At 67.8% G+C, this 230686-nt stretch carries 211 protein-coding genes and 2 pseudogenes (2 of these 213 cut by a window edge); 100 read left to right on the top strand and 113 right to left on the bottom strand.

Translation table 11 applies throughout. The features are described from left to right. The 3 genes in view from LMA02_RS18745 to LMA02_RS18735 are tightly spaced (at most 23 nt apart) and all read right to left on the bottom strand, a layout consistent with a single transcriptional unit that may run on beyond the window. A protein-coding gene (locus tag LMA02_RS18745; protein WP_228909278.1) for an OmpA/MotB family protein crosses the window boundary here: on the bottom strand, positions 1-134 show its beginning. 553 nt of this gene lie to the left of the window's left edge; only the first 134 of its 687 coding nucleotides appear in the window; its start codon is at positions 132-134; its stop codon lies off the left edge, out of view. An 18-nt stretch (positions 135-152) separates the two neighbouring features. Next, entirely contained in the window at positions 153-917 is a 765-nt protein-coding gene (locus tag LMA02_RS18740) for a flagellar motor protein (protein WP_006752608.1), read from the bottom strand. A gap of 23 nt (positions 918-940) precedes the next feature. Continuing rightward, positions 941-2176, bottom strand: coding sequence for a Crp/Fnr family transcriptional regulator (locus LMA02_RS18735; RefSeq protein ID WP_228909276.1), 1236 nt, complete (start codon positions 2174-2176; stop codon positions 941-943). A gap of 533 nt (positions 2177-2709) precedes the next feature. Between LMA02_RS18735 and LMA02_RS18730 the strand changes: the two genes are divergently transcribed. Beyond that, complete coding sequence (locus LMA02_RS18730) at positions 2710-3612, top strand: hypothetical protein (RefSeq protein WP_228910051.1); 903 nt, start codon at positions 2710-2712, stop codon at positions 3610-3612. Positions 3613-3653: 41 nt separating this feature from the next. On the opposite strand, the gene LMA02_RS18725 is transcribed toward LMA02_RS18730, so the two are convergent. Together LMA02_RS18725 and LMA02_RS18720 are read right to left on the bottom strand one after the other, a co-directional pair. Next, a complete protein-coding gene (locus LMA02_RS18725; RefSeq protein WP_228909274.1) occupies positions 3654-5348 on the bottom strand; it encodes an NfrA family protein in 1695 nt (564 codons plus the stop codon). Beyond that, a complete protein-coding gene (locus LMA02_RS18720; RefSeq protein ID WP_416378713.1) occupies positions 5345-7303 on the bottom strand; it encodes a glycosyl transferase family protein in 1959 nt (652 codons plus the stop codon). The genes LMA02_RS18725 and LMA02_RS18720 overlap by 4 nt, the downstream gene beginning before the upstream one ends. A gap of 964 nt (positions 7304-8267) precedes the next feature. Here LMA02_RS18720 and LMA02_RS18715 point away from each other — a divergent pair. From LMA02_RS18715 to LMA02_RS18705, 3 genes are all read left to right on the top strand, one after another. Next, positions 8268-8573 carry a hypothetical protein gene (locus LMA02_RS18715; RefSeq protein ID WP_228909271.1) on the top strand — a complete coding sequence of 102 codons (306 nt, stop codon included), beginning with the start codon at positions 8268-8270 and terminating at the stop codon, positions 8571-8573. Between the two features lie 12 nt (positions 8574-8585). Next, positions 8586-10229: a DUF2334 domain-containing protein gene (locus LMA02_RS18710; RefSeq protein ID WP_228909269.1), complete on the top strand. Its 1644-nt coding sequence runs from the start codon at positions 8586-8588 to the stop codon at positions 10227-10229. Positions 10230-10338: 109 nt separating this feature from the next. Continuing rightward, entirely contained in the window at positions 10339-11298 is a 960-nt protein-coding gene (locus LMA02_RS18705) for a hypothetical protein (RefSeq protein WP_228909267.1), read from the top strand. Positions 11299-11438: 140 nt separating this feature from the next. Here LMA02_RS18705 and LMA02_RS18700 read toward each other — a convergent pair whose 3' ends face one another. The 6 genes from LMA02_RS18700 to LMA02_RS18675 all read right to left on the bottom strand — a co-directional run bounded on the left by LMA02_RS18700 (position 11439) and on the right by LMA02_RS18675 (position 15481). After that, positions 11439-11903: a hypothetical protein gene (locus LMA02_RS18700; RefSeq protein ID WP_228909265.1), complete on the bottom strand. Its 465-nt coding sequence runs from the start codon at positions 11901-11903 to the stop codon at positions 11439-11441. A gap of 61 nt (positions 11904-11964) precedes the next feature. Beyond that, the gene (locus tag LMA02_RS18695) at positions 11965-12102 is read right to left on the bottom strand and encodes an HHHH-motif protein (protein ID WP_166725685.1); all 138 of its coding nucleotides are present in this window, start codon (positions 12100-12102) and stop codon (positions 11965-11967) included. 357 nt (positions 12103-12459) lie between these two features. Further along, positions 12460-13227 carry an ABC transporter ATP-binding protein gene (locus LMA02_RS18690; protein WP_228909264.1) on the bottom strand — a complete coding sequence of 256 codons (768 nt, stop codon included), beginning with the start codon at positions 13225-13227 and terminating at the stop codon, positions 12460-12462. Positions 13228-13245: 18 nt separating this feature from the next. After that, a complete protein-coding gene (locus tag LMA02_RS18685; protein WP_166725683.1) occupies positions 13246-13959 on the bottom strand; it encodes an ABC transporter permease in 714 nt (237 codons plus the stop codon). After that, positions 13956-14645, bottom strand: coding sequence for an ABC transporter permease (locus LMA02_RS18680; RefSeq protein WP_166725682.1), 690 nt, complete (start codon positions 14643-14645; stop codon positions 13956-13958). Before LMA02_RS18680 ends, LMA02_RS18685 begins: the two co-directional genes overlap by 4 nt. A 62-nt stretch (positions 14646-14707) precedes the next feature. Continuing rightward, complete coding sequence (locus LMA02_RS18675) at positions 14708-15481, bottom strand: ABC transporter substrate-binding protein (protein WP_228909261.1); 774 nt, start codon at positions 15479-15481, stop codon at positions 14708-14710. A gap of 496 nt (positions 15482-15977) precedes the next feature. Here LMA02_RS18675 and hutC point away from each other — a divergent pair, with 496 nt between their 5' ends. Continuing rightward, positions 15978-16673 (top strand): histidine utilization repressor, encoded by a 696-nt coding sequence (gene hutC, locus LMA02_RS18670; protein WP_006750813.1) that lies wholly within the window; start codon positions 15978-15980, stop codon positions 16671-16673. A gap of 16 nt (positions 16674-16689) precedes the next feature. Here the strand turns inward: hutC and LMA02_RS18665 are convergent, their stop codons facing one another. Next, a complete protein-coding gene (locus LMA02_RS18665) occupies positions 16690-17931 on the bottom strand; it encodes a glycosyltransferase (protein WP_228909259.1) in 1242 nt (413 codons plus the stop codon). A gap of 95 nt (positions 17932-18026) precedes the next feature. Here LMA02_RS18665 and LMA02_RS18660 point away from each other — a divergent pair, with 95 nt between their 5' ends. Together LMA02_RS18660 and LMA02_RS18655 are read left to right on the top strand one after the other, a co-directional pair. Then, a complete protein-coding gene (locus LMA02_RS18660; RefSeq protein WP_228909257.1) occupies positions 18027-18647 on the top strand; it encodes a TetR/AcrR family transcriptional regulator in 621 nt (206 codons plus the stop codon). A 419-nt stretch (positions 18648-19066) separates the two neighbouring features. Next, entirely contained in the window at positions 19067-19420 is a 354-nt protein-coding gene (locus tag LMA02_RS18655; RefSeq protein ID WP_006750810.1) for a hypothetical protein, read from the top strand. Positions 19421-19462: 42 nt separating this feature from the next. Here LMA02_RS18655 and LMA02_RS18650 read toward each other — a convergent pair whose 3' ends face one another. From LMA02_RS18650 to LMA02_RS18630, 5 genes are all read right to left on the bottom strand, one after another. After that, positions 19463-20305 carry an alpha/beta fold hydrolase gene (locus LMA02_RS18650; protein WP_228909255.1) on the bottom strand — a complete coding sequence of 281 codons (843 nt, stop codon included), beginning with the start codon at positions 20303-20305 and terminating at the stop codon, positions 19463-19465. Positions 20306-20419: 114 nt separating this feature from the next. After that, on the bottom strand, positions 20420-21337 hold the full coding sequence (locus LMA02_RS18645) for a LysR family transcriptional regulator (protein WP_228909253.1): 918 nt from the start codon (positions 21335-21337) through the stop codon (positions 20420-20422). Positions 21338-21707: 370 nt separating this feature from the next. After that, complete coding sequence (locus LMA02_RS18640) at positions 21708-21953, bottom strand: DUF3717 domain-containing protein (RefSeq protein ID WP_006761486.1); 246 nt, start codon at positions 21951-21953, stop codon at positions 21708-21710. Between the two features lie 261 nt (positions 21954-22214). Beyond that, positions 22215-23750, bottom strand: coding sequence for an amino acid permease (locus tag LMA02_RS18635; RefSeq protein WP_228909252.1), 1536 nt, complete (start codon positions 23748-23750; stop codon positions 22215-22217). A gap of 303 nt (positions 23751-24053) precedes the next feature. Beyond that, entirely contained in the window at positions 24054-24245 is a 192-nt protein-coding gene (locus LMA02_RS18630; protein ID WP_228909251.1) for a hypothetical protein, read from the bottom strand. A 115-nt stretch (positions 24246-24360) separates the two neighbouring features. Here LMA02_RS18630 and LMA02_RS18625 point away from each other — a divergent pair, with 115 nt between their 5' ends. The 4 genes from LMA02_RS18625 (at position 24361) to LMA02_RS18610 (ending at position 29575) form a co-directional block, all read left to right on the top strand. Then, the gene (locus tag LMA02_RS18625; protein WP_228909250.1) at positions 24361-25893 is read left to right on the top strand and encodes a sensor domain-containing diguanylate cyclase; all 1533 of its coding nucleotides are present in this window, start codon (positions 24361-24363) and stop codon (positions 25891-25893) included. A gap of 198 nt (positions 25894-26091) precedes the next feature. After that, the gene (locus LMA02_RS18620; protein WP_228909245.1) at positions 26092-27159 is read left to right on the top strand and encodes an FUSC family protein; all 1068 of its coding nucleotides are present in this window, start codon (positions 26092-26094) and stop codon (positions 27157-27159) included. A 337-nt stretch (positions 27160-27496) separates the two neighbouring features. Then, positions 27497-28831, top strand: coding sequence for an argininosuccinate synthase (argG, locus tag LMA02_RS18615; protein ID WP_228909244.1), 1335 nt, complete (start codon positions 27497-27499; stop codon positions 28829-28831). Between the two features lie 216 nt (positions 28832-29047). Further along, on the top strand, positions 29048-29575 hold the full coding sequence (locus LMA02_RS18610; RefSeq protein ID WP_228909243.1) for an AAA family ATPase: 528 nt from the start codon (positions 29048-29050) through the stop codon (positions 29573-29575). A gap of 61 nt (positions 29576-29636) precedes the next feature. Here LMA02_RS18610 and LMA02_RS18605 read toward each other — a convergent pair whose 3' ends face one another. Then, entirely contained in the window at positions 29637-30947 is a 1311-nt protein-coding gene (locus tag LMA02_RS18605; protein ID WP_228909238.1) for an MFS transporter, read from the bottom strand. A 193-nt stretch (positions 30948-31140) separates the two neighbouring features. Further along, the gene (locus LMA02_RS18600) at positions 31141-32223 is read right to left on the bottom strand and encodes a tartrate dehydrogenase (protein WP_228909235.1); all 1083 of its coding nucleotides are present in this window, start codon (positions 32221-32223) and stop codon (positions 31141-31143) included. 108 nt (positions 32224-32331) lie between these two features. Here LMA02_RS18600 and LMA02_RS18595 point away from each other — a divergent pair, with 108 nt between their 5' ends. From LMA02_RS18595 to LMA02_RS18555, 9 genes are all read left to right on the top strand, one after another. Then, entirely contained in the window at positions 32332-33240 is a 909-nt protein-coding gene (locus LMA02_RS18595; RefSeq protein WP_228909230.1) for a LysR substrate-binding domain-containing protein, read from the top strand. Positions 33241-33491: 251 nt separating this feature from the next. After that, on the top strand, positions 33492-33998 hold the full coding sequence (locus tag LMA02_RS18590; protein WP_228909229.1) for a helix-turn-helix domain-containing protein: 507 nt from the start codon (positions 33492-33494) through the stop codon (positions 33996-33998). Continuing rightward, positions 33995-35266 carry a type II toxin-antitoxin system HipA family toxin gene (locus LMA02_RS18585; protein ID WP_228909228.1) on the top strand — a complete coding sequence of 424 codons (1272 nt, stop codon included), beginning with the start codon at positions 33995-33997 and terminating at the stop codon, positions 35264-35266. Before LMA02_RS18590 ends, LMA02_RS18585 begins: the two co-directional genes overlap by 4 nt. A gap of 90 nt (positions 35267-35356) precedes the next feature. Next, positions 35357-35983, top strand: coding sequence for a LysE family translocator (locus tag LMA02_RS18580; protein WP_228909227.1), 627 nt, complete (start codon positions 35357-35359; stop codon positions 35981-35983). A 14-nt stretch (positions 35984-35997) separates the two neighbouring features. Then, positions 35998-36759 (top strand): class I SAM-dependent methyltransferase, encoded by a 762-nt coding sequence (locus LMA02_RS18575; protein ID WP_228909226.1) that lies wholly within the window; start codon positions 35998-36000, stop codon positions 36757-36759. A gap of 306 nt (positions 36760-37065) precedes the next feature. Next, positions 37066-38289, top strand: coding sequence for an RtcB family protein (locus tag LMA02_RS18570; protein ID WP_228909224.1), 1224 nt, complete (start codon positions 37066-37068; stop codon positions 38287-38289). Between the two features lie 13 nt (positions 38290-38302). Beyond that, on the top strand, positions 38303-38461 hold the full coding sequence (locus LMA02_RS35585) for a hypothetical protein (RefSeq protein ID WP_416378671.1): 159 nt from the start codon (positions 38303-38305) through the stop codon (positions 38459-38461). 95 nt (positions 38462-38556) lie between these two features. Then, on the top strand, positions 38557-39711 hold the full coding sequence (locus LMA02_RS18560; protein WP_228909222.1) for a DUF1176 domain-containing protein: 1155 nt from the start codon (positions 38557-38559) through the stop codon (positions 39709-39711). A 58-nt stretch (positions 39712-39769) separates the two neighbouring features. Next, positions 39770-41053 (top strand): XAC2610-related protein, encoded by a 1284-nt coding sequence (locus LMA02_RS18555; protein ID WP_228909219.1) that lies wholly within the window; start codon positions 39770-39772, stop codon positions 41051-41053. 37 nt (positions 41054-41090) lie between these two features. Here LMA02_RS18555 and LMA02_RS18550 read toward each other — a convergent pair whose 3' ends face one another. After that, positions 41091-41759 carry an O-methyltransferase gene (locus LMA02_RS18550; RefSeq protein ID WP_228909218.1) on the bottom strand — a complete coding sequence of 223 codons (669 nt, stop codon included), beginning with the start codon at positions 41757-41759 and terminating at the stop codon, positions 41091-41093. A gap of 132 nt (positions 41760-41891) precedes the next feature. Here LMA02_RS18550 and LMA02_RS18545 point away from each other — a divergent pair, with 132 nt between their 5' ends. From LMA02_RS18545 to LMA02_RS18530, 4 genes are all read left to right on the top strand, one after another. After that, the gene (locus tag LMA02_RS18545; RefSeq protein ID WP_228909215.1) at positions 41892-43187 is read left to right on the top strand and encodes an O-acetylhomoserine aminocarboxypropyltransferase/cysteine synthase family protein; all 1296 of its coding nucleotides are present in this window, start codon (positions 41892-41894) and stop codon (positions 43185-43187) included. 435 nt (positions 43188-43622) lie between these two features. After that, the gene (locus tag LMA02_RS18540; RefSeq protein WP_228909213.1) at positions 43623-44102 is read left to right on the top strand and encodes a hypothetical protein; all 480 of its coding nucleotides are present in this window, start codon (positions 43623-43625) and stop codon (positions 44100-44102) included. A gap of 167 nt (positions 44103-44269) precedes the next feature. Continuing rightward, positions 44270-44716 (top strand): hypothetical protein, encoded by a 447-nt coding sequence (locus LMA02_RS18535; RefSeq protein WP_228909211.1) that lies wholly within the window; start codon positions 44270-44272, stop codon positions 44714-44716. A gap of 221 nt (positions 44717-44937) precedes the next feature. Continuing rightward, positions 44938-45369 (top strand): DUF6678 family protein, encoded by a 432-nt coding sequence (locus LMA02_RS18530; protein WP_011660341.1) that lies wholly within the window; start codon positions 44938-44940, stop codon positions 45367-45369. Positions 45370-45667: 298 nt separating this feature from the next. Here the strand turns inward: LMA02_RS18530 and LMA02_RS18525 are convergent, their stop codons facing one another. After that, positions 45668-45805 (bottom strand): hypothetical protein, encoded by a 138-nt coding sequence (locus LMA02_RS18525; protein WP_228909207.1) that lies wholly within the window; start codon positions 45803-45805, stop codon positions 45668-45670. Positions 45806-46226: 421 nt separating this feature from the next. On the opposite strand from LMA02_RS18525, the gene LMA02_RS18520 reads away from it, so the two are divergent. Continuing rightward, positions 46227-46511 (top strand): DUF4148 domain-containing protein, encoded by a 285-nt coding sequence (locus LMA02_RS18520; protein ID WP_228909206.1) that lies wholly within the window; start codon positions 46227-46229, stop codon positions 46509-46511. 172 nt (positions 46512-46683) lie between these two features. On the opposite strand, the gene LMA02_RS18515 is transcribed toward LMA02_RS18520, so the two are convergent. The 6 genes from LMA02_RS18515 to LMA02_RS18490 form a co-directional block, all read right to left on the bottom strand. Next, a complete protein-coding gene (locus LMA02_RS18515; protein ID WP_228909204.1) occupies positions 46684-47874 on the bottom strand; it encodes a phosphotransferase enzyme family protein in 1191 nt (396 codons plus the stop codon). Between the two features lie 36 nt (positions 47875-47910). Beyond that, positions 47911-48522, bottom strand: a complete 612-nt coding sequence (pnuC, locus tag LMA02_RS18510; RefSeq protein WP_228909202.1) for a nicotinamide riboside transporter PnuC — start codon at positions 48520-48522, stop codon at positions 47911-47913. A 59-nt stretch (positions 48523-48581) separates the two neighbouring features. After that, positions 48582-50813 carry a TonB-dependent siderophore receptor gene (locus tag LMA02_RS18505; protein WP_228909201.1) on the bottom strand — a complete coding sequence of 744 codons (2232 nt, stop codon included), beginning with the start codon at positions 50811-50813 and terminating at the stop codon, positions 48582-48584. 486 nt (positions 50814-51299) lie between these two features. Then, on the bottom strand, positions 51300-51503 hold the full coding sequence (locus LMA02_RS18500) for a DUF2970 domain-containing protein (RefSeq protein ID WP_006750787.1): 204 nt from the start codon (positions 51501-51503) through the stop codon (positions 51300-51302). Positions 51504-51625: 122 nt separating this feature from the next. Continuing rightward, the gene (locus tag LMA02_RS18495) at positions 51626-53668 is read right to left on the bottom strand and encodes a pyridoxamine 5'-phosphate oxidase family protein (protein ID WP_228909199.1); all 2043 of its coding nucleotides are present in this window, start codon (positions 53666-53668) and stop codon (positions 51626-51628) included. Between the two features lie 39 nt (positions 53669-53707). Beyond that, entirely contained in the window at positions 53708-54352 is a 645-nt protein-coding gene (locus LMA02_RS18490; protein WP_228909197.1) for a glutathione S-transferase family protein, read from the bottom strand. Between the two features lie 127 nt (positions 54353-54479). On the opposite strand from LMA02_RS18490, the gene LMA02_RS18485 reads away from it, so the two are divergent. Further along, a complete protein-coding gene (locus LMA02_RS18485; protein WP_228909195.1) occupies positions 54480-55418 on the top strand; it encodes a LysR family transcriptional regulator in 939 nt (312 codons plus the stop codon). 134 nt (positions 55419-55552) lie between these two features. Then, positions 55553-55816, top strand: a complete 264-nt coding sequence (locus tag LMA02_RS18480; protein WP_228909193.1) for a fucose-binding lectin protein — start codon at positions 55553-55555, stop codon at positions 55814-55816. A 309-nt stretch (positions 55817-56125) separates the two neighbouring features. Here LMA02_RS18480 and LMA02_RS18475 read toward each other — a convergent pair whose 3' ends face one another. Then, complete coding sequence (locus LMA02_RS18475) at positions 56126-56782, bottom strand: TetR/AcrR family transcriptional regulator (protein WP_228909192.1); 657 nt, start codon at positions 56780-56782, stop codon at positions 56126-56128. A gap of 88 nt (positions 56783-56870) precedes the next feature. Between LMA02_RS18475 and LMA02_RS18470 the strand changes: the two genes are divergently transcribed. Genes LMA02_RS18470 through LMA02_RS18460 form a run of 3 tightly spaced genes read left to right on the top strand, consistent with a single transcriptional unit; the run spans position 56871 to position 60350 of the window. Next, positions 56871-57797 (top strand): SDR family NAD(P)-dependent oxidoreductase, encoded by a 927-nt coding sequence (locus LMA02_RS18470; RefSeq protein WP_228909190.1) that lies wholly within the window; start codon positions 56871-56873, stop codon positions 57795-57797. Then, positions 57794-59356, top strand: coding sequence for a flavin-containing monooxygenase (locus LMA02_RS18465; protein WP_228909188.1), 1563 nt, complete (start codon positions 57794-57796; stop codon positions 59354-59356). Before LMA02_RS18470 ends, LMA02_RS18465 begins: the two co-directional genes overlap by 4 nt. Positions 59357-59363: 7 nt before the next feature. Continuing rightward, complete coding sequence (locus tag LMA02_RS18460; RefSeq protein WP_228909186.1) at positions 59364-60350, top strand: alpha/beta fold hydrolase; 987 nt, start codon at positions 59364-59366, stop codon at positions 60348-60350. 83 nt (positions 60351-60433) lie between these two features. Here the strand turns inward: LMA02_RS18460 and LMA02_RS18455 are convergent, their stop codons facing one another. Then, positions 60434-60832 (bottom strand): carboxymuconolactone decarboxylase family protein, encoded by a 399-nt coding sequence (locus LMA02_RS18455; protein ID WP_166723677.1) that lies wholly within the window; start codon positions 60830-60832, stop codon positions 60434-60436. A gap of 362 nt (positions 60833-61194) precedes the next feature. On the opposite strand from LMA02_RS18455, the gene LMA02_RS35580 reads away from it, so the two are divergent. The 4 genes from LMA02_RS35580 to LMA02_RS18435 all read left to right on the top strand — a co-directional run bounded on the left by LMA02_RS35580 (position 61195) and on the right by LMA02_RS18435 (position 66720). After that, entirely contained in the window at positions 61195-63411 is a 2217-nt protein-coding gene (locus LMA02_RS35580) for a collagen-like triple helix repeat-containing protein (RefSeq protein WP_228909185.1), read from the top strand. Positions 63412-63531: 120 nt separating this feature from the next. Next, positions 63532-64815, top strand: a complete 1284-nt coding sequence (locus LMA02_RS18445) for an isoprenylcysteine carboxylmethyltransferase family protein (protein WP_228909184.1) — start codon at positions 63532-63534, stop codon at positions 64813-64815. 591 nt (positions 64816-65406) lie between these two features. After that, the gene (locus LMA02_RS18440; protein ID WP_228909183.1) at positions 65407-66093 is read left to right on the top strand and encodes a histone acetyltransferase; all 687 of its coding nucleotides are present in this window, start codon (positions 65407-65409) and stop codon (positions 66091-66093) included. A 54-nt stretch (positions 66094-66147) separates the two neighbouring features. Next, positions 66148-66720, top strand: a complete 573-nt coding sequence (locus LMA02_RS18435; RefSeq protein ID WP_228909182.1) for an NADPH-dependent FMN reductase — start codon at positions 66148-66150, stop codon at positions 66718-66720. Positions 66721-66749: 29 nt separating this feature from the next. On the opposite strand, the gene LMA02_RS18430 is transcribed toward LMA02_RS18435, so the two are convergent. The 4 genes from LMA02_RS18430 to LMA02_RS18415 are packed head-to-tail and all read right to left on the bottom strand — an operon-like array spanning position 66750 to position 71828. Then, positions 66750-67376 carry a DUF2894 domain-containing protein gene (locus tag LMA02_RS18430; protein WP_228909180.1) on the bottom strand — a complete coding sequence of 209 codons (627 nt, stop codon included), beginning with the start codon at positions 67374-67376 and terminating at the stop codon, positions 66750-66752. After that, positions 67373-68017 carry an OmpA family protein gene (locus LMA02_RS18425; RefSeq protein ID WP_166723671.1) on the bottom strand — a complete coding sequence of 215 codons (645 nt, stop codon included), beginning with the start codon at positions 68015-68017 and terminating at the stop codon, positions 67373-67375. Before LMA02_RS18425 ends, LMA02_RS18430 begins: the two co-directional genes overlap by 4 nt. 3 nt (positions 68018-68020) lie before the next feature. Beyond that, a complete protein-coding gene (locus LMA02_RS18420) occupies positions 68021-71068 on the bottom strand; it encodes a DUF802 domain-containing protein (RefSeq protein WP_228909179.1) in 3048 nt (1015 codons plus the stop codon). 10 nt (positions 71069-71078) lie between these two features. Next, positions 71079-71828 (bottom strand): DUF3348 domain-containing protein, encoded by a 750-nt coding sequence (locus LMA02_RS18415; protein ID WP_228909177.1) that lies wholly within the window; start codon positions 71826-71828, stop codon positions 71079-71081. Between the two features lie 487 nt (positions 71829-72315). Between LMA02_RS18415 and LMA02_RS18410 the strand changes: the two genes are divergently transcribed. Beyond that, positions 72316-73527, top strand: a complete 1212-nt coding sequence (locus tag LMA02_RS18410; RefSeq protein ID WP_228909174.1) for a hypothetical protein — start codon at positions 72316-72318, stop codon at positions 73525-73527. Positions 73528-73642: 115 nt separating this feature from the next. On the opposite strand, the gene LMA02_RS18405 is transcribed toward LMA02_RS18410, so the two are convergent. Continuing rightward, a complete protein-coding gene (locus LMA02_RS18405) occupies positions 73643-74281 on the bottom strand; it encodes a LysE family translocator (RefSeq protein WP_228909173.1) in 639 nt (212 codons plus the stop codon). Positions 74282-74444: 163 nt separating this feature from the next. Here LMA02_RS18405 and LMA02_RS18400 point away from each other — a divergent pair. Both LMA02_RS18400 and LMA02_RS18395 read left to right on the top strand, forming a co-directional pair. Further along, a pseudogene (locus LMA02_RS18400) lies at positions 74445-74567 on the top strand (GNAT family N-acetyltransferase); the annotation flags it as partial. An 8-nt stretch (positions 74568-74575) separates the two neighbouring features. Then, positions 74576-75169 (top strand): hypothetical protein, encoded by a 594-nt coding sequence (locus tag LMA02_RS18395; protein ID WP_228909171.1) that lies wholly within the window; start codon positions 74576-74578, stop codon positions 75167-75169. Between the two features lie 66 nt (positions 75170-75235). On the opposite strand, the gene dctA is transcribed toward LMA02_RS18395, so the two are convergent. Both dctA and LMA02_RS18385 read right to left on the bottom strand, forming a co-directional pair. Continuing rightward, positions 75236-76603, bottom strand: coding sequence for a C4-dicarboxylate transporter DctA (dctA, locus tag LMA02_RS18390; RefSeq protein WP_228909169.1), 1368 nt, complete (start codon positions 76601-76603; stop codon positions 75236-75238). A 162-nt stretch (positions 76604-76765) separates the two neighbouring features. Further along, positions 76766-77932, bottom strand: coding sequence for a mandelate racemase/muconate lactonizing enzyme family protein (locus LMA02_RS18385; RefSeq protein ID WP_175726891.1), 1167 nt, complete (start codon positions 77930-77932; stop codon positions 76766-76768). Positions 77933-78061: 129 nt separating this feature from the next. On the opposite strand from LMA02_RS18385, the gene LMA02_RS18380 reads away from it, so the two are divergent. Together LMA02_RS18380 and LMA02_RS18375 are read left to right on the top strand one after the other, a co-directional pair. After that, on the top strand, positions 78062-79021 hold the full coding sequence (locus LMA02_RS18380) for a LysR family transcriptional regulator (protein WP_228910050.1): 960 nt from the start codon (positions 78062-78064) through the stop codon (positions 79019-79021). Positions 79022-79278: 257 nt separating this feature from the next. Beyond that, positions 79279-80655 (top strand): FAD-containing oxidoreductase, encoded by a 1377-nt coding sequence (locus tag LMA02_RS18375; protein ID WP_228909164.1) that lies wholly within the window; start codon positions 79279-79281, stop codon positions 80653-80655. Between the two features lie 17 nt (positions 80656-80672). Here the strand turns inward: LMA02_RS18375 and LMA02_RS18370 are convergent, their stop codons facing one another. After that, positions 80673-81566, bottom strand: coding sequence for an SDR family oxidoreductase (locus LMA02_RS18370; protein WP_228909162.1), 894 nt, complete (start codon positions 81564-81566; stop codon positions 80673-80675). A 95-nt stretch (positions 81567-81661) separates the two neighbouring features. On the opposite strand from LMA02_RS18370, the gene LMA02_RS18365 reads away from it, so the two are divergent. Together LMA02_RS18365 and LMA02_RS18360 are read left to right on the top strand one after the other, a co-directional pair. Continuing rightward, the gene (locus LMA02_RS18365; RefSeq protein ID WP_228909160.1) at positions 81662-82519 is read left to right on the top strand and encodes a helix-turn-helix transcriptional regulator; all 858 of its coding nucleotides are present in this window, start codon (positions 81662-81664) and stop codon (positions 82517-82519) included. 222 nt (positions 82520-82741) lie between these two features. Then, a complete protein-coding gene (locus LMA02_RS18360) occupies positions 82742-83971 on the top strand; it encodes a cyanate transporter (protein WP_228909158.1) in 1230 nt (409 codons plus the stop codon). A gap of 225 nt (positions 83972-84196) precedes the next feature. Here the strand turns inward: LMA02_RS18360 and LMA02_RS18355 are convergent, their stop codons facing one another. After that, positions 84197-84580, bottom strand: coding sequence for a hypothetical protein (locus LMA02_RS18355; RefSeq protein ID WP_228909156.1), 384 nt, complete (start codon positions 84578-84580; stop codon positions 84197-84199). A gap of 593 nt (positions 84581-85173) precedes the next feature. On the opposite strand from LMA02_RS18355, the gene LMA02_RS18350 reads away from it, so the two are divergent. Together LMA02_RS18350 and LMA02_RS18345 are read left to right on the top strand one after the other, a co-directional pair. Continuing rightward, positions 85174-86646 carry an alkaline phosphatase family protein gene (locus LMA02_RS18350; protein WP_228909153.1) on the top strand — a complete coding sequence of 491 codons (1473 nt, stop codon included), beginning with the start codon at positions 85174-85176 and terminating at the stop codon, positions 86644-86646. Between the two features lie 294 nt (positions 86647-86940). Beyond that, positions 86941-88503 carry a methyl-accepting chemotaxis protein gene (locus LMA02_RS18345; protein WP_228909152.1) on the top strand — a complete coding sequence of 521 codons (1563 nt, stop codon included), beginning with the start codon at positions 86941-86943 and terminating at the stop codon, positions 88501-88503. Positions 88504-88791: 288 nt separating this feature from the next. On the opposite strand, the gene LMA02_RS18340 is transcribed toward LMA02_RS18345, so the two are convergent. After that, positions 88792-89679, bottom strand: a complete 888-nt coding sequence (locus LMA02_RS18340) for an IclR family transcriptional regulator (RefSeq protein WP_228909150.1) — start codon at positions 89677-89679, stop codon at positions 88792-88794. A 292-nt stretch (positions 89680-89971) separates the two neighbouring features. Here LMA02_RS18340 and LMA02_RS18335 point away from each other — a divergent pair, with 292 nt between their 5' ends. The 8 genes from LMA02_RS18335 (at position 89972) to LMA02_RS18300 (ending at position 98324) form a co-directional block, all read left to right on the top strand. Next, on the top strand, positions 89972-91054 hold the full coding sequence (locus tag LMA02_RS18335) for an ABC transporter ATP-binding protein (RefSeq protein ID WP_228909148.1): 1083 nt from the start codon (positions 89972-89974) through the stop codon (positions 91052-91054). Further along, a complete protein-coding gene (locus LMA02_RS18330) occupies positions 91055-92035 on the top strand; it encodes an ABC transporter permease (RefSeq protein ID WP_228909146.1) in 981 nt (326 codons plus the stop codon). After that, positions 92032-92826, top strand: coding sequence for an ABC transporter permease (locus LMA02_RS18325; RefSeq protein ID WP_228909145.1), 795 nt, complete (start codon positions 92032-92034; stop codon positions 92824-92826). Before LMA02_RS18330 ends, LMA02_RS18325 begins: the two co-directional genes overlap by 4 nt. 2 nt (positions 92827-92828) lie before the next feature. Beyond that, complete coding sequence (locus tag LMA02_RS18320) at positions 92829-93173, top strand: (2Fe-2S)-binding protein (RefSeq protein WP_228909143.1); 345 nt, start codon at positions 92829-92831, stop codon at positions 93171-93173. After that, the gene (locus tag LMA02_RS18315; protein ID WP_228909142.1) at positions 93170-94612 is read left to right on the top strand and encodes an NAD(P)/FAD-dependent oxidoreductase; all 1443 of its coding nucleotides are present in this window, start codon (positions 93170-93172) and stop codon (positions 94610-94612) included. Before LMA02_RS18320 ends, LMA02_RS18315 begins: the two co-directional genes overlap by 4 nt. Further along, positions 94605-95753, top strand: coding sequence for an NAD(P)/FAD-dependent oxidoreductase (locus tag LMA02_RS18310; protein ID WP_228909141.1), 1149 nt, complete (start codon positions 94605-94607; stop codon positions 95751-95753). The genes LMA02_RS18315 and LMA02_RS18310 overlap by 8 nt, the downstream gene beginning before the upstream one ends. Beyond that, positions 95750-96796, top strand: coding sequence for an ABC transporter substrate-binding protein (locus tag LMA02_RS18305; protein WP_228909140.1), 1047 nt, complete (start codon positions 95750-95752; stop codon positions 96794-96796). The genes LMA02_RS18310 and LMA02_RS18305 overlap by 4 nt, the downstream gene beginning before the upstream one ends. 175 nt (positions 96797-96971) lie before the next feature. Then, a complete protein-coding gene (locus tag LMA02_RS18300; protein WP_228909139.1) occupies positions 96972-98324 on the top strand; it encodes an MFS transporter in 1353 nt (450 codons plus the stop codon). 26 nt (positions 98325-98350) lie between these two features. Here LMA02_RS18300 and LMA02_RS18295 read toward each other — a convergent pair whose 3' ends face one another. Together LMA02_RS18295 and LMA02_RS18290 are read right to left on the bottom strand one after the other, a co-directional pair. Beyond that, positions 98351-99361 carry a 3-hydroxybutyryl-CoA dehydrogenase gene (locus LMA02_RS18295; protein ID WP_228909137.1) on the bottom strand — a complete coding sequence of 337 codons (1011 nt, stop codon included), beginning with the start codon at positions 99359-99361 and terminating at the stop codon, positions 98351-98353. Further along, positions 99358-100464, bottom strand: coding sequence for an NAD/NADP-dependent octopine/nopaline dehydrogenase family protein (locus LMA02_RS18290; RefSeq protein WP_228909135.1), 1107 nt, complete (start codon positions 100462-100464; stop codon positions 99358-99360). Before LMA02_RS18290 ends, LMA02_RS18295 begins: the two co-directional genes overlap by 4 nt. 149 nt (positions 100465-100613) lie before the next feature. On the opposite strand from LMA02_RS18290, the gene LMA02_RS18285 reads away from it, so the two are divergent. Both LMA02_RS18285 and LMA02_RS18280 read left to right on the top strand, forming a co-directional pair. Beyond that, on the top strand, positions 100614-101588 hold the full coding sequence (locus tag LMA02_RS18285; protein ID WP_228909133.1) for an AraC family transcriptional regulator: 975 nt from the start codon (positions 100614-100616) through the stop codon (positions 101586-101588). After that, a complete protein-coding gene (locus LMA02_RS18280; RefSeq protein WP_228909131.1) occupies positions 101585-102622 on the top strand; it encodes a LysR family transcriptional regulator in 1038 nt (345 codons plus the stop codon). The genes LMA02_RS18285 and LMA02_RS18280 overlap by 4 nt, the downstream gene beginning before the upstream one ends. A gap of 32 nt (positions 102623-102654) precedes the next feature. Here LMA02_RS18280 and LMA02_RS18275 read toward each other — a convergent pair whose 3' ends face one another. Next, complete coding sequence (locus tag LMA02_RS18275; protein ID WP_228909129.1) at positions 102655-103785, bottom strand: porin; 1131 nt, start codon at positions 103783-103785, stop codon at positions 102655-102657. Positions 103786-104196: 411 nt separating this feature from the next. Here LMA02_RS18275 and LMA02_RS18270 point away from each other — a divergent pair, with 411 nt between their 5' ends. Together LMA02_RS18270 and LMA02_RS18265 are read left to right on the top strand one after the other, a co-directional pair. After that, complete coding sequence (locus LMA02_RS18270) at positions 104197-105603, top strand: spinster family MFS transporter (protein WP_228909127.1); 1407 nt, start codon at positions 104197-104199, stop codon at positions 105601-105603. Positions 105604-105757: 154 nt separating this feature from the next. Next, the gene (locus LMA02_RS18265) at positions 105758-106738 is read left to right on the top strand and encodes a PDR/VanB family oxidoreductase (protein ID WP_228909126.1); all 981 of its coding nucleotides are present in this window, start codon (positions 105758-105760) and stop codon (positions 106736-106738) included. Between the two features lie 67 nt (positions 106739-106805). On the opposite strand, the gene LMA02_RS18260 is transcribed toward LMA02_RS18265, so the two are convergent. After that, the gene (locus tag LMA02_RS18260) at positions 106806-107726 is read right to left on the bottom strand and encodes a LysR family transcriptional regulator (RefSeq protein WP_228909124.1); all 921 of its coding nucleotides are present in this window, start codon (positions 107724-107726) and stop codon (positions 106806-106808) included. Between the two features lie 139 nt (positions 107727-107865). Here LMA02_RS18260 and LMA02_RS18255 point away from each other — a divergent pair, with 139 nt between their 5' ends. The 3 genes from LMA02_RS18255 (at position 107866) to LMA02_RS18245 (ending at position 110101) form a co-directional block, all read left to right on the top strand. Next, positions 107866-109149 carry an aromatic ring-hydroxylating oxygenase subunit alpha gene (locus LMA02_RS18255; protein WP_228909122.1) on the top strand — a complete coding sequence of 428 codons (1284 nt, stop codon included), beginning with the start codon at positions 107866-107868 and terminating at the stop codon, positions 109147-109149. Continuing rightward, a complete protein-coding gene (locus LMA02_RS18250; protein WP_228909120.1) occupies positions 109146-109649 on the top strand; it encodes an aromatic-ring-hydroxylating dioxygenase subunit beta in 504 nt (167 codons plus the stop codon). The genes LMA02_RS18255 and LMA02_RS18250 overlap by 4 nt, the downstream gene beginning before the upstream one ends. 65 nt (positions 109650-109714) lie before the next feature. Beyond that, positions 109715-110101 (top strand): tautomerase family protein, encoded by a 387-nt coding sequence (locus tag LMA02_RS18245; RefSeq protein WP_228909118.1) that lies wholly within the window; start codon positions 109715-109717, stop codon positions 110099-110101. 71 nt (positions 110102-110172) lie between these two features. Here LMA02_RS18245 and LMA02_RS18240 read toward each other — a convergent pair whose 3' ends face one another. Beyond that, on the bottom strand, positions 110173-111726 hold the full coding sequence (locus LMA02_RS18240) for an ATP-binding protein (protein ID WP_228909116.1): 1554 nt from the start codon (positions 111724-111726) through the stop codon (positions 110173-110175). Between the two features lie 141 nt (positions 111727-111867). Between LMA02_RS18240 and LMA02_RS18235 the strand changes: the two genes are divergently transcribed. The 5 genes from LMA02_RS18235 to LMA02_RS18215 are packed head-to-tail and all read left to right on the top strand — an operon-like array spanning position 111868 to position 116009. Then, a complete protein-coding gene (locus tag LMA02_RS18235; RefSeq protein ID WP_228909112.1) occupies positions 111868-113061 on the top strand; it encodes an acyl-CoA dehydrogenase family protein in 1194 nt (397 codons plus the stop codon). 53 nt (positions 113062-113114) lie between these two features. Next, positions 113115-113492 carry a hypothetical protein gene (locus LMA02_RS18230; protein WP_011660268.1) on the top strand — a complete coding sequence of 126 codons (378 nt, stop codon included), beginning with the start codon at positions 113115-113117 and terminating at the stop codon, positions 113490-113492. A gap of 8 nt (positions 113493-113500) precedes the next feature. Continuing rightward, positions 113501-114052, top strand: a complete 552-nt coding sequence (locus LMA02_RS18225; protein WP_228909111.1) for a nuclear transport factor 2 family protein — start codon at positions 113501-113503, stop codon at positions 114050-114052. A gap of 32 nt (positions 114053-114084) precedes the next feature. Then, on the top strand, positions 114085-115209 hold the full coding sequence (locus LMA02_RS18220) for an amidase (protein ID WP_228909109.1): 1125 nt from the start codon (positions 114085-114087) through the stop codon (positions 115207-115209). 56 nt (positions 115210-115265) lie between these two features. Continuing rightward, positions 115266-116009, top strand: coding sequence for an SDR family NAD(P)-dependent oxidoreductase (locus tag LMA02_RS18215; protein ID WP_228909108.1), 744 nt, complete (start codon positions 115266-115268; stop codon positions 116007-116009). Positions 116010-116052: 43 nt separating this feature from the next. Here LMA02_RS18215 and LMA02_RS18210 read toward each other — a convergent pair whose 3' ends face one another. Continuing rightward, on the bottom strand, positions 116053-116685 hold the full coding sequence (locus tag LMA02_RS18210) for a response regulator transcription factor (RefSeq protein ID WP_011660264.1): 633 nt from the start codon (positions 116683-116685) through the stop codon (positions 116053-116055). A gap of 333 nt (positions 116686-117018) precedes the next feature. On the opposite strand from LMA02_RS18210, the gene hpaC reads away from it, so the two are divergent. Next, positions 117019-117564 carry a 4-hydroxyphenylacetate 3-monooxygenase, reductase component gene (gene hpaC, locus LMA02_RS18205; RefSeq protein ID WP_228909107.1) on the top strand — a complete coding sequence of 182 codons (546 nt, stop codon included), beginning with the start codon at positions 117019-117021 and terminating at the stop codon, positions 117562-117564. 58 nt (positions 117565-117622) lie between these two features. On the opposite strand, the gene LMA02_RS18200 is transcribed toward hpaC, so the two are convergent. After that, positions 117623-118870, bottom strand: a complete 1248-nt coding sequence (locus tag LMA02_RS18200; RefSeq protein ID WP_228909105.1) for a YbfB/YjiJ family MFS transporter — start codon at positions 118868-118870, stop codon at positions 117623-117625. 614 nt (positions 118871-119484) lie between these two features. Between LMA02_RS18200 and LMA02_RS35295 the strand changes: the two genes are divergently transcribed. Next, entirely contained in the window at positions 119485-119607 is a 123-nt protein-coding gene (locus LMA02_RS35295; protein ID WP_006752127.1) for a hypothetical protein, read from the top strand. A gap of 58 nt (positions 119608-119665) precedes the next feature. Further along, on the top strand, positions 119666-120619 hold the full coding sequence (locus LMA02_RS18195; protein WP_006760145.1) for a hypothetical protein: 954 nt from the start codon (positions 119666-119668) through the stop codon (positions 120617-120619). A gap of 8 nt (positions 120620-120627) precedes the next feature. Here the strand turns inward: LMA02_RS18195 and LMA02_RS18190 are convergent, their stop codons facing one another. Beyond that, a complete protein-coding gene (locus tag LMA02_RS18190; RefSeq protein WP_228909102.1) occupies positions 120628-121137 on the bottom strand; it encodes a GNAT family N-acetyltransferase in 510 nt (169 codons plus the stop codon). Between the two features lie 41 nt (positions 121138-121178). Then, positions 121179-122237 (bottom strand): AraC family transcriptional regulator, encoded by a 1059-nt coding sequence (locus tag LMA02_RS18185; RefSeq protein ID WP_228909099.1) that lies wholly within the window; start codon positions 122235-122237, stop codon positions 121179-121181. Positions 122238-122385: 148 nt separating this feature from the next. Between LMA02_RS18185 and LMA02_RS18180 the strand changes: the two genes are divergently transcribed. The 5 genes from LMA02_RS18180 (at position 122386) to LMA02_RS18160 (ending at position 129231) form a co-directional block, all read left to right on the top strand. Then, positions 122386-123807: a coniferyl aldehyde dehydrogenase gene (locus LMA02_RS18180; RefSeq protein WP_228909098.1), complete on the top strand. Its 1422-nt coding sequence runs from the start codon at positions 122386-122388 to the stop codon at positions 123805-123807. A 25-nt stretch (positions 123808-123832) separates the two neighbouring features. Continuing rightward, entirely contained in the window at positions 123833-125560 is a 1728-nt protein-coding gene (locus LMA02_RS18175) for a GMC family oxidoreductase (RefSeq protein ID WP_228909096.1), read from the top strand. After that, a complete protein-coding gene (locus tag LMA02_RS18170) occupies positions 125547-127997 on the top strand; it encodes an alpha/beta hydrolase fold domain-containing protein (RefSeq protein ID WP_228909094.1) in 2451 nt (816 codons plus the stop codon). Before LMA02_RS18175 ends, LMA02_RS18170 begins: the two co-directional genes overlap by 14 nt. Positions 127998-128572: 575 nt before the next feature. Next, a complete protein-coding gene (locus LMA02_RS18165) occupies positions 128573-128905 on the top strand; it encodes a type II toxin-antitoxin system RelE/ParE family toxin (RefSeq protein WP_228909092.1) in 333 nt (110 codons plus the stop codon). Next, entirely contained in the window at positions 128902-129231 is a 330-nt protein-coding gene (locus LMA02_RS18160) for an addiction module antidote protein (RefSeq protein WP_006752118.1), read from the top strand. The genes LMA02_RS18165 and LMA02_RS18160 overlap by 4 nt, the downstream gene beginning before the upstream one ends. A gap of 15 nt (positions 129232-129246) precedes the next feature. Here LMA02_RS18160 and LMA02_RS18155 read toward each other — a convergent pair whose 3' ends face one another. Beyond that, positions 129247-131265: an LssY C-terminal domain-containing protein gene (locus tag LMA02_RS18155; protein WP_228909087.1), complete on the bottom strand. Its 2019-nt coding sequence runs from the start codon at positions 131263-131265 to the stop codon at positions 129247-129249. Positions 131266-131452: 187 nt separating this feature from the next. On the opposite strand from LMA02_RS18155, the gene LMA02_RS18150 reads away from it, so the two are divergent. Beyond that, positions 131453-132505 (top strand): RNA-guided endonuclease InsQ/TnpB family protein, encoded by a 1053-nt coding sequence (locus LMA02_RS18150; RefSeq protein WP_228909085.1) that lies wholly within the window; start codon positions 131453-131455, stop codon positions 132503-132505. Between the two features lie 51 nt (positions 132506-132556). On the opposite strand, the gene LMA02_RS18145 is transcribed toward LMA02_RS18150, so the two are convergent. After that, complete coding sequence (locus LMA02_RS18145) at positions 132557-133009, bottom strand: hypothetical protein (RefSeq protein ID WP_228909083.1); 453 nt, start codon at positions 133007-133009, stop codon at positions 132557-132559. A gap of 306 nt (positions 133010-133315) precedes the next feature. On the opposite strand from LMA02_RS18145, the gene LMA02_RS18140 reads away from it, so the two are divergent. Together LMA02_RS18140 and LMA02_RS18135 are read left to right on the top strand one after the other, a co-directional pair. Next, on the top strand, positions 133316-133975 hold the full coding sequence (locus tag LMA02_RS18140) for a response regulator transcription factor (protein WP_228909077.1): 660 nt from the start codon (positions 133316-133318) through the stop codon (positions 133973-133975). Beyond that, positions 133972-135768, top strand: a complete 1797-nt coding sequence (locus tag LMA02_RS18135) for a sensor histidine kinase (RefSeq protein WP_228909076.1) — start codon at positions 133972-133974, stop codon at positions 135766-135768. Before LMA02_RS18140 ends, LMA02_RS18135 begins: the two co-directional genes overlap by 4 nt. Before the next feature lie 125 nt (positions 135769-135893). Here LMA02_RS18135 and LMA02_RS18130 read toward each other — a convergent pair whose 3' ends face one another. The 3 genes from LMA02_RS18130 to LMA02_RS18120 all read right to left on the bottom strand — a co-directional run bounded on the left by LMA02_RS18130 (position 135894) and on the right by LMA02_RS18120 (position 138640). Continuing rightward, positions 135894-136169: a YlcI/YnfO family protein gene (locus LMA02_RS18130; protein ID WP_228909074.1), complete on the bottom strand. Its 276-nt coding sequence runs from the start codon at positions 136167-136169 to the stop codon at positions 135894-135896. Positions 136170-136209: 40 nt separating this feature from the next. After that, a complete protein-coding gene (locus LMA02_RS18125; protein ID WP_228909072.1) occupies positions 136210-137520 on the bottom strand; it encodes an MFS transporter in 1311 nt (436 codons plus the stop codon). 103 nt (positions 137521-137623) lie between these two features. Further along, positions 137624-138640, bottom strand: a complete 1017-nt coding sequence (locus LMA02_RS18120; RefSeq protein ID WP_228909071.1) for an ABC transporter substrate-binding protein — start codon at positions 138638-138640, stop codon at positions 137624-137626. 235 nt (positions 138641-138875) lie between these two features. On the opposite strand from LMA02_RS18120, the gene LMA02_RS18115 reads away from it, so the two are divergent. Then, entirely contained in the window at positions 138876-139541 is a 666-nt protein-coding gene (locus LMA02_RS18115) for a response regulator transcription factor (RefSeq protein WP_228909069.1), read from the top strand. Further along, positions 139528-140949 (top strand): sensor histidine kinase, encoded by a 1422-nt coding sequence (locus LMA02_RS18110; protein WP_228909067.1) that lies wholly within the window; start codon positions 139528-139530, stop codon positions 140947-140949. The genes LMA02_RS18115 and LMA02_RS18110 overlap by 14 nt, the downstream gene beginning before the upstream one ends. A gap of 37 nt (positions 140950-140986) precedes the next feature. Here LMA02_RS18110 and LMA02_RS18105 read toward each other — a convergent pair whose 3' ends face one another. The 5 genes from LMA02_RS18105 to LMA02_RS18085 form a co-directional block, all read right to left on the bottom strand. Next, positions 140987-141439, bottom strand: a complete 453-nt coding sequence (locus LMA02_RS18105; protein WP_228910049.1) for a hypothetical protein — start codon at positions 141437-141439, stop codon at positions 140987-140989. Between the two features lie 116 nt (positions 141440-141555). Next, positions 141556-142320, bottom strand: coding sequence for an ABC transporter ATP-binding protein (locus tag LMA02_RS18100; protein ID WP_228909065.1), 765 nt, complete (start codon positions 142318-142320; stop codon positions 141556-141558). Beyond that, entirely contained in the window at positions 142317-143174 is an 858-nt protein-coding gene (locus LMA02_RS18095; RefSeq protein ID WP_228909064.1) for an ABC transporter ATP-binding protein, read from the bottom strand. Before LMA02_RS18095 ends, LMA02_RS18100 begins: the two co-directional genes overlap by 4 nt. 11 nt (positions 143175-143185) lie before the next feature. After that, entirely contained in the window at positions 143186-144997 is a 1812-nt protein-coding gene (locus tag LMA02_RS18090; RefSeq protein ID WP_228909062.1) for an ABC transporter permease, read from the bottom strand. Positions 144998-145037: 40 nt separating this feature from the next. Then, positions 145038-146231, bottom strand: coding sequence for an ABC transporter substrate-binding protein (locus LMA02_RS18085; protein ID WP_228909060.1), 1194 nt, complete (start codon positions 146229-146231; stop codon positions 145038-145040). Between the two features lie 355 nt (positions 146232-146586). Here LMA02_RS18085 and LMA02_RS18080 point away from each other — a divergent pair, with 355 nt between their 5' ends. From LMA02_RS18080 to LMA02_RS18065, 4 genes are read left to right on the top strand one after another with little or no spacing between them, the layout of a single operon-like run. Then, positions 146587-147600 (top strand): LysR family transcriptional regulator, encoded by a 1014-nt coding sequence (locus tag LMA02_RS18080; protein WP_228909058.1) that lies wholly within the window; start codon positions 146587-146589, stop codon positions 147598-147600. After that, positions 147597-149021 carry an NAD(P)-binding domain-containing protein gene (locus LMA02_RS18075; protein WP_228909057.1) on the top strand — a complete coding sequence of 475 codons (1425 nt, stop codon included), beginning with the start codon at positions 147597-147599 and terminating at the stop codon, positions 149019-149021. Before LMA02_RS18080 ends, LMA02_RS18075 begins: the two co-directional genes overlap by 4 nt. Before the next feature lie 45 nt (positions 149022-149066). After that, positions 149067-149597, top strand: a complete 531-nt coding sequence (locus LMA02_RS18070) for a CMD domain-containing protein (protein ID WP_228909054.1) — start codon at positions 149067-149069, stop codon at positions 149595-149597. After that, entirely contained in the window at positions 149594-150187 is a 594-nt protein-coding gene (locus LMA02_RS18065; protein WP_228909052.1) for a peroxidase-related enzyme, read from the top strand. Before LMA02_RS18070 ends, LMA02_RS18065 begins: the two co-directional genes overlap by 4 nt. Before the next feature lie 54 nt (positions 150188-150241). Here LMA02_RS18065 and LMA02_RS18060 read toward each other — a convergent pair whose 3' ends face one another. Beyond that, complete coding sequence (locus LMA02_RS18060; RefSeq protein ID WP_006753967.1) at positions 150242-150673, bottom strand: Lrp/AsnC family transcriptional regulator; 432 nt, start codon at positions 150671-150673, stop codon at positions 150242-150244. Positions 150674-150977: 304 nt separating this feature from the next. On the opposite strand from LMA02_RS18060, the gene LMA02_RS18055 reads away from it, so the two are divergent. Together LMA02_RS18055 and ctlX are read left to right on the top strand one after the other, a co-directional pair. Further along, positions 150978-152057 carry an ornithine cyclodeaminase gene (locus LMA02_RS18055; RefSeq protein WP_228909040.1) on the top strand — a complete coding sequence of 360 codons (1080 nt, stop codon included), beginning with the start codon at positions 150978-150980 and terminating at the stop codon, positions 152055-152057. 59 nt (positions 152058-152116) lie between these two features. Beyond that, positions 152117-153118, top strand: coding sequence for a citrulline utilization hydrolase CtlX (gene ctlX, locus LMA02_RS18050; RefSeq protein ID WP_228909038.1), 1002 nt, complete (start codon positions 152117-152119; stop codon positions 153116-153118). 87 nt (positions 153119-153205) lie between these two features. Here ctlX and LMA02_RS18045 read toward each other — a convergent pair whose 3' ends face one another. The 4 genes from LMA02_RS18045 to LMA02_RS18030 all read right to left on the bottom strand — a co-directional run bounded on the left by LMA02_RS18045 (position 153206) and on the right by LMA02_RS18030 (position 159090). Continuing rightward, complete coding sequence (locus tag LMA02_RS18045) at positions 153206-155956, bottom strand: Hsp70 family protein (RefSeq protein ID WP_228909037.1); 2751 nt, start codon at positions 155954-155956, stop codon at positions 153206-153208. A gap of 5 nt (positions 155957-155961) precedes the next feature. Then, entirely contained in the window at positions 155962-157803 is a 1842-nt protein-coding gene (locus LMA02_RS18040; RefSeq protein ID WP_165752484.1) for an Hsp70 family protein, read from the bottom strand. Further along, complete coding sequence (locus LMA02_RS18035) at positions 157800-158390, bottom strand: DUF2760 domain-containing protein (RefSeq protein ID WP_012365375.1); 591 nt, start codon at positions 158388-158390, stop codon at positions 157800-157802. The genes LMA02_RS18040 and LMA02_RS18035 overlap by 4 nt, the downstream gene beginning before the upstream one ends. A 259-nt stretch (positions 158391-158649) precedes the next feature. Then, positions 158650-159090: an Rrf2 family transcriptional regulator gene (locus tag LMA02_RS18030; RefSeq protein WP_228909035.1), complete on the bottom strand. Its 441-nt coding sequence runs from the start codon at positions 159088-159090 to the stop codon at positions 158650-158652. A 141-nt stretch (positions 159091-159231) separates the two neighbouring features. Here LMA02_RS18030 and LMA02_RS18025 point away from each other — a divergent pair, with 141 nt between their 5' ends. From LMA02_RS18025 to LMA02_RS18005, 5 genes are all read left to right on the top strand, one after another. Beyond that, positions 159232-160146, top strand: a complete 915-nt coding sequence (locus LMA02_RS18025) for an NAD(P)/FAD-dependent oxidoreductase (protein WP_228909034.1) — start codon at positions 159232-159234, stop codon at positions 160144-160146. A 99-nt stretch (positions 160147-160245) separates the two neighbouring features. Further along, positions 160246-161172, top strand: coding sequence for a LysR family transcriptional regulator (locus tag LMA02_RS18020; protein WP_228909033.1), 927 nt, complete (start codon positions 160246-160248; stop codon positions 161170-161172). Positions 161173-161285: 113 nt separating this feature from the next. Further along, entirely contained in the window at positions 161286-162416 is a 1131-nt protein-coding gene (locus tag LMA02_RS18015; RefSeq protein ID WP_228909027.1) for a DSD1 family PLP-dependent enzyme, read from the top strand. A gap of 131 nt (positions 162417-162547) precedes the next feature. After that, the gene (locus LMA02_RS18010) at positions 162548-163519 is read left to right on the top strand and encodes an ornithine cyclodeaminase family protein (protein WP_228909025.1); all 972 of its coding nucleotides are present in this window, start codon (positions 162548-162550) and stop codon (positions 163517-163519) included. Positions 163520-163548: 29 nt separating this feature from the next. Then, positions 163549-164271 carry an HAD family hydrolase gene (locus LMA02_RS18005; protein WP_228910048.1) on the top strand — a complete coding sequence of 241 codons (723 nt, stop codon included), beginning with the start codon at positions 163549-163551 and terminating at the stop codon, positions 164269-164271. Between the two features lie 48 nt (positions 164272-164319). Here the strand turns inward: LMA02_RS18005 and LMA02_RS18000 are convergent, their stop codons facing one another. Next, positions 164320-164937, bottom strand: a complete 618-nt coding sequence (locus tag LMA02_RS18000) for a glutathione S-transferase family protein (protein ID WP_228909024.1) — start codon at positions 164935-164937, stop codon at positions 164320-164322. Positions 164938-165033: 96 nt separating this feature from the next. Further along, positions 165034-165402, bottom strand: coding sequence for a hypothetical protein (locus LMA02_RS17995; RefSeq protein WP_228909021.1), 369 nt, complete (start codon positions 165400-165402; stop codon positions 165034-165036). An 82-nt stretch (positions 165403-165484) separates the two neighbouring features. Here LMA02_RS17995 and LMA02_RS17990 point away from each other — a divergent pair, with 82 nt between their 5' ends. Further along, positions 165485-165952 (top strand): MarR family winged helix-turn-helix transcriptional regulator, encoded by a 468-nt coding sequence (locus LMA02_RS17990; RefSeq protein WP_228909019.1) that lies wholly within the window; start codon positions 165485-165487, stop codon positions 165950-165952. A 30-nt stretch (positions 165953-165982) separates the two neighbouring features. Here the strand turns inward: LMA02_RS17990 and LMA02_RS17985 are convergent, their stop codons facing one another. Then, positions 165983-166576 carry a TetR/AcrR family transcriptional regulator gene (locus LMA02_RS17985; protein WP_105831634.1) on the bottom strand — a complete coding sequence of 198 codons (594 nt, stop codon included), beginning with the start codon at positions 166574-166576 and terminating at the stop codon, positions 165983-165985. A gap of 119 nt (positions 166577-166695) precedes the next feature. Here LMA02_RS17985 and LMA02_RS17980 point away from each other — a divergent pair, with 119 nt between their 5' ends. Next, positions 166696-167751 (top strand): saccharopine dehydrogenase family protein, encoded by a 1056-nt coding sequence (locus LMA02_RS17980; protein ID WP_228909017.1) that lies wholly within the window; start codon positions 166696-166698, stop codon positions 167749-167751. Beyond that, entirely contained in the window at positions 167738-168505 is a 768-nt protein-coding gene (locus LMA02_RS17975; protein ID WP_228909016.1) for an isocitrate lyase/PEP mutase family protein, read from the top strand. Before LMA02_RS17980 ends, LMA02_RS17975 begins: the two co-directional genes overlap by 14 nt. A 143-nt stretch (positions 168506-168648) precedes the next feature. On the opposite strand, the gene LMA02_RS17970 is transcribed toward LMA02_RS17975, so the two are convergent. Then, positions 168649-169860 (bottom strand): MFS transporter, encoded by a 1212-nt coding sequence (locus LMA02_RS17970; RefSeq protein ID WP_228909015.1) that lies wholly within the window; start codon positions 169858-169860, stop codon positions 168649-168651. A 70-nt stretch (positions 169861-169930) separates the two neighbouring features. On the opposite strand from LMA02_RS17970, the gene LMA02_RS17965 reads away from it, so the two are divergent. Further along, on the top strand, positions 169931-170965 hold the full coding sequence (locus LMA02_RS17965; RefSeq protein ID WP_228909014.1) for an AraC family transcriptional regulator: 1035 nt from the start codon (positions 169931-169933) through the stop codon (positions 170963-170965). Between the two features lie 86 nt (positions 170966-171051). On the opposite strand, the gene LMA02_RS17960 is transcribed toward LMA02_RS17965, so the two are convergent. Next, positions 171052-171219: a hypothetical protein gene (locus tag LMA02_RS17960; RefSeq protein WP_165752471.1), complete on the bottom strand. Its 168-nt coding sequence runs from the start codon at positions 171217-171219 to the stop codon at positions 171052-171054. Positions 171220-171295: 76 nt separating this feature from the next. Continuing rightward, the gene (locus LMA02_RS17955; protein WP_228909013.1) at positions 171296-173200 is read right to left on the bottom strand and encodes a DUF3857 domain-containing transglutaminase family protein; all 1905 of its coding nucleotides are present in this window, start codon (positions 173198-173200) and stop codon (positions 171296-171298) included. A 330-nt stretch (positions 173201-173530) separates the two neighbouring features. On the opposite strand from LMA02_RS17955, the gene LMA02_RS17950 reads away from it, so the two are divergent. Further along, positions 173531-173716: a hypothetical protein gene (locus tag LMA02_RS17950; protein ID WP_006749647.1), complete on the top strand. Its 186-nt coding sequence runs from the start codon at positions 173531-173533 to the stop codon at positions 173714-173716. Positions 173717-174141: 425 nt separating this feature from the next. Next, positions 174142-174300: a hypothetical protein gene (locus tag LMA02_RS17945; protein ID WP_228909011.1), complete on the top strand. Its 159-nt coding sequence runs from the start codon at positions 174142-174144 to the stop codon at positions 174298-174300. Between the two features lie 114 nt (positions 174301-174414). On the opposite strand, the gene LMA02_RS17940 is transcribed toward LMA02_RS17945, so the two are convergent. Beyond that, positions 174415-174735, bottom strand: a complete 321-nt coding sequence (locus tag LMA02_RS17940) for a DUF1840 domain-containing protein (protein WP_228910047.1) — start codon at positions 174733-174735, stop codon at positions 174415-174417. A 304-nt stretch (positions 174736-175039) separates the two neighbouring features. Next, the gene (locus LMA02_RS17935) at positions 175040-175180 is read right to left on the bottom strand and encodes a hypothetical protein (protein ID WP_228909008.1); all 141 of its coding nucleotides are present in this window, start codon (positions 175178-175180) and stop codon (positions 175040-175042) included. Positions 175181-175642: 462 nt separating this feature from the next. On the opposite strand from LMA02_RS17935, the gene LMA02_RS17930 reads away from it, so the two are divergent. Continuing rightward, the gene (locus LMA02_RS17930; RefSeq protein ID WP_012365354.1) at positions 175643-176506 is read left to right on the top strand and encodes a crotonase/enoyl-CoA hydratase family protein; all 864 of its coding nucleotides are present in this window, start codon (positions 175643-175645) and stop codon (positions 176504-176506) included. A gap of 57 nt (positions 176507-176563) precedes the next feature. Here the strand turns inward: LMA02_RS17930 and pdeR are convergent, their stop codons facing one another. The 4 genes from pdeR to LMA02_RS17910 all read right to left on the bottom strand — a co-directional run bounded on the left by pdeR (position 176564) and on the right by LMA02_RS17910 (position 185280). Continuing rightward, entirely contained in the window at positions 176564-178567 is a 2004-nt protein-coding gene (gene pdeR, locus LMA02_RS17925) for a cyclic di-GMP phosphodiesterase (protein ID WP_228909006.1), read from the bottom strand. 672 nt (positions 178568-179239) lie between these two features. Then, positions 179240-182878, bottom strand: coding sequence for a hydantoinase B/oxoprolinase family protein (locus LMA02_RS17920; RefSeq protein WP_228909004.1), 3639 nt, complete (start codon positions 182876-182878; stop codon positions 179240-179242). 118 nt (positions 182879-182996) lie between these two features. Beyond that, complete coding sequence (locus LMA02_RS17915) at positions 182997-184301, bottom strand: MFS transporter (RefSeq protein ID WP_228909002.1); 1305 nt, start codon at positions 184299-184301, stop codon at positions 182997-182999. Positions 184302-184506: 205 nt separating this feature from the next. Then, on the bottom strand, positions 184507-185280 hold the full coding sequence (locus LMA02_RS17910; RefSeq protein ID WP_006749638.1) for a putative hydro-lyase: 774 nt from the start codon (positions 185278-185280) through the stop codon (positions 184507-184509). Between the two features lie 205 nt (positions 185281-185485). Here LMA02_RS17910 and LMA02_RS17905 point away from each other — a divergent pair, with 205 nt between their 5' ends. After that, on the top strand, positions 185486-186418 hold the full coding sequence (locus LMA02_RS17905; protein WP_228909000.1) for a LysR family transcriptional regulator: 933 nt from the start codon (positions 185486-185488) through the stop codon (positions 186416-186418). Between the two features lie 46 nt (positions 186419-186464). Here LMA02_RS17905 and LMA02_RS17900 read toward each other — a convergent pair whose 3' ends face one another. From LMA02_RS17900 to LMA02_RS17855, 10 genes are all read right to left on the bottom strand, one after another. Continuing rightward, complete coding sequence (locus tag LMA02_RS17900) at positions 186465-186791, bottom strand: antibiotic biosynthesis monooxygenase family protein (RefSeq protein WP_228908987.1); 327 nt, start codon at positions 186789-186791, stop codon at positions 186465-186467. 65 nt (positions 186792-186856) lie between these two features. Beyond that, the gene (locus LMA02_RS17895) at positions 186857-187861 is read right to left on the bottom strand and encodes a YkgJ family cysteine cluster protein (RefSeq protein ID WP_228908986.1); all 1005 of its coding nucleotides are present in this window, start codon (positions 187859-187861) and stop codon (positions 186857-186859) included. After that, positions 187855-188664, bottom strand: a complete 810-nt coding sequence (locus LMA02_RS17890) for a MetQ/NlpA family lipoprotein (RefSeq protein ID WP_228908984.1) — start codon at positions 188662-188664, stop codon at positions 187855-187857. Before LMA02_RS17890 ends, LMA02_RS17895 begins: the two co-directional genes overlap by 7 nt. Beyond that, positions 188661-189710, bottom strand: a complete 1050-nt coding sequence (locus LMA02_RS17885) for a formylglycine-generating enzyme family protein (protein WP_228908982.1) — start codon at positions 189708-189710, stop codon at positions 188661-188663. The genes LMA02_RS17890 and LMA02_RS17885 overlap by 4 nt, the downstream gene beginning before the upstream one ends. Before the next feature lie 10 nt (positions 189711-189720). After that, positions 189721-191670, bottom strand: coding sequence for an arylsulfatase (locus LMA02_RS17880; protein WP_228908979.1), 1950 nt, complete (start codon positions 191668-191670; stop codon positions 189721-189723). 164 nt (positions 191671-191834) lie between these two features. Beyond that, positions 191835-192554 (bottom strand): SDR family oxidoreductase, encoded by a 720-nt coding sequence (locus LMA02_RS17875; protein WP_165752460.1) that lies wholly within the window; start codon positions 192552-192554, stop codon positions 191835-191837. Positions 192555-192832: 278 nt separating this feature from the next. Further along, the gene (locus tag LMA02_RS17870) at positions 192833-193144 is read right to left on the bottom strand and encodes a hypothetical protein (RefSeq protein ID WP_228908976.1); all 312 of its coding nucleotides are present in this window, start codon (positions 193142-193144) and stop codon (positions 192833-192835) included. 20 nt (positions 193145-193164) lie between these two features. Next, the gene (locus LMA02_RS17865; RefSeq protein ID WP_228908974.1) at positions 193165-193446 is read right to left on the bottom strand and encodes a hypothetical protein; all 282 of its coding nucleotides are present in this window, start codon (positions 193444-193446) and stop codon (positions 193165-193167) included. After that, complete coding sequence (locus LMA02_RS17860) at positions 193447-194160, bottom strand: hypothetical protein (RefSeq protein WP_228908973.1); 714 nt, start codon at positions 194158-194160, stop codon at positions 193447-193449. It lies immediately after the preceding gene. 264 nt (positions 194161-194424) lie between these two features. Next, entirely contained in the window at positions 194425-195318 is an 894-nt protein-coding gene (locus tag LMA02_RS17855; RefSeq protein WP_228908967.1) for a DMT family transporter, read from the bottom strand. 198 nt (positions 195319-195516) lie between these two features. Between LMA02_RS17855 and LMA02_RS17850 the strand changes: the two genes are divergently transcribed. From LMA02_RS17850 to LMA02_RS17840, 3 genes are all read left to right on the top strand, one after another. Further along, positions 195517-195807 (top strand): co-chaperone GroES, encoded by a 291-nt coding sequence (locus tag LMA02_RS17850; RefSeq protein WP_006749630.1) that lies wholly within the window; start codon positions 195517-195519, stop codon positions 195805-195807. Between the two features lie 12 nt (positions 195808-195819). Continuing rightward, positions 195820-197460 (top strand): chaperonin GroEL, encoded by a 1641-nt coding sequence (groL, locus tag LMA02_RS17845; RefSeq protein WP_228908965.1) that lies wholly within the window; start codon positions 195820-195822, stop codon positions 197458-197460. A gap of 177 nt (positions 197461-197637) precedes the next feature. Next, positions 197638-198252, top strand: a complete 615-nt coding sequence (locus LMA02_RS17840) for a LysE family translocator (protein WP_228908964.1) — start codon at positions 197638-197640, stop codon at positions 198250-198252. A gap of 94 nt (positions 198253-198346) precedes the next feature. Here LMA02_RS17840 and LMA02_RS17835 read toward each other — a convergent pair whose 3' ends face one another. The 8 genes from LMA02_RS17835 to LMA02_RS17800 all read right to left on the bottom strand — a co-directional run bounded on the left by LMA02_RS17835 (position 198347) and on the right by LMA02_RS17800 (position 206247). Further along, positions 198347-200377 carry a family 2A encapsulin nanocompartment cargo protein cysteine desulfurase gene (locus LMA02_RS17835; RefSeq protein ID WP_228908963.1) on the bottom strand — a complete coding sequence of 677 codons (2031 nt, stop codon included), beginning with the start codon at positions 200375-200377 and terminating at the stop codon, positions 198347-198349. Further along, positions 200352-201284, bottom strand: coding sequence for a family 2A encapsulin nanocompartment shell protein (locus tag LMA02_RS17830; protein ID WP_228908962.1), 933 nt, complete (start codon positions 201282-201284; stop codon positions 200352-200354). The genes LMA02_RS17835 and LMA02_RS17830 overlap by 26 nt, the downstream gene beginning before the upstream one ends. A gap of 135 nt (positions 201285-201419) precedes the next feature. Beyond that, positions 201420-201641: a helix-turn-helix domain-containing protein gene (locus LMA02_RS17825; RefSeq protein WP_228908961.1), complete on the bottom strand. Its 222-nt coding sequence runs from the start codon at positions 201639-201641 to the stop codon at positions 201420-201422. Continuing rightward, the gene (gene epsC / locus LMA02_RS17820) at positions 201638-202588 is read right to left on the bottom strand and encodes a serine O-acetyltransferase EpsC (RefSeq protein WP_228908960.1); all 951 of its coding nucleotides are present in this window, start codon (positions 202586-202588) and stop codon (positions 201638-201640) included. Before epsC ends, LMA02_RS17825 begins: the two co-directional genes overlap by 4 nt. A 28-nt stretch (positions 202589-202616) precedes the next feature. Continuing rightward, positions 202617-203087 carry a rhodanese-like domain-containing protein gene (locus LMA02_RS17815; protein WP_228908959.1) on the bottom strand — a complete coding sequence of 157 codons (471 nt, stop codon included), beginning with the start codon at positions 203085-203087 and terminating at the stop codon, positions 202617-202619. Between the two features lie 416 nt (positions 203088-203503). Beyond that, positions 203504-204907 carry an amidase family protein gene (locus LMA02_RS17810; protein WP_228908958.1) on the bottom strand — a complete coding sequence of 468 codons (1404 nt, stop codon included), beginning with the start codon at positions 204905-204907 and terminating at the stop codon, positions 203504-203506. Between the two features lie 109 nt (positions 204908-205016). Beyond that, positions 205017-205808, bottom strand: a complete 792-nt coding sequence (locus LMA02_RS17805; protein ID WP_228908957.1) for an alpha/beta fold hydrolase — start codon at positions 205806-205808, stop codon at positions 205017-205019. Positions 205809-205890: 82 nt separating this feature from the next. Beyond that, on the bottom strand, positions 205891-206247 hold the full coding sequence (locus LMA02_RS17800; RefSeq protein WP_212084122.1) for a DUF4148 domain-containing protein: 357 nt from the start codon (positions 206245-206247) through the stop codon (positions 205891-205893). Between the two features lie 562 nt (positions 206248-206809). On the opposite strand from LMA02_RS17800, the gene LMA02_RS17795 reads away from it, so the two are divergent. After that, positions 206810-209122 (top strand): hypothetical protein, encoded by a 2313-nt coding sequence (locus tag LMA02_RS17795; RefSeq protein WP_228908956.1) that lies wholly within the window; start codon positions 206810-206812, stop codon positions 209120-209122. A gap of 134 nt (positions 209123-209256) precedes the next feature. Next, positions 209257-210595 (top strand): annotated as a pseudogene (locus LMA02_RS17790) (virulence factor). Positions 210596-210779: 184 nt separating this feature from the next. Here the strand turns inward: LMA02_RS17790 and LMA02_RS17785 are convergent. The 20 genes from LMA02_RS17785 to LMA02_RS17690 all read right to left on the bottom strand — a co-directional run. After that, positions 210780-211316 carry a cytochrome P460 family protein gene (locus LMA02_RS17785; protein WP_228908955.1) on the bottom strand — a complete coding sequence of 179 codons (537 nt, stop codon included), beginning with the start codon at positions 211314-211316 and terminating at the stop codon, positions 210780-210782. Next, the gene (locus LMA02_RS17780; protein WP_228908954.1) at positions 211316-212356 is read right to left on the bottom strand and encodes an alpha/beta fold hydrolase; all 1041 of its coding nucleotides are present in this window, start codon (positions 212354-212356) and stop codon (positions 211316-211318) included. Before LMA02_RS17780 ends, LMA02_RS17785 begins: the two co-directional genes overlap by 1 nt. Before the next feature lie 312 nt (positions 212357-212668). Then, positions 212669-213946, bottom strand: a complete 1278-nt coding sequence (locus tag LMA02_RS17775; RefSeq protein WP_228908953.1) for an epoxide hydrolase family protein — start codon at positions 213944-213946, stop codon at positions 212669-212671. A 173-nt stretch (positions 213947-214119) separates the two neighbouring features. Further along, the gene (locus LMA02_RS17770) at positions 214120-214716 is read right to left on the bottom strand and encodes a pyridoxamine 5'-phosphate oxidase family protein (RefSeq protein ID WP_228908952.1); all 597 of its coding nucleotides are present in this window, start codon (positions 214714-214716) and stop codon (positions 214120-214122) included. 106 nt (positions 214717-214822) lie between these two features. Continuing rightward, a complete protein-coding gene (locus LMA02_RS17765) occupies positions 214823-215011 on the bottom strand; it encodes a hypothetical protein (RefSeq protein ID WP_228908951.1) in 189 nt (62 codons plus the stop codon). Positions 215012-215023: 12 nt separating this feature from the next. Beyond that, positions 215024-216223 carry a PLP-dependent aminotransferase family protein gene (locus tag LMA02_RS17760; RefSeq protein ID WP_228908950.1) on the bottom strand — a complete coding sequence of 400 codons (1200 nt, stop codon included), beginning with the start codon at positions 216221-216223 and terminating at the stop codon, positions 215024-215026. 408 nt (positions 216224-216631) lie between these two features. Further along, a complete protein-coding gene (locus LMA02_RS17755) occupies positions 216632-216820 on the bottom strand; it encodes a hypothetical protein (RefSeq protein ID WP_228908949.1) in 189 nt (62 codons plus the stop codon). 61 nt (positions 216821-216881) lie between these two features. Next, entirely contained in the window at positions 216882-218066 is a 1185-nt protein-coding gene (locus tag LMA02_RS17750) for a thiolase family protein (protein ID WP_228908948.1), read from the bottom strand. Positions 218067-218231: 165 nt separating this feature from the next. Next, positions 218232-218417 (bottom strand): rubredoxin, encoded by a 186-nt coding sequence (locus tag LMA02_RS17745; protein WP_006749607.1) that lies wholly within the window; start codon positions 218415-218417, stop codon positions 218232-218234. Further along, entirely contained in the window at positions 218414-219337 is a 924-nt protein-coding gene (locus tag LMA02_RS17740; RefSeq protein ID WP_228908947.1) for an alpha/beta fold hydrolase, read from the bottom strand. Before LMA02_RS17740 ends, LMA02_RS17745 begins: the two co-directional genes overlap by 4 nt. Next, positions 219337-220434, bottom strand: a complete 1098-nt coding sequence (locus LMA02_RS17735; RefSeq protein WP_006749605.1) for a fatty acid desaturase — start codon at positions 220432-220434, stop codon at positions 219337-219339. Before LMA02_RS17735 ends, LMA02_RS17740 begins: the two co-directional genes overlap by 1 nt. A gap of 12 nt (positions 220435-220446) precedes the next feature. Next, positions 220447-220767: an acyl carrier protein gene (locus LMA02_RS17730; protein ID WP_228908946.1), complete on the bottom strand. Its 321-nt coding sequence runs from the start codon at positions 220765-220767 to the stop codon at positions 220447-220449. Positions 220768-220822: 55 nt separating this feature from the next. Continuing rightward, the gene (locus LMA02_RS17725) at positions 220823-221806 is read right to left on the bottom strand and encodes an acyl-CoA desaturase (RefSeq protein WP_228908945.1); all 984 of its coding nucleotides are present in this window, start codon (positions 221804-221806) and stop codon (positions 220823-220825) included. A gap of 26 nt (positions 221807-221832) precedes the next feature. Next, a complete protein-coding gene (locus tag LMA02_RS17720) occupies positions 221833-222792 on the bottom strand; it encodes an acyl-CoA desaturase (protein ID WP_228908944.1) in 960 nt (319 codons plus the stop codon). Positions 222793-222852: 60 nt separating this feature from the next. Then, positions 222853-224607: a fatty acyl-AMP ligase gene (locus tag LMA02_RS17715; protein WP_228908943.1), complete on the bottom strand. Its 1755-nt coding sequence runs from the start codon at positions 224605-224607 to the stop codon at positions 222853-222855. A gap of 123 nt (positions 224608-224730) precedes the next feature. Beyond that, positions 224731-226149, bottom strand: coding sequence for an MFS transporter (locus LMA02_RS17710; RefSeq protein WP_228908942.1), 1419 nt, complete (start codon positions 226147-226149; stop codon positions 224731-224733). A gap of 4 nt (positions 226150-226153) precedes the next feature. After that, positions 226154-226981, bottom strand: a complete 828-nt coding sequence (locus LMA02_RS17705; protein WP_228908941.1) for a hypothetical protein — start codon at positions 226979-226981, stop codon at positions 226154-226156. A 44-nt stretch (positions 226982-227025) separates the two neighbouring features. Beyond that, positions 227026-228069 (bottom strand): aromatic ring-hydroxylating dioxygenase subunit alpha, encoded by a 1044-nt coding sequence (locus LMA02_RS17700; protein ID WP_228908940.1) that lies wholly within the window; start codon positions 228067-228069, stop codon positions 227026-227028. 41 nt (positions 228070-228110) lie between these two features. Then, positions 228111-229193 carry a fatty acid desaturase family protein gene (locus LMA02_RS17695; protein ID WP_228908939.1) on the bottom strand — a complete coding sequence of 361 codons (1083 nt, stop codon included), beginning with the start codon at positions 229191-229193 and terminating at the stop codon, positions 228111-228113. 112 nt (positions 229194-229305) lie between these two features. Next, on the bottom strand, positions 229306-230686 hold the 3' portion of the coding sequence (locus LMA02_RS17690) for an NAD(P)/FAD-dependent oxidoreductase (RefSeq protein ID WP_228908938.1). The gene runs 5 nt beyond the window's last position; only the last 1381 of its 1386 coding nucleotides appear in the window; the start codon falls outside the window, past its right edge; its stop codon occupies positions 229306-229308.

Genomic DNA, 230686 nt, shown 5'->3' with positions numbered 1-230686 from the left:
AACAGCACCATCAGCGTCGTGATGAGGTCCGCGTAGGAAATCAGCCAGCGTCCGGACTGCGTGCCTTCCGCTTCATCGTCGTCGCGGTCGGCCGCGGCCGAGGCCGCACGCGCGCCGTCAGTTCGAGCCGTCATGTCGAAGCTCCCGGTGCGTCATGCGAGCGACTCCGCCGCGCGGCCGCGCACGTCGCCGGTCAGCCGCGTTTCGATCGTATGCGGCGACTCCTTGCGCGAGATCGCGAGCAAGCCGTCGAGATACAGCTTGCGAAAACGCAGCTCGCTGTCGATCTGCGCGCGCAGCTTGCCGTAGAGCGGCAGGAACACGAGGTTCGCGAACGCGAGGCCATAGAGCGTCGCGATGAACGCGACCGCGATGCCCGGTCCGAGCTGCGCCGGTTCGAGAATGTGGCTCGTCACCTGGACCAGCCCGAGCACCGAGCCGAGAATGCCAAACGTCGGCGCATAGCCGCCGGCCTGCTGCCACACGCGCGCGGCCGCGAGCCGGCTGCGCTCGTAGGCGTCGAGCTCGCGGTGCAGCGCGTCCTCGAGCACGGCGGTCGACACGCCGTTCGCGAGCAGTTCCAGCCCGCGCCGCGCGAACGGATGAATCCCGCTCACGTCCATCGATTCGAACGCGAGCAAGCCGTCGAGCTTCGCGCGATCGCCCCACTCCAGCAGGTCGGTCAGGTGCTTGCGATCGACTTCCTGCGCGCGCACGAACGCGAGCCGCAACTGCTTCACCGCATCGAAGAAGCGCGCCCACGTGTTCTGGATCATCACCGCGCCGAGTGTACCGCCGAGCACGATGACGAGCGCTTCGAACTGGAACAGCATCGAGAAGTGGCCGCCTTCCAGCGCGAAGCCGAATACGATGGCCGCGCCGCCGAGTACCACGCCGGCCAGGGTCAACAGGTCCATATGCGTCTCCGTCGGGTCGGGTGTTACGCGTCGGATGCAGCCAAGGGCGCGGACGGCGCCGGCGCCTTGGCCACACGCACGGCATCGAGCACGCGCTGCCCGATCTCCTCGATCTCGATCGGATCGAGCTTGAGCTCGCGACGCATCACCCACGACACTTCGTTGCGCCGCGCCTCCGTCATCACGGAGAACAGCTTGTCGGCCACCGCGCGATCGTCGAGGCTCGCGATCAGCTTCGCGAGATCGTACGTGTCGAATGCGCTGATCACGTCGAACAGCGTGCGCTGATCGACCCACACGATGTCCTCGAGCGCGCGCACGTCGCCGCCGGCGCGTGGGCTGCGGCGCGAGAAATACGCGACGCCTTTCTGTTCGACGTAGCCGAGCACCTTCGACTTGCGGAACGCGAACACCTCGTCGGCGATTTCGCCGTGCGACAGCTTGTTGAGCAGCAGCTTCCGGTCGACGCCGATCAGCGCCTCGAGATCGGCCAGCTCGATCAGCTCCAGCTCGCTGTTGATCGACAGGTCGAGATCGTGATCGGCGACCTGCTGCGCGCGATCGATCACGCGCGCGGCATCGAACGTGACGACCTGGCGCGCATCCGACGAACCCGCGTAATCGGCCGCGCCGGCATGGTCGGCCTGCGCGGCTTCGATCGTGACGAGATTGAGCTTCTCCATGCGGTGCAGCATCGCGAGCACGTGCGGGCGCGAATGGCCGGCGATCGCGCGACAGCGGCGGATCACGTCCGCGAGCGGCACCGACGTTTCCGCCGCATGCGCCTGCATCGGCCGGCGCGACCACGCGTCGTCCGTGGCGCGCGTGTCGGCGCCCGCCATCAGCGACAGCACGTGCGCATACGACAGCACGCCCGGCATGAAATCGGCGTGCGTATAGGTCGCGAGCTGGTCGTCCTTGCGCTTCACGCGCCGGATCATCGTGCGCACGACATGACGCAGCAGCGCGGACACGTGCTCGATCTCTTCGTCGAGCACCGCGGCCGGCACGACCGTGAGCTGACAGAACGACAGCGCCTTGGCGGTATGCGCGCGAGGCTCGGCCGCGAGCAGCGCCGATTCGCCGAAGAACTCGCCGCGCCCGAGCGTCGCGACGACGACGCGCTTGTCTTCGCAGCGCGTCGACAGCTCGACCTTGCCGTCGGCGATCAGAAAGATGACGGGCTCGCCGGCGAAGCCCTCCGAGTAGATGATCTCGCCGGGCGCGGCTGTGCGCGTCCATGATTGCTGACGGTTCAAGTCGATTCCCCTGCTGCGCTGGTTATTGCGGACTGCACGTCGCATGTCGCATGCATGCCATCGACAGTCATCCCCGTGCCCGTTTTAACGTCATCGGGCCGCGCGTCCTTTAGCGAATTCCTGCTCGTTTTTGCTGAAAATCAAGGTGAAACGTTTGCGAACGAATGCGCATCGTCGAACGAATGCGCATCGTCGGAAGATTCCTCGATGCATCCGCCTGCCGTACGCCCGGCCGACCGACCGACAACGCGACGATGCGTGGGACGCGCAACGGTACAACGACGGAATTCGCCGTTCGGTCGGCCCGTCAGGATCGCTTCGGGATGCTGCCTTTATCTCGCGACAGCCCCGCTCGGGCGACTGCTGCAGCGCGGCATTCGGCCCCTTTACTTCGCCTATTGTCAGATAATTACCTTTTATTTTCGTCTAAAATCGCGCTTCTTCTTACCTTAGGATGGAATGAAGTTTTGATTAAACTGACGAAAACTATCTCGCGCACGGCCGTTGCCGCATGCGTGGCGTATGCGGGGCTGATGCCCCTGTCCCAAACGGCCAGCGCCCAGGTCGAACCGCTGAAGAATCCGGTCTACGGCGTCACGCTCGACGACCTGACGAAGCTCGATGCGATCGTCGCGTCGCTCCAGAACCTGCCGTACCGACCGACCGTGCGTGTCGTGTTTGATCCGGGCACGTCGGCCGCCGACTACTACGCACCGCTGCTGCGCCTGCACGCGGTCGCGTATGTGATGGGCGAGGTCTACGATTCGTACTATTTCCCGACGGATCTCGCGACGTACAAGGCGCGAACGCAGGAACTGGTGTCGCAGTTGAAGAACACCGTCGACGTGTGGGAAATCGCCAACGAAATCAACGGCGAATGGTTGCGCAACGACCCGAGCGGCACGAATACCGTGGTCAATTCGCAAGAGCAGCAGATCGGCCAGATGGTCGCCGCGGCCAACACGATCGTCAAATCGAACGGCGGCAAGACCGCGATCACGCTGTACTACAACGACGACAGCAAGGGTAACAACTGTTGGGAGAAACCCCAGGATTACTGGAAGACCTGGCCAACGGCCTTCCTGCCGGCAACGGTGCGCCAGCAGGCGGACTACGCGCTGTTCAGCTACTACCCGTATCAGGATTGCACGGGGCTGAATCCCTCGTGGAATAGCGATTTCGCGGCGCTCGAAAACATCTTCCCGAATGCCAAGGTCGGCTTCGGCGAAATCGGCACGTCGCAAATTTCCGCGCCGGCGTCGGTGCAGCAGAACCTGATCAAGACGTATTATCCGATGGTCAACAGCATGAACGATCCGCGTTTCATCGGCGGATTCTTCTGGTGGAACTACGCCGAACAGATGCTCCCGTATTCGACGAGCTCGTACTTCCAGTTGTTGCGCCAAACCATCATCCCGCTGAAGTCGCCCAACTGATCGGGCTCATCCGCGAGCCGTTCCAACGTCAGCGCAGTCGCTCAGAACCACAATGTCGCGCGTACGACGAGACCACGTGCGCGTGCCGCTGACGTCAACGGGAAACGGTATTGCACCGTCACGTCGAGATAGCTTGCCGGCGCGGTATACCTGCCTTCGCGAAACCAGTACCTGAACTGGATGCCGGGCCCCACACCGATTGCCGTCCTGTTCGGCTCACGATTGTCGTGATCGCCTGCCACCGCGACGTGGGGGTAGACGGTCAGCCGGTCGCTGAGCGCCGGCAAACGCCACGTGTGCCCGTAACGCAGCTCCGAATAAATGATGTAGCGGCCCGCCTTGATGAAATACGCACCTTCGACGTAAGCCTGCCAGCTCCGCCAGCTCGGTTCGGTGACCCGCAGGTCGGTGCCCCCCTCCGATGAATAGCCCACGCGCATCAGCCAGTCCGTCATCGACAGGCTGCCGACATGGAACAACCGCTCGGCGGTCAACACCACGTTCTGGTCGGGTATCGGCTTGTAGCGCGCGCCCACCGACCCTTGCACGGTCGGCATCCCGGTCACGTTGCCCGAGCCGTCGTAGGCCGTGCCGTATCCGCGCACGAAGAACTGGAAGATGCGACCGTTCTGATAGCCGATCTTCGGCGGCTGCCAGTACGCCTCGATACCCGGCTGAAGCACGCTGATGGTGCCTTGCGGGCCGAACGCGGCCGACTGGTATGGCGCGCTCAGCACGAAACCCCAAGTGCGCTCCAGCTGTTCCACTTCCCGCCGATAGCCGAACTTGCGCTGCGCATCGAACGCGTGTTCGTTTTCGTCGGCGTCGAGGCTGTGTTCGAACAGCTGGACGGACTGCTCGTTCAATCCGATCCGCTTCGCGGCATAGCCGGCGTCCGCGTAGTTCATCGCGTTGCCGGCGCCACCGGCGAAGCCTTCCCGAAATGCGTCCAGCGCGGCGCGATCGTCGTGTTCGCGCAGGAGGTCATAGGCGTGCTGCAGCTTCTGCTGCGCGCTATCGTCGACCGCCGCCTGCGGCGGCGCGTCGACTTGCCGCGCCTGCGCCGCGATCGACGCGGCCATGTTGCGTTCCGCATCCGTCGATGCGTCGCTGGCCGCCAGCTCCGCCATGCGGATGGCGCTTTCGCGATCACCGGCCTGCAGGCTCAGTTGTGCGATACGCACCTGAACCACGGCCGATTTTTCATCGGCCAGCGGCGCCAGTGCAATGCCGGCTTCATGCGGGCGATTATCCGCGAGCGCGCTGTCGGACCATGCGAGACGCAGGTTGCGCTGCTGCTCGTGGCTCCATTTTCCGGTCGCGACGGCGGCCGAGAAATCGCGGCACGCAACGTCGTAGCGCATCTGCCGCTGCGCCAGGTAGCCATGCTGCGCCAGCACCGCCGCGCTCTTCGGAAAACGCACGCTCAGCGATTCCAGCAGCGCGTCCGCTTCGTCGACCTTTCCTTCGCGCCGGTACACATCCGCAAGCAGCAGCGCGAGCTGCTCGCTCCCCGGCTGAATCTTGACGGCACGCGACGCATACTCGTCCGCGCGCGGCAGGTCGCCGGCGTTGATCGCCTTGTATGCGCCGTCGGCGAGCCGGTAGGCCTTCGCAGTGAGCGGCTGGGCCGCGGATGCCGGCGCCTGCCACGCAAGCGACACGGCGAGCGCCAGCGCGCTCAACCGTGCGCAACGCTTGAGGCCGGCCGCGATGGGTCGTGTCGCGCGCTTCATGCCTGTTCTCCCGACGGCCTTTTTGCCGCAGATGCCTGCGGCGTCGCGTCATCGCCGTCGCGCAGCCGCGCGATATCGACGAAGCGCGAGTGCCGCGCGAGTTCGGTGGCAATCTCGGCATCGCAGGCGATGAAATAGGCGACGTTCGATCTGGCGCCGCGCCGCACGACGTCCTGTTCGTCCGGCGTGAGCGGGCGCCCGACCGCGATATTGAGCGTCCCGTCGTCCGCGGTCGAAAACGGGACCGCGCGATACGCGTACTGCAGTTCGAATGCCAGCGAATCCGCGAAGTGACCGACCGCGACGTTGCCCAGGCTCACGCGCGGCAACTCCGCCTGCTCGGCGATCGCATCAGCCAGCGATTCGGTGGACAGCTCGGTGCATTCGAGCAACAGTTCACCGAGCCGCTTGCCGCATGTCAGTTGTTTCTCGAGCCCCGCCTGCAGCTGCTCCAGGGAGACGACGCCCCAGCTGACCAGGATCTCGCCGACCTTGCGCCGCGCTTTCCCGAGTTCTTCGTTCGACAGGTAGGTGTGACTGGTCTTGTCCCACGCGATCGGCCTGCCGTTCACGAGGTGGCCGACATAGATGCGCCACGCGCGACTCACCGCGCAGAAATTGATCAGGTTGTTCACGAACATCCGGGGGATCGACAGCAGCCCCTGGAGTGGGCCGTTCAGCTTGCTGACGAAGTGGTAGCGCTGCCCGGCGCGGGCAAACAGCATGGCGGTGTTGACCCACAGCAGCGGCGCCACCCATGCACCGCCCATCACGACATGAGCGCCGGCGGGGATGATGCCGCCGCTTTTCTGAAGAAAGGCAAGCAACACGAAGTTGAGCAGCACGCCATAGGCCACCACCGAAAACAGCGACGTCACGATGCCCTTGCGATCGTGGAAGAACATATAGCGGGTGAGGAGGTCGCCCTTCCAGCCGAGCTGCTCCCAGCCCTGGAAGGCGATACCGAGGATCCAGCGCGTGCGCTGCCGGTAGGCGGTGCGAAACGTCTTCGGGAAGTACTCGCGCGTGGCCAGCAGGTTTCGATTGCCGGCGCCGGCCTCCGCACGCTCTTGGCCGGCATCGTGCACGGCGTCCGAAAGCGCGAAGCGGGCAAACGTTTCCTTCATGCCGAGATCCTTCAACCGGAAGCTGAAGTCGTAGTCTTCGGTCAGCGAACTCGTGTTGAACGGAGAACCGTCGCGCGCCTTCATCGCCGCCTCGATCGAACGGCGGCTGTAGCATGATGCAACGCCCGCGCCCGGCACGACGCCGGTCAGGCGGGCTCGTACCGGCACGTCCTTCTGGTGCGTTTCGCTGAAATCGTCGAGATAGCAGCCGGCGACGAACTCGTTCCATTTTCGCGGCAACGACAGGACCGGGAGCTGAACCAGGTCGCTTTCCGCTACCGCATGATTGAGGTACTTGAGTTCGACCGGATGAATGACGTCTTCGCAGTCGTGCATGACGACGCCTGCGAATCGAATATGATGGACTTCCTCGTAGCGCAGGATCGCTTCGATGATCCAGTTCAGGCAATCCGCCTTGCAGGTCGGCCCGTCGTTCCTGACCGTTGCGCGCGTCACCCTGCCCGGATACCGGCGCACCATCCGTTCGACTTCCGACGTGGTTTCGGCGTCGTTGCGATAGGTGCCGACGAAGATGACATAGCGCTCGTACTCGAGGGTCGCCAGGGTGTTCTCGATCATTTTGGCGATCACGTCATACTCTTTCCACGCCGGCACCATGAGTGCCAGATGGCGCTCTTCCAGCGCGCGCAGCATGCCGATATCGACGGTCTGCGCTTTCTCGCGACGCAAGATCCGCCCGAGTTCGAACCACCAGTAACAGGCGTCCAGCGTGAGGTCATCCAGCGTGCTGACCAGGATGACGATGGCGGTCACAATGGCGACGATATTGATCGCATATAGATACGTACTCCATATCATATTATCCATGACCCCTTCCGCGTTCTTCGATCGTTCGCCTTCGCTTCCTCTCCGCCGAACCAACGCAAGACGAATCTCTCCCCGTCCCCGTCGCCCCCGTCATGTCCACCCCGATGCGGCGCCGCACCCGCACCCGCCGCTCTCGACAGACCCGGATCACGCGTCGAGCGCTATCGATACGGCCACGTAACATCCTCAAAAACGCAACGTGTTCAGTGGATGACTTTCGACAGCCGATTTCCCGCTGCTTGCCGCCGCCCCGCATTCGCCGATGCTTGCAGCCGTGTTGCGATCTGGCGCCTCGCAGTGCGCCCCGGGCACCGTCTTCTCCGCGCACTGCTGTTCTAGCAAGTCGTGCGCCATCGCCGCGCCGCCCTTGGCATGCCGAGCCCCCGGGGGTGACGTCACACGATTGCCGGCTCGAATCCGGCCCAAACGTTTCAGCGCTGCAACACTACGTGAGCGATCCGCTGAAAGCAGCCTGACAGGTCGGCGCCGCGCGCCGTTCGACGCGATCGGAGCATCGCCACGCGGTTCGGCTATCTACCGGGGCAGGAAGGATCGGCGTCTCACGAAAAATCCCGTATCCGAACGGATATCGCACGTGCGCGCCGATCGACTCGATTGCCTTGTTCCAGGTGCGACGTTCAGCGCGCAACCGGCTTTTCCCGAATCGTCCGACCACGCCGGATGCACGCTTGCCGGACTGGATTCGAAAAAAACGCGTGCGTTGCAGGCATGAAACGTTTATCGAAAGCAATTTGGGACTGTCGCGACGTGCCGGTTTCGACGTCTCGCCCCGACGCCCATTAGCGGCAGATGGTATGGAACTAGCTTGGAAGCAACGGTATCCGGTTTCGTTTTTTTATCGGGTAGAAGCGCGCAAAAACTCACGACATAACGACCCGATTTAAATCGGCAATTCAACGCGCTCGTTTCGTTAAGGGGAAAAACTTAATTTGCATATCAAAGGATGAAAATCATGCCTTCGCATCGCTACCAATCTTTTCGAATCGGGTTGAGCACCGCCGGGCTGGTCCTGACGTTGGTTCCCGCGCTCGTCGTCATCGGCACGGCGCCGGAGGCGAGTGCGCAGCAGACGAACCAGTCGTCTCACGGCAAGATCAAGGCCCCTCCCTTACCCAACGGCTCGGCCAACACCATCGTGAAGCCAGGCATGTCCGAGGAGGATTGGGACAAGGCATACAAGGAGACCGGGCGCCCGAAGTTCAACAGGAGCCTCGTGAAGAGAAACGGCGGCAACGTCGAACGCGAATAGGGAGAAACGGCCATGAAAAAGATCTTGATCGTCATAGCCCTGCTTGCCGGACTCGCGCAACTGACCTTGCCGGTCACCGCGCATGCGCAGGTCACTACCGCACACACGCTCGTGCTGTACGACAACCCGGCCAACGACCCGTACTCGAAGCTCGGGCTGATGTACAGCATCATGTTGAGGAACCTGCTCGGCCACTTCAATACGACCGTCGACCTGGTCCCGATACAGAACTACACGGCCGGCATGATCGGCAGCCACGATGCCACGTTCTATGTCGGCGACTACTACAACAATCCGATTCCGGCGGCGTTCATGAGCGACGTGATGACCGCGACGAAAACCGTGGTCTGGTTCAAGTACAACTTGTGGCAGCTCGCATGGAACACGGCCTACACGTTCAACCAGACCTTCGGGTTCAGCTTCACGGGCCTTGCCGGGATGAACGCGTCGCCTTCGTCGAGCAATCCGAATCCAGGCTTCTACGATACGATCACGTACAAGAACCTGCCGATGGTCAAGTATTACGCATATGACGCGTCGTCGGGTGCCATCAGTGCGGATCCCGATGTCGGATTAACCCAGGTCCTCGACGCCACCAAGGCCCAAGTGCTCGTCACCATCAAGAACAGCAAGAGCGGCGCCACCACGCCTTACGTCGTTCGCTCGGGCAAGCTCTGGTATTTCGCGGACATGCCGTTCTCGTACATCGGCCCGACGGATCGCTATCTCGTGATCTGCGACATCCTGCACGACATCCTGCAGACCAATGCACCGGTGAATCACCGTGCGCTCGTTCGTCTCGAGGATCTTGACGCATACACGACGACGAGTTCGATGAGACAGCTGACGGACTACCTGTACTCGAAGAGGATCAAGTTCACGATGGCGACCATTCCGCTGTATACCGATCCGAATGGGTATTACACCGGCGGCCGTCCGGAGACGATTCACCTCGCGCAGGCAACGGGCCTCAAGAGCGCGCTGAACTATGCGCTCCTGCGCGGCGGCTCGATCGTGATGCACGGCTACACGCACCAGTACGACTCGACACCTAACCTTCTGACCGCAGTCAGCGGCAGCGACTACGAGTTCTGGTACGCGGTGCAGAATCGTCCGGTCGTAGAGGACTCCGTGCAGTGGGCGAAAGGCAGAATGGCCGACGGCATGCTCGAGTTCACGCTCAACGGCTACCACATCGTCGGCTGGGCCGCGCCGCAGTACCAGATGTCGCCGAACGCGTCGGCGGCCACGGCGCAGACGTTCCCGACCACGTTCCAGCGGGCCGTCTACTACACGTCGACCAATCCGCAAATCGGTACAGGCGCAGCCAACCAGGACTTTTCGGCCGGGCAGTTTTTCCCGTACATCATCAACTCCGATTACTACGGGCAGCGGATCATCCCGGAAAACCTGGGCAGCATCCAGTACAACATCTGCAACATCGACCCGTTCTCGTGCATCACGTACACGTGGCAGCAACTCGTCACCAACGCCCAGTACGGCCTGGCGGTGCGGGACGGCTTTGCGTCGTTCTTCTTCCATCCTTACTGGCTCGAACCCGATCTCGGCTTGCCGGCTTACCAGGACTTCCAGAGCGTCGTGACCGGCATCACGAACCTGGGCTACACGTGGGTGGACGGCACGACGGCCAAGTGACGCTCGCCGGCGAAAGCCCCGTGCGTGCGACCCGCTGCGGCAACGCGGGTCGCACGCCTGCATTTGATCGGCTACGATGACGCGTAAGAGTGGTTCCGGGGAGGCAGCGATGATCAAGTACGCCATCCCGGCCTTGCGCACGATTCGACAGCGTATGGGCCGGTTCCGGCACGCAGGGCGGCCGCGCCGGCGCGCGCGCGCGCCGCGCACGACGACGCTCGCGGCGATCGGCGCGTCGCTCGCCATGGCCGCGTGTAGCTGGACGGCGCACGACGTGCATGCCGACGGAATCGTATGGCAACTGGACAACGCGACGACGAATCCCGTCGGGAACTGGCAGATGCTGGGCGTGCACGATCTGCTGATCCAGTGGAGCGTCGTCGACGATACCGCGTACGTGCCGAACACCGGCATCCGTACCGCGGCGCACCTTCCCGACTGGGAGCGCATCGGTCGCGAACCGTGGGCCAGGAACGTCATTCTGGGCCTGGCCGGCTACCAGGACGAAAGGCGTGCACGCACCCATCTGGCGACGCTTGCGAACCAGTCCGCGGAGGTGGCGCGCGCACACGTCCCGCTGCATGTGACTGGTTACTACTTCCCCGTCGAAATCGATCCGACCTGGCAGGACGCGCCGAAACTCGCCGAGATCCTGAAGCGCTTGCCGCGTCCGCTGTGGGTCAGCGTCTACGACCAGACCAATATCGGCGGTAAGGCGCTGGCCGACTGGCTCGCATCGTGGCTGCCCGCGGACATCGGCGTGTTCTTCCAGGACGGTTGCGGCGTCTATGCGCGCGAACCGTACGTCGCCCGCGTCTACCTCGACGAGCTGGCCGCGCGCCTCGGAAAGCAACGCGTGCGGATGATCGCGGAAGCCTTCCGGCCCGCCGAGCACGGTGGCTTTCGTGCGGCCAGCGCAGAGGAACTGAGCAAACAGCTGGCGACGTATCGCGGCTATCCGGTCTATCTGTTCGATGGCCCGCACTATGTGTCGGACAACCTCACGCGTGAACTCGTCACGCGGCCGACCAATCCGCCTCCAGCCAAGCCCGCCGGAACGATTCCGTGATCCTGACGCACCCGGCCGCCATGCGAACGGCAAGCTTCAGACTGTCCGCCAAGTAAAAAAACGCCCCGCCGAAACGGCGGGGCGTGATGCCCGACAGCCAACACGCGGGCAATGCGCAAGCCGACGCTCGCGCGGCCGGCTTACGAGCAGGCCTTGCCGTGCGACGGATGGAAGCCCTTTGTCTTCGCATCCGCTTCCGACATGTAGCTGCCGTGCTTCGTCTTGCCGTAGTACTTGTCGGTCGAGCAGTGATAGACCTTCGTGCTGTCGTTGACCCACACCTTGCCCGCGCCGCCGCCCGGCGCAGCCGCGGTCGTCGCCGGCGCGCTCTTCGCGGGCGCGGCGGCCGATGCCGGAGCAGCGGATGCCGCCATCGCGGGCGCCGCGGCCGGTGCGCTGGCCGCCGCAGCAGCCGATGCGCCGTACCAGGTCTTCACCCCCTTGTGACCCGCGCATGCGCCCTTCTTCGACGCGCCCGAATAGAACGACCCGTCCTTGCACAGACCGGTCGTGCCCGCCGGCGCGCTGGCCGGAACTTGCGCGAACGCACCGGTCGACAGCCCCACGCCGGCAGCAAGCGCGGCGATCAACATCATCTTTTTCATGGTCCTCTCCTGATTTGCCTGAATCGTGAAAGCGTCCCGGGCAGCGCCGGGACAACCCTGCTTACCGCACCCAGCGGCACTCGCGATGGTGGTGGTGATCGAAATGGCACACGCGGTGCGAGTGCGCTTCGGCAAGGGCCGGCACGAGAACGGCGCAAGCCAGTGCGGTGGCCGTCAGGATCTTCGCGATGCGGTACATGGAACTCTCCCGGATAGGTCAGCCGGTCATCCGGCTGGTACCTGCTTAACGCCGGTCCCCCGATCTCCGTGTACCGCACCTGCACACAATTGACGATCTTTGACATCGGCCACTCGACGGCGGCGAAGCTGGCGGCTGCGCACCCACATGCTTTCGATGCTTTCAGCAGCACAACGGTCTGGAGTTCGAATGAAGCGGCGCCGCCGGAACGGGCGAACGTGCGCGAGAGAAGGGGACAGGAAGAGCAACGGCGCGATGACCGATCGCGCCGACAAGCAATGAGAAAGGATACGAAAAGCCAGCGCGTGCCGGACGGGCGCCTCCAGCGCGCCCATCCGCGGCACGCGATCTGGCGACTTACTTCAACCGCCCCGACAGGAATTGGCCGAGCCGCTCGCTCTTCGGATTGACGAGAATCTCCTGCGGATCGCCCTCTTCCTCGATCTTCCCCTGATGCAGGAAGATCACGTGGTTCGATACGTTGCGCGCGAAGCCCATCTCGTGCGTGACGACGACCATCGTGCGGCCCTCCTCGGCCAGCTTCTGCATCACCTTCAGCACTTCACCGACGAGTTCCGGATCGAGCGCCGATGTCGGCTCGTCGAACAGCATCACCTCGGGCTCCATCGCGAGCGCACGCGCGATCGCGACACGCTGCTGCTGGCCGCCCGACAGGTGCGACGGATACATGCCTTCGACGCGCGGCGCGAGACCGACCTTCTCCAGATACGTGCGTGCGCGCTCGACCGCTTCGTCCTTGCCGATTCCGAGCACCGCCATCGGCGCCTCGATCACGTTCTCCAGCACCGTCATGTGCGACCACAGGTTGAAGTGCTGGAACACCATCGCGAGCTTCGTGCGCATCCGCTGCAACTGCTTCTGGTCGGCCACGCGCAGCGAGCCGTTGCGGTCGCGCGCGGTCTGGGTCGGCTCGCTGCCGATCGTGATCTGCCCCGAGCACGGCTGCTCGAGGAAGTTGATGCAGCGCAGGAACGTGCTCTTGCCGGAGCCGCTCGAGCCGATGATGCTGATCACGTCGCCGGCCTTCGCCTTCATCGACACGCCCTTCAACACCTCGTTGTCGCCGAACTTCTTGTGGAGGTTATCAACGGTGAGCTTGTACATGCTTGGTCCTTCCTTGCATTAATGGCCGCGCGGCGAGAGGTACGCGAGCCAGCGCGTCTCGAGCTTGCGGAACGCCCAGATGAGCGTGAACACGACGATGGCGTACAGCACGGCCGCGATGCCGTAGGCCTGGAACGACATGTACGTCGCGGAGTTGACGTCCCGCGTGACCTTCAGGATGTCGGGCACGGTCGCGGTAAACGCGAGCGTCGTCGCGTGCAGCATCAGGATCACTTCGTTGCTGTAGCTGGGCAGCGAGCGGCGCAGCGCGGACGGCAGGATGATGCGCGTATAGAGCTTGAAGCGCGACATCCCGTACGCCATCCCGGCCTCGATCTCGCCGGCCGACGTGGCCTTGATCGCGCCCGCGAAGATCTCGGTCGCATACGCGCATTCGTTCAGCACGAACGCGAGCAGCGTGCAGTTCATCGCGTTGCGGAAGAACGTGTCGAGCAGCACGTGGTTGTGCACGACCTGCAGGCTGTAGATGCCGGTGTAGCACATCAGCAACTGCACGTAGAGCGGCGTGCCGCGGAACACGTACGTATAGAGCCACACGGGGCCGGAAATCCAGCGGTTCGACGACGCGCGCGCGATTGCGAGCGGCACGGCCAGCGCGAAGCCGAACGCGATCGACACGACCAGCAGCCACAGCGTGATCGCGAGGCCGCTGAAGCGGTAGCCGTCGGTGTAGAGATAGTTTTGCCAGTACTGGCTGATGAGTTCGATCACAGTGCGAGCCTCCGGACGCCGACGGAATAACGCTTCTCGAGGTGGTGCAGCACGACGTTCGACACCGTCGTGATCGCGAGGTAGATCGCGCCCGCCGCGAGCGTGAAGAAGAAGAAATCGAGCGTGCTCTTGCCGGCATCCTGCGACGCCTTCACGACATCGGCGAGACCGATGATCGATACCAGCGCGGTGGCCTTCACGAGCACCTGCCAGTTGTTGCCGATGCCCGGCAGCGCGAAGCGCATCATCTGCGGGAACAGGATCCGGTGGAACACGCGCCAGCCGCTCATCCCGTACGCGAAGCCGGCTTCGAGCTGGCCGCGCGGCACCGCGAGAAACGCGCCGCGGAACGTCTCGGTGAAGTACGCGCCGTAGATGAAGCCGAGCGTGATGACGCCCGCGACGAATGGATCGATGTCGATCTGATCCCAGCCGAGCGCGTCGGTCGCCATGTTCAGCAGGATCTGGATCCCGTAGAACAGCAGCAGCATCAGCACGAGATCGGGCACCGCGCGGATCAGCGTCGTATAGAACGTGCCGATCCACCTGAGCACGCGGTTGGTCGACAGTTTCGCGGCCGCGCCCGCGAGGCCCAGTATCAGCGCCGCGGCGAGCGACAGCACCGCGAGCTTCACGGTCTCGACCGTGCCGGCCCACAACAGCGGGCCAAATCCTTGGAAGATCATGTCAGCATTTCCAGAAAGACCGGCGGCGCAGCGCGGCATGCGCCGCGTGCGCCGCGAAGGCGTCAGCCGCCGTAGACGTCGAATGCGAAGTACTTCTTCTCGAGCTTCTTGTACGTGCCGTCCTTGATGATGTCGGCGATCGCGTGGTCGATCTTCGCCTTCAGGTCGGCGTCGTCCTTGCGCAGGCCGATGCCCGCGCCGTTGCCGAGCGTCTTCGGATCGTCGATGTCCTTGCCGGCGAATTCGAAGTTCGCGCCGCGCGGCGTCTTCAGGAAGCCGAGGTCGGCCTGCACCGCATCCTGCAGCGCGGCATCGAGGCGGCCGGCCATCAGGTCCTGGTACACGCCGTCCTGGTTCTGGTAAGACACGATCTGCACGCCCTTCGGCGCCCAGTAGGCCTTCGCATAGGTTTCCTGGATCGTGCCCTGCTCGACGCCGACCGACTTGCCCTTCAGCGATTCGGCCGTCGGCTGCAGGTGCGCGCCCTTCTTCGAGACGAGACGCGTCGGCGTGTTGAACAGCTTGTCGGAGAACGCGATCTGCTCGGCGCGCGCCGGCGTCATCGACATCGACGACAGCACGCCGTCGAACTTCTTCGCCTTCAGCGCCGGGATCATCCCGTCGAAGTCGTTCTCGATCCATACGCATTTCGCCTTCAGGCGCGCGCAGATCTCGTTGCCGAGATCGACGTCGAAGCCGACGACCGTGCCGCTTGCGTCCTTCGATTCGAACGGCGGATAGCTGGCGTCGACGCCGAACCGGATCGTCGACCAATCCTTGGCGTGGGCACCCACCGCGATACACGCGAGGGCAATACTGAGGGCGAGTTTCTTCATGGCGTTCCTGTCATAGGCGAACTGGGCACGGGCCCGTCGGGCGTCGCCGCCGCGAACCCTTCCAACCCGGAAGCCGTCATCTAGACGGCGCCCCAAGTTGTACATACAACTTTGCCTTTTTCGGGATACCGCCAGCAATCCGTGTTTATCTCTAGTTGCCGAACAATCGTCGTATCGGCTCGGGATTTCCTTATATTTCAATCCACTGCGTCTTACATTTTGCTGTAACCGCGCTTTAATAAGACAATTGTGACCATCTCGGCCATGCGATCGTTTGTCTATACTTTTCCGCTCGCGATGCGTGCGCGCCTCGTGCGCGACGTTCGCCGGAACCACGCCTCTGCGCGATTTCCCGTGTGGATATGTGCCGAAATAATGGGGATCATGCGTCGATGGCCGGGCGGATGCCGCATCGAACCCGGTACACTCCGCCCGGCCCCCGCACGAAGGCCGGACTGCGACGGCACGCGGCCGCCGTCACTTGAACAGCAATGCAATGACCACACCGATCTATCAGGAAATCAAGGACTTCATCCTCGCGCGCATCCATGCGGGCGAGTGGGCGGAAGGCGACCAGGTGCCGTCGGAGAACGAGCTCGCGCGCGAATTCAACGTCGCGCGGATGACGGTCAACCGCGCGCTGCGCGAGCTGACGGCCGAGCAGGTGCTCACGCGCACGCGCGGCTCCGGCACCTACGTCGCGTCGCCGAAATACGAATCGACGCTGGTCGCGATCCGCAGCATCTCGGATGAAGTCGCCGCGCGCGGCCATGCGTATCGGGCGCAGGTGCTGGAGGTCGGCGCTGCCATCGCCGACGCGCAGCTCGCCGACGAACTGCGGCTCGACACGGGCAACCCGATCTTCCATTCGCGCGTGCTGCACTTCGAGAACGACACACCCGTGCAGCTCGAGGAACGCTGGGTCAATCCGGCCTGCGCGCCGGAATACGCATTGCAGGACTTCACGACGACGACGCCGAACCAGTACCTGACGCGTGTCGCGCCGCTTCAGCGTGTCGAATACCGGATCGAGGCCGCGATGCCCGATGCGCCGACGCGCCGCCACCTGACGATGGACGAACGCGAGCCCTGCCTGCTGCTGCATCGGCGCACGTGGTCGCAGGGAATGGTCGCGTCGGTCGCGAATCTATGGCACCCGGGCAGCCGCTACCGGTTCACCGGGCATTTCTGACGCGCGGCTGGCGCGTTCATTGCGCGCCGGGGCGCCCCCAACGCTCGATCGCGTCGACCGCGACACGCAACCCGTCCTCCTGCCCGAGCCGCGCACCGAGTGCGGCGGCCCGCGCCTGCGTGTCGGCACGCGCCGCGAATGCGATCGCGCGGGCGAACGCGGCGGCGTCCACGCGGCGCCCGGCCACCGGCGCATCGGCCACACCGAGCCGCTGCAGCCGGTTCGCCCAGAAGAACTGATCGCCCGCGAACGGCACGACGACCGACGCAATGCCCGCCCGCGCGGCCGAATGCGTGGTGCCCGACCCGCCGTGGTGGATCGCCATCGATACATGCGCAAACAACCAATCGTGCGGCGCCTCGCCGATCACGCACACGTGCGCGGGCAGCATCGACGCGTCGATGCCGCTCCAGCCCGGCTGGAACAGCGCACGCCGGCCGTCGAGCGCCCGCACCAGCGCGTCGACCATCGCGGCCCGGTCGAACCCGGCCATGCTGCCGAAGCCGATATACACGGGCGGATCGCCCGCTTTGAGAAAGGCCGAGAGTGCGGGCGGCGGCGTCCACGCCGGCGTGTCGATACGCCACTGACCGCATGCCAGCACATTCGGCGGCCAGTCGGCCGGATCGGACAGCAGCACGGGCGACACGCCGTACACCATCGGATGATCGGTCCACACGCGCCGGCGCGGCGGCAGTCCGCACACGCTGGCGCGCGCCGCATTGGTCGCCTTCCTGAACGCCTGCCACAGCAGCGCGTTCACGAACCGGTGGCTGGCGCGATTCAGCCAGCGCGGCGCCTTGCCGGGCGGCAGGAACGGCGACGCGAACGCCGCGGTTGGCGTGATCGGGATCATCCCCGCGCCGATCGCCGGCACGCCGCGATACTCGGCGACCGACAGCCCGACGAACGACGCCAGCCCCGACACGAGGATCGCATCGCAACCGGCCGACGCATCCGCGACTTCGCGCATCCACGCAGCGGTGTTCGCATTCGCGATCGCCGCGAGCGCCTTCGACGTGTCGTTGAAGCCGCCGCGACCGCGCACCGCATCGGACAACGCGCCATCCGGCGCCACCGCCGCACGGATATCGCCGGACAACGGCGCGCACGGCACGCCGAGCGCGGCGGCCGAACCGAGCGTCGCGGCGTCGGCCAGCAACCGGACCTCATGGCCGGCCGCCATCAGCGCGCGACCCAGCGCCGCGAGCGGGCGCGTGTCACCTTCGGTGCCGTAGGTGGCAATGACGAGCTTCATGCGTGACTCCTCGCACACGGCGAGAACGAGTGGATTCACAAAAGTGCACGTCGTATACTAATGCAATTCGTACACTTTCCGTCAATCCCCGAGCCATGCCGATGACGACCGACGATCCGGGCCGCCGCGCGCGCAAGCGCATCCAGATGCTCGCGCACCTCGCCGCCACCGGCGCACGCCTGTTCGATGCGCACGGCTACGACGCCGTCACGATGGAGCAGATCGCCGCGCAGGCCGACGTCGCGAAACGTACGCTGTACAACCACTTCCCGACGAAGGAAGCCGTGCTCGCGCACTGGCTCGAAGGCGAACTCGCGCGCGACCTCGCCCATCTTGAGCGCGACGTCGCGCGACGGAAAAGCTTCGCGTCGCGGATCGCCTGCGTGCTCGATGCGTCGGCCGCGTGGTGCGAACAGCATCCGGTGTACCTGCTCGCGTACCTGCGGTATCGGTTCCTGAGCATCGGCGCGATGCCAGCGGAAGGCGGGACGGAGAACGGCAGCGACATCGCGCTCGTGTGGCAGCAGCTGATCGCGGCCGGTCAGCAGGCCGGCGAGCTGAACCCGGCGCTGGCCGCCGGCCAGCTCGCAACCTGGTTCCATCACCTGTATCTCGCGGCGATGCTGCGCTGGCTGACCGTGCCGGGGTTGTCGCTGAAACGGGAATTCCAGTCGGTCGCGAAGCTGTTCGTCGAAGGCGCGCAAGCGAAGCCGTGAGCGGCCGCCGCGGTCCGATACCGAACGCGTGCCACATGCGCGCGCCGCGCCGATTGCCGCGCGACATGCGCTCACGGCGCGCAGGCGACGCTCGGGCAGGAAGGTGCGTGCGCATCGAATGTGCACTACGCCGCGCGCGCTGGCCGGCGATCTGCTGCGCCACCGGAATGGCTGCTGTCCGGTACGACGGGCGACACGCAACCGGCCAGCGCGTCGCCCGAGGCACGTGAGGACCGCTGATTGGGTCGCGCGACGCGCAGGGATTTTTACAACGAATGATCAGACGGGATGCCAAATTTCCCGCGCGGCAGTATGCTGGTGTCGTACGGCCGCGCACGATGCATCGGGCAATCCCCTAGTCCGCACGTCGTCGCGCTGCCGTCGCGCCCGCAATCATGCGTTGCAAGGAGGGCTTCGTGATGGCTACGACACATCAGCACTTCCACCTCGAGCTACGGCACGCCACCGCGCCGACGTATTTCATCAGCTACCTGTTTCCCGCCTTGCTGTTCGTGTACGAACTGCTGCGCGTCGGCCAGTGGATCCGCGATCACGGGATGCAATTCGCCGCGTTCAAGCAGATGGGTTACGAGTATCTGCTGATGCTGCTGTTCGTCGGGCTGCAGATCGTCGTCGAGGCGATCTTCCTGCTCGGCGCCGCGATGCGCAGCGATCATCGCGATTTCGAGCACCGCCTGCCGAACGTGGTCCTCGGCATCGGCTGCTCGATCGCGCTGCTCGCGATCGATCTCGCGATCCAGCTGGCGTTCTGAGCACCGGCGGGTTCGGCCCGCCGGTCGCATAGGTTGGCAGGTTCAGGCGGGCGCGTCGCGGAGCAACGTCGCCACCGCCGCGAGTACGTCGTCGGTCCGCTCGCGATGCGGCATGTGCCCGCATCCGTCGAGCAGCAGGAACGTCGACGGGCCCGCGACGCGCGCGGCGATCCGCTTCGGATGCACGTCCGACCCGTATTCGTCCTGCTCGCCGTGAATCGCGAGCGTCGCGCAGCGCACGCGCGGCAATTCGTCGTCGAGACTCCAGCCGCGAAACGCCGGCGACAGCCACGTGTCGACCCACGCACGCAGCACCCATTCGGCCTTGTCGCCGTGATAGCGCGCGAGCCGATCGAGCTGGCCGGGCGCGTCGAACTGCTGCGCCGCGTCGCGAATGCCGTCACGCGTGCGATCCTCGACGAACGCCTGCGCGGCGACCGTCACCAGCGCGCGGCAACGCGCCGGATACGCGGCCGCGCACCCGACCGCCATCCCGCCGCCGACGCTGTGCCCGAACGCGACGAACGCATCGATGCCGAACCGTTCGAGCAGCGCATGGAATCCGTGATCGGCCTCGTCGCGCACGAACATCGCGGCGAGCTGCCCCGGATGACGATCGGACCGGCCGAAGCCCAGCCGGTCGTACGCGATTACGTCGCGGCCGGTGGCGAGCGCGAGCCGGGCGGGGAAGTCGCGCCATAGTTCGACGCAGCCGAGCGAGTCGTGCAGCAGCACGATTGGCGCGGCCGGCGTAGGTGCGGCCGGCTTAGGTGCGGCCGGCTCAGGTGCGGCAATTTCCCCTGCAGGCGCACCGCGCCAGCGCTTCGCGAAGAGACGCCCTTGCGGCGTCTCGACCCAGGTCTCCTCGGTCACGATGTCAGTCATGTGTGTGTCGTCGTCTGCATGAAGGCGGCCGCACGCGGGCGTACCGTATCGAATGCCGACGATGGTGGCCCGGCGACGCGCGCGACGTCAAGCAAGCCCCCACCGCCCGCACGCTCATTCGGGTTGCGGCGGCAGATACTCCATCTGCGACTCGTCGTAGAGCCGGTAGATCAGCGCCTGCATCGCGCGGATGTCCTCCGATTCATCGAGCATCCGCATGCTCATGATGATCGGCGACACGAGGTTCGGATCGTCGAGCGGCTTGTAGCTGATGTCGTCGCGCTTCAGCCCGTACACGCTGTGCGGCACGACCGACACGCCCTCGCCCATCGCGACGAGCCCGAGCGCGATCTGCAATTCGCGCGTCTCGTAGATGCGCCGCGGCTGCAGCGCGCGATCGTGGAATGCCGCGAGCACCTGGTCCGCATAGCTCGGCCGCGGCGCCTTCGGGAAGATGATCAGCGTGTCGTTCACTAGATCGTGCAGCGACAGCACGGGCTTCGCTCCGTCGAGCACGTGACCGACGGGCAGCGCGACGATCATCCGTTCCTCGCGCAGCACGACGCGCCGCACGCTCGGATCCTCGTGACGGATGCGCCCGAACCCGACGTCGATGCGCCCTTCCTTCAGCGCCTTGATCTGGTCCATCGTCGACATCTCGTGCAGGCTCAGCTCGACGGCCGGATACTCGCTGCGAAAGCGCCGGATGATCTTCGGCAGCATCCCGTACAGCGTCGAGCCGACGAAACCGACCGACATGCTGCGCTCGATCTTGCCGACCCGCTTGGTCATCGATTCGAGCTCGGTCGTCTGCGCGAGCAACTGCACCGCGTGCGAATAGAAGAACCGCCCCGCGTCGGTCAGCTTCAGCGGCCGCGCGGTGCGCTCGAACAGCGGCACGCCGAGCGCCTCCTCGAGCTGCTGGATCTGCCGGCTGAGCGGCGGCTGCGCGATGTGCAGGCGCTCGGCCGCACGCGTGAAATTCCGCTCCTCGGCAACCGCGACGAAGTAGCGGAGGTGTCTCAACTCCATGTTCGAACCCTCCCGGACAGGCCACGGACGTTCATTCGGCCCCGCGCGGATGCGTCCCGCGCCGGTCGCCCACGCTGGTCGCCCACGCCGGTCGCCCACGCCGGTCGCCCACGCCGGTCGCCCACGCCGGTCGCCCACGCCGGTCGCCCACGCCGGTCGCCCACGCCGGTCGCCCACGCCGGTCGCCCACGCCGGTCGCCCCGTGATCGCCTGATCCCGATGCCATGACGATACCTCACGGCGCGCCGATACCGGCGCGAGCAGCGTCGCGCTCGCACGCGCGTTGCGCACCGCGCAAAGCAAAACGGGAAGCCGCCAGGCTTCCCGTTCGTTCATCGACGCCGCGTCGCGGCATCGTCCCGGCCGCGCGTCACGCCTCGGTTGCGTACAGCGCATCGCGCTGGGCGTCGCTCAGCGAATCGAGCGGCACGTCCGGCAGCCGATAGCAGATCATCGCGCCGTACAGCTCGGCCAGGCAGTTGCTGCCGGCGTCGAGCGCGTAGCCGTCCTCGCCGTCCGGCGCCGGCGGATACACTTCGCGCCACGCGTTGATCGCGGCTTCGATTCGCACGATGGAAACGGGTCCGGCCTTCCGCTCGGCGGGTGATGCGCTCATGAATTCCTCTGGGTTGCCGCTCCGCGGGCCGTGCCGGCCGCGGTGGAACGATTGAAACGCCGGGCGCCGCCGGCCGCCGCAACAGGCGCGCGCCGGATGCCCGATCCGCGCCGCGCTCGTCGCGCCGGCCGGGCCGTGGCCCGGTAGGGTCGGGAAATATAACCGGCTTTGACCCCGTGCAGGGGAAAGCCGACAAAAAAAACGGGAAGCGCGCGGCTTCCCGTTTCATCGCATCTCGCGCGGCCATGTGCCGCACCAACATCAGCCCGCAGTTTCGCGGTTCGCCACACGCTCCACCTGCGCGCCGCGGTTCGCGGCCACCCACGGCGCGATTTCCATATCTTCGTAGCGCACGAAGTGGCTCTTGTTCAGGAACCGGTAGCCGAGCCAGACGACCAGGAACAGCGGGATGCCGACGTAGGTCGCGGCCACGCCCGCCCAGTCGATCCGGTTCGCGAGGAACGCCTGATAGTCCTGCCCCAGCGCGATCACGAGACACAGCACGAATGCGAACAGCGGGCCGAACGGGAACCACTTCGACTGGTACGGCAGCTGGTCGACCGCGTAGCCCTGCTTCACGTAGCCCTTGCGGAACCGGTAGTGGCTGATCGCGATGCCGAGCCACGCGATGAAACCGGTCATGCCCGACGTGTTCAACAGCCACAGGTACACCGTCTTGTCGCCGTACAGCGACGTGAAGAAACACAGCGCGCCGACGGCCGTCGTCGCGTACAGCGCATTGCGCGGCACGCCGCCCGGCGACAGCTTCGCGAACAGCTTCGGCGCGCGGCCTTCCGTCGCGAGGTTGTAGAGCATCCGCGTCGACGCGTACATGCCCGAGTTGCCGGCCGACAGCACGGCCGTCAGGATCACCGCGTTCATCACGCCGGCCGCGAAGGCGAGGCCCGCGTGGCGGAACACGAGCGTGAACGGGCTCACGCCGATGTCGGTCACGTCGCTCTTCAGCAGGCTCGGGTCGGTATAGGGAATCAGCACGCCGATCACGAAGATCGCGAGCACGTAGAACAGCAGGATCCGCCAGAACACCTGGCGCACCGCGCGCGGGATCGTGGTGCGCGGGTTCTCCGATTCGCCGGCCGCGACGCCAATCAGCTCGGTGCCCTGGAACGAGAAGCCCGCGATCATCGCGACGCCCATCAGCGCCGGCAGGCCGCCGGCGAACGGCGCGTCGCCGATCGTCAGGTTGCCCCAGCCGTTGCCCGGCGCGCCCTTCAGAATGCCGAAGATCATCAGCAGGCCGACGCCGATGAACGCGACCACCGTGACGACCTTGATCAGCGCGAACCAGTATTCGGCTTCGCCAAAACCGCGAACGGTCAGTGCGTTGAGCAGGAACATCACGGCGAGGAACGCGGCGCTCCACCAGACGCCCGGCACATCCGGGAACCAGTAGTGCATCACGAGCTGCGCGGCGACGAGTTCGACCGCGATCGTCACGGCCCAGTTGTACCAGTAGTTCCAGCCGAGCGCGAAGCCGAAGCCTTCGTCGACGTATTTCGCGCCGTAGGTCGCGAACGAGCCCGACACCGGCATGAATGCGGCCATTTCGCCGAGGCTCGTCATCAGGAAGTAGACCATCAGGCCGATCAGCATGTACGCGACCATCGCGCCGCCGGGGCCGGCCTGGGAAATCGACGCGCCGGACGCGACGAACAGGCCCGTGCCGATCGAACCGCCGATGGCGATCATCGTCAGATGGCGCGCCTTCAGCGCGCGATGAAGCTTGGGTGGGTTCGCGGGAGAACCGGGTTGGTCGGAATTCGGAATTGCGGACATAAACGAGACGAACGTTGAGCGGGCCGGCATCCGGAGCCGGCGCATGCGGAATCGGGGCGCGGCGCGCCGCCTGCGATGCATTCGATGCGGCCCCGATACGCATTGCGCGCCGGGCGCCTGCGGCGAAGCGCGGATTCTACCTGATTCGTCATCAGGATCGCGCGGGTCCGAACGCCCGCGCCGCCGCGGGCAGGACCCCGCGGAATCAACGGGTTGGATGCGGCACGCACGGCAACACGCCGCTCGCGGCCGCGTGCGCGTGCACGTGCGCGTCGAAAGCCATATTCGCCGACCGGTTATCCGTCATGCCGATCCGCCCCCTGCGCAATCGACTTCAACACCCATTGCCGATGCCGCATTAAAGCGACAAATCGATCGACATACACGCCAATAATCAGACAAAATGCCCGACACCGACAATTGATTCAAATCAAAATCAACCGAGCGGCACGCGGTGATGATGCGTAGCCGCCGCGAATCGACATTTTTGCGCATGCATGTTTTGCATCGCGCGGCGGGTTTTAAAAATTCGCGACATAATACGGGTTAATTCGAAATATTCAGCGCGCGGAACCCTCGACGCACACCTATCCGCCGCGCCGCCCCGAGGATGAACCCACACCTGCTGCCCGCTACGCTGCGCCGCCATACCGCGTCGGTCGTGGCCCGCATTCTGTCGCCGCGCGGCGTACTCGTCGCGGGCATCGTGCTGCTGCTGTTCAGCTGGGGACTCTCGACGTCGCTTTTAATCGAGGCACGCCACGATGCGTATGATCATGCGGTCGAAAATGCGCGCAACCTGATGCTGCTGATCGAGCGCGATATTTCCCGCAATATCGAACTGTATGATCTGTCACTGCAAAACGTCGTCGACGGTCTCGCCGATCCGGAACTGATGGCATTGCCGCCGCGCCAGCGTCACCGGCTGCTGTTCGACCGCGCCGCGACCGGCGCCTATCTCGGCGCCATTTTCGTGATGGACCCGCACGGCAATATCGTGATCGATTCGGCCACGTCGCCGCCGCGGCAAGGAAATTTCGCCGATCGTGAATATTTCATCGTGCATCGCGACCGGCTTGCGCAGGACCTCTACATCAGCCGGCCCTATGCGTCCCGGCTGCGCGGCGGCGCGCTGACGATCGCGCTCAGCCGCCGGATCATCCAGGCCGACGGCACGTTCGGCGGGATCGTCGTCGGCACGCTGAACATCGACTACTTCCGCGCGCTGCTCGACGGTCTCGCGGTCGGCAAACACGGCAGCGCCGCGGTCATCGAGGACAACGGCGCGCTCGTGTCCCGCCTGCCGTACGATGCGCGCGTGGTCGGCCTCGATCTGCACAACTCCCCGCTCTTCATCGAGGCCCAGCGCCGCAGCGAAGGCGTGCTCACGGGTGTCGGCGCGATCGACGGCGTGCGCCGCATCTATGTTTACAAGCATCTCGCGAATCTGCCGCTGGTCGTCGACGTCGCGCCCGCCGAGACCGACATCTACGCACCGTGGCGCCATCGCGCGATCTGGACCGCCGTGCTGATGGGCCTGTTTACCGCGTTCATCGCGTGGGGCTCGCTCGCGCTGTCGCGAGAACTCAAGCGCCGGCAGATCGCCGAGTCGAAGCTGTACCGGCTCGCGCACACCGATTCGCTGACCGGCCTCGACAACCGCGGCACCTTCGACGCGGTGCTCGCGAAGGAAGCGCAGCGCGCATCGCGCAGCGGCCGCCCGCTGTCGGTGCTGTTCGTCGACGTCGATCATTTCAAGGCGTTCAACGACTACTACGGCCACCTTGCCGGCGACGACGTGCTGCGCCGCGTCGCGCAATCCGCGTCGCGCTGCCTGCGTCGCGACAGCGACCATGTCGCGCGCTACGGCGGCGAGGAATTCGTCGTCACGCTGCCCGACACCGATGCGCGCGGCGCGGCGACCGTCGCCGAGGCGATTCGCCGCGCGATCGCCGGGCTCGACATCGCGCACGGCCGCAGCCCGTACGGGCACGTCACGACGAGCATCGGCACCGCGACCGCCACCGGCGGGCGCGTGAACGCCGCGGCGCTGCTGCGGCTGGCCGACGAAGCGCTGTACCGCGCGAAGTCCGGCGGCCGCAATCGCGTGTCGGACGCCGAGGCGAGCACGGTCGACGCGTGACACGACGGCCGCCCACGCCGCGCCGCCTCGCCGTGGACAGCCCGCGCGCGTTCGGCTAGCGTTACGTCAGCTGCGCGTGCGGCGCGGCGCCGGCCCGCGCAGGCCGCCCGCGCGTATTGCGGCCACCCCGGCGGCCACCCCACCGGCCACCCCACCGGCCACCCCACCGGCCACCCCACCGGCCACCCCCACTCCGTCATGACTGCCCAGCTCCCTGCCCGACTACCGCCGCTCCTGCGCCACGCGCTCCGTCCTCTGCTGGACCCGTACCGCCGCTACCGGCACGCGAAGCTGATCCATGCGGCGCGCGTCGCGCTCGCGATCCTCGTGTCGATCGGCTTGTCCACCGGCCTGCGCGTGCCGCACGGCGAATGGTCGACGATCACCGTGCTGATCGTCGTCGGCGGGCTGCAACACCACGGCAACATTCGCAAGAAGGCGGCCGAGCGCGCGCTCGGCACGTCGATCGGCGCGCTCGCGGGGCTCGGGCTGATCGTGCTGTATTCCGTCCTGCACGCGCCGCTCGCGATCTACCTGCTGATGTCGATCGCGTGCGGGCTCTGCGCGTATCACGCGATCGGCAAGGCCGGCTACATCGCGCTGCTGTCGGCGATCACGATGGTGATCGTCGCCGGACACGGCGACAACGAGATCGTCGACGGCCTGTGGCGCGCGGTGAACGTGCTGGTCGGCATCGCGATCGCGCTGGCGTTCTCGTTCGCGCTGCCGCTCTATGCGACCTACTCGTGGCGCTACAAGCTCGCCGACGCGCTGCGCGCATGCGCGGCCGTGCACGCACGGCTCGCCGGCGACCGCCCCGTGAGCGATGACGCGCACCTGAAGGAAATGGCCGCGCTGAGCGCGCTGCTGGTGCAGCTGCGTTCGCTGATGCCGTCGGTGTCGAAGGAGTGCGAGATCTCGGTCACGCACCTCGAGGCGATCCAGCGCAGCCTGCGCCTGTGCATCGGCTACCTGGAGATCCTGTCGAGCGCCGTGCCGGCCCGCGACGACCTCGCCGCCCGCGAATACATGCGAACCGGGATGAAGGCCGTGAACCGGCGCATCCGCGACACGCTCGTCGGCGCGAGCCGCGCGCTCAAGTTCGGCACGCCGAGCCGGCTCGCGCCGCGCCGCCGGCCGGCCGATCCGCTGCACGACGCGCCGCCGCAGTTGTTGGGCTACGTATCGATCACGGCCAAGCTGGCCGCCGAAGTGGATCAGTTGCGCGAGAAGCTGCTCGATACCGCGCAGGCATGGAATATCTGAAGGTCTGAAGCTCGACGGATTCCGGCAGACGGCAGGAAAACTTTCACACACCTTTCATTAGGCCGAGATTGCATCCTGACGACATCGGCCGCCCTTTTCGGTCGATCCGGCCCCGGCAACAGCGCGTGCGTACCAGCGCGTTCCCGCCGGTTTCGGCCGCCTTTCGGGGCCGCTTCGCGGCGGATTCTCCGGGCGGTTAACCGGCCGCCAGGCCCGCCGCGACAGGCCCGACGACGCATTGGCGCGAAAATCAGGTCTTGCCCCAACTTCCCGGACAGCCGATACTCGCATATTCCGCGAAATACGATCCCACCGGCTTCAATCCACGGTAATTCCTATGAGCACGATTCTCGAAAGCCTCCCGACCGGCCAGAAGGTCGGTATCGCCTTCTCCGGCGGCCTGGACACCAGCGCCGCGCTGCACTGGATGAAACTGAAGGGCGCCGTCCCGTACGCATACACGGCGAACCTCGGCCAGCCCGACGAAGACGATTACGACGCGATCCCGAAACGCGCGATCGAATACGGCGCAGCCGGCGCCCGCCTGATCGACTGCCGCGCGCAGCTCGTCGCCGAAGGCATCGCCGCGCTGCAAAGCGGCGCGTTCCACATCACGACGGCCGGCGTCACGTACTTCAACACGACGCCGATCGGCCGCGCCGTGACGGGCACGATGCTCGTCGCCGCGATGAAGGAAGACGGCGTCAACATCTGGGGTGACGGCAGCACGTACAAGGGCAACGACATCGAGCGTTTCTACCGCTACGGCCTGCTCGTGAACCCGGATCTGAAGATCTACAAGCCGTGGCTCGACCAGACGTTCATCGACGAACTCGGCGGCCGCGCCGAAATGTCCGAATTCATGAACCAGGCCGGCTTCGCGTACAAGATGTCGGCCGAGAAGGCGTATTCGACCGACTCGAACCTGCTCGGCGCGACGCACGAGGCGAAGGACCTGGAAAGCCTCGAAAGCGGCATCAAGATCGTGAACCCGATCATGGGCGTCGCGTTCTGGCGCGACGACGTGAAGATCGCCGCCGAGGAAGTGACGGTGCGCTTCGAAGCCGGCCAGCCGGTCGCGCTGAACGGCGTCGAGTTCAAGGACCCGGTCGAGCTGCTGCTCGAAGCGAACCGCATCGGCGGCCGCCACGGCCTCGGCATGAGCGACCAGATCGAGAACCGCATCATCGAGGCGAAGAGCCGCGGCATCTACGAAGCCCCGGGCCTCGCGCTGCTGTACATCGCCTACGAGCGCCTCGTCACCGGCATCCACAACGAAGACACGATCGAGCAGTACCGCGAGAACGGCCGCCGTCTCGGCCGCCTGCTGTACCAGGGCCGCTGGTTCGACCCGCAGGCGATCATGCTGCGCGAAACGGCGCAGCGCTGGGTTGCACGCGCGATCACCGGTGAAGTGAAGGTCGAACTGCGCCGCGGCAACGACTACTCGATCCTGAGCACGAAGTCGCCGAACCTCACGTACCAGCCGGAACGCCTATCGATGGAGAAGGTTGCATCGACGTTCTCGCCGCGCGACCGGATCGGCCAGCTGACGATGCGCAACCTCGACATCACCGATACGCGCGACAAGCTGCGCGTGTATTCGCAAGTCGGCCTGCTGACGCCGGGTGAGACGTCGGCGTTGCCGCAGATCAAGGGCGACGACAAGTAAGTCGCTTCGCGCGACGCCGTGCCGCATCGCTGGATGCGGCACGGTCGGGCGGGCTGCGTGTGTGGCGCATCATCACGCACACGGCCTGCCGCTTCCCCCCTCCCCGCCTTTCCGCTTTCCCTCTGCATTCGCACCACGCCGCGTGACGCACCTACGGCACTGCACCGTCGCGCCAGTCATGGCAAGCTGCGAGTCGTCCGATTCCTGCGTCGACTCATGACCACGCTCACCGTCATCCACTTGAACGGCCCGATCAACAGCGGCAAGACGACGATCGGTCTCGCGCTCGCGCGCATGCTGCCCGGCGCGCGTTTCATCGACGGCGACGATCACGATGCGCCCGAGGACGCGCCGTTCGACGTGCAATGGACGATCGCGCTCGAGCGTCTCGTCACGCAGATCGCGCACGCGCGCGAGCGCTATCTGGTGATTGCCTATCCGATCGGCGAAGCGGAATTCGAGCGGCTGAGCGCGGCCTGCGACGCACGCGCTGCGCGGTTGTTCGTCGTCACGCTCGCGCCGCCCGAAGCGATCGCGTCGTCGAATCGCGGCGCGCGCGCACTGACGGACTGGGAGCGGCAACGGATCGCCGAGATGTATCGGGAAGGATATGCGGCACGCGCGTTCAGCGATTGCTTCGTCGATACGTCGAAAGCATCGGCCGATACGTGCGCGCTGGAAATTGCGCGCGGCGTCGCGGCACCAGGCACCCGCCAACGCTGCAGCAAAGATCGACGCGACTGACGCGTCATGCCGGCGCCGCCGTGCGCGAAGCGCTGCACGAATGCGCCGACGCGCGCAGCCTTCAATGATGCTGCTGCGCCCCCGTCACGACGTGCGCCCTCGCCTCCTTGCGACTGAGCATCAACGTAACGACCGCCGACACTGCGAGCGTGCCCGCCACCACGTACAGCCCGGCCGCATACCCGCCCGTCACATGCTTGAGCCAGCCGATCGCGAACGGCCCGACGAAGCCGCCGAGGTTGCCGATCGAGTTGATCATCGCGATCCCCGCGGCCGCGCCCGCGCCTGACAGGAACGCGCTCGGCATCGCCCACAGCGGCGCCTTCGCGGCGCTGATCCCGATGTTGACGACGACCAGCGCGAGCACGGTCAGGAGCGCGGTGCTCGCCTGCCCCGCGAACACGAAGCCGATGCAGGCCAGCACGCACGGAATCACGACGTGCCACGTGCGCTCGCCGGTGCGATCCGAATGCCGCGCCCAGACGATCATCGCGACGACCGCGGCGATGCTCGGGATCCCGGTGAGCAAGCCCGTCTGCAACGCGGTGAAGCCGAACTGCTTGACCATCAGCGGCGCCCACAGGCCGAGCGTGTAGAGCCCTGCCGACGTGCCGAAATAGATCAGCGCGAGCGCCAGCACGCGTGGATCGCGCAGCGCCTGCCACGCGCCGGCCGTATGCCCGGCGTGCGTGTGGCGCGCGTCGGCTTCGGCTTTCAGCTTCGCGATCAGCCAGTCGCGCTCGTCCGGCTGAAGCCACGCGGCCTTCGACGGCGAATCGGTCAGGCACTTCAGCACGACGAAGCCGAGCAAGACCGCCGGCAGCGCTTCGATGACGTACAGCATCTGCCAGTCGGCGAGCCCGAACATCGGCGGCATCTGCATGATCGCGCCCGACAGCGGCGAGCCGATCGCGGTGGAGATCGGCGCGGCCGCCATGAACCACGCGGCGGCCACCGCGCGCTGCTTCGCGGGAAACCACAGGCTCAGGTACAGGATGATGCCGGGGAAGAATCCGGCTTCCGCCATGCCGAGCAGGAAGCGCAGCACGTAGAAGCTCGTCGGTCCGACCGCGAACGCGGACACCGCGGACACGATGCCCCACGTGATCATCACGCGCGCGATCCAGATGCGTGCGCCGACGCGATGGAGAATCAGATTGCTTGGCACTTCGAACAGAAAGTAGCCGATGAAGAACAGGCCGCCGCCGAATCCGAACGCGGTCGGCGACAGGCCGATCGCCTTGTTCATCGTCATCGCCGCGAAGCCGACGTTGACGCGATCGAGAAAGCTGACGAAATAAAGCAGCATCACGAACGGAATGATGCGCCACATCAGTTTCCGCGCGACACGGGTTTCAAGATCCGCTTGCATGTGTCTCCTCCTTGGAGGTCGAGCCGTGCGCAGTGCGCGCGTGCCCGGTGGGTGCCGGCCGGTGCCACGACGACGCGCGCACACCGGCGCCCGGCTCGCGTCGAATGCGCGAGTCGCGGGCAGAAAATCCAGGGGCGGTGAATCGACGACGAACGGCTGCGCACGCGCGCGGCCGTTACCGTCCTCGTTGACGTCAGGCGGCGACCGCCGCGCTCGCGACGCGCTCGCAGACGGCCGCCGTCACCTGCGCGGTGCTCGCGCTGCCGCCGAGGTCGCGCGTATGCAGCGACGGGTCCGCCGTGACGGCCTCGATCGCCTGCATCACGCGCGCGGCGGCGTCCGTCTCGCCGAGATGCTCGAGCAGCATCACGACCGACCAGAACGTGCCGACCGGATTCGCGAGGCCCTTGCCCATGATGTCGAACGCGGAGCCGTGGATCGGCTCGAACATCGACGGATAGCGGCGCTCGGGATCGATGTTGCCGGTCGGCGCGATGCCGAGGCTGCCGGCGAGCGCGGCGGCGAGATCGCTGAGGATGTCCGCGTGCAGGTTCGTCGCGACGATCGTGTCGAGCGACGCCGGGCGGTTCACCATGCGCGCGGTCGCGGCGTCGACGAGTTCCTTGTCCCACGTGACGTCGGGGAATTCCTGCGCGACCTGCTTCGCGATCTCGTCCCACATCACCATCGCGTGACGCTGCGCGTTGCTCTTCGTGATGACGGTCAGCAGCTTGCGCGGACGCGACTGCGCGAGCCGGAACGCGAAGCGCATGATGCGTTCGACGCCGGCGCGCGTGAGGATCGACACGTCGGTCGCGGCCTCGATCGGATGCCCCTGGTGCACGCGGCCGCCAACGCCCGCGTATTCGCCCTCCGAGTTCTCGCGCACGATCACCCAGTTCAGGTCGTCCGGCCCGCAGCGCTTCAGCGGCGCGTCGATGCCGGGCAGGATGCGCGTCGGGCGCACGTTCGCGTACTGGTCGAAGCCCTGGCAAATCTTCAGGCGCAGGCCCCACAGCGTCACGTGGTCGGGCACGTCGGGGTCGCCCGCCGAGCCGAACAGGATCGCATCCTTGCCGCGCAGCGCGTCGAGGCCGTCGGCCGGCATCATCGCGCCGTGCTGGCGGTAGTAATCGGCGCCCCAGTCGAAATCCTCGAACTCGAACGCAAAGCGGTCGCTGCCGCGGGCCAGCGCTTCCAGCACCTGCTTGCCGGCCGGCACCACTTCCTTGCCGATGCCGTCGCCGGGAATGGTCGCGATACGGTAGGTCTTCATGCTGACATCCTCGATTGATCGTAAGCGTGAATGCACTTTACCGAACCGGCAGTACGGGAACCGGCGCTAGACTCAAAGCATCTTTAACTTTGATTCACGAATCCCGTCATGGCAGATACCGTCCAGCCGGCCGATCTCGGCTTCTTCTCGACGCTGGCCGCGTCGGGCAGCCTGAGCGCGGCCGCGCGCGAACTCGGGCTGACCGCGGCGGCCGTCAGCAAGCGGCTCACGCAGATGGAGCGCCGCGCCGGCGTGACGCTCGTCAACCGCACGACACGGCGCATGATGCTGACGCCCGAGGGCGACGTGTATCTCGACTACGCACGCCGGATCCTCGATCAAATGGACGAACTGGGTGAACTGCTCGGCAGCGCGAAACAGCGGCCGAAGGGGCTGCTGCGCGTGAACGCGACGCTCGGCTTCGGGCGCAGCCACGTCGGCCCGGCGATCTCGCGCTTCGTCGCGCGCTATCCGGAAGTGTCGGTGCAGTTGCAGCTGTCGGTGACGCCGCCGCCGCTGACGGACGACGCGTTCGACGTGTGCATTCGCTTCGGCGAGCCGCCCGACACGCGCGTCATCGCGCGGCGGCTCGCGCCGAACCGGCGGCTGCTGTGCGCGGCACCCGCGTATCTCGCTCGGCACGGGACACCGGGCACCCCGCACGAGCTGACGCGGCACAACTGCATCGGCATCCGGCAAGGCGACGAAGGCTACGGGATCTGGCGGCTGACGGGCGGACGCGGCGCGGCGCGCAACACGGAGGCCGTGCGGATCAACGGCAACCTGACGACGAACGACGGCGAGATCGCGGTGAAGTGGGCGCTCGACGGACACGGGATCCTGATGCGCGCGGAATGGGATATCCGCGACTACCTGGCCGACGGGCGCCTCATCGTCGTGTTGCCGGACTACGAGACGCCGGCCGCGGATATTTACGCGGTGTATGCGCAACGGCATCAGATGTCCGCGCGGATACGCGCGTTCGTGGACTATCTGGCGGGGGAGTTGGGTGGGTGATGGCGGGCGGGCGGACGAGCCCCAGTGCGTCCTGCATGGCGAAGTGACACCGAGCGTCCCGGTATAAACCGCGTCCGGCGCTGGCTCGCGCGATCGAGAAAATGTCAATATTTCGGTGTTTTTTCACATAAAAAGCCAAAATATTTACATTTCCTCTTGCGCAACCGGATCAAACCACCGCTTGCGGCCGGTCAAAGTGCTATTATTTTGGCGTTTATCACGTAAAAAGTGCTGAAATAATAGCTCTCACCATGGCCAAGAAAACCGCCCCGCTCTTGCCGGCATCCAGTCGGCTGCTCGCCGATCTCGGTGAGCGGCTGAAGTTGGCACGTCTGCGCCGAAAACTGACGGCCAAGCAGGTCGCGGAGCGCGCCGGCATGTCGCCGATGACGCTTCGCTCCCTCGAAGCAGGTAGTTCGGGGGTGACGATGGGAGCCTATCTTTCCGTCATGCAGACGCTCGGGCTCCAGGGCGATCTGGAACAGCTGGCCGCCACGGATCCGCTCGGCCGCCAGCTTCAGGACACCCGCCTCGCGTCGCCGCGGCGCCCGAAGCGCGTCGCGCCCCCGGCGACTGCCGCAGCGTCGCGCACACCCGACAGGCGCGCGCGCGTCTCATCCACGTCCCAAGCCAAGGAAACAGCAACCCCGGCATCCGATCGCGCAGTGCCTGACAACAATCGCGGCACGACCGCAGCGGAGCTGGCCGCATTGCTGAAACCCGTCGGCAAGCGACACGGGGAGACGACCAAGAAATGACGACCATCTCCGTCTATGCGGACTGGAGCAGTCTGCCCGCCCCCCTGAAGCTCGGCCTTCTGCACGGTCGACAGACACGTGCCAGCGAACGGTTCGAATTCCGGTACGACGCGGCTGCGCTGGCTTCGCCCGAGCTTGCCGGCGTGCAGCTCGACCCCGGAATCGGCCTCTTCGAAGGGCCGCAATATCCACTTCCGCCACGGAACGCGTTCGGCGCGTTCGCCGATTCGAGCCCCGATCGGTGGGGCCGCATGCTGATGGATCGCCGGCTGGAGCGCGACATTCGTGCAGGTCTTCGACCGAAGGGCACGCGACTCCATGAGTCGGACTACCTGCTCGGCGTCCATGATCTCTATCGGGTCGGTGCATTGCGCTACAAGCTCGACGACGCTGGGGAATTTCTCGATGACCGTATCGATCTCGCCGCACCACCGTTTGCCGAAATTCACGAACTGGAGCAAGCCAGTCGGGCACTGGAGGAAGACGTCGACAACATCGCCCCGGACGGTCGCGATTGGCTATCGATGCTCATCGCGCCCGGAGGCTCGCTCGGTGGCGCAAGACCGAAAGCCAGCGTGGCCGACGATCGCGGGCATCTGTATATCGCGAAGTTCCCGAGCGCGCGAGACGACTACGACGTAGGCGGCTGGGAAATGGTCGTCAATGCACTGGCGGTCGGCTGCGGCCTGAACGTCGCCCACGCCGAAGCGCGAAAATTCGCCAGCGACTATCACTGCTTCCTGGTGCGACGCTTCGATCGGACTCCCGATGGTGGCCGGCTGCATTTTGCATCGGCCATGACGATGACCGGCCATGTCGACGGCGATGATGCATCCACCGGCGTCAGCTACCTGGAACTGGCGGAAGTCCTCATGCGACACGGCGCGCAACCGAATGCCGACCTGCGCGAACTATGGACCCGGATCGTCTTCAACCTTCTCGTCTCGAATACAGACGATCATCTTCGCAATCACGGATTCATTCTCGAACCCGGTACGGGCTGGCGACTCTCCGCAGCCTACGACATGAATCCCGTTGCCATAGCCGAGGGCCTCAAGCTCAACATCACGGAAGCCGACAACGCGCTGAACCTCGAACTCGCCCGCGAGGTATGTGAATATTTTCGGCTGAGCCTGAAGGATGCGGACGAGATCATCGACGACTTCCGCGACGTCGTCGGCCAATGGCGCACGCTCGCGACACGACTCGCGCTGTCTGCGCGGGAACAGGAGCGCATGGCCGACGCGTTTCGCCTCGCGGGCATCTGACAGGGTTCCGCGCCGCCGGCAGCTGCGCGGCGAACCGAATACAATGCGTCGATCCTCCCCCGCCGCTGCGCCCACCTTGCTGGAGCCGCCATGTTCGACCTGACCACGCTGACCACCTTCACGGCCGTCGTTCTGGGCCTGTTCCTGATCCCGGGCCCCGCCGTGCTGCTCGTGCTGAGCCGCACCGTGCAGGGCGGCCGCAAGACCGGCATCCTGACCGGTCTCGGCGTCGCGAGCGGCGATTTCGTGCATACGCTGTTCGCGGCCGTCGGGCTGTCGGCGCTGCTGATGACGTCGGCGCTCGCGTTCAACGTCGTGAAGCTGGTCGGCGCCGCGTACCTGATCTACCTCGGCGTGCGTGCGCTGCTCGACCGCCCGTCGGATCCGTCGCTGCCGAAGGTGTCGGCCGTCACGCCGCTGAAGGCGTACCTGCAGGCGATTCCCGCCGAAATGCTGAACCCGAAGACCGCGCTGTTCTTTCTCGCGTTCATGCCGCAGTTCGTGCATCCGGAACGCGGCTCGACGTTCGTGCAGTTCGCGGTGCTCGGGCTGATCTTCGTCGTCCTGAGCTCGCTCTACACGACGCTGATCGCGTGCTCGATCCGCCCGCTCGGGCGCGTCGTGAAGCGGCTCGCATGGCTCACGCGCTGGCAGGGGAAGATCATCGGCTCGATCTTCATCGCGCTCGGGCTGCGGGTCGCGGTGCAGCAGCGCTGACCCGCGCGTTTCGCATGACGTCCGGCGCCGCGCCTGCCGGCGAACGCCTCTATACCGACCCGCGCCTCGTCGCGGTCTACGACCGGTTCAACGCCGGTGATCGCGACTTCGCGTTCTATGCCTCGCGCATCGGCGCCGCGCGGCAACGGATCCTCGATCTCGGCTGCGGCACCGGCACGTTCGCGCGGCGGCTTGCGTCGGCCGGACACGACGTCGTCGCGATCGATCCTGCGCCCGCGATGATCGGCCATGCGCGACGCCAGCCGGGCGCCGACGCCGTGCGCTGGTTCGCGTGCGGCCTCGACAGCCTGCCGCGCGGCGCGCCATTCGACGCCGTCGTGATGACCGGGCACGCGTTCCAGTGCCTGCTGACCGACGCGGACATCGACGCGACGCTGCGCGGCGTGCGGCGCGTGCTGGCCGACGGTGGCCGCTTCCTGTTCGAAACCCGCAACCCGCGTGTCGAGCCGTGGCGTGCGTGGACACCGCAGGCGTCCGTATCCCGTATCGATTCGCCCGAATTCGGCATCGTGGAGCTGCACCACGCGGTGACCGCGGTCGACGGGCCGATCCTGTCGTTCGACACGGTCTACCGCTTTCACCGTGACGACACGCAGGTGAACAACGCGAGCCGGCTGCGCTTCATCGCGCAAAGCGAACTCCAGGCGCGGGTCGCGGCCGCCGGTTTCTCGTCGGCGGACTGGTGCGGCGACTGGCACGGCGCGCCGTTCGACGACGCGGCCAGCGCGGAGATCATCGCGATCTGCCGCGTGTGAGCGGTCGAATATCGGGCCGGCTCGACCGGACGGCACGCCGCACGACAACGCGATGCAGGATGCGTCACAGCGTGCGGCCGCGCCGAATCCACGCGCCGCCCACCCGATCGCGTCGGACCCCGATCCGTGCGATGTGTGTCGCCCGGCGGCCGTTGAAGAAAAAGACAAGAATATGGGGAAGCGCTGAACACCGCGAAGGTGATGGAAGATGACCCGACCGCGCTGCGGCTCAAGGAGCTGGAAACGCTCGGGCGCGTCGCGGAACGGATCGACCAAGCCGCGCCGGACGAATGAAGGGTGATGCAAATGAGTAACGACGATTTTCAGGTGATGGAACTGGCGAACGGCAAGCCGGTGAAGATGTGGACACAAGGCGTCGCGGTCGAGGACGACGCGCGCGCACAATTGCGCAACACCGCGCAGATGCCGTTCATTTTCAGGCACGTCGCGGTAATGCCGGACGTCCACCTCGGCAAGGGCTCGACGATCGGCAGCGTGATCCCGACGAAGGGCGCGATCATCCCGGCCGCGGTCGGCGTCGACATCGGCTGCGGGATGATGGCCGCGCGCACGACGCTCACCGCCGCGGACCTGCCGGACTCGCTCGGCGGGCTGCGCAGCGCGATCGAACGCGCGGTGCCGCACGGTCGCGCGCCGGGCCGTCGCGATCCGGGGGCATGGGGCGACCGCACGCCGGCCGCCGTGACCGAGTCGTGGAAGTCACTGCTGCCGGGTTTCAAGCGCATCGTCGATAAATATCCGAAGCTGGAAAAGACGAACCACTACGCACATCTGGGCACGCTCGGCACGGGCAACCACTTCATCGAGGTGTGCATCGACGAAGCGGATCACGTGTGGTTCATGCTGCACAGCGGCTCGCGCGGCGTCGGCAACGCGATCGGCAGCCTGTTCATCGAACTCGCGCAGGCCGACATGCGGCAGCACATCGCGAACCTGCCGGATCGCAACCTCGCGTATTTCACCGAGGGCAGCCGGCACTTCGACGATTACGTCGAAGCGGTCGGCTGGGCGCAGGACTACGCACGCCGCAACCGGCAGGCCATGATGGATGCGGTGATCGGCGCGGCGCGCGGCGTGATCGCGAAGCCGTTCTCGGTCGACGAACACGCGGTGAACTGCCACCACAACTACGTGCAGCGCGAACGCCACTTCGGCGAGGACGTGCTCGTGACCCGCAAGGGCGCGGTGTCCGCGCAGAAGGGGCAGCTCGGGATCATTCCGGGCTCGATGGGCGCGAAGAGCTTCATCGTGCGCGGGCTCGGCAATCCGGAAAGCTTCTGTTCGTGCAGCCACGGCGCCGGCCGCGCGATGAGCCGGACCGAGGCGAAGCGCCGCTTCACGGTCGACGACCAGGTGAAGGCGACGCGCGGCGTCGAATGCCGGAAGGACGCGGGCGTCGTCGACGAAATTCCGATGGCCTACAAGGACATCGATGCGGTGATGGCCGCACAGCGCAGCCTCGTCGAAGTGGTGCACACGCTGCGTCAGGTGGTGTGCGTGAAGGGATAGCGCGGCGCGCGTGATGACGGAGCTGGAGGACGTCGAGCGACGCCATCACGTGAGCATGCCGTTCGCCTGCGAATCGCGCAGCCGCGGCCGGGGCTTCGCGTCACCGCCCCGCGATCCACGCGCTCTTCGACAACCGTCACACGAATCGTCATCGTTGCGGCGGTATACTTGATGCCGTCCGCCCGCGCCCGATCCGCATCGCGCACTCGCGATGCACGTGCAACCGGACATCCGTCCTTCGCCCCGTCACCGCCGATACGAACCGTCATGTTTCGTCATCTCCCGCTTGCCGTCGTCGTCACCCTGCTCACCGCGTCGCTCTCCGCCGCCGCGCGCGATCCCGCGCAGCATTCGGTCGCGCGCGACTTCAAGAACTGGTCAGTCGTTTGCGACAACGCGAACCGCTGTGTCGCCGAAGGCGGCAACGACGACATCGACGACACGCGCACCAGCATGATCGTGCGACTCACGCGCGATGCCGGCGCCGATGCGCGAGCGTCGCTGGAAATCTTCGCATCGGCACCGCTCGACCTGCGCACCGCACGCGCGGACGGCCAGCCGTTCGACGCGATGCCGGCCGAGTGGCACGCCGTCGCCAGGACGGGCAACGAAGATGGCGACGTCTATCCGTTCCGTATCCACACCAGCGACCCGACGACCGTCGACGCATGGTTGACCATGTCGCACAACGCGCAGATGGTCAGTTTCGGCGACCCGGCCGCCGCGCGCACACCGCGCGTCTCGCTGTCGGGGCTCAACGCCGCCCTGCTGCTGATCGACGACACGCAGGGCCGCATCGGCACGGTCACCGCGCTGCTGCGCAAGGGCACGCGGCCCGCGTCGTCGGTGCCCGCCGCGCCGGCGTTGCCGCCCGCGCCCGTTCCCGCACCGCGTGTGGCCGACCTCACGGCCGCCGAACAACGCCCGCTCGTCGACGCCGTGTTCGACAAATTCAGCGGCAACGTGAAGCGTTGCGTGGCCGATGCCGGCGACGAAATGTCGGCGCAAGAGCGCCGCAAGATGGCGTCGGCCATCGCGATCTCGGCCACCGACGCGATCGTGTCGATCCCGTGCCAGACGAGCAGCGCGTACAACCATACGGACCTCTGGTATCGCGTGCATCGCAGCGCGCCGTACGCGCCGACGCCGCTGGATTTCGGCGAGCACGCGAGCGCGGGGCTCGATCCGGCGTCATCCACGAATCAGCTGACCGAAGCAAGCTACGATCCCGCGCGTGCGATGCTGTCGAGCCTCGACCGCGTGCGCAGTGCCGGCGATTGCGGATCGAGCGCGTCGTGGGTGTTCGACGGCCGGCGCTTCGTGCTGAACGACGTCGCGATGCACGGCGCCTGCAACGGGTTGTTCCAGGATCAGTGGCCACGGCTGTATCGCACGGCCGGTTCGACGAATACACGCCCTTGACGCCAACGCGTCGCGGCATCCAGGCCGGCAATCAACAACAATCCCGAGGCTTCGAGCCATGCAACCGTCCTCCCTCGCGCCGGTGCGTCGACGCGTCGACGCGATTTTGCTCGCGTCCGTCTCCATCCTGTTGGCGTGCCCGCCCGCAAGCGCCGCGACCGCATCGACGGCTGCGCGCGCCGAGTCCACGGTCGAATTCCCGGTGTGGTCCGATGCGTGGGCCGGCACGCTCGGCAACCGGCATATCGAGGTTGCACTGTCGCGTGTGGCCGACACGCTGACAGGCACGTACTGCTATGCGCCGTGCGCGGCGGACACACGCTATCGCCTGTCGCTGAAGGGATCGTTCGGCCCGCAGGGAGCGTCGCTGTCGGAGCGCGACATCGGCGCCGTATCAGATCCCGATCGCGTCACGGGTACGTGGAAGATGGACCGCTTCGTCGAGACGGCATCGGGCACGTGGACCTCGCCGGACGGCAAACGCACGCTTCCCGTGTCGCTCGCCAGAAAGCACGATGGCAAGCGATTCCCTTATGACGTCCGCCTCGTCGCCAATGCACTGCCGGGCGATGGGTCGTGCGACGACACCCCGCACGTCACGGCGATTCGGCTCTACGATCACGCTCGCCTCGTGCAAACGCTCGAGACCGATTCACAAGGCACCTGCGGCATTTTCACGCCCGAATCCGACGACGTGAACTTCGACGGCTGGCCCGACCTGATGCTCGCGCAGTCGATGGGCGCCGGCCCGAACATTCCGTACCAGACGTGGATTTTCAACCCGAAGACGCGGCGCTTCGTCGATGCACCGCCTAAACTGCAGGCGATCACCTCACCGTCGTTCGATCCCGTACACCGGATCATCTGGGCGAGTTGGCGCGCGAGTGCCGCCGAGCACGGCGTGACGACCTACCGCTGGCAGGGCAACGATGTGAAGGAAATCGACTCGGCCACCAGCTATCTGCTGCCTGTGCTCGATGGGAACACGCGTCGCTATTGCTATATGGTGCCCGACTACGGAGACGGCTTCATCGCATTCCCGCAACGCATCGAGCGAACCGCTTCCGGCATCCTGCGCTCCACTCTGCCCGCTCCGAAGGACTGCGAAGCTGACGATTCACCGTTCCTCGCGCGCACGTACATCGATATCTGGAAGGCGGCTCCTGCCGGTCACGCACCGACGCGCGTCCGCACGGAAGCTGTCAAATGGAAGCCGGCGCAAACGCGGGCGGGCCGGAAGTTCTGCCCGGAAGTGCCGTTCTACGATCACGGCACGATCCGCCGGATCCTGCTGCGCGACGATCCCGACCAGTGCAGCGATACGGATCCGGCCAAGGGCTAGCGGAGTGCATGCCCTTGCGACGTCACGCAGCACCACATCACCCGCCGACGATCGAGATCGAGAACCCGTCCCACCCCTTCTGCCCGACCGTCTGCACGGCCGTCGTCGTGAGGTTCGGGTCGGCCACGAGACGCGCGAACCCGTCGCGCACGCCGACCACGTCGGGCTCGCGATTGTCCGGATCGGCCACGCGCCCGCCGCGCACGACGTTGTCGACGACGATCACCGTGCCGGGCCGCGACAGCTTCAGCGCCGCGTCGAGATAGACCGGGTTGCTGTCCTTGTCGGCATCGATGAAGATGAAATCGAACGGCGCTTCACCCGCATCGACGAGCCGCGCGAGGCTGTCCTTCGCGCTGCCGACCACCACCGTCACGACTTCCGCGAACCCGGCACGCGCGATGTTCCGCGTCGCAACCTTCGCATGCTCGGGGTTCAGTTCGAGCGTCACGAGCGTGCCGCCCGGCGGCAACGCGCGCGCGAGCCAGATCGTGCTGTAGCCGCCGAGCGTGCCGATCTCGAGAATCCGGCGCGCGCCGCGGATCGTCGCGAGCAGTTGCAGCAGCTTGCCCTGGTTCGGCGCGACGTTGATCGCGGGCAGCCCGGCCGCGTCGCTCGCCGCGAGCGCGGCGTCGAGCACGTCGTCGGACGGCACGAGCGTCGCGGAAAAATACGCATCCACCTGGTTCCAACGGTCCTGATTCATCGCGCACCCCTTGTTTGCGGAAAAGGCATTTTATGCACCGCGTCGCCATAAGCAACAAACCATTCGTTCTAAGGGTAGCCGCGCACGTCCTCCTATAATCGCTCGACCACCACAACAACAGATGGAGCACCCATGACCGATCAGGCCTCTTCGAACTGGCGCCTCGAAACCATCGCCGTGCACGGCGGCTATCGCCCCGACCCGACCACGCGCGCGGTCGCGGTGCCGATCTACCAGACCGTTGCGTACGCATTCGACGACACGCAGCACGGCGCGGACCTGTTCGACCTGAAGGTCCAGGGCAACATCTACACGCGCATCATGAACCCGACGACGGACGTGCTCGAGCAGCGGATCGCCGCGCTCGAGGGCGGCATCGGCGCACTCGCGCTCGCGTCGGGCCAGGCGGCCGTCACGTACGCGATCCAGACGATCGCGGAAGCCGGCGACAACATCGTGTCCGCCAGTTCGCTGTACGGCGGCACCTACAACCTGTTCGCGCATACGCTGCCGCAATACGGGATCACGACGCGCTTCGCCGATCCGCGCGACCCCGCATCGTTCGAGCCGCTGATCGACGCGCGCACGAAGGCGATCTTCGCGGAATCGGTCGGCAACCCGCTGGGCAACGTGACCGACATCGCCGCGCTCGCCGACATCGCACATCGCCACGGGATCCCGCTGATCGTCGACAACACGGTGCCGTCGCCGTACCTGCTGCGCCCGTTCGAACATGGCGCGGACATCGTCGTGCACTCGCTGACGAAGTATCTCGGCGGCCACGGCACGAGCCTTGGCGGCGCGATCGTCGATTCGGGCAAGTTCCCGTGGACGCAGCATGCGGACCGCTTCAAGCGGCTCAACGAGCCCGACGTCAGCTATCACGGCGTCGTCTATACGGAAGCGTTCGGGCCGGCTGCCTATATCGGCCGCGCGCGCGTCGTGCCGCTGCGCAACATGGGCGCGGCGATCTCGCCGTTCAACGCGTTCCAGATCCTGCAGGGCATCGAGACGCTCGCGCTGCGCGTCGAGCGCATCAGCGACAACGCGCTGAAGATCGCGCAGCATCTCGCAAGCCATGAACACGTCGAATGGGTGAACTACGCGGGACTGCCCGATCACCCCGACCATCCGCTCGTCGCGCGCTACCTGTCGGGCCGCGCGCCCGGCATCCTGACCTTCGGCGTGAAGGGCGGCCGTGACGGCGGCGCGAAGTTCCAGGACGCGCTGAAGCTGTTCACGCGGCTCGTCAACATCGGCGACACGAAGTCGCTCGCAACGCACCCGGCCTCGACGACGCACCGCCAGCTATCGCCCGCCGAACTCGCGAAGGCCGGCGTGAAGGAGGAAACCGTGCGTCTGTCGATCGGCATCGAGCATATCGACGACCTGCTCGCCGACCTCGACCAGGCGCTCGCGCAGGTGTGACCCGACGCGGGCGTGCGGACACGCCCGCTTTGTCTTGAACGCGCAGCGGCTTCAAGGTGTTCGAGCCCGAACCGCTGCCGCATGGCGCGCGCCCGTGAGAGCATGATTGTGCGACGACGGTTGCGTCACCGGTCGAAGACGAATCGCGCGAGTCGCACCGCGACGCATTCGCCCCTGCATGACAAAAATTTCATGTTCCGATCAGCTTCGCGATGGGTCGCTTCGATACGATCGACAACGTGACGGGCAATGCCCGTTACACCCACGCAAGCGATTCGCTGCCGCACGGCACGAACACGCGTTAGGCCCGGACACGTGAAGTGCCGGGCTTCTTTTTGGTTCATCGCGGATTACGGAGGAACGCTGGGGAGGAACGTCGGCGTTCGGCCAAGAAAGGGCGCTCGATACCTTCATTAGAGGCGTCAACAATCAACTATGATGGACGCTGCGCAAAGCAGTCCCCCCTTGCAACTAGGCTGCGATCGACCAACGTTTTATTTAGCTATCACCATGGCGAAGCCCATATTGACAGTATTGCTGAAGAGGCCGTTTCCGGACGCTTTTCGCTTTATCGAGGCGATGCTTCAGCCTCTAGGATTTCTGCTTCTCAATCCCGAAAGCAGACAAATTACGCACTGGAGCGACGAGGGCGAACAGATCCCGATTCCCCTCGACAAGATCAGCGATGAAGCATCTACGGGAACGATTAAGAACGTTCAGTTTTGGAAAACCGGCTGCGATGATCTATTCATGTCTTGGGTTGATACGTCATCGGGGTGGAGCTTTTCCTTTCATCTTGACGGCGTCGCCCCGGAACTGAAATTTGCGTTGGCGACCGCACTCTTGAATTCAGTTCTGATCGATCTCAAACAGCAGTACGAAGACGAGTGTGCTTTTAGAATCGATTTCGACTAACGCCACACCCAACGACCGCTTTCAAGTGAATCGAGAGGCCGCTCCGGTCGAGCCATGTAAGGACGGAAGGCTGGCGCGTCATCATCGCCGATACGCCACACGACATTCGATATTTTTTAACCGGGACTAGAGTTTGTCGACGGTAATCGTGTCGCTACGGGACGCCTATGAATCAGGTACTATTGGACAAAATTTCAGAAGAGCTTTGGGGCGGTGGTTTGAATTACTGTGTGTTTCTTAAGGCGTACACGGTTGCGGCCGCCAATCTTCATCAATCTGCCGAGTTAATCTCGACTGCGCTTGGTGAAGGAGCAATCGTAGTTGATGTCGTGGAGGTAGGTGTTGAGTCGGTCGTCGATACAGTAAAATTCAGTCTTCTCTATGCCGGCGACAATTCGGCAGGACCGTCAAAAGAAGCTCTCGAATCGGAGGTTCTAGCGGGAATGCTGGGCGAGCTTTTGTTGGAATTGCGTCTTTTGATGGCGAAGGCAACAAGTGTCGAAGCGTTCGCACTTAAGGCAGGGCATCCGTTCTATCCAGTCTTTTGGGACTTTTCCTTTATATTCCGAAGTGCTTCGAATGCCACGATTTTCATCGGTGCAAGTTCAGATTGAGCGAGAGTCGCAATTGTTACCGACGTACGTCCGCTATCGGGTTCCCCGGAAGACCGCTTCGGGTCGGCAGGCGCCCGACTACATCGGGCGGCAAGCAGGCCGGCTACGGCCTCCGCTTTGGGCCACCTGCCGGCAAGTTTCGGCCACTCGACCCAGTGCTTCGGTAGTCGATAATCGTGAGAAAGCGTATCGCATCCCGGGCGATTGACACAGGTGAGTAAATGCAATCAGAGCTTCCTATGGCTGATGCCGTGCCACGTGGCATCAACAAGGCAAAAATTCTATCCCAGGTGCGCAACAAGTTTGCAGGGGCGCTGAGCAATGACACAAAGTGGAACGAGCTGATTTCTTTCATGCGCGGTCTGGACGGATGGCGACCTTCCTACCGTTCAAAGTGGGTCAATGGCCATGTATCGAGATGGGATGTCGAGTGGTTCTACCACCTGCCGTTTCCATTCGTGGGAGTTGAGTGGATTGATATCGGATTGCATGAGCCGGCTTCGGTCAGGCACGAGCCCATCGATCACTCAGCGCTTGTTTTGAGTAAGCTCGCGGAAATAGGTTTCGAATTTGAGGCGAGAGGCGGCGTCGCCAGAGTCTGGGGCTATGCCCCGAAGTCTTATGAAGATTTTCCGCCAGACGCATCGCTCTGACCAACACGGCGCCAGTCGGAATCGAGGCAGATCGGTGTGCGGGAGTTTTCGGTGGCTCAGCTTACTCCCCCGACTTGGCGAAACTTTCTCGGGCAAGACTGTGCCTGGGGACTTGAGGATTTTGTCCCGATGGGCGCAGGTGGTCGTGTCCCTACGGATACCACACCACATCCCGAAACCGTGGCGAGTGGCCGCTACCGACAAATCCGACGGGCCGCTCCGGGTCGGCAAGCAACGTCTACGGAAATCCACGAAGAACTTTTTTGCATGGTCTTTCACGAGGCCGAGGCCACGCTATTCAGCGCGCGACGTCGCGCTGCGGAAACAGGCACGGATGCGTCTTCACGTACAGGTTCGGATTGCCGCAGCGATGCCCCGAGTAGTCGATCTGCTCGCCCGGCATCAACTCGGCGGCAACGGGCTTTGCTTTTGCCACGCCGGTCGATGCGGCCGGCCCGGTGCCTGGGCGCACGGATGCGCAGCCTGCGAGAAGCGAGACGAGAAGCGGGATGACCAGCATGACGAGGCGCGACGAGCGGACAGACAGGCGATTCATTTGGCGAACGAATGGAAGCGTCGTGACAGGCTCGTCCGCTGTCGAGACTCTCGCGGCGAACGATGCGCATGCCAGCGGCCGGATCGCCTATCGGTGGCAATGCGCCCGACATGTCCACCGCTGGTTGACTGCATGTTCCGCTTTGCTCCCGTCGCATGCATGACCCGAACATGACGATTGCGTCACACGCGCCATCGCGCAATCTGACGCACTTTTCATCTTCCGATCACGGTCACGCCCGGCTGCTTTCGCATACTGAATGCATGGATCGCCACCCGGCGGCCTCATCAAGGAGAGCTCCATGAAAACGACAAGACTCACGGCCCTGTTCGTCACCGCCATGCTGTCGCTCGGCATCACCACGCAAGCCGCGTTCGCACAAACGCAAACGCAGGGCAAGACCCGCACGGAAGTCATCAACGAACTGAAGCAGGCGCAACACGACGGTGTGGTGCCGACGAGCAAGACGCAGTACCCGCCGACCAGCGAGATGATCGCGCGCAACAAGGAACTCCACGTGATTTCGATGCATGCCGGCGAGAAGACGCCGCAGGCCGACAATCACGACAGCCTCGCGACCCGCTGATGCCGGTCAGGTACGTGCGCTGGTGCGGCGATCCCGGGCAGCGTCCTGCGAAAACAGCGTCCCGCGCCGGCGGTCAGGCAGGTTCAGTGAAGGTGCGACGCGACCGCCGCACGGCAGGAAGATGAAGTTCGGGCAGTCGACACGCGTGCCCTGGAGAGGTCCGGCACGCGCGTTACACGCTGCCCCGCTTCGCACGCCGGCGTTGCACCAGCCAGTCGAGCAATTGCCGCCCGTCGCGTTCACCGAACCAGCGCGCGTGTCCGATCAGATAACCGTCGTACGCGACATCGACGATCGCCGGGGCGTCGATGATGCACCCGAAATACGCGACCTCCGACAGCGCGAACTCCGTATGCACGATCGGCAGCATCGCGACCAGCGCCGCATACGCGTCGTCGCTCAACGGTTCGAGCGATTCGTAGCCGTCGAGCAGCGCATCGATGTGCGCGTATTCGATGCGACGCGCATCGGGTGGCGCCATCCAGTCGACCGTGTTGCGCTCGATCGCAAGCGCGACGTCCATCACCGCGCAGGTGCGATCGGACAGGCCGAAGTCGAGCACGGTGCGCACCTGCGCGCCGGGGCCGGCGCCGGTCCACAGCAGGTTCGACGCATGCCAGTCGCCGTGCGTCCACAGCGGCGGCAGCGCGGGCAGCAGCGGCACGAGGCGCGCGTGATACGGGCCGATCGCATCCGCGACATCGCCGCGCCAGTCGCGCGTGCCGAGCGCGCGCACCAGCAGCGGCTGCGCGTCGACCCAGCGTTCGAGCGCGCCCGCCAGATCGCTGGACAACAGCACGCGGAAACTCGACAGCAGCGTGCGCACGGGCCGCACCGGCGCGTCGTAACCGGCCGACGCGCGATGCAGCTCGGCCAGCGCGCGGCCGGCCGCGTAAGCGTGCGAGGAATGCGTGAACGGCTGCCACGACATCACGCCGCGATACGCGTCGACGCCGGGCGCGACCACATGCACCTCGTACGTCCAGTCGCCGCACGCAAAGGCCGTCGCGCCGTTGCGATCGGCCAGCACGTCCACCACCGGCATCCCGCGCGCGCGCAGATGCGCAATGAAACGATGCTCTTCCTCGAGCCCCGCGACGTCGCGCAGGCTCACGTGATGACGCTTGACGAACAGTGCGCGCCCGTCCGTCATCCGCACCAGCGTGGCCGCCGCGAACTGCCGCGGACTGTGCCAGGTCAGCCGCGCCGGTTCGCCGGCGCCGTCGATGCGCGCGAGCAGCGCCGCAACCTCGTCGTGCGTCATCAGCGGCCAGTCGCGTTCGGCCTGCTCGCCGTCGACACCGAACTGCGGCGGTGCGACGTCCGGCGATAGCGGCCCGTCCGGCTCGAGTGGAAATGACATGAACGACGTAGCTCCGTAGTTGAATCGGCCTGCGAATCAGCCCGCCGGGTTCGCGCTCGCGCGCAGCGCGTCGGCCGTGCGGCTCCAGTCGCGCCAGCCGATGACGGCGAGCGCGATGAACAGCGCGTAGAGTCCGGCCGTCAGATACAGTTCCTTGAACACGAACATCCCGACGTACACGACGTTCACGACGATCCACAGCCCCCACGACGCGATGTAGCGCCGCGCGGTCCAGTATTGCGCGACGAGGCTGAACGCGGTCAGCGACGCATCGACGAACGGCAGCGCCGCGTCGGTCCAGCGCGCCATCATCCCGCCGAGCAGCGCGCTGCCGACGACGGCCGCCATCAGGTCGGGCAGCATCTGCCGTGGCCGCACGCCGGCGACGGGCGCGACGTCGCCTGCCGGCGCCGCGCCGCCGTTCGCCTCCAGCGTACGCTGCGCGATCCAGCGGCGCCAGCCGTACACCTGCAGCACGGCGAACGCGCCCTGCAGCAGCATGTCGGAATACAGCTTCGCATCGAAGAAGATCCAGCCGTACAGCGCGACCGACGCGAGCCCGACCGGCCAGCACAGCATGCGCCGCTTCGCGGTCAGCCAGATCGCGAGCGCGCTGACGATCACGCCGGCGATTTCGAGTGGGGACATCGTCCGTGCTCTCCTGGTTAGCTGCCGGGGCCGCGTGTCACGCAGCCGGATCCGGTCGATCAGAAATCATAGGTCAGCGACACGCGCGCGGTGCGCGGCGCGCCCGGGAACAGGTACGCGTCGCCCTGCTGCTCGCCCGCGTCGCGCCAGTAGAACTTGTTGAACAGGTTGTCCACCGATACGCGCAGCACCGTGCGATGGCCGCCGATCTTCGTCGTATAGCGCGCGCCGAGATTGAACACGAACCACGACGGCACGCGCGCGGTGCCCTCTTCGTTCGCGTTGCGGCCCCCGCTGTACTCGACGCCGCCCAGCATGTTCAGGCCCGCGACGCCCGGCACCGCGTAATCGGCGTACAGCGACGCGCGCAGCGCCGGCACGTTGATGATCTGGTGCCCTTCGTACGCCGGCGAACCCGAATCGTACGCGCGCGCACGAATCGCCGCGACGCTGGCCGTCAGCGACAGCCGCTCGGTGAGCCGCCCGGCCGCGCCGAGCTCGATCCCCTGGTGGCGCTGCGTGCCGCGCTGCACGAAGGTGTAGCTCGTGCCGGACGCATCGGGATCGGCGAACTGGAACGGCTTGCTGATCGAGAACACGGCGGCCGTCAGGCTGAGCCGGTCGAGCCAGTCGTATTTCGCGCCGAGCTCGAACTGGTGCGATTCGACCGGCGGCAGGAACGCATACGCGTTGGTCGCGCGCACCGGTGCCTGGTCGCCGAGCGACAACGCCTTGCTGTACGACGCGTACAGCGACAGCACGTTCACCGGCTTGTAGACGAGCGCGACCTGCGGCAGGAACACCGAACGGTCGGTGTGCGTCGCGTCGCCGTCGAGGCTGTCCCAGCTGCGCTGGCGCAGCAGCACTTCCTTGCCGCCCGCGAGCACCTGCCAATGCTCGCCGATGCTGATGCGGTCGAGCCCGAACACGCCGTACTGCCACGAATCGAGCTGCGGATACGACGGCCCGGCCGTGTTCGGCGACGGCGCGAACGCGACGTCGGGCCCGTAGATGTTCTCGCTGCCGACGTAGTCGTACACGGCGTTCGCCATGTGCACGACGCGGCGCTGCACGCTCACGCCGAGCGTCAGCTCGTGGCGCAGCGGGCCCGTCGCGAACTTGCCCGTCGTCACCGCGCGCAGGTCGTCGTTGCGGCGGTATTCGCCGGGGCTGCGGAAGTCGTACACGTCGTAGTCGCCGTTCGCACCGAAGAAGAACGGCGACGTCGCGCCGGCCGCGCAGCTCGGCGCGTAATAGCAGCCGTACGCGAACGCGCTGTTGTCGTCGATCATCGTGCGGCTGCGGCCCGCGGCGATGTAGGCATTCCAGTCGTCGTTGAACCGGTAGTCGAAGCGCGCGTTCAGGTTCAGCGCCTCGGTCGTCACCGGCTTCGCCCACGGCTGCGTGCCGAGCGCCTTCGACGTCGTGTTGACGGACGGCACGACGGTGCCGCCGAGCAACTGGTAACCGGGTGCGGAACGCTGGATCCACTGCTGGAATTCCGCGTTGAGCTGCAGGCTCGCGCGCGGGCTGATGTCCCAGTCGGCGGCGATCGAGCCGAACGTGCGCCGTCCGTTCGTGCCGTCGATGTACGAGTGCATGTTCTCCTTCGCGGCATTGATCCGGAAGCCGAACTGATGGTCGGGGCCGAAGCGGCGGCCGAGATCGACGGCCGCCGAGGTCGAGCCGCGGCTGTCGACGCCGGTCGTCACGCTCGCGACGTTCGCCGAGCGCTTCGTCACGAAGTTGATCACGCCGCCCGGCGCGACCACGCCGCTGTCGATGCCGGCCAGCCCCTTCAGGATCTCGACGCGCTCCTTGTTCTCGAGCGGCACGTTCTGCTCGCCGGACACCGTCAGCCCGTCGATCCGGATCGCGCTCGCGAGATCCACCGGGAAACCGCGAATCGCGAAGCCTTCGAAGTAGCCGACGGGCGCGTAGTCGTTGACGACCGACGCATCGTTGCGCACCACGTCGCTCAGGCGCTTTGCCTGCTGGTCGTCGAGCTGCGCGCGCGTGACGACGCTGACGGAGGCCGGCGTGTCACGCAGCGGCGCGTCGTCGAGCCCCGCGACCGACGCTTCGCGCGCGCGAAACGCGCCGCCGCGCTCGCCGCTGACCGCGATCGCCGGCAGCGTCGCGCTGGCGGCCGCATCGGCTTCGGGAGCCGGCGCGTCGCCCTGTGCCGCGGCGGCCTGCGCCGCGAAAAGCGTGATGCCGAGACCGACGCCCACGCCGACCTTCGCGCGCCGCCGCCGTGCGGGCGACGCTGTTGTTCTATTCACCGTCATTGTTCTGGATGGAAAACTCGCCACTCGACCCTGTCGAAACACGTTATGCCGCCGCGAAGCGCAGCCTCGCGCATGACCCCGCGACGGTCCCGGCGAGTCGCCGGGCACGACATTCATCGGACGAATCTGACGAATCTCACGATTCGGCCGCTTGCGTGCCGATCGATCGGGAATGCGCAGGATGGGACATCGGATGCCGGTGACGCGCCAGGCGCCGACGCGGACGCCGATCCGGGGATCGGGTGCGTGTCGGGCGGCCGGCTGCGTCGCGCGGTGTTGTCATGCAGGGGACGCTTCGAACGCCCCGGTGCGTGCGCCGGGCATTTGCGTGCGCCGTTCGTCGGAACGGCGGAATGCCCGTCGCACGCGACATCGCGGCGTGGCGCGCATTTTACCCCGGGCGGGGCTGACGGCCGGAGAATCGGCCGAAGTGGGCGGCGACAGGCGGGAACGCGGGCACGGCGGCCCGCGTGATTCGGCGAGCGCTCAGAACCCCTGCATCGTCACCGTCGGATCGACGACCAGATGGACGACGCCGTAGATCACCGCGCCGACCAGCACCGCGAGCACGATCGCGACGAACGGCAGCAGCGTGAAGTTGACGTTCGCGAGATCGGACGCGTGCGCCTTGCTGTTGCGTACGCCGAAGAAACTCCACAGAACCAGCCGGATCATGCTGAACAGTTTCATGATGTTGCTCCTTTTCCTCTATCGGTTGACGCTATCGTCGATCCGACAGGCCTCCTGAAAAAGAAGCAGTTGCGAGCGTTTTTTGCGCAGCACGCGCTGTGCGACCGCATGCCGCACGCACGTCAGCGGTCGAGCACCAGCGGCTCCGTGGCCCCTTCGGCAGGCTGAGCGACGCACAGCAGCGCGCAGCCGGGCTCGACCGGCGCATCGTGCGACTGCACGTAATCGACCGCCCCGGACAGCACGCGCGTCGCACACGTGCCGCATGAACCCGACCGGCATTCGGACGGCACCGCCACGCCCTGACCTTCCGCGAATTCGAGCAGCGTGCCATCGGCAGGCGTCCAGGCGGCGTCGCGCGCGGAACGGCGGAACACGACGGGCACGCTCGCCATCGACGGCGCTCCCGCCGCGCGGGTCGCACTGCGCACGACACTCGACGGCCCGAACGCCTCGAAGCGGATACGCTCGTCCGGCACGTTCAGCGCACGCAATCCATCGTACAAATCGCGCATGAACGCGGACGGCCCGCACAGGTAGAAATCGTAGTCGTCGAACGGCAGGATGCGCTTCAGTTGCGCGACGTCGATGCGGCCCGGCCGCGCCGCGCCGTCGCGCTGCGGCCGGCTGTCGAACCAGTGCAGCGACACGCGTGCGTCGGCGTCCGCGATGCGCGTCAGCTCCGCCGCGAACGGCCGGTCGGCCGTATCGCGCGCGCCGTGCACGAACACGACGCGGCGCGACGGCGTGTCGTCCGCCAGCGCGCGTCGCAGCATCGCGAACATCGGCGTGATGCCGATGCCGGCGGACACCAGCACCGCCGGACGCGGGCTCGCGACGTCGAACGTGAAGCGGCCGCGCGGCATCTGCGCATCGAGCGTCATCCCGGCATGCGCGTGGTCGTGCAGCCATGCCGACATGCGTCCTTCGCGCTTCACGGTGATCCGGTAATGCGATGCGTCGGGTGCATCGGAGAGCGTATAGCTGCGGATCGTCGGCGCCTCGCTGTCCGGCAGCGCGATGCGCAGCGTCAGATGCTGCCCGGCTTCATGGGCCGGCAGCGCGCCACCGTCCGCCGGTTCGAAATGAAACGAGCGAATCGCGCGCGCTTCGTCGACGATCTTCGCGATGCGCAGCGGGCGCCAGCTGGAGGGCGATGCGGATGCCGCCTGCGCACCCGCGATCGCCGAACCCTCAGCCATCGCCGCAAACTGCGGCGCCCGCTCGGGCGCCGACCACCGGAACGGCAACACGCCCCGCGTGCGCCGCACTTCGCGCACATGAAACCGCACGACCCGCTGCGCGCCGTCGAACGACGCGACGAGCGGCCCGTCCCACACGATCTCCGCCCGCGCGGCGACATACAGCACGTCGCCGCTGTCGAAATCGATGAACAGCAGCCCCGCGCGCGGATCGTGCTGCAGGTTGCCGAGCGTGTTGAAGAAGCGGTTGCCGCTGAAATCCGGCGTCGTCAGCGTGCACGCGTCGTCGACGCGCACGAAGCCCGGCATGCCGCCGCGATGCGACACGTCCGCGCCGCGCGCGGCGCCCGCATCGGCCGACGTGTTCGCACTCGCGACGAAGAACGTATCGGCCTGCGCGAGCAGCGCGCGATCCGCGTCGCTCAAGCGGTCCGACACGTCGGCCTCGCCGGACGCATCGCCTTCACGCGCCGCGAACGTGGGTTTGCGACCCTGGATGTACTTCGCGCAGTTGCCGAAGCTCTGCTCGACCGCGATCGTCAGCGCACCGCCGTCGACCGCACGCACGACGCCGTTCACGCGATTGCGCCGGCGCGTGTCGAACTCGATGCCAAGCCCGCCGAGCGGCACACCCGGCTGCCACGCACCGGCCAGCGGATCGCCGGGCAGCGCATCGCCGTCGATGTGCAGCGTGCGCGCGTCCGGCGCCGTCACGAAGCCGGGCATCCCGACCCGCAGCGCCGCCCACGGCTGGCCGTGCGCGTCGACCCCGCCGAGCACGAAGAACGGCAGCTGCGCAAAAAACGCCCGGTGCTGCTCCGGCATGAAGCGCCGGATCCCGCGCCGGCCGGCCGCCCCCGCAGCCTCCGTCACGCCCGCGCGCTGCTGCACGGCGAGCTCGCCCGCATGAAAAGGCGCAACGTCAAGTTCCCAGCCCGGTACGGCGGCGGTCGGCGCGGTCATCGCGTTTCTCCCGGTAAAGACGTGTCGTGGCGCTTCGCGTCAGGCGGCGAGCAGGCCGGCACGGGTCGTCGGCATGCCGACGAAGCCCGGCAGCGCCTCGACGCGCGCGAGCCACGCCCGCACGTGCGGATACGGTTCGAGCGACACGCCGCCTTCCGGTGCGTGCGCGATGTACGTGTAGGCGGCGATGTCGGCGATCGTCGGCTGCGCGCCCGCGGCGAACGGCTTGCCGGCGAGCTCGCCGTCGATCACGGCGAGTATCTTCGCGGCGGTGCGCTTGGCCGCGTCGTGATCGAGCGGCGCGTTGAACACGGTGACGAGCCGCGCGGCCGCCGGCCCCGATGCGATCGGCCCGGCCGCATACGACAGCCAGCGCTGCACGGTCGCCGCGCCTGCCGCATCGTTGGGCAGCCAGTGCGCGTCGCCGTAGCGCTTCGCGAGATAGACGAGGATCGCGTTCGAATCGGCGAGCACGGTGCCGTCGTCGTCCATCACCGGCACCTGGCCGAGCGGATTGAGTGCGAGGAACGCGGGTTCGCGCTGCGCGCCGGCCGCGAGGTCGACGTCGACGATGTCGGACGGCAGCCCGAGCAGCGACAGGAACAGCCGGATGCGGTGCGCATGCCCGGACAGCGGGAACGAATAGACACGAACCGGACGGGCGGGCTTGCTGGCGGCTGGCATGGAAAGGCTCCTGGATCTCGCGCCGCCGGGAATCGGCGACGACCAGCCCGCAGCGTAGCGCTCGCCGTTCACATCCAGAAGGCGGATAATCGCTGAAACATTATCCCTTCCCATAGGACAATCAACGATGGCCGATCTGCGCGACGTGAACTTGAACCGGCTGGCGATCTTCGTCGCGGTGGTCGATGCCGGCTCGCTGACGGCCGCAGCCGAGCGGCTCGGCCTCGCGAAGACGGTCGTCAGCACGCACATGCAGCGCCTCGAATCCGAAGTCGGCGCGAACCTGCTGGTCCGCACCACGCGGCGGCTGAGCGTGACCGATGCGGGGCGCGCGTTCTACGACGCGTGCCGCGACATCGTGCGCGCGACCGAAAGCGCGCTCGACGCGGTGTCGTCCGACGCGGGACCGTTGCGCGGTACGCTGCGCGTGAGCGTGCCGATCGACTACGGCGCGCTGGTCGTCGCGCCGGCGATCGTCGCGCTGCGCGATGCGCATCCGGGGCTCGACGTCGAACAGATCGCGAACGACCGCGTCGTCGATCTGGTCGCGGACAACCTCGACGTCGCGATCCGCCTCGGCCGCCTCGCGGATTCGAACTATCGCGCGGTGCAGCTCGGTCAATACGAGAAATGGGTGGTGGCGAGCCCCGCGTTCGTCGCACGGCATGGCCTGCCGCGCGATCCGGACGCGCTCGCCGCGCTGCCGTTCGTGATGCTGTCGACGCCGTCACGCCCGCATACGCTCGAACTCGACGATACGAGCGGCGGCCACGCGTCGGTGCGCTGCACCGCGCCGGTCGTGTCGAACACCGCGACGGCCTGCCGCGCGATCGCGCTCGCGGGCGGCGGCTTCGGGTTCCTGACGGATTTCTCGATCGCGGAGGACATCGCGGCCGGCCGGCTCGTCCGGCTGCTGCCCGCCTGGCGCTCGGCGCGGGCGGGGATTCATGCGGTGTATCCGTCGACGCGGTTGCCGTCGCAAAAGGTGCGCGCGTTCATCGACGCGATGAAGGCGCGGATCGCGGAAACCGCGCCGGCGGCCGCGGATTTTCTCGCGCCGAATTAATCGCGCCATTTATTCACAAAAAATCCCATATTGATTTTAGAGATTTTCACCTAACCTTATTCCCGGTAATACGCCGAACCGCGTTTACCGAACCGCTTCAATTCTCCGCCTTATTCCAATCAAGGAGTTTGAACATGCAAACCGCCGCAATTTCCTGGGGAAGCACGCCGTCGATTCGCGTCTACACGGCCAACGGCAACAAGATCACCGAGCGCTGCTACGACGGTTCGAACTGGTACACCGGTGCGTTCAATCAGGCCGGCGACAACGTGTCGGCGACGTGCTGGCTGGCCGGCAGCGCCGTGCACATCCGCGTGTACGCGACCAGCGGGGGTGCGACCACCGAATGGTGCTGGGATGGTGACGGCTGGACCCGGGGCGCATACACGGGCTCGTAATCTCGCATTTCGCGAGCGCGACACGTTTCACGCGCAGTGCCGGCGCGACGTCAATTTTCATTGGCGTTGCGCCGGCTATTTTCATTTAAATTCGATTATTGATATTTACAAACCGACAAATCAAAAAATGAATATAGCCAATGACGATTCCGTGAAATTCTGCGCCTTGTTAATATCGATCCCCACCCGATAATTATCGATACGGATTGCACAAGCATTCACCAAGGCGAAACACGAATCGAATCACCCCATGCGCGCAGTCGGCTTCGACCCTTCATTCCGGGCGCCGCCAGGCGCTTGGCCCCGGCGCTACCCCTCTTCCCGCAACGTGCCCAGCAGCACTTTCCTGCAACTCGCCACCATCTGCGCCTCGGGATCGCGATACTCGGTGAGCAGCCAGGCGGCGCCGACGTTCGTCATCGCGCCGACCAGCGCGAGCCCGACGAGCCGCTGCTCGGTGCGCTCGGCGGGCGTCACGGCTTCGCGCGCCGCGCCGATCGCCATGATCAGCTTGCCGAAGTCGATCAGCATCCGCTGGTAGGTCATGTCGGTATCCGCGCTCACGCCCATCACCTCGAGCAGCAGCACGCGCGCCGCGCACGGGTCGCGCAGGAACCTGAAGAATGCGGCGAGCCCCGCGTCGACGCGCTCGCGCAGATCGCCGCCGCGCTCGGCCACCGCCCGCTCGACCGCGTCGTGCAGCTGCTGCGCGTGATGCAGGTAGGTGCAGCGCAGCAGATCCTCCGTGCTGTCGAACGCCGCATAGAAATAGCGGTCGTTGAGCTTCGCTTCCCGGCAGATCGACCGCACGGTCGCCTTGCGGAAGCCGACGGTGCCGAACACGCGCGTCGCCGCGCGGATCAGCGCGTCGCGCCGCTCGGCGGCCCGTACCTCGGGCGCGACACCGCCGTACGCCCGCCCCCGTTTTTCCGTTTCGAGTGCTTTCTCCATTTCGCTATTTGACATCAGGACACCCGAAAACTAAAGTGGTGACGAACATCACCACAATAAGCACGCCGCCGGCGCAGTGCAAGCGGAACGGGAGGGACGACGAATGAAGGGTTTTTCCGGCAAGGTCGCCGCGATCACGGGCGCCGGTTCCGGCATGGGCCGCAGCCTCGCGGTCGAGCTGGCGCGGCGCGGCTGCGAGGTCGCGCTCGCCGACGTCAACGATGTCGGTCTCGCCGGCACGGCGGCCGCGTGCGGGAAGCACGGCGTGCGCACGAGCATGCGGCGGCTCGACGTCGCCGACCGCGACGCGGTGTTCGCGTGGGCCGATTTCGTGCGCGCCCAACACGGCAAGGTCAATCTGGTCTTCAACAACGCGGGCGTGTCGCTGGCCGCGAGCGCCGAGACCGCGCGCATCGCCGATCTCGAATGGATCGTCGGCATCAACTTCTGGGGCGTCGTGCACGGCACGCAGGCGTTCCTGCCGCATCTGCGCGCGTCGGGCGACGGGCACGTGATCAACACGTCGAGCCTGTTCGGGCTCGTCGCGATGCCGACGCAGAGCGCGTACAACGCGACCAAGTTCGCGGTGCGCGGCTTCACCGAGGCGCTGCGGATGGAGCTCGAACTCGACGGCGCGCCGGTCAGCGCGACCTGCGTGCATCCGGGCGGCGTCGCGACCAACATCGTCGATGCGAGCCGCGTCGATACCAGCATCCACGCACTCACGGGCCAGGACGAAGCGACCCACCGCCGCCAGGCGAACCGCCTGATCAACGCGACGACGGCCGACGACGCCGCGCGGCAGATTCTCGCCGGCGTCGAGCGCAATGCGCGCCGCGTGCTGGTCGGCGCCGATGCGCGGCGCCTCGACAGGATCGCGCGCCTGCTCGGCGCCGGCTACCAGCAGCTGGTGTTGCGCTACGTGCGGCGCGCACGCGCACGCAATCTGTGTCCGAAGGCCGCCGCCGCGGCGGAACGCACCCACGCCCCGGCCGCACGCCCGACCCCACCGACCAAGGACCTGGCATGAGCTCGACGACGACCAACCGGCGCGACGCGCCGTCCGCCTCCGGCGACAGCCGCGACCTCGACGTGCTGATCGTCGGCGCCGGCCTGTCCGGCATCGGCGCCGCGTATCACCTGAAAAAGCGCTGCCCGTACGCGAGCATCGCGATCGTCGAGGCGCGCGATGCGATCGGCGGCACCTGGGACCTGTTCCGCTATCCCGGCGTCCGTTCGGATTCCGACATGTTCACGCTCGGCTACAGCTTCCGCCCGTGGCACAGCGACAAGGCGATCTCGGACGGGCAGACGATTCTCGACTACATCCGCGACACGGCACGCGCGTACGGCATCGACAAGACGATTCGTTACGGCCAGAAGGTGGTCGCGGCGGACTGGGATTCGAACCGCGCGCGCTGGACGGTGCACATCGAGCGCACGCGGGACGGGACGGTCGACACGCTCGTCTACACATGCCGCTTCCTCTACATGTGCAGTGGCTACTACGACTACGACGGCGGCTACCTGCCCGACTGGGCCGGCATGGAATCGTTCGAAGGCCGCATCGTGCACCCGCAGCAATGGCCGAAGGACCTGTCATACGCGAACCGGCGCGTGGTTGTGATCGGCAGCGGCGCGACGGCCGTCACGCTGGTGCCGTCGATGGCGACCGACGCGAAACACGTGACGATGCTGCAGCGCTCGCCGACCTACATCGTGTCGCTGCCCGCGCGCGACAGGATCGCGAACGCGTTGCGCCGCGTGCTGCCGTCGCGGCTCGCGCACCGGCTCGTGCGCGTGAAGAACGTGCTGCTGACGATGTACCTGTACAACGTGTCGCGCCGCAAGCCCGAGCGGACGAAGCAGTTCATCATCCGCGCGGCCGGCAAGCAGCTCGGCCCCGACTTCGACGTCGCGAAGCATCTGACGCCGCGCTACATGCCGTGGGACCAGCGCGTGTGCCTCGTGCCGAACGGCGACCTGTTCAAGTCGATCCGCGCGGGCCGCGCCTCGATCGTCACCGACGAGATCGAGCGCTTCACGCCGACCGGCCTGAAGCTGAAGAGCGGCCAGCGGCTCGACGCGGACGTGATCGTCACCGCGACCGGGCTGAAGGTGAAGATGCTCGGCGGCGCGCGCGTCACGGTGGACGGCCGCACGGTCGACTTGCCGCAGACCGTGTCCTATAAAGGAATGATGTACAGCGACGTGCCGAACCTCGCGTCGTCGTTCGGTTACACGAACGCATCGTGGACGCTGAAGGCCGAGCTGATCGCGCGCTACGTGTGCCGGCTGCTCAACCACATGCGTGCGAACGGCTACGACACCTGCGTGCCGCGGCTCGGCGCCGGCGACCTCGGCGACGTGCCGGCGGTGAACCTGAGCTCGGGCTACATCCAGCGCGCGGCCGGCATCCTGCCGCGGCAGGGGCACCGCAAGCCCTGGAAATTCCACCAGAACTACGTGCTCGATCTCGCGTCGCTGAAGTTCAGCGGACTCGCCGATTCGGCGATGAAGTTCGAACGCCGCGCGAAAGCCGGCCCGGCCGCCGCGCCGGTTGCCGAACCCGTACTCGAAACCCGTTGAGGCCGACATGAGCCATACGCTTCATCTGATCCAGAACGTGCTGCTCGGCGTCGTCGTGGTGCTCGCCGCGCTCGCGCTGTTTTCCGGCTTCATCGCGCGCCGCGTGACACGCTCGTTTCCGCCCGAAGGCCGCTTCGTCGACATCGGCGGCGACCGCATCCACTACGTCGAGTACGGCAGTGGCCCGCCGCTCGTGTTCGTGCACGGGCTCGCCGGGCAGTGGCGCAACTTCGCGTACCTGCCGCTCACGCGGCTCGCGCAGCACCATCGCGTGATCCTCGTCGACCGGCCCGGCGCCGGCCGCTCGCTGCGCGGCGCCAGCTCGCAGGCGAACGTGTTCGCGCAGGCCCGCACGATCGCCGCGTTCCTCGACGCGCTGAAGCTCGACCGGACGGTGCTCGTCGGCCACTCGCTCGGCGGCGCGATCGCGCTCGCGGTCGGCCTCAATCATCCGGAGCGCGTGAGCCGGCTCGCGCTGATCGCGCCGCTGACGCACGAGCAGACCGAACCGCCGGCGCCGTTCAAGCCGCTGATGCTGCCGTCGCCGCTGGTGCGCCGCTTCGTGTCGTGGACCTTCGCGGTCCCGCTGACGATCCTGACCGGCCGCAAGGCCGTCGACCAGGTGTTCGCGCCGGAAGCCGTGCCGCGCGACTTCCCGGTAAAGGGCGGCGGTTTGCTCGGGCTGCGCCCGCACGTGTTCTACGCGACGGCGACGGACCTGCTGTCGGCGCCCGTCGACCTGCCCGCGATGGAGCGGCGCTACGCGGACCTCGCGCTGCCGGTCGACGTGCTGTACGGCCGCGCCGATCCGATCCTGAACTGGCGCGTGCACGGCGAGGCGCTGGCGAACAAGTCGGCGCGCGTGCGGCTGACGGTCGTCGAAGGCGGACACATGCTGCCGGTCACGATGCCGGACGCGACGGCGGACTGGCTGCTCGAGGTTGCCGCCGCGCCGGTCGATGTGCCGGCGCAGGGCACGCACGTCGAGCATTGAGCGTCATCGGGTTGACGGGGCGGTCGCGCGGAGGATGACGGCGCCCCGGCGCTGCGGGGCGGATGCCGGGCACCGCGCGTCGGTCACGCTTCGTCGTCGGGCAGCGACAGCCCGAGTTCCGTGATCACCTCGCGTGCGCTGCGGAACGCTTCGACCGCGGCCGGCGCGCCCGCGTACAGCGCGCTGTGCAGCAGCACCTCGCGGATCTCGACGAGACTCGCGCCGTTGTTGAGCGCGCCGCGCACGTGACCCTTCAGCTCCGCGCCGCGGCCGAGCGCCGCCAGCATCGCGCACGTGCAGAGGCTGCGCGTCTTCAGGTCGATTCCGCCGCGCTGCCAGGTGCTGCCCCACGCGTGCTCGTTCAGCCAGTTCTGCAGCGGACGCGAAAATCCGTCGAGGTCGCGCATCGCGCGCTCGACGAATGCGTCGCCCATGACTTCGGTGCGGCGTGCCTTGCCCTGTTCCCTGTCCTGTTCGCTCATGTCGGTGTCCTGTCTGAAGTCGCGGCCGCTTCGGCGTCGCCCGCGGCCGGGTGGGTTCGCGTCATGTTCGCGGCACGCGGGCGTTTCGTCAAAGAGGTGGCGTTCCGGTTGCGGCCACCCGCGTCGCGTCGGGACGAACGCTACGTAACATCGCGCCGCGCGTTACGGCGCCTTACGGGAACATCACGGCAACCGCGTTCAGCCCAGCTGTCGCGCCCGTCGCGCGAAACCACCATTCCTCCGTTTAAATCGCGGCGATATTCCCGATTTCCGCAACAAAGCGCCGGCGCGTCGCGCGAAAGATGCCATGGCGCGGAATTTGCAGTAATGGCCCGGACACAACTTCCAATGTCGAGGGCACCATGCACCATTACTTCAAGAAAACGACGGTATCGCTGGCCGTCCTGTCGCTCGTCACACTCTACGGCTGCGGCTCGGTCGACGGGCCGGTGACGCCGTCGGTCAAGCCGAGCACGTCGGGAACGTCCGGCATTTCGGGGACTTCGGGGACGTCGGGCGCATCCGGGAACACCTCGACGGGTACGTCCGGTGGCGGTAGTTCGGGGACTTCCGGTGGCGGCTCGTCGGGGACGTCGGGAGGCGGTAGTTCGGGGACTTCGGGGACTTCGGGTACGTCGGGTACATCGGGTACTTCCGGCACCTCGGGCACTTCCGGTACGTCGGGCACGTCCGGCACCTCGGGTACTTCCGGTACGTCGGGAACGTCCGGCACCTCGGGCACTTCTGGTACGTCGGGAACGTCCGGCACCTCGGGCACCTCGGGCACTTCTGGTACGTCGGGAACGTCCGGCACCTCGGGCACCTCGGGCACTTCTGGTACGTCGGGTACTTCGGGTACTTCGGGTACTTCGGGTACTTCGGGTACTTCGGGTACTTCGGGTACTTCGGGTACTTCGGGTACTTCGGGTACCTCGGGTACTTCGGGTACCTCGGGTACTTCGGGTACCTCGGGTACTTCGGGTACCTCGGGTACCTCGGGTACCTCGGGTACTTCCGGTACGTCGGGTACGTCCGGCACCTCGGGTACTTCCGGTACGTCGGGTACTTCCGGCACCTCGGGTACTTCCGGTACGTCGGGTACTTCCGGCACGTCGGGGACTTCCGGCACTTCGGGCACCTCGGGCACTTCTGGTACGTCGGGCACCTCGGGCACTTCTGGTACGTCGGGCACTTCGGGCACGTCCGGCACCTCCGGTACGTCGGGCACATCCGGCACCTCAGGCACCTCAGGCACCTCCGGCAACGTCACCCCGCTCGGCAACGTCCTCCAGCAAACCGGCACGCTCGTCACGGGACTTGGCACGACGGTCGCGAACGGCGGTGCGCAGATCGGCGGCGTGCAGGTCCCCGGCACGAACCCGACGACGGCCACCAGCATCGGCAACGCGGTCACGAGCCTCGGCAACGGCGTGCAGTCGCTCGGCAGCGGCGTCGCGGCGGGCCTCGGCTCGATCGGCGTGTCGCCGAACCCGCTTGGCCCGACGCTCACGTCGACCACCGGCCTGCTGACCGGCGCCGGCGGCGCGGTCAACAACCTCGGCAACGCAGTGACGAGCCTCGGCAGCGGACCGCTGTCGCCGCTCGCGCCGGCCACGACCCTGGTCGGCGATCTGGTCAACACGGTCGGCACCGCGGTCAACTCGACCGCATCAGCGCTGAACACGGCGCTGAACAGCACGCCGGTCCAGCAACTCGAGACGCAGCTCGGCAGCGTGATCAACCCGATCACGAACACGCTGACCGGCGGCGTCACGACGCCGGGCGCCACGCAGACACTCGGCAACGCGACCCTGCTCGGCGCCCCGCTCAGCGGCCTGCTGAGCACGCTCGGCAGCGGCCTCGGCCTGGCCGGTTCGCAAGTCGGCAGCGCAACCGGCAACCCGGTTGGCACGAGCGCCGGCGGCAGCGTGTCCCAGCTCGGCAACACGGTGGCGTCGACCGGCGGCCTGCTGTCCAGCGGCAGTTCCAGCAGCGGCACCAACCCGCTCGCCCCGATCACCGGTCTGCTCGGTACGCTGACGGGCGGGCTCGGCGGCGGCAGCAGCTCGAGCGGGTCGGGCGGCACCAGCGGGACGAGTGGTACCAGCGGCGGCCCGCTCGCGCCGATCACCGGCCTGCTCGGCACGGTGACGGGTGCGCTCGGCGGCCTCGGCTCGAGTGGAACGAGCGGAACGAGTGGCACCAGCGGCTCGGGTGTCGGCGGCCTGCTTGCGCCGGTCACCGGCCTCGTCAACTCGCTGACCCCGCTCGGCGCCAGCCTGACCGGCACAGTCACGACGCCGGGCGGCGGCCTGACGGGCAACCTCGGCGGTGCGCTGACGAGCGGTCCCGTCGGCACGCTGACGGGTTCGCTGACGTCGCCGGCCGGCGCGTTGGGCGCGCTCGGCACGGCCAGCCCGAGCGGCGCGGCCGGCACGGTGACGACGCCGTCCGGCAGCGGCGCCGTCACGACCGGCCTGACCGGCAGCTCGACCGGTGCCGCGGGCGGCACGAACAATCTGCTCGCGCCGGTGACGAACCTGCTCGGCGGCCTGCTCGGCGCCACCCCGAAGAAGTAACGCTTCACCTATCAAAACCACAGGCCAATGGCCGGGCGCGTACCAATCCAATGCCCGGCCGACGGCCGGCGTCACCCGCCAAGCGGGGGCGCCGGCCCTCATCCCGACGAGGATTCGATCATGAATTCCACCATCGACGGCATCGCCGCGGTCCAGGACCGCCCGCCCCGTTCCGCCACACCATTGCGCGCCGGCCTGCTCGGCATCGCGGCCGGCCTGTTCGCGCTGTGGATCACCCGCGACCAGCCGACCCTCGACGCGGCCACGCGCGCCGTCATCGCCAGCCTCGCGATCATCGGCACGATCGCGCTGCACGAAATCTTCATCTCGCGCGTCTACCTGCGCCCGAGCGCGGGACTGTCGCGGCAGGCCGTGCGCACGCTCGGGCTCGCCCGCGTCGCGACGCGGCTCGGCGCGCTGACGTCGATCTACGCCGGCATCGGCCTGCTCTACTGGCTGCTGCCCGAATATCACGGCGCGTTCTACCTGCCGTTCTGGTCGCTGCTGCGCTCGCTCGCGCCGTACGTGATCGTCGCCGCGCCGTTCTACTTCGCGTGGATGGATCGCCACCAGCGCGAGACCGACGACGCGTACCTGCTGTGGGGCCGCTTCCTGTTCCGCCGCGAGAAGCCCGCGAGCTGGCAGCCCGTGCGCGAGATGCTCGCCGGCTGGGGCGTGAAGGCGTTCTTCCTGCCGCTGATGACCGTCTACCTGTCGAAGGACGCCGATCACCTGAGCGCATCGCTCGCGAACGCGCTGCACGCGCCGATGACGCTCGCGACCTTCGTGTTCCTGTACGACCTGTCGTTCACGATGGACCTGATGTTCGGCACCGTCGGCTACCTGTGCACGTTCCGCATCCTCGACAGCCACGTGCGCACCGTCGAGCCGACCACGCTCGGCTGGGTCGCCGCGCTGATGTGCTACCAGCCGTTCTGGTCGCTGATCTCGAACAACTACATCCGCTACGAAGGCTCGCTGTTCTGGGACAACTGGCTGTTGTCCGCGCCGACGCTGCGCGTGATCTGGGGCGCGGTGATCATCCTGCTGCTGATGACCTACGCGCTGTCGACGATCTCGTTCGGGCTGCGTTTCTCGAACCTCACGAACCGCGGGATCATCACGTCGGGCCCGTACCGCTTCACGAAGCATCCGGCATACATCGCGAAGAACCTGTCGTACTGGATGGTGTCGGTGCCGTTCGTCGAGCCGCTCGGCTGGCAGCTCGGGCTCATGCACTGCGCGGGGCTCGTCGCGGTCAACCTGATCTACTACACGCGGGCGAAGACGGAAGAACGGCATTTGATGCGGGATCCCGACTATCGCGCGTATGCGGAATGGATCGCTCGGCACGGGTTGTTCGCGCGGATCAAGCAGGCGTTCGGGGTGCGGCAGGCGGCGTGAGGGTGTCTCGCGCTCATCGGTTCGATGAGCGCCTCGAGCGTGGCAGCCCGGCGGAACGCGTGCGATCGACGCAGCGGCTACCGTGTCGTGTCGCGCACGTGCGGCACAAACGTACTCGCGATGTCGCACGCCGAGCCCTGTTCACGCAAACGCATCGCCATCACACGCCGCTCGCTTGCGACCGATTGTCGCGAAACACGCCGATTCCCCGCGTTTCCTCGCTTTTCTCCCGGCGTCCGATTGCCTGCCCCGATGTGGTCGCGTATGGTGCTGACCGTCCGCGCGCGCCTGTCGCCGGACCTCCGACCGTCGTCCCGCACGACGGCCGCGCGGGCCGTGCCCGCCGTCACCGTCTCCGCGGCACCGTCCTTCGGCGCCGCGCATTCATGAGGAGAGAGGCGTGATCCACAAAGTCCTGATCCTGTTCTCACTCTGCATCGCGGGCCTCGCCGCGATCGCCGCCGGTTTCCAGCACATCCCCAGCTGATTCGCGGCCCCGGCTCGCGCGTCGAGCCCGGGGGCCGCTTCCCTGTCCCTTCCCCGTTGCGATGAACCCCTTTCTCGATGCGCCCGGGACGGGCGCCTTTTGCCATGCGTATCGACGTACAGCATTCCCAGCACGACATCGACGATGAACTCGACGCGCTCCATGCGCGTCTGCACCAGCCGGGCCATCGCCTGCACGGCCTGCCGGCCGTCGCGCTCGGCGACTCGGGCCTGATCGTCCGCCACCGCGAGGCGGACGGCGAATACTTCCTTTACGTCGAGGATCCGTCGGCCCGCCAACTCGCCGGCTACACGATCTTCAACCGCTTGCCCGAACTCCCGCGCCGCGCGGACCGCTACCTGCGCGCCCCGCATACGCGGCTGCGCGGGTCCGCGCAACGCAAGGGCCTCGCGACGACGCTGTATCGCTGGGCACTCGACGCGGGCCTGTGCCTGATCAGCGGCGCCCGGCAGTCGGTCGGCGCGGCGCAGCTGTGGACCGCGCTCGCGCACGACTACCGGCACGGCTTCGTCGACGTCGAAGGCCGCGCGCTGCGTTATCTCGGCGAAGCCGTCGCGGATCACGTGCACGGCGCGCTGCATACGCGCCGGCTGTTGCTCGGCAACGGGTGGACGCTCGGCGATCTGGCGCGGGCAACCGGGATGACGGACGTCGCTGGCGCAAGGTGTCAGGACGCGAGATTTCAGCAGGCGGGACGCGAACTCGCCCATCTGCACCGCGCCGCCAACGCGCGTCACGTCGCTCACGCCGATCACGCGTCGATGCGATAATCCGGCGGATTCGCGCGACGCCGCCGCGCACGCCACCTACCGACACCCGCCTCGATGGCCACCGAACCCCGAACCGATTCCGAACGCCGCATCGACATCGTCGCGCTGTGCGGCAGCCTGCGTGCGCAGTCGTACAACGCGGCGCTGCTGGATGCGGCAGCACGCGTCGCGCCGCGCGGGATGCGCATCACGCGCTTCGATCGTCTCGGCGAATTTCCGCTGTTCAATCCCGATGCCGAACATCCGTCGCCGGCCGCGGTGCGTGATCTGATCGAGCGGCTGAACGCCGCGGACGGCGTGCTGATCGCAAGCCCGGAATACGCACACGGTGTGACGGGCGTGATGAAGAACGCGCTGGACTGGATCGTGGGATGCGAAGCCGTCGTGGGCAAGCCGGTCGCGGTATTGAACGCGTCGCCGCGCGCGACGCACGCGGACGCGGCGCTGCGGGAAACGCTGTCAGTGATGTCGGCGTGCATCGTCGAGCGCGCATCGATCGCGTTGCCGATCCTCGGCAGCCAGCTCGAAGCGGCGGGCATCGCCGCGCATCCGCCGTTCGCGTCGGCGCTCACCGACGCGTTGCACGCACTGCGCGCGGCGATCGACGCGCAGGCGCCGGGCCGCTAGACAACGATCGGTTTAGCCGACCGCGTACGTTATCGCGCCTTGGTGCGCGTGGTCTTCCTCGCCGGCTTCGCCGCCTTCGCGCGCGGCGCTTCCTTCTCCGGCTGCGCGCCGCCGCCGGCCAGATCCTCGAGCCATGCCAGCGCATCGATATACGACAGGAATTGCTGCAGATATTCCGGCGACAGCTCGCGCATCGTCGCGAGCGACCGATGCACGAGGCTGTTCGAATTGAGCGGCCCCGCGTTGCGCGGCACCTGGTCGAGCGACTGTCGATACTGCTGTTCGGTCCGGACCTTCGACCACATCGTGCGGAAGAAGTCGATCAGCTCGGGATCGACACCGCGCCGGTCGGCCTGCGCATCGCGCGCGAGCTGCTCGACGAGCCCGCCGAGCGCGCCGCGTGCAGGCGCCTGCGCGATTGCTTGCGCCGGCTCGCTCGTGCCTGCCGCTTCACCGGCGCGCGCGACGAGCTCCGCAAACCCTTCCAGCAGCGTCGCGAGCCGCTCATCGAGCAACGCGCGCGCATCGCCGTCGAACGCGGCCGCGCGCTTCTCAAGCGCGTCGAGCCGATGGAAGCGCACCGGATCGAGCCGGTCGGCGCCCTGCTCGCGCCACGCGTCGAGCGTCGCGCGCACGTGCGTCGCGTCGTCCGTCACTTCGGCTTCCCTCCGTTCGATGCGGACTTGCGCGGCACCGGTGCGATCTCCACGCGGCGGTTCTTCGCGCGGCCTTCGTCGTCCGCATTCGAGCTGACCGGCTGCTCGGAACCGAACGCGGCCGCGAACACCGACCGCGCCGGCACGCCGGCGTCGATCAGCGCCCGCGTGACCGTCAGCGCGCGCTTGGCCGACAGCTCCCAGTTGTCCGCGAACTGGCGGTTGCCGGCGCGCACCTGCTGGTCGTCGGCGAAGCCGCTGATCATCAGGATCTCGTCGCGCGTCTTCAGGTAGGCGGCCAGCGGCCCAGCCAGCGTCTTCAGCAGATCGCGACCCTCGGGCTGCAGCTGATCGGAGTTCAGGGCGAACAGCACCGCGCCGCTGATGCCAATGCGGCCGTTCACGAGCGTCACGCGGCCGGCCGCGAGCGGCCCGGCGAGCGCCTGTTCGAGCGACTTGCGCTGCTGCGCCTCCTGCTGGCGCGCACGCACGGCTTCCTCGAGCTTCGACGTGAGCTGCAACTGCATGCCGATCACGCCGACGAGAATCAGCACGAACGCGCCGAGCAGCACCGACATCAGGTCGGCGAACGCGGGCCACACCGGCGCGGAAGGCGTGCCGTCGTCGATTTCGTCATGCATGCGTTACGCTCCGACCGATGCGCGCCGACCGGCGATCTGCTGCAGGTCTTCGACGATCTGCTTCTGCGACATCATGCTCAGGTCGATCACCTCGCGCGCCTGCGCGACGTAGTACTCGAGCTGCTCGTCGCTGCGCGCGAGCGATTTCTCGAGCGCGGCCTCGATGCGCTGCAGGTGGTTCAGCAGCTTGTCGTTCGATTCGCCGAAGATCTGCACGGCCGCACCGAATGCATCGCCGAGGCTCGCGACCTCGACGGCGCCCGCCGTGACCTGCGCGGCCACCGCATCCAGCTTGCGCGTTTCGGCATCGACGGTGTCGTTGAAGCGTGCGCCGACGCGATCGAGCAGGTCGGCCGACGTGCTGACGAGCGCGTCGATCGCGGTGCGCTGTTCGGTGGACGCGTGATTGACCGCGCCGAGCAGCGTTTCGAGCGTCGCGAGCAGGCGGCTGCGCTCCTCGAGCATCGCGGTGTCGCGCACCATGCTGTCGGACAGGCGCTGGCGCAGCTCGGCGACGACGTCGGCCGCGGCCTTCGGCGCTTCCGACGCGGCCTGCACGAGGCGCGAGATTTCGTTGATCGTGTCGCTCGCGTGCACCTGCGCCTGCGCGGTGATGTCGTTCGCCGTGCGGGTCAGCGTGTCGCAGATGTCCTGCTGGCGCGTCGCGGCCTGTTCGCTCGTGCGCGCCCATTCGTCGCGCAGCGCGGCGGCCATCGCGGCGAGCGAGTCGTTCCAGGCGGAAAGGCGTTCTTCGTCGCGCGCTGCCAGTTGCGTCTGCAGGCCCGTGTGCGAATCGCGGATCGTCGACAGCAGATCGTTCGAGCGTTGTTCGAACGTCGCCGCTTGCGCGGTCAGATCGCGCGTCGTTTGCGCAAGCGCGTCGCAGATTTCCTGCTGACGGCCTGCGCTGTGCACGCCCGCACGTTGCCATTCGTCGCCGAGCTTCGTCGCCATCTCCGTGAGCGAAGCATTCCACATCGCCAGACGTTCTTCGTCACGCGCAGCCAGTTGCGTTTGCAGGCCGGAGTGCGAATCGCGGATCGTCGACAGCAGCTCGTTCGAGCGTTGCTCGAACGTTGCCGCTTGCGCGGTCAGATCGCGCGTCGTTTGTGCAAGCGCGTCGCAGATTTCCTGCTGACGGCCCGCGCTGTGCACGCCTGCCCGCTGCCATTCGTCGCCGAGCTTCGTCGCCATCTCCGTGAGCGAAGCATTCCATGTCGCGAGACGTTCTTCGTCACGCGCAGCCAGTTGCGTTTGCAGGCCGGAGTGCGAATCGCGGATCGTCGACAGCAGATCGTTCGACCGTTGCTCGAACGTCGCCGCTTGTGCGGTCAGATCGCGCGTCGTTTGTGCAAGCGCGTCGCAGATCTCCTGCTGACGGCCCGCGCTGTGCACGCCTGCCCGCTGCCATTCGTCGCCGAGCTTCGTCGCCATCTCCGTGAGCGAAGCACTCCACGTCGCCAGACGTTCCTCGTCACGCGCAGCCAATTGCGTCTGCAGGCCCGTATGTGAATCGCGGATCGTCGACAGCAGATCGTTCGAGCGTTGCTCGATCGTCGCCGCTTGCGCGGTCAGATCGCGCGTCGTTTGCGCAAGCGCGTCGCAGATCTCCTGCTGACGGCCCGCGCTGTGCGCGCCCGCGCGCTGCCATTCGTCGCCGAGCTTCGTCGCCATCGCGGTCAGCGAAGCATTCCATGCCGACAGCCGTTCCTCGTCGCGCGCGGCCAGTTGCGTCTGCAACCCCGCATGCGACTCGCGCATCGCGGCGAGCACCGCACCCGAATGCCGCTCGAACGTCGCGGCGGCGTCGCCCAGCGCCTGCGCATGCTGGCCGGCCAGCGTCTCGCCGACCTGCTCCTGACGCGCGAGCGCGTCGCGCCACGCGTCGGACAGGCGGCTTTCGGTCGATTCGAGGCGCGTCGCGACGCCGTCGAGCAGGTCCGTCGAACGCTGCGCGAAGGTGTCGGTGAACTGGCCGAGCGTCGTCTGCAGCTGCTGCGCGACGGCGTCGCCCGTGCGGCGCTGCTCGTCGAGCGCGCGGTTCCATACGGCCGTCACGTTTTCAGTCGTCTTCTCGAAACCGTCCGTCAGCCCGTCGAGCTGACGCTGCACGGCGCCCGTCACGGTGTCGCGCAGCGCGGCCATCTCCTGCGCGAGGCCCGTCATCGTCGCCGCGACGACCGGCTGCAGCGCGGCACCGGCCACCCGCGCGCTTTCGGCGGCGCTTTCCTTCAGCGCGTCGCCGACGTTCGACGCCAAACCGGCATACGCGCGCTCGGTGCGATCGAAGAACGCCTGCTGGCTTTCGATCTGACGATCGTGCAGCGCGACGCTGCGCGCCTCGAGCGTCGTCATCATCGTCTGCAGCCGGTCGACCAGCGCCGGCATCACGTCGGCCTGGCGCTGCAGCAGCCGGAACGATTCGTCGCGCTGATGCGCGGACGAATGCACGCGCAACGTGGTCGCGATCTTCGCGTCGAGCTGCTGGCCCGCGTCGACGCGTTCGCGGCGCACGAGCGCGGACAGCAGGCCGAGCATCGCGGACGTCGCGACACCCGCGATCGACGTGCCGAACGCGAAGCCGAGGCCCTTCACCGGTGCAATCAGCGATGCGCGGATCGCGTCGAGGTCGGTCGCGCTTTCGAGCGCGGCGCCCGTGCCCTTCAGCGTCACGACCATCCCGAGCAGCGTGCCGAGCATGCCGAGCAGCACCAGCAGGCCGACGAGATACGGCGTCAGCGACGGGCCCGGCAGCGCGACGCGCGCGCCTTCGACCCGCGCACGCACCGCGCCGCGCAGGCCGGGGGGCAGCGTATCGAGCCACGTGTCGAGTGTCGCCGGCGGTTCGGTCAGGCCGGCCACCGCGCGCGACAGCGTGGCGGTCGCCTGCCGGTAGCGCTGCAGTTCCCACGCACCGGCGACGTAGCACGCGCCGATCAGCAGCGTGACGGCTGCCGCGAGCGGGTTCGACGCGACATAGCCGACGCCGATCCAGCAGACTGCGAGCAGGCCGGCGATGAAGACAACGAGATCAAGACGAATTCTGGACATAGCGTAGGGATTAGCAGGTACGAAGGGCTGCGAGCAGCCCGTCTACCGTTTGAAACCGGACTTCGAGTTCGGCGAGCAGGATGCTTTTCATCTCGTCGCGGAACGACTCGAGCCACGTGCCGGGCACGATCGCCGCGGCGGACGGTGCGTCGCCGTCGGCGCCGGCATCGGCGGCCGCTTGCGCGTCGGCCAGCGCCTGCCGTTCCGCGTCACGCAGCCGTTCGAAGCGCGTGCCGAGCAGCGCGGGCACGGCGGACAGCAGGCTGCGCTCGCGCGCGCCGAGCACGCGCTCCATGATCGCGTCGAGTGCCGCGAGCCGCGCCATCCCGGACGAGCGCGCGGCGAGCGCGACCCGCAGGCGGCCGCGCAACTGGCCGATCGCGGTCTCCATCTCCTGCTGCAGGGACAGACAGCTCTGGCGGAAGTCCGCGAAATCGGCCGTGTCGGCGGGCGGCGGCGGCATCTCGCCCGGGCGCCGCCGCGTCCGCGGGCGGTGGGCGGCCGTGATCGCCTGCGCGAGGTCGTGGCGCACGCGCGCGCCGTCGCGCTCGGCGTCGTAACCCCGCACGCCGGCCGCGACGCCGGGCGGGGTCGCATTCAGCGCGGACGACAGCGTGATTGCGTCGGTCCAGCCGAGCCACTGGCTCAGGCGGTCCGACAGCGCCTGCCGGGATTCCGCGACGTCGGCATCGGTCAGGCGCGCGAGCAGCCGGACGAGCGTCGGGCCGCTGAGTGCCGGGCGCGGAGGAGCTTGCACCATGCTGCAAACCGTCAAAAAAGGCAGCAGTTTACACGTCGGCGGCAGGTCGACCGCGAGAATCGGGGAAGCGCCCCGGCCTCGGATGCCGCGCAACCGGCGCGAACGCCCGCCGCACAAGGCTCGCGGGCCGATCGTCGGAGTGGCGGACAGCCGGCGCGGTCCTGGCGACGTACCCGGCCACAGCCGGCCCGGCCCTGGCAACGTGCGCGGCCGCCTGCCGAAGCCGGCCCGGCGGGCGCCGGTCCGCGCCGGCCGATGATGTTCGCCTGTGTACGATTTCGCCACGCGGTGCGGTACCATCGCGACACCCGCCACGCGATCGCGCCCGCTGCGGGCCCGCGCCGCCATGCACCCGGCGCGCGGGTCGCCGGACGCGTGACGGATATCCGGCCGATATCCGCGGGCCGCAGTCGGCGCCCCGGCGAGACGGGTGCCGCCGCCCATGACAACAGAACCAATAACAGACGGGCCCGCCCGACCGCTCACGATGCTTTCAGACTTCGTCGCGCGCCTGCGCGAGCGTTTCAGCAAACCGCCGACCCGGCAGGACTTCGCCGAACGCCTGATCGCCGCGCTGCGGGCGACCGGCGACACGCGCGAGTGGCTTCACGAGGACGACAAGGGCCGTCTCGTGCAAGCGGATGTCCCGTCGAACATCATCAACCTGCACAACCTGTTCCGCGACTACGCGGGCGCGAAGCCGGCCGAGCGCGAAGCGACGCTGAAGCGCCAGGCGAACGCGATGATGCAGCACGAGATTCCGTCGAACTTCGCGGACGTCCGCACGCGGCTGCGCCCCGTGATCCGCAGCGCGACCGAGCGCGGCGCGGTCGCGCTGCAGCTCGCCGGACAACCCGGCGCGTCGGAAGTCGCGTTCCGGCCGCTGTGCGAGAACCTCGAGATCGGCATCGCGTACGACGGCGAATTCAGTGTCGCGCGGCTGACGACCGCGCGGCTCGCCGAATGGGGCGTCACTTTCGACGATGCATGCGACGTCGCGATCGACAACCTGCGCGGCATGTCGTCGGCGCCGTGGGCCGCGTTGCGCGACGGCGTGTTCCTGTCGCAGTTCGGCGACTACTACGACGCGGCGCGGCTGCTGCTGACCGACCTGCTGCACCGCCAGCCGATCTCCGGCGCGCCGGTGGTGATGGCGCCGAACCGGACGGTGCTGCTGCTCACCGGCGACCGCAATGCGGCCGGACTCGCGACGATGGTCGAACTCGCCGAACAGGCGCGCGCGCAGCCGCGCCCGCTGCCGTCGCTGATGCTGCGCTGGGACGGCGCCGCGTGGCGGAATTTTGTTCCGAAAGGACTGGAAGCGAAGCTGCATGCGCTGCGCGTGGACGAACTCGCCGGCGACTACCAGGATCAGCGGGCACTGCTCAACGACCTGCACCAGCGGGACGGCACCGACATCTTCGTCGCGACCTACACCGTGTACCGGCGGCAGAACGGCGAGCTGTTCAGCGTCGGCGTGTGGAGCGACGGCGTGCCGACGCTGCTGCCCGAGACGGACATCGTCGTGCTGTATCGGGAAGCGACGCGGCAGTCGGCCCACGTGCCGATGGCCGCGCTGCGGGACGCATGCGGCGACCTGATGACGGCCACCGCGCACCGGCCGGTGCGGTACGAAGTGACGGCGTTTCCGGATGAAGCGCGGTTCGCGGCGCTGATCGAGCGGTATCCGGCGGCGTGACGCGCGCTTGCGCATCGGACGAAGCGGGCTGGCCCATCGCCCGTCGGCATGACCGGCCATGGCGGCATGTCCGTCAGGAATGAAACGGCGGTGAGCCCCGGCGACACCGCCGTCGTCAGATCCCGGCCTTCGGCGCGTTCAGGATCAGCCGCAGCCCCAGCAGCGTGATCGCGCCGGCCGCGACGCGGTCGACCCACTTCTTCGCGCGCAGGTAAAGCTCGCGCGGCCGGCGGGTCGAGAAGCACAGCGCGACGATCGTGTACCAGCCGCACTCAACGCCGAACACGAGCGGCGGCAGCGCCAGGTAGCACCACAGCGGCGGATGCTGCGGCAACAGCGCCGCGAAGATGCTGCCATACCAGATCGCCGTCTTCGGGTTGCTCAGCTGGGTCGTGAGGCCGACCCAGAACGACTTGCGCGTGCTGCCGGCGAGGGAGGCCTGCGGGTCGTCCATCGCGATCGGCCGCTCGGCGCCGCGCCAGATCTTCAACGCCATGTAGATCAGGTACGCGCCGCCCGCCACCTTGAGCCCGACATACAGCCATTCGACCGTCTGCAGCAGCGTGTAGAGCCCGGCCAGCGCGACGCCGCCGAACGCGATCCCGCCGACGCCCATGCCGAGCGCGGTAGCGAGCCCGTCGCGGCGCGACAGCCCGATCGAATTGCGGGCGACCAGCACGAAACTCGGGCCCGGAATCATCGCGCCGAGCCATAGCGCGGCCAGAATGGCGAGTACGGCAGCCGATGCAGTCATCGAAGTCTCCTTGATCAGCGACGCCGAAGCGCCGGCGCCTGCGTGTCGCATCGTGTCGATTCCCGACGGGGAAGTCGCTGATTCTGGCACGCTTCGCGAGCCGCCGGAAGCACCGGCGCGCTGCTATGCTGGCTGCCGTTCCCGCCATCCCGCACCACCCGCCATGACCGTGCTGTCCGAATTCGCCGCCGCAAGGCAACCGTATGGTTCGCTCGGCTTCACGCCCGCGGCGCCCGTTGCGTTCAATCCGGTGCCCGGCACCGAGTTTCTCGGGCGGGATCTGTGAGGGGCACGATGCGCGCACCGGCCCCGGCGGTTCATCGAGCCCTCCTCGTTCCGCTGTTCGCCGCGTGGTGCTGCCATGCGCAGGCAGCGCCGCTGCTGCCGCCGTCGATCGCCGCGCAGTTGCCGGCCGGCTATCAGCCTTTCGTCGCGCAGCCCGGCCCGGCACTCGGCAACGGCCGGCGCACCCTGCTCGTCGTCGTGCATCGCGCGACCGACACGCGCGAGCAGCCGTCGCCGCGCCCGCTCCTGATCTATGAGGAACAGGCCGACCACACCTATCGGCTCGCCGCGCGCAACGACAACGTCGTGCTGCGCGCGAACGACGCGCTGCAGTGCGACCCGTTCGATCCGGAATCCGCCGCCGAAGGCGGGATCGCCGTGAAGGGGCGCTATTTCACGGTGCAGAACGACGTCGCATGCGGACAGCACTGGAGCGACTACGTGACGTTTCACTACGTCCCGCGCACGCACGAATGGGTGTTTTCCAGCCAGATCCATACCGAATCGTTTCCGGTCGATCCTGGCAAGCCCGACTTCGTCAGCGCGGTGCGGGCCGACGCGCGCAAGCCGGTGTCGTTCAGCCAGTGGCGGCGCAAGGAATGAAACCCGCGCGCGGCGAGCATGCTCAGGTTTCGTCATGCGCGTCTCCGTGCTCCTGACACGCCGCGACTAGCGCACATTCGATTGCATGCCCGGCGCGCTCGCCTGCGTGTGCCGCTGCGGCGCCGGCGGTCCCGCGTCGTGCTCGTCCGCGACGAGCGACTCCGCCCCGGCGCGACGATCGAGAACGGCTCGGGCCTTGTCGAGGTCCAGCGCCCCTTCCCAGCGGGCCACCACGACCGTTGCCACGCCGTTGCCGATCAGGTTCGTGACGGCGCGCGCCTCGTTCAGGAAGCGATCGACGCCGAGCAGCAGGACCAGACCCGATACGGGCACCTGATGCATGGTCGACAAGGTTGCGGCCAGCGCGACGAAACCCGCGCCCGCGACACCCGCCGAGCCCTTCGACGTCAGCAGCAGCACGCCGAGCAGCAGAAGCTGGTCCCAGATCGACAAGTGGATGTTGAATGCCTGCGCGATGAACAGCGACGCCATCGTCAGGTAGATCGCGGTGCCGTCGGCATTGAAGGTATAGCCAGTGGGTAGCACCATCCCGACGACCGGACGCGAGCAACCCATTCGCTCCATCTTGAGCAGCATCTGCGGCAGCACGGCTTCCGTCGATGCCGTGCCGAGCGTGATCAGGATCTCGTCGCGGATATAGCGCAGGTATTGCCACAGCGACAACCCGCACACGCGCATGACGAGGCCGAGCGCCACGACGACGAACAGGATCGACGTGAGGTACAGGCACAGCATCAGTTGTCCGAACTGTGCGAGCGTGCCGATCCCGTATCTGGCGATGGTGAACGCCATCCCGCCGAATGCGCCGGCGGGCGCCACATGCATCACGATGCGCACGACCCCGAACATCCCTTGCAGGAACATGTCCAGCATGTCCACGAGCGGCGCCGTCCTCGGGCCGAGTTTCGCGAGCGCGATCGCGAAGATGACCGAGAAGAAGATGATCGGCAGTATCTCGCCGTTCGCGAAAGCGCCGACGACACTGCCCGGCACGATGCTCATCAGGAAGTCGAGCGCGCCGTGATGCTGCGCCGCGTGCGTGTAGCTGGCGATTGCGGCACCGTCGATCTTCGCCGGATCGGCATTCATCCCGCTGCCCGGCCGGACCAGGTTGACGACCGCCATCCCGACCACGAGCGCGACAGTGGACGCGGCTTCGAAATACAGCACGGCCTTGACACCCACCCGGCCGGCTTCGTGAAGATCGGTCATGCGCGCGATGCCGACCACGACCGACGCAAAGATGATCGGCGCGAGCAACATCCGGATCAGCTTGATGAACAGGTCACCGAGCGGCTTGAGCTGGGAGCCGATATCGGGGTAGAAGTGCCCGACGAGGATGCCGGCGACGATGCCGATCAGAACCTGGACGTAGAGTTTGGAAAGCGTTCTGCGAATGCGTGATGCCAGCATGACTGTCTCCTGTGCATGGCGTCCTGTTTCCGGAAAGCGCACGCGTGCCGGCGATGCAGCCGATCGCCCTGAACGCCCATGCCGATTCCGCCTGCCCGACTGATTATTGTGTGATGTGATGCGGTGCGCCGTCGAGCGTCCGGCGCACCTTGCCGACAACGCTTATGCGGACAGCTTCCGCATTTGCGCGTACAGGTCGGCCTTGCCTTCGAAGCCGATGCCCGGCAGGTCCGGCATCGTGATGTAGCCGTTGTCGACCTTCACGCCGTCGGGGAAGCCGCCGTACGGCTGGAACAGGTCCGGGTACGACTCGTTGCCGCCGAGGCCGAGGCCGGCCGCGATGTTGAGCGACATCTGGTGACCGCCGTGCGGAATGCAGCGGCTCGGCGACCAGCCGTGCTGGCGCAGCATGTCGAGCGTGCGCAGATACTCGACGAGGCCGTAGCTCAGCGCACAGTCGAACTGCAGCCAGTCGCGGTCGGCGCGCATGCCGCCGTAGCGGATCAGGTTGCGGGCATCCTGCATCGAGAACAGGTCCTCGCCCGTCGCCATCGGCTTGTCGTAGTAATTGCGCAGCGTCGCCTGCAGCTCGAAGTCGAGCGGATCGCCCGGTTCCTCGTACCAGAACAGGTCATATTGCGAAAGCGCCTTCGCATAGCGGATCGCGGTGTCGAGATCGAAGCGGCCGTTGGCGTCGACGGCGAGCTTCTGGCCATCGCCGAGCACGCTGAGGATCGCGTCGATGCGTCGCAGGTCTTCGTCGAGCGATGCGCCGCCGATCTTCTTCTTCACGACCGTGTAACCGCGGTCGATGTAGCTGCGCATCTCGTCCTTCAGCTTCTCGTGATCCTGGCCCGGATAGTAGTAGCCGCCCGCCGCATACACGAAGATCCTGCGGTCCGGCCGGCCGTCGCCGTAGCGGTCCGCCAGCAGCTGGAACAGCGGCTTGCCTTCGATCTTGGCCACCGCGTCCCACACCGCCATGTCGATCGTGCCGATCGCGACCGAGCGCTCGCCATGGCCGCCCGGCTTCTCGTTGGTGAACATCGTCGCCCAGATTCGGTGCGGATCGAGGTTGTCGCCGGCATCGTTGACGAGCGCACCGGGGTCGGCTTCGAGAATGCGCGGGATGAAGCGCTCGCGCATGAGCTTGCCCTGGCCGTAGCGGCCGTTCGAATTGAAGCCGTAGCCGACGACCGGCTTGCCGTCCCGGATCACGTCGGTGATCACGGCGACGAGGCTCAGCGTCATCTTGCTGAAGTCGATGTAGGCGTTGCGGATCGGGGAACTGATCGGAACGGTTTGTTCGCGAATCTCGACGATTCTCATGGCGGCGTCTCCTGGACTGGCACGTTTGCGGGGTATCTCGATTGCATGCACGTTGCTGCAACGAGACGGAGCATAGTCCGCGGAGAGCGCCCTATAATTCACCTCAATTCATTTCATTTTTTACTCAAAGTGAGAACTGATTCGACCTCCGACTTCGAGTTCTTCGTCCAGCTCGCCAAACTGAAGAGCCTGTCGGGCGCGGCCCGCTCGCTCGGGATCACGCCGCCCGCGGCAACCAAGCGGCTCGGCATTCTCGAAGACCGGTTCGGCAAGCGGCTGGTCAACCGGACCACCCGCAGCGTCAGCCTGACCCCGGAAGGCGAGATGTACGCGCGGTACGCCACGCAGATTCTCGACCAGGTGCGCGAGATGGAGGACGCGATCGCGGGCACGCCCGCGGACCCGCACGGGCGGCTGCGCATCAATGCGACGCTCGGTTTCGGGCGCACGACCATCGCACCGCTGGTGTCGGAATTCGCGAAGCGCTATCCGAACGTCGATGTCCAGTTCGTGGTCACCGATCGCCCGGTCGACCTCGTCGAAGGCGCATTCGACATGGCCATCCGGTTCGGCGAGTTGCCGGACCAGCGCTTGAGGGCGCGCCGCCTGATGAGCAATCGCCGGTTCCTGTGTGCGTCGCCGAAGTATCTCGAGCGCAACGGCGTGCCGCAGTGCAAGGAGGATCTCGCGCATCACCGCTGCATCATCCACACGCAGAACGACGATGCATTCGGCGTGTGGCGCTTCATGCAGGAGGATCACCTCGAAGCGCTGAAGGTGAGCGGCTCGCTGTCCAGCAACGACGGCGACATCGTGCTGCGCTGGGCGCTGGACGGTCACGGCATCCTGATCCGCTCGGAGTGGGATCTCGCCAAATACATCCAGAGCGGCAGGCTGCGTCTCGTGCTGCCCGACGTCGTCCTGCCGTCCGCCGACCTGTTTGTCTACTATCCCGGGCAACGCAACGAATCGACGCGGGCCCGCGCGTTCATCGACTTTCTCGTCAAGCACTTCGAGGCACCGTTCGTTCCGGTCGACGTAGCCAAGGCGGCCCCGGACCGCAAGCGATCCGCTCGATCGAAGCGTTGACACCGCGCCGGCCCCCGGGCCCTTCCGGCCGCGAGCGGTCGATGCAGGGACACATCACGGGGCCACATTGCCACGGGGCGGGAAGCCGCCCGCCCGGTCGGGAATGAAGCATGTTCCGTCTCGCGCGCATCCATGCAAACTCGCACACCCGCGCCAACCGGTCTACCATAGGCGCGCGTCGCCGTTCGGGCACGCGCCGGCGCGGCATGCGGCTTGCGCGCCTCCCTTCCCACGTTGAACCAGCGCAGGAGGACGTCATGACGCAACACTTCGACGCGATCGTCATCGGCACCGGGCAAGCCGGGCCGCCGCTCGCGGCGCGACTCGCCGGCGCCGGCATGAAAGTCGCGATCGTCGAGCGCGGCCGCTTCGGCGGCACCTGCGTGAACACCGGCTGCATTCCGACCAAGACACTGATCGCGAGCGCGTACGCCGCGCAGCTCGCGCGGCGCGCGGCCGAATACGGCGTGTCGGTCGGCCCCGTCAGCGTCGACATGAAGGCCGTGAAGGCGCGCAAGGACCGGATCTCCGGCCGCTCGAACCACGGCGTCGAGCAATGGGTGCGCGGGCTCGACAACACGACCGTGTTTCAGGGCCATGCCCGCTTCGAGCACCCCGATGCGGTGCGCGTGGGCGACGAACTGCTCGAGGCCGAACGCATCTTCATCAACGTCGGCGGGCGCGCGCAGATCCCGCAGATGCCAGGCCTCGACTCGGTGCCGTACCTGACCAACTCGACGATGATGGACGTCGACTTCCTGCCCGAGCATCTCGTGATCATCGGCGGCAGCTACGTCGGGCTCGAATTCGGCCAGATGTACCGCCGCTTCGGCTCGAAGGTCACGATCGTCGAGAAGGGCGCGCGCCTGATCCATCGCGAGGACGAGGACGTGTCGCAGGCCGTGCGCGAGATTCTCGAGAACGAAGGCATCGACGTGCAGCTCGACGCGAACTGCCTGAATGCGCGGCGCGACGGCGACGGCATCGTGGTCGGCCTCGACTGCGCGGGCGGCGGCCGCGAGGTCGCGGGCTCGCACCTGCTGCTCGCGGTCGGGCGCGTGCCGAACACCGGCGATCTCGGGCTCGAACAGGCCGGTGTCGCGACCGACTCGCGCGGCTACATCACGGTCGACGAGCAACTGCGCACCAACGTGCCCGGCATCTGGGCGCTCGGCGACTGCAACGGGCGCGGCGCGTTCACGCACACCGCGTACAACGACTACGAGATCGTCGCGGCGAACCTGCTCGACAGCGATCCGCGCAAGGTGTCCGACCGCATCGCCGCGTACGCGATGTACGTCGATCCGCCGCTCGGCCGCGTCGGCATGACGCTCGCGGAAGCGAAGCAGACCGGCCGTCGGCTGCTGGTCGGCACGCGGCCGATGACGCGCGTCGGCCGCGCGGTCGAAAAAGGCGAGAGCCAGGGTTTCATGAAGGTGATCGTCGACGCGGACAGCCATGCAATTCTCGGCGCGTCGATCCTCGGCGTGACGGGCGACGAGGTCGTGCACGCGCTGCTCGACGTGATGGCCGCCGGCGCGCCGTACACGACGATCAGCCGCGCGATGCACATCCACCCGACCGTGTCGGAGCTCGTGCCGACGCTGCTGCAGGACTTGCATCCGGTCGAATGAAGGGCGGCGGGCGCGCGTCAGGTTTCGAAGTACCGCGGCCGGTCGATGTCGGCCAGCAACCCGGCCTGCGTCGGCGCCCAGTCGAGCCATGCGCGCGTGCGCTCGCTCGTTGCGGGCGCATCCATTCCCGCGAACATCGCGAACCAGCCGAAGTGCTCGCCGGCTTGCGCGTCCGATTTCGACACGACCGGCACGTTCAGCCGGCGGCCGATCACTTCCGCGATTTCGCGGAACGGCACGCCCGTATCGTCGACCGCGTGATAGCGCGCGCCAGGCGCGCCGCGTTCGACCGCGAGCCGGTACACGCGCGCCGCGTCGAGCCGGTGCACGCCGGGCCAGCGGTTGCCGCCGTCGCCGAGATACGCCGATGCACCCTTCTCCCGCGCGAACGCGATCAGGCGCGGCACGAAGCCGTGATCGCCATCGCCATGCACGGACGGCGGCAGGCGCACGACCGACGCGCGCACGCCGCGCGCGGCCAGCGCGGCCGCGGTTGCTTCAGACGCTCGCGGATAGCCCGCCGATACCGGCACGTGCGCATCGTCCTCGGTCGCCGCGCGGCCCGGCGCGACGAGCGCGAGGCCCGACGTGACGACCAGCGGCCGCGTCGAGCCCGCGAGCGCCGCGCCGATCGTTTCGATCGCGCGGCGGTCGAGTTCGCAGTTTTCCGCGAAGCGCGAGAAGTCGTGATTGAATCCCGTGTGGATCACCGCATCGACGCCCTGCACGCCGCGCGTGAGGCTGTCGGCATCCTCCAGCGACCCGCGATGCACGTCCGCGCCCGCGGCGGCGACCGATGCGGCGGCCGCGTCGGAACGCGCGAGGCCGAGCACGGAATGCCCGGCGGCGACAAGTTCGGCGACGACCGCGGAGCCGACGAAACCCGATGCTCCCGTAACAAAGACACGCATGTTCAACACCTCCGGATGAATGACAGGCTTACTATCTGTCGAGCGTCGCGCACGGTGAAGACGTGACGGTTTACCGGTAAACGAACTAACAGGCTATGGCTGACGCATCCGACAACCCGCTCGGCGCGTACCTTCGGGACCGCCGCGAGAAACTCGATCCGGCCGCGCTCGGGCTGCCCGTCGCGCGCCGCCGCACGCCGGGCTTGCGCCGCGAGGAAGTCGCACAGCGCGCGCACGTGAGCGCCGCCTGGTACACGTGGCTCGAACAAGGGCGCGGCGGCGCACCGTCGGCCGACGTGCTCGAACGGCTCGCCCGCGCGCTGCTGCTGAACGACGCCGAACGCGAGCACCTGTTCCTGATCGGGCTCGGTCATCCACCCGAGGTGCGCTATCACGCGAGCCGCGACGTGACGCCGCGCCTGCAGCACGTGCTCGATTCGCTCGACGCCAGCCCCGCGATCATGCGCACGGCGACGTGGGACGTCGTCGCGTGGAACGACGCGGCCGCCGCGACGCTGACCGACTACGCCACGCTGCCGCCGCCCGCGCGCAACATCCTGCGGCTGATCTTCATTGATGCCGCGGTGCGTGACGCGCAGCCGAACTGGGAACGCGTCGCGCGATTCGCGGTGGGCGCGTTTCGTGCTGACATCGCGCGCGGCGGCGCGACGCAGGCCGTGCAGGCATTCGTCGACGAGATGCGCGCGGCGAGCGCGGAGTTCGACGCGATGTGGCGCAGCCACGACATCCATTCGCATGACGAAGGGACGAAGGAGATTCGTCATCCCCAGGCCGGCCGGATCGCACTCGAATACTCGGCGTTCTCGGTGACCGGCCGCCCGGATCTGAGCCTCGTGGTCTTCACGCCCGCGACGCCGGCCGATCGCGCGCGGATCCGGACGCTCGTCGCCGCCCGTGAACAGGCCCGCGACCCGCACACGCCGGCCGCGTAGCGGTGCGTCGAGGGTGCGCCCTGCATCACACCGAACCCGCCGCGCCGCCGCTGCAACGGCCGCCGCCCGGCCGGCTCCGCCCATCCGGCCCCGTCATGCCGCGCCGTGCCATTGCGATCCGCACTGACACCCAGTCGAATATTTAATTTTCCGCGGACCAAGCGCGCCTTTACCCTTTCGGCATCGCATCACAGGGCCACCGGCCCGTTCTGGAGCATTTCGATGACCGACCCCGGCACCGCGCAAGCCGTTCCCCGCCCGCACGCTGCTTACGTGTCCTATGGCGCGCTCGCACTGCTGGTGCTGGCCGGCCTCAACCTGCGTCCGTTCCTGACCGCGTTCGGCCCCGTGCTCGACCTCGTGCGCGCCGACACCGGCCTCGGATTCCGCGCGGCCGCGCTGCTGACCACGCTGCCGTTCGTGCTGATGGGCGTCGTCGCCGGCATCGGTGTCGGGCTCGCGCGGCGCGTCGGCGAACACCGCGCGCTGACCGTCGCGCTGGCGCTGATCGCCGCGGGTTGCACCGCGCGCCTGTGGACCGGCGGCAGCACCGGGCTGGTGGTCACCGCGATCGTCGCGGGCGCGGGCGTCGCGGTGATCCAGTCGCTCGCACCCGGCCTCGCCAAGCGCTGGTTCGTCGACCGGCTGCCGCTCGCGATGGGGCTCTATTCGGCCGCGCTGGTCGGCGGCGGTGCGTTCGGCGCGATCGCGAGCCCATGGCTCGCCGCGCACGGCGGCTGGCATCTGTCGCTCGCCGTGTGGGCCGTGCCCGCGCTCGTCACGCTCGCGCTGTGGCGCGCGAAGGCGCCGCGCGACGCGGTGCACGCCGCGACGGCATCCGCGCCCGTCGCCGCGTTCGCGCGGATTCCGCGTGCCTGGCGGCTCGCGCTGTTCTTCGGCCTCAGCAACAGCGGCTATGCGAGCCTCGTCGCATGGCTGCCCGCGTTCTATCGCAGCGTCGGCATGAGCCCGCAGGCGAGCGGCAACCTGCTCGCGTGGATGGCGCTGTTCCAGGCAATCGGCGCGCTCGCGATGCCGCTGCTCGCGAAACGTTCGCACGATCGCCGCGCGGTGCTGTGGCTCACGCTCGCGTTGCAGGCGAGCGGCTTCGTCGGCTTCGCGACGATGCCCGCGTTCGCGCCGTGGCTGTGGGTCACGAGCGTCGGCCTCGGGCTCGGCGGCTTCTTCTCGATGAGCCTGATCGTCACGCTCGACCATCTGCCCGACGCGCGGCTCGCGGGTGCGCTCGCCGCGTTCGTGCAGGGCGTCGGCTTCCTGATCGTCGCCGCGAGCCCGTGGTTGATCGGCTGGCTGCGCGACGCGGGCGGCGGCTTCGCGATCGCGTGGTGGCTGCACATCGGCGTGATCGCGTCGACGGCTGCGTTGAACGCCACGTTCTCGCCCGCCGGCTATCGGCGCAGCATGGCCCGCATCACCGGCGCCGCACGCTGACTCACCGACTTCATTCGATATCTACAACTGACGGACGCGAGCGGGAAATGCAAAGGGGCGTCGTGCTCGCGTGCACGACGCCCCTTCTTCGTTTCAGGCAACCGTCATGACGCCTCGAACCGCACGACAGTGCGGCGCTCCGAGGACGCGTATTCATTACGTCCGGATAGTGTCACCGAGCGAGTGCGGTGGCACTACCCGCAGCACAACTGACGGTATCGATGATTACGTTGTAGGTTCAAGCAGGTCCGTTGCGAAGGACCTCGCATGCGCGACGGCCTCTTGCGGGTCGGGGAACACGCCAAGTTCCTCCCACTGCTCTTCGGCCGCGTATGTTCCTTTCACTGCGAGCGCGCGCTGAACGCGCAACTGCGCCGCGTATCTGCCGTCTTCCAGTGGCCGGGCCGTCGCGACGACCTTGTGTGGAAGACCGGACCGCTCCGGCTGAATCAGCTCGACAGGGCCGTCGGCCGCGCCGATATTCTTCAACTCGTTCCTGGCCTTGCAGTCCGGGCAGTAGAAGCACCAGCCCGCGTCCTCCTCATGGGACCTGACTTGCCCTCGAGCCAGCACGGCACGGCATTCAACGTTCTCGCAGATGAACGGCATGGCAGTCTCCGAAGTTGTTTGTCGGAAATCCTAGCATGTCCGCCGACGCTCAACCATCGGCATCGACAGTGCAGCGGTTTCGGGTCGGCGCGGCAGTCGTGCGAGCGCCGTCGTCTTGCTCGTTGCACACGCACGGAACCGGACACCGCGCTTGCGCCCGCGCAACGATGTTGAAACTCTCCGCAATCCGGCCGCGACTGTCAACTGTGCGTTCGCAAACGACATGGCGCCACGAAGCTGCCGGCACGGCTTCTCGCCATGCCTCGATCGTCGATTCCTTTTGACCAACGACCTGTGCATTGGCGCCGTTCAATCGTCCGACTACGACCTCGTCACGCATGAAACGCCGAATGGTGCACTGCGCCGAACAAGCAGTCGCGACCCGCACATGCAAGCCGGCCAGTGCGACGGCCGAGCGCCCGCCGAATGCGCAACAGCATCCGCAGCAGCCCGCACCGAACGGTCGCCCGCAGGCATGAAGGTTGCGCCTTGCGCCCGCTCGCATTTTCCGCACCGCGAGTGCGCGTCGCTTCGCGGCAGCGACGCGCGATCGGCTAGCCAGCGCCGCATCCAATAACGAAGGAGACGTTGTCATGGACGAGACAGATGCATATCGCCGCTACAACCGCCGACGTTTTCTGGCCGGTGTTGCCGCCGTGGCCGGCAGTGTCGCATTGCCGGGTTGCGGAGGCGGCGGAGATGGAGACATCAATTCACCGGACGGCAACGCGCCCGCGCCGTCGATCGGCGACACGCCATCGCCGAATGCTCGCGATCGCTACAGCCTGCCGCGGCCAGCGTTGCCCGACCCGGCGAGTTCGGGCATCGATCACATCGTGCTGGTCACGATGGAAAATCGCTCGTTCGATCACTTCCTGGGCTGGGTGCCCGGCGCCGAGGGCATGCCGGCGAACCGCCAATACAAGGACGCGTTCGGCGGCACCCACGCGCCGTTTTCCCTGTCGGCCGATCCCGCATACGGCTATCAGGCGTGCGCGTACCACGACCCGAACCACAGCTACGAGGGCGGACGCACGCAGCTGGCCTCAGGGGCGATGAACGGCTTTCTCCTCACACCGGGCACGAGCCTGACCCAGGGCGACCTGCTGCCGATCGGCTTCTACACAGCGGCGGACCTGCCGTTCTTCAACGCGGTGGCGAGCAATTACACCATCGGCGACTTCTACTTCACTGGCGTCCTGACCGACACGATCCCGAATCGCCTCTATCTGCATAGCGGCGCCACCGACCGCCTCACCGACAGTGTCGACAACTCGTCGCTGCGCACGATCTGGGACAACCTCAGCGACGCCAACGTCGGTTGCAACTACTACTACCACGACGTGCCATTCACCGCGCTTTACGGCACGCGCTATCTCGGCATCTCGCGTCCGTTTTCGGAGTTCCTGTCGAATGCGGCGGCGGGCACGCTGCCGCCGTTCTGCATGGTCGATCCGGTTTTCACCGGCGAGCAGTCGGGTACGTCCGCCGACGACCACCCGCACGCGGACATCCGCGACGGGCAGGCATTTCTCAACCAGGTGTATGACGCGCTGCGCACGAGCCCGACGTGGAGCCGCACGCTGATGATCATCGTCTACGACGAATGGGGCGGATTTCTCGAGCACGTCGTGCCGCCGATCCGGCCGATCAGCAACAACGAGCACGCGGTTGGCAACGACGGCAAGCTCGGCTTTCGCGTGCCGCTCGCGCTGCTCGGCCCGCGCGTGCGTGCAGGCACGGTAACGCGCTATCCGTTCGACCCGAGCTCGATTCACGCGCTGCTGCAATGGCGCTTCGGCTTGAAGCCGCTCGGTGTGCGCGGCAGCGATCGAGCGACCTTCAATCTCGCCTACGCACTCGATCTCACCGGCGCGGCGCGTACGGATGCGCCGGCGTTCACGGTCGCGCAAGGGCCGTTCGGCGGAACGTGTTCAGGGGCCACCGCGCCTTCGCCGTCCAGCTCGGTGTCGGGCATCGATCCCTCGCAAATGGCGGCCAATCCCGCCGCCGACCGATTCTCGGACCTGCGCGCGAAGGCCGCGGCGTTGGGGTTCCGGACCTGAGGCTGACGGCAACGCGCGGGCGGCAGCCGCGATCGACACCGATGCGGCTGCCCACGCGTGCCCTACCACCTCGACATTCAGTACACTGCCGCGCCGCGGCAACCCATGCCGCTCCCCTTTCTGTCGCATTCCGTCGGGTTCGCGTCGCGTTCGGATAAAAACTTCCGGTCATCGCCGCCGTTAACTCGTTCGCAATCCCGGCGCCCGCATCGCGACGCGGCGCCCGTCGTCGTTCGTGATCCGGAATCCACATCCGCCGTTGGCCGCCCTTCGCGCCGCCGGCAAGGGAACGTCATGCGTAAACTCACCATCCGCGGCGGACTCGTCGCGACCATCGCCGGCTATACGGCGCTGCTCGTCCTGGTCGTCGGCGCGTGCATCGCCGCGCTCTATGCCGGCAACGGCTCGCTCGAAGCGATGTACCGCGACGACACCGCGTCGCTGCTGCACCTGAAAACCAGCTCGGAGCGCATGCTCGTGCTGCGCGAACGCGTGAGCGACGTCGCGCAGATCATCAGCGCCGGCCAGCCCGCGAAGGCGGAAATCGCGCAACTCCACACGCTCCTGAAACAGAGCAACGACGAACTCGACGCCTACACGCGCCTGCACACGCGCGACGCCGACGAGCAAACCCTGTTCGACACGCTGCAAACGCGTCGTCGCACGCTGCTCGACCAGGTGTTCCTGAAGGCGATGTCGCAACTCGACCAAGACAACGCATTCGACTTCCTCGACACGCACCGCACCGCGCAGCCGGCGCTGTTCACCGCCTACCAGGATGCGATCGACGCGCTCGAATCGTTCCAGGTCGCGCGCCAGAAAGCACGCTACGACGCGGCCGGCACGCGCTTTCACCGGATCGTGTGGGCGATGGCGGCGGTCGCGCTGTTCGCGCTGATCGTCGGCTTCCTCGCACAGCGCGTGCTCGCGAAGGCGATCATCGAGCCGATCCATCTCGCCGTCGATCACTTCGACAGGATCTCGAAAGGCGACCTGACCGGCACGGTCGTCATTCCCGGCAAAAACGAAATGGCGTATCTGCTGAACGCGTTGAAGCGGATGCAGGACGGCCTCGTCGAAACCGTGGCGCAGGTCCGCACGAGCACGGAGACGATCGTCGGCGATGTCCGCACGATCGCGAGCGGCAACGTCGACCTGTCCGCGCGCACGGAGCAGCAGGCCGTGTCGCTGCAACAGGCGGCGGCGAGCGTGGAGCAGCTGACCGCGACCGTGCGCCAGAACGCGGACAACGCGCGCGATGCACGCACTTACGCGCAAGGCGCGGCCGGCATCGCATCGCGAGGCGGCGACGCGATGCAGCGCGTCGTCGAAACGATGTCCGCGATTTCGCACAGCTCCGCGCGCATCTCCGGCATCGTCGGCGTGATCGAGAGCATCGCGTTCCAGACCAACATCCTCGCACTGAACGCCGCGGTCGAAGCGGCGCGCGCGGGCGAGCAGGGGCGCGGCTTCGCGGTCGTCGCAACCGAGGTGCGCGGGCTCGCGCAGCGCTGCGCATCGGCGGCGAAGGAAATCCGCGAGCTCATCGGCAACTCGACGCAGCGCGTGGAGGACGGCAGCGGCCTCGTCGCGCTCGCCGGTTCGGCGATGGCCGAACTCGTCACCGCGGTCGAGCGCGTCAACGCGATCATGGGCGAGACCAGCATCGCTTTCGACGAGCAGACTTCCGGCATCGAGCAGGTGAATGCGGCCGTCATCCAGATGGAGCAGACGATGCAGCGCAACGCCGCACTGGTCGAGGAGGCCGCCGCCGCGGCGCTGTCGCTCGAGGATCAGAGCACGCGGCTCAGCGATGCCGTCGCGCAGTTTCGTCTTGGTGAAGCGGCGCTGGCGTGATTGGGCCCGGCCGTCGGCATCGCCGTGGCACGCTTCGACGATGTCCTCGCACACGTCGCACATCGTGTCGAAATCGACGCCGCGCGTATCGCTGCCGTCCGGCGTGTGGCGCGGGTAAGTGCGCGGCGCGAGCGGGCGCGACGGGCCGACTGCCACGATCGTTGTTCGTGCAGGTCAGGCCGGCGACGTGCCGTCGCGAGTAAAACGAAAGCGCTGGAAAATCCGCGCCTCGATCAGACGTGAAGGACTCGCGTACGCAAGCTGACGAACCCGCGACGCGCGACGCGCCTATCCGGTTTTCCCGGACAGCCCGTGCATCGGCCGCCGCAACGCGGCGTCGAACGGATTCGTGCGCGGGCCGATCGCATCGGCCTGGCGCCTGAGCAGTTCGACGACCATCGGCATCCGGTCGTCGCCGAGGCGCGACGCCAGCGTGCCGACGCTCAGCGCGCCGACCGGATAGCCGGTGCGGTCGAGGATCGGCACCGCGACGCCGGCCATCCCGTCGAGCACGCCGCTGTTGCGGCCCGCGTAGCCGAGCTGCCGCACGCGTTCGATCTCGGTGCGCAGGTACACCTCGTCGAGCACGCCGTAGCCGCGGATGCGCGGCACGTTGAAGCGGATCACTTCCTCGCGCTCGGCCTCCGGCAGGAACGCGAGGATCGCGAGGCTGCCCTGCCCGACGCCGAGCGCGATGCGCCCGCCGATGTCGCCGGTAAACGAGCGGATCGGGAACGGCCCTTCGCACAGGTCGAGACACACCGCGTCGAAGCCGCTTTTCACGAGCAGGAAGATCGTCTCGCCGAGACTCGCGCACAGCCGCAGCAGCACGGGCCGGCACAGCGTGCGCATGCTGCTCGGATTGCCGGCCAGCGCGGCGAGCGCGAAGAAGTCGACGCTCAGCCGGTACAGCTTCGATTGTTCGTCCTGCTCGACCATCCCTTCGGCGATCAGCGATTGCAGGATCCGGTGCGCGGTGCCCTGCGTGAGCCCGACGGCCTTCGCAAGGTGCGTGACGCGCACGCCGTCCTGCTGCATGCCGGCCAGTGCGCGCAGGATCGCGAACGCGCGCTGCAGCATGCCGGTGCCCGGCGCGCCGGCCGGATCGGCGGCGTCCTCGTCCGGGTGCGGCGCGCGTGCGGCTGGCGACATTCCGGGCGACTGGGGTTCTGGCATGCCGGCTCTCCTCGATGATTTCAGTGAACGGAATACGGTAACCGCCATTGTCGTCCCACCGGAATTGCGCGGGCATCCGGGTGTGCACGGGATTGACGCGCGCATTTCGCGGGCCGACCGCCCCTCATTCACCGGAACGATTCCGACGTGATTCGACGTTTCATTCCGCTCATCGGAATTTTTTCGAAATTCCTCCCGTTCAGCAGAATTCGAAATTGACGCTCCGAAATATGGCTGGCTAGAGTCCGCGTCATCGGTGCACCGGCCACGGTGTGCGAACCCGGAGCTCCCCATGTCGTTTCTCACGCTTACGGATCTGACGAAATCGTTCGGCGAGCTCACCGCCGTCGCCGACGTCAACCTGTCGGTCGAACAAGGCGAATTCGTGTCGCTGCTCGGGCCGTCAGGCTGCGGCAAGACCACGACGCTGCAGATGATCGCCGGCTTCGTCGACGTCACGCGCGGCCGCATCGCGCTCGACGGGCAGGACATCACGCACATGAAGCCGAACCGCCGCAGGCTCGGCATCGTGTTCCAGAGCTATGCGCTGTTTCCGCACATGAGCGTCGCGGAGAACGTCGGCTTCGGCCTCGACATGCGCGGCGTCGACAAGGCCGAGCGCGCCGAGCGCATCCGCGCGGCGCTCGCGCTCGTGCGACTCGATGCGCTCGCGCACCGCTTCCCGCGCGAACTGTCCGGCGGCCAGCGGCAACGCGTCGCGATCGCGCGCGCGGTCGTGATCGAGCCGCCGGTGCTGCTGCTCGACGAGCCGATGTCGAATCTCGACGCGAAGCTGCGCGAGGACATGCAGTTCGAACTGCGCGCGATCCAGCGCAAGATCGGCACGACGACGATCATGGTCACGCACGATCAGTCGGAAGCGCTGTCGATCAGCGATCGCGTGGTCGTGATGGAAGCCGGCCGCATCACGCAGACGGACACGCCGTACCGCGCGTACGAACGTCCCGAGAATCATTTCGTGTCGCAGTTCATCGGCAAGGCGAACCTGCTGCCCGGCACGATCGTCGCGCACGACGGCGACGCGATCCGCATCGACCTCGGCCACGATCTCGCGGAAACGGGCCGCACCGCGCACCTGCCGGCGCGCGAGCGCGACATCCGTGTCGGCGACACCGTGTCGGTCTGCATCCGCCCGGAGAAACTGCGACTGTGCGCGCCCGGCGCGGGCCGCTTCGCCGCGACCGTCACGAGCCGCTTCTTCCTCGGCAGCCAGTGGCTGTACCGCGTCGACAGCGCGCTCGGCGAAGTGCTCGTGTGCTGCCAGAACGAAGGCGCGGAGCCGCTCGCTGAAGGCGCGCCAGTCGGCGTCGACTGGCATAGCGACGCGGTGCGTGTGATGCGCCGGGAGGCCTGAATGGGACAGCCTACCCGCCCGCTCCCCGCCGACGGCGCGACGGCCGGCCTCGCACCGCCCGCCGCCACGGGCGATGCGGTGATGCCGCGCGCCGCCGGCGGCCGCCTGCCGCGCGCCACGTGGCGCGCCCATGCGCCGCTGTGGCTGATGTGCGCGCCCGCGTTCGCGCTGTTCGCCGCGCTCGTGCTCGTGCCGCTCGCGATGACCCTCACGCTCACGTTCTATCGCTTCGACCCGGCCACCGGGCCGATCGCCGCGTTCCAGTTCGGCCACTACGCGGAGGTGCTCGGCTCGTCGTACTTCCAAACGATCTTCGCGCGCACCTTCGGCATCGCCGCGCTGACCACCGCGATCTGCGTCGCGATCGGCACGCCGGAAGCGTACGTGCTGTCGAAAATGCGCGACCCGTGGCGCTCGCTGTTCCTGCTCGTGATCCTCGCGCCGCTGCTCGTGTCGGTCGTCGTGCGCGCGTTCGGCTGGAGCATGCTGCTGAACACCAGCGGGCTCGTGAACCAGGCGCTCGGGCTCGCGGGCCTCGGGCCGTACAAGCTCGAATACACGACGTTCGCGATCGTGATCGCGCTCGTTCACGTGATGCTGCCGTTCATGGTGATTCCCGTGTGGACCGCGCTGCAGCGGCTCGATCCGCAGACCGAGCACGCGGCGCTGTCGCTCGGCGCCTCGCCGTTCACGACGCTGCGCCGCATCGTGGTGCCGCAGCTGATGCCGGGCGTGCTGTCGGGCAGCCTGATGGTGTTCGGGCTGTCGGCGAGCGCCTTCGCGATTCCGGGCCTGCTCGGCGGACGTCGCCTGAAGGTCGCGGCGACCGCCGTCTACGACGAATTCCTCGGCTCGCTGAACTGGCCGCTCGGCGCGACGATCGCGGTGCTGCTGCTGGTCGCGAACCTCGTCGTGATGCTCACCTACTACCGCGTGCTCGAACGCCGCTACGCGCGCAGCCTCGGAGGCGCTTCCCGATGAGCAAGAACGGCCCCTTCGCCCTTGCGTTCCATACGCTCGTGATCCTGTTCGTGCTCGCGCCGCTCGCGATCGTCGTGCTCGTCGCGTTCACGCCCGACGAAACGCTCACGCTGCCGACGCATGGGCTGTCGCTGCGCTGGTTCCGCGCGATCCTCGACTATCCCGACTTCGTCACCGCGTTCGCCAACAGCGTGAAGCTCGCGTTCGCGTCGGCGACGCTGTCGCTCGCGATCGCGTTGCCCGCCGGGCTCGCGATCGGCCGCGCGACGTTTCCGGGCCGCGCGTTCCTGAACTGGCTGCTGCTGTCGCCGCTCGTGATTCCCGGCCTAGTGCTCGGCATCGCGCTGCTGCGCTTCTTCGCGCTGATCGGCGCGACCGGTTCGTTCGCGTGGCTGGTGCTCGCGCACATGATCGTCATCACGCCGTTCGTGATGCGGCTCGTGCTCGCGTCCGTCGCGGGCCTCGACCGCAGCATCGAGCAGGCCGCTTGCTCGCTCGGCGCCGATCCGTGGACGACGTTCCGCCGCATCACGCTGCCGATGATCGTGCCCGGCATCACCGGCGGCTGGCTGCTCGCGTTCATCAACAGCTTCGACGAGCTGACGATGTCGATCTTCGTCACGTCGCCGCAGACGGTCACGCTGCCGGTGCGCATGTACATGTACGCGACCGAATCGATCGATCCGATGATGGCGTCGGTATCGGCGCTCGTCATCCTCATCACCGCCGGCGCGATGCTGCTGCTCGATCGCGTGTACGGCCTGAACCGCATCCTGATCGGCCAACACTGACGATGACTCCCGTTTCCCGTTCCACCGACATCGCCGACGACGGCCCGCAATTCGTGCGCGTCGCCGAACGCGAGCGCGCCGCCATCGCGTTCACGCTCGACGGCCGCCCCGCGCAGGCGCTTGCCGGCGACACCGTGCTCACCGCGATCCTCGTCGCGCAGCGCCGCGTGCGCGTGAGCGAATTCAGCGGCACGCCGCGCGCGGGCTTCTGCCTGATCGGCGCGTGCCAGGACTGCTGGGTGCGCACCGAGGCCGGCGCGCGCGTGCGCGCCTGCTCGACCCCGATTGCCGCAGGCATGCGGATTCTCACCGGTGCGCAGCACGTAATCAACGGAGACGCATCGTGAGCGACACACTGCGACCGGTGATCGTCGGCGCGGGGCCGGCCGGCGTGCGCGCGGCCGAGGCGCTGGTCGACGCGGGGCTGCGCCCCGTCGTGATCGACGAGAACGCGCGCTGGGGCGGGCAGATCTACCGGCAGCCGCCGGTCGACGGCGCGTTCGCCCGCGGCAAGCGCGCGCTGTACGGCTTCGAGGCCGCGAAGGCGGACGCCGTGCACCGGACGATGGCCGCGCTGCTGCCGCAGGTCGACTACCGGCCGAACACACTCGCCTGGGCGTGCGGCGCGGGCCGCGTCGACACGCTGCAGGACGGCCGCGAAACGACCGCGCCGTTCTCGCACCTGATCATCGCGAGCGGCGCGACCGATCGCATGCTGCCGGTGCCGGGCTGGACGCTTGCCGGCGTCTATACGCTCGGCGGCGCGCAGGTCGCCCTGAAGTCGCAGGGCTGCGCGATCGGCAGCCGCATCGTGTTCGCGGGCACGGGGCCGTTGCTGTATCTCGTCGCCTACCAGTACGCGAAGGCCGGCGCGCAGGTCGCGGCGGTGCTCGACACGAGCCCGCTGCGCCAGCAGACGGCCGCGACGCCGGCGCTGCTGCGCATGCCGGCGACCTTCGCGAAGGGGCTCTATTACATCGGCTGGCTGCGTGCGCACGGCGTCGCGATCGAAACGGGCGTCACGCTCGAACGCGTACTCGGCGAGCGGCACGTCACCGGCCTCGCGTGGCGCGCGGCCGGCAACGATGCACCGCGCCGGCTCGACTGCGATGCGCTCGGCCTCGGCTTCGGGCTGCGTTCGGAAACGCAGCTTGCCGATCTCGCCGGCTGCCGGTTCCGTTTCGATCCGCTCAACGATGCATGGCTGCCGGAGCGCGACGCGGCCGGCCGCACGTCGGTGCGCGGTATCTACGTCGCGGGCGACGGCGCCGGCATCGCGGGGGCCGACGCGGCCGAGGCGTCCGGGCGACGCGCGGCGCTCGCGCTGCTCGACGACGCGGGCATCGTGACGCCATCGCCATCACCGTCGCTGGCCGGCAAGCCCGATGCGGCGACGCTGGACCGCACGCTCGCCCGGCTCGGCGCATTCCGCGCGGGCCTCGAGGCGGCGTTCGCGCCGCCGCCCGAGCTCGCCGCACGCTGCCCGGACGACACGATCGTGTGCCGCTGCGAGGAGATCGACGCGGGCACGCTGCGGCGCTGCATCCGCGACGGCGCGGCCACCGAGCTGAACCGGCTGAAGGCGCTGACGCGCGCCGGGATGGGCCGCTGCCAGGGCCGCATGTGCGGCGACGCAACCGCACGCGTACTCGCCGCCGAAACCGGCCGCCCGCTCGCGGACGTCGGCCGGTTGCGCGCGCAACCGCCGGTGAAGCCGTTCCCGATCTCGGCCGCGCTCGCGGGCGACGACGTCGCGGCGATTCCCGACGAGGCGCGCGATGAGTGATCTCCGTCATTACGACGTCGCGATCGTCGGCGGCGGCCTCGTCGGCGCGTCGGCCGCGCTGGCGCTGGCGCGGCGCGGGCTGCGCATTGCGCTGTTCGAGCGCCGCGACTGCGGCGCGCAGGCGAGCGGCGTGAACTACGGCGGCGTGCGCTGCCAGGGCCGCCCGGCCGAGCAGCTGCCGCTCGCGCTGCGCGCACGGCGCATCTGGGACCGCCTGCCCGAGCTGATCGGCATCGACGGCGAATTCGTCGTGTCGGGCCACTTGCGGCTCGCGCGCAGCGACGCCGATCTCGATGCGCTCGATGCGTACGCGACACTCGCCGGCGAGCACGGCCTGCCGCTGCAGGTGATGCGCGGCGACGCGTTCCGCCGCCGCTACCCGTGGCTCGGCCGCGCGGCGCTCGGCGGCTCGCTGTGCGCGACCGATGGGCACGCGAACCCGCGTGTCGTGTCGCCCGCCTTCGCGCGTGCGGCCTGCGCGGCGGGCGCCGACGTGTTCGAGCACGCAGCGGTCGACGACGCCCGGCACGACGGCATGCGCTTTCACGTTCAGGCGGGCGGACGCGCGTGCACGGCGACGTGGCTGATCAATTCGGCCGGCGCATGGGCGAACACCATCGCCGAACGCTTCGGCGAAGCCGTGCCGATGGAGCCGATCTACCCGAACATGTGGGTGACCGAGCCGCTGCCACCGTTCATCACGCACAACCTCGGCGTGTACGGCGGCGGGGTGTACGCGCGGCAGGTCGCGCGCGGCAACTGCGTGATCGGCGGCGGGCGCGGCCGCGGCGACGGCGAATTCGGCCAGCCGTCGGTCGATACGACGCGCGCGGTGATGCGCGACGCGTGCGCGCTGTTGCCCGCGCTGCGCGATGCGCTGCTGATCCGCACGTGGAGCGGCGTCGAAGGCTGCACGCCCGACCACAACCCGATCATCGGCGCGAGCCGCACGACGCCGAACCTGTTGCATGCGTTCGGCTTTTCCGGCGGCGGCTTCCTGCTCGCGCCGGGCGTCGGCGAGGTACTCGCCGAGATCGTCACGACCGGTGAAACCGTCACGCCACTCGAAGCATTCTCGATCGGCCGCTTCGCGCCGCACGCGCCGATCGCCCCTTTCCGTCAAGAGGAGACCCACAAGTGAAACTGTCCGGAACGATCGCGGCGGCCGCCGCCCTCTGCATCGCAGGCGCGAGTGCGCCCGCGTTCGCGCAAACGAAGACGATCTACGTCGGCATGAACGGCGGCCCGATGGAAAAGGCCTATACGAGCCAGGTGCTGCCTGACTTCGAGAAGGCGAACAACGTGAAGGTCGTCGTCGTGCCCGGCACGTCGTCGGACGTGCTCGCGAAGCTGCTCGCGAACCGCAACAAGCCGCAGATCCACGTCGCGTTCCTCGACGACGGCGTGATGGCGCGCGCGGTCAGCCTCGGCGTGTGCCAGAAGCTCGACGATTCGCCGGTGCTCAAGGAGCTGTATCCGTTCGCGCGGATGAAGGACGACGTCGGCGCGGGCGTGCAGCTCGGGATGACCGGCATCGCGTACAACAAGAAACTGTTCGCGGACAAAGGCTGGGCGCCGCCGACGTCGTGGATGGATTTCGCCGACCCGAAATACAAGGGCAAGGTCGTGTTTCAGTCGGCGTCGAGCAGCACGTTCGGGCTGCACGGCTTCCTCGCGATCAACCGGCTGCTCGGCGGCAGCGAACAGAACGTCGAGCCCGGCTTCAGCAAGTGGGCGAGCACGGTCGGGCCGAACGTCGTCGAGTACATCCCGAACTCGGCGAAGATCTCCGAGATGGTGCAGACCGGCGAGGCCGGCCTCTTCCCGCTGACGCCGACCGGTGTCGGCGACCTGCAGGACAAGGGCATTCCGGTCGCGTATGCGAATCCGAAGGAAGGCCCGGTGCTGCTGCTCGTCGACCTGTGCGTCGTCGCGAACAATCCGGATCCGCAGCTGGCGCAGAAGCTCGCGCAGTTCCTGCTGTCCGCGCCCGCGCAGACGAAGGCCGCCGAGGCCGGCAAGCAGATCCCGACCAACCGCCTCGCGAAGATGCCTGCCGCGATGCAGCAAAGCCTCGGCAACGTCGACGATCTCGTGCGCAAGGTGACGGTGGTCGACTGGGCGGCGATCAACGCGCGCCGTGCGCAGTGGGATACGCGCTGGAACCGGCAGATCGAGCGGTAACGGGCGACGGCGCGCGCGGGCACGGCCGCGCGCGGCGCACCCATCATCAGCGGGAGTGATGACGCTCCCCTTTTTCTGTGGATTTGACCGGGGCGGCGGTGCCGACAACACTAGCCCGCAGTGCCGCATGCGTTCTCCAGAGACGGCACGCGTTCGTCCCCCTTCAGAGTCCGCCATGTACCCGACCGACACCGTGCAATCCCCGAGCGCCGCCCGGCCGCTCGCCGACCGGCAACTGCGCCGGATCGTCATCGCCTCCGTCGCCGGCAACGCGATGGAGTGGTACGACTTCTTCGTCTACGGCACGGCCGCGGCGCTCGTGTTCGGCCACGTGTTCTTTCCGCCCGGTGCGTCGCCGCTCGCGGGCAGCCTTGCCGCGTTCGCGGCGTTCGCGCTCGGCTTCGTCGCGCGGCCGCTCGGCGGGATCGTGTTCGGCCATGTCGGCGACCGCTACGGGCGCAAGGCGTCGCTCGTGTGGACGCTGCTGATCATGGGCGCGTCGACGTTCGCGATCGGCCTGCTGCCGACCTACGCGCAGGTCGGGCTGTGGGCGCCCGCGGCGCTCGTCGTGCTGCGGCTGCTGCAGGGCGTCGCGTCCGGCGGCGAATGGGGCGGCGGCGTGCTGATGATCAGCGAGAACGCACCGCCCGAGCAGCGCGGCTACTACGCGGCGTGGAGCCAGCTCGGCGTGGGCGGCGGCTTCGTGCTGTCGTCGGCCGCGTTCCTCGCCGCGCAGGCGCTGCCGGACGACGCGTTCCGCACCTGGGGCTGGCGGCTGCCGTTCCTCGCGAGCATCGCGATCTTCGTGATCGGCATCTATATCCGCCGCCACCTGCCGGAAAGCCGCGACTACGAGCAGGCCGGCAAGCGCGGCGCGCACACGCATTTGCCGATCGTCGAATGCATCCGCCGCCATCCGAAGGAAATCCTGCTCGCGATGGGGCTGCGCGTCGCCGAGAACGGCGGCGCGTACATCTTCCTCGCGTTCTCGCTCGTCTACGGCAAATACGTCGGCATCCCGAACGGCGTGATGCTGACCGGCGTGATGATCGCGATGATCGTCGAAATGGGCGCGATGCTCGCGTGGGGCCGCCTGTCCGACCGGATCGGCCGCAAGCCCGTGTACCTGATCGGCGCGCTGAGCCTCGTCGCCTGCGCGTTTCCGTTCTTCTGGCTGCTCGACACGCGCGCGACGCCGCTCGTGTGGCTCGCGCTGACGATCGGCACGGCGGTGAGCCACGGCGCGATGATCGGCACGCTGCCCGCGCTGGTCGGCGAGCTGTTCAGCACCGAGGTGCGCTACTCGGGCGTCGCGCTCGGCCATGAAGTCGCGTCGATCTTCGCCGGCGGGATGTCGCCGCTGATCGCGACCGCGCTGCTCGCGCGCTATCACGCGTCGTGGCCCGTGTCGCTGTTCCTCATTGCGCTCGGCCTCGTGACCGTCGCGACGCTGTGCGTGATGCGCGAGACGCGCGCCACGCCCGCAGCCGGTATGCCCGCAGCCGACACGCGCGGCGACGCGGCATGACCGCGCGGCCGCGCGCCGCGCGACGCTCAAGCGCCGGAATCGCGCCGTGCGGCGTCGAACCCGGGCGCAAGCCCGAGGTGATCGAGCAGCCGCGCGAACTCGCCGAGCCGTTGCTGCATGTACGCCGGCACATCGACCTGCGCATAGTCGTGGAACCCGGTGCCTGTGCGCACGCCGTCGCGCCCGGCCTCCATGTTGCGCACGACGCTCGCGGCCGGCGCGAAGCGCGGACCGATCTCGCCAGCGAGGTACGTGGACGCGTAATACAGGATGTCGCAGCCGCCCCAGTCGATGAACTCGAGCAGCCCGAGCACCGCGAAGCGCGGGCCGAAGCCGGTGCGGATCGCCGTGTCGATGTCCTCGGCGCTCGCGACGCCCTCCTCGACCATCCGCGCGGCCTCGTTCATCGCGAGCGCCTGGATGCGCGGCACGATGTAGCCGGGCGCCGGCCCGCAGATCACCGGCTTCTTGCCGACGCGCTCGAGCAGCGCGGCGAGCGCATCGACAATCGCCTGATCCGTCGTGTCGCTGCGGCTGATCTCCACGAGTGGCATCAGCAACGCCGGGTTCAGCCAGTGCGCGTTCAGCATCCGCTCCGGGTGCGCGACATGGCGCTGCAATGTAGTGACGACGAACGTCGACGTCGTCGACGCGATGGTTGCACGCGCATCGACATGTTCGCCGAGCCAGCGCAACGCGTCGGCCTTCGCGTCGAGCACTTCCGGCAGCGCTTCGAACACGATGCCGGCGTCGCGCACCGCGTGCGCCGCGCCGTCGCGCGCGACCAGCGCGATGCGCGCGACGACGGCCTCGGCCTGCGCGCGATCGATGCGGCCGAGCGCGACCTGCGCATGCAGCGGCCGCAGGATCTCGCCGCGCGTGCGATCCTCGAATGCGCGCCTTCCCTGCGCGTCGCGCGGCTTGAAGTCGATCAGCGTCACGTCGAGGCCCGCGAATGCGAACACGAGCGCGATCCCCTGCCCCATGCGTCCCGCGCCGAGCACGTGCACGCGCGTCACGTCGAGGGCGGCCGTCATGCGGCGTACCCCGCATCGAGCAGTGCGCGCATCGCGTCGCGCGACAGGGCGGCAAGACCCAAACCGTCCAGCGTGCGCCCTTGCGCATACAGGTCGCGGCCAGTGACGGCCGACGCGACGCTCAGCAGCCCCTGCGCAACGGGCGTCGGCACGTTGGCCCAGCGTCCGCACGACACGATGAAGGACAGCCCGAGCCGGGTGTCCTCGAGCATGTAGCGATGCGTGCGCAAATCGATCTTCTCGCGCCAGTCGCCGCTGTCGGTCAGCTTGCCGTGCGCGCCGCGCCCATACATCCATTCGTCGCCGTCGGTCGCGTAGTGGTCCGCGAGCGGGAAATGCGGCGCGCGGTAGCCGAGCGCCTCGCGCACGGCGATGCGTTCGGCGTCGAGCGCGTTCGTCACGCGGCGGATCGACGGTTGCGTGCCCTCGTTGTGGATGTCCCACGCGTCGAAGTGTTCGAGCGGCCCGGCGTTCATCAGGATCAGCGGCGGATGGATCACCGGGCCCGCGTTCATCAGCGCGCCGGACAGTGCGTCCTCGACCGGCTCGACCGACGGATAGCCGGCGCGCAGCACGTCGAACGCCCAGCCGGCCGCGTTCGCGGGAAACACGCCGGTCGGCAGGCGCGTCGCATACGCGCTAATCACGACCGCGTTGTCGCCGTGCTTGCGCACCAGGTACGGCAGCGTGCCCGTCTCCGCGAACGCGACGCGCGCACGATTGCCGGCATCCGCCGCCGCGCGCGCGAACACGAAGCTGCCGAATGTGCCGGGCGGCAGGAACACGACCTGGCCGTCCTCGAGCAGCGGCGCGACCTGCGCGGCCAGCGCGTCGTGCGACACGGCCGGCAGCGGCACCACGACGAGCCGCGCGCCGCGCAGCGCGGCCGCGAGATCGTCGGTCAGGCGGATCGCGCCGGGCGTATCGCCGAGCGGCACCGCGCGCTCGCCGCGATAGTCGGTCACGTGCAACGCGCCGAGCTCGCGCAGCCGCGCGTGCGGTTCGCGGTCGCGCCGCCACCACGTCACGTCGTGGCCCTTCTCGAACAGGTCGATCGCGGCCGCATGGCAGCCGTGGCCGCCGCCCAGTACACATACTTTCATCGTTTTCTCCCGGTGAGTGAGTGGTTCCGAGACTACGCGGCGGCGCGCAGCGCGTCGCTTCAAAACGCGCAACGGCACGCCCGTTCGCGCAACGCAATCGCGGCGATGCGCATGGCGCCGCGCCCACGCATCCGACACGAGGCCACCGCATGGACATCGCCCTCTCCCGACATGCGCCGAACCGGCTCGGCACGCTGCATGCGCCCGACGAAGTCGAACGCGCGGTCGCGCACCGGCTCGGGCCGCACCGGATGGCCGCGCACGGCCGCGATCCGTTTCATGCGGAGCTGTACGAGGTGCCGCTGCATCACGGCGCGCTGCTCGAACTCTGCTACGGCCGCGAAACGCGCATCGATTTCGGCGACGATGCCGATCACTTCCTGTTCCGGCTGACGCTGTCGGGCGCGTGCGAGCTGCGGGCCGGCCAGCGGGTCGCGCGGGCGGGCCCGGGCGAGCTGACCGTGTCGTCGCCCGCGCTCGCGAGCCGCCTGAGCACGAGCCCGGATTGCCGCAACCTGGTGCTGCGGCTGGAGCGCGGCGCACTCGAGCGCAAGCTGCAGGACATGCTGCACGCGACGCTCACGCGGCCGCTGCAGTTCGATCTCGCCGCCGGCGGCAACGGCGCGGGCGCCGCGCTCGTGCCGCCGACGTTCGAGTACCTGTGCCGTCTCGGCGCGCAGCCGGGCATCGGCGCGTCAGCGACGACGTTCGGCGCCGATCTCACCGCGTGGCTGATGTCGCTGCTCCTCACGCATCTGCCCCATTCGTACAGCGCCGCACTGACGCGCGGCACGCCGCCGCTGCCGGCGCACGTGCGCCGCGCATGCGACCACGTCGACGCGCATCTGAGCGAACCGCTCGCGCTCGCCGCGCTGGCGGCCGTCGCCGGCGTCGCACCGCGCACACTGCAGCATGCGTTCCGCGCGTTCCTGAACACCACGCCGGCCGCCTACGTGCGCGAGCGCCGGCTGGCCGCGGTGCACGCCGCGCTGCAACGCGGCGACGCGCGCAGCGTGACCGACGTGCTGATCGCGCACGGCATTCATGGCTTCGGCCATTTCGCGAAGGCGTATGCGCGGCGTTACGGCCACGCGCCTTCCGTCACCGCGAGGCAAGCACCATGACGCACTCCGCCACCGGCCGGCCGCCGGCCCCGGCCCGCGCCGAACCTTCACCGCACGACGGCGACTCGCCCGACGGCCTGCGCGTGCAGGATCTCGATCTCAACTTGCTGAAGACGTTTCGCGCGGTGTACGAGGAGCGGCACGTCGGCCGCGCGGCACTGAGGCTCGGCGTCACGCAGCCGTCGGTCAGCTACGCGCTCGGCCGCTTGCGGCTGATGTTCCGCGACGCGCTGTTCGTGCGCACCGGCACCGGCGTCGAGCCGACACCGCGCGCGCAGCGGCTCGCGATCTCGGTCGACAAGGCGCTCGCGATCCTGCAGGACGTGCTCGACGAAGGCTCGCGGTTTACGCCGGACAGCACGCAGCGCGTGTTCCGACTGCACATGAGCGATTTCGCGGCGAGCGCCTTCCTGCCGACGTTGCTCGCGGCATTCGACCGGCGCGCACCGGGCGCGGTGATCGAGACGCTGCACGTCGACGAATGCCAGCTCAACGTCGCACTCGAATCGGGCCGCATCGATTTCGCGCTCGGGCATTTCGCGGATGCGTCGAGCCATTTCCAGCGCGCGGCGCTCCTGCACGAGCGCTGCGTATTGCTGATGCCGCGCCGCACCGCGCGGCGCGTCGCGCTGCCCGACGATTTCGTGCTCGACGGCGACGCGCCGGACACGCTGCGCTTCGTCGCCGTGACATCGCATCCGCAGTCGATGCAATTGCTCGAGCGGCACGGACTGATGCCGCGCGTGCGGGCGGCGCTGCCCGACTTCATGGTGGTGCCGGCGCTGCTCGAACACGGCGATTACGCGCTGATCCTGCCGGAGACCGTCGCGATCACGTTCGCCGCGCGCCAGCCGTGCACGCTGTACGAGATCGCCGGGGCCGGCGAATGGGCCGTCAATGCGTACTGGCACCGGCGCTTCGATGCGGACCCGGGCCATCGCTGGCTGCGTGCGCTGCTGCTGGAGTTGTTCGATATCGGCCGGCAGCCGCCGTTCGACGCATGGCTCGCGCCGCACCCGCCCGCCTGCGCGTAGCGGCGCAGGCGGCCAGGGGCAACGCTCGGCGCTCAGAACGACGTGAGGATGCCCGCGACGATCGAGCTGGCGGTCGCGCCGGGTTTGGCGACCGCGACGCCGCCGCCCGCCGCGCCGTTCACGACGAAGCGCGCATGCGCGCCGTTGCGCACCATCGCCGCGCCTGTGTACAGCACCGTGCGCTTCGACAACGGATAGTCGAAGCGGATGCCGTACGAATCGGCGTTGCCGTCGCTGTCCGCGACCTTCCGGTAGTGGCCGATGCTCAGCAGCAGCGACGCGCGTCCGATCGGCACCGTCGCGCTGAGCTCCATCGTGTCGCTGTGCGGATACGCACTCTGGCTGTCGATCGCGGCTGCGACGTCGGGGCCGCCGCGATGGCGCATGTACAACGCGGCGATCTTCACGACGCTGAAGTCGTACGAGATCGCGCCGAGCGTGTAGTTGCCGTTCGCGGCCGTGCTGGTTGTGCCGAGCGCGGATGCGGCGACCGGGCTGAACTTCTGCTGCATGTAGTCGACGTCGATCGACAACCCGCCGCGCGCGTAGTTGAGGCCCGCGCCGTACGTATCGCCGAGCGTCGCCGGCTGGCCGGCCGCGCCGTTGGTGCCGCGCGCGGCCATCGCGCGGAGCAGGAAGCCGGCGTAGCGCGGCGACGTGTAGCGCATCGAGTTGCGCACGCGCAGGAACGCGGGCCCGACGAAGTTGTTCGTCGCGTTGCCCCACGCGAGGCCCGCGCCGAGACCGGGCAGGCTGTACGTGACGAGCGTGGTGTGCAGGATCGTGTAGAGCTCGCCGAACTGCACGCCGCCGAACGGCCCGGTGATGCCGACCCACGCCTCGCGGCCGAACAGCGCGCTGCTGTTCGACAGCGTGCCGCTCGCGGCGTTGAAGCCGTCCTCGAGCTTGAAGATCGCCGCGTAGCCGCCGCCGAGATTCTCGACGCCCTTCAACCCCCACTGCGACGCCCACAGGTTGCCGCTGCCCATGCGCGTCACGTGGTTCGGCCCGGCGTTCGCGTATTCGATCGCGGTGTCGACGCGGCCGTAGAGCGTCACGCTCGATTGCGCGAGCGCCGGCAGCGACGCGCACGCCAGGAGCGCGGCAATCAGCGTGGCACGCGGTACGGCAAGCCGGTCGGCCCGCCCGTTCGGATGGTTCATCTTCGTCGTCCCGTAGTCATTCCGGCGCCTGTCGGCGTCGCGCCGCTCGATGTGAAACGCGTTCGCGATCTCGTGCGAACGCTGCCGATCAAAACCGGGCCGAGTCTAGGAACGACAATTTCGGACGTCGACGCAATCCGCTCTATAACGCTTATAGATGCGCCGCATGATGCGCGCGGGCCCCGCCGCACGCGCGCTGCGCGCCGGCCCGCGCGCACGACCTCGGTGTTTTCTTTATCCGGGTCGGTAAAGGTCCGTGTGGCGCGGCTGTCACTCCGGCTATGGCGGCCGAATTTGGCCGACTACGCTGCGTCTCCGACACGTGTCACCCGCACGCTTTCGCGCCGCGACGGCGCCCGGCCCGCGAGGCCGGCGCCGCGCCTTTCCACCGCCCGCTCCTGGAGAATCCGCATGTCCGCACCCACGGCCCGCGCTGCCGACGGCAAGCGCTATACGTACGAATGGTATGTCGTCGTCATCTGCATGCTCGCGTACGTCTTTTCGTTCGTCGACCGTCAGGTGCTCGTCCTGATGATCGAACCGATCAAGCGCGACCTGCACCTGACCGACACGCAGTTCAGCCTGCTCAACGGCTTCGCGTTCTCGCTGTTCTACGCGGTGATGGGGCTGCCCGTCGCGTATCTCGCCGACCGCTACGCCCGCCCGCGCATCATCGCGCTCGGCATCGCGCTGTGGAGCGTCGCGACCGCCGCGTGCGGGCTCAGCCAGCAGTTCGTGCAGATGTTCATCGCGCGCATGGGGGTCGGCGTCGGCGAGGCCGCGCTGTCGCCCGGCGCGTATTCGATGCTCGCCGACTACTTCCCGAAGGAGAAGCTCGGCCGCGCGATCGCCGTGTATTCGCTCGGCTCGTTCATCGGCGGCGGCGTCGCGTTCCTGATCGGCGGCTACGTGATCGCGCTGCTCAAGCACGCGAGCGCGTTCACGCTGCCGCTCGTCGGGCAGGTGCATGCGTGGCAGGTCACGTTCCTGATCGTCGGGCTGCCGGGGATTTTCGTCGCGCTGTTGTTCGCCGCGACCGTGCGCGACCCGCAGCGCAAGGGGCTCGCGCAGGATCGCTCGGGCGTCGTGCGACGCGTGTCGATGCGCGATTCGCTGCGCTTCGTCGGCACGCATCGCGCGACCTTCACGTGCCACTACCTCGGCTTCTCGTTCTATGCGATGACGCTGTACTGCCTGCTGAGCTGGACGCCCGCGTTCTATATCCGCCACTTCGGGATGACGGCCGTCGAAGCCGGCTACACGCTCGGCATCGTGCTGCTGGTCGCGAACACGGGCGGCGTGTTCTGCGGCGGCTGGCTCAACGACTGGCTGCTGCGCCGCGGACGCAGCGATGCGCCGATGCGCGCCGGCGCGATCGGCGCCGCGTGCATGGTGATTCCCGCGACGCTGTTCACGCAGCTCGACAGCCTGCCGGCGTCGCTCGCGACGCTCGTCGTCGCGATGTTCTTCGCGTCGTTCCCGATGCCGACGTCGACCGCCGCGATGCAGACGCTCGCGCCGAACCAGATGCGCGCGCAGATCTCCGCGCTGTTCCTGCTCGTGTCGAACCTGATCGCGCTCGGCATCGGCACGACCGTCGTCGCGCTGTTCACCGATCGCGTGTTCGGCGCGCCGGCGGCGGTCGGCCATTCGATGTCGATCGTCAACGTCGTCGCCGCCACGCTTGCCGCGCTGCTGCTGGCGGCCGGATGCCGGCAGTACCGCCGCAGTCTCGAGCGCGAGCGCGGCCATGCGGCTGCGTCGGCCAGCGTGGCCAACGCGGCCGTCGACGGCGGCAACGCTGTCGCCGCACGCTGAGCGGCTGCGATCGGGTCGCCGGCAATTATCCATCCCACTGATTCCGGCATCGCTTTTTTATCGATTTGATTTATGCGATGTCCATCCCTATTCTCGGCTGCATGACGGCGCGGCATCCGCCGCGCCGGTTTCCTCCCTACCCCACGGAACACCCATGCAAGCGAACCGCCACCAGGTCCGGATCGATGCGCTGATCGACGCGGCGCAGGACATCCGCTGTTTCCGGGTCTCGCGCGTCGACGGCCAGCCGTTCGACGCGTACGAGCCGGGCGCCCATATCGACGTCACCGCGCCGTCCGGCGTCACGCGGCAGTATTCGCTGTGCGGCCGCCCCGACGAGCGCGGCAGCTATCTGTTCGCGGTGAAGAAGGAAGCGCGCTCGCGCGGCGGCTCGCGCTCGCTGCACGACGACGTATGCGTCGGCGCCGAGCTGTCGATCGGCGCGCCGCGCAACCTGTTTCGTCTGACCGACGACGCGAGCGAACATGTGCTGATCGCGGCCGGGATCGGCATCACGCCGCTGCTGTCGATGGCGTATGCACTCGAGCAGCGCGGCGCGCGCTACCAGTTGCACTACTTCGCGCGCAGCCGTGAACACGCGGCCTTCGTCGACGAACTGTCGACCGCCCCGTTCGCCGCGCACGTGACGTTCCACTACGGAATCGAGCCCGACGCGCTGGCGGCCGAGCTCGGCCGCTGCGTCGAATCGATCGATGCGCACGCCCACGTGTACACGTGCGGCCCCGGCCCGTTCATGGATGCGGTCGTCGCGGCGGCGGCCACGCGGATTCCCGAGGATGCGATTCATCTCGAACGCTTCGCGGCGGAACCGGCCGCGGCCGATGCCGTCGTGAATGCCGCGCCGGCGGAAGGCTTCGAAGTGCGGCTGCAGCGCAGCGGGCAATCGGTGCGCGTCGCGCCCGACACGTCGATCGTCGACGCGCTCGCGCGCATCGGCATCGAGGTCGATACGTCATGCGGCGAAGGCGTGTGCGGCACCTGCATGGTGCCGGTGCTCGACGGCGAGCCGGATCATCGCGACCACTGCCTCAGCAAGGCCGAGCGTGCGAGCAACACGGTGATCTGCTGCTGCGTGTCGCGTGCGCGCTCGGCGGTGCTCGTCCTCGATCTCTGATGCGCTGATGCACTGACGCGACGATGCGCCGCTGCATCGCGACGGCCCGCGCCGCGCGCTCACGCGCTCACGCTTCGTCGAAATGCTCGACGATCTCGGCGAGCAGCGCGCGCATCCACGCGATTCCCTCATCCTCGTGAAAGTGCTCGTGCCAGTGCATCGTGACCGGCGCGGGCGGCAACGTCACCGGCAGGTCGTACAGCCGGAACGCGTTGCCGCGGTTCAGGATCTGCGCGAGCCGCCTCGGCAGCGTCGCATAGAGATCGGTGACCGACAGCACGCTCGGCAGCGCAACGAAGTGCGGCACTTCGAGCGCGATGTTGCGGCCCACGCCCTGCGCGCGCAAGGCGTCGTCGAGCGCGTGGTGGCTGTGCTCGACCGATTTCACGTTGACATGCGCGGCGCGCACGAACTGCTCGAGGCTCAGCGTCGCGCCGGCCGGCAACCCGCGCCGGCGGCCCGTCATGCACACGTAGGTTTCCTCGAACAGCACCTGGTGGCGCGTGCGCGGCATCAGCTCCGGCAGGTTGCCGATCGCGAAGTCCAGCCGGCTCGCGCGCAGCGCCTCCTCGATCTCTTCCACGGGCAGCGGCTGCACGCTCAGCGTCACGCGCGGCGCGCGCTCGCGCAGCGCCTGGCAGATCGCCGGCAGGTACGCCATCTCGCCCGCGTCCGACAGCGACAGCCGGAACGTGCGCGTGCTCGACACCGGATCGAAACGCTCCGCATAGCGCAGCGCGACGCGCACCATGTCGAGCGCCTTGCCGACGATCCCTGCGAGTTCGAGCGCGACCGGCGTGGGCTGCATCCCCGCGCGCGTGCGCACGAACAGCGGATCGTCGAACAGCGTGCGCAGCCGCCCGAGCGAATAGCTGACGGCCGGCTGCGACAGCGCGAGCCGCTCGCCGGCCTTGGTCAGGCTGCGCTCCTCGACGATCGCCTGGAACACCCGCAACAGGTTCAGATCGAGATGATCGACCGATGTCATCGTGACCTCCATCATTTGCCGTATTTATTTGATCATCAATTTTAGATCAATTTGACGGATATGTAGCAGAAGCCGAGACTGGTCTCCCGACGCTGCGCACAGCGCGGCCCGACTTCGCGACTCTTTCCCCACGACGACGATGAGCGACATTCCCTACCAGACGATCGACACCCGCGCGTTGCACGGCTTCGCGCAGCCCGACCGCATCGCGCCCGCGATGTATCACGACCCCGCGCTGTTCGAAGCCGAGCTCGACCGCATCTTCTACCGCACCTGGATCTGGGTCGCGCATGAGAGCGAGTTGCCGAACCCGGGCGACTTCATCACGACGACGATCGGCCGCCAGCCGGTGATCGTCGTGCGCGACAAGACCGGCCAAATCAACGTGCTGCAGAACCGCTGCCGCCATCGCGGCGCGACCGTGTGCGAATCGCACAAGGGCAACGCGAAGGGCTTCACGTGCCCGTATCACAGCTGGTCGTACGCGCTCGACGGCACGCTGCGCGCGCTGCCGTACGGCGACGGCTACGAAGGCGTGTGCGAGAAAGGCGACCTGCCGCTCGTGAAGCTGCGCGTCGGCGTGTATCAAGGGCTGATCTTCGCGAGCTTCAACGACGACATCGAACCGCTCGATGATTTCCTCGGCGGCGCGAAGCCGTGGATCGACCTGTTCATGAAGCAGGGCGCAGGCTACCCGATCAAGGCGAACGGCGAGCACAAGTTCAAATTCAAGGGCAACTGGAAGATCCAGCTCGAGAACACGACGGATCTCTATCACTTCCCGGTCGTGCACAAGTCGTGGATGAAGTCGATCGACGATGAAACAGCCGCCGCAATCACGAGCTTCATGACGAGCGAGCACGCGTTCTGTCGCGCGCTCGGCAACGGCCACAGCCTCGCGGTGCTGATGCCCGAGCTGATCGATCTCGACGAAGACGACGGCGCGCCGCTGCCCGAGCGCTTCGCGCCGCTCGCAGCAAAACTCGCCGAGCGCCACGCGCCGGACGAAGTGCGCCGCATCGTGCGCTCGCTGCTGGGCGTCGGCTTCAACCTGAACCTGTTTCCGAACCTCGCGCTGTCGATGGCGTTCTTCCGCGTGCTGCGGCCGATCTCCGCGAACGAAACCGAGATCCGCCACGTCGCGCTCGCGATGGACGGCGGCCCCGACGAAGCGAACCGCGAGCGGCTGCGCATCCACGAGCACTTTCAGGGCCCGTTCGGCTTCGGCAGCCCCGACGACGCGGAAGCCTGGGAGCGCGTGCAGCGCGGCGCGCATGCGGGCCCCGACGTGCCGATCCTCGTGAACCGCGGGCTGAATCGCGAGACGACCGCCGCGAACGGCGAAAAGACCGCGCATGCGACCGACGAGACCGGCATGCGCGAGGCCTACCAGCAATGGCGCAAGTTGATGGAGCAAGCATGATGGACGACCGCAACGCCCTTTTTTCGCAGCAGACCTTCGCCCGCGCGGTCGAATTCGTGTGGCGCGAAGCCGAGATGCTCGACCGCCGCGACTATCGCGCGTGGCTCGACCTGTGGGATCCGGCCGGCCACTACGTGGTGCCGATCGATCCCGACGCCACCGATTTCGCGGCGACGCTGAACTACGTGTTCGACGACCAGGACATGCGCGAGAAGCGCGTGCAGCGGATGCTGTCCGGTTACTCGGCGTCGGCGACCGACGCGGCGCGCACGGTGCGCACCGTGTCGCGCTTCACGCTGGAAAGCAGCAGCGCCGGCATCGTCGAGCTGAAATCCGCGCAGGTCGTCGTCGCCTACAAGCGCGGCGCCGCGACGCTGTTCGCGGCCGACGTCACGCACAAGCTGCACGTCGATGCCGAAGGCGAGATGCGGATCGCCGAGAAGGTCGTGCGCCTGATCGACTCGACCGAAGCGCTCAGCGCGATCGGCTTCCTGCTGTAAGCCGTGGCCGGTTCGCTGCTGCAAGTGCAACGGTGAACCGGTCACCTTCACCTTTCCGGACGACCATGCCCACACTCGAAGTTTTCCTGCCGGCCGGCCATGACGACGCCCGCAAGGCCGAGCTGATCGCACGGCTGACCGGTGCGACCGTCGACGCGATCGGCGCACCGGTCGAATCGGTGCGCGTGCTGCTGACCGAATTGCCCGCGACGCACATCGGTCTCGGCGGGCGCACGGCCGCCGACGGCGCGCCGCCGTCGCTGCCCGTGATCGTCGCGATCCTGATCGCCGGGCGCACCGACGAACAGAAACGCGCGCTGATCGCCGCGCTGTCGGACGCCGGCGCGAACGTGCTCGATGCACCATTGCAGGCGACGCGCGTGATCATCAAGGACATCCCGAACACCGACTTCGGGATCGGCGGCCAGACCGCGCGGGCGCTGGGGCGCTGATCGTGTGCCGCGCGTCGCAGCCCTGCCGTGACGCACGTAAAGCACGTGAAGCCTGTGAAGCAACCCAGCGGCTACGCCTGCGTGTCGGCGAGCGGCAGCGTCACGCGGCAGTCGAGCCCGCCGCCTTCGGCCGGGCTCGCGCCGATGTGGCCGCCGTGGCGCGTGACGATGCTCTTGCACAGCGACAGCCCGATCCCGTTGCCGCCGGCCTTCGACGACGAGAAGCCGTCGAACAGCCGGTCATGCGCCCCTTCGGCGACACCGGGGCCGTTGTCGATCGCGCGCAGCTCCGCCTGCCCGCCGACGTTCGCGGTGCCGAGCGTCAGCGTGCGCGGCGTGCGCTCGCAGCCGGCGAACGCCTCGATCGCGTTGAAGGCGAGGTTGAGCACCACCTGCCCGATCAGCACACGCTCGCAGCGGATCGGCAGCGGCGCATCGGCCTGCACGATCGCGACCGTCACGCCCGCCTCCTTCGCGCGCAACTCGATGAAATACGCGACGTCGGCGAGGATCTCGCGCAGGTCGGCGAGCGCGACGACCGGCTCGCGCTTCACGATGAACTCGCGCACGCTCTTGATGATCAGCGCCGCATGCTCGGCCTGCCGGTCCGCGCTGCGCAGCCCCCAGATCGCATCGTCGACGGCGCCGCGCGCATTCAGCCGCTGCACCGCGCCCTCGATGAAGTTGCGCACGGACGCGAGCGGCTGGCTCAGCTCGTGCGCGATCACGCTCGCCATCTCGCCCATCGCGTTGTAGCGGCCCGCGTATTCGAGCATGCGCGCCTCCGCACGCCGTGCGTCCTCGATCGCGACTTCGTCGCTCACGTCGCGAAACTGCACGAGCAGCCCGTCGAGATCGCCTTCGATCTCGACCTGCCGGCACAGGATGCGCAGCCAGCACGTCGATCCGTCGCGCCGCACGATCCGGTAGCGCTGCGGCTCGGACGGGCACGTGCACGGCGCATCGCGCAGCTGCGCGACGAGCCGGTCGCGGTCGGCCGCGCTGCAGTAGTCGAGCACCTCGCCGAGCGCTTCGTCCGGCGCGAGCCCGAGCACGCGCCGGCCCGACTCGCTGATGAACTGCACGCGGCCCTGTGGCGTCACGACCGCGATCCCTTCGTCGAGATCCTGCATGAACTCGCGCAGCCGCGCCTCGTAGCGGCGCAGTTGCTGGCGGACCGCCTCTTCCGCGCTGATGTCGCGGAACTGCACCATCACGACGTCGCGCCCGCGCAGCGGCACGTAGGTGGCGGTCGCCTCCGACAGCATGTCGACGCCCGTGCGCGACCGGTAGCACCACTCGTACACCTGCGGCCCGTCGACGAGCGCGCGATCCCACGCGCTCACTGCGATCTCGCGGCGGTATTTCGGTTCGGGACGCGTCATGTCCTGCGCCTTCAGCGGCAGCAGCTCCTCGACGGAAAAACCGAGCGCGATGCACGCGGCGCGGTTCGCCCATACGATCGCCCGGGTCTGCGCGTCGTGCAGCAGCACGCAGGTGGTCAACGCGTCGAGCAGCCGGTGGAAATCGTCTTCGTCGGGAAAACTCATGATCGGATTCGGATGAAGGCGCGCGGCGTCGCGCGGCCGGATGTCCAACATAGCACCCGCGTGGGCGGCCCGCATCTGAAGATTTCTTTAGTCCGGCACGGAGCGACACCAGTCACGCGGCCCTACGCACCAATTGCTGCGGGTTTTCGGCGTTTCTAGACTAGGCCCATGCATCGTCTTGCCCCCGCAATCGAACCCCATCCCCAGGAGACCGCCATGCCCAACGCCGCCCTCGCCATCGACGCCGCGTCCCCCTCGCCGCACGCGGTCCGTGAAGCGGCCGCGCGGGTGTCGCCGCTCGACGCCGTGATCGAGACCGTCGCCGCGCGCCGCGACGAATTCGACCGCCTGTCGCACGTGCCGCGCGACGTGATCGCGCTGTTCAAGGAAGCCGGCATCTATCGCGCGGGCACGCCGCGCCGCTTCGGCGGCGACGCGCTCGCGCCGGGCGCGTTCCTCGACATGATCGAGCGGATCGCGACCGCCGACGGGTCGGCCGCGTGGGTCGCGAGCTTCGGCTCGGCCAACGTCTATCTCGCCGCGCTGCCGCTCGCCACGCAGGCCGAGTTGTACGCGAGCGGGCCCGACCAGGTGTTCGCGGGCGGGCTGTTCCCGGTGCAGCCGGCGCAGGCGGCCCCCGGCGGCTGGCGCGTGAACGGCACGTGGAAGTTCGCGAGCGGCTGCAAGGGCGCCGACTGGCTCGGCGTCGGCGTCGCGGTGCCCGGCGCGCAGGACGCCGCGCCGAACAAGCCGCGCACGGCCGTGTTCCGTGCCGCCGACGTCGAGATCGTCGAGAACTGGAGCGTGGTCGGCATGCAGGGCACCGGCAGCCACGACCTGCGCGTCGACGATCGCTTCGTGCCCGAAGCGTGGACCTTCGTGCGCGGCGGCGAGGCGACCGTCGACGAGCCGCTGTACCGCTATCCGACCGTCGCGTATGCGGCGCAGGTGCTCGCCGTGGTCAACCTCGGGCTGGCCCGCGCGGCGCTCGACGTCGCGAACCGGATGTCGGGCGGCCGCCAGACGACCACCGGCGCGCCGCGCCTCGCCGATCGCGCGTATTTCCGCATCGAGCTCGCGAAGGCCGAGGCGCAGTTGCGCTCGGCGCGCGCGTTCTTCTACGACGCGACCGACTCGGTCTGGCAATCGATCCTCGCGGGGAACCCCGTGACGCCCGAGCAGGTCAGCCTGCTGAGGCTCGCCGCCACGCACATCGCCCGCGAAGGCGCGAGCGTCGTCGAGCGCGCGTATCGCCTCGGCGGCACGGCCGCGATCTATCGCACGCATCCGCTGCAGCGCCTGCTGCGCGACGCGATGGTCGTCACGCAGCACGCGTTTCTCGGCGAAGGCAACTTCGACGGCGCGGGCGCGGTATTCACCGGCGTCACCCCGTTTCCCGGCTATCTGTAATCCGCGTCGCTTCGCCGCGACGTCGCTCAACGCATTCTTCAGGAGAACCTGTCATGTCCGATTCGAATCCGCTGCCGCTGCGCGTGCTGTTCTGCTGCGGCGTGTCGCAAAACTTCTTCGACCTGCCGCGCGAGAAGATCGGCGAAGTGTGGCAAGCGTACGGCGCGATGCTCGCCGCCGTCGAGGCGATGCCCGGCGTGCGCGTGCTCGGCGTGATGGATGACGACCGCCTCGTCGTGGGCCAGGCCGACGGCGCGCCGTGGACCTTCTACATCATGGCCGACGTCGCCGACTTCGACACGACGGTCGCGGTCTGCAACCTGTATCGCACGACGCCCGTCGGCGAATACAACCTGTGGCGCTACGGCAAGATCGAGGCGCGGGTCGGCCGCGCGCTGACCGTGCCGCCGGCCGCGCGCCCCGCGTCGTGAGGCGCGCGATGACCGGACCCGATTCGGCCCGTTCGATCGATGCACGCGAAGTGCTTGAAGTGCTCGGAGCGCTTGAGCGGCGCGTGGCGACGCTCGACGCCGAACGCGCGGTGCGCGCGACGATCACGCGCTACATGGCGCTGTGCGACGTGCCCGAGGATGCCGGCGACGGCCCGGCGCTCGCCGCGCTGTTCACGGCCGATGCGGTGTGGGAAGGCATCGGCCCGCAGTACGCGCGCAAGTTCGGCCGCCTCGAAGGCACGGACGCGATCGTCGCGATGCTGAGCCGCTATCTGCCGCCCGAGCCGCATTTCTCGGCGAACCTGCACTTCCTGACGTCGGAGTCGATCGACGTCGGCGCCGATCTCGCGACCGCGCGCGGCCGCTGGATCATGCTGCAGGCGTCGCGCCATGTGGACGGCACGGCCGAGCTGATCGCCGCGCGGCTGACCGTCGATTTCGCGCCGGCCGAGGGCGGCGCCGCCTGGCTGATCCGCCATTTCCGCACCGAGCGCGTGCTCGACGGCCCGTGGCCGCTCGCCGCCGCGCCACGGTCCTGAACCCCTTCACTCCGCTCGCACGCCATCGCACCATGACAGGCTTCATCGACACCTTCACGCTGGGCGGCCCGGGCCCGACGATCGCGATCAAGGACACGATCGACATCGCCGGCCATCCGACCCGCGCGGCCAGCCGCGCGCTCGCCGACGCACCGCCCGCCGCGCGGCACGCGGACGTGGTCCGCCTGCTGCTCGACGCCGGCTGGCAGATCGCCGGCAAGGCGAACATGCACGAGCTCGCGTTCGGCATGACCGGCATCAACGACACCACCGGCACGCCGGTCAATCCGCAGGACCCGACGCGCATTCCGGGCGGCTCGTCGAGCGGCTCGGCGTCGCTCGTCGGGCTCGGCGTCGTCGACGCCGCGCTCGGCACCGACACCGGCGGCTCGATTCGCGGGCCGGCCGCCTGCTGCGGCGTGGCCGGGCTCAAGCCGACGTTCGGCCGCGTGTCGCGGCGCGGCGTCGCGCCCGCCGACACCACGCTCGATTGCGTCGGGCCGTTCGCACGCGACGTCGATACGCTCGCGGCCGTGATGGCCGCCATCGCACCGGGCTTCGACCGCGCGCGTGCGGCGGCGCCCGTTGCCGGCTGCACGATCGCGCGCGTGATCGTCGATGCCGACGCGGCCATCGTCGCCGCGCTCGACACGGCGGTGCGCGCGTCGGGCCTGCGCGTACGCGATGCCGTGCTCGACGAGCTGCCTGCCGCGTTCGCGGCCGGGCTCGCCGTCATCAACGCGGAAACGTCGCGCGCATTCGGTCATCTCGTCGCCACCGGCAAGCTCGGCGCCGATCTCGATGCGCGGCTGCGCACGGCCGCGACGACGACACCGGCCGCACTGGAGGAAGCCGAAGCCGCGCGCACGCGCTTCACCGCGCAGGTCGATGCCGCGCTCGAACATGCGGACGTGCTGGTGCTGCCGACGCTGCCCGCGTTGCCGATTACGCTTCAGCAGGCACGCGACGGCGTGTCGGTGATTGCGATGTCGTCGCTGATCCGCCCGTTCAACCTGAGCGGCCACCCCGCGCTCAGCCTGCCGCTGCCGCTCGCGGGAACGCCGCTGAAGGCCGGCTTGCAGATCGTCGGACGCAAGGGCGCGGACGAACAGGTGTGCGCCGTCGCCGCGCACTTCGAGGCGGCACTCGCCGCCTGAACCACGATGCGGGCGCCGCTTCGGCCATGCGCCCGCGAACCAGGGAATCACGCACCATGTCAGATCGAGTCGTCCTCGTCACCGGCGCCGCGCGCGGGCTCGGCACCGTCATCGCCGAACGCTTTCACGCGGCCGGCTATCGCGTCGCGCTGGCCGACATCGCCGCCGACGCCATTCAAGCGCATGCGCGCGACCTCGACCCGAGCGGCGAACGCGCGATCGCGCTGCCGCTCGACGTCACGTCGAAGCGCGACTTCGAAGCCGCGCGCGATGCGCTCGTCGCGCGCTGGGGCACGATCGACGTGCTCGTCAACAATGCCGGCGCGTCGAAGGTCGTGCCCGCGATGGAGATCACGGCCGAGCAGTTCGACCAGGTGATCGACGTGAACCTGCGCAGCGTGCTGTTCGGTTGCCAGGTATTCGGCCAGTACTTCGCGACGCGCGGCGCGGGCCGCATCGTCAACATCGCGTCGCTCGCCGGGCAGAACGGCGGCTCGGCGACGGGCGCACACTATGCGGCCGCGAAGGGCGGCACGCTGACGCTGACCAAGGTATTCGCGCGCGATCTCGCCGCGCAGGGCGTGACCGTCAACGCGATCTCGCCGGGCCCGCTCGACTTGCCGATCGTCTACGAGAGCGTCGCGCCGGAAAAGCTGCGGCAGGTGCTCGCGAGCCTGCCGGGCGGCAAGCTCGGCTCGGCCGGTTTCGTCGCGGATGCGGCGGTGCTGCTCGCGTCGGGCGACGCGCATTTCGCGAACGGCGCGTGCTGGGACATCAACGGCGGGTTGTATATGCGTTGAGCGTTGAACGTGGCGCGCTTCGGCGCGCGCGTGCAGCTGGCAGCTAGCGCGGCGTTTCGTTGTCGCCGCCCCACACGACCATCACGTCGCGCACGAGCGCGGCGATCGACGTCGCGCCGAGCTTCTCCTTGATGCTCGCCCGATGCACGTCGACGGTCTTCACGCTGATCGACAGATCAGACGCGATCTGCTTGCTGCCCTTGCCGTCGACGACGCCGCGCAGGACTTCCTTCTCGCGCGCGGTCAGCGCATCGAGCCGCTGGCGCAGCTCGCGGTGATGCCGGTCGACCGCGTGCCGCTGCTGCGCGAGCCGCAGCGCGCGTTGCACGCGCTCGAGCATCTGCTGAGAGTTGTACGGCTTCTCGACGAAGTCGATCGCGCCGTTCTGCAGCGCGCGCACCGACATCGGAATGTCGCCGTGCCCGCTGACGAAGATCACCGGCAGCGTCGCGCCGCGCGCATTCAGCTCCGCCTGCACGTCGAAACCGCTTTTCTCCGGCATCCGCACGTCGAGCACCAGGCACGCGGGCAGGTTCACGTCGAAGCGCGCGAGAAAGTCGGCGGCATTCGCGAATCCTTCGGACGCGATGCCGACCGATTCGAGCAACCAGGCGAGCGACGTCCGCATGCCGCTGTCGTCGTCGACGATGTATACGATCGGGGCGGGTGACGTCATCGGGGTGTCTCGCAAAATATCGGTATCGGTATCGCACGCGCCGCATATCAGGCAAGCGTCGTTCGTCGGGGGTGTGCGGCACATCATAACGAGCCGAAAATGCGCTGAATACCCCTTCACGTGCCACGCGAACGCCCGATCGCACTTTTTTTCGCGCGCCGCGCCGCGCATCTAGGTAGAACCTTTAGACGCGTTGGCGGGAACGCCAGCTTCGGCATCAATCGTGCGAATGTTCGCCGGCTTTTTCGCGACGTACGCTTGGATCATCGTCGACGATCCGATGCCGCATCGACGCGATGCACGATCGCCGCACTCATTCACCCAGGAGCGCCCATGTCCGCCACGACCGAAACCCCGCAACCGGCGCGCGCCGAACCGACCGATGCGCAAAAGGCCTTCCGGCAAGCGATGGCCCACCTCGGCGCGGCCGTCAACGTGATCACCACCGCGGGGCCGCATGGCCGTTGCGGAATCACGGCGAGCGCCGTCTGTTCCGTCACCGATGCGCCGCCGACGCTGCTCGTGTGCCTGAACCGGTCGAGCGCGATGCACGCGATCTTCGAACGCAATCGGCACGTGTGCATCAACGTGCTGCCGGCCGAGCACGAACTGCTCGCGCGGCATTTCGCGGGACTCACCGAGTTGCCGATGGAGCGCCGCTTCGAATTGCCGGTGTGGGAGCGCGGCGAGCAGGACGTGCCCGTGCTGCGCGACGCGCTCGCGAGCCTGCAGGGGACGATCGCCGAGATGAAGGAAGTCGGCTCGCATTCGGTGATGTTCATCGAGGCGACATCGATCCGCGTGCGCCACGACGGCGACAGCCTCATCTACTTCAGCCGCGCGTTTCATCGCGTGTCGCGCACGGCGTGTGTGCGGTGAAACGCGCCTGACGACCGGCCACGCACGTTCGCAAGCCCGCTATTAGCGTGGACAGACCCTAGGACGCCCGCAGCGCGCGCTGCCCGGCCGCGAGCGCCGCACCCGCGAACAGCGTCAGCGCCGAATACACGAGCCCGCGCGCGAGCCCCGCGCTGTCCGACACCCAGCCGATCGCGACAGGGCCGGCGATCTGCCCGAACGCGAAGACCGTCGTGAACGCGCTGATGCCTTTGGCCCAGCCTTCCGGCGGCAGGTTGTGACGCACGAACGCGGTGGTCGCCGCGACCGCCGACAGGAACGTCGCGCCGAACAGCACGCCCGACGTGAACGCGGCCGCCGGATGCACGAACAGCGCCGGCATCAGCGTCGCGACGCCGAGCAGTGCGTTGAGCACGGCCAGCGCCTGGCCGCCGCGCATCCGGTCGAGCAGCCCCGACCACAGCCGCGCCGACACGACGGTCGCCACGCCGAGCGTCACGTAGAACGCGGACACGACCGTCCCGCTCATTCCCGCGCCGCGCAGCAGCGCGACGATGAACGTCATGTAGCCGATATAGCCGACGCCGAACAGTCCGTAGCCCGCGAGCGCGAGTGCGAAGCGCGCGGGGTGCGCGGTGGCGGCCGGCGCGGTGCCGTCGCGCGGCACGGCCGGTGCCGCGTGCGCGCGCTCGATGCGGCGTGCCGCCGACACGGCTGCAGCAGAGAACAGCACGCACGCGAATGCGAGCGCGATCCACGCGGGTTGCCAGCCATGCGCGCGATGCACGAGCGTCGCCGGCACGAGCAGCGACGACGCGACGACGCCCCACCCCGTGCCGCCGTAATAGAGCCCGAGCAGGAGCCCTGCATCGCGCGGCGACGCGGATGCGAGCCGCGCGGCCAGCACGCCGCCGCTGATGAAGATCAGCGCGCTGCCGACGCCCGTCGCGAGCCGCTCGACGAGCAGCGCGTTCATGCCGGACGTGAGCCCGCATGCGGCCATCAGCACCGCGGTCAGCGCGCAGCCGGCCGCCAGCAGCGTGCCCGTGCGCCAGCGCCGCGACAGGAACGGGAAAATGAGCGCGCCGATCAGGTAGCCGGCCGCGTTCGCCGTGTTCAGCGCGCCGGCCTGCGCGAAGGTCCAGCCGAGATCGGCCTTCATCGGCGGCAACAGCAGTGCATACGAGAAGCGTGCGAGACCGAGCGCGATCGCGCTGCCGAGCGACAGGCAGATCGCGAGCCGCCATGCGGCCATGCGGTCGGGTTCGGTGGCGCTCGCATCCGGCCGTGCTCGGCCGGCGTGCTCCGGTTGCGGTGCTGCGCGCATCGCGGTGTCTCCATCGTGGTTCGAGGCCGGTCCGGGCCGATGCCCGGGGCCTGGGTTCCGCAACGCCGACGCGGCTTGACGGCCGTGGCCCGTGACGTTGTCGCTGCGGATTCCGTGTTATGGCGAGCGCCGGTCCCGACTGCCGGACCCGGTGCGCCGCTCGACCGATGATACTTGACCGGCTGCGAGCGCTGCCCGCGCCGCCAGCAGCGATACCGTACGCCGCCCGCAAACCGCGGCGCGCCGACGCCCGGCCAGTTCGAGACCATCGGCGACGCATGCTTCGTCCGCGAATGATAAAAATCGAAACGATCGGCGCAATTGGGCTTCGGATTTAAAAAATCACGCAAATCGATTTATCGATCATGCCCCTATATTTAATAAAAAATCGCAGCCTTCGAAATTCGATTCATTCGCGTTGATCGCACGATATACAGCGAATTCGCATGTTTAGCACGCTCCGGCTAAAAACCTTGCAACGCATTGCATTCGTGAAATCGTCAGACTAATATCGACGCCACTCGCCCGGTATTCAAAAAATTCCGGATGAGGGCGGTAATCCCTTTACCGCGCTTTCATGTTGAATCACTCATGTTCACCACAGGAGAATTGACATGCAGGAAACCCGGCAAATCGAATTGCTTGACTGGATGCAGGAAGACACGCACCCCGAAGCCGTCGACATGATGGTGGAGGATGCCGTGGTGCCGTTCGGCACCGCGCTCTGGCCGGTCTGAGCGGCCAGCCCGTTCTCGCGGAAGGGCTGCGGCCCTTCCGCCGCTTCCGGAGACACGCATGCTGAACCTGCATCGCGCGCTGGGTTTTCACCCGGCGCTGCGCGACAAACTCGCACGCGGCGAGACGGGACAACTGCTGGTCGGCTACGACACCCGCAACCGCGACACCGCATTGCGCGCGTTTTCCGCCCTGCCCGACTCGCTCGACGCGACGACCCTCTGCCTCGAAAGCACCCCGCCCGCGGAGATCACCGCCGCGCTCACGCACGCCGACCTGTTCGTGCTGCTGTACGACTCGTCGTGCCTGCCGACGCCGTCGCCGAGCGGCCCGCCGTTCCTGGCCGCGATCCGCCCAGCGATCGTCGAGCACTGGAGCAAGTCGGTGCTGTTCAAGGATTACGGCCCGCATCTCGACGAGGCATTCGCCGAATCGCTCGACGACATCGCCGCGCGCAACGGTCGGCTGATCGACGCGGCCGCGCGCGCGTCGCAGATCCGCTTCATCGACGAAGCCGGCAACACGTTGACCGGCTCGCTCGCGCCGGACCAGAAATGGACGAGCGTGGACGGGATGGGCAATCTCGACGTCGTGCCCGGCGAAATCGCGACGCACGTCACCGACCTGCACGGCTCGATCGTGTTCAGCGGCACGTTTCTCGGCACCGTGCCGTTCGCGATCAAGTACCGTGTGGCGGAGCGGCTCGCGACGCTGCATGTCGAAGACAGCCTGATCGTCGATTTCGACAGCGACGACGCGGGCTTCCGGCGCGACTTCGCGTCGTATCTCGACCGGCACGACAATCACCGGCGCATCGAGGAATTCGGCATCGGCACGAACCTGGGCATCCGCGGGCTGTACGGCCGCAACGCCGGGTTCGAGGAACGCCATCCGGGCCTGCATCTCGGCCTCGGCGGCGGCGCGAACGGCAGCCATCACCTCGACCTGATCTTCGCGCGCGGCACGCTCGCGTTCGACGGGCAGATCGTGTTCGACGGCGCGTTCGCCGTCTGACCGTGGAATCAGGCTTCGGCGGCCGCCGCGTCGCCGAGCCACTTGAACATCACGAGGCAATCGACGAAGCCGAGCCGCGCATGACGATACGCGCGCGGCAAGCGGCCGACGATCTCGAAGCCGAGCGTCTGCCACAACGCGACCGCCACTTCGTTCGTCGCGACCACCGAGTTGAACTGCATCGCGAGGAAGCCGCGTTCGCGGGCCACCTGCTGCGAGTGCTCGCACATCAGGCGCGCGACGCCCTTGCCGCGCGCCGCCTCGGCGACCATATAGCCGCAGTTGCATACGTGATTGCCGGGCCCGGCCGCGTTCGCCTTCAGGTAGTACGAGCCGAGCAGCACACCGTCCTCCTCGGCGACCCACGTGCACAGCGGCGCATCGAGCCACAGCGCGCGCGCGGCTTCGCGCGTCGGCGCCGGATCGAATGCGTAGGTCTCCTGCGCGGCGACGATCGCTTGGTAGGTGGGCCAGAAGCGGGGGAAGTCGTCTTCGGTCATCGGGCGAAGCGTGATCATGCGGGTCCTCTCGCGAAGGGGTTGGGGGGATGCGCGTGGCGCTACGCCGCGTCGGGGCGGGCGCCGTCGCGCAGCAGGCCGCTGCGATAGGTGCCCGGCGGCACACCATACCAGCGCTTGAACGCCTGCGAGAAACTCGACAGGTCGCTGAAGCCGAGCCGCTCGGCGACTTCCGTCAGCGACAGGTGGGCATCGCCGAGCAGCGTCTCGGCCATCGCGCCGCGCGCCTGCGCGAGCAGCGTGCGGAACGTCGTGCCCTCCTCCTGCAGCCGGCGCTTCAACGTGCGCGGGCTCGTGTTCATCAGCCGCGCCATGTCCTCGAGCGAGAGCGGCACGTTGCCGGGCGTCGCCGTCAGGTATTGCCGCACCATCTCCGACGTGCCGACCCGCGCGCGCCGCGCCTCGACCAGCTGGCCGCACATCTGCTCGCACATCGAGACCGTCAGCGGGTTCGCATGCGGCAGCGGCCGGTCGAGAAACCCGCGGTCGAACGCGAGGCTGTTCGCACGCGCGCCGAACGCGGGTTCGACACCGGCGATGCGCGGTGCGGGCGCGCGTGTGGACGCGGCTGCGCTCGCCGCGCTCGCGGCCTGCATCGTGAAGCGCGACAACGCGAAATCGTCGCCGCCGATTTCCTGCAGCAGCACGGCGGCGGCCGTCATGTCGCGTTCGACGAAGAACCGGCTCAGGTCGGCATCGAGCTCCGGCGCGCCGAAATTGAGCACGCACGCCTGCGACTCCTCGCGGTACGTGATCACCGTGAACGCATACGTGAGTGGCAGGAAGCGCATCGCGAGCGCCAGCGCGTCGCGCGCGGTCGCGCTCGCGATCAGCCCGTAGCCCCACACGCCGTATGCGGAGAAGTGATAGCGCTGCCCGACCTCGAACCCGAGGCCCGGCGCACGCCCGAGCGCGCGCAGGAGATTGCCGGTCAGCCGCAGTTCCTGCGCGGCCGTCACCTCGACGTTCGGATCGTCGAGCTGCGCGTCCGCGAGGCCCGTGCCGGCCAGCAGCTTCGTGCGCGACACGCCGCGCTCGTCGCCGAAATCGACCAGCAGCCGGGCACTGGCCGGACTCCGGGTGAAGTCCCAGAAGCTCATGCGGAGAAACCCTCGAAGCGCCGATTTGGCCCAAATACTAAAACAATTGTCCCGAAGCAGCATTGGTGTTTTCCCATGCGGCCCGCACCATCGGCGTCATCAGTCGTCGCCTGAACGACACCAACGCCCCGCCCCCGGAGGAGACACCATGCGACCGAGTCGCCCGCCCGATCTCGCGGTCCGCTTCGAACGCCAGCGCGAAGCATTCGCCCGCGACCCCGCCCCGCCGCTCGCGATCCGCCTGTCGCGGCTCGATCGCCTGCGCGCGCTGCTCGATACGCATGAAGCGTCGATCGTGCGCGCGATCGACGCCGATTTCGGCGGACGCTCCGCGCACGAAACGCGCCTCGCCGAACTCTTCGTGGTTCGAAGCGGCCTGCGCCATGCCCGCGCGCACCTGCGGCACTGGATGCGCGAACGTCGCATGCCGACCGCGCCGCACTTTCGCCCCGGCTACAACCGGCTCGTGCCGCAGCCGCGCGGCGTCGTCGGCGTGATGGCCCCGTGGAACTATCCGCTTCAGCTCGCGATCGGCCCCGCGGTCGCGGCGCTCGCCGCCGGCAATCGCGTGCTGGTCAAGCCGTCGGAACTGACGCCGCGACTGTCGGCCCTGCTCGACACGCTCGTCGCCGACGCGTTCGACGCCGACGAGCTGGGCATCGTGACGGGCGACGTCGACACCGCGAAGGCGTTCGCGCGCTTGCCGTTCGACCATCTGTTCTTCACCGGCTCGACGGCGGTCGGGCGCGACGTCGCGCAAGCCGCGGCCGCGAACCTGACGCCCGTCACGCTGGAACTCGGCGGCAAGTCGCCCGCGATTCTCGACCCGTCGTGCGACGTCGCGCACGCGGCCGGGCGCATCGCGTTCGGCAAGCTGCTCAATGCCGGCCAGACCTGCATCGCGCCTGACTATCTGCTGGTGCCGGCCGGCACCGCCGAGACCGTCGCCGCGCGCCTGTCGGACGCGATCGCGCGCCGCTACCCGACGCTCGCGGGCAACCCCGACTACACGGCGATCATCGGCGCACGGCATCGCGACCGCCTCGCGGCGCTGGTCGACGACGCGCGCGACGGCGGCGCGCGCGTGCTCGAAGTCAACCCGGCCGGCGAACGCTTCGCCGCGGGCGCGCGCAAATTCGCGCCGACGCTCGTGCTCGGCGCACGCGACACGATGCGGGTGATGCGCGAGGAGATCTTCGGCCCCGTGCTGCCGATCGTCGAATACACGGACCTCGACGACGCGATCGATCGCGTGAATCGCGGCCCGCGCCCGCTCGCGCTGTACTGGTTCGGCCGCGATGCCGCGCGCCGCGACCGCGTGCTGCGCGAAACGGTGTCGGGCGGCGTCACGGTCAACGACTGCCTGTGGCATCTCGCGCAGGAACACCAGCCGTTCGGCGGCGTCGGCCCGAGCGGCATCGGCGCGTATCACGGCAAATGGGGCTTCGACACCTTCAGCCATCACAAGCCCGTGTTCCACCAGGCTCGCCACAGCGGCACCGCGCTGTTCCACCCGCCGTACGGCAGGACGTTCGAGCTGCTGCTGCGCGTGCTGACGCGCATCGCGTAATCCATCGACCATCGGAGACGATTCCATGAGCAAGACTTTCGACTACATCGTCGTCGGCGGCGGTTCGGGCGGATGCGTCGTCGCAGGGCGACTGACAGAGGACCCGGCCGTGACCGTCTGCGTGCTCGAGGCCGGCGGCCGCGGCGACAACGCGGTCGTCAACGTGCCGACCGGCTCGGTCGCGATGCTGCCGACCCGCGTGAACAACTGGGCGTTCGACACCGTGCCGCAGCCCGGGCTCGGCGGGCGCATCGGCTATCAGCCGCGCGGCAAGGCGCTCGGCGGTTCGTCCGCGATCAACGCGATGGTCTACATTCGCGGCCATCGCGTCGATTACGACGGCTGGGCCGCGCTCGGCAACGAAGGCTGGTCCTACGACGACGTGCTGCCGTATTTCCGCCTGAGCGAGCACAACGAGCGCTTCGACGACGCCTTTCACGGCCGCGACGGCCCGCTGTGGGTCAGCGACCTGCGCACCGGCAACCCGTTTCATGCGCGCTACCTGGAAGCCGCGCGGCAGGCCGGCCTGCCGCTCACCGACGACTTCAACGGCGCGCAGCAGGAAGGGGTCGGCCTCTATCAGGTCACGCAGAAGCACGGCGAGCGGTGGAGCGCGGCGCGCGCGTATTTGCTGCCGTACGTCGGCCGGCGCGACAACCTGACGGTCGAAACGCACGCGCAGGTGTTGCGCATCCTGTTCGACGGCACGCGTGCGACGGGTGTCGAGGTGCGGCAACACGGCGAAGTGCGCACGCTGCGTGCCCGGCGCGAAGTCGTGCTCGCGGCCGGCGCGCTGCAGACGCCCCAGCTGCTGATGCTGTCGGGTGTCGGTCCGGCCGGCGAACTGCAGCGGCTCGGCATTCCGGTGTGCGCCGACCTGCCCGGCGTCGGCCGCAACCTGCAGGATCATCCCGACTTCATCCTCGGCTACCGCACACGCAGCGTCGACACGATGGGCGTGTCCGTGCGCGGCGGCCTGCGCATGCTGCGCGAGTTCGCGCGCTTTCGCCGCGAACGGCGCGGGATGCTGACGTCGAATTTCGCGGAAGGCGGCGGCTTCCTGAAAACGCGGGCCGGTCTCGATGCGCCCGACATCCAGCTGCACTTCGTCGTCGCGCTCGTCGACGATCACGCACGCCGGCTGCACGTCGGCCACGGGCTGTCGTGCCACGTATGCCTGCTGCGACCGCGCAGCCGCGGCTCGGTCACGCTCCATGGCACCGATCCGCTCGCCGCGCCGCGCATCGACCCCGCGTTCTTCGACGACCCGCGCGACCTCGACGACATGGTCGCCGGCTTCCGGCTCACGCGCCGGCTGATGGCGGCACCGGCGCTTGCCGAATGGATCACCCGCGACCTGTTCACCGCGCACGTCACGACCGACGACGAGATCCGCGACGTGCTGCGCCGGCGCACCGACACCGTGTATCACCCGGTCGGCACCTGCCGGATGGGGCGCGACGCGCTCGCGGTCGTCGATCCGCAATTGCGCGTGCACGGCCTGCAGGGGCTGCGCATCGTCGATGCGTCGATCATGCCGACGCTGATCGGCGGCAACACCAACGCGCCGACGATCATGATCGCCGAGAAGGCCGTCGACCTGATCCGCGGCGTGCGGCGCGTGCCGGCATGCGCATCGGCCGACACGGAGCGCGAACCGGCCGCCGCGCCGGTGCACCGCGACCCCGTTTGTGCATCGTGCGCGTCGCATGATGCGATCCAGCCCGAGGAGACCCGCCATGTCGTCGCGTGAAACCGCACGTCCCGCCGAACCGGCCGCGCCGCTGTCGGCAATCATCATCGGCGCCGGCTTCGCCGGCATCGGCATGGCCATCGCGCTGCAACGGGCCGGCATTCACGACTTCGTGATCGTCGAACGCTCGCACGACGTCGGCGGCGTATGGCGCGACAACCGCTACCCGGGCGCCGCGTGCGACGTGCCCTCGCATCTGTACTCGTTCTCGTTCGAACCCAATCCGAACTGGTCGCGCGTATTCGCGCCGCAACCTGAAATCCATGTGTACCTGCAGCACTGCGCGCGCAAGTACGGTCTTGCACGCCATCTGCGTTTCGGCGCCGAGGTCGAGCGCGCGCAGCATGACGAGGCCCGTGCGCTGTGGCACGTCACGCTCGCCGACGGCACGACGCTCAGCGCCGCCGTGCTCGTCAGCGGCACCGGCCAGTTGAGCCGCCCCGCGATGCCCGACCTGCCCGGCATCGACACGTTCCGCGGCCGCGCATTCCACTCCGCGCACTGGGATCGCGACTATCCGCTCGCCGGCAAGCGCGTGGCGGTGGTCGGCACCGGCGCATCGGCGATCCAGTTCGTGCCCGCGATCGCCGGCGAGGTCGAGCGCCTCGTCGTGTTCCAGCGTTCGCCGGCCTACGTGATGCCGCGTCCGGATCGCGCGTATCGCCCGTGGGAGCAGGCGCTGTTCCGCCGGCTGCCGTGGGCGATGAAGCTGCATCGCGCGTCGATCTACGTGCGCTACGAGTCGCGTGCGATCGCCTTCACGCGGCTGCACGGGCTGATGAATGTCGCGATCGGCCGGCCGTTCCGCAAGCTGCTCGCGCGCGACGTGCGCGACCCGGCGCTGCGCGCGCGGCTCACGCCCGACTATCCGATCGGCTGCAAGCGGGTCCTGCTGTCGAGCGACTACCTCGCCGCGCTCGACCGCGACAACGTCGAGCTCGTCACGCAGCGCATCCGGCGCGTGACCGAGACCGGCATCGAAACCGACGACGGCGTGCACCATCCGGTCGACGCGATCGTCTACGGCACCGGTTTCGCGGCGACCGCGTTCCTGTCGCCGATGCGCATCACCGGCCGCGACGGCCTCGACCTGAACGATGCATGGCGGCGTGGCGCGCAGGCGTATCTCGGGCTCACCGTGCCGGGCTTCCCGAACTTCTTCATGCTGTACGGCCCGAACACCAACCTCGGCCACAACTCGATCGTCTACATGCTCGAGAGCCAGATCGCGCACGTGATGCGCTGCGTGCGCGCGATGCGGCGCGACGGCGCGACCGCGATCGATGTCGACCCGCGCCGCTACCGGCGCTTCAACGCGCACGTGCAGCAGCGGCTCGAGGGTTCGGTGTGGAGCGGCTGCAAGAGCTGGTACGTCGATGCATCGGGCCACAACAGCACGAACTGGCCCGGCTTCACGCTGACCTATCGATGGATCACGCGCTTCACGGGGCTGTCCGCGTATCGCTTCACGCAGCCGCTGCCCGGCACGGCCACGCCGACGCACGGCGCCGTCGTCGCGCCACCCGCCGGTCGCGTGGAAGCGCTCGCCGCCGCCTCGCTGCGCGGCTTTCTGCGTGTCGCGTTCCGGCCGCTGATCGGGCCGCCGTTCGGCGCGCGCATGCAGCGCCGCGTCGTCGCGTTGCTGTCGCCGCTGATGCCGGGCGCGGGCGGCACGCTGCGTTACCGGACGTCGGCCGCCGGCGTGCCGGTCGAAGTGATCGCGCCGAAGCGCGGCGACGCGGGCGGCGCGATCCTCTACCTGCACGGCGGCGCGTTCTGTCTCGGCGGCCCGCACACGCATCGCGGCGTGACGACGCGGCTCGCGACCGAAGCCGGCCTGCCGGTGTGGGTGCCCGACTACCGGCTCGCGCCCGAGCATCCGAGCCCGGCGGCCCTCGACGACGCCCTGGCCGCATACGATGCGTTGCGCGCGCTGGGCTACGCGCCGCACCGGATCGCGATCGCCGGCGATTCGGCCGGCGGCGCGCTCGCGCTTGCGCTCGCCATCGCGCTGCGCGAGCGTGGCGAACCCGCTGCCGCCGCGCTGCTGCTGATCTCGCCCGTGACTGACCCGACGCTGGGCGGCGACACGCTCGCATCGCGCCGCCACGACGATCCGATGATCCGTCGCGGCTGGCTCGAACAGGGGTTGCGCTGGTATCACGGTACCGGCTCGGTGGCCCCGCGCGGCCCGCTCGACACCGACTTGCGCGGCCTGCCGCCGATACTGGTGCAGGCCGGCGACCAGGAAGTGCTGCTGTCGGATGCGCAGCGACTGGCGGCGCATGCGCTCGCGTGCGGCGTGCCGTGCCGGCTGGAGATTCATGCCGCGCGCTGGCATGTGTTTCATCTGCAGGCGTTCTATCTGCGCTCGGCGCGGGACGCGTTGCGGACGCTGGCCGGGTTTGCCGCGCAGCGGGTGACGGCGACGGCGTAGTGATGCCAGCGCTCGAGGCCGCGGAGCGCGGCTTCGGCGCCATGCCGCGTCCGTGCCTCGGTCGACGCAACTGAACGCGAACGATATCAAGCACACCGACGTGATCGTGACGATGAGCGACAAGCACAAGGCGAAGGTGCTCGCGCTCCGGTCGCGCGCTATCCGTCGGCCGCCGACAAGGTGTTCACGCTCGCCGGATACGCGACCGGCGAGCACAAGGACGTACCCGACGCGCGGGGCAAGCCGACTGACTTCCACGAATCGGTGACCGCACAGCTCGACGAGCAGTCCCTCCTCCGCACGGTGCGTGTCCTCACGCGCCGATGAGATCGGCCATTCGGCCGAATCGTCATCGCATGCCCCGAATGAAAGAATGATCCTCGTTCGGGAAGCCGGCCTCATCGCCCGAAACCCCACGTCGCAAAGGCTCTGCGGGCATCCCTGCGCAGCGCCCTTGCGTCGTGCTTCGTCTCGATTCGGCAGTCGGCCCGCTTACGCGTCACTTCATCAGCCACATCCGGCAGGCCACGCCATCACATCGATACCCCTATCCGTTATGTAGCTTATAAGTTACAATGCTCTCCAAGTTCGAACTGCTTCGCTATCAGCGCGACGACGGTCGCGAGCCTTTCACCGAATGGCTGAACGCCGTCCGCGACAAGGTCATCCAGGCACGGATTCGCGAACGCCTGCGACGCGTGCAGACCGGCAATTTCGGCGATTGCGAGCCTGTCGGCGAAGGCGTGGTCGAACTGCGCATCCACGTCGGTGCCAGCTATCGCGTGTACTTCGGCCGGTACGGCAGCGCGCTGATCCTGCTGTTGTCCGGCGGCGACAAGCGCAGCCAATCCGACGACATCCGGCGTGCGCACGAACACTGGTTGAACTGGAAACGGAGGCAAATGTGAACAAGCTCAAAGGCGCGGTCTCGCACCACGACGCGGAAGTCGCCGAACTCGGTGCCGACCGCGAGCTCGCGGTGGCCTATCTGCGCGTCGCGATGGAATCGCTCGACGATCCCGACAACCGCGCGGCCGCGCTGCTCGCGCTGCGCACGGTCGCGGAAGCGTACGGTGGGCTCGGCGCGGTCGCGGCCGAAGCCGGCATCAGCCGCGAATCGCTGTATCGCACGCTGTCGCCCAACGGCAACCCGACGCTGAAAACCCTGCTCGCGGTGCTCAAGACGGTCGGCCTGCGCCTGTCCGTCGTCCCCGCGCAACCGGCGCACGCCTGACGCGTTGCGCGCGCTTCAAGGCTGCACCATCCACACGAGCACCATCGCGGGCGGCGCCGCGCTCGTCCCCGCCGGCGGCCGCTCGATCGTCGGCTCGACCTTCAGTGCCTGCGCGATCGTCGCCGCATCGTCGAGTGTCGTCGTGCGCACGACCGTCATCAACCGCACGGGCCGATGCAGCGTCTCGCGATACAGCGCGCCGTACCACAGCGGCCGCGTGCCGAGCGCATCCTGCAGCACGTACGGATAACGCCATAGCCGCAGCACGAGGCGGCTGTCCGGATGGGCCGCGTCGACGCGCACGAACACGCGGCGCGTGCTCTCGCCGTGCGTGTAGCGCGGCAGCACGGGCAGCGTATCGGCCGACACCTGCGGCGACAGCCAGCGCAGCGCGGTGGCGGGCGACCACGGCGTCGCGCGCTGCCAGCCGGCCAGCGACAGATGGCGGTCGAGCGTGTCCGACGTTGCGCACCATTGCAGCGGCAGATATTCCTCGCGATCGCCGCCGATCTCGGTGCGCCGCGTCGGCACGCGCTGCCAGCCGCCGCGCATCCACTGGTCGACGGTCATCGCGACGACGTCGCCGACATGCGGACGCGCCGCGCGATCGAGCTGCCACTGCGCGGGCACGGTCCATACGCCGGCGGTGGCGAGCACGACGAGCACCGCGACGAGCGCGCCGCGCGGCTGCACGTGTTCGCGCACCCCCCAGTACGCATGGGCGCCCGCCAGCACCGCGAACCACGCGAGTCCGAGGCTCCAGCCGCCGAGCAGGCCCGACAGCCACGTATCGCCGACGTAGAGCCGCGCGAAGCCGCCGAGCACGATCCACAGCACGACCGCCGTCACGACCGGGATCCGCCACGACGCGGGCCGCTCGCGCGTCAGCACCCAGCCGATGCCACTGCTCGCGAGTATCGCGAATGCCGCGTCGGCGTCGGGCAGCGCCACGTGCAGCGCGCCGGGCGGCAGGCTCGCAGGCGACGTGCCGGGCAGGCCGGCGCCGAACGCCGGCACGAGCACGATCGCGATGCCGACCGTCGCGAGCCACCATGCGGACGTCACCCAGCAGCGATGGATCATCAGCCAGACGAGAAACGCGGCCGCAACGATCAGCCCCGTATCGTGGCCGTGCAGCACCGCGAGCGCGCGCATCGTGGCATCCACGGGCGGCGTGCGCAGGTTCTGCAGGAACGCATACAGCGCGATGTCCGCGTGCGTCAGCGGATCGTTCGCGACGACGTCCTGCACGATGCCGGCGAACAGCCACACGCAGCCGACGAACAGCAGCGCGAACACGGGCACCGCGCCCGGCAGGCGGCGCACCTTGTCGATCGCGTCGTGCAGCCATTCACCGAAGCGCGGCCAGCGGCGCGCGGATGCATGCACGGCCGCGCCGGTCGCCTGGCACAGCAACGGCCAGCCGCGCCGCAGCGCCAGGCGCACGCCGAACCACACGAGCGCGACCAGCGCGGCGACCACCAGCAGGATCGCGGCGACCCGCACGCTGATCGCCGCGGCCAGCGCCGCCGACGCGCCGAACACGATGCCCGGCGCGACGTGCACGGGTGCCCAGATCAGCGCCGACACGACGTTGACCGGATAGAACGACCGGCGCGGCAGCGTCGCGCAGCCGACCACGACCGGCACGACCGCGCGCAGCGGTGCCAGGAAGCGCGCGAGTACGATGCTCTTCATCCCGTGGCGCAGCACGAACTGCTCGCCGCGCCCATAGGCGTCCGCGTAGCCCAGCCGCACCCAGCCGTTGCGAATCGCGCCGCGGTAGCGGCGGCCGAGCTCGTAGCTGACGCCGTCGCCGACGACCGCGCCGGCGGCCGCGACGCCGATCGTCGTCCAGCCGTCGAGCGCGCCCGCGCCGATCAGCGTGCCGGCCGCGAACATCACGGCGCCGGCCGGCACGACCGTGCCGATCAGCGCGATCGCCTCGGCGCAGGCGGTAATGAACACGATCGCCAGCACGAGTACCGGATGTGCGCCGATCGCGCCCAGCCATGCGTGGATCGTGTCGCTCATCGCGGGTCGCGCGGCGTGGCGGTGCGGCGTGTCCGCACCGGGCCGGCCATGGCGTGGGGAAGGTTCATCAGAATTTGCTCCGAGAAACCCCGCCATTTCCCCCAAGGGGACTTCCTTCGGGGCGGATGGCGGGAAGGAAAGGATTGCTGTTGACAGGCAGCTTCTTCCACGGGTTAGGATCACCTGCATGATTCTTGTCTACCGCTACCGCGTGAAGTCGCTCAACGGACTGCTCAACAAGCAGAGCCGTGCGGTGAACTACGTCTGGAACTTCTGCAACGACACGCAGAAGCACGCGCTCAAGTGGAGCAAGAAGTGGCCGACGGGATTCGATCTGAACGCGCTGACGACCGGCAGCAGCAAGGCGCTCGGCATTCACTCCGGCACGGTCAATGCAACGTGCGAGCAATACGCGAAGTCGCGCAGTCAGCACCGTCGGCCCTACCTGCGCTATCGCGGCAGGAAATCGCTGGGCTGGGTGCCGCTGAAGGGCCGTGACCTGAAGCGCGAAGGCGAAGCGTTCCGCTTTGGAGGCAACACGTTTCGCGTGTTCAACAGCCGGTCGCTTCCCGAAGGCAAGATCAAGGATGGGACCAACTTTGCGCAGGATGCACGTGGCAACTGGTTTCTCAACATCGTGATCGAGATGCCCGATGTTCAGGCCCGCCCGGTCCGTTCCGGTGTTGGCATCGATCTCGGCCTGAAAGACTTCGCCACACTTTCGACGGGCGAGAAGCTGCCCAATGACCGATTCGGCCGACGCGCGGCGGAGAAACTGGCGAAGGCTCAACGGGCGCGCAAGCACAAGCGACATATCGCGAAGCTGCACGCCAAAGTGGCGAATGCCCGTGCCGATTTCCAGCACAAGCTCGCGCTCGATCTGGTGCGGCGTTTCGATTACCTCGCGGTCGGCAACGTGTCGGCCGCGAAGCTCGCCAGAACCAGGATGGCGAAGAGCGTCTACGACGCATCCTGGTCGTCCTTCCGAAACAAGCTCCGTTACAAGGCGATGGCGCACGGGGCCACGTTCGAGGAAGTCGACGAAAGCGGTTCTACCCAGTCCTGTTCGTCGTGCGGGTCGAAAGACAGCACGACGCGGCCGAAAGGTATCGCGGGGCTGCGAGTAAGAGAGTGGGCCTGCAGTGAATGTGGTGTCGAGCATGATCGAGATACCAACGCTGCGCTGAACATTCTCCGATGCGGACGTGCATCGCCAGGTGTGGGAATCTCCTGCCTTTAGGCGGGTGACGACGTCAACGGAGGGTGTGTGTGTTCGTGCGGGCCGGTGGCGTCAGTCGAACTCGTGCTGCCGCGCATCGGCCTCGAGCGGCGCATCGTGGTAGCCGACGGTCGCGATCTCGTGCAGGTAGCGCGCGAGAAACGCGCCGATCGACCCGGCTTCCTCGTACTGATGCACATGGCGGAACTCATGCGTGAGCAGGCGCCGCGTGTCGTGGCCGCGCAGCACGAACACCGCATGACCGAGCGTGAGGCCGATCGTTCCCGGCCACAGCAGCCCGGTGTCGCGCGCGATCGCGGCCAGCGCCGGCGTGTCGGGAAACGGCAGGCGGTCGCCGACCACGACGCGGATCCGCTCCGGTTGCGCGACGCCCACGGTACGCGCGTCGTCGGCCTGCGCGGGCGTGAGCGGCACGCCCTGCGCGAGCCCGTGCGCCGCCTGCGCGTCGGCCCACGCGACGGCGTCGGGCAGCGCGGACGGCAGGATGTCGGCGAGTTCGATCATCGTGGAGGCTCCTCGGATCGCGACAGTGCAATCGGGCACCAGTTTATCTCTGAATCAGGGCGGTCCGCGACACACACCGCCCGCCGGACGGCAACGACGCGTCGGGAATACCCGCCCCATCTGGCCCTATCGCCTGTACCATTTCACGCTGATTATTTCGTTTCGAGACACACTCCACACCTCAATGTCTCAAAAATTTCCCGAAGGTGCACCTTTTCCGGCTTCGGCGGAATATATTGGTCAGAAGAACGGCCGCGGCGGCAACCGGCGGAACAGTCCGCGGCGGCATCCCGAAGAGGAACGCTAGTGATCAGGATAATTCTGGCTGACGATCACGCAGTCATGCGGGACGGACTGCGTCACATCCTGGAAACGGCCGGCGGTTTCGAAATCGTCGGCGAGGCGAGCGACGGCACGGCCGCGCTCGCGCTGGCCGAGCGCGGCGCCGCCGACGTGCTGCTGCTCGACCTGTCGATGCCCGGGCCGACCGGTATCGAGCTGATCCGGCTCGTCAAGACGCGCGCGCCGTCGCTGCGCATGCTGGTGCTGACGATGCATGCGGAGGCGCAGTACGCCGCGCGCGCGTTCAAGGCCGGCGCGACCGGCTACCTGACGAAGGACAGCGCGACCGCCGAGCTCGTCCAGGCCGTCACGAAGGTCGCGGCGGGCGGCGTCTACGTGAGCCCGCAGGCGGCCGAAAGCCTCGCGCGCACGCTGCGCGCGCCGGTCGAAATGCTGCCGCACGAACGGTTGTCCGCGCGGTTGTCCGCGCGCGAACTCGACGTGATGCGCCGCATCGTCGCGGGCCAGACGGTCACGCGGATCGCGTCGGAACTCACGCTGAGCGCGAAGACGGTCAGCACCTACAAGACGCGCATCCTCGAGAAGATGGAGCTGCCGCACGAAGCCGCGCTGGTGCGCTACGCGGTGCGCCACGATCTCGACCTCGGCGTCGACGACGCATGACGCCCCCGTTCCGCGTGCGCGCCGCAGCCACCGACGACGACGACGCGCCGGATCCGTCGCACCTGTTCATGTCGTCGCTGCCGCCCGGCCGGCAGGAGCGGCGGCTCGCGATCGCGATGGTGATCGTGTCGGCCGTGATCTTCGTCGCCCTCGCGCCGTTCGCGGGCATGCCGCTTGCTCGCGTGTGGGGCTTCATTCCCGTGTACCAGTCGGCGATCGTCATCAACGACATGGTGACGGCCGGCCTGCTGCTCGGCCAGTACGCGATCCTGCGCGAGAAATCGCTGCTCGCGCTCGCGGCCGGCTACCTGTTCACGGGTTTCATGGCCGGCACGCACATGCTGACCTTTCCGGGGCTGTTCACGCCGACGGGCCTGCTCGGCGCGGGCGAACAGACCACTGCGTGGCTTTATCTGTTCTGGCACGGCGGCTTTCCGCTGGCGGTCGCCGCGTACGTGCTGCTGCGCGCGACGCCGCGGGCCCACCCGCCGTCGCTCGAGCGGCGCCGCGCGACGCTTCCGCTGCTGCTCTGCATCGTCATGACGGCCGGCGCGACCGGCGCGCTCGCGCTGCTCGCGACCGCCGGCCATGACCTGCTGCCGCGCATCATGCAGGGCAACCGGATGGCCGCGACGATGACGACCGCGATCACGCTCGTCTGGGCGTTGAACCTGGCCGCGCTCGTGCTGATGTGGCGGCAACGGCGGCGCCATTCCGTGCTCGACCTGTGGGTGATGATCGTGCTCGTCGCGTGGCTGTTCGACATCGCGTTGTCGTCGATGCTGAACCACGGGCGCTTCGACCTGGGCTTCTACGCGGGGCGGACCTACGGCCTCGTCGCGTCGGGCGTCGTGCTGTTCGCGCTGCTGTTCGAGAACGGCCGGCTGCATGCGCAGACGGTGCGTGCGCTCGCCGGCGCGCGCTATCAGCACCTGCTCATCGTGCAGAAGAGCGCGCAGCTCAACGACGCGAACGAACGGCTCGAGCAGCGGGTTGCGGCCCGCACCGCGCAGTTGAGCGCGTCGAACCGCGACTTGCGGCGCGAAGTCGAGGAGCGCGTGCGCGCGGAGCGGGCGCTGCAGGCGTCACGCGAGGAACTGCGCGAGATCGCGGCGATCAGCGCGAGCGCACGCGAGGCCGAGCAGCGCCGCATCGCGCGCGAACTGCACGACGAACTCGCGCAGACGCTCGCGACGCTGAAGAACGATCTCGAATGGCTGCTCGATCACGTGCCGCAGGACGATGCGCCGCTGGCGCGCAAGATCGCGGCGATGCATACGCTCGCGCGCGGCGCGGTGACGGCCACGCGACGCATTGCATCCGACCTGCGCCCGCTGATGCTCGACGACCTCGGGTTCGCGGCCGCGATGCAATGGCTCGTGGAGGATTTCCGGCACCGTCACGGCATGGCGTGCGCACTGCACGTCGAGCCGAGCGAGCTGCAGCTCGACGAACCGTATGCGACCGCCGTGTTCCGCATCGCGCAGGAAGCGCTCGCGAACGTCGCGCGGCACGCGGCCGCGTCGAGCGCGACCGTGGAACTCGTGTACCGGGACGAGACGATCGCGCTGACGATTCGCGACGACGGTGCGGGCTTCGATCCCGCTACGCCGCGCAAATCGGGATCGTTCGGGCTGGTCGGCCTGCGCGAGCGTGCGTATCTCGTCGGCGGCACGCTGCGGATCGATACGACGCTGGGCGAAGGGACGAAGGTGGAGGTGGATATTCCGGTGGCGTCCGCGCATGTGGCGATCGCGCATGATGGACGGGGGACGTCGCGGACGCAGGGGTAAGGCGGTCAAGGAAGCGGCGGCGGAATGCCGCCGCGGTGAGCATCAGTGGTAGTTGCCTTCCCGCTTGTGCCGACCGGCAAGGATCGTGACGGGTTCGACCGGGCGCGTCGATCGACGCCAATCGTCTAACCCGTTATCTTCGCTGCACGCGCCGCTTTCAGCATCGTCCCAAGTTCGACCTGGACTTCTGCGGCGTCGACGTATTCACCGGTGCGCCGCGCCTCCTCAGCCGACCACACGCCGCGCGCGACAAACTCGCGCTGCGAGCGCCGGCGTGCAATCGCAGCGCGCAGCGTCGATTCGACGAACGCAGACAGCGTCTCGTTTTCCGCCAACCCGGTTTGCGCTTCGTCGAGTAATGTCTGATCGACTCGAAGCGCGCACATCGCCGCAGTCTTCATTGCTATCTCCGTGCATTCAAACCGCATGCACGGTAGCACATCACACCCGCGCCGCCACCATTCCCCGCTCCGAGCGCGTCCACGCGACCAGCGCGCCGATCCCGAGCAGCGCGAGACACACGATCGGCACGATCATCGGCCCGAACGCGGTGCCCGTCACCTTGCCCGCGAACGGCATCAGGTTCTGGCTGAAGAAGCCGCCGAGGTTGCCGATCGAGTTGATCGCCGCGACACTCGCCGCCGCGCGCGCGCCGGTGAAGTAGCGCGGCGGCATCGACCAGAAGCACGGATACAGCAGCGGGATGCACGCGCCGCCGAGCACGAGCGCAACGAAGCGCAGCGGCGTCGACGGCAGCACGAGGCTCAGCAGAAAGCCGAGCGCGCCGAGCGCCGCGACGATCGCGATCGTGCGCAGGATGCTCTTCGCGCGGCGCAGTTTCGACGGCAGCCACACCAGCAGCAGCACCGCGAGCGCCCACGGCAGCATGCTCAGGAAACCGTTCATGCTGCTCGACACGCCGAACGATTTCACGAGCGTCGGCAGCCAGTACGTGACGCCGTACAGCGACGTCGACATCAGCATGTAGGTCGCCGCGAACAGCATCACGCGCGGATCGAGCAGCGCCTTCCACGGCTGGCCGTGCTCGGCATGCGCCGGCTTCTCGCGCTCCAGCGCGGCCGCGACGATCTGCTTCTCGCGTTCGTCGAGGAACGGCGCCTCGCGGAACGAGGCCGGCAACACGCGGAACACGACGATCGCGACGATCACGGCCGGGATGCCCGTCGCCACGAACACCCATTGCCAGCCCGCGAGGCCCCACACGCCGTTCAGGCTCAGCAGCACGCCGCCGACCAGCGACCCGAGCATGTTGGCGAGCGCGCTGCCGAGCGTGAAGATGCCGAGCACCTTCGCGCGGTAGCTCTGCGGGAACCACAGCGTCAGGTAATAGATCACGCCCGGATAGAAGCCGGCCTCGGCGATGCCGAGCAGGAAGCGCAGCGAGCAGAACGCCGGCATCGACGTCGTGAAGCCCATCAGCACGGTGATGAGGCCCCACGTCAGCATGATCCGCGCGAGCCACACGCGGGCGCCGTAGCGATGCAGCGCGAGCGTGCTCGGCACCTCGAACAGCAGATAGCCGATGAAGAACAGCGACGACGCGAGCCCGAACGCGGCTTCCGTCATCCCGAGGCTGTGCACCATCTGCAGCTTCGCGAAACCGACGTTCTGCCGGTCGATGAACGCGATCAGGAACATCACGACGAGGATGGGCAGCAGGCGCCGCGCGATCTTCGACATGACGCGCTGCTCTTCGGCGGACGCGGGGTCCAGGGTTTCGGTGGCATTCATTGGGGGCTCCTCCGTGAATCGGTTGCTTGTCGGTTGAATCGGCGCCGCGCGCAACGAACGCGCAGGCGCGGTGCAGGTCGATGAAATCGTGGATCGGCGGCGCTCAGCGTGCCCGGTAGTCGTCGAGCATCGGCGCGAACATCTCGTGCCACGCGCGCGGCTTCGCCTTGATCGTGCCGGCGAGGTACAGGAACTCGACGTAGTCCATCAGCTGGTTCGGCCATACCGAGAACCGCGTGTCCGGCGCGGCGAGCATCCGTATCACGTCGTCGTGCGACACGCCGACACCCGACGACGCCGCATACAGCGCGGCCGCCGCACGCGGATCCTGCACGATCAGGCGGTTCGCTTCGTCGAGCGCGCCGAGAAACGCCGCGGCCAGCGCAGGCTCCGCATCGACGAGCCGCTTCGGCGCGAACACGACGTCGAGCGTCATGGGGCCGAGCACGTCGACCGAATTCACCACGCGATGAATGCCCGGCTGCCGCAATTCGAGCGTCGAGAACGGCGGCGACGTGAAGTGCGCCGTCACGCCGTTCTCGCGGCGGATCAGCGCCTGCATCGCCTGCGGATGCGGCAGGTTCACGGTGATCGAATCGAGCTGCGCGAAATGCTTCGCACCCAGCTGCCGGCTCGCGACCATCTGCAGCACGACCGCCGACAGCGACGTGCGGATGCCCGGCACCGCGATCCGGTCGGACGGCGTGAAGTCGCGCAGCGACGCGAGGCCCGGACGGTTCGCATTGAGCGACAGCGATGTCGTCGACAAGCCGCTGATGCCGATCACCTCGACGTTCGGAATCCCGCGCGCCCGCGCCCACAGCTCGATGAAGCCCGGCGCGCCGGCCCCCGCGAAGTCGAGCGTGCCAGCCATCATCGCGTCGTTGACGGAATTGCCGCCGTCGAGCAGCACCCAGTCGAGCGCGAGGTCGCGCAGGCCGTGCCGCGCCGCGTGCCGCTCGAACAGGCGCTGCTTCTCCATCACGAGCAGCGGCAGGTACAGCACGCCATAGCCTTTCGAGATTCGCACCGTGCGCGGCTTCGAGCGCACCAGCGACGGCGCGGCGAACGCACCGAGGCCGGCGGCGAGCAATGCGCGGCGGCGCGGCGACGTCGTCATGCGCACGCGTGCGTGCGGCGCACGGCAAGCGGCCATGCGGCAGCCGGCGTCACACCTCGCCGTGCATTGCGCCGTGCCTTCGTCGTGCCCATGACATGCTGCATGTTGCCGTCTCCTCTGGTATTAATGCCGTCATCGCTTGTTCCGGCTGAACACAGGTTATCGAGCGAGTCTGAGAAAATGCTGACATCCCGGCCCCGGGAAAACCCCTAACCCTCTACCTGCAAACGGCACCATGCGCATTCTCGTCGTGGAGGACGATGCCGAAATCGGCGCGGCGATCCGCAGCCGCCTCGCGCGGCTCGGCCATGCCGTCGATCTCGAAACCGACGGTTCGACCGCGAACAGCCTGTTGCGCATCGAGCGCTTCGACCTCGTCGTGCTCGATGCGAACCTGCCTGGGCTCGACGGCTTCGCGGTGCTGCGCAACCTGCGCGCGTCGGGCAGCACGACGCCGGTGCTGCTCGTCACCGCGCGCTCGGCGATCGACGACCGCGTGAGCGGCCTCGGCTTCGGCGCCGACGACTATCTCGTGAAGCCGTTCGACTACCGCGAGCTCGATGCGCGCGTGCAGGCGCTGCTGCGCCGCAACAGCGGTCATGCGAACGACGTGCTGACGCTCGGCGGCCTCGTGATCGATCGCAGCAGCCGCCTCGCGGAACTCGACGGCCAGCCGCTGTCGCTGTCGCGCCAGGAGTTCGCGCTGCTCGAGATCCTTGCGAGCCGTCCGCAGCGGATCTTCTCGAAGGACGAGCTGCTGAACCAGCTGTTCAGCTTCGGCAACGAGCCGAGCGCGAACGCGGTCGAACAATACGTGACGCGCGTGCGCAGGAAGCTGCAGGGCAGCTCGGTCGAAATCCGCACCGCGCGCGGGATGGGGTATCAGATTGCCGCGCATTGACTGGTTCCCGAAGACGCTGTTCGGGCGCACGCTGCTGTTCATCGCGCTCGTCGTCGCGACCGGCGCGCTCGCCCTCGCGGTGATCGCGCGCTACTACGCGGGCGTCGCGGCCGAGCGCGCATACGACCAGTTGCTTGCGGGCGCATCGATCCAGGTCGCGGAGAACCTGTACGTGCAAGGCGGCGTGCTCGCGCTGAATCCGCCGGTGGCCGCGTTGTCGACGCTGTCGCGCTACGACCTCGTCTACTACAAGGTCGTCGATTCGCGCGGCGTCGTGGTGGCCGGCTACAACGATCTCGCGAGCTCCGCGACGCTCGCCGCCGCGAAGCAGGGCCCCGCGTTCGCGAACGCCGTCTACCAGGGACATCGGATCCGCACCGCGACGATCGCGCGCTACATGCCCGAGGAAAGCACGCCCGGCTGGGCGCTCGTGACGGTTGCGCAAACCACCAACGCGCGGCAGCAGTTGACCAACGACATGAGCATCAAGGTGTGGACGCTGATCCTGCTGATGAGCGTGCTCGCGATCGGCGCGAGCGGCCTCGCGATCCGGCGCGGGCTGCGCCCGCTCGCGCAGATCGGCACGATCATCGCCGCGCGCGACCCGGCCGATTTGCGGCCGGTGGCCGTCGATACGCCGAGCGAGATCGACGCGATCATCGGGTCGATCAACGGGCTGATGCACCGCCTGGCCGAGCGGATCAACGCGATGCAGCGCTTCATCGCCGACGCCGCGCACCAGATGCGCACGCCGCTCGCGCGGCTCGACGCGCAGATCGAACTGCTCGACGGCGAGGTCGATCCCGCGCGTCATGCGGCGCGGCTCGATGCGTTGCGTGCGACCAGCGCGGATGTCGGGCGGCTCACCGGGCAGTTGCTCAACCATGCGATGGTGATCCATCGTACCGAGGCCGTGCCGCTGCAACCCGTCGAACTCGTCGCGCTCGCGAAGGACGTGCTCGGCCGCGCGATTCCGCTCGCGGACGAGCGCGACGTGGCCGTCGCATTCGCGAGCGATTCACCGCATGCGTGGATCGACGGCGATGCAATCAGTCTGCAGGAGGCGTTGTCGAACGTGCTGCACAATGCGCTGCTGCATGGGCATGCGGACGATATCGTCGTGTCGGTCGCGACCGCGGGCAACAGCGACGATGCGGTGACGCTGACCGTCACCGACAACGGGCGCGGGATTCCACGCGAGCATTGGGACGCGGCGTTGCAGCCGTTCGTGCGGATCGCGCCGGACGGCACCGAACGCCGCACCGGGTCGGGTCTCGGGCTCGCGATCGTGCAGGAAGTGATGAAGGCGCACGGCGGGCGCGTCGGGTTCGCGTTTCCTGATGCGGGCGGGTTTGCGGTGGTGCTGACGTTTCCGCACGCGGCGGGGGCTGAAGCAGAAAAGGCATGAACAGGCGAACCTGCGCCGGCTCATGCGCGGCAGGCGATCAATCGTCGCGGTCGCGGTCGTCGTCGAAGCGATTGCGCTCGGCGTGCCGCGCGACCAGCCGGTCCAGCTCGTCATACTGACGATCGCAGAAAAGACGACACAACGTGTCGACGTCCGCGCGCGAGTCGACGTCGATCGTGTCGACCTGCTGCTCCAGCTTCCCCTTGCCGATCCCGAACAGCCCCTTCTTCATCCACATGGCAACGGCATTCAGCTGGAAGCCGTCCAAATGCGCGTCGCTCAGCGCGGTCACCCACAATTCCCGCTGATCGTCGGCCTGCTGCAGCACGAGGGCCGGCAACGGGCCGTCCTGCGTATCGTCCCATTCGGCATGCTGCGCCGCCCACGGGAATGCGTCGAATGCACGAACGAACGACGCATAATCGGTCACACCTTGCGGATCGAGTTGATCGAATTCGTAGCCGGCTTTCTGAATGGCGTAGGTCAACATGGCGCGGCGCTCCCGATGGCAGTGACGGTGACTGAGCGCTAATCTACCCGACAATTCGGTGTACATCGCGGTCTTTCGCGATGCTCGCATCCGGGCGCCGCCATCAGCCACGCCGGCTACGCCGCCACCGCTTCGCCACCTAGATACGCATCGCGCACACGCTCATCGTCGAGCAGTGCCTTCGCAGGCCCTTCGAGCACGACACGCCCCGTCTGCAGCACGTACCCGTAATGCGCGATTTCCAGCGCGAGGCTCGCGTTCTGCTCGACCATGAACACGGTCACGCCCTGCCGGTTGATCGCGTCGATCAGTTCGAGCACCGTGTCGACGTAGAGCGGCGACAGCCCCATCGTCGGCTCGTCCATGCAGATCAGCTTCGGTCGTGCCATCAGCGCCCGCGCCATCGCAAGCATCTGCTGCTCGCCGCCCGACAGCGTGCCCGCGCGCTGCGTCAGCCGCTCGCGCACACGCGGAAACAGGTCGAGCACGCGCTCGTAGTCTTCCGCCACCGCCGTGCGGTCGCCACGCGTGTATGCCCCCATCAGCAGGTTCTCGCGCACGCTCATGTCGCCGAACAGCCGCCGCGCCTCCGGCACGGCCGCGATCCCGCGCCGCACGCGCTGCGGCGTCGCGAGCGCGGTCACGTCGTCGCCGTCGAAGCGCACGACGCCGCGGCGCGGCCGCATCAGCCCGAGAATCAGCTTCATCGTCGTCGACTTGCCGCTCGCATTGCCGCCAAGCAGGCTGACGATCTGCCCGCGGCCGACCTCGAAGTTCACGTCGAAGTGCACCTGCACCGGCCCGTAGAACGTGTCGAGGTGTTCGAGTTTCAGCAGCGCATCGGTCATGGTCGTGTCGGGTCCGGAAGAAAGTGCGGTCATGCGGCCGCCTGTGCTGCGCGGTCGGCCGGCGCGCCGCCCGCATGGCGGCGGCCGAGGTACGCCTCGATCACGCGCGGGTCGTGCCGCACGTCGCGCGGCGCGCCTTCGGCAATCTTCACGCCGTTGTCGAGCACCACCACGCGGTCGGACACGCGCATCACGAGTTCGAGCTTGTGCTCGATCAGCAGGATCGTCAGGCCGCGCGCCTTCAGCGACTGGATCAGTTGCAGCATCTCGGCCGTTTCCGTCTCGTTCATCCCGGCCGTCGGTTCGTCGAGCAGCAGCAGGCGCGGATGCAGCGCAAGCGCGCGGCCGATCTCCACACGCCGCCGGTTCGCATACGACAGGCTGTGCGCCGGATGATCGATGCGCGGCGTCAGCCGCTCGCCGAACCCGGCGACGATCGCGCGCGCCTCTTCGCGCAGTTCGGCTTCCTCGCGCCGCACCGACGCGGGCCGCACCAGCGCACGCAGCACTTCGGCGGCCGCGCCGAGCGCCGGCCAGCCGGGTCGCGCCGCACGCAGCCGCGCATGCGCGCCGATCAGCACGTTGTCGAGCACGCTCAGGTTGCCGAACACGCGGCCGTGCTGGAACGTGCGCGCGATGCCGAGCGCCGCGAGCCGTTCGGGCGCCGTGCCCGTGATGTCGCGGCCGTCGAACGTCACTCGGCCGGCATCGGGCCGGTCGGCGCCCGCGATCAGGTTGAACAGCGTCGACTTGCCCGCACCGTTCGGGCCGATCACGCTCAGCAGCTCGCCGTCGGCGAGCGTCAGGCTCGCGCCGTCGAGCGCGGTCACGCCGTCGAAGCGGCGCGTCAGGCCCTGCACGTCGAGCAGGGGTCGGGTCGTGGTCATCGCGTATCTCCTCACACCGTGCCGAGCAGGCCCTGCGGCCGGAACCGGACGAGCAGCAGCAGCACGAGGCCGTAGATCAGCATCCGGTAGTCGGCCGCCCAGCGGAACAGCTCGGGCAGGCCGATCAGCGCAATCGCGCCGGCGATGCCGCCGAGCACGTTGCCGAGCCCGCCGAGGATCACCATCGTCAGCGCGAGGATCGACACCTGCGAATCGAAGGTCTGGTGATTGATGTAGCTGTACAGGTGCGCGGCGATCCCGCCGCTCACGCCGGCCGCGACGCCGCCGACCGCGAACGCGATCGCCTTGTAGCGGTTCGGCGCGATGCCGTGCGCACGGGCGGCGACATCATCCTCGCGCACCGCGCGCAGCGTGCGGCCGAGATGCGAACGCAGCAGCCGCACCTGCACGAGCGCGAACACGATGAGCACCGCGAACGTGAACCAGTACGCGGCACGCGCGGTCGTCGCCCACGGCAGCGGCGCGATGCCGGTGATGCCGAGCGGGCCACGCGTGAGGCCGTCCCAGTTCAGGATCACGAGGCTCACCACTTCGCCGATGCCGAGCGTCGCGATCGACACGTAATGCCCGCGCAGCCGGAACGCCGGATAGACGAGCAACGTGCCGAGCACGGCGGTGACGACGCCCGCGCACGGGATCGTCACGGCCGGCGACCAGCCGAGATCCGACGACAGCAGCGCCGACGCATACGCGCCGATCACGAGCAGCGCCGCGTGGCCGAGCGAGATCTGCCCGACCGTGCCCGCGACGAGCGTGAGGCTCAGCGCGAGCAGCCCGTACAGCCACGCGTTGGTCAGCGTCTGCAACACGTACGGCGATGCACCGAGCCACGGCAGCACGGCCGCCGCCACGATCAGTACGACAAGTACCGGGCGCGGCGCGCGCACGGCCTTCGCGGCCGCGAGGAAGGTCCCCGTCATCGGCTCGGGCGGCAGCGCGCGGTTCGCGCTGAACAGCCCGTTCGGCCGCCATACGAGGAATACGATCAGCAGCCCGAACGCGAACAGGTCGCGATAGCTGGTGCCGAACAGCGCGACGCCATAGCTTTCGACGAGGCCGAGCAGCAGGCTCCCGGCAATCGCGCCCGGCACGTTGCCGAGCCCGCCGATCAGCAGCGCGACCACGCCCTTCAGCGTTGCCTGGAAGCCCATCGCCGGATCGATACTGTTGTAGTACATGCCGACCAGCAGCCCGCTCACGCCGCCGAGCGCGCATGCGATCGCGAACACGGTCTGGTTCACGCGATCGACGTCGACACCCATCTGCAGCGCCGCGTCGCGATCCTGCGCGGTCGCGCGCACGGCCCAGCCGAGCCGCGTGAATCGCAGGAAGCCGTACAGCAGCGCGGCCGCCGCGATGCCGATGCCCGCGATCAGCAGGTCGAGCGAGCCGAGCGTTGCGCCGGCAATTCGCAGATGCCAGTCGGGAAGCGGCGTCGGCACCGCGCGCGGGTCCGCGCCGAATGCGAGCTGCGCGAGCTGGTCGAGGATGAAACTGATGCCGATCGTCGCGAGCAGCGGCGCGATGCGTGCCGCGTGCCGCAGCGGCCGCAGCCCGATCCGTTCGATCGCGACGCCGAGCGCGCCGCAACCGATGACGACCGCGGCAAGCGCGACCGGCAGCGGCAGCCCGAAGCGCGTCAGGCACAGCCAGCCGATGAACGCGCCGACCATGTAGACCGAGCCGTGCGCGAAGTTGATCAGGTGCGACACGCCGAAGATCAGCGCGAGCCCGACCGCGAGCAGCGCGTAGATGTTGCCGACGATGAGGCCGTTGAGCGTGTAGTCGAGCCAGGAAGCCATCACGATGCGTCCGTTACGTGCATGCTGTTCAGGGCTGGGGTCAACGCGCGGCGAGCTGCGGCTTCGCGCCATCCCATAGCGCCCACTGCCCCTGCTTCACGACCAGATATACGGTGCGTGCGCCCGCGACGCGGCGCGTCCGCGGATCGAAGCGCACCTTGCCGAAGATCACGCTCGGCACGTCGCTGATTTTCGCGAAGCCGTCGTGCGCGGCCTGGCGTGTCGTGCCGTAGCGGCGCAGCACCTCGGCCGACAGGATCAGCGCGTCGTACGCACGCGCGACGAACGAATCGGGATCGGCATGGAATTTCGCGCGATAGCGCTGCACGAACGCCTGCACCTCGGGGCGCGGTTCCGCCGGGAAGAAGTTCGATTCCGTATAGACGCCATCGACGGCCGCGCCGCCCAGCTCGAGGAATTTCGGCGAATACACGGAGCCAACCGCCGCGATCGGCAGCGTGACGCCCGACGTGCGCGCCTGCCGCACGATCTGCGCGCCGTCCGCGTAGTACGAGATCAGCACGATCGAATCGGGCTTCGATTCACCGATCCGCACGAGCGTCGAACGGAAATCCTTCTCCGTCGGCTGGTAGCCTTCGGCCGCGACGACCTGCGCGCCGAGCCCGGCCACCGCCTTCGCGAAGATGTCCTTGCTGGTGCGGCCCCAGTCGGTGTTCAGGTACAGCACCGCGATCCGCTTGAAGCCGAGTTCCTTCACCGCGTAGCGTGCGAGCAGCGGCTGCTCCTCGGCCTGGCTCAGCGCGGCGCTCCACAGATAGTCGCCGCCCTTCGTGAAGTCCGGATGCGAGTTCGTGAAGCCGAACTGGGTCAGCTGCCCGCGCTGGTAGATCGGCGACGCGGCCATCGACGTCGCGCTGGAGAAATCGCCCAGCTCGATCGCGATGCGCGGATCGGCGACGAACTTCTGCGCGATCGCGACGGCCTGACGCGGGTCGCTGCGGCTGTCCTGGAAGTCGACTGCGAGCGGCCGGCCGTGAATGCCGCCGCTGCCGTTGATCTCGTCGAGCGCGAGATCGAAGCCGCGCTTCCATTGCTCGCCGTACTGCGCGTCCTGGCCCGTGAGCGGCCCGCTCACGCCGATCACCACCGGCTCGCCCGACACACCGGCCGCGAGCGCACCGCCCGTCGACAAGCCCCATGCGGCAGCGAGCGCCGCCACCGTGCCCAGCACGCGCCGCCATGCGCCGCGTGCGTCGTTCCCCGAAACGTTCATGCGTCCCCCAGCTTCAGTCAGTCGAAAAGAGTGAGGGCATGTAACCATCCGGTTCAGGACGATCCAACGAAGTTTTGCGCATATCGATATCGTGCGCGGCGCGAAGCGCGTGATGCTCGCGAACGGCCATCCGCACACCCCGTGTCGCACGATGCATCGGCATGCATCGCATCGCGTTGATTCGATTGGCGTTTCGTTCACGTCACCGGTCGCTACCGATGCTCACGCGCGCACCACCGGCCATCGCGACGATCGGGCGCTTCGAAGTTTTTGCGCTGTCGATAGCAAGAATCATTATATGAATCACGCATGCTCGCGCTCCTACAATGCGCAAATCGCATCATCGGAACGCGTCATGGAGCTGCATCAACTCGAAGCCTTTTCCGCAGTCATGTCGGCCGGCAGCGTAACCGGCGCGGGCGAACTGCTCGGCCGCTCGCAGCCGGCCGTCACGCGGCAGATCCAGGAGCTCGAAGCCGATCTCGGCTACGCGCTGTTCGACCGGCACGGCCCGCGCGTCACGCCGACGCGGCGTGCCTTCCTGCTTTACGAGGAAGTCGAACGCTCGCTGGTCGGCCTGCGTGCGATCGAGGCACGCGCACGGGCGCTCGGCGATGAAACCGCCGAACCCGTCCGCATCGCGGCGACACCTTCGCTCGCGGCCACGCTCGTACCGGCCGCGCTCGCCGCGCTGCCTGACCACGCGCACGCGCCGCACTACCAGTTGCGCAGCGAATCGGCCGAACATGTCGTCCACGAGGTGCTGGCCGGCACGGCCGATGTCGGCGTCGTCACGCTGCCGATGGCGCATGCCGGGCTCGACGTGCACTGGATCGCGCAGACGCCGTGCGTCGCCGTGCTGCCCGCCGGCGACCCGCTCGCGGCGCAGCCGCGCGTCGCGCTGCGCGATCTCGCGCAACGCCGCATCGTGACGGTCGCGAACCGGCACCGGCTGCGCCAGCGGATCGATGCGGCATTCGCGGCCGCGCGGGTCGACGCGCGCGTGTTCATCGAAACCAATGCATCGCTGAATGCGGTCATGGCCGCGCGCGCGGGCATCGGGATCGGCATCGTCGATCCGGCGACGGGTATCGCGCTGCCGGTGGACGGCGTCGTCGCGCGAGCGCTCGACGTCGACATCCCGTTCGCGTTCGGCGTCGCGACACCGGCCGGCAAGACGCGCACGGCGGCCGTCGATGCGCTGCTCGACGCGCTGCGCCGCACGACGCGCGCGCTGCTCGACGACGTGATCTTTCATGAAGCGGCCGCGCACGACGCGCTGTTGCGTGGCGATCGGCTGCGCAGCGGCCGCACGCCGCCCGCGCCTCGCCCGACCCGCCCCCGCCGTTCGCGCAAGGAGGCCGCATGACGACCTCGCTCGACGCACTCGAAGCCCGGCTCGCGCAAGACCTGCGCTGGCTCGACCTGCCCGCGCCGTCGTGGGTGCCGCCGCGAGAGGCAGACGGCACACGCGTGCTCGACGTCGCGATCGTCGGCGGCGGCATGGCCGGGCTCGCGGCTTCCGCCGAACTGCGCCTGCTCGGCATCGACAACCAGTGCGTGATCGACCGCGCGCCGGCCGGCTACGAAGGCCCGTGGGTCACGTTCGCGCGGATGGACACGCTGCGCTCGCCGAAACAGCTCGCGGGCCCCGCGCTCGGGCTGCCTGCGCTGACGTTCCGCGCATGGTTCGAGGCGCAATACGGCCGCGACGCGTGGGACGCGCTCTACAAGATTCCGCGCACGCAATGGATGGACTACCTGCGCTGGTATCGGCGCGTGCTCGACCTGCAGGTGCGCAACGACACCACGCTCGTCGCGCTGCGTCCGCGCGACGACGGCCTGCTCGCACTCGATGTGCGCGGCAACGGCGAAGCGCAGACGCTGCTCGCGCGGCACGTGGTACTCGCAACCGGCCGCGACGGGCTCGGCGGCCCGTACGTGCCGCCCGTCGCGCAGCGCGCGCCGCGCACGCGCTGGGCCCATTCGTCCGAGCCGATCGATTTCGCGGCGCTCGCGGGCAAGCGCATCGGCGTGGTCGGCGCGGGCGCGTCCGCGTTCGACAATGCGGGCACCGCGCTCGAAGCCGGCGCCGCACGCGTCGACCTGTTCTTCCGCCGCGCGGACATTCCGCGCGTCAACAAGCTGACGGGTATCGGCAGCCCGGGCCTCGTGCACGGCTACGCCGATCTCGACGACGCGACGAAATGGCGCTTCATGCATTACGCGCTGACGTCGCAGACGCCGCCGCCGCGCGACAGCGTGCTGCGCGTGTCGCGTCACGGGCATGCGCATTTCCATGCGGGCAACCCGATCGAGACGCTTGCCGAACACGCGGACGGACTCGACGTGACGACGCCGCGCGGGCGCTACACCGTCGACTTCCTGATCTTCGCGACCGGCTTTCATTCGGACTGGACGACCCGCGCGGAATTCGCGTCGTTCGGCGCGCAGGTGCGGCGCTGGAAGGATCGCTATCGACCGGAGGCGGGCGCGTGGCTCGACGAGCTCGCCGAGTCGCCCGATCTCGGCCCCGCGTTCGCGTTCCAGGAGCGCGAGCCCGGCGCGTGCGCGGCCATCACGCGGATCCACTGCTTCAACCATGCGGCGAGCCTGAGCCACGGCAAGCTGTCCGGCGATATCCCGGCCATCAGCGCGGGCGCCGAGCGGCTCGCGCGCGGCATTGCGAGCCGGCTGTTCGACGCCGATCGCGATCGCCACTACGACGCGCTCGTCGCGTACGCGAACGCAGAACTGCAAGGCGACGAATGGCGCGACGCCGATGCTTGAGCGCGCGTCCATCGATCACATTGACGACGAAGGGAACCTGAAACGATGACTGAATCCATCACGCCGGCCGGCGCGCCGGACACGATCGATGCGGTAGCCGGCCTGCGCGACGGCGACGCGGTCGCCGCGCTGCGCCGCGCGCGCGAAAAGGTGCTGCTTCATACTCGACTAAGCGAGGCTGCGCTGTTCGATCCCGCGCTGCCCGATCTTTCGCTAACCGAACGATTGCACGTGGCACGGTATGTCGCACAAAAATCGAATGCACTGGCATTGGCCGAGACTTATCGCGCACGACTGGTCGAGGCAGGCGGCACGCTCGACGATGTCGCACATGCGGACGCCGATGCGTTCGACGCACTGCCTCGACGCACCGGCGCGATCCTTGCGCATGCGCGCCTGCTGACGCTTTCCCCTGTCGATGCACGCCCGTCCGATCTCGATGCGCTGCAGTCCGCCGGACTCACGACACCCGCAATCGTCGCGCTGTCGCAGCTCGTTGCGTTCGTCGCGTATCAGCTGCGCATCGCCGTTGCCGCGCAAGCGCTTCAGGCACGTGCCGCCAAGGAGGCCGCATGACGACGACCGCCCACGGCTTCACGTCCGACACGCTCGGCTGGCGTGCCTGGCTCGACACCGTTGCGCTCGACGCCGCAACACCCGATCAGCTTGCCGTGCTCGAAGCGAGCCACCCGCACGCGAAGACGTCCGACTATTACCTGCTGCTCGTCCATCTTCCCGAGATCCTGCGGCAACGCTCGGGTGTATTCAACGCGATCATGTACGGCCCCGGCGGACTGTCGCGCGCGGAGCGCGAACTGGCCAGCACGGCCGTGTCGCGCGTGAACGGCTGCGTGTATTGCGCATCCGTGCATGCGCAGCGCTTCACGCAGCTCGCGAAACGCACCGACGCGATCGAGCAGGTGTTCGACGATCCGGCGACGGCCGGCACGACGGCGCGCGAACGCGCGATCGTCCGCTATGCGATCGCGCTGACGGAACGGCCCGATACGGTCGACACGAGCGATATCGCCGAGCTGGAAGCCGAAGGGCTGACGCATGAGGACATTCTCGACCTGTCGCACGCGGTTGCGATCTTCGCGTGGGCGAACCGGTTGATGTTGACGCTGGGCGAGCCAGTGTTTCCGGAGCCGGCGGCCCACGCCTGAAGCCTGGGCAACCCGAACCTGTACGCAGGCTGACGCGGGCGCCACCCGCCCGCGTCACGCCTTGTGCGTCGACAGCAGAATACTCGTCTCCGTGCTCGCGATCCCGTCGATCAACCGGATCGCGCCGAGCACGCGATCGAAATGCTCGAGCGAATCGGCATGCAGCTCGGCCACGAGATCCCAGCGCCCGTTGGTGCTATGGATCGACGCGACGTTCGGATGCCCGCGCAGCACCTTCACCACTTCCGCGCCGCGATTGCCCTGGACCGCGATCGACATCAGCGCGCGGATCCGGTGCCGCTCGGCCGCCGGCTTGAGCCGCACCGTATAGCCGACGATCACGCCGTTCTTTTCCAGCCGCGTCAGCCGGTTCTGCACGGTCGCGCGCGCGACGCGCAACTCCTTCGCGAGCGCGACGACGGGCAGCCGCGCATTGTCGCGCAGCAGCGCGATGAGCTGCCGGTCGACGTCGTCGAGCGTAATCATGAACGGACCTTCCTGTTGAACGTAACGAACGCGAGCCGGCCGCCAGCGTGCCTGACAGTGCGCATTCCGACCCACATGAATTGAACAAATTGCCGAATCTGGGTAGCAATTTGCCAAGTCTATCGAGAAATCTGCCACTTTTGCCGTCTTTTTGTTGGCTCGACTCCCGGAAATAATGACTTCATCGACCGGCAGCCCACGCTGCCACGCCGCATTTGATGGAGCCGGGGCCCGGGCCGACGCGCCCGCCCCGGTCGACCAGAACGCCGGACACGCGTACCGGCAACACAATGGAGACAGACCGATGACTCGCTTCCTCGACGTTCCCGCCACCGCCCGACTGATCGCCAAAACCGGCGTCACGCCGTTCCTGCGTGAGCTCGTCGACACGCTGCGCGCCGACTACCTGCACTGGGCCGACTTCGACAAGTCGCCGCGCGTCGCGTGCCACTCGCGCGACGGCGTGATCGAGCTGATGCCCGTCGCGAATGCGTCGCTGTTCGCGTTCAAGTACGTGAACGGCCATCCCGTGAACGCCGCGCGCGGCATGCACACGGTGATGGCGTTCGGCGCGCTCGCCGAAGTCGACACCGGCTATCCGCTGCTGCTCGCCGAACTGACGCTGACCACCGCGCTGCGCACGGCCGCGACGTCGGTGCTGGCCGCGCAGGCCCTGGCCCGGTCCGACTCGCGCACGATGGCGCTGGTCGGCAACGGCGCGCAGAGCGAATTCCAGGCGATCGCGTTCCACACGCTGCTCGGTATCGAGGAGATCCGCGTATTCGACGTCGATCCGCTCGCGACCGACAAGCTCGTGCGGAACCTCGCCGCGTATCCGGCGCTGCGCATCCTGCGCGCCGCGTCGACCGCCGATGCCGTGCGCGGCGCCGACATCGTGACGACCGTCACGGCGGACAAGGCCTATGCGACGATCGTCACGGCCGACATGATCGAGCCCGGCATGCACCTGAACGCGGTGGGCGGCGATTGCCCGGGCAAGACCGAGCTCGAAGCCGGCGTGCTGCAGGCGGGCCGCGTGTTCGTCGAATTCGAGCCGCAGTCGCGCATCGAAGGCGAGATCCAGCAGATGCCGGCCGACTTCCCGGTGACCGAACTGTGGCGCGTGCTGCAGGGCGAGACGAGCGGCCGCGAACGCGCGGACGAAGTCACGGTGTTCGACTCGGTCGGCTTCGCGCTGGAGGACTACTCGGCGCTGCGCTACCTGTACGCGCTTGCCCAGCAGCACAACGCGGGCGTCGAGATCGCGCTGATTCCGCCGGCCGTCGATCCGAAGAACCTGTTCGCGCTGATCGACGATCCGGCCGCGATCGCACAGGGTCACGCGGCGTTCGTGACCGAAGCCGTCGCCGCGTTCGCGCGCTGATCGACCGACGCGGGCGGCCTGTGCGCCGTCCGCTCTCCTGCCCTTCGCTCCCGCCGTTCATGAATCTCGTATCGATCCAGGCGCCGTCCGCCGTCGTGATGATCCGGCCGCACCGCTTCGTGCCGAACCCGCAGACCGCGGCCGACAACGCCTTTCAGCGCACGGCCGGCAACGGCGCGGGCAGCTCGCCGTCGGTGTCGGCCGCCGCGCGCGACGAGGTCACGGCCGCCGCGCAGGTGCTCGCCGATGCGGGCGTACGCGTGCACGTGTTCGACGACCACGGTGAGCGCGACACGCCCGACTCCGTGTTCCCGAACAACTGGTTCTCGACGCATCCGGGCGGGCACGTCGCGCTGTATCCGATGTACAGCGCGAACCGCCGCCGCGAACGGCGCCCGGACGTAATCGAGATGCTGAAGGCCGAATACCGCGTGCAGGACGTGATCGACTACTCGGGGCTCGAATACGACGACGTGTTCCTGGAAGGCACGGGCGCGATGGTGCTCGATCACGTCGCGCGGATCGCGTACACCGCGCGATCGCGCCGCGCCGATCCGGTCGCGCTCGAGCGCTTCTGCACGAATTTCAACTTCGAGCCGATCTGCTTCGACACGGCCGACGCGAATGGAAAGCCGATCTATCACACGAACGTGATGATGAGCGTCGCCACCGAATTCGCGATGGTCGGCCTCGACCTGATCGCGGATCGGCGGCGCCGCGACGAGATCGCGCAACGTCTGACCGAAACGGGCCGCACGGTGATCGCGCTCGATCACGCGCAGATCGCGAACTTCGCGGGCAATACGCTGGAACTGTCGGGCAAGGACGGGCGCGTGCTCGCGTTGTCGCGGCGTGCGTTCGACTGCCTCACCGGCGCGCAACGCGAAACGATCGAACGCTCCGCGCGGCTGCTGCCGCTCGACGTGCCGACGATCGAACTAGCCGGCGGCTCGGTGCGCTGCATGCTCGCGGGCATTCACCTCGCGCGGCGCGCGGCAACCCGTGACGGGAAGGCAATCGAATCGGTGGAACGGCAACGCGAACCCGTGTCGCACGCCTGAGAGACAGCGACAGGCCGCGACGCGCGGCCCGACTCGACCGGATGATGCTTCGATCTGCGAACCGGATCGAAGCACCGCGCCGTTGCGTCAACCACCCAGCAGCTTCAACCCGGCCGGCAGCGTTTCGCCGAACACGCGCGCCGTGTCGGCTTCGTCGAACGCGATCGCCTCGCGCACCATGTCGATCCACGCCGCCGATGCATTCGCGGCCGACAGACGCTTGATCACCGCTTCGCGCGTGTCGTCCGGCAAATCGCGTTCGCGGTCGCCCGTCATCCGCGCGATTTGCGCGGCCGCGAAGGCCGCCGGTTCCACCTGCTTCCAGTCCAGCGCGAACAGCGCGTCGAGCCAGCGGTTCGCGATCCCGGCCGGCACGACACTGTGCGCGCTGCCGTAGAACGGCCGGCGCGCACCGATCCGCCCGAGCGCCCACGCGCACAGCGTGCGCTCGGCCGGCTTCTGCAATTGCACGATCAATCGCTCGGCCAGTTCCACCTTGCGCTCGACGGGCAATCGTTCGAGCGACGCGGACAAGCGCGTCATGTCGGCCGGGCCGACCTTGGCCGGGTCGAACGGCAGCTTGCGGCGCTTGTCGTCGGACGGTTCGAGGAATGCGATCGCATCGCGCACCTGGGTCTGCGCATCGTCGTCGAGGCCGCCGGCCACGCGCCGCCACAGCGTCCACCACTCCGACCACACCTGCGCATCGCTCACGTACTGAATCCCGTCGTCGAACAGCGGCCACAGCTGCTCGATGCGCCATGCGTCGAGCGGATGGCCGAAGCCGGGGCGCAGGCAATAGCCGGCCAGGTTCAGCCATGCGCGTTCGTGATCGGCCGAGCGCCGCCGCCGACGCGCCCGTGCGAGCAACGCGTCGAACAGTTCGCGCGCGAGCGCGACGTCCCACTCGTCGCGCGGACCGAGCACCTGTTCAAGTTGCGCGCGCAACCGTCGCGTGTCCTTCGGCGTGACGTCGGCGGCCTTGCTGCCGAACGAGCGGTCGATCAGCTCGATCGCGTGGTCGAGACGCGGATGGCGCGCCAGCGCGGCGCCGTCGCCCTGCGCGGGCGCATCGCCGCGCAACTGGAATTCGAGCCGCCAGCGCCGCGATGCATCGTCGGTCGCGATGCAGTGCATTTCGAGCGTGCCGACCTCGGTCAGCGACGCGGTGAGTTTCACCGGCGTTTCGCGTGCGTCGCCGCCGGCCTGCCGGTCGACGACCGTCGCGATCGGCGGCAGCCGCACGAAATCGCCGCCGTCCAGCTCGACGAGATCGCCGGGCCGGTACGCGGTCTCGGCCACCGTCGACACGAGGTGGAAACGCACCGGCTGCCCGAGCTGCAGCGCGAACGTGCGCTCCTCGAGCCGGATTTCGCGGCCTTCCTCGGCACCGCGCGGCAGCAGGCAGACGCCGCGCGGCGCGGCGTCGCTCTCACCTTCACCGTCGTCGAGCACGAGGAAATAGCTGCGCGCGGAGCCGCCGCCGATGCGCGGCGCATGCCCGGCCCGCGCCAGGCCGTATGCCACCGCGCCACGCGCGACGGCCACGTCGGGATGGGCGTTGTGCAGCACGTCGAGCGGTGCACCGCGCCATGCGCCGAGCGTCTGCGCGAGGCGGCCGGCGAGTGCGCCCGCACGGAACACGCCGCCGTTGAGCAGCAGCGTGTCGGGCAGCGGGCCTTCCGCATGACGGTTCAGGAACGCGGCGACATGGCGCGTGACGCCCGGGTCGCTCGCATACGGCAAGCCGAATTCGACGATCGCGGCCCGCGCACGGCGCGGCAGCTCGCCGGCCTCGACCTGCGGAAAGAAACCGTCGACGACGACCTGCTCGACTTCCTGCCGCGTCAGCTCGGCCGAGCGCGCGCCGCCGACGAGCTTGCTGCCCGCGCCGAGCAGCGTCACGGTGACGGACGCCGGCGCGTCGTCGCCGAGCAGCCGCTCCTTCGCGGCGCGGCAGCGTTCGACGAGCTGCGACAGGCTCGCGGCGGACAGCCGCGTACCGGGCTCGGTCAGCCGCGTCTCGACCAGACGCGCGAGCGCGAGGTCCATGTTGTCGCCGCCGAGCATCAGGTGATTGCCGACGCCGACGCGCGTGAAGGTCGGCTCGCCGTCGTCGCCGGGCGCGACATCGACGAGCGTGAGATCGGTCGTGCCGCCACCGACGTCGCAGATCAGCACGCGGCGCGCTGCGGCGAACGTGTCGCGCAACGTCGCGCGCTGGCCGTACAACCAGTCGTAGAACGCGGCCTGCGGTTCTTCGAGCAAGCGCAGCGCCGGCAGCTTCGCGCGCCTGGCGGCCTCGACCGTCAACGCGCGTGCGCCGTCGTCGAACGAGGCCGGCACCGTCAGGATGACGTCCTGCTTCGCGAGCGGCGCATCGGGAAAGCGGGCATCCCACGCGGCACGCACGTGCGCGAGATAGCTCGCGCTCGCGTCGACCGGCGACACCTTGTCGACGCCGTCGGCCGCGCCCCACGGCAGGATCGCCGCGAGCCGGTCGACCGATGCGTGCGACAGCCAGCTCTTCGCGCTGGTGACGAGCCGGCCCGGCACCTGTGCGCCGAGCGTGCGCGCATAACGGCCGATCACGGCCGGCGGCGCATCGGCCGCGCTGGCCTTCGAATCGGCCGCCCACGGCAGGCGCAGCGCGTCCGGCGGCAGCTCGCCCGCCGCCGGGTGATAGCGCACCGACGGCAGCAGCGGCTGCGCGGCCACCGCGCCGGGGCCGACCAGCTGGTCGACGTCGAACACCCGGATCGCGTCCGAGCCGGCCTCGACGTATGCGACGACCGTGTTGCTCGTGCCGAGGTCGATGCCGACGGTATAGCGCTTCATCGCGCTCAGGCGGCGCCGCGCACGTCGAACTCGACCTTCCAGCGCTCGTCCGTCCCGCTCGGGATCGCCTCGAGCTCGAGCGTGCCGGCTTCGGTCACGCGCGCATGCAGCTTCACCGGCACGATCTCGCCGACCGTGCGCCCTTCGGCGGGCAGCGTGGCCTGGATTTCCTCGAGCTCCTGCAGCTCTTCCGCCGACCAGTAGTCGAGCAGCGTGCCGACCTCGTCCTGACGGCGCACCGACGACCCGAAGAAGCGGAACTGCACCGGTTCGCCGACGACGAGCCCGAACTCCTGCGGCGGCAGCGCCGCATCCGAGCCTTCCTCCATCCCGAACGGTGCGACGCACAGCGCCTGCACCGGCGGTTCGAGCCCCGGCACCGCGGGCATCGCCGACTCGATCGCGACGTAGTACGCACGCGCCGTGCCGCCGCGAATGCGCACGCCACGGCCGCGCTTCACGAAGCCGTAGTACGCGGCGCCGCGCGCGACCGCGAGATCGAGGTCCGCGCCTTCGAGCAGGCGCGCGGCCGGCGCACCTTCGGCTGCGAGCCAGCTGTTGAGCGTATCGAGCACGCGCTGCGTGAGCAGCGCCGACTTGAACACGCCGCCGTTGAACAGCACGGCGGTCGGATGCAGGAACGTCGCGCCTTGCGGCAGCGTGCGCTGCACGCCTTCGAGCGCGTCGAGCGCCGCGACCTGACGGCCGAGGAACGCCGCGAGATGGCGCGTGATGCCCGCGTCCTGCGCATACGGCAGGCCGAGCTGCGTCAGGCCGACGCGCGCGCGGCTCACCGGCCGCGCGGCCGCATCGACTTGCGGGAAGAAACCTTCGAGGATCGTCTGCGTGAGTTCCGCGCGCGTCAGTTCCGTGCGGATCGAGCCGCCGATCAGCTTCGAGCCGCGGCTCGGCACGACGAGCGGCACCGCGTCGGTCGTCGGGTCGGACAGCAGCGTTTCCTTCGCGGCGCGGCACGCGTAGGTCAGCGCGCGCAGTTGCCACGGATCGGCCTGCGTGCCCTGCTGCGCGAGCTTGCGCGCGACCACGTGCGCGAGCGCGAGGTCCATGTTGTCGCCGCCGAGCAGGATGTGCTCGCCGACCGCCACGCGATGCAGTTCCAGGTTGCCGTCGCGCTCGACCACCGCGATCAGCGACAGGTCGGTCGTGCCGCCGCCGACGTCCACGCACAGGATCAGGTCGCCGACCTGCACCTGCTTGCGCCAGCCGCCTTCGCTCTTCTGGATCCAGCTGTAGAGCGCCGCTTGCGGCTCCTCGAGCAGCGTCATCCGCGTGTAGCCGGCGGCACGCGCGGCTTCCGCCGTCAGTTCGCGCGCGGCCGGGTCGAACGACGCGGGGATCGTGACCGTCACGTCCTGGTCGGCGAACGGGGCATCGGGATGCGCGTGGTCCCACGCTTCGCGCAGGTGCGTCAGGTAGCGGATCGAGCTTTCCAGCGGCGACACGCGCGCCACTTCGGGCGGCGCATCGCTCGGCAGGATCGCCGCGCGGCGGTCGACGCCCGGGTGGCACAGCCAGCTCTTCGCGCTCGACACGAGGCGAATCGGCGTGCCCGCGCCGCGGGTGCGCGCCATCTCGCCGACCGCAAAGCCGCGCGAGGCCGTCCACGGCAGCGTCAGGTCGCCCTGCGTCAGCTCGCTTTCATGCGGAAGATAGAGGAACGACGGCAGCAGGTCGCGCGACTCCAGCGCGCCGGGCGCGGTCAGCTGCGCGATCGGCAGCACCTGCTGCGTGATTTTTTCGCCGTCGCTCGCGGCGCTGTCGACGTACGACAGCGCGCAATGGGTCGTACCGAGGTCGATACCGATCGAATAGCGCGGATCGCTCACAGTTCCACCTCCGCCGGTGCGACCACCGATGCGTCGTGGCTGCCCGTCAGCTTCGGCAGGCGCACGTCGGCCACGCGCCAGCCGCGATGGCTGACCGTGCCCGTGAAGGGCGCCGCGCCGACCACGTTCCCCGTCACGCGCACGGCCGTCGCGTCGAAGCCGGCCGGCAGCGTCACGCGGCTGCCCTCGGCTTCATCACGCACCGGCACGATCGTGAAGTGTTCGCGCAGCGCGGCACGGCAGCCGTCGTGCACGAGGCGTGCGGCGGCGCCGATATCGGCGTCCGCGTAGCCGGCGATGTCTTCCTCGACGAAGTCGATGAAGCGCGCATCGCGCTGCAGCAGGCCGAGCAATTGCAGCGCGGCTTGCGGGCTCGCTTCGCGCAGCTCGGGCGCCGGCGCCTTCACGGGCGCGGGTGCCGGAGCCGCGGCGGGGGTCGGCGCGACCGGCGCCGGGGCGACCGGTGCCGGCGCGCCGTCGCGCAGGCGCAGCACGCCGGCCGCGAACTCGCGGTTGCCGAGCACGGAGAAGAACGTGCCGACGGCCAGCGATAGCCGGCCGAAGAAGGACAGGTTGGTTTCGGGCATGGGGTCTGGACTCCTGTGGGCTCGCGATGCGGCGAGCATCTTGCCTGGGCGCCCGGCGACGGCGTGCGATTGCGCACTGTCGCCGCCCGGCGCGTGATTCGGACGCGCCCTCTCGGGTGCGGAAAACCCGTATTTTGCCCTGTGGCGGGCAAATCGGGCAGAAGTTGGGGGACAGAACATGGCGGCACGGCGGTTTCGCGCCGCGCCGGATTACGTCGGACTACCGGCTATCGACGGCCGGCCGCGATGTTGCAGCGCGTCAGCGCGGCGTGCGGCGGCGCGCCGCCTTCGTTTCGAAATCGCGTGACAGCATGCCGAGCGTGACCTCGCCGAAGCGCGCGAGCAGCACCGCCTCGGCCTCTTTCAGCGTGGCCGACAGATGCGCGTTGACCGCCTGTTCGACCAGGCATTCGGGGGCATCCTCGGACACCAGATCCGAAAACACCGGCGGCTCGCCTACCGCGCGATAGACATCGAGCAGCGTGATGTCGTCGAGCGCGACGGCGAGCGCCCAGCCGCCGCCGTGGCCTTTTTCCGACTGCACGTAGCCGCTATCGCGCAAGCCGCCGAGCAGGCGCCGCACGACGACCGGATTCGTGCACAGCATCGCCGCGATCGCCTCCGACGTCAGCGGGCCGTCGGCCTGGTCCATGTGGATCAGCGCATGCAGCATGCGCGACAAACGGCTATCGGTTCTCATCGCCGGACGGCTCCCACTCTCGAAACTCCTGAAGTTGCATGAATGATACCATCGACCTATCATGCAACTTCTCGTGTTTCATGAGTTGACCGTCATCGAAGCACGTTCTTCGCTTGCACGGATTCCGGAAGGGGTGAACACATGCAGAACCATCATGAAGTGATCGTGATCGGCGGCAGCTTTGCCGGGCTGTCGGCCGCGATGCAACTGGCGCGCGCGCGACGCCGCGTGCTCGTGATCGATGCCGGGCGGCCGCGTAATCGTTTCGCGGCGCATGCGCACGGCTTTTTCGGGCAGGACGGCAAGCCGCCGGCGCGGATCGTCGCCGACGCCGCCGCGCAACTCGCGGCCTATCCGACCGTGCAGCAGATCGCCGGCGAAGCGCGCACCGCCGAGCGCGATGCGCGCGGCCGCTTTCACGTGACGCTGGCAGACGGCAGCCGCGCCAGCGCCGACCGGCTGATCCTCGCGACCGGCATCCACGACGCGTTGCCCGCGCTGCCGGGTCTTGCGCAACGCTGGGGCATCAGCGTCCTGCATTGCCCGTATTGCCATGGGTACGAGGTGTCGGGCCGGCAGCTCGGCGTGCTGGCCACGCATCCGCTGTCCGTGCATCAGGCGATCCTGATTCCGGACTGGGGGCCGACGACGTGGTTCACGCAACGCGTAGTCGAACCGAATGACGAGGAAGCCGCGTTGCTTGACGCACGTGGCGTGCGTATCGAGCGGTCGCCGGTCGTCGAGATCCTCGGCGACGCACCGCGGATCGAAGCGTTACGGCTCGCCGACGGGCAGGTCGTGCCGATCGAGGCACTGTTCATCGGCGCGCGTACGGAGATGGCGAGCGATCTCGCGCAACAGCTCGGCTGTGCGTTCGACGAAGGGCCGCTCGGCGTGGCGATCCGCGTCGATACGTGGAAGCAGACGAGCGTTCCCGGCGTGTTCGCGGCCGGCGATGCGTCGAGCCTGATGACCAATGCGACGTTCGCGTCGGCATCGGGCGTCGCAGCCGGCGTGGGCGCGCATCGGTCGTTGATTTTCGGGCTGGATGCGTGACGGGCGTGAAGCCGCATGTCGGTTGACGCGGTGTAACGCTACCGTCTTCACGCGATGTGTTGTTTAATGCTCCGCAACGCCAGCATTAAGAGACATGCAATGCTCGATCTCGAAGACCTTCGACTCGTCCGCGCGATCGGCGCGTCGCGCTCATTGGCATCCGCCGCGCGATTGCTCGACCTCACCCCGCCCGCGGTCACGATCCGCCTGCAACGGATGGAGGCGCGGCTGGACGTACGCCTTGCCGTACGACAGCCGAAAGGCATCGCCTTGACCGACGAAGGCCAGCGGCTGTATCAGGAAGCCGTCGAGATTCTCGAGCGCGTCGAGGCACTGCCGGTCAACATCTCGGGCGATCACGGCGACGTGCAGGGCACGCTGCGCGTCGTCGCGCCGTTCGGCTTCGGACGCAAGTACGTCGCGCGGATCGTGCGTGACGTACAGCGCGCGCATCCAAAGCTCGAGATCTCGCTGCATCTGTCGGAGAGCCCGCTGGGCAGCGCGTCGGGCGCCGACGTGGTCGTGCATGTCGGCACCCTGAAGTCGTCGTCGTGGATCGGCTATCCGCTCGCACCCAACGAGCGCTTCCTGTGCGCGAGCCCCGGTTACGCGCGTCGCATCGAGGCACTGAACCATCCGTCCGACCTCGCCCGCTACGACTGCCTGTGCCTGCGCGAGAACGACGAGGACGTCCCGCGCTGGCACTTCTCGCAACACGGCGACCACCAGGGCGAACCCAGGCGATCCGCGGTGATCCGCGTCACGGGCGCGCTTTCGTCGAACGACGGCACCGTCATCACCGACTGGGCACTGGCCGGGCTCGGCATCGTGGAGCGCTCGGAATGGGACGTCGCGCCGCTGCTCGCGAACGGCAAGCTGGTGCGTCTGCTGCCCGACTGGCATCTGCCGCCCGCGCCGGTGACCGCGCTGCTGCCGTCGCGCACCGGCCGCTCCGCGCGGCAACGGGTTTTCCTCGACACCGCGAAGCAATTTCTCGATCCGCCGCCATGGCGCGGCAAGGCCTGAGCAGTTTTCCACGATTAAATGCGGCTTAATGATCGATTTGGCATGCGTTAAACACGCGGCTTGCCAACCGCCCTACAGTGTTCGCTGTCGGCAACCCACCGAGGCAACGCACCATGGGCATTCCACCCCTCAACACCCCCGCCGCATTGATCGACGTCGATCGCATGCGCAACAACATCACGCGCATGCAGGCGCATCTCGACGCGCTGGGCGTCAAGTTCCGGCCGCACGTGAAGACCACCAAGTGCCGGCAGGTCGTCGACGCGCAGATCGCGGCCGGCGCGCAAGGCATCACGGTGTCGACGCTGAAGGAGGCCGAACAGTTCTTCGCCGCCGGCGTGCGCGACATCGTCTACGCGGTCGGGATGATTCCGGCCAAGCTGGGCCAGGCGCTGGCGCTGCGCCGCCAGGGCTGCGACCTGAAGATCGTCGCCGACAGCCTGGAGACCGCGAACGCGATCGCCGAATTCGGGCGCGAGCACGGCGAGCGCTTCGACGTGTGGATCGAAGTCGACGTCGACGGCCACCGCTCGGGGATTCGGCCCGACGACGGCCTGCTGATCGAGGTCGGCCGCGCGCTGGTCGATGGCGGCATGGCGCTCGGCGGCGTGCTCGCTCACGCCGGCTCCAGTTACGAATACGACACGCACGACGCGCTGGTTGCGATCGCCGAACAGGAGCGCAGCCGCACCGTGCACGCCGCCGAGCGCCTCAGGGCGGCCGGCTTGCCCTGCCCGGTGGTGAGCATCGGTTCGACGCCGACCGCGCTGTCCGCGACGAACCTCGACGGGGTGACGGAAGTCCGCGCCGGCGTCTACGTACTGTTCGACCTCGTGATGCACAACATCGGCGTGTGCGCGCAGGCCGACATCGCGCTGTCGGTGCTGACCACCGTCATCGGACACCAGGAAGAAAAAGGCTGGGCCATCGTCGACGCGGGCTGGATGGCGATGAGCCGCGATCGCGGCACCCAGCGGCAGGCGCGGGATTTCGGCTACGGGCAGGTGTGTACCGAAGACGGCGACGTGCTCGGCGAGTATGTGATGAGTTCGGCCAATCAGGAGCACGGCATCGTGTCGCGCCTCGATACGCCCGACACGCGCATCGCGCAGCGGTTTCCGATCGGTACCCGTTTGCGGATCCTGCCGAACCACGCGTGCGCGACCGGTGCGCAACATCCGGAATACCACGCGCTGAGCGGCGACGGCACCGTTCAGACCTGGCCGCGCTTCTACGGGTGGTGAGCGCCGCGAGCACGGTAGCCGGTGCGGCGATCCAAAGCCCGGCTCCCTCATCCGGACTGAATTGACAGTTTGTCTATATCTGTACAAACTATAAACATTGCGATTCGCATTGCCCCACAGGCTCGCCCACCATGCCGACAGACGCTCAACTCCTTCTTCTCGACCGCGATGTGGTCGAACCGGCGCTTCAAGCCGAACAAGTGACGGCGGCGGTGCGCGAAGCCTTCGTGCTGCATAGTCGACGCGCCGGACGCGTGTTCCCGGTCGTCCGCGAGAAGCTGCATACCGGCGGGGTATTCGGGATCAAGTCGGGCGACGTCGCGAGCCAGGATCTGCTCGGTTTCAAGGCGGCCGGGTTCTGGCCCGGCAATCGGGGCCGCGGTGGCGAACCGCATCAGGCGACGATCGCGCTGTTCGATCCGGCCACCGGCCGCCCGCTCTGCATCATGGACGGCAACGCGATCACCACGGCCCGGACCGGTGCGGCAGGCGGCCTCGGGCTGCAGGCGCTCGCCCGCCGCGACAGCACGCGCATCTGCGTGTTCGGCACCGGCGTGCAGGCGCGCGTCCAGCTCGACTATGCGATCAGGCTGCTGCCGCAACGGTGCTCAGTGCAGTACGTGAACGTCAGCGGCGAAATCGATCCGGAGTTCGAATCGGCATTTCTCGAACGCTGCGACATCCGCGTCGCACGAGACCGCAACGATGCGGTGGCCGACAGCGACGTGGTCATCACGGCGACACCGGGCGGCCGCCCGCTGTTCGATGCGGATGCGGTTCAGCCAGGCACGCATCTGACTTGCGTGGGCGCGGATACCGCGGGCAAGCGCGAACTTCCCGAACGCGTATTGGAGCGTGCGCGGATTTTCGTGGACGATCACGAGCAGGCGCGCAGCATCGGCGAGTGTCAGTGGGCGCCGGATTTGCCGCGCACTGAAATCGGCGACGTGCTCTCCGGGGCTGTGTCGGTCGATCGCGCGGCGAACGAGATCACCGTGTTCGACATGACCGGGCTCGCGCTGCAGGACCTGACCGTTGCGCGTTTCCTGTATCGGCACGCTGTCGAGTGCGGCGCGGGACGCGCCATCCCGTGGCCGTGGTGAGCGGCGACTGCGTGGTATCTTCCGTCGCCATGCACCTGACCAACGTTTCCGCCATCTCGTTCGATCTCGACGACACGCTGTGGCCGTTCGGACCCTCTGTCGAACGGGCCGAAGCGTCGCTGCATGCGTGGCTGCTCGCGCACGCGCCCGAAACCCCGCGCGTGCTGCCCACGTCGCAGGCGCTGAACCAGTTGCGCGACGAATACGAACGCTTGCGGCCGGATCTGGTCGGCGACTATCGTGCGTTGCGCATCGGCTCGATCCGGCTTGCGCTGGAACGCGCGAACGAAGACGTCACGCTGACCGAGCGCGCATACGACGTGTTTTATTCCGCGCGGAACCAGGTCGAGTTCTTCGACGATGCATTGCCGGCGCTCGCGTGGCTGAGCGCGCGCTTTCCGCTGGTCGCGGTGACGAACGGCAATGCGGACCTTCGGCTGACGGGCGGCGGCGAGTTCTTCCGCGACACGCTCAGCGCGCGTGCGTTCGGCTTCGCGAAACCCGAGCCGGAGATCTTTCATGCGGCCGCCGCGACGCTTGGCGTGCCTGTGGGGGAACTGCTTCATGTCGGGGACGACTACCACCTCGATGTCGTCGGCGCGTTGAATGCGGGGCTTCAGGCGGCGTGGGTGGTGCGCCACGAAGGGTCGGAAACAGGGCACGCCGCGCATCATGCCCCGCCCCGTCATCTGACCATTCACGACTTGTCGATGCTGTGTCGCGCGCTCGGCGGCCCCGTCGGGCTGTCGTAACCACAGGCCCGCGAATCACGCGCCCGTCGACATCACCGACCGCCGTCTTCACGCCGCCTTGCGCGCCTCCGCAATCCGCTGCGGCGCCTTCGGCCGTGCATACAACCGTTCGAGATACGCCCGCAGTTGCGGGAACGGTTCGATCAGGTTGCATTCGCTCGCCCAGTCGATCAGATACGCCGTCACGCAATCGGCCACCGTCAGCGTATCGCCGACGATGAATTCACGCCCCTCGAGATGCTTGTCGAGAATCGTGGCCATCGCCTTGAAATCCTCGCGCGCCAGTTCGATGTCGGCCGGCGAGCGCTTCTCGGGCGGATAGATGAACGTATGCCGCGTGATGCGCCACAGCGGCTGCTCGAGTTCCGTCACCGCGAACATGATCCATCGATAGGCCTCGGCACGCCGCGCGAGATCGACCGGCAGCAACGCCTTCTCCGGATACTTGTCCGCGAGATACAGCACGATCGCGGCCGACTCGGGAATCACGAGGTCGCCGTCCACCAGCACGAGCACCTTCCCGGCCGGATTGAGGTGCAGGAATTCGGGCCGCTTGTGCTCGCCCGCGAGCAGGTTGACCGACACGAATTCGAAATCCGCGTCCAGTTCCTTCAGCCCCCACAGCGCGCGTTGCGTGCGGGTGCCGGCAAATCCGTAAAGCTTCATTGCAGTGTCTCCATCCTGAATGTCGGGAAAGGGTCCCCATGCAGGCCGCGGCGCATCGACGACGTGCGGCGCCCGGCATGGTTCATGATTGATCGTTCACATGCCAGGCACCGCGAGCACCGGCATCACGTCGATCGCGTCGCCCGGGAACAGCGTGAAATGCGGATGGCCTTCGAACAGCGCGGCGGCAGCATCGTGCGATGCGGCGCGCACGACGGTAAAGCCGCTCATCGCATTGGCGGTGTCCGTGATGCCGCCCTTGCCGATGGTCTTGGTCTTGCCGAGCGGCCCGCCGAGCTCGACGATCGCGTCGCGATGCCGGTCGACCCACGCATGCCACGCGGCGATCCCTTCCTTCTCCCGCGTGCGCCGCTCCTCCTCCGGTAGCGCCATCCACGCCTTCATGGCCGGGCTCTCCTTGCTGCCGAGGAATACCGCGAGATACAACTGCTGTTGAGCACTCATGCTTCCTCCGTCCGATGGCGGGAACAGCGGGCTGCCACTCCTCGCCCTTGACAAGATAGGTTGATATCAACACAATTGCAACATGGCACGCAATGAAAAGCTTCCTTTCGAAACGACGCTGATGGTGCGCGATTGCTGCCTGTGCCTGCACATGCAGCGCGCGGCGCGCAATCTCGCGCGCATCTTCGACGATGTGCTGCGTCCGCTGGATCTCACCAACGGCCAGTTTTCGCTATTGATGTCGCTGAACCGGCCGAAACCAGCCGCGATGAAATCGGTCGCGTCGCTGCTCGCGATGGATCGCACCACGCTGACCGCCGCGCTGAAACCGCTCGAGCGGCGCGAGCTGGTCACGATCGTGCAGGATCCGGACGACAAGCGCAGCCGCCTGCTCGAACTCACGCCGGCCGGCCATCGTCTGCTGGCCGACGCGTTCCCGCTGTGGCAGCAGACGCACGCCGAGATCGAACAGCCGTTCGCGGCGGGAGAAGTCGATGTGTTGCGCGATCAGTTGCGCACGCTGTCGGAGGATCCGGCTACGCGCGGCTGAAGCCACGCGTGGCCCGGCACTACCCGCGCTTCACTTCCTGCCCTTCGTCGGCATCAGCAGTTGCGCGAACTCCTGCAGGAAGCGCACGGGGCCGTGCGCGTGCAGCGCGTGCCCGCTGCTGAGCGCGCCGTCGATGACGGTCGCGAGCCGCAGCGCGTAAGTCTGCGGTTCGTCGATCCCGATCGCGCTTGCCAGTTCCGTCAGCCGGCGCCGCAGTTCCTGCTTGTGCGCGACGGCGACCTTGCGGGCCGGATGATTGCCGTCCGCGTACTCCGCGGCGATGTTGATCTGCGGACAGCCGCGATAACCGGGCCGCTCGATGCGCTCGCCGATCCACTGCAACTGCGCATCCAGCTCCTCGCGCGGCGTGCGCCGGTACCGCGCGGCCACCGCGTCCCAGTGCGCCCAGAAATCCGCATCCTCGCGCAGCAGAAACGCCTCGATCAGGTCGTCCTTCGTCGCGAAATGCCGATACAGGCTCGTCTTCGCGACGCCCGCCTGCGCGACGATCAAATCCACACCGACCGCGCGCGTCCCTTCCCGATAGAACAGTGCGCTGGCCGTTTGCAGAATGCGCTCGCGCGTATCGGGCGCGCTCCCCTTCGTGTCTGTTCCCTGTTTCATCCAAGCCCGGCCGCCAAGGGCCGCCCGTCCCGCAAAAGTGCATCCGATGATAGCACCGCGGGGTTGACGACGCTACAGGTCTGTACTATAAAACAAACCGGTCTGTATCGGAGTGGATCATGGACGATCGAATGACGGTTGCAGTGTATGGCGCCACGGGTCACACCGGGCGGTTTGTCGTCGCCGAACTGGAGCGGCGCGGCCTCGGCGCGATGCGCATCGGGCGCGATGCCGCGCGGCTCGCGCAAGGCGGCAACGACGCGGCGCCGTGGCGCGTCGCATCGGTCGACGATCCGGCCGCGCTCGACGCCGCCTTGCGCGGCGCGCATGCAGTGATCAACTGCGCGGGCCCCTATCTCGACACCGCGCTGCCGCTCGCCGATGCGGCGTTGCGCGCCGGTATCCCGTATCTCGACCTGACGGCCGAGCAGCCGTCCGTTCAGACGCTGACCGACCGGCGCGACGCCCGCGCACGCGCCGCCGGTGTGACGCTCGTGCCGGCCGCCGCGTTCTACGGCGGCCTGGCCGACCTGCTCGTGACGGCCGTCGTCGACCCGCACCGGCCGATCGAGCGCGTCGACGTCGCGACCGGCCTCGACAGCTGGCATCCGACGCGCGGCACGCGCGTGACCGGCGAGCGCAATCACGCGATCCGGCTGATTCAGCAGGACGGCAAGCCGACCGCGGTGCCGTCGACGGCACGCGAGCGCCGCTGGCCGTTTCCGTCGCCGCTCGGCGACGTCGACGTGACGCTGCTGCCGTTCTCGGAAGTGATGACACTCGCGCGTCATCTGCGCATCGATACGATCGAGTCCTGGCTCGCGACGCTGGCGCTGCGCGATGTCCGCGATGCCGGCACGCCGCCGCCGCAACCGGTCGACGCGCTCGGCCGCTCGGCGCAGCAATTCGTGATGGACGCCATCGTCGTGCAGAACGGCATCACGCATCGCGCGACCGCATCGGGACGCGACATTTATGCGGTCAGCGCGCCGATCATCGTCGAGGCGACGGTCCGCCTGCTGAGCGGCCGTACACTGACGTCGGGCGGCGTGCGCAGCCTGGGCGAACTGTTCGACGCGCGCGATTTCCTCGCGGCGCTCGACACCATCGACGTATCGTTCGATACGATCACCGATCGGCATTTCAACCGGAGGGACGAGCATGAGTCGCAATAAGAGGGAAAAAGCCGCGTATTTCCGTTCGCTTCATCGCGCGGGCGAGCCGCTCGCGCTGTTCAACGTGTGGGACGCGGGCAGCGCGCGCACGGTGGCCGACGCGGGCGGCGTTGCGCTGGCGACGGGCAGCTGGTCGGTCGCGGTCGCCAACGGGTTCGCCGACGGCGAGCAGATGCCAAAAGCGCTCGTGATGGAAGTGCTCGCGCGGATCGCGCAAGCGACCGACCTGCCCGTCACCGTCGATCTCGAAAGCGGGTACGGCGAGCGGCTGGAGGAGGTGGCCGACACGATCGCGCGCAGCATCGAGGCCGGCGCGATCGGCTGCAATCTGGAGGACAGCTTTCCGGCGACGGGCGAGCTGCGCACCGTCGACGACGTGGCCGCGCGTCTCGCGGCGGCCCGGCAGGCGGCCGATCGCGCGGACATCGGCTACTTCATCAACGCGCGCACCGACGTGTTCTTCAAGGTCGCGGCCGACACGCACGACGAACGGCTTCTGGACGACGTGCTGACCCGCGCACGCGCGTATGCGGCGGCGGGCGCCGACGGCCTGTTCGTGCCGGGCCTGCAATCGCCGGCGCTGATTCGCGCGCTGACGGCCGCGTCGCCGCTGCCCGTGAACATCATGCGCGTGGCCGACACGCCGACGCTTGCGGAACTCGCGGAATACGGCGTCGCGCGCATCAGTCACGGGCCCTACCCTTACCTGCAGGCGATGAAGGCACTGGCGGCGGTGGTGAAGCAAGGCGGCTAGCCGCCGCGCAGGGCGGACAGCGGACGATTACATCCGATGCAATTGCCGTCCCACACTTCAGGTGTCGCGCCGCCATTCCGCCGGCGCGCATCGTACCGAGCAGCGGGCCGATGCGCGATCACGCGCCGGCCCGCTGCGATCCATCATTCGGCCAGCGCCGGCGAGACGCCAACCCGCTTCGGCACGCCGGTCACGATCGTCGCGACCGCGATGGCCAGCACCGCGGCCGCGCCCAGGAACACGCCGCCCGCGCCATTCGCGTCGAACACGACGCCGCCGGCCGCCGCGCCCGTCGCGATCGCGAGCTGAATCGCCGCGACGATCAGCCCGCCCGCGCTCTCGGCTTCATCGGGCACCGTGCGCGTGACCCACGTCGACCAGGCGACCGGCACGCCGCCGAACGCCATCCCCCACAACGCGACGAGCACCGCGTCGATCATCGGCGCTCGGCCGAGCGCGACGAGCGCGATGCCGAGCACGACCATCAGCGCCGGCATCCCGATCAGCATCGGCCGCAGCCGGTGTTCGAGCACGCGGCCCGCGAGCGACGTGCCGACGAAGTTCGCGATCCCGTAGCCGAGCAGGATCGCCGACAGCCCGTTCACGCCGACGCCGGCGACCTGTTCGAGGAACGGCCGCAGATACGTGAAGAACGCGAAATGCCCGGTGAACACGAGGATCGTCGCGAACATCCCGAGGCCGACGGTCGGCCGGCGCAGCACGTCGACGAGCGTGCGCAGCCGCGTCGTGCCGCTCGGCGGCATCGACGGCAGCGTCATGACCTGCGACACGAACGCGACGCCGCCGAGCCCGGCCGCGATCAGGAACACGTTGCGCCAGCCGATCAGGTGCCCGAAGTAGCTGCCCATCGGCGCCGACGCAATCGTCGCGACCGCCACGCCGCTGAAGATGATCGACAGCGCGCGCGGCACCATCGCGGTCGGCACGAGCCGCATCGCGGTGGCCGTCGCCATCGTCCAGAAGCCGCCGAGCGCGACGCCGAGCACGACGCGGCCGATCAGCAGCGTCGTCAGGTCGGGCGCGAACGCGACTGCGAGATTCGATACGACGAGCAGCACGGAGAACGCGAGCAGCACGCGCCGGCGGTCGATCGTGCGCGTCAGCGCCGAGATCAGCAGGCTCGTGACGAGCGCGACGGTCGCGGTAGCCGTGACGGCCTGGCCGGCCACGCCTTCGGTCACGCCGAGGCTGTCGGCCATCGGCGTGAGCAGGCTCGCGGGCAGGAATTCGGCGGTGACGAGGCCGAACACGCCGAGCGTCATCGCGAAGACGGCACCCCAGGCCGGGGCGCGGGGCGCCGCCGGGGCGGCGGCAGAGGAGATTCCGGGATTCATGCGTCGTTCCGAGTGAGATAGGGAAAGTACTGATGACGGCCTATCGTAGGGAACCACGGCAGGACGGTCTATGACATACAATCCGTTCTTGTTGATCGATCGTCCGAATCTCAAAATGGCCGAGCCCCTGCTTCCCCCCGTGCCCGACGTGCACGACCTCGTCAGCGAGTTGCTGCTCGGCATGCGCCTGAGCGGCGTGCAGTACCGCCGGATCCAGGTGCCGCGGCCGTTCGGGCTGAGCTTCGGCCATGCGCCGGGCCGCGCGCAGTTCCATTTCGTCGGGCGCGGGCCCGTGCTGCTGCGCGACGCGGCCGGCACGATGGTGCGGCTCGAGGCCGGCGATGCGATCCTGCTGCCGCACGGCCGCACGCATGCGCTGGTGTCCGATCCGGATGCGCCGTGCCGCGAGATCGGCGGGTTCGAGGTCGCGAAGATCTGCGACACGGTCGCGTCGGTGGCCGCGACGTCGTGCGCCGCGGCAGAGCCGGCCGCCGGCGACGCGCTGATCTTCAGCGCGTGCATGGAGCTCGATCTCGGCGGCATGCAGCCGCTCGTCGGGACGATGCCGGAGTTCATGCACGTCGGCACGCTGCTCGCGCGCTACCCGGAAATCCGCCCGATGCTCGACGCGATGGAGCGCGAATCGTGCTCAGAACGCGCGGGCTTCGCGGGCATCCTCGCGCGGCTCGCGGACGTGGTCGCCGCGTTCATCGTGCGCGGCTGGGTCGAGTGCGGATGCGGCGACGCGACGGGCTGGGTGCAGGCGCTGCGCGAACCGAAGCTCGGCCGCGCGATCGTCGCGCTGCATCGCGATCCGGGGCGCAACTGGAGCGTGTCGGAACTGGCCGCCGAGGCGGGCGTGTCACGCTCGGTGTTCGCGGAGCGCTTTCTCGCGGCCACCGGGATGACGCCCGTGCGCTACCTGACCGAGCTGCGGATGCGGCTCGCCGCGCAGTGGATCGCACGCGACCGCGAGACGATCGAGGCCGTTGCGTACCGGCTCGGCTACGGGTCGCTCGCCGCGTTCAGCCGGGCGTTCAAGCGCGTGGTCGGGCGGCCGCCGGGCGCGGTGCGCGCGGAAGGCGACACGCACGCCGACGTGTAACGCGTCACGTACAACGCGGGCCCGGGCGAACGCCTGTCGAGTCGCCCCGGCTTCGTTCGCTCCGTCTTCGCCTGCGACGACTCCGCTCAGCCGCTGCGTGCCTCGAGCCGATCGACCAGCGCCGTCGCGCATCGCACGGCCAGCGCCGCGCACTGTTGCGCATCCACCGGCGCGCCGCTCATCATCGCGCCCTGCACGATCCGGCCCAGCAATTCCTTCGACAGGTCGGCGATTTCCTCTTCCCGCTTCGTCATGTTCGTCTCCCGCGCGTCGGCCGAGTCCGGCCGCGCGTCCGATCGTGCCGAGCGCCGCATGCGCCGCGCCCGGCGTTCAACGTTGCCTTGCCCGCACGACGATCTGCGCCTGCGTGTCGCGCTCGATACGTTCGAGCGACGCGCGCAGCGCCGTGAACTCGTCGGGCGTGCAGACCTGCCGGCCGAACGTCGCCGTCATCCGGCGCGTGACCTGCACGACGTGCGCGGCCGCATCGAATACGTAATGCGACGTGAAGTCGACGAAGCGGTCGTGCACGGCCGTATCGGTCGGCAGGTCGGTCACTGCGACGCCGGGCGGCAGCGCGATCTGGCCGGTCTCGTCGAACGTGCCGCCGAGACATACCCACGGCTGCGTGCGCACCGGTTCGGCCAGCCACCCCTCCACCTGCGTCGCGATGCCGCCCGTGACGCTCGACAGCGCGGGCACGGCAGTCGTGCCGTCCGGCCACACGACGTGATCGAGCGTGCCGTCATACGTCACGTCGAACGGCCCGTCCGTCGCGCGGCGTTCGCCGGTCGAGATCCGTGCGCGGCCCCGCAAGCCGCTTTGCCGCAGCCGTTCGTTCGCGAGCTGCCGCACGCGCTCGGGCGGCGCGCGGCGAAACAGCGTGCGTTCGAGCTCCGCGGTCCAGCCGTCGTCCACGACGAGCGCGTGAAACCGCGCGGCGCCCGGTTGCGCCGCATCGATCTCCACGCGCGCGGTGCGGCGCTTCGGCTGCGTGGCCGGTGTGCGCGACAGCACGCCGGAGTCGACGAGCAGCGCCGGCCGGTCCATCACGATCGGCGGTAGATAGCCGAACGCGATGCCGCTCGTCGTGGTGTCCGCGTAGAGACCGAGACCGGGCAGCCACGTGATCGCGTGATTGATCGCGCCGCCGCCGTAGCCGGGCACGGAGGGCAGCGTGTACACGGAGCCGAGGTTGATCAGCACCGGTTCGCTGCGGATGCCGACCGCCGCGAGCAACGCGCCGAACAGCGCGACGTGGTCCTTGCAGTCGCCGTAGCGGTTGCGCAGGATGTCCGTCACGCGATGCGGCGCGGCGGCCGTCTCGCCGAGAAAAAGCGCGACGTAGCGCACGTTCGCCTGCACCCAGTCATACAGGAGGCGCGCCTTGTCGTGCGGATCGGCGACGTCGGCGGTGAGCGCGCGCGCCAGCTGCACGACGGCCGGATCGTTCGCGCCCGAGTCGACGGCCGCGTTGCGATAGCGCGCGGCGAACGCCGCATAGTCGGGCAGCGTGGACACCACGAGCCGGTCGCCGTAGGTCGGATAGCCGACCGAGCCGCTCTCGATCCGGTCGTACGCGCCGTGCCGGTAATCGAACGTATAACGCGTGCGGCCGTTCGCCGTGACCGGCGGCAGCGCGACGTAGCCGCGCGCGTCCGCCTGCAGCGGCATGTCCGCCGGCACGTCGAAGATCAGCCGCTGGTTCTCCACCGGCTCGCGCGACGGTTCGACGTAGTAGCCGAAGTAACCGGCGTTGACGGGCTTCGTGCGCGCCTTGCGGAACGCGATGCGCGTGCTCGACCCGGCCTCGACGCCGGGAAACACGACGGTGCGCAGCAGGCCGTCCTGGAAGGTCGGCGCGCCGGCCGAACGCGGCTCCTGGACGTCGCGGATGCCGTCGGGCCCGACCGGATGCGCGACGCCGCCGCGATCGATCGTCTCGGCCGCGACCAGCTCGACCTTCTCCAGGTTCTTGTCGAACCAAACGTAGCGCTGCGCGATCGCGTCGATCCCGTTCGCATCGTTCGCGCGCAGTGTCGAATCGTCTTCCTCGTCGAGCGAGCCGTCGTGCTGGATCACGAATACGTGGACATCGCTGACGAGCGTGACGGGCACTGCGTCGCCCGAATCTGCCAACGCGGGACGCGCGAGCGCGGCAACGGCGACGGCCACCGCGAACGCGGCGGCGCGGTACGGCAGGCGGCCGGTCGATCGGAACGGAAAACGCACCACGTCGAAGCTCTCCGCGCGTTCGTGTTCATGTCGGGACGCGACGGGCACGCATCCGCGCGCCGCGCCCCGTCGTTCAACCCAGTGTGGGTGACGTGCCCGCGAGCGTCAAGCCGCGGCGCGGCCGGTCGCGCCGCGACGCAACATGTGGGCGGGGAAGCGCCGCACGCGTGATGCAGGGGGCGGTCGTACTTTCACGATACGCTCCGCGCGCGATCGCTTTTTATATCACGTTGTGATATATAATTCAGACAGTGAAAACGTGCGCGCGACGTCGCCGAAACGAATGACGATCCCGCGAATTCGACACGCCTGCATCGGGAAGGAGACATCATGCTGATCAACAACGATTTCGAAATCGGTTATCTCGTGATCGCGTTCGCGCTGCTGGGCGTGATCCTGATCGGGGCGCTGCTCACGGCGCTGCATCTCGAGCGGTGGCATCCGAAGCTGGTCGGCGCCGCGATCGGCGCGTTGCTCGGGATCGCGCTGATCGAAGCGATGCCGATGCTGACGTGAACGCAGCCGGGCCCTCGTTCGTACGCCGCGCGCGTGCCGCGACGTGGGCGTTCGCGGCGCGGGGTCGGAACGACCGGCGCCCGTGAAGGGAATCAGGATGGAGGCCCCGCTCTGTCTGACCTACCATCAATATGAGAGCCGCGCGGGCGCGCGGGTCGATCCGGTGGCCGGCGAAGGCCTCCCGCTCGGCGCGCTGTACCCGCCGCGCGCCGTCGTGTGCTGGCGCGACGCCGACGGCCGCCACGACGCGCATCTGCTCGCCCCCCGGGCACCACGTGTTCCGCAACGACGCGGATGCGCGCCGGGTCGCGATCGCACTGGCCAAGCGCTTCATCGACATGAAGCTCACCAGCCTCGTGATGCCCATGCCGACCGGCTGACGCCGGCCGATGGCATCCATCGCTCCCCAACCTGCCGGAGGCGACATGGAAAACGGTATCGTCGCGATCATCCTGCTGCTCGCGGTCCTCGTGTTCGCGGTGCTGTTCTTCGCGGAGCAGCGCAGCCGCGAGCGCATACGTGACCGGCTCTTGCACCGGACGTCGCGGCGCTCGGAACGCTCGCATACGCACCACCATTCGTAAGCGGAAAGCGCCCCGCGCAAAAAAAAACGGCCGACGGTATGGCGTCTTGCGACGCCACGCCGTCGGCCTTGCAGCGGAGGTCCGGTTCCCGGGCAGCCGGCGCGCGTCGCGCGCCTACACACCCCACATCACGTGCCGGCCCTGTTCGTGGGCCGCACGCATCATGTCCAGCAGCGGCCACGCGCGTTGCGCGAGCCCGCCCGCATGCGGCGGCAGCTCGGTGCGCAGCGCCTGCGTGGAACGCTCGTGCGCGCTTTCCCGCGCCACGTCATCCGTGATCGCCTGCTCGAGCCGCGCGATCGCGCCCGGCAATTCGTCAGGGGAAATCACCCCGCGAACGTCGAGCTCCTTGCCGACGAGTCCTAATAGGTACTGCGCCAGATCACGCAACATCGCGATGTCCGGTGCGGCGGATGACCGAAACGTGACCATCATCGTCATTTTTTCCCTCGTCGTCGCTGCAAGACCGTGTAGCGCTAGCCGCCGCTGGTGGCGGCAAGGCCTGTGGTCATCCTGCCGCGCACATCGCCGCCCCGCTCTCCTGAACCGGACGTTCGCCCGGAACGCTGCGCGCATCGCGCGGCCGGGTTCACTTGCGGCGTAGAGGCCGGATAGCACGAAGTGCCTATTCTTATTTTATGTAACGCCGTGATGCATTCAAGCTTCCGGCGCGAGAGTGGCCGTATGTGTGTATCGCGAGATCGATGCATCAGCAGCAATCACTGACGCGCTTGCCGCGCTACTGTTCGTTCGCGCAGGCCAGCGCGATCTTCAGCGTGGTGCCCGCGTAGTTCCCGTTCGTGATCGTGCAGTCAACGTTGTCGCGTCGCAGGCGCGACTCCATCGTCTTGCGCAGGTTCTTCGCGTCCGCGTCGGTCACGCACGGGTCCTGCATCAGGTCAGTGCGTTGCGGTAGCGGCGTCATCCTCCAACGCTAGCCGACGCACGGCCGCGGCACCCATCCGCACATTCCATGAGACGTGATCGACAGCGCGGCGTCGCCTTCATCGCGTAAGCGACCGACACGCCACACATCTCCCCGGGACGGCGTGCCCGCGCCGATCGTCATCACCTCGTCACACCGACCTCACCGCCCCCGCTCCCCCCACGTTCTTCCGCCCAGCGATCGCATCGATCCGGTCGTTCACGGCTCGCATGCTCCGCTCGGTTCGCACCGAACACGATGCCCCTCCTCGTCCCCGTCGTGCGTTGTTCCCCGCATTTCGGCTTTTGTGTGCGCGCAACAATGGCGGTGCCTCGCGGCCGGCGCCGTGCGGGGGCATTTGTCCACGGCGCCGGCCGCGATGCTCTTTGCAAAACCACATCTCACCGAGGACATACCATGCAACTCCAATCTCATCCGGCGTGCCGTCCGTTTTACGAAGCAGGTGAACTCACGCAACTGACCGCGTTCTACGAAGAAGGCCGCAACATCATGTGGATGATGCTGCGATCGGAGCCGCGGCCGTGCTTCAACCAGCAACTCGTCACCGACATCATCCATCTCGCGCGCGTCGCACGCGACTCCGGCCTGCCGTTCGACTTCTGGGTGACGGGTTCGCTCGTGCCCGAGCTGTTCAACGTCGGCGGCGACCTGAGCTTCTTCGTCGACGCGATCCGCAGCGGCCGCCGCGATCAGTTGATGGCCTACGCACGCTCGTGCATCGACGGCGTGTACGAGATCTACACGGGCTTCGGCACCGGTGCGATCTCGATCGCGATGGTCGAAGGCAGCGCGCTGGGCGGCGGCTTCGAGGCCGCCCTCGCGCACCACTACATGCTCGCGCAGAAGGGCGCAAAGCTCGGCTTTCCCGAGATCGCGTTCAACCTGTTCCCGGGCATGGGCGGCTATTCGCTGGTCGCGCGCAAGGCGGACCGCGGGCTCGCGGAATCGCTGATCTCGTCCGGCGAGGCGCATGCGGCCGAGTGGTACGAGGATCGCGGGCTGGTCGACCAGACGTTCGACGCGGGCGACGCGTATCTCGCGACGCGCACCTTCATCGACGTGACGAAGCCGAAGCTGAACGGCATCCGCGCGATGCTGCGCGCACGCGAGCGCGTGTTCCAGATCACGCGTTCCGAGCTGATGGACATCACCGAGGAATGGGTTCACGCGGCGTTCACGATCGAGCCGAAGGATCTCGCGTACATGGAACGCCTGGTGATGCTGCAGAACCGGCGCGTGTCGAAGCTGCGCACGGTGTGACGTGAGTGGCGCGCGCCGCCGCGTGGTGGGCGGCGCGCGCCGTCTTGCGGGGAAGGCTCAGGCGATCAGCCTGAGCTTTCTCGTTTCCGCGAGCCAGGCCTCGAACGCCTGGGCCGGCATCGGCCGCGCGAAGTAGAAACCCTGCGCGTGGTCGACGTCGACCTGCTTGAGGAAATCCGCTTCCGCATGCGTCTCGACGCCTTCGGCGACCACCGAGAAACTCAGTGCCCTGGCGAGCGACACGACCGAGCGCACCAGCGCCTGCGAGCGCGGGTTGCGGTCGATGCCCGTGATGAAGCTGCGATCGAGCTTGATCGAATCGAGCGGCAGCCGTGACAGCTGCGACAGCGACGAATAACCGGTGCCGAAATCGTCGAGGTGAATCTTCGCGCCGAGCTGGCGGAACTCCTTCATCAGCTCGTGCGCCGATTCTTCGTCCTCGATGAAGCTGCTTTCGGTGAGCTCGATGTCGACGAGGCTCGGCTTCAGCCCCGCGCCGGCGAGAATCGACGCGAACTGATGGACGATGTTCATGTCCTGCAGTTGCCGCGCGGACACGTTCACCGCGATCCGCACGTCGAGCCCCTTCGCCTTCCATGCGGCGGCCTGTGCAGCCGCAGTGCGCATCACCCAGCGTCCGAGCGGCGCGATCAGCCCCGACTCCTCCGCGAAGTGGATGAACTCGACCGGCGCGACGAGCCCGCGATCGGGCGACTGCCAGCGGATCAGCGCCTCGACGGCGTGCACGTCGCCGGTCGCGAGGTCGATGACCGGCTGGTAGTGCAGCACGAACTGCTCCTCCTCGAGCGCCTTGCGCAGGTTCGTGTCGAGCCACATGTACATCGCGACCTTCTGGTTCATCTCCAGCGAGAACACGCGATACGTATGCTTGCCTTCTTCCTTCGCGACGTACATCGCGGTGTCGGCGCTGCGGATCAGCGTTTCGAGCGAATCGCCGTGCTGCGGATACATCGCGATGCCGATCGAGCAGCTCGTGTAGACCTCCATCAGCCCGAGGTGGATCGGCGTGCGCAGCCGTTCGAGGATGATCTGCGCGGTCGCTTCGAGCAGCGGCCGCGTGCCGTGCTCGAACAGCACCAGGAATTCGTCGCCGCCGAGCCGCGCGAGCGTCGCGCCGGACGGCAGGCAGCCGCTGATGATCGTGGACACGTCCTGCAGCAGGCGGTCGCCGGTGATGTGCCCGTAGTGATCGTTGACGCGCTTGAAGTTGTCGAGATCGAGGAACAGGATGCCGACCTGGCCGCGCATGTCGGTGCGATCCGCGGCCAGCGCCGCGCCGATGCGCTCGCTGATCGCATGGCGGTTCGGCAGGCCGGTCAGCATGTCGGTGTTCGCGAGTTCGCTGAGCCGCAGCTGCGCGTTGCGCTCCTCGGTCACGTCGACGCCCGAGCAGATCAGGTACTGCTCGTCGACGCCGCTGCCGCTCTGCACGAACTTGTTGCGGAACTGGAACAGGCGCGGGCCGTTGACCGTGTTGATGTAGCGCTCGACCGCGAACGAACAGTTGCTCGCGAAAAAGCCGGTGATGTTGGTGCGCGACTGCGCGCCCTGCTCGGGGCTCATGAACAGCTCGAACGCGCTGCGGCCGATCACGTCGACCTCGCGCTTGCCCGTCACTTCCTCGCACAGGCGATTGAAGCGCTGCACCATGCCGTTGCGGTCGAGGATCACGACGAGCGAATTCACTTCGGACACGACCTGCTCGGCGAACGCGAGCCCGTGCGAGAGGTCGCTCGCAACCGACGCGGTATCGGAATAGGCGGAGGCCGTGCCGGCCCAGTTCGAGGTATCGACCTTCCGGCCGACCAGATGGAGGCTGACCGTGTCGCCGAACAGCACGAGGTCGAGCACGAGGTGCGACGTGACGCCGGTGAGCGCGCGGATCCGCGCGGCCTGTTCGCCGGTCAGCGTCACCGCGACGTTGGTCAAGCCGCGAACGGCGGCCAGCTCCAGCGCATTGCTGTCGCTGCCGAGACGCCAGCAGGGGCTGCGCGTACCGACGTGCGCTTCAAGCACCGCGCTATCGTTTTCGTCATCCATGGACACGCCCCGATCCAGAAAAAACGCACAGTGTAGACGGAGGCGAGCTGGCCGCTCCCGATCCCCGGGCGCGCGGCGCGCGTACCCGGCGGGGCAGTCGTGATGGCCATGACAGCGGCCCTCGTTCCGTAATTGTTTCCAACCAATGCGACCCGGCGTTTGCGCATCTCGCGCGCAGGTTTTTCCAAACGAATGATGGAACCCATCTTATCAAATGACAATCAAGAATGGCACTCACATTCGGAAGGGGGTGTCAAGGAATCGGGACTCGATTGGCACAGCGGCTTTTTCGTGATTGGCGGGACGGGCGCGGGCGGGCGCAGGGCCCCGAAGCGGGGCGACAGGATCAGCGGAGCGCCCGACCGGACGGGCGTTTGCGGGAAATCTCGGTCGCCCCGGAGCGCTCGGCCACAACGCATTCCGCGGGGGTCGGATCGCATTGCGCCGAGCGGGGAAGCGGGGAATTTCCATTTCCGTTTATGCGGGAATGCCCGTCTTTATTCCGATACGCGTGGCAATACCGCGCCGATCGATGCCAGTGAATATATCGTCGGGGCGCAGCGGCCTTGCCGCGCCCATCAATGGAACCGGTACGATCGCCCCGCCGCGACGCGTGAAAACCGTCCGGCGGGCACGCCGCCGCACCGCTTCCGCACCGTTGCGGGGCACCGCTCAGCCCGCCGTGCCGTAACCGCCGCCGCCCGGCGTTTCGACGACGAACACGTCGCCCGGCGCCATCTGCGCGCGGCCGATATGCTCGAGCGTCTCGACCGTGCCGTCGGCCCGCTCGATCGTGTTGCGACCGAGCGCGCCGGCCTCGCCGCCCGCCGCGCCGAACGGCGCATGGATCCGGTTGTTCGACAGGATCGACGCGGTCATCGGCTCGAGGAAGCGGATCCGCCGCACCGCGCCGTCGCCGCCGCGCCAACGCCCGCCGCCGCCGGAGCCCGCGCGCAGCCGGTGCGAGTCGAGCCGCACCGGGTAGCGCCATTCGAGCACTTCCGGGTCGGTCAGGCGCGAGTTCGTCATGTGCGTCTGCACCGCGCCGACGCCCGCGAAGCCGTCACCCGCGCCGCTGCCGCCCGCGATCGTCTCGTAGTACTGGTACTGAGCGTTACCGAATGTGAAGTTATTCATCGTCCCCTGGCTCGACGCGACGCCGCCGAGCGCGCCGTACAGCGCATTGGTGATCGCCGACGACGTCTCGACGTTGCCCGACACGACCGCCGCCGGATACTCGGGGTTCAGCATCGAGCGCGCCGGCACGATCACCGTGAGCGGCTTGAGGCAGCCGGCGTTCAACGGGATGTCGTCGCCGACCAGCGTACGGAACACGTACAGCACCGCGGCCATGCAGACGGCCTTCGGCGCGTTGAAGTTGTTGTCGAGCTGCGCGGAGGTACCGGTGAAATCGATCTCGGCGCGCCGCGCCGCGCGATCCACGCGGATCGCGACGCGAATCTCCGCGCCGTTGTCGAGCGGATAGCGGTACGCGCCGTCCTGCAGCGCGCCGATCACACGCCGCACCGCCTCTTCCGCGTTGTCCTGCACGTGCCCCATGAATGCGAGCACGACGTCGCGGCCGAACTGGGCGACCATCCGCCGCAGCTCGTCGACGCCCTTCTGGTTCGCGGCGACCTGCGCGCGCAGGTCGGCCATGTTCTGCTCGACGTTGCGCGCCGGGTAGCGGCCCGACGCGAGCAGCGCGCGCGTGTCCGCATCGCGCAGCACGCCGGCCGACACGAGCTGCCAGTTGTCGATCAGCACGCCCTCTTCATCGATGTGCGTCGAATCGGGCGGCATCGAGCCCGGCGTCGTGCCGCCGATGTCCGCGTGATGGCCGCGCGAGCCGACGTAGAACAGCGGCGTGTCCGAGCCGTCCGCGAACACCGGCGTGATGACGGTGACGTCGGGCAGGTGCGTGCCGCCGTGATACGGGTCGTTCAGCATGAACACGTCGCCGTCGCGCATGCGGCCGCGGTTGCGCTCGATCACCGTGCGGATGCTCTCGCCCATCGATCCCAGGTGCACGGGCATGTGCGGCGCGTTCGCGATCAGGTTGCCGTCGCCGTCGAAGATCGCGCACGAGAAGTCGAGCCGCTCCTTGATGTTCACCGAGTACGCGGTGTTCTGCAGCCGCAGCCCCATCTGCTCGGCGATCGACATGAACAGGTTGTTGAAGATCTCGAGCCGCACCGGATCGGCGTCGGTGCCGAGCGAGCGGCGCGTCGGCAGCGGCGTCGTGCGCGTCAGCACGAGGTTGCCCTGCGCGGTCATCCGCGCGCGCCAGCCGGGTTCGACGACGGTCGTGCCGTTCTGCTCCGCGACGATCGCCGGGCCGTCGATCGTGTCGCCGGCGAGCAGCGTGTCGCGCACGTACAGCGCCGCGTCGTGCCATTGGCCGCCGGAATGGAACCGCACGGCGCTGTGGGCCTGCGGCGGCGCGCCCTCGTCGCGCGGCGCGAGCGGCGCGATCTCGACGGGCGCATCGGAGCGGCCGATCGCCTCGACCGAGGCCAGTTCGGCGACCAGCGGCGTGCCGGGCATCAGGAACGCGTAACGCTGGCGGTACGCGGCTTCGAACGCCTGCTGCATCGCGACGACGCTGCCGGCCGGCACGTCGAGCGCGGAATCGGTGCCCTGGTAGCGCAGGTGCACGCGCCGCTCGGTCGCGATGCGTTCCGGCGGCACGCCCTGTTCGAGCAGCGCGCCGACCGCATCGTCGGTCAGCCGGTCGAGCGTCGCGTTCAGCGCCGGCAGCGACGCGTCCGACAGCACCGCCTCCACCGCGCGCTCGCGCATCGCGGTCTGGTCGGCGAGGCCCATCCCGTAGGCGGACAGCACGCCCGCGAGCGGATGCGCGAACACCTGCGTCATTCCGAGCGCGTCGGCCACGCCGCACGCGTGCTGGCCGCCCGCGCCGCCGAAGGTCGTCAGCACGTAGCCCGACACGTCGTGGCCGCGCTGCACCGAGATCTTCTTGATCGCGTTCGCCATGCTGCCGATCGCGATCTCCAGGAATCCTTCGGCGAGCGCCTCGGGCGTCTCGCGCCGCCCGGTCGCGGCGTGGATCTCGTCGGCGAGCGCAGCGAATTTCGCGGCGACGCCGTCTCGGTCGAGTGGTTGGTCCGCGTGCGGGCCGAACACGCGCGGGAAATGATCGGGCTGGATCTTGCCGAGCATCACGTTGCAGTCGGTCACCGTCAGCGGGCCGCCGCGCCGGTACGCGGCCGGCCCCGGGTTCGCGCCGGCCGATTCGGGCCCGACGCGCAGCCGCGCGCCGTCGAAGCCGAGCACCGAGCCGCCGCCGGCCGCGACCGTGTGGATGCTCATCATCGGCGCACGCATCCGCACGCCGGCCACCTGCGTCTCGAACACGCGCTCGAATTCGCCGTTGTAGTGCGACACGTCGGTCGACGTGCCGCCCATGTCGAAGCCGATCACGCGGTCGAAGCCGGCCGCGCGCGCGGCGCGCACCATCCCGACGATGCCGCCGGCCGGGCCGGACAGGATCGCGTCCTTGCCCTGGAACGCATCGGCGCGCGTCAGGCCGCCGCTGCTCTGCATGAACTGCAGGTTCACGCCGGGCATCTCGTGCGCCACCTGCTCGACGTAGCGGCGCAGGATCGGCGACAGGTACGCGTCGACCACGGTCGTGTCGCCGCGCGACACCATCTTCATCAGCGGCGACACCTCGTGCGACACGGACACCTGCGTGAAGCCGATCCGGCGGGCGAGTTCGGCCAGCGCGCGCTCGTGCGCGGTGTAGCGATAGCCGTGGATCAGCACGATGGCCAGCGCCTGCACGCCCGAGTCGAACACGCGGCGCAGCTCGGTTTCCGCGTCTTGCACGTCGAGCGGCACGACGACGTCGCCGTGCGCGCCGACCCGCTCGTCAACCTCGACGACGGTCTCGTACAGCGCATCGGGCAGCACGATGTCGAGATCGAACAGGCGCGGCCGGTTCTGATAGGCGATGCGCAGCACGTCGCGAAAGCCGCGCGTCGTCGCGAGCGCGGTGCGTTCGCCCTTGCGTTCGAGCAGCGCGTTGGTCGCGACCGTCGTGCCCATCTTCACCATGTCGACGCGTTCGGGCGTGATCGGCTCGCCGTCGGCCAGGCCGAGCAGGTGGCGGATGCCGGCCACGGCCGCATCGCGATACTGCTCGGGATTCTCCGACAGCAGCTTGTGCGTGACGAGCGCGCCGTCGGGCCGGCGCGCGACGATGTCGGTGAAGGTGCCGCCGCGGTCGATCCAGAATTGCCAGCGCGCGGCGTCGGAGGAAACGGGGAAAGTGTGTCGGTCAGTCATGGCGATGAACTCGATGCGTCGTTGAAGCGAAGGACGAGCGCCGCCGCACGGCGCGCGTCGCGCGCCGCGTGAGGGCTTCGATCAAAAGGGAGAGGTAAGGCGGCGGGCCGGCGCCCGCTTACGCGGCGTCGAGTTCGCGGCCGCGGGTTTCGGGCAGCGTCAGCGCGGCGACGATCATCACGCCGTAGGCGGCGACCGCGAAGATTCCGATGCTCGCGCCGAGCCCGTAGTGCTTCGACAGCGCGCCGATCAGGAACGGGAACAGGGCGCCGACCGCGCGGCCCACGTTGTAGCAGAAGCCCTGCCCCGAGCCGCGCACCCGCGTCGGGAACAGCTCGGTGAGGAACGCGCCCATCCCGGAGAAGATGCCCGACGCGAAGAACCCGAGCGGGAAGCCGAGCCACAGCATCGACGCGTTCGTGAGGTTCAGCACCGGCGACGTATAGGCGAACGCGATCACCATGGAGCCGAGCGCGAACAGGATGAAGTTCGGCTTGCGGCCGAGGCGGTCGGTCAGGTAGGCGCTCGTCAGGTAGCCGACCCACGAGCCGATGATGATCATCGCGAGATAGCCGCCCGTGCCCATCACGGTCAGGTGCCGCTCCGTCTTCAGGAAGGTCGGCAGCCAGGTCGTGATCGCGTAGTAGCCGCCCTGTGCGCCGGTCGTCAGCAACGCCGCGCGCAGCGTCGTCGACAGCAGCTTCGGCGCGAAGATTTCCGTGAGGCGCGGTGCGTCGGCCACCTGCGCCTGCGCGGCCTTCTCCTTCTCGTAGACGTCCGGTTCCTTCACGTAGCGGCGGATCACGACCACCAGCAGCGCCGGCGCGAGGCCGACGAGGAACAGCGCGCGCCATGCCTGTTCGGCCGGCAGCACCGAGAACAGCAGCGCATACAGCAGCGCCGACAGCCCCCAGCCGATCGCCCAGCCCGACTGCACGAGGCCGACCGCCTTGCCGCGATCGCGCGCGCGGATCACCTCGCCGATCAGCACCGCGCCGGCCGTCCATTCGCCGCCGAAGCCGAAGCCCATCAGCGCGCGCGCCGCGAGCAGCTGGTGGTAGTTCTGCGCGAGTCCGCACAATGCGGTGAACACCGCGAACCACAGCACGGTCAGCTGCAGCGTGCGCACGCGGCCGATCCGGTCGGACAGGATGCCGGCGAGCCAGCCGCCGACCGCCGACGCGAGCAACGTCATCGTGCCGATGAAGCCGGCGTCCGCGAACGAGATGCCCCAGGTCGCGACGAGCGTCGGGATCACGAACGACAGCATCTGCGTGTCCATCCCGTCGAGCATGTAGCCGACCTTGCAGCTCCAGAACGCGCGGCGCTCGCGCGGCTGCGCGTCCGCATACCATCCGAACAGGCCGTTGCGTGCGGGGCCCGCGGGGTCGGCGGCGGGCGCCGCGAGGATCTTGCTTTCCATGGTGAAGCTCCTGTCGAAATGTGCGGTCAATACCGTGCTCTTGGTACGTGCGGTGCGTGTCGTGCGTGCGGCGCGCGTGTCGTGTGTGCGTCGCGATTCATCAGCCGCGGCTGCGCGCTGAGGCCGGGCGGATCGTCTGCGGTCGCGGCATGCCGCTGCGGCGGGGCCGGACCCGCGGCCGTACCGGCCGCGGGCGCCGACCGGGTCAGAACACGGCGAGCGACGCGTTCGTGATGTCGGTCATCAGCATGTAGCCGGGCGTATGCGCGATCGCGAGCGGCAGCTTCGCTTCCATCAGCGCGGTTTGCGGCGTCACGCCGCACGCCCAGAACACCGGCAGCTCGCCGTCGCGCACCGTCACCGCGTCGCCGAAATCGGGCGTGCCGAGATCGGCGATGCCCAGTTCCCGCGGATGGCCGATATGGACCGGCGCACCGTGCACGCCCGGGAACCGGCTCGTGATCTGCACCGCGCGGATCGCGTCGGCGCCGCGCAGCGGCCGCATCGACACGACCAGCTGGCCGCCGAAGATCCCCGCCCGGCGGTTCGGGATCGACGTGCGGTACATCGGCACGTTGCGACCCTCCTCGATGTGGCGCAGCGCGATGCCTTCACGCGCCAGCATGTCCTCGAACGAGAACGAGCAGCCGATCGCGAATACGACGAAATCGTCGCGCCACAGCGCCTCGAGCGATTCGACCCGCTCGGTCAGGCGGCCATCGCGGTATACGTTGTAGCTCGGCACGTCGGTGCGGATGTCGAGATCCTCGCCGAGCACGTCCAGCCGGAACGCGCCCGGCTCGCCGACGCCCAGCAGCGGGCACGCCTTCGGGTTCGCCTGGCAGAAGCGCAGGAAATCGTGCGCGTACGCGTTCGGCAGGATCGCGAGATTCGCTTGCGCGAACGGGCCGCACTGGCCGGCGGTCGGCTGGCGGAACGCGCCGCTGCGTACGGACTGGCGGAATTCGGAAGGCGTCATGATGGTCGTTGGCGGATCGGGATGTCGTCGGGCCAACGCAATTGCGTCAGCGGATACGGCCAAGAATAGAAAAGAAAAAATTTTGCCGCCAACGAGTTTTTTTGCGCCCGGTGTATAGAATTTCTTAACGCATCTCCGGGTTTTCCCCGGTCCCGTTCACTTTTCTTCACCGGCAAGCTGCGCGTCCACCATCCCGCCAACCGCCATGAACACGCGTTTTCTCGAAACCTTCGTCACGCTCGCGAAGCTGCGCAACTTCCGCACGACGGCCACCGCGCTGCACGCGACGCCGGCCGCGATCTCGCAGCGCCTGAAGGCGCTCGAGGATGAATTGCAGACCGTGCTCGTCGATCGCGACAGCCGCGAGTTCCGGCTCACGCCGAACGGCGAGTACCTGCTCGGCTATGCGAAGGCCGTCGTCGAGGCGACGCACGAGCTGCAGGCCGCCGCGGCCGGCGAAAGCGCGCTGCGCGGCAAGCTGCGGCTCGGCGTGATCGAGACGGTCGTGCACAGCTGGCTGCCGCACTACCTGCGCCGCCTCGCCGCCGACTTTCCGCAACTGGAGGTCGACCTGACCGTCGACGTCAGCGTCGTGCTGCAGCGCCGGCTGATGGCCGGCGAGCTCGATCTGATCATTCGGGTGGAGGGCAGCGACGAGGCGTCGGTCGTCTGCGACGCGCTCGCGAACTATCCGGTGCGCTGGATCGCGCGCGCGGGGCTGCTGCCGACTACCCGCACGGGCCTGGCGCGCCAGGTGCTGCGCCAGCCGATCCTGACCTACGGGCGCGGTACCGCGCCGCACCGTGCGCTCGAGGACATCGTGCGCACGCTCGCACACGCGCATGGTGTGCCGCTGTCGGAGACGCGCATCACCGGCTCGCCGTCGATCTCGGTGATCGTGCAGCTCGTGCGCGACGGCTTCGGCGTCGCCGCGATTCCGGTGCTGTTCGTCGATGCGCTGATCGCGAGCGGCGAGGTCGTCGAGCTGCCGCTGCAGCCGTCGCCGCCGTCAATCGTCGTGTCGATGTCGCGCCGTGCCGACGCGCCGAAGTTCGTGCACGGCGCGTCGATCGCCGCGCGTGCCGCGTGTCACGAGTACTGCGAAAAGAGCAACCGGCTGCTGGTCGAGGCGCTTTGACGCGGTGCGTGGATGCGCAGCCCGACGCGCCGATTCGACATTCAATTCACGCGGGCTGCCCCGCATGCGGTTGCGTGAGCTTGCCGTCGCCGTACTCGCGCAGCACCTGCGAGATCACCACGCGATAACCGTCCAGCCAGCGCGCCTGCTTCGCCTTTGCTTCCCGATGCGCGGGGTGCTGGATCAACTGCTGCAACGCCGCCTCGGATTCCCAGTAGTAGACGTTCTGGATCAGCCCCGCCTCCGTGTTCTCCCAGGTTTCCTCGCCGAGATAGCCGGGTGTCGCTCGCGCCATGTCGGCGATCTGCCGGTCGAGCCGATGGAATTCGTCGTCGTATTGCCCGGCGCGGAAAATGAAGGTCGATGCGTACATGCGCGCTCCGTCGGAGACGATTGAAAGAGCGTCAAGTGTAAGGCACGCATCGCGTGCTGCTGTCGTCAGGAGGTAAGCGTGACGGCGTCGTGCCGATCGTCGAGCCACGCGTCGATGCGGGGTGCGTCCGTGCGGGTGGCCGCCGTGGCCGGCGTGGCCGGCGTGGCTGTCGGCACCGCGGCGAGTGCGTGACGCGCACGTCCGAGCGCTTCCGCGAAACCGCGCAATTCGCGCGTCGCCGGGCGGTCGTCGAGACGCCGGCGCGCGAGCGCCGCGTCGACGCGGGCATCGATCAACGCGCGTTGCGCATCGATGAAGTCGATGCATCGCGCGCGGCAATGTGCGGAGACCGAGGCGACGGCCAGCAGCACCGGCACGATCGACATCGTCAGGTAGCCGCCGGGCGCAAGCCGCGACAACGCATCGCGCACTTGCGGTCCACCGTCGATCAGCGATGCGAACACCGCGTCGCGCCACACCGCGCGCTCGAACGCGAGCGCGTCGCGAAACGCGTCGAGCGCCGCGCGGTCCACGACCTGCCCTGCCGTGACCAGCGGTATCGCCGACGCGGCATCGACGGAAGCCGTGCCGTCGTCCACACCGACGATGCAGTTCGCACCGAGCCACGCCGTGTCCTCGCGCCGCCGCGCGAGCACGCGTGACTGCAACCGGTCCGGCAGCATCGGATCGAGCGGCACCGCGCCGCAGATCGACGGCTTGTCCGCATGCATGCTGCAGCGGCCGTCGTCGGCCAGTGCCGGGCACCGCCCGAGCGACGGATAGTCGTAGCCTTGCAGCGTCAGTGCGATCCATTCGTCGTCCGCGCCGCGCGCGCGATGGAACAGCGCGTTCGCGAGCGCATCGAACGCGGCGACGTCGTCGGCGTCGAGCGCATGCTCGCGCTCGCCCGCGCGCGATCGTTCACCGATGCGCCGCTTCGGCACGCGATGGATCGTCAGCGCGCCGACGAAGCGATGCCGATGCCGGAACAGCTCGCGCAACGACAGCGTCGGCGCGCTGTTGCAGCAGCGGCCGCACGCATTGCACGCGAGGCGGTAGTCGTCTACCACGGCCGCCGCACCGAGTCCTGGTAGCGCGTCAGGATGAAATGCGCGACGTCGTCCGAGTGATACGCGGCGACGAGTTGCGCGACCCACGGCTTCGTGCGATCGGCGTCGCGCACGGTCAGCACGTTCGCATACGGCGAGCGCGCGTCCTCGAGGTTGATGCTGTCGCGCGCCGGTTGCAGGCCCATGCGCGTGGCGTCGTCACTGTCGATCGCGACGAACGCGGCCGAGTCGAGCGCCGCATGGAGCTGGTCGCGACGAAGCGCAACGAATTTCAGCGCGAGCCGGTTGCCGGTCACGTCGCGCAGCGTCGCATGCAGGCCGGCCTTGGCGCGCAGCGTCACCAGCGTGTCGTTCTGCAGCAGCACGAGCGCGCGCGCCATCCCGCGCGGATCGGCCGGGATCGCGACCGTGGCGCCGGGCTGCAGTTCGTTCAGACTCCTCAGCTTGCGCGAATAGAGCGCCATCGGCAGCGTGACGGTCGGTGCGACGGCGCTCAGCGCGTAGCCTTTCGCCGTGCGGGTGGCGGCGAGACGCTGCACGTCCTCGAAGCTCGCCGCGTCGATCTTGCCGTCCGCAAGCGCGGTATCGATGCGCGACGCGTCGTCGAATTCGACGACGTCGACATCGAGCCCGCGCGTGGCGGCGACGCGTTTCACCGCGTCGAGGATCTCCGCATGCACGCCGCGCGTCACACCGACGCGCACCGTGCGCGTGGTGGTTTCCGCGGCAACGGCCCAATCCGGATGAACGACGCCGCATGCAACGGCCAGCCACACGGCGATGCAATGCACGACGCGTTTCACGATGCATCCCTCAGAATCGTGCGGAATCCGATATGCGACGCGCCGAGATCGGCTTCCTGCTGTTCGCGCGACGACGCGCGATAACGCACGCAGTAATCGCGCGAGCACAGGAACGAGCCGCCCTTGATCACCATCGGCGTGTCGTGCCGGCGCGTCGGCTGCGCCACGGCCGCCGTGTCGCCGTTCGTGTGCGACTGATGCGGGCCCGTGTACGCGTCCTTCGTCCATTCCCACGCGTTGCCGATCATGTCGTACAGGTGGAAGCCGTTCGCCGCGTAGCAGCCGACCGGCGCCAGGCCCGCATGGCCGTCCTCGGCCGTATCGAGCACCGGGAACGCACCCTGCCAGTAGTTCGCGGCCGGCTTGCCCTGCGCGTCGCGCGGCGCCGCGTCGAGCGACGCATCATCGCGACCGGCCTTGCCCGCGTATTCCCATTCGGCTTCGGTCGGCAAATCGCGGCCGAGCCAGTGCGCATACGCGAGCGCGTCGCGCTGCGTGACGAGCGTGACGGGCAGGTTGCCGAGCCCGTCGACGCTGCTGCCCGGGCCGCGCGGCTGCCGCCACGACGCGCCCTTCACCCAGCTCCACCACGCGAGGTCACGTGCATTCAGCTCGTCGCGCGTCGGCACGTGAAACACCGCCGCGCCGCCCTGCTGCTCGGCCTCGGTCACGTAACCGGTCGCCTTCACGAAGGCGGCGAACTGCGCGATCGTCACGTCGGTCTGATCGATCCAGAAGCCGCCGACGCGCGTCCTGCCGTCGCCGACCGGACGCTCGTCCGCATAACCGCGCGTGCTGCCGAACACGAACGCGCCGCCGCTCAGGTGCACCATGCCGGCCTTCGGGTCATCACGCCACGTCGCGGGCAGGCCCGAGTAGCGCTCGCACTGCCGCTCCGAGCCGAGCGGCGCGAGCGGGCGGCCGCGATTCGCGTCGTCGAAGGCGCCGGCGGGCGACGCCGACGGGCTCGCATAGCCGGCCGCGAACGCAGCCGCGAACAGCGTGGCCGCGAGCGCCGCGCCGAGCGTCCAGAAGCGCAACCGCATCGTGTCGTCCTCAGTAGTAGCCGCGCGGACGCAACGGCTCGACGCCGCCGACGTTGCTCATGTAGGTCTTCCACTGGTCGACTAGCGTGCCGATCACCGACGGGTTCTGCGCGGACACGTCGGTCGTCTCGCCGCGGTCCGCCGCGAGGTCGTACAGCTGCCAGTGACCATCGAGCGGGCCGAGCGGCGGCTCGGTCCACAACGCCTTCCAGCGACCGTCGGCGCTGCGCAGGTACGCGCGGCCGTAGGCTTCGTCGCCGAACGGCGCCGTATGCACTTCACCCGTCACCGAGCCGGTCAGCACCGGCAGCAGCGACTGGCCCGTCACCGGATACACGTAGCGGTTGTTGTAGACGACCTTGCCCTTGTTCTGGTCGATGCCGGTCAGCGTGTTCACGAGCGGCGGCGCCGGCTGCGACGGCGGCGTGACGCCCGCGACCGCGAGGAACGTCGCCGTGTTGTCGGTCACGTGCGTGAACGCGCGCAGCGTCGGCAACTGCTGTGTCTGCCCGGCCAGCCGCACGATCGTCGGCGTCGACACGCCGCCTTCGCCGGAATAGCCCTTCGTGAGCCGGAACGGCGCCGCGCTCACTTCGGCCCAGCGCAGCCCGTATTGCAGCCGCTGCGCGTTCTGCTTGCCGTTGTCGGTGCCGAGGGTCGAGTAGATCGGCTCCCGCCCGTTCGCGGTGTCGGTCGCCGTCGGGTCCGCGCCCGAGTCGATCGGCCAGCCTTCCGCGCCGTTGTCCGACTGGAACATGATGAACGTGTTGTCGTATTCGCCGATGTCCTTCAGGTGCTGGATCAACAGGCCGATGTTGTAGTCGAGGTTCTCGACCATCCCTGCGTAGATCTCCATGTAGCGTGCCTGTGCACGGCGCTCGGCCGGGCTCAGGCTCGCCCACAGCTTGTCGACCTTGCCGATGCCGTAGTCCGCGTAGCCGTCGGCGGCCGGATGCACGGCGCTGATGTACTTCGCGTTCGCGGTGCCGTTGTTCGCCGTCGCGGGCGACGCCGACGTCGTTTCGGGCAGGCCGTCGAACGGCTTGAAGTCGGCCGGAATCAGACCGAGCGCCTTCTGCCGTGCGATCCGTGCGTTGCGGATCGCGTCGTAGCCGGCGTCGTACACGCCCGCGTACTTGTGCAGCCACGGCTCCGGCACCTGCAGCGGCCAGTGCGGCGACGTGTAGGCCGCGTACGCGAAGAACGGCTTGCCGTCCTGCTTGTTCGAATCGATGTACGCGATCAGCTTCTGCGTATAGAAGTCCGTCGAGTAGAACACGGCCGGACTGCCGCCCGCGCCGCCCGGTTGTCCGGGCTGGCCGGGCTGCACGTAGCGGCCGTCTTCCGTGTAGTTCGACGAGCCGGCCGGCTCGTGCGCGAAGTGGTTCGTCGCGGCGCCGCCGAGCAGCACGTAGCTGCGCTCGAAGCCCCACTGGTCCGGCGTTTGTCCGCTGCCCGTCGCGCTGCCGACGATCCCCGAGCCGATGTGCCACTTGCCCGCGATGTACGTGTGATAGCCGGCGTCCTTCAGCAGTTGCGCGAACGACAGCGCGCGATCGTTCAGGTAGCCCTCGTAGCCCGGCAGGCCGCGCCGCTCGTCGGTCGGCACGCCCATCGTGCCTTCGCCGACGAGGTGATGGTCGGTGCCGGAAATCAGCATCGCGCGCGTGATCGCGCATACGGTGCCGGTGTGGTGGTTCGACAGGATGCGGCCCGATGCGACGAGCGCGTCGAGGTTCGGCGTGTTGATCTCGCCGCCGAATGCATGGATGTCGGAATAGCCGAGATCGTCGGCCATGATGTAGAGGATGTTCGGGCGCTTGGCCACGGGCGTCGCATTCGCCTGCGGCGGCGGATCGCTGTCGACGCCGCCGCACGACGCAAGCGACAGCGCACCCGCGATCGCGGCGCAGACCACACGGAAACGAAAGGCAAGCAAGGGCGAAGCGGACTTTTTCATTGTTGTTGAGCGCACGATCTACGGGATCGGCGATCTTAGCGTCGCCCGCGCGGCGCCCAAAGTCGGATTCGTCACATGCTAACGGGGCAGGAGAATATGCGGCGCGGCCCGTGTTTTACGACGCGCGCCGCGAAGGTTGCGTTGCGTCTACTACGTCAGCTGTGTCAGCTGCGTCCGCCGAGGCTGCCGCCGCCATCCACCGCGAGCACCTGCCCCGTGACGAAGGCTGCATCGTCGGACAGCAGGAACGCGATCGCCGCGGCCACATCGTGCGGTGTGCCGAGACGGCGTGCGGGGATCGTTGCCAGCACCTTGCGTTCGGCTTCGCTGCCGACCGGCCGCGTCTGGCGAAACAGTTCCGTTTCGATCGGGCCCGGCGCGACCGCGTTGACCGTCACGCCGTGCTCGGCGAGTTCAAGCGCCCATGTACGCGTGCAACCGACGAGCGCGCTTTTCGCGGCCGAATACGCGGTGCGATCGAGGCTGCCGAAGATCGCGCGGCTGCATACGTTGACGATGCGGCCATATCCGCGTGCCTTCATCGCGTCGGCGAAATGCTGCGTGACCTGGATTGCCGCGCGCACGTTGAGGTCGAACACCGCCTGCAGCGACGCGAAATCGACCTTGCCGAGCGGCTGCGGCAACGCGATGCCCGCGTTGTTCACGATGCCGTCGATCTCGTCCGACGCGCCGATGCGGGCGAGCGTCGCGGCCGTCCGTTCGATATCCGCGAGATCGCACGCGATCAGTTCGCCGGGAAAGTCGATGCCTTGCGCATGCCGCGCGAGGCCGATGACGCGATGGCCGCGCCGGGCGAGCAGCGTGCTGGTTGCGAAGCCGATGCCGCGCGACGCGCCGGTAACGAGATAGGTGCGGGATGACATGATTCGTGCCTCTGACGAAAGAATCGAAGACGGAGCGGTGCGCGCTCGCGCGCAGCGCATGCATGACACGCTCGATTGTGCGTCAGGCGGGGAAAACGCGTACGGTCGTCGTTGCCGGCGTTGCTCAGCCAGTGCGGCACGCGGCCATTCAACGCCGGAGCGAGTGAAGGGAATCGAACGATAGGACTGGCTATCAAACCGCAGAACCGGACGGCAGGCGATGATCGGTATCTTTAGCAGGATCGTCACGGCAATCCTGCGGCTCATGCACTGAACCTTCAGTCTGCGTCCGGGCGCCGAACCGGGGACCAGTCGACGGACCCTGCCTCCGCGAATTTGAGCCGTTCGCGCAACTCTGGGTGCACGCCCGCCTGCATCAGCAGTGCCGTACCGCCCAATCGCCGCGCGTCCTCATCGGTAATCGGGCACCCGTCGTTCGGTTCGGCATGCGGCGGAATCGTGATGGCGACACCTGCACTCCTTTCCCGGTCGAGTAGGGCCTCGACGTCCTTGCGAAACACGGTGCACAACGTTACCTGTTCGGTGTCTTCGTCGTAAAACACGATGGTCGCGCGTGCCGGTTTGCTCATGTCACATTCCTCTGCAAGCATCAGCGGTTGCCGTCGCCCCGCCTCGGAATAGGCTCAAGCGTCACACTCATGTATTTCTCGATGCCGGGCTGACCGGCAGCGATGAGATTCAGCATTGCGGCACCCAGCCGACGCGCAAACTCATCATCTATCCGATAGTCGAACTCGTCCAACAGGATCGGCATTTCGAGAACGCCTTGTAATTGCGGCGCGAGCTTGTCCGGATCGGCCGCTTTTACGGTAAGTCTTTGCTGGTCTTCGTCGTAAATCACCACGACGGCATAAGGCGAATGCTTAGCCATTTAGAATCCCCTGCACTCTTGGTAATCCATAAACGCATTCTGCTTGCACAGTGTCAGACCGGCAACGCCGCCCATGACCTTGGCCAGCCGATTGCACAACTCGATAGCTGCTTCGTATTTCTCCATGCAGCCGGCCTCCAACCCTTCGTTCGGCCGACGAGCGGCCAGATTCAACGAATCGTCGCGCAAGGGCGAGTCCCGCAGCAAGAACGGGGCGGCGTCGCTGAGCGGCGTATCAACCAGCCCGAGTGCCGTGCCGGCACCGACGCTGCCTGCGTTCCCCAGGACGCTTTCCAGGTAGCTTATCAATTCATCGGCCGATACATCACTTGGCCGCGCCCAACTCGGAATAGGCTTGTCTACCGGCAGCGACGCCTGCGGCGCCCCACGGGCGAACCGATTCGCCCGTGGGAAAGGCAGCGTGGACGGCAGATCACCACAAGCGCCGCCGGCAACCGCCGGACGCTCGATCTCGACCATGACTCGGCCGTCCTCGATGGCAGACCTGAGCACATCGAGCGGGGCACCACGGAACGCGTCAAGGCCCAATTGCCGCAAGTACGTCATCGCATTCGTCGTCAGGCCCGCGTACCTCGGCCAGTGCAGCATCAACTCGGAGACCGCAGCGCGTTGCTTGGCCGACAACGTCGCACGTCCCGCGCGTGTCAGCATCGCGCGCTTTCCCGAATCCAACTCGATCGCAATCGAAGTCATTCGACCCTCCGGTGTTACCGTCGGGCGAATCTACTTTTCGAAACACGATGCGACAACCTCGCGGCTTTCATGGAACGGAACGGACCCGTCACTCGACGAGGCCGAAAGCGCACATGGACGCCTTGCAACACGCCGTCGAGCCGCTATGGACCGCGGTTTGGACACGAACAGGGCGGAGGCATTCCGGGCGACCGCACACAAAGACACCCACGCATCAGAACCCATAAATTGTGTTACAAGATCGACGAGGCCCGCGATACTCGCTCAGTACCGCATCACCAGATACAGGCCCGCGGCCGCAAGCGCCATGCCGGGCCATGCGAGCGTACCGATCGTCTCGCCGAGCACGACGAGCGCGATCACCGCCGCGGCCGGCGGAATCAGGAAAAACAGTGCCGACACGCGCGACGCTTCGCCGTATCGCACCATCGCGAGCAGCAGCGAGATCGCGATCAGCGAATTGCAGATCACGAGGTACGCGAGCGAACCGGCGAGGCTGGCGGTCCAGTGCACGTGCATCGGTTCGAGCGCGAACGCGAGCGGCGCGGTCACCGCGAGGCCGACCGTGTATTGCACGAGGTTCGCCGTGACCGGATGGACGTCGGTGCCGAAGCGCTTTTCCCACAGCGTGCCGCCGGTGATGCACGCGAGCGCGAGCAGCGCGAACGCCAGCGCCCACGACGACGACACCGCAACCGACGAACGCGCGAGGATCACCATCACCGCGCCGGCCGCGCCGATCGCGAGGCCGATCCAGCGCATCACGCCGACGCGCTCGCCGGCGATCATCGGCGCGAGCAGCCCGACGAGAATCGGCTGCTGCGACGTGATGAGCGCGACGGCGCCGGCCGACATCCCGAGTTTCAGGCTCAGATAGGTGAACGAGAAATAGCCGGCCTGCAGCAGCAAACCGACGACGACGAGATTGCGCCATTCGTCGCGTGTGCGCGGCAACGCGGGACGCAGCCATAAGAGCGGCCCGGCGAGCAGCGCAACCACGCACGCATAGCGCAGCGCGAGGAACGTCAGCGGATCCGCGTCGCGCAGCCCGAGCTTCAGGAACACGAAGCCGCTCGCCCACAGCAGCAGGAACAGCGCGGGGGCGAAGCGCAGCCAGCCCGGCTGACGTCCGGCTTCCGGTGTCGTTGCCACGCTCATGGACTCCCCGGGCGAGTGTGCGATGTCGGAATCATACGCTTGCGCTCCACGCCGACGCCCGCCACGCATCCATAGCGCATCCACGCAAATGCTTTTCCGAATCCGTTATTGGATCGCGCCGTCGCGCGTTCTTATACTCGTCAGCACTCTCCGATAAAGAGTGCCAACCATTTCGACGCAACAGAACAGGACGGACAGATGAGCCTACGCCCCTTGCACGACCGGGTCATCGTGAAGCGACTCGACCAGGAAACCACCACCGCCTCGGGCATCGTGATCCCCGACAGCGCCGCGGAAAAGCCCGACCAGGGCGAAGTGATCGCCGTCGGCCCCGGCCGCAAGGACGCGGACGGCCAGCGCCTCGTGCCCGACCTGCAGGTCGGTGAGCGCGTGCTGTTCGGCAAGTACGCAGGCCAGGCCGTCAAGGTGGACGGCAACGAATTTCTCGTGCTGCGCGAGGAAGACATCGTCGCGGTCGTCAATCAATAACGGAGCGCAATCATGGCAGCAAAGGAAATCATTTTCAGCGACGTCGCGCGTACGAAGCTCACCGAAGGCGTCAACATTCTCGCGAACGCGGTGAAAGTCACGCTCGGGCCGAAGGGCCGCAACGTCGTGCTCGAGCGCAGCTTCGGCGCGCCCGTCGTCACGAAGGACGGCGTGTCGGTCGCGAAGGAAATCGAACTCGCGGACAAGCTGCAGAACATCGGCGCGCAGCTCGTGAAGGAAGTCGCGTCGCGCACCAGCGATGCCGCCGGCGACGGCACGACGACGGCCACCGTGCTCGCGCAGGCGATCGTGCGCGAAGGCCAGAAATACGTCGCGGCCGGGCTCAATCCGCTCGACCTGAAGCGCGGAATCGACAAGGCCGTGGCATCGGCCGTCGACTCGCTGAAGACGATCAGCAAGCCGACCACCACGAGCAAGGAAATCGCGCAGGTCGCGACGATCTCCGCGAACGGCGAGGAATCGATCGGCCAGCGCATCGCCGAAGCGATCGACCGCGTCGGCAAGGAAGGCGTGATCACCGTCGAGGACGGCAAGTCGCTCGCCGACGAGCTCGACGTGGTCGAAGGGCTGCAGTTCGATCGCGGCTACCTGTCGCCGTATTTCATCAACAATCCCGACAAGCAGATCGCCGAGATCGAGAACCCGTACATCCTGCTGCACGACAAGAAGATCTCGAACATCCGTGACCTCCTGCCGGTGCTCGAACAGGTCGCGAAATCCGGCCGGCCGCTGCTGATCATCGCGGAAGACGTCGAGGGCGAAGCGCTCGCGACGCTGGTCGTGAACAACCTTCGCGGCATCCTGAAGACGGTCGCGGTCAAGGCGCCGGGCTTCGGCGATCGCCGCAAGGCGCTGCTCGAGGACATCGCGATCCTGACCGGCGGGCAAGTCGTCGCGGAGGAAACGGGACTCACGCTCGAGAAGGCGACGCTCGCCGAACTCGGCCAGGCGAAGCGCATCGAGGTCGGCAAGGAAAACACGACCGTGATCGACGGCGCGGGCGACGCGAAAAACATCGAGGCGCGCGTGAAGCAGATCCGCGTGCAGATCGAAGAGGCGACCTCCGACTACGATCGTGAAAAGCTGCAGGAGCGCGTGGCCAAGCTGGCGGGCGGCGTCGCGGTGATCAAGGTCGGCGGCGCGACCGAGATCGAGGTGAAGGAGAAGAAGGACCGCGTCGACGACGCGCTGCACGCGACGCGCGCGGCCGTCGAGGAAGGCATCGTGCCGGGCGGCGGCGTCGCGCTGATCCGCGTGCGGCAGGCGATCCGCGAGCTCAAGGGAGCGAATGCCGATCAGGACGCGGGCATCAAGATCGTGCTGCGCGCGCTCGAGGAACCGCTGCGCCAGATCGTCACGAATGCGGGCGAGGAAGCGAGCGTGGTCGTCGCGAAAGTGGCGGAAGGCTCGGGCAACTTCGGCTACAACGCGCAGACCGGCGAATACGGCGACCTCGTCGAATCGGGCGTGCTCGATCCGACCAAGGTCACGCGCACCGCGCTGCAGAATGCGGCGTCGGTGGCCGGGCTGCTGCTGACGACCGATGCGACCGTGTTCGAGGCGCCGAAGGATGCGGCGCCGGCCGCGGCGCAGGGCGGCCCGGGTGCGGGCGGGCCGGGGTTCGATTTCTGACGATCCGACGATGTGCTGCGGCGTGCCGGTTCGCCGGCATGCCCGGTGTTTCCGAAGCAATGCAACGCGTGGCGACGTCGGTCGTCACGCGTTTTTTTCTGGATCGGCCGCACGCAGGCACGGCACGTCGCACGGGGTAAGATGAAGGCCCATTCCGCGTCACTGCCCCCCCAATCCATGTCGACCACCATCAACGCGTTGCTGCCGCTCGCCGGCGTCCTGCTGCTGAGCGTGGCCAGCCCCGGCCCGAACTTCGTGATCGTCACGTCGAGCGCGGTCGCGCAGCGCCGCGCCGGCGTGATGACCGGGCTCGGCCTCGCTGCCGCATCGGGCACCTGGGCCGCGATCGCGATCGGCGGCCTGAGCCTGCTCGTCACCCACATCGCATGGGTGCACACCGCGCTGCGGCTGGCGGGCGCGACCTACCTGATCTGGCTCGGCCTGAAAATGGTGCTGACCGCGCGCAAGCCGTTGTCCGTTGACGCGCCGACTTCATCCTCAGGCTGGCATGCCGCGAAGAAAGGCTATGTGGTCAGCATGACGAACCCGAAAGCCGTCGCGTTCTACGGCAGTGTCTTCGCGCTGATGGTGCCGGCCGACGCACCGGCATGGTTCGATCTCACCGTCGTCGCACTGTCGATCGGGATTTCGGGCGCGTGGTATTGCACGATGGCGCTGCTCGCGTCGCATCCGTCCGTGCGCCGGCTGCTGATCAAGCGCAAGGCCGTGCTCGACACGACGGCCGGACTGCTGCTGATGGGGCTCGGCACAAGGATGCTGGCAGGGCGTTGATTCGCATCACGTCCGCCCCTGCATCGATACCAAAGGCCGCTTGTGACACCCTGCTTCCGGGCGCCGCAAGCGGCCTTGCCTCAGGCGGCGCGCATCAGCGCCGCGCCGCCAGTCGTCTCACGACCCTCACCAGCGCGTCGACCTCATCGCACGTATTGTAGAACGCCAGCGACGGTCGCACCGTCGCCTCGAGCCCGAACCGCCGCAGGATCGGCTGCGCGCAGTGATGCCCCGAGCGCACCGCGATGCCCTCTTCGTTCAGCGCCTGCCCGACTTCCTCGGTCTCATAGCCCTTCAGCACGAACGACAGCACGCTCGCCTTGTCGCGCGCGGTGCCGACGAGCCGCACGCCCGGCACCGGCGCGAGCACGCTCGTCGCGTACGCAAGCAGGTCGTGCTCGTAGCGCGCGATGTTCTCGATGCCGACCCGGTTCACGTAGTCGAGCGCGGCGCCCAGCCCCACCGCATCCGCGATGTTGCCGGTGCCGGCCTCGAACCGGTTCGGCGGCGGCTGGAACACCGTGCGCTCGAACGTCACGTCCGCGATCATGTTGCCGCCACCCTGCCACGGCGGCATGTCGTCGAGGATCGCGCGCTTGCCGTACACGACGCCGATCCCGGTCGGCCCGTAGATCTTGTGCCCGGAGAACACGAAGAAATCCGCATCGAGCGCCTGCACGTCCACCCGCATGTGCGAGATCGACTGCGCGCCGTCGACGAGCGCCTTCGCGCCCGCGCGATGCGCCAGCTCGACGATCTCCTTCACCGGCACGACCGTGCCGAGCGCGTTCGACACCTGCGTGACGGACACGATCTTCGTGCGGTCGTTGAGCAGCTTGCGGTACTCGTCGAGCAGCACCTGCCCCGAATCGTCGACCGGAATCACCCGCAGCTTCGCGCCCTTGAGCGCCGCGAGCTGCTGCCACGGCACGATGTTCGCGTGATGCTCGAGATGCGACACGACGATCTCGTCGCCTTCGCCGACGTTCTGCACGCCCCACGTCTTCGCGATCAGGTTGATCGCCTCGGTCGTGCCGCGCACGAACACGATCTCGTCCGGCGAGGATGCGCCGATAAAGCGCCGCACGGTGTCCCGCGCATGCTCGTATGCATCCGTCGCGCGGCCCGCCAGCGCATGCGCGGCGCGGTGGATGTTCGAATTCTCGTGCGCATAGAAATACGCGAGGCGGTCGATCACGGCCTGCGGCTTGTGCGTCGTCGCCGCGTTGTCGAACCAGACGAGCTGCTTGCCGTTCACGCGTTCCTGCAGGATCGGGAAGTCGCGGCGGATCGCGTTCACGTCGAATGGCGGGTGCGCGCCGCGGTGCGGATTGCCCTGCGGTTCGGCGGCGTGCGTATCGTCGATGAAGTAACGCGGCACGGCCGTGCCTGAAGTGCCCGACGCACCCGATGCACGTCCGACCGGCACGTCGCGATGCACGGCGAGCAGGTCGCGCAGCGCGTCGTCGCCCGGCAGCCCGAACGCTTCCGGCGACGCAACGCCGTTCGACGGCACGACGATGTCCTGCGGTGTCGCCTGCCAGCCCTGCAGCGAGCCGTCGGTGAAGTAATACGGTGACGCCGCCGGCGCCGCCTTCGCCGCGCCCTCCGACACCGCGGCATTCGCCTGCGGCACGCCAAGCGCCGCGCCGCCGGCGCGCGGCTCGAACGCGGGCGCGATCGACACCGCATTGTCGGGCAGCCCGTTCTGCGCGGCCGCGTGCGGCGCGAGCGCGGGCACGCGGTTGCCGAGCGACAGCACGTGCGTCGGCGCGGACGGCGCGAGGTTCGCACCGGGCGCCTTGCCTTGCGGCAGCGCGAGGCCCGGCACGCCGGTGCCCGTGCCGCCCGGTCCCGCGAGCGGCGAGCCGGCCGGCGCCGGGTTGCTCACCGACGCGAGAATCGGCGCCGCAGCCGGCAACGCCGACGGCACGCCGCCAACCGCCCCGCTACCCGCCGACAGCCCGGGCGCGGCGGCCTGCCCGGGCGGCGTCGCGAAGAACCCGGACGCGAGCCGCGCGAGCGCCGCCGGGTCGGGCAGGCCGGCCGGCAGCGGCGCGTGCGGCAACGCGAGCGCGTCGCTGCCGGCCGAGCCGGGATTAACGGTAGGTGTCGGGATAGTCATGGTACTTGGCGATTTCGACGTCATCGAGGACAGCCAGCGCATCCGGCGAGTGGACCGCGAGCGAGCAGTACAGCGAGATCAGGTACGACGCGATCGCCTGGTCGTTGATCCCCATGAAGCGCACCGACAGGCCCGGCCCCTGCTCGCCCGCGACGCCCGGCTGATAGAGGCCGACAACGCCCTGGCGCTTGTCGCCGACGCGCAGCAGCAGGATCTTGGTCTTGCCGTCGGCGATCGGAACCTTGTCCGACGGGATCAGCGGAATGCCGCGCCACGTGAGGAACTGCGAGCCGAACAGGCTGACCGTCGGCGGCGGCACGCCGCGCCGCGTGCATTCGCGGCCGAACGCGGCGATCGCGAGCGGGTGCGTGAGGAAGAACGCCGGCTCCTTCCACACCTTGGTCAGCAGCTCGTCGAGATCGTCCGGCGTCGGCGCGCCGGTCAGCGGGAAGATCCGCTGTTCGTCGGTCACGTTCGCGAGCAGCCCGTAGTCCGGGTTGTTGATCAGCTGGCTTTCCTGCAGCTCCTTGATTGTCTCGATCGTCAGGCGCAGCTGTTCCTTGATCTGGTCATGAGGACTGCTGTAGAGATCGGAGATCCGCGTATGCACGTCGAGCACCGTGCTCACCGCGTTCAGGAAATACTCGCGCGGCTGTTCCTCGTACGGCACGAAGGTCCGCGGTAGCACGCTTTCGTCCTCGAGCTGCGTGCACGCGGCGCGCACGGCTTCCGGGTTCTTCACCTGGTTCAGGCGATAGATGCCGGCCTCGACCGGCACCCACTGCAGCAGATGGGTCAGCCAGCGCGGCGTAATCGTGGAAAGCTGCGGGACGGCCTTGGTAGCGTTCGCTAGTTGGCGGGCGGCGTGATCGCTCAGCGCGGCCGTGCCGCTTGCAACGGTCGACATGTGTGGCTCCGGGTTCTTAAGATGAAAAACGGGATTGCTTACGACGCCTGGCGATTATCGGAAGCACGCACCTGCCGGCTCAACATGCTATAGCCGTCACATGGCACTGCCGAACGGGAAAGGACGCGAGATGAGTCAGGTGACGTACACGCCGGGCAACAGCGTCGAGATCGACACGTCGAACGCGCGCGCGATCTTGTCCGCGGTGACGATCGACGCGATCGCCTCGCCGCGCTCGATCTCGCCGACATACGAACGGTTCAGCCCCGCGTGTTCGGCGAGCTGCTCCTGCGACCACGTGCGCGCTTCGCGCAGCCTGCGCACGTTGGCGCCGAAGTGCTGGATCAGGTCGCTCATGTCGTCACCCGTGTGTCGGGCACCGGCTCGGCCGGTTCGTGCCGCGCGGCATTCGCTTCGCTGCGCAGCACGGCCTGCGTGACGTTCGCGCCGGCCGGTACGTCCTGCGTGAGCCACACGTTGCCGCCGATCACCGCGCCGCGGCCGATCGTCACGCGCCCGAGGATCGTTGCGCCTGCATAGATCACGACGTCGTCCTCGACGATCGGATGGCGCGCGAGCCCCTTCTCCAGATGTCCGGAAGCATCGCGCGGGAAGCGCTTCGCGCCGAGCGTGACGGCCTGGTACACGCGCACGCGCTCGCCGATGATCGCGGTCTCGCCGATCACGACACCCGTGCCGTGATCGATGAAGAAGCCGCCACCGATGCGCGCGCCCGGATGAATGTCGATGCCGGTTTCCGCGTGGGCCTGCTCGGCGATGATCCGCGCGAGCAGCGGCAGCCCGAGCCGGTACAGCTCATGCGCGAGCCGGTGGTGGATCATTGCGAGGATGCCGGGATAGCAGAGCAGCACTTCGTCGACGCTGCCTGCCGCCGGATCGCCATGGAATGCGGCCAGCACGTCGCTGTCGAGCAGCCGGCGGATCTCGGGCAGGCGTGCGGCGAACGCCTGCACGGCGGTGGACGCCACGTCTTCGATCGGTGCGTCGACGTTGCGTTGCCGCGCCGCGTAGCGCAGTTCGAGCGTCACCTGCGCAAGCAGCGCGTTCAGCGCCGCGTCGAGCGCGTGGGCGACATGGAAGTTCTCGCTCTCCTGCCGCAGGTCGGGCGGCCCGAGCCGCATCGGGAACAGCACGCCCTTCAGCGCGCCGATGATCTGTGCGAGCGCCTCGCGCGCCGGCAGGTCGCGCCCGCCCGGTTCAAGCGAGCGTCGCTGCTTCTCGCGCCACGCGCGGCGCACGGTCTGAAGCGATTGAACGATGTCGTCGATGTCGAATGCGGCCATGCTGACTTCTCCCCGTAACAGCCGTGACTCAGTCCTGAGCCCACGGCAGGCCGCGATGGCGCCAGCCGTTCCGGCTGCCGCGATGCCGCTGTTCGTCGAGGTCGCCCTCGAACCCTTCGAGCACGTTGAATACCTGTGTGAAACCGCCTTTGGTCGCGGCTTCGGCCGCCTGCGCGGACCGGTTGCCGCTGCGGCAGAGCAACAGCACCACCGCGTCCTTGCCGGTCTTCGCTTCCAGTTCGCGCACGAAGCGCGGGTTGCGCGTCAGGCTCGTGCCGGTCGCCCACGGCACATGCAGCGACTCGGGCACGTGGCCGACGAATTTCCGTTCTTCCGCGGTGCGCACGTCGACCAGCAACGCGTCGCCGGCGGCGAACAGCGCCCACGCGGCTTGCGGCGCCACGCCGCCCGCGTAAGGCGTGCCCGCCGATGCGGCCGCCGCGCGCGCGGCGTCAAGCGCCTGCCGGGCAGCCGTTCGTTCTTCCAATGCAAACGTCATCACGCTTCCTCGTTCTCGCAGATTCGTATGATCAACAACGCCGGGATTACGGCCTGCGCAGCTTGCGTGCTGTCTATAGCCGTCAGCCCGACTATGCGAGCGTGCTCGGGGAAGCAGAACCAATAAAAATTCATTTCCTAATCAGCGGCGCGCGAAATGCAATGGCAGACGCGCGCAATCGGTGCGGGTTCACGCGGGGGATCTGGAGCGATGGCCGTTCGATGTCACGCATCGAAGGTTCTTGAAAGGATGGGCGACTGCGAAGTCAGGGACGATGCGGCACGCGATGCGCCGCACGTTGCGAGGGAATCCGAAATGGAATCGCGCGCCGGGTCCAACGGCGCGCGCTTGGATGGATCGATGAACGACAACCGACGGACGCGGTGCATCGCCGATGCACCACGCCCGTCGCCGCCTCAGACGATCGGATCGACCACGGTCACCGGCGCGCCGCGCGCCTCGATGTCGCGCCCCGCGAGCAAGCACAGATCCTCGCGATGATGCGCGGCGACCACCTGCACACCGACCGGCACGTTATTGACGATCCCCGTCGTCACCGCAAGCCCGGGTAGCCCCATCGCCGGCAGCGCACGCAGCGTGAGCTGCGCTTCCCATACGCGCTCGAACCCTTCCGGTCCTTGCCTGTCGAGATCGTCGGGGAATGGCAACTCCGACGACACAGGCAGCAGCAGCACCGCGTATTCATCGAGAAACAGCCGCCATTGCCGCGTCAGCGTCGTGCGCCGCACGAGCGCGCGGCTGATCACGTCGGCCGGCAGATCGCGCACCTTGCCGCGCACGGCGGCGATCACGGCGGCCGCGCCCGGATCGCCGTCGCTCGCGACCGCGTTCGTCAACGCGTCGAATCCGTCGCCAAGCCAGAGCTGCTCCTGCAACAACGCGGCCTCGCGCATCGGCGGCGTATCGTCGATTTCATCGACGGTCCACCCTGCATCGACGAGCCGGCGCGCGGCATCGCGCAACGCGGCCTCGACTTCGGGCACGACCTGCAGGCCGCCCGGCCGCACGCACAGCGCTGCTCGCTTCGGCACCGCACGGCCTTCGAACGGCACCGGCACGTACCACGGGTCGCGCGGGTCCGGTGCGGCGAACGCTCGCAGCGCCAGCGCGAGATCGTCGATCGTGCGCGCGATCGGCCCCGTCGTCGACATCAACTGCGCGCCGATCGCCCGCTCGGGTGACGATGCATTGAACGCCGGCACGCGTCCGAGCGACGGCCGGATCCCGTGCACGCCGCATGCGTAAGCCGGATAGCGCACCGAGCCGCCGATGTCGGTGCCGACCGCGAGCGGGCCGATCCCGGCGGCCACGGCAGCCGCCGCGCCGCCGCTCGATCCGCCCGGCGTCAGCGACCGATTACGCGGATTGTACGTATGGCCGTGCACGAGATTCGATGTGAACCAGCGCAGCGCGAACGTCGGCGAATTGCTGCGGCCGAGCAGCACCGCGCCGGCCTTCCTCAGGTTCGAGACCGACGGGCTGTCGGCGCTCGCGATCAGGTTTTCCTGCAGGCGCGTGCCGTTGGTCGTCGCGAACGCCGCGACGTCGACGTTGATCTTCACGGTCACGGGCACGCCGGCGAGCGGCCCCGGATCGTCGCCGCGCGCGATCGCGCGATCGACTTCGTCGGCTTGCCGCCGCACGTCGTCGGGGCGATGCTCGACCACCGCGTTGATCGCCGGGTTCACCGCATCGAGACGGGCCAGCGTCGCATCCGCCACTTCCCGCGCGGACACTTCACGTTGCCGCACCCGCTTCGCGATTTCAGTCGCCGACAGTTGCCAGAGTTGCTGCGTCATCAGAATGTGCTCCGAGAAACTCCGCCATTTCCCCCAAGGGGACTTCCTTCGGGGCGGATGGCGGGAAGGAAAGGCGCCGCGCGCCATTCGCATCGCGGCGCCGCATCGCTCACTGCGTATCGTGCTTCGCACGCTCCGCGGCCGCGATGATCGCGTCTGCCACGGCCTTCGGCTGGCTCAACATCGAGACGTGGCTGCCGTTCACACGCGTGACCGTCGCGCCGATCCGCTTCGCCATCGCCTCCTGCAGCTTCGGATCGATCATCCGGTCCTGCGTCGCGACGACGAACGACGACGGCTTCTCATGCCACGCGGCCTGCGTGACCTTCTGCGAAATACAGCCACCGTACCACGGCCCTTGCGTCGCCGCGACGACGCGCTGCTGCGCGGGCGACAGGTCCGGCGCGAAATCCTGCGCGACCGCCTTGTCCGACAGCGTCGCGAAACCGCCCGAGTCCTTGCGCAGCTCGCCGGCCCACGCCGGCGCCGGCAGCCCCTGCGTGACGTCGGCGATCGACTGGCCGTTGTCCGGCGCGAACGCGGCAACATAGACGAGCGACTTCACCTTGTCGTCGTTGCCCGCATCGCTGATCACGACGCCGGCCCACGAATGGCCGACCAGCACGACGGGCCCCTTCTGCTCGTCGATCGCGCGCTTCGTCGCGGCGGCATCGTCGGCGAGCGAGCTCAGCGGATTCTGCACCGCTACGACATGCAGGCCGCGCGCCTCGAGCAGCGGAATCACGCGGTTCCAGCTCGACCCGTCGGCGAACGCGCCGTGCACCAGCACGACGTTCGTGCCCTTCAGGTCTTCCTTCGGCGCAGCCTGCGCCGTGACCGCACCGAACAGCCCGCCAAGCACCGCCGCGGACACCAGCACCCGTTTCGTCAAACCGACCATCGTCTTGCTCCTTCCTGTCGTGTTGTCCATCTGAAATGTTTACGATGCGGCCGCGCCGGCGCTCGGCAGGCGCGGCAGCGGATCACGAATGCGCGTACAGGCCGTCGGCGGCACCCGAGCGTCCGTCGCGGGCAGCGCCCGTATCGGCCGAGGCGTAGCGGGCGGCCGGCACCGACGCCGCGGCGACGTTGTCGCCCTGCGACTTCGACGGACCGTTCTGGTCCGAGCGCGCGACCTGCTGCGCGGCGACGGCGTTCTCCGCGGCAGCGATATCGTCCGGGTAATTGGCTTCGCCGCTGGCCGGGCTGTAGCCGGCCTTCTCGAGCCGGACGAGATCGGCGCGCACATCGGCACGCGTGAGGCCGTGGCCGGTATCGGCGAAAGACAATGCGGGGATCGAAGCGAGGACGGCAACAGCGAGGATTCGAGCGACTTTCATGAGTGTTCTCCTGGAAGGAAATGGGTGTGTCGATCATTCGGCATCCGATCCAGATGGCTGGCATCGAACGTTTCCTGCATGTCGACAGTAGAACCCGCTCACGTATCCGGCATGTTTCCGAACCATGGTTTCAGTGCAATCCGATGTTTCCGGAGCGGCGATAGATACAGTGCGATACAAACTCGTCGGTTTCGCCACGCAAGCACGGACAACAGCGAATTAATCGTTGAAAGATACAGACAAAATGTTGTACGCGGTGCGTCAAACGGCTGCCTCGCCGGATGACGGGCCTCGCAGTCGCTACGGAGTGAAGGCAGCGCCGCGCTCGCGGCGCTCTTTGCGTGATGAAGCCATGCGACGGATTTCCACTCGGAAACACATTCTGACAATTTTCGTTCGTCGCCATCGCGCTCGGCGCGCATTTTCCGGCATCCGTGCTTTCTACTCACACCGATTCGATATGCTTGCGGCCTCGTTTCAGTTCTCCATTGATTCGGATACTTATCGATTCGTTTCGTACGTCCGATAACGGGGACGGTGTTTGAGATGTTCAGGAGTTTGGATGGCCGATTTACTTCTCGATCCGCGACCGGTGGCACATGCTCGCAACGACGAACCCGCGGCAACAGTCGCTCCGCTGAACGTGGCCGCATCGCGTCCGGCACCGCCGCCGATCGTGGTCGGCCGCGGCGAAGGCGTGACGAGGTTTGTAAAGAACACGCCGCTGATCTGCATCAAGCAATTGCCGTTGCCCGGCATCGTGATCTTCGTGCACGGCGTGAACTCGGAGGGCGAATGGTTCGATGCAGCGGAGCACGGGCTGTGCAAAGGGATGAATCGCAGGCTCGGGCGTCTGGACGATCAGATGATGTATCACGGCATCGACGCGGGGCAGCTGACGCCCGCGAAGTACACGGAGAGCGTGACGCCGGATGGGTTCTTGAATCCGAAGCTTTGGTCCGGTGACTACATCAAACCCGAGCCGTCGTTTTCGCCTGTCATTCATTTCCGATGGGGCTATCGGGCGACCGCGGCCGAACTGAAGGAATACGGCGACAAAATCTTCCTGAACGAGAAGGACTATTGGGGCGGCGGTCCGTTCACGAACGGCTGTGCAAGCCTGCCCGATCTCTGGCACGGCGGCCTGGATGATCGAACGATGGGTTGGATGACTGTGCAAGGCATCAACCCGACCAATCGGCCGCTGTACCGCGCGCCGCCTCGCGCGTATGGCGTGCTTGCTGCGTTGCGACTGGCCAGGCTGATCGAGTCGATTCGCCGCATGCAGGCTGATGTACCGATTACCGTCGTGTGTCATAGCCAGGGCAACATCGTGGGACTGACAGCAGCGTTCTTTGGCGACGCCTTCCCCGATGTCGAAGATCCGTGGGGACGCACCGGACATTGCGTGGCAGATGCCTACGTACTGGCGAATGCGCCGTATAGCCTCGCGAATGCGGACGGCCCGCACAAATCCGACACGTTCATGGATTCATGGTCGCAACGCGCGACGAAGGACGCGAGCGGTCAGCGCGGAAGGCAGACCTACGCCGCGCGCACGAAGACATTCGGCACGTTTCTATCGATCATCGGCGCTCGCAGGGAGCGCGAGTTGCTGGCAAGCAAGATCGATGAGGACATGGCAAACGAGCGGGTATCGCCCACGAGCAACAGGTCGTATGCAGCGCAAGAGGATCGCGCGCGGCATGGCTTGAATGGGTCGACGTATGGGCGCGTCTCCGCGTATTGCTGTCCGCACGATCAGGTGATTTCAGCGGTGACGGTGCAAGGCATCGGCTGGCGCGGGATCAGCAAACACGAACTCGACGATATCGGTGCCGCAGGCATCCTGGCGCAGCGGGTGTTCGCATCGGGTTTCCCGATCGGCGTGCAGAAACCCTACCGATATTGGGAAGACGATTGGCGGCATGGCAAGCAAGGAACGAAACCAGGCTTCTGGTATCCGCCATCGCCACCCGCCAAATTCAATCTGATCGGTGCGCTGAAGGGCAATGAGTCTGTCTTGGGCGTGGCCGCTACGCTCGTAACAGCGCCCCTGATGTTCGTCGTGACCGGAATCAGCTCGGCGTTGAACATGCTGCGTGTGAACGCCGATCCGCCGAAAGGCTGGACGGTGGTGGCGGATGCGCCGGCCCTTGACGAGCCTTTTTCGCCGACGGCGCTGCGATTCGGCAAGCCCGTTGAAACGATGGATGGCGACGCAGTCAGCGACTTCAACGAAGGCAACGATCCACCAGCCGCATGGCGCGACGCGAGCAAAGCCGATGCGGACAAGCGGGCCGATGATCCGTACGACCAGTACAACGCAAAGAACGCGGATAGCGTCGCGCAAGGTACAGCGGAAACGGAAGCCGGACAGCGCTATGAAGATCGCGCGTTGATGCGCATGGAAGCGCGTCGAACGCTGAATACGGAATGGCTCGATCGCGACGGGCACGTGATCGGCGAGGACGGCAAAAGCGCGATGCCCGAGGGCTACAAGGAATGGCGCGACAAGCAGATCGTCGACTGGCTCGATCGTGGTGCGACCAATAGCCCGACCAACCACTCTACGACGATGACCAATCCGGAGCATGCCGAGAAGGCGCTTGCGTATGACGTTGCGGTGGGCTTGTGCTACCTGACGGACAAGCAACTTAAATCGCTGCGCATTGAGGCGGATTGGCGGATGGGGGACGGGGCTCCTTTGAATGATCCGAACAAGACGTATACCGACTATTTTGCATCGGGCACCCTCGATCGTATGCCTCTCCACCAATGGGTACACGCCGAGAACGGCGAAGGAACGATGCCGACCGCGATCGTGGATGAACGTGAAGGTCCACTCTATTTGAAGGCCGGGAGTGTCGTATGAAGACGCTGATCGCTACATGGCCGCGACGCGTCGCCATCGCCGTTTCGATTTGGCTCATTACCACCGTGCTCATGGCCTCTCTGATGGCGCACGTCGGACAACCCGACCCGGCACATTTGGAGATAGGAGATTGGATGAAACGATTCTTAGTCGTACCGAGCCTGGCTGCGCTCATGGTGTTCCTGTTCACCACGGCCATCGCACGCTCGGTACATGCCGCACCTGTCAACGCGTTAGAGAATTCATCGTCATCAGTCGACGAGCCGGCCAAGCCGTTCGTCGCGCAGGTTGTCGGCCTGATGTGGTTGAATCCGTTGCAACGTATGGACTACCCGACCGAATGGCAATTGTTGTGGGCACAGGGACTTGCGGCGCCCAACAAGAATGACGATATGGTCCGCACGGACCCAAAGTCTTTTGCCACGCTGCAATCGGTAGCTGGCATCGCATACGGCAACGAGGGAGAAGAATCGTTCAAGGGCTTCTACGCCAAGTACATCGATAAATTCATCCTACTGCTGCGCGCGCTATTTCAGCAACGCGAAGTATTTCTACACAGTAGGTTCCGAGCAGCAAAGTGATTGGCGCGAACTCGCTGGCATGCACGTCGAAGCTGCCATTCCGCCCCGACTTGATCCGACCTTTGCCCGGTCGCGCATGGGCGATCGGATGATGAATTTTTTCGAAATCGGCCCGCCATCCCCTAAGTCTCTTTGGAGCCGCGACACGCCCCCCGATATTCAGATCACGCAAGGCGGCGCGAACGCCGGCTTCACATCACTGAACAACGCGTTGGACTACTTGCAGGCAAACCCCGACAAGACCGCGTGGGCAATGAACTGGGATGCCCCGAACTTCCCGCCCACGGACGCCCAGATCAACGAAAACCTTGTCGTGTTGTTCCTCGCCGGCCCCAACTTCAACACCGAGCGCGAACCACTCGCCTGGATCGGCAAGGCCGCGGCCGGCGACACGAAAGCATTCGCGCCGAAGGTCGGCACGATGCGCGCCGTGCAAGCGTGGAAAGCCACGATCGACGAAGCCGCGCGCAATGCAGGTGTCGCGTCCACCGACCTCCAGTACATCTTCCACGACGCGGGTAAAGGCAGCGATGAAGCGTCGGCACGCCTTGTTTCACTCGCACGGACGTTGACCGAAACACTTCCGGAATACGATCACCAGAAGCAGACCTTCAACACCGCCGGACTGCTCGGCGACATGGGAACCGGCAGCGCATTGACCGACGTCGCGCTGGCGATCGGCCGGATCAACCACTTCGGCGGCAACGCGTTGGTCGCCGGCACGACCGACGCTGAACACCCCGTCGCGGTCGTCGTCAGGCCGCCGTCCAAGCTCACGCCGATCGATCCGAATCAGGACTGGTTCCGCGCCCGCGGCGGAAATAACGCCTACCTGCCATGGTGGGGCCGCCGATACGATACCGATTACGGGATGCAAGGCTATTCGTGGTGATGCAAGCGACTCAGCGGCGCGATCCGTGCAGCCGGGTTCGCGCCGCCGCGTCATCAAGCGGAACGACCTGAACGCGAGGAATCATCCAGGCGGTCGGGTCCAACCCGGCTCGGCGTAGTTCCACTCAAATTCCCGCCGACGATGGCACGGCAATGAAGCGTGCCTCCTGACGTACACACGCCCATCAAGGCGCCAACCGCGTGAACACGAAGTCGTGATTCTTCACGCGCGCCTGGTGACACGCAAAGCACGTCTGATGCTGACCGATATCGGCCGGCACGCCGTTGATGAAGCGCCCAAAACCCCAGCCGCCCGTCGACGCATAGCGACGCGAATCCTTCACCATCACCTGCACGGTGGTCGCCTGGCCCGGCACGGTCGCCGGCGGGAACTCGTCCGATTGCTTGCGCTTGTACGCAAGCTTCACGAGGATCGTGCCGTCCGGAAACGGCAGCGTCGACTTTTCGAGCGCACGCATCGCGACGGGATTGCCGAGCACCACGCGCAATTCGTCGAGCGGCGCCGCTTCCTCGGCCGGCGCGACCATTTCCCACTTCCGGTAGCCGGGCGGGATCGTCACGCCGTAGATCGGCGACGCGGCCGGCTTCGGCTGCTCCGCGAACGCGGCCGGGCCGCTCGCCGACAACGCGCCGGCCAGCAACGCGCCCGCGACGAGCGCACGGCGCGCGCCGTGACGCACAACACCAGTACGCGCCCGCATCACAGATGCTCCACTTGCAGGATCGCATCGGCGAACGCCTGCGGCGCTTCCTGCGGCAGGTTGTGGCCGATGCCGCCGGTGATCGTGCGGTGCTGGTACTTGCCGGTGAACTTCTTCGCATACGCGGCCGGGGCCGGATGCGGTGCGCCGTTCGCATCGCCTTCCATCGTGATCGTCGGCACGGTGATGACCGGGCCGGCCGCGAGCCGCCGCTCGATGTCGTCGTATTTCGCTTCGCCCTTCGCGAGACCGAGGCGCCAGCGATAGTTGTGGATCACGACCGCCACGTGGTCGGGATTCTGGAACGATGCGGCGCTGCGCGCATAGGTCTCGTCGGAGAACTGCCACTTCGGCGACGCGAGCCGCCAGATCAGCTTGTTGAACGCATCGAGGTTCTCCGCATAGCCGAGCGCGCCGCGCTCGGTCGAGAAGTAGAACTGATACCACCACTGGAGTTCGGCCTGCGGCGGCAGCGGCTTGCTGTTCGCCTGCTGGCTGCCGATCAGATAGCCGCTCACCGACACCAGCCCCTTCACGCGCTGCGGCCACAGCGCCGCGATGACGTCGGCCGTGCGTGCACCCCAGTCGTAGCCGCCGAACACCGCATGGTCGATCTTCAGCGCATCCATCAGCGCGACGATGTCGACGGCCGTCACCGCCTGCTGGCCGTTGCGCAGCGTGTCGGCGGAGCGGAACGTCGTCGATCCGTAGCCGCGCAGGTACGGCACGATCACGCGATAGCCGGCCGCCGTGAGCAGCGGCGCGACGTCCGCGTAGCTGTAGATGTCGTACGGCCAGCCGTGCAGCAGGAACACGACGGGGCCGTTCTTCGGCCCGAGGTCCGCATACCCGACGTTCAGCACGCCCGCATCGATCTGGTGGATGGTGCCGAGCGACGCCGCGCCGGCCGCGCGGCTCGTCGGGGCATCGGGCGCGGACTGCGCGTGCGCCAGCGAGCCGAAGCCGAGGTCGGCGAGGCTCAGGCTTGCGATTGTCGTACCCAGGATCAGGCGGCGGCGGCTATTCACGGTATCAGGCATGACTCGTTCTCCATTGTCGATCGCTAAGTAAGGAGCCCACGGCAAGTGCGGGCGCTCCGGTATCGCCGTTCACGCCGGCCGCGCATCGCTTCGCGCCGCCGTGTGAATCGCTTCACCGGATTTATATCCGAACCATCCGGACGCTTTGTATCCCAACGTATCTGTGTTCGGATACGACACAGAGCGATTCAAAAAACGCCCGCGAGGCGGTGCGTTTCGGGGGCCGCGCAACACACGCGCCCCCATGCACCGATGCGGCGACGGACGCAGGTCGGCATCGCAACCGGCCCGCGCGCGCCTGTCGAGCCGCGCTTACGCGCGACGCAACGGCCGGAACCCGGCACGCACTTCGCGTGCGAACAGTTCCGGCTCTTCCCATGCCGCGAAATGGCCGCCCTTGTCGACTTCGTTGAAGTAGATCAGGTTGTGGTAGCTGCGCTCGGCCCAGCTGCGCGGCGCCTGATAGATCTCGCCGGGAAACACCGTGATCGCGGCCGGCAGCGAGATGTCCACCGCGTTGAAGTTGTTCGAGTGATCCTCCCAGTAGATCTGCGCGGAGGACGTCGCCGTGTTGGTCAGCCAGTACAACGAAATGTCGTCGAGAATCTCGTCACGCGGAATCGAGCGTTCGGGTACGCCGCCGCTGTAGGTCCACTGCGAGATCTTGTCGTACATCCACGCGGCCTGCCCCGACGGCGAATCGGCGAGCGCGTAGCCGACCGTCTGCGGACGCGTGACCATCATCGCCGAGTAGCCGCAGTTGTCGCGATAGAACGTCGCGAGCTTCTCGTACGCGGCCTTCTCCTTCGGCGACAGCGACGTCGGGGCCGGCGCGTCGATCTGGAGCAGCGTCGCGATGTCCGGCGGCACCGTCGCCGGCATGTTCACGTGAATCCCGGCCAGGCCCTGCACGCGCTGCATCGCCATCCGGTGCGAGATCACCGAGCCGCAGTCGCCGCCCTGCGACACGAAGCGCGTATAGCCGAGGCGCGCCATCAGCTCGCCCCATGCGCGGGCGATGTGGTCCGAGCCCCAGCCCGTCTTCGTCGGGCGGCCCGAGAAACCGAAGCCCGGCAGCGACGGCACGACGACGTGGAACGCATCGTCGGCGCTCGCACCGTGCGCGGTCGGGTCGGTCAGCGGACCGATCGCCTTCACCAGCTCGAAGACCGAACCGGGCCAGCCGTGCGTCATGATCATCGGCATCGCATTCGCGTGCCGCGACCGGACGTGGATGAAGTGAATGTCGAGCCCGTCGATTTCCGTGATGAACATCGGGAAGCCATTCAGGCGCGCCTCGCCCTTGCGCCAGTCGTAGTCGGTGCCCCAGTAGCGCAGCAGCGCTTGCATGCGCGCGAGCCGCACGCCCTGCGATTCGTCGGCGACGGTCTCGCGGCCCGGCCAGCGGGTCGCGGTGATGCGGCGGCGCAGGTCGACCAGTGCGTCATCGGGGATATGGGCGGTGAACGGGCGTATGCCGGTGTCGCCGGTTGCCGCATGCAGCGCGGTGGGCAGCATCGCGGATACACCCGCGGCCACGGACGTGGCCAGCAGGTGCCGACGCATCGGGGAAAACGGTGTGGAAGACATCGCTCGGCATCTCCTTTCGTGAGGTTGAAAGTGAACATGCCGCGCGCCCGGGCGCGCCTTTGCTTTCATTTGGGCGCGCGGCGGTCACGCGGCGGTCACCCATTTGAAAGGTCTGATGTATCCGGGATGTGTCTGATTTGTACGCGTTTGTAGCAGGCGTACGAACGTCGACGTCAGGGGGCGATCCAGCGGCCTGCGTAGCCGTCGTCGTTCACGTCGAATACCGCGCGGCGATGACCACCGCGGGCAAGTTCGAGCCAGTCGATGCGCGTCACCGTGACGTGGACGAGGCAGAAGTTCCGATAGCCGTCGTCGATGGGAGCCTCGCCCGGGCTTGGCGTGATGTGCGCCTCTTCAGGCGACTCGATCGGCGTGCCCGGACGCAACGGTGCGCGATACAGCAGCAACGTATGTGGGCGGCTCGATTGCCAGATCGCGCGCCGTTGCACTTCGTCGTCGCAGATCGACGCAACGCCTTCCGCGCGGATCTGCACGAGCCCGTCGAGATCATTAGCGACGACGGCGATGCGAGGATCGCGGCGCAACTCCGCCACCTTCTCCGAGCGCGCATCCGTATGGAACGCCAGCAGACGATCGGCTCGGCTCACTTGCCGCAACACGATCGTACGCACCTTCGGCGCGCCGTCCAGGCCGAGCGTCGCGGCCTGCACCATCGTGAACGGCGAGCGCTGCGTGCCGACGCCGGACTCGAGGCACGACCAGAGACGGTCGTAGGTTTGCGGGAGCGATTCGGAAGCGGGATCGGACATGATGGCGCGACTATCTTGCGGGATTCGGTCGCGCTAGCTTAACCGTTTCGGCGGCGCAGCTCGCGGTGCCCGCATGGCTTTCGTTGCAAACCCGCCGCCGCGCGGTTCAGTTATAGCCGAGGACGACCGGTGCGGCGTCGCCCGTGTCGGTCGAATCCGCGCCGAAGCGGCCGAGCACGTCCGCGACGTATTGCGGCCCCGCGCCGATCTGCGACGACTTGTGCTCGACGGGACGGATATCGGCCCTGCCCGGCGCTTCATCCAGCCATGCGGTGTCGTTGATGATGATGCTCATGGGTGTGTCTCCTCACGCGGCCAGCGCCGCACCATATGCGCGCACCAGGCGCGCCACGCCTTCCCGGATCGCGTCGACGTCGGGCGCGGCGAACGACAGCCGCAACGATGCGGCGTCGACGTTGTCCGCGAAGAACGCCTTGCCCGGCACGAAGACGACCTTGTTCGCGATCGCCTGTTGCAGCAGCACGTCCGACGACACCGCGCCGATCCGCGCCCACACGAACATCCCGCCTTCGGGGCGATGGAACGTGATCGCATCGCCGAAACCGGCGCGCAGCGCGTCGCACATCGCGTCGCATTTGCGCTGGTAGGCCGCCGTGATGCGCGGCAGATGGCGTTCGAGCGCGCCGTCGGCGAGATACTCGGCGGCGGTGGCTTGCGTCCACGGCGTGCTGCACAGGTCGACCGTCTGCTTCGCGATCACGCAGCGTCGCGCGATCTCGGCGGGCGCGATCGTCCAGCCCACGCGCAGCCCCGGCGCGACGATTTTCGACAGGCTCGCGAAATGCACGATCCAGTCGCGCGCGCCTTCGACTTCGTTCGCGAGCGCGAGCATCGACGGCACCGGTTCGCCCGCGAAACGCAGGTCGCCGTAGGGATCGTCCTCGACGATCAGGAAACGGTATTGCACCGCGAGACGCAGCAGCTTCAGCCGGCGTTCGCGCGTGAGCGTCGCGCCGGTCGGGTTCGCGAAGGTCGGGACGGTGTAGAGCAGTTTCGGCTGCGCGATCGCGCCGGACGCGAGTTGCGACGCGAGGCGGTCGACGTCGAGGCCTTCACCGTCGACCGGGATCGTGACGATGCGCGCCTGCTGCAGGCGCATCGCCGACAGCGTCGCCGGATAAGCCGGCTGCTCCGTCAGCACGACGTCGCCCGGCGCGACCATCACGCGCAGCAGCAGGTCGAGGCCCTGCTGCGAGCCGGTCGTGACGAGCAGTTCGGCCGGCGTGCACGCGACGTTACGGCGCGCCATCAACGCAATCAGTTGCTGCTTCAGTTCGGCAAGGCCGTCGGTCGGGCCGTATTGCAGGCAGCGCACCGGCTGCGCGTAAGCGCGTTCGGCGGCCGTGTTCAGGCCGTCGACGTCGAACAGGTCGCTGGCCGGATAGCCGCCCGCGAACGAAATCATCCCCGGCTCGGAGAGGTACTTGAACAGCTCGCGGATCGGCGAACCGGCAGGATTCTGGAATGAGGGCGTAAACGCGTACATGTCGTCGTGAGCTGGATGGCACGGACGGCCGGGATAGCCGACAGGTGCCGCCCGCCCAAGGCGCTTCTGGCGCAAGGGGCGGGAATTCGAGCCACGATTGTCGATAGTCATTAACGCTGCCGCAAACGATATCTATGCACTAGGTCTTGCGGTTTGGTCATTAATTGAGGAACAGCCGCGTTTCGTCCACGGCCGTCCCACCGGCACACGCCGCGAATGCGCGAGGCCCATCGCGACCCCGGCATTCGCGCCGTTACAGCCCCGCGACGCCATCAACGCGATGACGCCGGGCGACGCGCCTGCGTGCGATCGGACCGAGCCAGACCAAGCGCAAGCCGCGCCGCGCTTGCGCCTTGGCCGGGCCGGTCACGCGCACTGGACACGCAATGGACGCACGTGAATCGCGCGCTATTCGCCCGGAGGAGATATGCCCTTCCTGACGTAGCCGGCAATTGCCTCCAGCATGCCGAGGTCGAGGTCCTGCACGCGGTCGGCGCCGAAGTGGGTCAACCACTTGCGCGCGAGCTCCGTCTGCATCGTCGTGTGCCCACCCGCGGCAGGGGCACACAGGTCTTCCAGTGCTGAACGCTGGTCCATGTCTTCTCCGTGATTGCTGATGGTCGGGACGTTGCCGGCTCCCGTCGCGATCAGGACGCCGTCAGACGGCCTCCAGGGCGAGGGCGATACCTTGGCCGCCGCCAATGCACAAGGTCACCATGCCGCGTTTGATGCCATCACGGCGCATCGAATGCGCGAGACGGGTCGTCAAGACCGCACCGGTCGCACCGATGGCGTGACCGTGCGCGATCGCGCCGCCTTCGACGTTCACCCGCTCTTCGTCGATGCCGAGCTCCTGAATGACCGCGATCGGCACGGCGGCAAAGGCCTCGTTGATCTCGAAACGCTCCACGTCGTTCAACGACCATCCGGCACGCGCGAGCGCCATCCTGACTGCCGGCACGGGCCCCAGTCCGAACATGCCTGGCTCGACCGCACCCACGCCGTACGACACGAGCGTCGCGATCGGCTCGATTCCACGCGCCTCGGCATACTGCCGCTCGGCCACGACCATCGCCGCCGCACCGCTGTTCAATCCCGGTGCATTGCCTGCGGTGATGGTGCCGTCAGACCGGAACGCGGGTTTCAATCGGGCAAGCGACTCGATCGTCGTGTCCGGCCGCGGCTGCTCGTCGCGCTCGAATCGGACGGGTTGCTTGCGCCCCTCGATATCGACCGCCACAAGCTCGGCGTCGAACGCCCCGCGCTCTTGAGCCTGCACGAAGCGCCGTTGCGAACGTTCCGCCCAACGGTCCTGCTGCTCGCGCGTCATGCCAACCTTCGACACGAGGTCTTCCGTATGCCATCCGGAATGCCGGCCGGAAAACGCGTCGACGAGACCGTCCCCGAGCATGCTGTCGACGATCTCGGTATTGCCCATGCGCTGGCCCCACCGACCGCTATGCAGCAGATACGGCGCACGGTCCATGTTTTCCATACCGCCCGCCACCGCGACCTCGCCGAATCCGAGCCAGATTTCGTGGGCCGCATTCACGATGGCCTGAGCGCCCGAGCCACAGACGCGATTCACGGTCAGCGCAGGCACCTCCACCGGAATGCCGCCGCCGACGGCTGCCTGGCGCGCGGGATTCATCTTGTTTCCAGCCTGAATGACGTTGCCCATCACGACCGAAGCCAACGCCGCCGGATCGACCTTGCTGCGGCGCACCGCTTCGCGCACCGCGATTGCGCCGAGCGTCGTCGCGGCGACGTTCGTCAACGTGCCACCAAACGCCCCGATGGGCGTTCTTACCGGACTGCAGATCACTACTTGTCGAGCAACCATTTCAACACTCCATTCAACGTTCAGTTTCGCCTGAAGCAATGCCACCGCATCGTCGCGCGTTGCCTGCCGGGGGGATGCATGCTTCGCATGCCCGGCACGCTCGTGAACCCGCATCTCGTGCTTGCGGGCACAGGATCGGGGGCGCAGCGCGCCCCCTCCGTTGGGTCAAATCGATATCATTTCGAAATCCTCCTTGCCGACGCCGCACTCGGGACACTTCCATTTGGCCGGAATGTCTTCCCAACGCGTGCCCGGCGCAATGCCGTCTTCAGGCGCACCTTTTTCTTCCGAGTAAATCCAGCCGCACACCAGACACATCAACGTGCGCATCTCCACCGCTGTCGTGCTCATCCCGCCAACTCTCCAAGATTCGACATTTGTCGCTTCACGAATTCGCGCACCTGCTCGCGTACCCTCGCATCCGACAAGATCCGCCCGTGACCCGTGCCCGGCGCCGGCCACAATGTCGCCTGCGGCAGGCCCGCCACCACCCGCTGCGCCTCGCAGTACGGCACCACGGGATCGGCCGGGTCGTGCACGACCAGCACCGGCACATCGAGCGACGCGCCGCGCGCCAGAATGTCCCAATGACTGACCGGCACGCCATTGCGGCATTGCAGCTCCGCATAGATGCGCTCGATCACCGGGCGCGGCAACGCCATGTCGCGGTTCGCCCAGCGCTCCAGTACCTCGGTCAGCGCGCTCGTCGGCGCGATCAGCACGATGCAGCGCAACGACGCGCGGCGCGACCGCTCCGCCAGCGCCGAGATCGTCGCGATCGAGCCGAGCGAATGTGCAATCACCACTTGCGCGCCTTCGATCGCATCCAGCGCCGCGCCCGTCGCCCGCGTGAACTGCGTCATCGTCGTATGCTTGCCCGGCGACAGACCATGCGCGGGCGCGTCGAATGCCGCCACCGAAAAGCCCAGCGTCTTCATCGGCTTGACGAAGCTCAGCATGCTGCTGCTATCGGTGCCCCAGCCGTGCACGAGCAGCACCCGCGCCGTGCCGCCCGCCCAGTAATACGCCCGGTCGATGTCCTCGTTGCCCTCGATGGACGTCACCGTCGCGCCGAGGGGTATGCGATCGCTGACGGGCAGCCCGTAGCCACGCGTATAGCCGAACGCATCGGCCGCGCGCCGTCCGGCAATGCGCGGCGCGAACGTGTTCAGCATCCGGAATGCGTGACGGCCGAGCCGCACGCGCAACGAAGGCGCCTTCGTGGTCTGCCGGGTGATCGGCGAGACTTCCGTGTGATTCGCGGCCGCCATCACCGGCCCTCCGTCGCCGCACGCGCGCCGACGGCCACGGCCTCCCGGGACAGGGTCCGGTAATAGCCTGACTCGGTGTCGTAGAAGTGGCAGTGGCGGATCACGTGCCACAGATCGCCGAACGTGAAATCCTTTTCGCGAATCATTCCCGGGAACGCTGCCTTGAGCGCCGCCTGTGCCTTCGGAAGGTTGTAGAACGGCACGATCGGCGCGACGTGGTGCGCCGTATGCACCGAAATGTTATGGGTCATGAAGTGCAGCCACTTCGGATACCGGTAGTCCGTCGTCACAAGCAGGCGACTTGCGTTCGGCGTCCAGTGCTGCGACGGCAGAAACGGGATGTCGTCCGACGTGTGGTGCATCAGCGTCGTGGCGCTGAACCACGCGTGGATCATGAGCCACGGCACGACGAAGTACAGGAACAGGCCCGTGACGCCGGTAAAGTAGATCAGCGCAGGGAAATAGAGCATCGCGACGATCAGCACGAAGCCGATCGAGCGCTTCACGTCGCGCCGCATCTCGCGCTTCGGATAGAAGCCGGGACGGAAGCCCGATTCCTTCCAGTAGCTCAACGTACCTGCCCAGAACAGCCACTTGCGGGTACCTGCGTACTCGAGGCGCTTGAGGAGCGGCATGCGATCGTAAAGCGGCGCGGGAATCGGCCGCCAGTCGGTGTCGAGCTCGAGGTTGTTGGTGTTCGCGTGGTGCAGGTTATGCGTGTGGCGCCACGCATGGAACGGATACAGCAGCGGCAGCAGCGATAGATGCCCGATCGTCAGGTTGAACCACCGGGAGCGGGAGAACGAGTTGTGCCCGCAATCGTGCGCGATGCAATGCAGCCCCCAGCCGCCCAGGCCCGCGAGCAGCCACAGCGGAACGTAGAACAGCCAGTGCGGCGCATACGCGATACCGACGAGCGCGCCGATGTACGCCGCATAGCTCACCACGAAGCCGAGAACGCCACGCCACGCACGCGGCTCGTACAGCGACTTTGGAATCGCATCGGTCAGCCGCACGCCCTCGAGCGCCTTCGATTTCTGCAGGAATTCGTCGAAACGCGCCGGCGGCGCGCTCGGAACAGTGTAGGTGTTCGCCATGTCGATCTCCGCTTACGCAGCCTGCAGACCGAGCTCGGTCGAGAGGTGGCGCGCCAGCTCGTCGATGCTGTTGTGTTCGAACAGCAGCGCCGGGGACAGCCGCTGCTCGACGACTTTCTCGAGATCGCCCGACACCTGCACGGCAACGATCGAATCGAGCCCATACTCGTCAAAGCGTTTGGCGGGATCGATGGCAGCCCGCTCCATCTTCAGCTGCTTCGCGAGCCGATCGACCAGCCAGCTGCGGATCGACGCTTCCGTCAGGGGGCCGACGTCGGCGGCCACCGCTTTCTTGCGGCCGAACAGGCCACCCAGAATTCCAGCTTGAGACATGATGAATAATCCTTCTATACGAGGGAGATGAACAGCTTCATGAAGGCAACTTTCTTCAATACGGTTGCTTGGCCAACTTGCGGATCGCGGCCGGCCCCGGCAAGCGCAGGTCCCAGACGACACCCGCCTTGCCGAGCGTCCAGAGCACCCACGCACTGAGATCCGGCTCGTACCACTTCACCGAATGGCGATACGACGCGGGGAACGCGTGATGGTTGTTCTGCAGACCTTCGCCAAACGTGAGGATGGCGACCGTCCAGTTGTTCGCGCTGTTGTCATCGGTCTTGAAGGGCCGTCCACCGAACATGTGGCAAACCGAACCGACGCACCAGGCAGCCTGATTGGCCAGGAAAATCCGTGCGAAGCCACCGAACAGCAGGCCGTTCCACGCGCCGTGCCAGGAACCGCCGATCGCGCCTCCGATCGCCGCGGGCAGCACCAGGCCGAGCACGATCCACCAGACATAGGTGCGGTGATAGAAAAACAGGCGGCGATCGCGCAATACATCGGGCGCGAAGAACGTCCACCCCGACACGTCTGGGGCCAGCATCCACGGCATGTGCGCATACCAGAGGCCGCGCAGCTTCGCGAGCAGGCCCGCGCCGCCCAGGTTCGGCGAATGCGGATCGCCCTTCTGGTCGCTGTACAGGTGATGACGGCGATGCGTCGTCACCCAGAACATGACCGGCCCTTGCGCGGCCATCGAGCCACAGATCAGCAGGATTCCTTCGAACCACTTCGAGGTCCGGAACGTCTTGTGCGCAAGATACCGATGGAAGCCCATCGTGATCCCGCCCATGTGCAGAAAATAGAACACCGCGAACAACACCAGGTCGGTGACGGCAAAGTCGCCCAGCACGAGTTGACGCACCGCCAGCGCGAACCCGGCAAGCGGCACCAGCATGACGGCCAGGGCGGTGTAGCGTTTGACGCGCGCACCACTGCCTTTTAGCGGCGAAACGCCGGGGATCTGGCCGTCAGGGGCCGACAGCCCGCCGGCGGCAGTCACGCCGGGGGCAACCTGAATCGACGAATTCATAGGATTCTCCAAACGCTAATAGAGGATTACGGCGAAGTTGAGGAGAACGCCGCGCGGCGCTTCGGCGCATAGCGCACCTCCGTGACAAGTCCCAGCGCGTCGAGCAGGCGGATGAGCCAGGCGGACGGATCGATCTGCCAGAACGCGTGATCGTTGTTGGCGAACGCCGGCTGCGCGTGATGGTTGTTGTGCCATGCGCCGCCCACCGAAACGATCGCGAGCAGGCCCAGGTTGCGGCTATGGTCGCGCGTCGCGTGCGGACGGGTGCCGATCGTGTGGCACAGCGAATTGACGGCCCAGGTCGACTGATCGAGCAGGAATATCCGCGCAAGTCCGCCCCACAGGAAGCCGCCGACGGCCCCGAGCAAGCTCTGCCCGGCGGGCGCGAGCAACGCGCCCGCGAGCGCGGGAATCGCAAGGCCGAGCAGCACCCACCACCCGTAGCGCAGATTGAGATTGACGATCAGACGGTCGCGCAGCAGGTCTGCGGCATACGTGCTCCAGTTCTCGCGGCGCACGGTGAATAGCCAGCCCACGTGGCCGTGCCAAAGGCCCGCGAATCGACTGAGCTTGCCGTGCCGGTTCGCGCGCGGGCGCGGCGAATGCGGATCGCCGTCCTGATCGGTGAACGCATGATGCATCCGGTGCGTGGCGGCCCAGAACAGGATCGGCCCCTGGGCGGCCATGCTGCCGAGCACGCCCAGCATCACGGTAACGACCGGCCGCCCCTTGAACGATCGGTGCGAGAAATACCGGTGCATGCCGGTTTCGACGCCGATCGCGGTCGAGAAATACATCACCGCCAACAGCACGAAGTCGGTTGCGCGCAACCCATATATCCACGTGTAGGCAATCGCCAGTACGAAACCGAGCGCGGGAATACCCACGGTCAGATAAGCGAGCCGGCGTGCGCGCACGTCGGTATCGGCTTGCGCCTCACGGGCGGCCGCCGGTGTTCGCGAAGACAAAGAATCCGCTTCAGCCATGACTGGCTCCGAAGAAAGACAGCGTCAATGAAAATCAGGGATGCGGTTCGTGCGAACCGCTTATGCGCGCGTCTCGAGTGCGCTCAAGCTGCCTTGCTGGAACGCTTGCTTGCACGCTTGCCGACGCACCTTGCCGCTCGTCGTGAGCGGAATCGCACCAGTCGGGCCGAGGTGCACCACCGCCGGCGAGACCCCGTGGTCGCGCGTGACCGCCAACGTGATCGCGGCTCGCACCTCGCTCATCTGCTCGGCACTCGGACGGCGCGAGCGTTTGAGTTCCGCCACGATGACGAGCGACTCCCCTTGCCCGCCGTCGATCGAAAAAGCCACTACGCCGTTGGTGCGAATCGCGTCGTGCGCCGATTGCACCGATCCCTCGATGTCGGTCGGATAGAGATTGCGCCCGGCGACAATCACGACGTCCTTGATGCGGCCCGTCACGAACAGCTCGCCGCCGTTCAGGAAGCCGAGGTCGCCCGTGCGCAGGTAGTGCGTCGGATCACCGCCGTCGTCTGCGCCGGCAATCGTCGCGGCGAAGATGTCGTCGCTGTCCGCACGATTCAGATATCCATCTGCAACGTTCGGACCACTAAACCAGATCTCGCCGACGGTGCGCTCCGGCAGCACGCGCTTCGTCGCCGGATCGACAATCAGCAGCCGATGGCCGGCTGCCGCGGGCCCGCACCCAACCAGCGTGGCGCGTCCGTGCACGTCGAGTTCCGGGTCGTGCGGCTTGCACAGGCCGCGAACGAGCGCCTCTTTGTCGACCTCGAGCAGCGAGACCGGCGAAAGGCCCACCTTGCCCGATACATAGAGCGTCGCCTCCGCCATTCCGTAGCAGGGAACCACGGCGCGGCGCTCGAAGCCGTGCCGGCCGAAGCGCGCGAAGAAACGCTCGAGCGTCGTGTGGCTCACGGGCTCCGCGCCGCAGAAGACGTGCTGCAACGCGCTTAGATCGAGCGTGGCGGCTTCTTCTTCTCTGATGTTGTCGACGCACAGGTCGAACGCGAAATTCGGTGCGACGCTCGTGGTCACGCGGTAGTCGGTGATCGCCTTGAGCCAGCGATAAGGACGCTGGACGAAATGCTGCGGCGACAGAATCACGAGCGGAAAGCCGCTGTACACCGCGAGCAGCAGCGCGCCCATCAGCCCCATGTCGTGATACGGCGGCAACCAAGTGCAGCCGACGCGATCCGGATCGGGGCCGAGCCGCTCGGCGATCACCGCGCAGTTGCTGACGAGATTCTCGTGCGTGACGATCACCCCCTTGGGCTCGCCCGTCGATCCCGACGTGTACTGGAGCAGCGCCGGCCGATCCAGGTCGACGTGCTGCTCCAGCAGGTTCCGAACGTCATGTACCGATACTTCGCTATCGTCGAAGGCATCTTCGTCGATCGTCAGCAAGGCGGGCGCCGCGCGCTGGTCGCCGTAGAGCGCGTCGAGCTGCGGTTGCAGCGAGCGGTGAAGCTTGCCGGCAATGACCACGTCAGGATGGGCGTCGCGACAGATCGACGTGAAGCGTGCCACCGCGCGAGAACCGGCAGGCGGAAACGAAGGCACCGCGGTGGCGCCCGCGAGCAGGATGCCGAACAACGCCGCGACGTAGCTCAGGCCCGGTTCGAGCAGCAGCAATACGCGCCGTTCGTGCAGCGAGTGCTGCAGCACCCTGTCGCGCACGTGGACAGCAGCGGCGGCGAACTGCCCGTACGACCAGCTCACGACATCATCCTCGCCGTCGCGAAGAAAATGGAATGCGATCCGCTCAGGCGTTTGCTCGGCCCGCTCTCGAAGAATGTCGAGCAGAGACGAGGTCATGCGCTCCGCCGTCAGGGTGGAGGGGGGAATGCTACCGGCCATCGTGAGACCCTCGGATAATTAGTGTTGTTTTGTTTTGGTGAAAGCTTCATGCGCCAACCGGCGCTGGCCGACACGCGGCCATCAATGCGCCGTCGCGGGTGCCAGCGCTCGCGGTCGCGTATCCACCGGCGCGCACAGGATCGCGGTGGCCAGACCGAGCGCGATCTGCAGGTAACACAGGGTGCGGAATTCAGCGAGGTGCCCTATCGCGTTGCCGGTTATCGCGACCGTCAGCGCCACGCCGAACACCGATCCCATCTGGCGTATCGCCTGGTTCACGGCCGAGCCCACGCCGAAGCGGGCCGGCGGCAGATGCGCGACGGCGGCGGCCGACAGCGCAGGCATGACCATCCCCACCCCGAGTCCGGTCAGCAGCGCCCCCGGCAGCCACGCGTGCACATAGTCGGGAGTGACGCCGGGCACCAACGCGAACCACACGCTTGCCGCCGTGGAGATCAGGCTCCCGGTCACCAGCAAAAGCCGGTGCCCCGCGCGCGCCGCGAACCGTCCGCACACGATCGCCGTGGGGACGACGAGCAGCGGCCCCGGGCTGCCAGCCAATCCCGCACGCGTCAGCGAATACGACCAGACACCGGTGGTAAACAGGAACGTCTGGAAAAACATCATGGCGAAGCCGATCGCGAAGCACAGCGAAGCCAGATTGATGTAGCAGTAAGTCCGATCCTGGAACAGCGAGAGATCGATGGCCGGGGCGCGTGCCGTGCGTGCCCATGCAACGAACGCGGCCAGCATGACCAGCCCACCGGCGATCGCCACCGCCACCTCGGGGGAAGTCCAGCCGACCGCCTCCGACTGCACCAAACCGAAAGCGATCGCGCCAACGCCGAGGATCAGCAACACGACGCCAATGAGATCGAGCGGCGCGCCCCGCTCGGGATCACGCGACTCGTCGAGAATGCGCCACCCGCGCCAGAACGCGATCGCCCCGAGCGGCAGGTTGAGAAAGAAGGCTGACGGCCAGCCGAAGCGATCGACCAGGAACGAGCCGAGACTCGGCCCCAACGCACCGGCCACCCCGCTGACCGCGCCCCACAAGCTCACGGCGATCGCCCGTTTGTTGACGGGGAACGCCGCCAGCAGGATCGACAGCGAGGCGGGCAACAACAGCGCCGCGCCGGCTCCCTGCACGGCGCGCATCGCCCAGAGCATCTCGACACGCGTGGCGATGCCACAGCCGAAGGATCCCGCCAGGAACATCGCGAGACCAAGCAGGAATGTGCGCTTGCGCCCGCGCAGGTCGGCGAGGCGGCCGGCCGGCACGAGCAACGCGGCGAACACCAGCGTGTACGCGTTCAGCACCCACGACAGGCCGGTCGGGTGCGCATCGGGAAACGCCAATCGCAACGCGGGAAACGCCGCGTAGAGCACGGTGACGTCGATCGAGACGAGGAACACCGCCACACTGGCGATCCAGAAAACCGGCCACGGCGAAACGGCGTTCGACTGCGCCTGCGGAGTGAGCACGCTGGGTCCGTTCATATCCTTATACCTCGCGCGGCTGAAGCGGCGGCACGCCGTCGCCCGATTCGGATTCGAAATACGACGCGTCGAGAAACGACAGCGTGCGCGCCCGCATCCGCGCTTGAAACAGCGCCACGACCGGCCACGGGCGCATCGCCATTGCCATGCCCTTCACGTTCTGGGCATCTTCCCAGTGAATGACGTTCGCCACTTCCAGCGGCAGCCCGCCGACCTCCCCTGTCCAGAGGCTCAGCGTCGTCGCGCCGGCCGACAGACGCGGGCCGCTCGCACGCCCCCCGTAGACCGCGATCGAGTGGCCGCAAACGCGTCCGACATCGGCGCTGCCGCGAATCGGCTTGCACGCCACCGGACTGGTCAGAAACATCTCGTCGGTGATGCCGAACGGCAACTTGGCGTCCAGCACTTCATCGTCGGGTACCGGCGGTAACGCGGTATCGATCCCCGGCGGCAGCGTCCACACGTTGGCGTCGACGAGATCCCGGCTCGCGTCATACAGCGCCCGGCGCACCGGCGCGGGAAACGAGCCGAGGAAGATGTCGACCTGGATGCGCGTGCCGAACCGGCGCGCCACCGTCACGCCGCGAATCTGACGGTCCTGGAAGCGGCCGTGCCATTCGCGCCCGCCGATATCGGCGCCGCTCCACGCGTGTGTCGGCTCGACCTCGGAGAAGATGCCGTCGGCGGCAGCCGCGAGGCGCTCGACCTGGTCGCGACCAACGATTTCTCCGAACGTCATCGGATGCCGCAAACTGACCTCGTCCTGCGCCGATGTGTCGAGCTCGCGCAGCAACTCGCCGACATAGAGACCGGCGCGTCCTTGGTGATTCATCGTCGTTTCCTTCCCGGTGATCGTCGATACGTCCGCTGCGTGCGTCATACGGCTGCTCGAATGGACGCGCTCGCGCCCATGCGCTCCAATATCCGCCGCGCGGCAAACGCCGGTCGATCGAGCTGGATGTCGATCATCGGCGCCGTGGGGCTCCAGTTCGCCTGCAGGCTCTCCGCGACGTCCTTGTCCTCCATGACGGTGGCGAACACTTCCTTCGCGGTGAACTCGGTAAACCGTTCGTTGTCGATGTCGAAATCGCGGTGCATGCCCACGAAGACATGCGTGGTGGTGTCCGTGGCGGGCGTGAAGATCGTCGTCGTATAGACGTGGTAGACCTGGCCGCTGGCATCGTCGCAGGCGTGCGCCCGCGTTTCGACCCGCGTGTTGCCGATGGGCCAGTACACGACCTCCTGGAAGCGGTCGATGTAGTCGAGCTTCAGGATATGGGTATAGAGCGGCGGCGTCTTCTCGCGGCGCAGGTACCGGCGCACGCGGACTTCATCGTCGTTGATCACGATTTCGGGCGGCGTCTCGACGATGTCGAGCGAACCCAGCGTCTTCGCATGCACGAACGCGGCGTGCGAGATGTCGAGGATGTTGTCGATGCCGAACAAGTAGCTGCACGCGATGGTGCAATAGCTCATCTTCCCGGCGAGTTCGGGCGCCGAACAGACCCAATGGTTCGGGATCGTCGCTTCGTCGGCCTGGTCCGGCTCGCCGGTCCACACCCAGATGAAGCCGTATTTCTCGACGGCGGGGAACACCCGCGCGCGCGCGCCCTTCGGGATCGTGGTCTGGCTCGGAATACTGACGCACGCGCCGGAGCAGTCGTACCGGAGCCCGTGGTACCAGCACTGGAGATCGTCACCGACAACGCGCCCGCGGGACAACGGAACCTGCCGGTGCGGGCATCGGTCCTCGAGGGCGACGACCTGGTTCGCCAACGTACGGTACATGACGATCTTCTGATTCAGGATCGTCCGTGCAAAAGGCTCCCGCTGAACTTCGTCGGAAAGTGCTGCTGCGTACCACGCATTCTGGATAAACATGATTCCTCTCTTTGCTACAGGGGTGGCGTTGTGGCACACCGGACCCGAGTTCAGGCTGGCATGTGCCTACCGGATCGTTTCTACTTGCGCGCGACGGCGACCAGCGCGTCGCCGTCCCGAGCGTCGGCCGTGGCCGCGTCGCGATCGAGACGACCGTCTGCCATCCGCTCGAGGAATTCGTCCGTCGCGGACTGCAGGTTGACGCAGGGGTACTGGAAGCGACCCGTCGTATAACGCAACGCCCCAAGGAAGGACGGCTCGACCTGCGCGCCGGTCCCCTCGAACAGCCCGTGCGACGCCAGGTACGCGTGGAGCGCGGGCAGCCGATAACACGGGACGGCCGGATACTGGTGGTGTTCGAGGTGGTAATTGCTGCCGAAGAACAGCGCGGTATAGATCGGCGACGTGTAGCTGCGGCTGTCGCGATATCGCCCCGGCACGGTATCCGTATGCTCGATGTAGGCGCGGATCGTGCTGAACACGTACACCCCGATATACGGAATCAGCATGACCGTGAAACCGAGCCACAACGAGCGATGCCAGATGAACCCGTAGGTCGTCACCGCGCACAGGTTCAACGCAACATTGAGCCGCGAGATCCAGCGCATTTCGCGCTGGCTGAACGGCAACCGGGTGTTCTCCGGCCAGGGCAGCCCCGCCGCCATGCGCATGGCGTTCTTCAGGTAGATCCGCACGCCCGTTGAGCGCGCGAGAAAGAAGCGCGACCAGAAGGTGCGGTACTGCGAATAGATCTGGACATCCGGGTCGATGTCCTGACCGGTGAAGCGATGGTGCTTCCAGTGCGTCATGCTGAAGCCGACGATCAGGAAGCCGGGCACCAGCGACGAGCAAATGAGCGCGAGCGCGGCGCTCACGTACTTGTTGCGATGCAGGTTCGTGTGCATCCCCTCGTGCCCGACGAAGGTCAGCAGGTGCATGCCGTGCCCGCCGATCACGCCCAGGACGATCGCCATGGCAATACGTGTGGGCGTCGACGCCGGGATATCGACGACGGCGAACGCCACGGCGGCCGGGATCAGGAAGAATGCGAGCGCGTGCGCCAGATAGAGGATCGTGGCGACGGAACTGATTCGGTGGAAGTGTCGTGGCAGCTTGAGCCGCGAGAGTGCGAGCTCACTGTCCAGCGTGACTTCGATGGTCAAAGCGTCTCTCCTCGAGTTACGCGACGCAGGGCCGGCGAGTGGCGAACGTGCCCCGCCGTGGCCGTGGCTTGAAATCGCGTGGCCGCAACGACCACGCACCGGTATTCCGCGCTCATATGGACTCCTTTACGCGAACGTCGTGATCGCTGCCGACGGCGAACGATTCGATCTCGTCAGGCTCGGACGCTTGCGGCCGGCTGGAACGGGCTTCCTCGGCCAGACGCTGGCGCAACGCCATCTCGGCGCGGATCGCCTCGCCTCGCCTGGACATGTCGATCAAAGGCTGGATCACGCCCGTCTCGCCGCGCGCAACGGCCTCGTCTGCCCATTGCTTGATATCGCTCCGATCGAATACCGCAAACGGCGAGCACTCGCGATTCTGCGAAGCGAGCAAGCGTGCCTGCAGCACCGGATCGGCCGCCAGCTTGCCGTACAGGATCCGGCTGAGCGGGTTGTTGTGGTCGAGGGCGCCGCGACTACGCGAGTATTCGAACAGGTCGATCGAGGTCGCGTCGCGCTGACGCCAGTAGCGCACCAGCGCATCATCACCGCCCTCGACAATCGACCGACCGAGCGCGCGTGCATCGCGCAGCGCATCGGTAATCCCAAAGCCGGGGGACGGATCCATGAACAGGCCCGCATCGCCGACCAGGGCCCAGCCCGGCCCCGCTGCCTGACGGAAGAAAAAGCGCAGCTTCAACGCGCCGAGCACCTTGCTCGCCGGCGCCCCGGTAATCAGCGGAGCCGTGTGACGGTTGGCGCTCAGCGTCTCCGTGAGCTTTTCGAGCACGCGCCCTTTCCACTCCGGCAACTGCGTTTTCGAAAAAGCCACCCCGATCAGCAACAGATCGCGGTTGGTCGGAAAGACGAAGACGATATCGTCGCCGAAGAGGCAGTTCATCGCGCCACCCTGATAGCGTGGATCGTCGTCGAACCAGTCCGGCCGCGGCCAGTAGGCCCAGTAAATCGCACGGGGGCAGTCGTAGTCGTGATACTCGTCGGCATCCACGAGTTCCGCCGTGGTCGAGTGCGGACCGTCCGCGCCCACCACGACCCGCGCCCGAATTTCTTCACGGGTTCCGCCCTGTTCGACCACGGCGCCCGTCACCCGCCCGCCGTCGCGCAGCAGGCCGACCAGCTTGGTCCGCGTACGGACCTCGGCCCCCGAGGTACGCGCCTCCTCCAGCAGGAGCGCATCGAGATCCATGCGTCGCGGGCAGGAGCAACGTCCGCCGACCGGATACTCGATGCGGCCGGTCACCTCGTCGACGCCATACATCATGCTGGGCACCGGCGGCGCGAAGCTGCGCACCTTGTCACCCAGAGACAGTTCGTCCAGCAGCGCCATGCCGTACGGTGAAATCCAGTGGGTGGACAATGGCTGGTCGCTCGGGAGATTGCCCGCGTCGATCGCCAGAACGCGCTTGCCGGCGCGCGCCAGATGAATCGCAAGTGTGGCGCCCGCGCAGCGGGCGCCCACGATGAGGGTGTCT

The organism is Burkholderia sp. B21-005 (assembly GCF_020843965.1).
Classification (GTDB): domain Bacteria; phylum Pseudomonadota; class Gammaproteobacteria; order Burkholderiales; family Burkholderiaceae; genus Burkholderia; species Burkholderia ambifaria.
The sequence above is the reverse complement of the archived record's forward strand: the minus strand, read 5'-3'. Positions and strand labels throughout refer to the sequence as shown.

Bases quoted from the DNA above. Each gene is read 5' to 3' on its own strand.
- LMA02_RS18740 (WP_006752608.1), bottom strand. From the start codon at position 917: ATGGACCTGTTGACCCTGGCCGGCGTGGTACTCGGCGGCGCGGCCATC.
- LMA02_RS18730 (WP_228910051.1), top strand. From the start codon at position 2,710: ATGCCCCTGTCCCAAACGGCCAGCGCCCAGGTCGAACCGCTGAAGAAT.
- LMA02_RS18725 (WP_228909274.1), bottom strand. From the start codon at position 5,348: ATGAAGCGCGCGACACGACCCATCGCGGCCGGCCTCAAGCGTTGCGCA.
- LMA02_RS18720 (WP_416378713.1), bottom strand. From the start codon at position 7,303: ATGGATAATATGATATGGAGTACGTATCTATATGCGATCAATATCGTC.
- LMA02_RS18715 (WP_228909271.1), top strand. From the start codon at position 8,268: ATGAAAATCATGCCTTCGCATCGCTACCAATCTTTTCGAATCGGGTTG.
- LMA02_RS18710 (WP_228909269.1), top strand. From the start codon at position 8,586: ATGAAAAAGATCTTGATCGTCATAGCCCTGCTTGCCGGACTCGCGCAA.
- LMA02_RS18705 (WP_228909267.1), top strand. From the start codon at position 10,339: ATGATCAAGTACGCCATCCCGGCCTTGCGCACGATTCGACAGCGTATG.
- LMA02_RS18700 (WP_228909265.1), bottom strand. From the start codon at position 11,903: ATGAAAAAGATGATGTTGATCGCCGCGCTTGCTGCCGGCGTGGGGCTG.
- LMA02_RS18695 (WP_166725685.1), bottom strand. From the start codon at position 12,102: ATGTACCGCATCGCGAAGATCCTGACGGCCACCGCACTGGCTTGCGCC.
- LMA02_RS18690 (WP_228909264.1), bottom strand. From the start codon at position 13,227: ATGTACAAGCTCACCGTTGATAACCTCCACAAGAAGTTCGGCGACAAC.
- LMA02_RS18680 (WP_166725682.1), bottom strand. From the start codon at position 14,645: ATGATCTTCCAAGGATTTGGCCCGCTGTTGTGGGCCGGCACGGTCGAG.
- LMA02_RS18675 (WP_228909261.1), bottom strand. From the start codon at position 15,481: ATGAAGAAACTCGCCCTCAGTATTGCCCTCGCGTGTATCGCGGTGGGT.
- hutC (WP_006750813.1), top strand. From the start codon at position 15,978: ATGACCACACCGATCTATCAGGAAATCAAGGACTTCATCCTCGCGCGC.
- LMA02_RS18665 (WP_228909259.1), bottom strand. From the start codon at position 17,931: ATGAAGCTCGTCATTGCCACCTACGGCACCGAAGGTGACACGCGCCCG.
- LMA02_RS18660 (WP_228909257.1), top strand. From the start codon at position 18,027: ATGCCGATGACGACCGACGATCCGGGCCGCCGCGCGCGCAAGCGCATC.
- LMA02_RS18655 (WP_006750810.1), top strand. From the start codon at position 19,067: ATGGCTACGACACATCAGCACTTCCACCTCGAGCTACGGCACGCCACC.
- LMA02_RS18650 (WP_228909255.1), bottom strand. From the start codon at position 20,305: ATGACTGACATCGTGACCGAGGAGACCTGGGTCGAGACGCCGCAAGGG.
- LMA02_RS18645 (WP_228909253.1), bottom strand. From the start codon at position 21,337: ATGGAGTTGAGACACCTCCGCTACTTCGTCGCGGTTGCCGAGGAGCGG.
- LMA02_RS18640 (WP_006761486.1), bottom strand. From the start codon at position 21,953: ATGAGCGCATCACCCGCCGAGCGGAAGGCCGGACCCGTTTCCATCGTG.
- LMA02_RS18635 (WP_228909252.1), bottom strand. From the start codon at position 23,750: ATGTCCGCAATTCCGAATTCCGACCAACCCGGTTCTCCCGCGAACCCA.
- LMA02_RS18630 (WP_228909251.1), bottom strand. From the start codon at position 24,245: ATGCGCAAAAATGTCGATTCGCGGCGGCTACGCATCATCACCGCGTGC.
- LMA02_RS18625 (WP_228909250.1), top strand. From the start codon at position 24,361: ATGAACCCACACCTGCTGCCCGCTACGCTGCGCCGCCATACCGCGTCG.
- LMA02_RS18620 (WP_228909245.1), top strand. From the start codon at position 26,092: ATGACTGCCCAGCTCCCTGCCCGACTACCGCCGCTCCTGCGCCACGCG.
- argG (WP_228909244.1), top strand. From the start codon at position 27,497: ATGAGCACGATTCTCGAAAGCCTCCCGACCGGCCAGAAGGTCGGTATC.
- LMA02_RS18610 (WP_228909243.1), top strand. From the start codon at position 29,048: ATGACCACGCTCACCGTCATCCACTTGAACGGCCCGATCAACAGCGGC.
- LMA02_RS18605 (WP_228909238.1), bottom strand. From the start codon at position 30,947: ATGCAAGCGGATCTTGAAACCCGTGTCGCGCGGAAACTGATGTGGCGC.
- LMA02_RS18600 (WP_228909235.1), bottom strand. From the start codon at position 32,223: ATGAAGACCTACCGTATCGCGACCATTCCCGGCGACGGCATCGGCAAG.
- LMA02_RS18595 (WP_228909230.1), top strand. From the start codon at position 32,332: ATGGCAGATACCGTCCAGCCGGCCGATCTCGGCTTCTTCTCGACGCTG.
- LMA02_RS18590 (WP_228909229.1), top strand. From the start codon at position 33,492: ATGGCCAAGAAAACCGCCCCGCTCTTGCCGGCATCCAGTCGGCTGCTC.
- LMA02_RS18585 (WP_228909228.1), top strand. From the start codon at position 33,995: ATGACGACCATCTCCGTCTATGCGGACTGGAGCAGTCTGCCCGCCCCC.
- LMA02_RS18580 (WP_228909227.1), top strand. From the start codon at position 35,357: ATGTTCGACCTGACCACGCTGACCACCTTCACGGCCGTCGTTCTGGGC.
- LMA02_RS18575 (WP_228909226.1), top strand. From the start codon at position 35,998: ATGACGTCCGGCGCCGCGCCTGCCGGCGAACGCCTCTATACCGACCCG.
- LMA02_RS18570 (WP_228909224.1), top strand. From the start codon at position 37,066: ATGAGTAACGACGATTTTCAGGTGATGGAACTGGCGAACGGCAAGCCG.
- LMA02_RS35585 (WP_416378671.1), top strand. From the start codon at position 38,303: ATGACGGAGCTGGAGGACGTCGAGCGACGCCATCACGTGAGCATGCCG.
- LMA02_RS18560 (WP_228909222.1), top strand. From the start codon at position 38,557: ATGTTTCGTCATCTCCCGCTTGCCGTCGTCGTCACCCTGCTCACCGCG.
- LMA02_RS18555 (WP_228909219.1), top strand. From the start codon at position 39,770: ATGCAACCGTCCTCCCTCGCGCCGGTGCGTCGACGCGTCGACGCGATT.
- LMA02_RS18550 (WP_228909218.1), bottom strand. From the start codon at position 41,759: ATGAATCAGGACCGTTGGAACCAGGTGGATGCGTATTTTTCCGCGACG.
- LMA02_RS18545 (WP_228909215.1), top strand. From the start codon at position 41,892: ATGACCGATCAGGCCTCTTCGAACTGGCGCCTCGAAACCATCGCCGTG.
- LMA02_RS18540 (WP_228909213.1), top strand. From the start codon at position 43,623: ATGATGGACGCTGCGCAAAGCAGTCCCCCCTTGCAACTAGGCTGCGAT.
- LMA02_RS18535 (WP_228909211.1), top strand. From the start codon at position 44,270: ATGAATCAGGTACTATTGGACAAAATTTCAGAAGAGCTTTGGGGCGGT.
- LMA02_RS18530 (WP_011660341.1), top strand. From the start codon at position 44,938: ATGCAATCAGAGCTTCCTATGGCTGATGCCGTGCCACGTGGCATCAAC.
- LMA02_RS18520 (WP_228909206.1), top strand. From the start codon at position 46,227: ATGAAAACGACAAGACTCACGGCCCTGTTCGTCACCGCCATGCTGTCG.
- LMA02_RS18515 (WP_228909204.1), bottom strand. From the start codon at position 47,874: ATGTCATTTCCACTCGAGCCGGACGGGCCGCTATCGCCGGACGTCGCA.
- pnuC (WP_228909202.1), bottom strand. From the start codon at position 48,522: ATGTCCCCACTCGAAATCGCCGGCGTGATCGTCAGCGCGCTCGCGATC.
- LMA02_RS18505 (WP_228909201.1), bottom strand. From the start codon at position 50,813: ATGACGGTGAATAGAACAACAGCGTCGCCCGCACGGCGGCGGCGCGCG.
- LMA02_RS18500 (WP_006750787.1), bottom strand. From the start codon at position 51,503: ATGAAACTGTTCAGCATGATCCGGCTGGTTCTGTGGAGTTTCTTCGGC.
- LMA02_RS18495 (WP_228909199.1), bottom strand. From the start codon at position 53,668: ATGACCGCGCCGACCGCCGCCGTACCGGGCTGGGAACTTGACGTTGCG.
- LMA02_RS18490 (WP_228909197.1), bottom strand. From the start codon at position 54,352: ATGCCAGCCGCCAGCAAGCCCGCCCGTCCGGTTCGTGTCTATTCGTTC.
- LMA02_RS18485 (WP_228909195.1), top strand. From the start codon at position 54,480: ATGGCCGATCTGCGCGACGTGAACTTGAACCGGCTGGCGATCTTCGTC.
- LMA02_RS18480 (WP_228909193.1), top strand. From the start codon at position 55,553: ATGCAAACCGCCGCAATTTCCTGGGGAAGCACGCCGTCGATTCGCGTC.
- LMA02_RS18475 (WP_228909192.1), bottom strand. From the start codon at position 56,782: ATGTCAAATAGCGAAATGGAGAAAGCACTCGAAACGGAAAAACGGGGG.
- LMA02_RS18470 (WP_228909190.1), top strand. From the start codon at position 56,871: ATGAAGGGTTTTTCCGGCAAGGTCGCCGCGATCACGGGCGCCGGTTCC.
- LMA02_RS18465 (WP_228909188.1), top strand. From the start codon at position 57,794: ATGAGCTCGACGACGACCAACCGGCGCGACGCGCCGTCCGCCTCCGGC.
- LMA02_RS18460 (WP_228909186.1), top strand. From the start codon at position 59,364: ATGAGCCATACGCTTCATCTGATCCAGAACGTGCTGCTCGGCGTCGTC.
- LMA02_RS18455 (WP_166723677.1), bottom strand. From the start codon at position 60,832: ATGAGCGAACAGGACAGGGAACAGGGCAAGGCACGCCGCACCGAAGTC.
- LMA02_RS35580 (WP_228909185.1), top strand. From the start codon at position 61,195: ATGCACCATTACTTCAAGAAAACGACGGTATCGCTGGCCGTCCTGTCG.
- LMA02_RS18445 (WP_228909184.1), top strand. From the start codon at position 63,532: ATGAATTCCACCATCGACGGCATCGCCGCGGTCCAGGACCGCCCGCCC.
- LMA02_RS18440 (WP_228909183.1), top strand. From the start codon at position 65,407: ATGCGTATCGACGTACAGCATTCCCAGCACGACATCGACGATGAACTC.
- LMA02_RS18435 (WP_228909182.1), top strand. From the start codon at position 66,148: ATGGCCACCGAACCCCGAACCGATTCCGAACGCCGCATCGACATCGTC.
- LMA02_RS18425 (WP_166723671.1), bottom strand. From the start codon at position 68,017: ATGCATGACGAAATCGACGACGGCACGCCTTCCGCGCCGGTGTGGCCC.
- LMA02_RS18420 (WP_228909179.1), bottom strand. From the start codon at position 71,068: ATGTCCAGAATTCGTCTTGATCTCGTTGTCTTCATCGCCGGCCTGCTC.
- LMA02_RS18415 (WP_228909177.1), bottom strand. From the start codon at position 71,828: ATGGTGCAAGCTCCTCCGCGCCCGGCACTCAGCGGCCCGACGCTCGTC.
- LMA02_RS18410 (WP_228909174.1), top strand. From the start codon at position 72,316: ATGCTTTCAGACTTCGTCGCGCGCCTGCGCGAGCGTTTCAGCAAACCG.
- LMA02_RS18405 (WP_228909173.1), bottom strand. From the start codon at position 74,281: ATGACTGCATCGGCTGCCGTACTCGCCATTCTGGCCGCGCTATGGCTC.
- LMA02_RS18395 (WP_228909171.1), top strand. From the start codon at position 74,576: ATGCGCGCACCGGCCCCGGCGGTTCATCGAGCCCTCCTCGTTCCGCTG.
- dctA (WP_228909169.1), bottom strand. From the start codon at position 76,603: ATGCTGGCATCACGCATTCGCAGAACGCTTTCCAAACTCTACGTCCAG.
- LMA02_RS18385 (WP_175726891.1), bottom strand. From the start codon at position 77,932: ATGAGAATCGTCGAGATTCGCGAACAAACCGTTCCGATCAGTTCCCCG.
- LMA02_RS18375 (WP_228909164.1), top strand. From the start codon at position 79,279: ATGACGCAACACTTCGACGCGATCGTCATCGGCACCGGGCAAGCCGGG.
- LMA02_RS18370 (WP_228909162.1), bottom strand. From the start codon at position 81,566: ATGCGTGTCTTTGTTACGGGAGCATCGGGTTTCGTCGGCTCCGCGGTC.
- LMA02_RS18365 (WP_228909160.1), top strand. From the start codon at position 81,662: ATGGCTGACGCATCCGACAACCCGCTCGGCGCGTACCTTCGGGACCGC.
- LMA02_RS18360 (WP_228909158.1), top strand. From the start codon at position 82,742: ATGACCGACCCCGGCACCGCGCAAGCCGTTCCCCGCCCGCACGCTGCT.
- LMA02_RS18355 (WP_228909156.1), bottom strand. From the start codon at position 84,580: ATGCCGTTCATCTGCGAGAACGTTGAATGCCGTGCCGTGCTGGCTCGA.
- LMA02_RS18350 (WP_228909153.1), top strand. From the start codon at position 85,174: ATGGACGAGACAGATGCATATCGCCGCTACAACCGCCGACGTTTTCTG.
- LMA02_RS18345 (WP_228909152.1), top strand. From the start codon at position 86,941: ATGCGTAAACTCACCATCCGCGGCGGACTCGTCGCGACCATCGCCGGC.
- LMA02_RS18340 (WP_228909150.1), bottom strand. From the start codon at position 89,679: ATGCCAGAACCCCAGTCGCCCGGAATGTCGCCAGCCGCACGCGCGCCG.
- LMA02_RS18335 (WP_228909148.1), top strand. From the start codon at position 89,972: ATGTCGTTTCTCACGCTTACGGATCTGACGAAATCGTTCGGCGAGCTC.
- LMA02_RS18330 (WP_228909146.1), top strand. From the start codon at position 91,055: ATGGGACAGCCTACCCGCCCGCTCCCCGCCGACGGCGCGACGGCCGGC.
- LMA02_RS18325 (WP_228909145.1), top strand. From the start codon at position 92,032: ATGAGCAAGAACGGCCCCTTCGCCCTTGCGTTCCATACGCTCGTGATC.
- LMA02_RS18320 (WP_228909143.1), top strand. From the start codon at position 92,829: ATGACTCCCGTTTCCCGTTCCACCGACATCGCCGACGACGGCCCGCAA.
- LMA02_RS18310 (WP_228909141.1), top strand. From the start codon at position 94,605: ATGAGTGATCTCCGTCATTACGACGTCGCGATCGTCGGCGGCGGCCTC.
- LMA02_RS18300 (WP_228909139.1), top strand. From the start codon at position 96,972: ATGTACCCGACCGACACCGTGCAATCCCCGAGCGCCGCCCGGCCGCTC.
- LMA02_RS18295 (WP_228909137.1), bottom strand. From the start codon at position 99,361: ATGACGGCCGCCCTCGACGTGACGCGCGTGCACGTGCTCGGCGCGGGA.
- LMA02_RS18290 (WP_228909135.1), bottom strand. From the start codon at position 100,464: ATGAAAGTATGTGTACTGGGCGGCGGCCACGGCTGCCATGCGGCCGCG.
- LMA02_RS18285 (WP_228909133.1), top strand. From the start codon at position 100,614: ATGGACATCGCCCTCTCCCGACATGCGCCGAACCGGCTCGGCACGCTG.
- LMA02_RS18280 (WP_228909131.1), top strand. From the start codon at position 101,585: ATGACGCACTCCGCCACCGGCCGGCCGCCGGCCCCGGCCCGCGCCGAA.
- LMA02_RS18275 (WP_228909129.1), bottom strand. From the start codon at position 103,785: ATGAACCATCCGAACGGGCGGGCCGACCGGCTTGCCGTACCGCGTGCC.
- LMA02_RS18270 (WP_228909127.1), top strand. From the start codon at position 104,197: ATGTCCGCACCCACGGCCCGCGCTGCCGACGGCAAGCGCTATACGTAC.
- LMA02_RS18265 (WP_228909126.1), top strand. From the start codon at position 105,758: ATGCAAGCGAACCGCCACCAGGTCCGGATCGATGCGCTGATCGACGCG.
- LMA02_RS18260 (WP_228909124.1), bottom strand. From the start codon at position 107,726: ATGACATCGGTCGATCATCTCGATCTGAACCTGTTGCGGGTGTTCCAG.
- LMA02_RS18255 (WP_228909122.1), top strand. From the start codon at position 107,866: ATGAGCGACATTCCCTACCAGACGATCGACACCCGCGCGTTGCACGGC.
- LMA02_RS18250 (WP_228909120.1), top strand. From the start codon at position 109,146: ATGATGGACGACCGCAACGCCCTTTTTTCGCAGCAGACCTTCGCCCGC.
- LMA02_RS18245 (WP_228909118.1), top strand. From the start codon at position 109,715: ATGCCCACACTCGAAGTTTTCCTGCCGGCCGGCCATGACGACGCCCGC.
- LMA02_RS18240 (WP_228909116.1), bottom strand. From the start codon at position 111,726: ATGCGGGCCGCCCACGCGGGTGCTATGTTGGACATCCGGCCGCGCGAC.
- LMA02_RS18235 (WP_228909112.1), top strand. From the start codon at position 111,868: ATGCCCAACGCCGCCCTCGCCATCGACGCCGCGTCCCCCTCGCCGCAC.
- LMA02_RS18230 (WP_011660268.1), top strand. From the start codon at position 113,115: ATGTCCGATTCGAATCCGCTGCCGCTGCGCGTGCTGTTCTGCTGCGGC.
- LMA02_RS18225 (WP_228909111.1), top strand. From the start codon at position 113,501: ATGACCGGACCCGATTCGGCCCGTTCGATCGATGCACGCGAAGTGCTT.
- LMA02_RS18220 (WP_228909109.1), top strand. From the start codon at position 114,085: ATGACAGGCTTCATCGACACCTTCACGCTGGGCGGCCCGGGCCCGACG.
- LMA02_RS18215 (WP_228909108.1), top strand. From the start codon at position 115,266: ATGTCAGATCGAGTCGTCCTCGTCACCGGCGCCGCGCGCGGGCTCGGC.
- LMA02_RS18210 (WP_011660264.1), bottom strand. From the start codon at position 116,685: ATGACGTCACCCGCCCCGATCGTATACATCGTCGACGACGACAGCGGC.
- hpaC (WP_228909107.1), top strand. From the start codon at position 117,019: ATGTCCGCCACGACCGAAACCCCGCAACCGGCGCGCGCCGAACCGACC.
- LMA02_RS18200 (WP_228909105.1), bottom strand. From the start codon at position 118,870: ATGCGCGCAGCACCGCAACCGGAGCACGCCGGCCGAGCACGGCCGGAT.
- LMA02_RS35295 (WP_006752127.1), top strand. From the start codon at position 119,485: ATGCAGGAAACCCGGCAAATCGAATTGCTTGACTGGATGCAGGAAGAC.
- LMA02_RS18195 (WP_006760145.1), top strand. From the start codon at position 119,666: ATGCTGAACCTGCATCGCGCGCTGGGTTTTCACCCGGCGCTGCGCGAC.
- LMA02_RS18190 (WP_228909102.1), bottom strand. From the start codon at position 121,137: ATGATCACGCTTCGCCCGATGACCGAAGACGACTTCCCCCGCTTCTGG.
- LMA02_RS18185 (WP_228909099.1), bottom strand. From the start codon at position 122,237: ATGAGCTTCTGGGACTTCACCCGGAGTCCGGCCAGTGCCCGGCTGCTG.
- LMA02_RS18180 (WP_228909098.1), top strand. From the start codon at position 122,386: ATGCGACCGAGTCGCCCGCCCGATCTCGCGGTCCGCTTCGAACGCCAG.
- LMA02_RS18175 (WP_228909096.1), top strand. From the start codon at position 123,833: ATGAGCAAGACTTTCGACTACATCGTCGTCGGCGGCGGTTCGGGCGGA.
- LMA02_RS18170 (WP_228909094.1), top strand. From the start codon at position 125,547: ATGTCGTCGCGTGAAACCGCACGTCCCGCCGAACCGGCCGCGCCGCTG.
- LMA02_RS18165 (WP_228909092.1), top strand. From the start codon at position 128,573: ATGCTCTCCAAGTTCGAACTGCTTCGCTATCAGCGCGACGACGGTCGC.
- LMA02_RS18155 (WP_228909087.1), bottom strand. From the start codon at position 131,265: ATGAGCGACACGATCCACGCATGGCTGGGCGCGATCGGCGCACATCCG.
- LMA02_RS18150 (WP_228909085.1), top strand. From the start codon at position 131,453: ATGATTCTTGTCTACCGCTACCGCGTGAAGTCGCTCAACGGACTGCTC.
- LMA02_RS18145 (WP_228909083.1), bottom strand. From the start codon at position 133,009: ATGATCGAACTCGCCGACATCCTGCCGTCCGCGCTGCCCGACGCCGTC.
- LMA02_RS18135 (WP_228909076.1), top strand. From the start codon at position 133,972: ATGACGCCCCCGTTCCGCGTGCGCGCCGCAGCCACCGACGACGACGAC.
- LMA02_RS18130 (WP_228909074.1), bottom strand. From the start codon at position 136,169: ATGAAGACTGCGGCGATGTGCGCGCTTCGAGTCGATCAGACATTACTC.
- LMA02_RS18125 (WP_228909072.1), bottom strand. From the start codon at position 137,520: ATGAATGCCACCGAAACCCTGGACCCCGCGTCCGCCGAAGAGCAGCGC.
- LMA02_RS18120 (WP_228909071.1), bottom strand. From the start codon at position 138,640: ATGACGACGTCGCCGCGCCGCCGCGCATTGCTCGCCGCCGGCCTCGGT.
- LMA02_RS18115 (WP_228909069.1), top strand. From the start codon at position 138,876: ATGCGCATTCTCGTCGTGGAGGACGATGCCGAAATCGGCGCGGCGATC.
- LMA02_RS18105 (WP_228910049.1), bottom strand. From the start codon at position 141,439: ATGTTGACCTACGCCATTCAGAAAGCCGGCTACGAATTCGATCAACTC.
- LMA02_RS18100 (WP_228909065.1), bottom strand. From the start codon at position 142,320: ATGACCGCACTTTCTTCCGGACCCGACACGACCATGACCGATGCGCTG.
- LMA02_RS18095 (WP_228909064.1), bottom strand. From the start codon at position 143,174: ATGACCACGACCCGACCCCTGCTCGACGTGCAGGGCCTGACGCGCCGC.
- LMA02_RS18090 (WP_228909062.1), bottom strand. From the start codon at position 144,997: ATGGCTTCCTGGCTCGACTACACGCTCAACGGCCTCATCGTCGGCAAC.
- LMA02_RS18085 (WP_228909060.1), bottom strand. From the start codon at position 146,231: ATGAACGTTTCGGGGAACGACGCACGCGGCGCATGGCGGCGCGTGCTG.
- LMA02_RS18080 (WP_228909058.1), top strand. From the start codon at position 146,587: ATGGAGCTGCATCAACTCGAAGCCTTTTCCGCAGTCATGTCGGCCGGC.
- LMA02_RS18075 (WP_228909057.1), top strand. From the start codon at position 147,597: ATGACGACCTCGCTCGACGCACTCGAAGCCCGGCTCGCGCAAGACCTG.
- LMA02_RS18070 (WP_228909054.1), top strand. From the start codon at position 149,067: ATGACTGAATCCATCACGCCGGCCGGCGCGCCGGACACGATCGATGCG.
- LMA02_RS18065 (WP_228909052.1), top strand. From the start codon at position 149,594: ATGACGACGACCGCCCACGGCTTCACGTCCGACACGCTCGGCTGGCGT.
- LMA02_RS18060 (WP_006753967.1), bottom strand. From the start codon at position 150,673: ATGATTACGCTCGACGACGTCGACCGGCAGCTCATCGCGCTGCTGCGC.
- LMA02_RS18055 (WP_228909040.1), top strand. From the start codon at position 150,978: ATGACTCGCTTCCTCGACGTTCCCGCCACCGCCCGACTGATCGCCAAA.
- ctlX (WP_228909038.1), top strand. From the start codon at position 152,117: ATGAATCTCGTATCGATCCAGGCGCCGTCCGCCGTCGTGATGATCCGG.
- LMA02_RS18045 (WP_228909037.1), bottom strand. From the start codon at position 155,956: ATGAAGCGCTATACCGTCGGCATCGACCTCGGCACGAGCAACACGGTC.
- LMA02_RS18035 (WP_012365375.1), bottom strand. From the start codon at position 158,390: ATGCCCGAAACCAACCTGTCCTTCTTCGGCCGGCTATCGCTGGCCGTC.
- LMA02_RS18030 (WP_228909035.1), bottom strand. From the start codon at position 159,090: ATGAGAACCGATAGCCGTTTGTCGCGCATGCTGCATGCGCTGATCCAC.
- LMA02_RS18025 (WP_228909034.1), top strand. From the start codon at position 159,232: ATGCAGAACCATCATGAAGTGATCGTGATCGGCGGCAGCTTTGCCGGG.
- LMA02_RS18020 (WP_228909033.1), top strand. From the start codon at position 160,246: ATGCTCGATCTCGAAGACCTTCGACTCGTCCGCGCGATCGGCGCGTCG.
- LMA02_RS18015 (WP_228909027.1), top strand. From the start codon at position 161,286: ATGGGCATTCCACCCCTCAACACCCCCGCCGCATTGATCGACGTCGAT.
- LMA02_RS18010 (WP_228909025.1), top strand. From the start codon at position 162,548: ATGCCGACAGACGCTCAACTCCTTCTTCTCGACCGCGATGTGGTCGAA.
- LMA02_RS18005 (WP_228910048.1), top strand. From the start codon at position 163,549: ATGCACCTGACCAACGTTTCCGCCATCTCGTTCGATCTCGACGACACG.
- LMA02_RS18000 (WP_228909024.1), bottom strand. From the start codon at position 164,937: ATGAAGCTTTACGGATTTGCCGGCACCCGCACGCAACGCGCGCTGTGG.
- LMA02_RS17995 (WP_228909021.1), bottom strand. From the start codon at position 165,402: ATGAGTGCTCAACAGCAGTTGTATCTCGCGGTATTCCTCGGCAGCAAG.
- LMA02_RS17990 (WP_228909019.1), top strand. From the start codon at position 165,485: ATGGCACGCAATGAAAAGCTTCCTTTCGAAACGACGCTGATGGTGCGC.
- LMA02_RS17985 (WP_105831634.1), bottom strand. From the start codon at position 166,576: ATGAAACAGGGAACAGACACGAAGGGGAGCGCGCCCGATACGCGCGAG.
- LMA02_RS17980 (WP_228909017.1), top strand. From the start codon at position 166,696: ATGGACGATCGAATGACGGTTGCAGTGTATGGCGCCACGGGTCACACC.
- LMA02_RS17975 (WP_228909016.1), top strand. From the start codon at position 167,738: ATGAGTCGCAATAAGAGGGAAAAAGCCGCGTATTTCCGTTCGCTTCAT.
- LMA02_RS17970 (WP_228909015.1), bottom strand. From the start codon at position 169,860: ATGAATCCCGGAATCTCCTCTGCCGCCGCCCCGGCGGCGCCCCGCGCC.
- LMA02_RS17965 (WP_228909014.1), top strand. From the start codon at position 169,931: ATGACATACAATCCGTTCTTGTTGATCGATCGTCCGAATCTCAAAATG.
- LMA02_RS17960 (WP_165752471.1), bottom strand. From the start codon at position 171,219: ATGACGAAGCGGGAAGAGGAAATCGCCGACCTGTCGAAGGAATTGCTG.
- LMA02_RS17950 (WP_006749647.1), top strand. From the start codon at position 173,531: ATGCTGATCAACAACGATTTCGAAATCGGTTATCTCGTGATCGCGTTC.
- LMA02_RS17945 (WP_228909011.1), top strand. From the start codon at position 174,142: ATGGAAAACGGTATCGTCGCGATCATCCTGCTGCTCGCGGTCCTCGTG.
- LMA02_RS17940 (WP_228910047.1), bottom strand. From the start codon at position 174,735: ATGATGGTCACGTTTCGGTCATCCGCCGCACCGGACATCGCGATGTTG.
- LMA02_RS17930 (WP_012365354.1), top strand. From the start codon at position 175,643: ATGCAACTCCAATCTCATCCGGCGTGCCGTCCGTTTTACGAAGCAGGT.
- pdeR (WP_228909006.1), bottom strand. From the start codon at position 178,567: ATGGATGACGAAAACGATAGCGCGGTGCTTGAAGCGCACGTCGGTACG.
- LMA02_RS17920 (WP_228909004.1), bottom strand. From the start codon at position 182,878: ATGACTGACCGACACACTTTCCCCGTTTCCTCCGACGCCGCGCGCTGG.
- LMA02_RS17915 (WP_228909002.1), bottom strand. From the start codon at position 184,301: ATGGAAAGCAAGATCCTCGCGGCGCCCGCCGCCGACCCCGCGGGCCCC.
- LMA02_RS17910 (WP_006749638.1), bottom strand. From the start codon at position 185,280: ATGACGCCTTCCGAATTCCGCCAGTCCGTACGCAGCGGCGCGTTCCGC.
- LMA02_RS17905 (WP_228909000.1), top strand. From the start codon at position 185,486: ATGAACACGCGTTTTCTCGAAACCTTCGTCACGCTCGCGAAGCTGCGC.
- LMA02_RS17900 (WP_228908987.1), bottom strand. From the start codon at position 186,791: ATGTACGCATCGACCTTCATTTTCCGCGCCGGGCAATACGACGACGAA.
- LMA02_RS17885 (WP_228908982.1), bottom strand. From the start codon at position 189,710: ATGCGGTTGCGCTTCTGGACGCTCGGCGCGGCGCTCGCGGCCACGCTG.
- LMA02_RS17880 (WP_228908979.1), bottom strand. From the start codon at position 191,670: ATGAAAAAGTCCGCTTCGCCCTTGCTTGCCTTTCGTTTCCGTGTGGTC.
- LMA02_RS17875 (WP_165752460.1), bottom strand. From the start codon at position 192,554: ATGTCATCCCGCACCTATCTCGTTACCGGCGCGTCGCGCGGCATCGGC.
- LMA02_RS17870 (WP_228908976.1), bottom strand. From the start codon at position 193,144: ATGAGCAAACCGGCACGCGCGACCATCGTGTTTTACGACGAAGACACC.
- LMA02_RS17865 (WP_228908974.1), bottom strand. From the start codon at position 193,446: ATGGCTAAGCATTCGCCTTATGCCGTCGTGGTGATTTACGACGAAGAC.
- LMA02_RS17860 (WP_228908973.1), bottom strand. From the start codon at position 194,160: ATGACTTCGATTGCGATCGAGTTGGATTCGGGAAAGCGCGCGATGCTG.
- LMA02_RS17855 (WP_228908967.1), bottom strand. From the start codon at position 195,318: ATGAGCGTGGCAACGACACCGGAAGCCGGACGTCAGCCGGGCTGGCTG.
- LMA02_RS17850 (WP_006749630.1), top strand. From the start codon at position 195,517: ATGAGCCTACGCCCCTTGCACGACCGGGTCATCGTGAAGCGACTCGAC.
- groL (WP_228908965.1), top strand. From the start codon at position 195,820: ATGGCAGCAAAGGAAATCATTTTCAGCGACGTCGCGCGTACGAAGCTC.
- LMA02_RS17840 (WP_228908964.1), top strand. From the start codon at position 197,638: ATGTCGACCACCATCAACGCGTTGCTGCCGCTCGCCGGCGTCCTGCTG.
- LMA02_RS17835 (WP_228908963.1), bottom strand. From the start codon at position 200,377: ATGACTATCCCGACACCTACCGTTAATCCCGGCTCGGCCGGCAGCGAC.
- LMA02_RS17830 (WP_228908962.1), bottom strand. From the start codon at position 201,284: ATGTCGACCGTTGCAAGCGGCACGGCCGCGCTGAGCGATCACGCCGCC.
- LMA02_RS17825 (WP_228908961.1), bottom strand. From the start codon at position 201,641: ATGAGCGACCTGATCCAGCACTTCGGCGCCAACGTGCGCAGGCTGCGC.
- epsC (WP_228908960.1), bottom strand. From the start codon at position 202,588: ATGGCCGCATTCGACATCGACGACATCGTTCAATCGCTTCAGACCGTG.
- LMA02_RS17815 (WP_228908959.1), bottom strand. From the start codon at position 203,087: ATGACGTTTGCATTGGAAGAACGAACGGCTGCCCGGCAGGCGCTTGAC.
- LMA02_RS17810 (WP_228908958.1), bottom strand. From the start codon at position 204,907: ATGACGCAGCAACTCTGGCAACTGTCGGCGACTGAAATCGCGAAGCGG.
- LMA02_RS17805 (WP_228908957.1), bottom strand. From the start codon at position 205,808: ATGGTCGGTTTGACGAAACGGGTGCTGGTGTCCGCGGCGGTGCTTGGC.
- LMA02_RS17800 (WP_212084122.1), bottom strand. From the start codon at position 206,247: ATGAAAGTCGCTCGAATCCTCGCTGTTGCCGTCCTCGCTTCGATCCCC.
- LMA02_RS17795 (WP_228908956.1), top strand. From the start codon at position 206,810: ATGGCCGATTTACTTCTCGATCCGCGACCGGTGGCACATGCTCGCAAC.
- LMA02_RS17785 (WP_228908955.1), bottom strand. From the start codon at position 211,316: ATGCGGGCGCGTACTGGTGTTGTGCGTCACGGCGCGCGCCGTGCGCTC.
- LMA02_RS17780 (WP_228908954.1), bottom strand. From the start codon at position 212,356: ATGCCTGATACCGTGAATAGCCGCCGCCGCCTGATCCTGGGTACGACA.
- LMA02_RS17775 (WP_228908953.1), bottom strand. From the start codon at position 213,946: ATGTCTTCCACACCGTTTTCCCCGATGCGTCGGCACCTGCTGGCCACG.
- LMA02_RS17770 (WP_228908952.1), bottom strand. From the start codon at position 214,716: ATGTCCGATCCCGCTTCCGAATCGCTCCCGCAAACCTACGACCGTCTC.
- LMA02_RS17765 (WP_228908951.1), bottom strand. From the start codon at position 215,011: ATGAGCATCATCATCAACGACACCGCATGGCTGGATGAAGCGCCGGGC.
- LMA02_RS17760 (WP_228908950.1), bottom strand. From the start codon at position 216,223: ATGTACGCGTTTACGCCCTCATTCCAGAATCCTGCCGGTTCGCCGATC.
- LMA02_RS17755 (WP_228908949.1), bottom strand. From the start codon at position 216,820: ATGGACCAGCGTTCAGCACTGGAAGACCTGTGTGCCCCTGCCGCGGGT.
- LMA02_RS17750 (WP_228908948.1), bottom strand. From the start codon at position 218,066: ATGGTTGCTCGACAAGTAGTGATCTGCAGTCCGGTAAGAACGCCCATC.
- LMA02_RS17745 (WP_006749607.1), bottom strand. From the start codon at position 218,417: ATGAGCACGACAGCGGTGGAGATGCGCACGTTGATGTGTCTGGTGTGC.
- LMA02_RS17740 (WP_228908947.1), bottom strand. From the start codon at position 219,337: ATGGCGGCCGCGAATCACACGGAAGTCTCGCCGATCACCCGGCAGACC.
- LMA02_RS17735 (WP_006749605.1), bottom strand. From the start codon at position 220,434: ATGGCGAACACCTACACTGTTCCGAGCGCGCCGCCGGCGCGTTTCGAC.
- LMA02_RS17730 (WP_228908946.1), bottom strand. From the start codon at position 220,767: ATGTCTCAAGCTGGAATTCTGGGTGGCCTGTTCGGCCGCAAGAAAGCG.
- LMA02_RS17725 (WP_228908945.1), bottom strand. From the start codon at position 221,806: ATGAATTCGTCGATTCAGGTTGCCCCCGGCGTGACTGCCGCCGGCGGG.
- LMA02_RS17720 (WP_228908944.1), bottom strand. From the start codon at position 222,792: ATGGCTGAAGCGGATTCTTTGTCTTCGCGAACACCGGCGGCCGCCCGT.
- LMA02_RS17715 (WP_228908943.1), bottom strand. From the start codon at position 224,607: ATGACCTCGTCTCTGCTCGACATTCTTCGAGAGCGGGCCGAGCAAACG.
- LMA02_RS17710 (WP_228908942.1), bottom strand. From the start codon at position 226,149: ATGAACGGACCCAGCGTGCTCACTCCGCAGGCGCAGTCGAACGCCGTT.
- LMA02_RS17705 (WP_228908941.1), bottom strand. From the start codon at position 226,981: ATGAATCACCAAGGACGCGCCGGTCTCTATGTCGGCGAGTTGCTGCGC.